The organism is Magnetospirillum sp. XM-1 (assembly GCF_001511835.1).
Classification (GTDB): Bacteria; Pseudomonadota; Alphaproteobacteria; order Rhodospirillales; family Magnetospirillaceae; genus Phaeospirillum.
This window is the reverse complement of sequence record NZ_LN997848.1, coordinates 614061-837650: the sequence shown is the minus strand read 5'-3', so window position 1 is coordinate 837650 and position 223590 is coordinate 614061. Positions and strand designations below refer to the sequence as shown.

The 223590-nt window shown below is 66.5% G+C and carries 218 protein-coding genes and 3 tRNA genes (1 of these 221 cut by a window edge); 92 read left to right on the top strand and 129 right to left on the bottom strand.

What is annotated here, in order from left to right; translation table 11 throughout:
* On the top strand, window positions 1-390 hold the final stretch of the coding sequence (locus XM1_RS04055; protein ID WP_068430147.1) for an SDR family oxidoreductase. It extends 567 nt beyond the left edge of the window; the window shows 390 of its 957 coding nt (coding positions 568-957); the start codon falls outside the window, past its left edge; its stop codon occupies window positions 388-390.
* Window positions 391-393: 3 nt separating this feature from the next.
* A complete protein-coding gene (locus XM1_RS04050) occupies window positions 394-1788 on the top strand; it encodes a mannose-1-phosphate guanylyltransferase/mannose-6-phosphate isomerase (protein WP_068430145.1) in 1395 nt (464 codons plus the stop codon).
* Here XM1_RS04050 and XM1_RS04045 read toward each other — a convergent pair.
* The 11 genes from XM1_RS04045 to XM1_RS04000 form a co-directional block, all read right to left on the bottom strand.
* Window positions 1776-3356, bottom strand: coding sequence for a heparinase II/III family protein (locus XM1_RS04045; RefSeq protein WP_068430143.1), 1581 nt, complete (start codon window positions 3354-3356; stop codon window positions 1776-1778). The two genes, XM1_RS04050 and XM1_RS04045, sit on opposite strands and share 13 nt — an antisense overlap.
* 21 nt (window positions 3357-3377) lie before the next feature.
* Window positions 3378-5216: a carbamoyltransferase gene (locus XM1_RS04040; RefSeq protein WP_068430137.1), complete on the bottom strand. Its 1839-nt coding sequence runs from the start codon at window positions 5214-5216 to the stop codon at window positions 3378-3380.
* Between the two features lie 11 nt (window positions 5217-5227).
* Window positions 5228-5377 carry a DUF5989 family protein gene (locus XM1_RS24475; protein WP_008616124.1) on the bottom strand — a complete coding sequence of 50 codons (150 nt, stop codon included), beginning with the start codon at window positions 5375-5377 and terminating at the stop codon, window positions 5228-5230.
* An 11-nt stretch (window positions 5378-5388) separates the two neighbouring features.
* Entirely contained in the window at window positions 5389-5823 is a 435-nt protein-coding gene (locus XM1_RS04035) for an SxtJ family membrane protein (RefSeq protein ID WP_068430128.1), read from the bottom strand.
* Between the two features lie 70 nt (window positions 5824-5893).
* Complete coding sequence (locus XM1_RS04030; RefSeq protein WP_068430119.1) at window positions 5894-6472, bottom strand: D-sedoheptulose 7-phosphate isomerase; 579 nt, start codon at window positions 6470-6472, stop codon at window positions 5894-5896.
* 32 nt (window positions 6473-6504) lie between these two features.
* A complete protein-coding gene (locus tag XM1_RS04025) occupies window positions 6505-11319 on the bottom strand; it encodes an NAD-glutamate dehydrogenase (protein ID WP_068430116.1) in 4815 nt (1604 codons plus the stop codon).
* A gap of 117 nt (window positions 11320-11436) precedes the next feature.
* Window positions 11437-12471 carry an SGNH/GDSL hydrolase family protein gene (locus tag XM1_RS04020; RefSeq protein ID WP_068430114.1) on the bottom strand — a complete coding sequence of 345 codons (1035 nt, stop codon included), beginning with the start codon at window positions 12469-12471 and terminating at the stop codon, window positions 11437-11439.
* The gene (gene holA / locus XM1_RS04015; protein ID WP_068430112.1) at window positions 12468-13490 is read right to left on the bottom strand and encodes a DNA polymerase III subunit delta; all 1023 of its coding nucleotides are present in this window, start codon (window positions 13488-13490) and stop codon (window positions 12468-12470) included. The genes XM1_RS04020 and holA overlap by 4 nt, the downstream gene beginning before the upstream one ends.
* Window positions 13490-14059: an LPS assembly lipoprotein LptE gene (gene lptE / locus XM1_RS04010; RefSeq protein WP_068430109.1), complete on the bottom strand. Its 570-nt coding sequence runs from the start codon at window positions 14057-14059 to the stop codon at window positions 13490-13492. Before lptE ends, holA begins: the two co-directional genes overlap by 1 nt.
* Window positions 14046-16649 (bottom strand): leucine--tRNA ligase, encoded by a 2604-nt coding sequence (gene leuS / locus XM1_RS04005; RefSeq protein ID WP_068437467.1) that lies wholly within the window; start codon window positions 16647-16649, stop codon window positions 14046-14048. Before leuS ends, lptE begins: the two co-directional genes overlap by 14 nt.
* 72 nt (window positions 16650-16721) lie before the next feature.
* On the bottom strand, window positions 16722-17270 hold the full coding sequence (locus XM1_RS04000; protein WP_068430107.1) for a DUF3576 domain-containing protein: 549 nt from the start codon (window positions 17268-17270) through the stop codon (window positions 16722-16724).
* A gap of 310 nt (window positions 17271-17580) precedes the next feature.
* Here XM1_RS04000 and XM1_RS03995 point away from each other — a divergent pair, with 310 nt between their 5' ends.
* Entirely contained in the window at window positions 17581-18852 is a 1272-nt protein-coding gene (locus tag XM1_RS03995; protein WP_068430104.1) for a porin, read from the top strand.
* A gap of 67 nt (window positions 18853-18919) precedes the next feature.
* A complete protein-coding gene (locus XM1_RS03990; RefSeq protein ID WP_068430102.1) occupies window positions 18920-20455 on the top strand; it encodes a lipopolysaccharide assembly protein LapB in 1536 nt (511 codons plus the stop codon).
* A 123-nt stretch (window positions 20456-20578) separates the two neighbouring features.
* Here XM1_RS03990 and XM1_RS03985 read toward each other — a convergent pair whose 3' ends face one another.
* Window positions 20579-21178, bottom strand: coding sequence for a thiamine phosphate synthase (locus XM1_RS03985; RefSeq protein WP_068430099.1), 600 nt, complete (start codon window positions 21176-21178; stop codon window positions 20579-20581).
* Between the two features lie 29 nt (window positions 21179-21207).
* On the opposite strand from XM1_RS03985, the gene XM1_RS03980 reads away from it, so the two are divergent.
* Window positions 21208-21858: a YggS family pyridoxal phosphate-dependent enzyme gene (locus tag XM1_RS03980; protein ID WP_068430096.1), complete on the top strand. Its 651-nt coding sequence runs from the start codon at window positions 21208-21210 to the stop codon at window positions 21856-21858.
* Window positions 21859-21861: 3 nt separating this feature from the next.
* Here the strand turns inward: XM1_RS03980 and XM1_RS03975 are convergent, their stop codons facing one another.
* Together XM1_RS03975 and ribA are read right to left on the bottom strand one after the other, a co-directional pair.
* Window positions 21862-22926, bottom strand: a complete 1065-nt coding sequence (locus XM1_RS03975) for a hypothetical protein (RefSeq protein WP_068430093.1) — start codon at window positions 22924-22926, stop codon at window positions 21862-21864.
* A 146-nt stretch (window positions 22927-23072) separates the two neighbouring features.
* Window positions 23073-24185, bottom strand: coding sequence for a GTP cyclohydrolase II (gene ribA / locus XM1_RS03970; RefSeq protein ID WP_068430091.1), 1113 nt, complete (start codon window positions 24183-24185; stop codon window positions 23073-23075).
* 160 nt (window positions 24186-24345) lie between these two features.
* Between ribA and XM1_RS03965 the strand changes: the two genes are divergently transcribed.
* Entirely contained in the window at window positions 24346-24975 is a 630-nt protein-coding gene (locus tag XM1_RS03965; RefSeq protein ID WP_068430088.1) for a response regulator transcription factor, read from the top strand.
* Between the two features lie 126 nt (window positions 24976-25101).
* Here XM1_RS03965 and XM1_RS03960 read toward each other — a convergent pair whose 3' ends face one another.
* From XM1_RS03960 to XM1_RS03935, 6 genes are all read right to left on the bottom strand, one after another.
* Window positions 25102-25893, bottom strand: a complete 792-nt coding sequence (locus tag XM1_RS03960; protein WP_068430084.1) for an exodeoxyribonuclease III — start codon at window positions 25891-25893, stop codon at window positions 25102-25104.
* 338 nt (window positions 25894-26231) lie between these two features.
* Entirely contained in the window at window positions 26232-26873 is a 642-nt protein-coding gene (locus XM1_RS03955) for an outer membrane lipoprotein carrier protein LolA (protein ID WP_231920683.1), read from the bottom strand.
* A 65-nt stretch (window positions 26874-26938) separates the two neighbouring features.
* Window positions 26939-29359 (bottom strand): DNA translocase FtsK 4TM domain-containing protein, encoded by a 2421-nt coding sequence (locus tag XM1_RS03950; RefSeq protein ID WP_068430080.1) that lies wholly within the window; start codon window positions 29357-29359, stop codon window positions 26939-26941.
* A gap of 7 nt (window positions 29360-29366) precedes the next feature.
* Window positions 29367-30566: an aminotransferase class I/II-fold pyridoxal phosphate-dependent enzyme gene (locus tag XM1_RS03945; protein ID WP_068430077.1), complete on the bottom strand. Its 1200-nt coding sequence runs from the start codon at window positions 30564-30566 to the stop codon at window positions 29367-29369.
* A gap of 285 nt (window positions 30567-30851) precedes the next feature.
* The gene (locus XM1_RS03940; protein ID WP_068430074.1) at window positions 30852-32210 is read right to left on the bottom strand and encodes an ammonium transporter; all 1359 of its coding nucleotides are present in this window, start codon (window positions 32208-32210) and stop codon (window positions 30852-30854) included.
* Window positions 32211-32553: 343 nt separating this feature from the next.
* A complete protein-coding gene (locus XM1_RS03935; RefSeq protein ID WP_008621271.1) occupies window positions 32554-32892 on the bottom strand; it encodes a P-II family nitrogen regulator in 339 nt (112 codons plus the stop codon).
* 331 nt (window positions 32893-33223) lie between these two features.
* On the opposite strand from XM1_RS03935, the gene XM1_RS03930 reads away from it, so the two are divergent.
* Complete coding sequence (locus XM1_RS03930) at window positions 33224-34447, top strand: UbiH/UbiF/VisC/COQ6 family ubiquinone biosynthesis hydroxylase (RefSeq protein ID WP_068430072.1); 1224 nt, start codon at window positions 33224-33226, stop codon at window positions 34445-34447.
* 126 nt (window positions 34448-34573) lie between these two features.
* Here XM1_RS03930 and ybaK read toward each other — a convergent pair whose 3' ends face one another.
* Genes ybaK through trxA form a run of 5 tightly spaced genes read right to left on the bottom strand, consistent with a single transcriptional unit; the run spans window position 34574 to window position 37315 of the window.
* Window positions 34574-35047: a Cys-tRNA(Pro) deacylase gene (gene ybaK / locus XM1_RS03925; RefSeq protein ID WP_068430065.1), complete on the bottom strand. Its 474-nt coding sequence runs from the start codon at window positions 35045-35047 to the stop codon at window positions 34574-34576.
* A 10-nt stretch (window positions 35048-35057) separates the two neighbouring features.
* Window positions 35058-35510 (bottom strand): gamma-butyrobetaine hydroxylase-like domain-containing protein, encoded by a 453-nt coding sequence (locus XM1_RS03920; RefSeq protein ID WP_068430063.1) that lies wholly within the window; start codon window positions 35508-35510, stop codon window positions 35058-35060.
* Complete coding sequence (locus XM1_RS03915) at window positions 35507-35704, bottom strand: Trm112 family protein (protein ID WP_068430061.1); 198 nt, start codon at window positions 35702-35704, stop codon at window positions 35507-35509. The genes XM1_RS03920 and XM1_RS03915 overlap by 4 nt, the downstream gene beginning before the upstream one ends.
* An 11-nt stretch (window positions 35705-35715) precedes the next feature.
* Window positions 35716-36375 carry an LON peptidase substrate-binding domain-containing protein gene (locus XM1_RS03910; protein ID WP_068430059.1) on the bottom strand — a complete coding sequence of 220 codons (660 nt, stop codon included), beginning with the start codon at window positions 36373-36375 and terminating at the stop codon, window positions 35716-35718.
* A gap of 7 nt (window positions 36376-36382) precedes the next feature.
* The gene (gene trxA, locus XM1_RS03905) at window positions 36383-37315 is read right to left on the bottom strand and encodes a thioredoxin (RefSeq protein ID WP_068430058.1); all 933 of its coding nucleotides are present in this window, start codon (window positions 37313-37315) and stop codon (window positions 36383-36385) included.
* A 189-nt stretch (window positions 37316-37504) separates the two neighbouring features.
* Between trxA and XM1_RS03900 the strand changes: the two genes are divergently transcribed.
* Window positions 37505-37579: transfer RNA gene (locus XM1_RS03900), tRNA-Gly, on the top strand.
* Between the two features lie 77 nt (window positions 37580-37656).
* Window positions 37657-38637: a D-glycerate dehydrogenase gene (locus XM1_RS03895; RefSeq protein ID WP_068430057.1), complete on the top strand. Its 981-nt coding sequence runs from the start codon at window positions 37657-37659 to the stop codon at window positions 38635-38637.
* 9 nt (window positions 38638-38646) lie between these two features.
* On the opposite strand, the gene XM1_RS03890 is transcribed toward XM1_RS03895, so the two are convergent.
* Entirely contained in the window at window positions 38647-40845 is a 2199-nt protein-coding gene (locus tag XM1_RS03890) for a SulP family inorganic anion transporter (RefSeq protein WP_068430055.1), read from the bottom strand.
* Between the two features lie 259 nt (window positions 40846-41104).
* Here XM1_RS03890 and XM1_RS03885 point away from each other — a divergent pair, with 259 nt between their 5' ends.
* Complete coding sequence (locus tag XM1_RS03885) at window positions 41105-43756, top strand: CHAT domain-containing tetratricopeptide repeat protein (RefSeq protein ID WP_068430051.1); 2652 nt, start codon at window positions 41105-41107, stop codon at window positions 43754-43756.
* Here the strand turns inward: XM1_RS03885 and XM1_RS03880 are convergent.
* The 10 genes from XM1_RS03880 to XM1_RS03835 all read right to left on the bottom strand — a co-directional run bounded on the left by XM1_RS03880 (window position 43753) and on the right by XM1_RS03835 (window position 53082).
* Window positions 43753-45672, bottom strand: a complete 1920-nt coding sequence (locus tag XM1_RS03880; RefSeq protein ID WP_068430049.1) for an FAD-binding monooxygenase — start codon at window positions 45670-45672, stop codon at window positions 43753-43755. The two genes, XM1_RS03885 and XM1_RS03880, sit on opposite strands and share 4 nt — an antisense overlap.
* 150 nt (window positions 45673-45822) lie before the next feature.
* The gene (locus XM1_RS03875; protein ID WP_068430047.1) at window positions 45823-46314 is read right to left on the bottom strand and encodes a YchJ family protein; all 492 of its coding nucleotides are present in this window, start codon (window positions 46312-46314) and stop codon (window positions 45823-45825) included.
* Window positions 46315-46671: a hypothetical protein gene (locus XM1_RS03870; RefSeq protein WP_068430042.1), complete on the bottom strand. Its 357-nt coding sequence runs from the start codon at window positions 46669-46671 to the stop codon at window positions 46315-46317. It lies immediately after the preceding gene.
* Window positions 46672-46755: 84 nt separating this feature from the next.
* Entirely contained in the window at window positions 46756-47700 is a 945-nt protein-coding gene (locus tag XM1_RS03865) for a ParB/RepB/Spo0J family partition protein (RefSeq protein WP_068430039.1), read from the bottom strand.
* A 122-nt stretch (window positions 47701-47822) separates the two neighbouring features.
* Window positions 47823-48623, bottom strand: a complete 801-nt coding sequence (locus XM1_RS03860; protein WP_068430036.1) for a ParA family protein — start codon at window positions 48621-48623, stop codon at window positions 47823-47825.
* Window positions 48604-49221 carry a 16S rRNA (guanine(527)-N(7))-methyltransferase RsmG gene (gene rsmG, locus XM1_RS03855; RefSeq protein ID WP_156428844.1) on the bottom strand — a complete coding sequence of 206 codons (618 nt, stop codon included), beginning with the start codon at window positions 49219-49221 and terminating at the stop codon, window positions 48604-48606. The genes XM1_RS03860 and rsmG overlap by 20 nt, the downstream gene beginning before the upstream one ends.
* A 46-nt stretch (window positions 49222-49267) precedes the next feature.
* Window positions 49268-51124 (bottom strand): tRNA uridine-5-carboxymethylaminomethyl(34) synthesis enzyme MnmG, encoded by a 1857-nt coding sequence (mnmG, locus tag XM1_RS03850; RefSeq protein WP_068430030.1) that lies wholly within the window; start codon window positions 51122-51124, stop codon window positions 49268-49270.
* A 26-nt stretch (window positions 51125-51150) separates the two neighbouring features.
* Window positions 51151-52476 carry a tRNA uridine-5-carboxymethylaminomethyl(34) synthesis GTPase MnmE gene (gene mnmE, locus XM1_RS03845; RefSeq protein ID WP_068430028.1) on the bottom strand — a complete coding sequence of 442 codons (1326 nt, stop codon included), beginning with the start codon at window positions 52474-52476 and terminating at the stop codon, window positions 51151-51153.
* A 10-nt stretch (window positions 52477-52486) separates the two neighbouring features.
* Window positions 52487-52828 carry a ferredoxin gene (locus XM1_RS03840; protein WP_068430025.1) on the bottom strand — a complete coding sequence of 114 codons (342 nt, stop codon included), beginning with the start codon at window positions 52826-52828 and terminating at the stop codon, window positions 52487-52489.
* A 2-nt stretch (window positions 52829-52830) separates the two neighbouring features.
* Window positions 52831-53082 (bottom strand): DUF6489 family protein, encoded by a 252-nt coding sequence (locus XM1_RS03835; protein ID WP_068430020.1) that lies wholly within the window; start codon window positions 53080-53082, stop codon window positions 52831-52833.
* Window positions 53083-53171: 89 nt separating this feature from the next.
* On the opposite strand from XM1_RS03835, the gene XM1_RS03830 reads away from it, so the two are divergent.
* The 4 genes from XM1_RS03830 (at window position 53172) to XM1_RS03815 (ending at window position 57062) form a co-directional block, all read left to right on the top strand.
* On the top strand, window positions 53172-55187 hold the full coding sequence (locus XM1_RS03830) for a thioredoxin domain-containing protein (protein ID WP_068430017.1): 2016 nt from the start codon (window positions 53172-53174) through the stop codon (window positions 55185-55187).
* A gap of 8 nt (window positions 55188-55195) precedes the next feature.
* Window positions 55196-55648: a methylated-DNA--[protein]-cysteine S-methyltransferase gene (locus XM1_RS03825; RefSeq protein ID WP_068437464.1), complete on the top strand. Its 453-nt coding sequence runs from the start codon at window positions 55196-55198 to the stop codon at window positions 55646-55648.
* Window positions 55645-56622, top strand: coding sequence for a quinone oxidoreductase (locus XM1_RS03820; protein ID WP_068430014.1), 978 nt, complete (start codon window positions 55645-55647; stop codon window positions 56620-56622). The genes XM1_RS03825 and XM1_RS03820 overlap by 4 nt, the downstream gene beginning before the upstream one ends.
* A gap of 62 nt (window positions 56623-56684) precedes the next feature.
* A complete protein-coding gene (locus tag XM1_RS03815) occupies window positions 56685-57062 on the top strand; it encodes a hypothetical protein (RefSeq protein WP_068430005.1) in 378 nt (125 codons plus the stop codon).
* A 59-nt stretch (window positions 57063-57121) separates the two neighbouring features.
* Here the strand turns inward: XM1_RS03815 and rho are convergent, their stop codons facing one another.
* From rho to hemE, 4 genes are all read right to left on the bottom strand, one after another.
* Window positions 57122-58378 (bottom strand): transcription termination factor Rho, encoded by a 1257-nt coding sequence (gene rho / locus XM1_RS03810; RefSeq protein ID WP_068430002.1) that lies wholly within the window; start codon window positions 58376-58378, stop codon window positions 57122-57124.
* Window positions 58379-58580: 202 nt separating this feature from the next.
* Window positions 58581-59018, bottom strand: a complete 438-nt coding sequence (gene hemJ, locus XM1_RS03805; RefSeq protein ID WP_068429999.1) for a protoporphyrinogen oxidase HemJ — start codon at window positions 59016-59018, stop codon at window positions 58581-58583.
* On the bottom strand, window positions 59012-60025 hold the full coding sequence (gene hemH / locus XM1_RS03800) for a ferrochelatase (RefSeq protein WP_068429994.1): 1014 nt from the start codon (window positions 60023-60025) through the stop codon (window positions 59012-59014). The genes hemJ and hemH overlap by 7 nt, the downstream gene beginning before the upstream one ends.
* 4 nt (window positions 60026-60029) lie before the next feature.
* Window positions 60030-61070, bottom strand: coding sequence for a uroporphyrinogen decarboxylase (gene hemE / locus XM1_RS03795; protein WP_068429990.1), 1041 nt, complete (start codon window positions 61068-61070; stop codon window positions 60030-60032).
* A 394-nt stretch (window positions 61071-61464) separates the two neighbouring features.
* On the opposite strand from hemE, the gene XM1_RS03790 reads away from it, so the two are divergent.
* The 5 genes from XM1_RS03790 to dnaQ all read left to right on the top strand — a co-directional run bounded on the left by XM1_RS03790 (window position 61465) and on the right by dnaQ (window position 65146).
* Window positions 61465-62319, top strand: a complete 855-nt coding sequence (locus tag XM1_RS03790; protein ID WP_068429986.1) for a pyruvate, water dikinase regulatory protein — start codon at window positions 61465-61467, stop codon at window positions 62317-62319.
* Window positions 62316-62906 (top strand): nucleoside triphosphate pyrophosphatase, encoded by a 591-nt coding sequence (locus XM1_RS03785; RefSeq protein ID WP_068429983.1) that lies wholly within the window; start codon window positions 62316-62318, stop codon window positions 62904-62906. Before XM1_RS03790 ends, XM1_RS03785 begins: the two co-directional genes overlap by 4 nt.
* Window positions 62903-63742 carry a shikimate dehydrogenase gene (locus XM1_RS03780; protein ID WP_068429981.1) on the top strand — a complete coding sequence of 280 codons (840 nt, stop codon included), beginning with the start codon at window positions 62903-62905 and terminating at the stop codon, window positions 63740-63742. Before XM1_RS03785 ends, XM1_RS03780 begins: the two co-directional genes overlap by 4 nt.
* The gene (coaE, locus tag XM1_RS03775) at window positions 63739-64374 is read left to right on the top strand and encodes a dephospho-CoA kinase (protein ID WP_068429978.1); all 636 of its coding nucleotides are present in this window, start codon (window positions 63739-63741) and stop codon (window positions 64372-64374) included. Before XM1_RS03780 ends, coaE begins: the two co-directional genes overlap by 4 nt.
* A gap of 79 nt (window positions 64375-64453) precedes the next feature.
* Window positions 64454-65146: a DNA polymerase III subunit epsilon gene (gene dnaQ / locus XM1_RS03770; RefSeq protein ID WP_068429972.1), complete on the top strand. Its 693-nt coding sequence runs from the start codon at window positions 64454-64456 to the stop codon at window positions 65144-65146.
* Between the two features lie 126 nt (window positions 65147-65272).
* On the opposite strand, the gene secB is transcribed toward dnaQ, so the two are convergent.
* Window positions 65273-65746 (bottom strand): protein-export chaperone SecB, encoded by a 474-nt coding sequence (gene secB / locus XM1_RS03765; RefSeq protein ID WP_068429969.1) that lies wholly within the window; start codon window positions 65744-65746, stop codon window positions 65273-65275.
* Between the two features lie 58 nt (window positions 65747-65804).
* Entirely contained in the window at window positions 65805-66275 is a 471-nt protein-coding gene (locus XM1_RS03760; RefSeq protein ID WP_068429966.1) for an FxsA family protein, read from the bottom strand.
* A 67-nt stretch (window positions 66276-66342) separates the two neighbouring features.
* On the opposite strand from XM1_RS03760, the gene XM1_RS03755 reads away from it, so the two are divergent.
* From XM1_RS03755 to XM1_RS03735, 5 genes are all read left to right on the top strand, one after another.
* Entirely contained in the window at window positions 66343-67002 is a 660-nt protein-coding gene (locus XM1_RS03755; RefSeq protein ID WP_068429963.1) for a Tim44/TimA family putative adaptor protein, read from the top strand.
* Complete coding sequence (locus tag XM1_RS03750; protein WP_068429960.1) at window positions 66999-68177, top strand: murein transglycosylase A; 1179 nt, start codon at window positions 66999-67001, stop codon at window positions 68175-68177. Before XM1_RS03755 ends, XM1_RS03750 begins: the two co-directional genes overlap by 4 nt.
* A gap of 74 nt (window positions 68178-68251) precedes the next feature.
* Window positions 68252-69016, top strand: coding sequence for a hypothetical protein (locus XM1_RS03745; RefSeq protein WP_068429958.1), 765 nt, complete (start codon window positions 68252-68254; stop codon window positions 69014-69016).
* A complete protein-coding gene (locus tag XM1_RS03740; RefSeq protein WP_068429956.1) occupies window positions 69013-69603 on the top strand; it encodes a Smr/MutS family protein in 591 nt (196 codons plus the stop codon). The genes XM1_RS03745 and XM1_RS03740 overlap by 4 nt, the downstream gene beginning before the upstream one ends.
* A gap of 103 nt (window positions 69604-69706) precedes the next feature.
* The gene (locus XM1_RS03735) at window positions 69707-70057 is read left to right on the top strand and encodes a helix-turn-helix domain-containing protein (protein WP_068429954.1); all 351 of its coding nucleotides are present in this window, start codon (window positions 69707-69709) and stop codon (window positions 70055-70057) included.
* Between the two features lie 90 nt (window positions 70058-70147).
* On the opposite strand, the gene XM1_RS03730 is transcribed toward XM1_RS03735, so the two are convergent.
* Window positions 70148-70732 (bottom strand): Crp/Fnr family transcriptional regulator, encoded by a 585-nt coding sequence (locus XM1_RS03730; protein WP_068429947.1) that lies wholly within the window; start codon window positions 70730-70732, stop codon window positions 70148-70150.
* A gap of 84 nt (window positions 70733-70816) precedes the next feature.
* Between XM1_RS03730 and XM1_RS03725 the strand changes: the two genes are divergently transcribed.
* Entirely contained in the window at window positions 70817-71275 is a 459-nt protein-coding gene (locus XM1_RS03725; RefSeq protein ID WP_068429944.1) for a Spy/CpxP family protein refolding chaperone, read from the top strand.
* Window positions 71276-71285: 10 nt separating this feature from the next.
* On the opposite strand, the gene hslU is transcribed toward XM1_RS03725, so the two are convergent.
* Both hslU and hslV read right to left on the bottom strand, forming a co-directional pair.
* Window positions 71286-72614: an ATP-dependent protease ATPase subunit HslU gene (hslU, locus tag XM1_RS03720; protein WP_068429941.1), complete on the bottom strand. Its 1329-nt coding sequence runs from the start codon at window positions 72612-72614 to the stop codon at window positions 71286-71288.
* On the bottom strand, window positions 72614-73162 hold the full coding sequence (gene hslV / locus XM1_RS03715; RefSeq protein WP_068429939.1) for an ATP-dependent protease subunit HslV: 549 nt from the start codon (window positions 73160-73162) through the stop codon (window positions 72614-72616). Before hslV ends, hslU begins: the two co-directional genes overlap by 1 nt.
* A gap of 132 nt (window positions 73163-73294) precedes the next feature.
* Here hslV and hisB point away from each other — a divergent pair, with 132 nt between their 5' ends.
* From hisB to XM1_RS03685, 6 genes are all read left to right on the top strand, one after another.
* The gene (gene hisB, locus XM1_RS03710) at window positions 73295-73894 is read left to right on the top strand and encodes an imidazoleglycerol-phosphate dehydratase HisB (protein ID WP_068429937.1); all 600 of its coding nucleotides are present in this window, start codon (window positions 73295-73297) and stop codon (window positions 73892-73894) included.
* Window positions 73891-74541 (top strand): imidazole glycerol phosphate synthase subunit HisH, encoded by a 651-nt coding sequence (hisH, locus tag XM1_RS03705; RefSeq protein WP_068429934.1) that lies wholly within the window; start codon window positions 73891-73893, stop codon window positions 74539-74541. Before hisB ends, hisH begins: the two co-directional genes overlap by 4 nt.
* A gap of 1 nt (window position 74542) precedes the next feature.
* The gene (hisA, locus tag XM1_RS03700; protein WP_068429931.1) at window positions 74543-75262 is read left to right on the top strand and encodes a 1-(5-phosphoribosyl)-5-[(5-phosphoribosylamino)methylideneamino]imidazole-4-carboxamide isomerase; all 720 of its coding nucleotides are present in this window, start codon (window positions 74543-74545) and stop codon (window positions 75260-75262) included.
* Between the two features lie 4 nt (window positions 75263-75266).
* Window positions 75267-76025, top strand: coding sequence for an imidazole glycerol phosphate synthase subunit HisF (gene hisF / locus XM1_RS03695; RefSeq protein ID WP_068429929.1), 759 nt, complete (start codon window positions 75267-75269; stop codon window positions 76023-76025).
* A 100-nt stretch (window positions 76026-76125) separates the two neighbouring features.
* A complete protein-coding gene (locus XM1_RS03690; RefSeq protein WP_068429927.1) occupies window positions 76126-76455 on the top strand; it encodes a phosphoribosyl-ATP diphosphatase in 330 nt (109 codons plus the stop codon).
* A 23-nt stretch (window positions 76456-76478) separates the two neighbouring features.
* Window positions 76479-76847: a histidine triad nucleotide-binding protein gene (locus XM1_RS03685; protein ID WP_068429925.1), complete on the top strand. Its 369-nt coding sequence runs from the start codon at window positions 76479-76481 to the stop codon at window positions 76845-76847.
* A 177-nt stretch (window positions 76848-77024) separates the two neighbouring features.
* Here the strand turns inward: XM1_RS03685 and XM1_RS03680 are convergent, their stop codons facing one another.
* From XM1_RS03680 to rsmI, 8 genes are all read right to left on the bottom strand, one after another.
* A complete protein-coding gene (locus XM1_RS03680; RefSeq protein WP_231920682.1) occupies window positions 77025-77636 on the bottom strand; it encodes a hypothetical protein in 612 nt (203 codons plus the stop codon).
* Window positions 77637-77791: 155 nt separating this feature from the next.
* Window positions 77792-79306, bottom strand: coding sequence for a YifB family Mg chelatase-like AAA ATPase (locus tag XM1_RS03675; RefSeq protein WP_068429920.1), 1515 nt, complete (start codon window positions 79304-79306; stop codon window positions 77792-77794).
* A gap of 74 nt (window positions 79307-79380) precedes the next feature.
* Window positions 79381-80514, bottom strand: coding sequence for a peptidylprolyl isomerase (locus tag XM1_RS24665; protein WP_068429915.1), 1134 nt, complete (start codon window positions 80512-80514; stop codon window positions 79381-79383).
* Between the two features lie 773 nt (window positions 80515-81287).
* Window positions 81288-82235, bottom strand: a complete 948-nt coding sequence (gene gshB / locus XM1_RS03665) for a glutathione synthase (RefSeq protein ID WP_068429912.1) — start codon at window positions 82233-82235, stop codon at window positions 81288-81290.
* A gap of 17 nt (window positions 82236-82252) precedes the next feature.
* Window positions 82253-83101, bottom strand: a complete 849-nt coding sequence (locus XM1_RS03660; protein WP_068429910.1) for a SirB1 family protein — start codon at window positions 83099-83101, stop codon at window positions 82253-82255.
* Window positions 83101-83700: a BON domain-containing protein gene (locus tag XM1_RS03655; protein WP_231920681.1), complete on the bottom strand. Its 600-nt coding sequence runs from the start codon at window positions 83698-83700 to the stop codon at window positions 83101-83103. Before XM1_RS03655 ends, XM1_RS03660 begins: the two co-directional genes overlap by 1 nt.
* A 62-nt stretch (window positions 83701-83762) precedes the next feature.
* Window positions 83763-84152 (bottom strand): YraN family protein, encoded by a 390-nt coding sequence (locus XM1_RS03650; RefSeq protein ID WP_068429908.1) that lies wholly within the window; start codon window positions 84150-84152, stop codon window positions 83763-83765.
* Window positions 84149-85048, bottom strand: coding sequence for a 16S rRNA (cytidine(1402)-2'-O)-methyltransferase (gene rsmI / locus XM1_RS03645; RefSeq protein WP_082700357.1), 900 nt, complete (start codon window positions 85046-85048; stop codon window positions 84149-84151). Before rsmI ends, XM1_RS03650 begins: the two co-directional genes overlap by 4 nt.
* Window positions 85049-85080: 32 nt before the next feature.
* Here rsmI and XM1_RS03640 point away from each other — a divergent pair, with 32 nt between their 5' ends.
* Window positions 85081-86439, top strand: a complete 1359-nt coding sequence (locus XM1_RS03640; RefSeq protein ID WP_068429901.1) for a penicillin-binding protein activator — start codon at window positions 85081-85083, stop codon at window positions 86437-86439.
* Between the two features lies 1 nt (window position 86440).
* Here the strand turns inward: XM1_RS03640 and hemW are convergent, their stop codons facing one another.
* From hemW to rph, 3 genes are all read right to left on the bottom strand, one after another.
* The gene (gene hemW / locus XM1_RS03635) at window positions 86441-87574 is read right to left on the bottom strand and encodes a radical SAM family heme chaperone HemW (protein ID WP_068429899.1); all 1134 of its coding nucleotides are present in this window, start codon (window positions 87572-87574) and stop codon (window positions 86441-86443) included.
* 104 nt (window positions 87575-87678) lie between these two features.
* Window positions 87679-88299, bottom strand: coding sequence for an RdgB/HAM1 family non-canonical purine NTP pyrophosphatase (rdgB, locus tag XM1_RS03630; protein ID WP_068429897.1), 621 nt, complete (start codon window positions 88297-88299; stop codon window positions 87679-87681).
* Window positions 88296-89015, bottom strand: a complete 720-nt coding sequence (gene rph, locus XM1_RS03625) for a ribonuclease PH (protein ID WP_068429893.1) — start codon at window positions 89013-89015, stop codon at window positions 88296-88298. Before rph ends, rdgB begins: the two co-directional genes overlap by 4 nt.
* 137 nt (window positions 89016-89152) lie before the next feature.
* Here rph and hrcA point away from each other — a divergent pair, with 137 nt between their 5' ends.
* Entirely contained in the window at window positions 89153-90217 is a 1065-nt protein-coding gene (gene hrcA / locus XM1_RS03620) for a heat-inducible transcriptional repressor HrcA (RefSeq protein WP_068429884.1), read from the top strand.
* A gap of 32 nt (window positions 90218-90249) precedes the next feature.
* A complete protein-coding gene (gene grpE / locus XM1_RS03615) occupies window positions 90250-90849 on the top strand; it encodes a nucleotide exchange factor GrpE (protein ID WP_068429883.1) in 600 nt (199 codons plus the stop codon).
* A 41-nt stretch (window positions 90850-90890) separates the two neighbouring features.
* Here the strand turns inward: grpE and XM1_RS03610 are convergent, their stop codons facing one another.
* The 3 genes from XM1_RS03610 to dapB all read right to left on the bottom strand — a co-directional run bounded on the left by XM1_RS03610 (window position 90891) and on the right by dapB (window position 92372).
* Complete coding sequence (locus tag XM1_RS03610; RefSeq protein WP_068429882.1) at window positions 90891-91331, bottom strand: helix-turn-helix domain-containing protein; 441 nt, start codon at window positions 91329-91331, stop codon at window positions 90891-90893.
* A 76-nt stretch (window positions 91332-91407) separates the two neighbouring features.
* Window positions 91408-91572, bottom strand: coding sequence for a hypothetical protein (locus tag XM1_RS24470; RefSeq protein WP_172821881.1), 165 nt, complete (start codon window positions 91570-91572; stop codon window positions 91408-91410).
* 2 nt (window positions 91573-91574) lie between these two features.
* A complete protein-coding gene (dapB, locus tag XM1_RS03605; protein WP_068429874.1) occupies window positions 91575-92372 on the bottom strand; it encodes a 4-hydroxy-tetrahydrodipicolinate reductase in 798 nt (265 codons plus the stop codon).
* A gap of 160 nt (window positions 92373-92532) precedes the next feature.
* On the opposite strand from dapB, the gene XM1_RS03600 reads away from it, so the two are divergent.
* Window positions 92533-94629 carry a bifunctional diguanylate cyclase/phosphodiesterase gene (locus tag XM1_RS03600; RefSeq protein ID WP_231920680.1) on the top strand — a complete coding sequence of 699 codons (2097 nt, stop codon included), beginning with the start codon at window positions 92533-92535 and terminating at the stop codon, window positions 94627-94629.
* 97 nt (window positions 94630-94726) lie between these two features.
* Window positions 94727-95737: a DUF3426 domain-containing protein gene (locus tag XM1_RS03595; RefSeq protein WP_068437456.1), complete on the top strand. Its 1011-nt coding sequence runs from the start codon at window positions 94727-94729 to the stop codon at window positions 95735-95737.
* Between the two features lie 36 nt (window positions 95738-95773).
* On the opposite strand, the gene XM1_RS03590 is transcribed toward XM1_RS03595, so the two are convergent.
* From XM1_RS03590 to XM1_RS03575, 5 genes are all read right to left on the bottom strand, one after another.
* Window positions 95774-98080, bottom strand: coding sequence for a DUF4175 domain-containing protein (locus tag XM1_RS03590; RefSeq protein WP_068429864.1), 2307 nt, complete (start codon window positions 98078-98080; stop codon window positions 95774-95776).
* Between the two features lie 100 nt (window positions 98081-98180).
* Window positions 98181-99455, bottom strand: coding sequence for a diaminopimelate decarboxylase (gene lysA / locus XM1_RS03585; RefSeq protein WP_068429861.1), 1275 nt, complete (start codon window positions 99453-99455; stop codon window positions 98181-98183).
* A 19-nt stretch (window positions 99456-99474) separates the two neighbouring features.
* Complete coding sequence (locus XM1_RS24465; protein ID WP_172821880.1) at window positions 99475-99651, bottom strand: lipoprotein; 177 nt, start codon at window positions 99649-99651, stop codon at window positions 99475-99477.
* Entirely contained in the window at window positions 99648-101063 is a 1416-nt protein-coding gene (gene argH, locus XM1_RS03580; protein WP_068429860.1) for an argininosuccinate lyase, read from the bottom strand. Before argH ends, XM1_RS24465 begins: the two co-directional genes overlap by 4 nt.
* A 74-nt stretch (window positions 101064-101137) precedes the next feature.
* Window positions 101138-102070: a cation diffusion facilitator family transporter gene (locus XM1_RS03575; protein ID WP_068429859.1), complete on the bottom strand. Its 933-nt coding sequence runs from the start codon at window positions 102068-102070 to the stop codon at window positions 101138-101140.
* 115 nt (window positions 102071-102185) lie between these two features.
* Between XM1_RS03575 and XM1_RS03570 the strand changes: the two genes are divergently transcribed.
* The 6 genes from XM1_RS03570 (at window position 102186) to XM1_RS03545 (ending at window position 108147) form a co-directional block, all read left to right on the top strand.
* Entirely contained in the window at window positions 102186-103523 is a 1338-nt protein-coding gene (locus tag XM1_RS03570; RefSeq protein ID WP_068429857.1) for an AmpG family muropeptide MFS transporter, read from the top strand.
* A 61-nt stretch (window positions 103524-103584) separates the two neighbouring features.
* Window positions 103585-104706, top strand: a complete 1122-nt coding sequence (gene ald / locus XM1_RS03565; protein ID WP_068429854.1) for an alanine dehydrogenase — start codon at window positions 103585-103587, stop codon at window positions 104704-104706.
* 16 nt (window positions 104707-104722) lie between these two features.
* Complete coding sequence (gene ppa, locus XM1_RS03560; protein WP_068429851.1) at window positions 104723-105268, top strand: inorganic diphosphatase; 546 nt, start codon at window positions 104723-104725, stop codon at window positions 105266-105268.
* Window positions 105269-105538: 270 nt separating this feature from the next.
* Entirely contained in the window at window positions 105539-106432 is an 894-nt protein-coding gene (locus XM1_RS03555) for a phosphate/phosphite/phosphonate ABC transporter substrate-binding protein (RefSeq protein WP_068429850.1), read from the top strand.
* A 6-nt stretch (window positions 106433-106438) separates the two neighbouring features.
* Window positions 106439-107704, top strand: coding sequence for an ATP-binding protein (locus tag XM1_RS03550; protein WP_068429846.1), 1266 nt, complete (start codon window positions 106439-106441; stop codon window positions 107702-107704).
* Entirely contained in the window at window positions 107701-108147 is a 447-nt protein-coding gene (locus tag XM1_RS03545) for a response regulator (protein ID WP_156428635.1), read from the top strand. The genes XM1_RS03550 and XM1_RS03545 overlap by 4 nt, the downstream gene beginning before the upstream one ends.
* An 8-nt stretch (window positions 108148-108155) precedes the next feature.
* Here the strand turns inward: XM1_RS03545 and XM1_RS03540 are convergent, their stop codons facing one another.
* The 3 genes from XM1_RS03540 to XM1_RS03530 form a co-directional block, all read right to left on the bottom strand.
* Window positions 108156-108368: a hypothetical protein gene (locus tag XM1_RS03540; RefSeq protein ID WP_068429843.1), complete on the bottom strand. Its 213-nt coding sequence runs from the start codon at window positions 108366-108368 to the stop codon at window positions 108156-108158.
* 128 nt (window positions 108369-108496) lie between these two features.
* The gene (locus XM1_RS03535; RefSeq protein ID WP_068429840.1) at window positions 108497-110146 is read right to left on the bottom strand and encodes a hypothetical protein; all 1650 of its coding nucleotides are present in this window, start codon (window positions 110144-110146) and stop codon (window positions 108497-108499) included.
* Window positions 110146-110613 (bottom strand): CreA family protein, encoded by a 468-nt coding sequence (locus XM1_RS03530; protein ID WP_369816034.1) that lies wholly within the window; start codon window positions 110611-110613, stop codon window positions 110146-110148. Before XM1_RS03530 ends, XM1_RS03535 begins: the two co-directional genes overlap by 1 nt.
* A 202-nt stretch (window positions 110614-110815) precedes the next feature.
* Between XM1_RS03530 and XM1_RS03525 the strand changes: the two genes are divergently transcribed.
* The 6 genes from XM1_RS03525 (at window position 110816) to XM1_RS03500 (ending at window position 116813) form a co-directional block, all read left to right on the top strand.
* The gene (locus XM1_RS03525; protein WP_068429836.1) at window positions 110816-111424 is read left to right on the top strand and encodes a hypothetical protein; all 609 of its coding nucleotides are present in this window, start codon (window positions 110816-110818) and stop codon (window positions 111422-111424) included.
* A gap of 52 nt (window positions 111425-111476) precedes the next feature.
* On the top strand, window positions 111477-111863 hold the full coding sequence (locus tag XM1_RS03520) for a DUF6165 family protein (protein ID WP_068429835.1): 387 nt from the start codon (window positions 111477-111479) through the stop codon (window positions 111861-111863).
* A 12-nt stretch (window positions 111864-111875) separates the two neighbouring features.
* Window positions 111876-112994: a glycosyltransferase family 9 protein gene (locus XM1_RS03515; RefSeq protein WP_068429830.1), complete on the top strand. Its 1119-nt coding sequence runs from the start codon at window positions 111876-111878 to the stop codon at window positions 112992-112994.
* Window positions 112991-114112: a glycosyltransferase family 9 protein gene (locus XM1_RS03510; protein ID WP_068429827.1), complete on the top strand. Its 1122-nt coding sequence runs from the start codon at window positions 112991-112993 to the stop codon at window positions 114110-114112. The genes XM1_RS03515 and XM1_RS03510 overlap by 4 nt, the downstream gene beginning before the upstream one ends.
* Before the next feature lie 3 nt (window positions 114113-114115).
* Window positions 114116-115273 (top strand): glycosyltransferase family 9 protein, encoded by a 1158-nt coding sequence (locus tag XM1_RS03505; protein ID WP_068429825.1) that lies wholly within the window; start codon window positions 114116-114118, stop codon window positions 115271-115273.
* 178 nt (window positions 115274-115451) lie between these two features.
* Window positions 115452-116813, top strand: coding sequence for an aromatic acid/H+ symport family MFS transporter (locus tag XM1_RS03500; protein ID WP_068429823.1), 1362 nt, complete (start codon window positions 115452-115454; stop codon window positions 116811-116813).
* Window positions 116814-116941: 128 nt separating this feature from the next.
* Here XM1_RS03500 and XM1_RS03495 read toward each other — a convergent pair whose 3' ends face one another.
* Window positions 116942-119731, bottom strand: coding sequence for a [protein-PII] uridylyltransferase (locus XM1_RS03495; RefSeq protein ID WP_068429820.1), 2790 nt, complete (start codon window positions 119729-119731; stop codon window positions 116942-116944).
* Between the two features lie 119 nt (window positions 119732-119850).
* Complete coding sequence (gene cobO / locus XM1_RS03490) at window positions 119851-120456, bottom strand: cob(I)yrinic acid a,c-diamide adenosyltransferase (protein WP_068429817.1); 606 nt, start codon at window positions 120454-120456, stop codon at window positions 119851-119853.
* Window positions 120457-120591: 135 nt separating this feature from the next.
* Here cobO and pstB point away from each other — a divergent pair, with 135 nt between their 5' ends.
* Both pstB and phoU read left to right on the top strand, forming a co-directional pair.
* Window positions 120592-121368, top strand: a complete 777-nt coding sequence (gene pstB / locus XM1_RS03485; protein WP_068429814.1) for a phosphate ABC transporter ATP-binding protein PstB — start codon at window positions 120592-120594, stop codon at window positions 121366-121368.
* 123 nt (window positions 121369-121491) lie between these two features.
* Window positions 121492-122211, top strand: coding sequence for a phosphate signaling complex protein PhoU (gene phoU, locus XM1_RS03480; protein WP_068429812.1), 720 nt, complete (start codon window positions 121492-121494; stop codon window positions 122209-122211).
* Between the two features lie 67 nt (window positions 122212-122278).
* On the opposite strand, the gene XM1_RS03475 is transcribed toward phoU, so the two are convergent.
* The 14 genes from XM1_RS03475 to XM1_RS03410 form a co-directional block, all read right to left on the bottom strand.
* Window positions 122279-123280 (bottom strand): inorganic phosphate transporter, encoded by a 1002-nt coding sequence (locus XM1_RS03475; protein WP_068429809.1) that lies wholly within the window; start codon window positions 123278-123280, stop codon window positions 122279-122281.
* A gap of 9 nt (window positions 123281-123289) precedes the next feature.
* Complete coding sequence (locus tag XM1_RS03470; protein ID WP_068429805.1) at window positions 123290-123931, bottom strand: DUF47 domain-containing protein; 642 nt, start codon at window positions 123929-123931, stop codon at window positions 123290-123292.
* Window positions 123932-124007: 76 nt separating this feature from the next.
* Window positions 124008-124730, bottom strand: a complete 723-nt coding sequence (trmB, locus tag XM1_RS03465) for a tRNA (guanosine(46)-N7)-methyltransferase TrmB (protein WP_068429800.1) — start codon at window positions 124728-124730, stop codon at window positions 124008-124010.
* A gap of 7 nt (window positions 124731-124737) precedes the next feature.
* Window positions 124738-125949 carry a methionine adenosyltransferase gene (metK, locus tag XM1_RS03460; protein ID WP_369816046.1) on the bottom strand — a complete coding sequence of 404 codons (1212 nt, stop codon included), beginning with the start codon at window positions 125947-125949 and terminating at the stop codon, window positions 124738-124740.
* Window positions 125950-126124: 175 nt separating this feature from the next.
* A complete protein-coding gene (locus tag XM1_RS03455) occupies window positions 126125-126619 on the bottom strand; it encodes a helix-turn-helix domain-containing protein (protein WP_068429792.1) in 495 nt (164 codons plus the stop codon).
* A 148-nt stretch (window positions 126620-126767) separates the two neighbouring features.
* Entirely contained in the window at window positions 126768-128303 is a 1536-nt protein-coding gene (lnt, locus tag XM1_RS03450) for an apolipoprotein N-acyltransferase (RefSeq protein WP_068429787.1), read from the bottom strand.
* Window positions 128300-129220, bottom strand: coding sequence for a hemolysin family protein (locus XM1_RS03445; RefSeq protein WP_068429784.1), 921 nt, complete (start codon window positions 129218-129220; stop codon window positions 128300-128302). The genes lnt and XM1_RS03445 overlap by 4 nt, the downstream gene beginning before the upstream one ends.
* Window positions 129221-129226: 6 nt before the next feature.
* A complete protein-coding gene (ybeY, locus tag XM1_RS03440; protein ID WP_068429781.1) occupies window positions 129227-129721 on the bottom strand; it encodes an rRNA maturation RNase YbeY in 495 nt (164 codons plus the stop codon).
* Window positions 129718-130707 carry a PhoH family protein gene (locus XM1_RS03435; RefSeq protein ID WP_068429776.1) on the bottom strand — a complete coding sequence of 330 codons (990 nt, stop codon included), beginning with the start codon at window positions 130705-130707 and terminating at the stop codon, window positions 129718-129720. Before XM1_RS03435 ends, ybeY begins: the two co-directional genes overlap by 4 nt.
* Window positions 130704-132020, bottom strand: coding sequence for a tRNA (N6-isopentenyl adenosine(37)-C2)-methylthiotransferase MiaB (gene miaB / locus XM1_RS03430; RefSeq protein WP_068429772.1), 1317 nt, complete (start codon window positions 132018-132020; stop codon window positions 130704-130706). Before miaB ends, XM1_RS03435 begins: the two co-directional genes overlap by 4 nt.
* A 49-nt stretch (window positions 132021-132069) precedes the next feature.
* Window positions 132070-132879, bottom strand: coding sequence for a 1-acyl-sn-glycerol-3-phosphate acyltransferase (locus XM1_RS03425; protein WP_068429769.1), 810 nt, complete (start codon window positions 132877-132879; stop codon window positions 132070-132072).
* On the bottom strand, window positions 132876-133682 hold the full coding sequence (locus XM1_RS03420) for a GNAT family N-acetyltransferase (protein WP_068429765.1): 807 nt from the start codon (window positions 133680-133682) through the stop codon (window positions 132876-132878). The genes XM1_RS03425 and XM1_RS03420 overlap by 4 nt, the downstream gene beginning before the upstream one ends.
* Before the next feature lie 45 nt (window positions 133683-133727).
* Window positions 133728-134159, bottom strand: a complete 432-nt coding sequence (locus XM1_RS03415; RefSeq protein ID WP_068429761.1) for a Fur family transcriptional regulator — start codon at window positions 134157-134159, stop codon at window positions 133728-133730.
* 119 nt (window positions 134160-134278) lie between these two features.
* Window positions 134279-134698 carry a MucR family transcriptional regulator gene (locus XM1_RS03410; protein ID WP_068429757.1) on the bottom strand — a complete coding sequence of 140 codons (420 nt, stop codon included), beginning with the start codon at window positions 134696-134698 and terminating at the stop codon, window positions 134279-134281.
* A 99-nt stretch (window positions 134699-134797) separates the two neighbouring features.
* Here XM1_RS03410 and XM1_RS03405 point away from each other — a divergent pair, with 99 nt between their 5' ends.
* Complete coding sequence (locus XM1_RS03405) at window positions 134798-135046, top strand: sulfurtransferase TusA family protein (protein WP_068429753.1); 249 nt, start codon at window positions 134798-134800, stop codon at window positions 135044-135046.
* Between the two features lie 32 nt (window positions 135047-135078).
* Here the strand turns inward: XM1_RS03405 and XM1_RS03400 are convergent, their stop codons facing one another.
* The gene (locus tag XM1_RS03400) at window positions 135079-135558 is read right to left on the bottom strand and encodes a GNAT family N-acetyltransferase (protein ID WP_068429750.1); all 480 of its coding nucleotides are present in this window, start codon (window positions 135556-135558) and stop codon (window positions 135079-135081) included.
* On the bottom strand, window positions 135555-136295 hold the full coding sequence (gene tsaB / locus XM1_RS03395; protein WP_369816033.1) for a tRNA (adenosine(37)-N6)-threonylcarbamoyltransferase complex dimerization subunit type 1 TsaB: 741 nt from the start codon (window positions 136293-136295) through the stop codon (window positions 135555-135557). The genes XM1_RS03400 and tsaB overlap by 4 nt, the downstream gene beginning before the upstream one ends.
* 106 nt (window positions 136296-136401) lie before the next feature.
* Between tsaB and ddpX the strand changes: the two genes are divergently transcribed.
* A complete protein-coding gene (ddpX, locus tag XM1_RS03390; RefSeq protein WP_068437451.1) occupies window positions 136402-136968 on the top strand; it encodes a D-alanyl-D-alanine dipeptidase in 567 nt (188 codons plus the stop codon).
* Between the two features lie 120 nt (window positions 136969-137088).
* Here ddpX and XM1_RS03385 read toward each other — a convergent pair whose 3' ends face one another.
* From XM1_RS03385 to XM1_RS03365, 5 genes are all read right to left on the bottom strand, one after another.
* Window positions 137089-138219: an alpha-hydroxy acid oxidase gene (locus XM1_RS03385; RefSeq protein WP_068429739.1), complete on the bottom strand. Its 1131-nt coding sequence runs from the start codon at window positions 138217-138219 to the stop codon at window positions 137089-137091.
* Between the two features lie 18 nt (window positions 138220-138237).
* Window positions 138238-139014 (bottom strand): hypothetical protein, encoded by a 777-nt coding sequence (locus tag XM1_RS03380; RefSeq protein ID WP_068429735.1) that lies wholly within the window; start codon window positions 139012-139014, stop codon window positions 138238-138240.
* A gap of 57 nt (window positions 139015-139071) precedes the next feature.
* Window positions 139072-140085: a DNA/RNA non-specific endonuclease gene (locus XM1_RS03375; protein ID WP_068429732.1), complete on the bottom strand. Its 1014-nt coding sequence runs from the start codon at window positions 140083-140085 to the stop codon at window positions 139072-139074.
* A gap of 137 nt (window positions 140086-140222) precedes the next feature.
* A complete protein-coding gene (gene galU / locus XM1_RS03370) occupies window positions 140223-141098 on the bottom strand; it encodes a UTP--glucose-1-phosphate uridylyltransferase GalU (protein ID WP_068429730.1) in 876 nt (291 codons plus the stop codon).
* Window positions 141099-141254: 156 nt separating this feature from the next.
* Window positions 141255-141794: a gamma-glutamylcyclotransferase gene (locus XM1_RS03365; RefSeq protein ID WP_068429727.1), complete on the bottom strand. Its 540-nt coding sequence runs from the start codon at window positions 141792-141794 to the stop codon at window positions 141255-141257.
* 40 nt (window positions 141795-141834) lie between these two features.
* On the opposite strand from XM1_RS03365, the gene XM1_RS03360 reads away from it, so the two are divergent.
* Together XM1_RS03360 and XM1_RS03355 are read left to right on the top strand one after the other, a co-directional pair.
* Window positions 141835-142887, top strand: a complete 1053-nt coding sequence (locus tag XM1_RS03360) for a DUF2125 domain-containing protein (protein WP_068429724.1) — start codon at window positions 141835-141837, stop codon at window positions 142885-142887.
* Window positions 142884-144065: an alanine--glyoxylate aminotransferase family protein gene (locus tag XM1_RS03355; RefSeq protein ID WP_068429721.1), complete on the top strand. Its 1182-nt coding sequence runs from the start codon at window positions 142884-142886 to the stop codon at window positions 144063-144065. Before XM1_RS03360 ends, XM1_RS03355 begins: the two co-directional genes overlap by 4 nt.
* A gap of 220 nt (window positions 144066-144285) precedes the next feature.
* On the opposite strand, the gene XM1_RS03350 is transcribed toward XM1_RS03355, so the two are convergent.
* From XM1_RS03350 to ftsE, 6 genes are all read right to left on the bottom strand, one after another.
* The gene (locus XM1_RS03350; RefSeq protein ID WP_068429718.1) at window positions 144286-144570 is read right to left on the bottom strand and encodes an RNA-binding S4 domain-containing protein; all 285 of its coding nucleotides are present in this window, start codon (window positions 144568-144570) and stop codon (window positions 144286-144288) included.
* A 5-nt stretch (window positions 144571-144575) separates the two neighbouring features.
* Window positions 144576-146900, bottom strand: coding sequence for an adenosylcobalamin-dependent ribonucleoside-diphosphate reductase (locus XM1_RS03345; protein ID WP_068429715.1), 2325 nt, complete (start codon window positions 146898-146900; stop codon window positions 144576-144578).
* Between the two features lie 262 nt (window positions 146901-147162).
* Window positions 147163-147894 (bottom strand): 1-acyl-sn-glycerol-3-phosphate acyltransferase, encoded by a 732-nt coding sequence (locus tag XM1_RS03340; protein ID WP_068429712.1) that lies wholly within the window; start codon window positions 147892-147894, stop codon window positions 147163-147165.
* Window positions 147891-148511, bottom strand: coding sequence for a YdcF family protein (locus XM1_RS03335; protein WP_068429706.1), 621 nt, complete (start codon window positions 148509-148511; stop codon window positions 147891-147893). The genes XM1_RS03340 and XM1_RS03335 overlap by 4 nt, the downstream gene beginning before the upstream one ends.
* Window positions 148508-149404 carry an ABC transporter permease gene (locus XM1_RS03330; RefSeq protein WP_068429698.1) on the bottom strand — a complete coding sequence of 299 codons (897 nt, stop codon included), beginning with the start codon at window positions 149402-149404 and terminating at the stop codon, window positions 148508-148510. Before XM1_RS03330 ends, XM1_RS03335 begins: the two co-directional genes overlap by 4 nt.
* Window positions 149404-150126: a cell division ATP-binding protein FtsE gene (ftsE, locus tag XM1_RS03325; RefSeq protein WP_068429695.1), complete on the bottom strand. Its 723-nt coding sequence runs from the start codon at window positions 150124-150126 to the stop codon at window positions 149404-149406. Before ftsE ends, XM1_RS03330 begins: the two co-directional genes overlap by 1 nt.
* 321 nt (window positions 150127-150447) lie before the next feature.
* Here ftsE and XM1_RS03320 point away from each other — a divergent pair, with 321 nt between their 5' ends.
* Entirely contained in the window at window positions 150448-151896 is a 1449-nt protein-coding gene (locus XM1_RS03320) for a tryptophanase (RefSeq protein ID WP_068429688.1), read from the top strand.
* A gap of 71 nt (window positions 151897-151967) precedes the next feature.
* Here the strand turns inward: XM1_RS03320 and dnaJ are convergent, their stop codons facing one another.
* A complete protein-coding gene (gene dnaJ, locus XM1_RS03315) occupies window positions 151968-153119 on the bottom strand; it encodes a molecular chaperone DnaJ (protein ID WP_068429681.1) in 1152 nt (383 codons plus the stop codon).
* Between the two features lie 72 nt (window positions 153120-153191).
* Window positions 153192-155123 carry a molecular chaperone DnaK gene (gene dnaK, locus XM1_RS03310; RefSeq protein WP_068429678.1) on the bottom strand — a complete coding sequence of 644 codons (1932 nt, stop codon included), beginning with the start codon at window positions 155121-155123 and terminating at the stop codon, window positions 153192-153194.
* A 297-nt stretch (window positions 155124-155420) separates the two neighbouring features.
* On the opposite strand from dnaK, the gene XM1_RS03305 reads away from it, so the two are divergent.
* Window positions 155421-156518 carry a glycosyltransferase family 4 protein gene (locus XM1_RS03305; protein ID WP_068429674.1) on the top strand — a complete coding sequence of 366 codons (1098 nt, stop codon included), beginning with the start codon at window positions 155421-155423 and terminating at the stop codon, window positions 156516-156518.
* Window positions 156519-156534: 16 nt separating this feature from the next.
* Here the strand turns inward: XM1_RS03305 and XM1_RS03300 are convergent, their stop codons facing one another.
* Window positions 156535-157383, bottom strand: coding sequence for a uracil-DNA glycosylase family protein (locus tag XM1_RS03300; RefSeq protein WP_068429671.1), 849 nt, complete (start codon window positions 157381-157383; stop codon window positions 156535-156537).
* A 173-nt stretch (window positions 157384-157556) separates the two neighbouring features.
* Here XM1_RS03300 and XM1_RS03295 point away from each other — a divergent pair, with 173 nt between their 5' ends.
* The 7 genes from XM1_RS03295 (at window position 157557) to XM1_RS03270 (ending at window position 166918) form a co-directional block, all read left to right on the top strand.
* Window positions 157557-159179, top strand: a complete 1623-nt coding sequence (locus tag XM1_RS03295; protein WP_068429668.1) for an electron transfer flavoprotein-ubiquinone oxidoreductase — start codon at window positions 157557-157559, stop codon at window positions 159177-159179.
* A 63-nt stretch (window positions 159180-159242) separates the two neighbouring features.
* Window positions 159243-160946, top strand: a complete 1704-nt coding sequence (locus XM1_RS03290; RefSeq protein WP_231920679.1) for a tetratricopeptide repeat protein — start codon at window positions 159243-159245, stop codon at window positions 160944-160946.
* A gap of 14 nt (window positions 160947-160960) precedes the next feature.
* A complete protein-coding gene (locus tag XM1_RS03285) occupies window positions 160961-161821 on the top strand; it encodes a 4-(cytidine 5'-diphospho)-2-C-methyl-D-erythritol kinase (protein ID WP_068429662.1) in 861 nt (286 codons plus the stop codon).
* 40 nt (window positions 161822-161861) lie between these two features.
* Window positions 161862-161936: transfer RNA gene (locus XM1_RS03280), tRNA-Gln, on the top strand.
* A gap of 283 nt (window positions 161937-162219) precedes the next feature.
* Complete coding sequence (locus XM1_RS03275; protein WP_068429660.1) at window positions 162220-163608, top strand: tyrosine-type recombinase/integrase; 1389 nt, start codon at window positions 162220-162222, stop codon at window positions 163606-163608.
* 223 nt (window positions 163609-163831) lie between these two features.
* Window positions 163832-166129, top strand: coding sequence for a DUF5131 family protein (locus tag XM1_RS23105; RefSeq protein ID WP_082700353.1), 2298 nt, complete (start codon window positions 163832-163834; stop codon window positions 166127-166129).
* Between the two features lie 30 nt (window positions 166130-166159).
* Entirely contained in the window at window positions 166160-166918 is a 759-nt protein-coding gene (locus XM1_RS03270) for a hypothetical protein (protein WP_068429657.1), read from the top strand.
* A gap of 34 nt (window positions 166919-166952) precedes the next feature.
* Here the strand turns inward: XM1_RS03270 and XM1_RS03265 are convergent, their stop codons facing one another.
* Window positions 166953-167522: a site-specific integrase gene (locus XM1_RS03265; RefSeq protein ID WP_068429652.1), complete on the bottom strand. Its 570-nt coding sequence runs from the start codon at window positions 167520-167522 to the stop codon at window positions 166953-166955.
* Window positions 167523-167779: 257 nt separating this feature from the next.
* On the opposite strand from XM1_RS03265, the gene XM1_RS23100 reads away from it, so the two are divergent.
* The 3 genes from XM1_RS23100 to XM1_RS03260 are packed head-to-tail and all read left to right on the top strand — an operon-like array spanning window position 167780 to window position 170484.
* Window positions 167780-169126 (top strand): DUF4041 domain-containing protein, encoded by a 1347-nt coding sequence (locus XM1_RS23100; RefSeq protein ID WP_082700352.1) that lies wholly within the window; start codon window positions 167780-167782, stop codon window positions 169124-169126.
* A 47-nt stretch (window positions 169127-169173) separates the two neighbouring features.
* Window positions 169174-170058 carry a bacteriophage abortive infection AbiH family protein gene (locus XM1_RS23095; protein ID WP_082700351.1) on the top strand — a complete coding sequence of 295 codons (885 nt, stop codon included), beginning with the start codon at window positions 169174-169176 and terminating at the stop codon, window positions 170056-170058.
* A 60-nt stretch (window positions 170059-170118) separates the two neighbouring features.
* Window positions 170119-170484: a hypothetical protein gene (locus XM1_RS03260; RefSeq protein WP_068429649.1), complete on the top strand. Its 366-nt coding sequence runs from the start codon at window positions 170119-170121 to the stop codon at window positions 170482-170484.
* A 22-nt stretch (window positions 170485-170506) separates the two neighbouring features.
* On the opposite strand, the gene XM1_RS03255 is transcribed toward XM1_RS03260, so the two are convergent.
* From XM1_RS03255 to XM1_RS23850, 3 genes are read right to left on the bottom strand one after another with little or no spacing between them, the layout of a single operon-like run.
* On the bottom strand, window positions 170507-170782 hold the full coding sequence (locus tag XM1_RS03255) for a hypothetical protein (RefSeq protein ID WP_068429646.1): 276 nt from the start codon (window positions 170780-170782) through the stop codon (window positions 170507-170509).
* A complete protein-coding gene (locus XM1_RS23855) occupies window positions 170779-171321 on the bottom strand; it encodes a hypothetical protein (RefSeq protein ID WP_156428632.1) in 543 nt (180 codons plus the stop codon). The genes XM1_RS03255 and XM1_RS23855 overlap by 4 nt, the downstream gene beginning before the upstream one ends.
* Window positions 171293-171739 carry a hypothetical protein gene (locus XM1_RS23850; protein WP_156428631.1) on the bottom strand — a complete coding sequence of 149 codons (447 nt, stop codon included), beginning with the start codon at window positions 171737-171739 and terminating at the stop codon, window positions 171293-171295. Before XM1_RS23850 ends, XM1_RS23855 begins: the two co-directional genes overlap by 29 nt.
* Before the next feature lie 327 nt (window positions 171740-172066).
* Here XM1_RS23850 and XM1_RS03250 point away from each other — a divergent pair, with 327 nt between their 5' ends.
* Both XM1_RS03250 and XM1_RS03245 read left to right on the top strand, forming a co-directional pair.
* Window positions 172067-172522 carry a hypothetical protein gene (locus XM1_RS03250; RefSeq protein ID WP_068429642.1) on the top strand — a complete coding sequence of 152 codons (456 nt, stop codon included), beginning with the start codon at window positions 172067-172069 and terminating at the stop codon, window positions 172520-172522.
* Window positions 172523-172569: 47 nt separating this feature from the next.
* Window positions 172570-172896: a DUF3768 domain-containing protein gene (locus XM1_RS03245; protein ID WP_068429639.1), complete on the top strand. Its 327-nt coding sequence runs from the start codon at window positions 172570-172572 to the stop codon at window positions 172894-172896.
* A 443-nt stretch (window positions 172897-173339) separates the two neighbouring features.
* On the opposite strand, the gene XM1_RS25195 is transcribed toward XM1_RS03245, so the two are convergent.
* The 9 genes from XM1_RS25195 to hemC form a co-directional block, all read right to left on the bottom strand.
* Window positions 173340-174623, bottom strand: coding sequence for a HAMP domain-containing sensor histidine kinase (locus XM1_RS25195; protein ID WP_068429636.1), 1284 nt, complete (start codon window positions 174621-174623; stop codon window positions 173340-173342).
* A 162-nt stretch (window positions 174624-174785) separates the two neighbouring features.
* Window positions 174786-178487, bottom strand: coding sequence for a cobaltochelatase subunit CobN (gene cobN / locus XM1_RS03235; protein WP_068429632.1), 3702 nt, complete (start codon window positions 178485-178487; stop codon window positions 174786-174788).
* A complete protein-coding gene (gene cobW, locus XM1_RS03230) occupies window positions 178487-179494 on the bottom strand; it encodes a cobalamin biosynthesis protein CobW (RefSeq protein ID WP_068429629.1) in 1008 nt (335 codons plus the stop codon). Before cobW ends, cobN begins: the two co-directional genes overlap by 1 nt.
* 2 nt (window positions 179495-179496) lie before the next feature.
* Window positions 179497-180018 carry a bifunctional adenosylcobinamide kinase/adenosylcobinamide-phosphate guanylyltransferase gene (gene cobU / locus XM1_RS03225; protein ID WP_068429626.1) on the bottom strand — a complete coding sequence of 174 codons (522 nt, stop codon included), beginning with the start codon at window positions 180016-180018 and terminating at the stop codon, window positions 179497-179499.
* 9 nt (window positions 180019-180027) lie between these two features.
* Complete coding sequence (locus XM1_RS03220) at window positions 180028-180624, bottom strand: c-type cytochrome (protein ID WP_068429623.1); 597 nt, start codon at window positions 180622-180624, stop codon at window positions 180028-180030.
* The gene (locus tag XM1_RS03215) at window positions 180621-181901 is read right to left on the bottom strand and encodes a heme biosynthesis protein HemY (RefSeq protein ID WP_068429620.1); all 1281 of its coding nucleotides are present in this window, start codon (window positions 181899-181901) and stop codon (window positions 180621-180623) included. Before XM1_RS03215 ends, XM1_RS03220 begins: the two co-directional genes overlap by 4 nt.
* Window positions 181898-182896 (bottom strand): COG4223 family protein, encoded by a 999-nt coding sequence (locus XM1_RS03210; RefSeq protein WP_068429617.1) that lies wholly within the window; start codon window positions 182894-182896, stop codon window positions 181898-181900. Before XM1_RS03210 ends, XM1_RS03215 begins: the two co-directional genes overlap by 4 nt.
* A complete protein-coding gene (locus XM1_RS03205) occupies window positions 182893-183621 on the bottom strand; it encodes a uroporphyrinogen-III synthase (protein ID WP_068429611.1) in 729 nt (242 codons plus the stop codon). The genes XM1_RS03210 and XM1_RS03205 overlap by 4 nt, the downstream gene beginning before the upstream one ends.
* Window positions 183622-183624: 3 nt before the next feature.
* Complete coding sequence (gene hemC / locus XM1_RS03200; RefSeq protein WP_068429607.1) at window positions 183625-184572, bottom strand: hydroxymethylbilane synthase; 948 nt, start codon at window positions 184570-184572, stop codon at window positions 183625-183627.
* Between the two features lie 51 nt (window positions 184573-184623).
* Between hemC and tsaD the strand changes: the two genes are divergently transcribed.
* Entirely contained in the window at window positions 184624-185667 is a 1044-nt protein-coding gene (tsaD, locus tag XM1_RS03195; RefSeq protein WP_068429601.1) for a tRNA (adenosine(37)-N6)-threonylcarbamoyltransferase complex transferase subunit TsaD, read from the top strand.
* On the top strand, window positions 185664-186212 hold the full coding sequence (gene greB, locus XM1_RS03190) for a transcription elongation factor GreB (RefSeq protein ID WP_068429597.1): 549 nt from the start codon (window positions 185664-185666) through the stop codon (window positions 186210-186212). Before tsaD ends, greB begins: the two co-directional genes overlap by 4 nt.
* On the opposite strand, the gene XM1_RS03185 is transcribed toward greB, so the two are convergent.
* Window positions 186213-187280 carry a diguanylate cyclase gene (locus tag XM1_RS03185; protein WP_068429595.1) on the bottom strand — a complete coding sequence of 356 codons (1068 nt, stop codon included), beginning with the start codon at window positions 187278-187280 and terminating at the stop codon, window positions 186213-186215.
* A 39-nt stretch (window positions 187281-187319) separates the two neighbouring features.
* Entirely contained in the window at window positions 187320-187691 is a 372-nt protein-coding gene (locus tag XM1_RS03180; RefSeq protein ID WP_068429592.1) for a hypothetical protein, read from the bottom strand.
* Window positions 187692-187857: 166 nt separating this feature from the next.
* On the opposite strand from XM1_RS03180, the gene XM1_RS03175 reads away from it, so the two are divergent.
* A complete protein-coding gene (locus XM1_RS03175; protein WP_068429589.1) occupies window positions 187858-188769 on the top strand; it encodes a prenyltransferase in 912 nt (303 codons plus the stop codon).
* Between the two features lie 35 nt (window positions 188770-188804).
* On the opposite strand, the gene ychF is transcribed toward XM1_RS03175, so the two are convergent.
* From ychF to XM1_RS03160, 3 genes are read right to left on the bottom strand one after another with little or no spacing between them, the layout of a single operon-like run.
* Window positions 188805-189908 carry a redox-regulated ATPase YchF gene (gene ychF, locus XM1_RS03170; protein ID WP_068429585.1) on the bottom strand — a complete coding sequence of 368 codons (1104 nt, stop codon included), beginning with the start codon at window positions 189906-189908 and terminating at the stop codon, window positions 188805-188807.
* 4 nt (window positions 189909-189912) lie between these two features.
* Window positions 189913-190632, bottom strand: a complete 720-nt coding sequence (pth, locus tag XM1_RS03165) for an aminoacyl-tRNA hydrolase (protein ID WP_068429581.1) — start codon at window positions 190630-190632, stop codon at window positions 189913-189915.
* Window positions 190633-191241 carry a 50S ribosomal protein L25/general stress protein Ctc gene (locus XM1_RS03160; RefSeq protein ID WP_068429577.1) on the bottom strand — a complete coding sequence of 203 codons (609 nt, stop codon included), beginning with the start codon at window positions 191239-191241 and terminating at the stop codon, window positions 190633-190635.
* Between the two features lie 171 nt (window positions 191242-191412).
* Between XM1_RS03160 and XM1_RS03155 the strand changes: the two genes are divergently transcribed.
* Window positions 191413-192624: an MFS transporter gene (locus XM1_RS03155; protein ID WP_068429572.1), complete on the top strand. Its 1212-nt coding sequence runs from the start codon at window positions 191413-191415 to the stop codon at window positions 192622-192624.
* Entirely contained in the window at window positions 192621-193220 is a 600-nt protein-coding gene (locus XM1_RS03150) for an HD domain-containing protein (protein WP_068429569.1), read from the top strand. Before XM1_RS03155 ends, XM1_RS03150 begins: the two co-directional genes overlap by 4 nt.
* Before the next feature lie 79 nt (window positions 193221-193299).
* Here the strand turns inward: XM1_RS03150 and XM1_RS03145 are convergent, their stop codons facing one another.
* Entirely contained in the window at window positions 193300-194070 is a 771-nt protein-coding gene (locus tag XM1_RS03145; RefSeq protein ID WP_068429564.1) for a methyltransferase domain-containing protein, read from the bottom strand.
* 144 nt (window positions 194071-194214) lie between these two features.
* On the opposite strand from XM1_RS03145, the gene rpmH reads away from it, so the two are divergent.
* The 6 genes from rpmH to argB all read left to right on the top strand — a co-directional run bounded on the left by rpmH (window position 194215) and on the right by argB (window position 198494).
* Window positions 194215-194349 carry a 50S ribosomal protein L34 gene (rpmH, locus tag XM1_RS03140; RefSeq protein WP_008619694.1) on the top strand — a complete coding sequence of 45 codons (135 nt, stop codon included), beginning with the start codon at window positions 194215-194217 and terminating at the stop codon, window positions 194347-194349.
* Window positions 194350-194355: 6 nt separating this feature from the next.
* Entirely contained in the window at window positions 194356-194757 is a 402-nt protein-coding gene (gene rnpA, locus XM1_RS03135; RefSeq protein WP_068429560.1) for a ribonuclease P protein component, read from the top strand.
* Between the two features lie 138 nt (window positions 194758-194895).
* Window positions 194896-195165, top strand: coding sequence for a membrane protein insertion efficiency factor YidD (yidD, locus tag XM1_RS03130; RefSeq protein WP_068429556.1), 270 nt, complete (start codon window positions 194896-194898; stop codon window positions 195163-195165).
* A 6-nt stretch (window positions 195166-195171) separates the two neighbouring features.
* Window positions 195172-196905 (top strand): membrane protein insertase YidC, encoded by a 1734-nt coding sequence (gene yidC / locus XM1_RS03125; protein WP_068429551.1) that lies wholly within the window; start codon window positions 195172-195174, stop codon window positions 196903-196905.
* A 91-nt stretch (window positions 196906-196996) separates the two neighbouring features.
* Window positions 196997-197560, top strand: coding sequence for a ribosome biogenesis GTP-binding protein YihA/YsxC (gene yihA, locus XM1_RS03120; RefSeq protein WP_231920678.1), 564 nt, complete (start codon window positions 196997-196999; stop codon window positions 197558-197560).
* A gap of 13 nt (window positions 197561-197573) precedes the next feature.
* Window positions 197574-198494, top strand: a complete 921-nt coding sequence (gene argB / locus XM1_RS03115) for an acetylglutamate kinase (protein ID WP_068429538.1) — start codon at window positions 197574-197576, stop codon at window positions 198492-198494.
* Window positions 198495-198658: 164 nt separating this feature from the next.
* Here argB and XM1_RS03110 read toward each other — a convergent pair whose 3' ends face one another.
* Window positions 198659-199957 carry an NCS2 family permease gene (locus tag XM1_RS03110; protein WP_068429533.1) on the bottom strand — a complete coding sequence of 433 codons (1299 nt, stop codon included), beginning with the start codon at window positions 199955-199957 and terminating at the stop codon, window positions 198659-198661.
* Window positions 199958-200072: 115 nt separating this feature from the next.
* Between XM1_RS03110 and XM1_RS03105 the strand changes: the two genes are divergently transcribed.
* On the top strand, window positions 200073-200585 hold the full coding sequence (locus XM1_RS03105; protein ID WP_068429529.1) for an HPP family protein: 513 nt from the start codon (window positions 200073-200075) through the stop codon (window positions 200583-200585).
* Window positions 200586-200700: 115 nt separating this feature from the next.
* Here XM1_RS03105 and XM1_RS03100 read toward each other — a convergent pair whose 3' ends face one another.
* Window positions 200701-201162, bottom strand: coding sequence for a helix-turn-helix domain-containing protein (locus XM1_RS03100; RefSeq protein WP_156428630.1), 462 nt, complete (start codon window positions 201160-201162; stop codon window positions 200701-200703).
* Window positions 201163-201540: 378 nt separating this feature from the next.
* Between XM1_RS03100 and XM1_RS03095 the strand changes: the two genes are divergently transcribed.
* The 5 genes from XM1_RS03095 to XM1_RS24810 all read left to right on the top strand — a co-directional run bounded on the left by XM1_RS03095 (window position 201541) and on the right by XM1_RS24810 (window position 205380).
* Window positions 201541-202398, top strand: a complete 858-nt coding sequence (locus XM1_RS03095) for a tyrosine-type recombinase/integrase (protein ID WP_068428055.1) — start codon at window positions 201541-201543, stop codon at window positions 202396-202398.
* Window position 202399: 1 nt separating this feature from the next.
* The gene (locus tag XM1_RS03090; protein WP_369815998.1) at window positions 202400-203608 is read left to right on the top strand and encodes an IS91 family transposase; all 1209 of its coding nucleotides are present in this window, start codon (window positions 202400-202402) and stop codon (window positions 203606-203608) included.
* A complete protein-coding gene (locus tag XM1_RS03085) occupies window positions 203605-203853 on the top strand; it encodes a hypothetical protein (RefSeq protein WP_068428062.1) in 249 nt (82 codons plus the stop codon). The genes XM1_RS03090 and XM1_RS03085 overlap by 4 nt, the downstream gene beginning before the upstream one ends.
* Before the next feature lie 150 nt (window positions 203854-204003).
* Window positions 204004-204955, top strand: a protein-coding gene (locus tag XM1_RS23090) for an IS630 family transposase (protein ID WP_156428594.1) whose coding sequence is annotated in 2 segments (ribosomal slippage) — window positions 204004-204341 and window positions 204340-204955 — 954 coding nt in all. Because the reading frame shifts where the segments join, the coding sequence is not laid out codon by codon here.
* Window positions 204956-205017: 62 nt separating this feature from the next.
* A complete protein-coding gene (locus XM1_RS24810) occupies window positions 205018-205380 on the top strand; it encodes a DUF6626 family protein (RefSeq protein ID WP_231920677.1) in 363 nt (120 codons plus the stop codon).
* A 1039-nt stretch (window positions 205381-206419) separates the two neighbouring features.
* On the opposite strand, the gene XM1_RS03075 is transcribed toward XM1_RS24810, so the two are convergent.
* Window positions 206420-206496 (bottom strand) — tRNA-Arg (locus XM1_RS03075).
* A 282-nt stretch (window positions 206497-206778) separates the two neighbouring features.
* Between XM1_RS03075 and XM1_RS03070 the strand changes: the two genes are divergently transcribed.
* Window positions 206779-207882: a hypothetical protein gene (locus XM1_RS03070; RefSeq protein WP_068429523.1), complete on the top strand. Its 1104-nt coding sequence runs from the start codon at window positions 206779-206781 to the stop codon at window positions 207880-207882.
* Window positions 207883-207955: 73 nt separating this feature from the next.
* On the opposite strand, the gene XM1_RS03065 is transcribed toward XM1_RS03070, so the two are convergent.
* Window positions 207956-208438, bottom strand: coding sequence for a hypothetical protein (locus XM1_RS03065; protein WP_068429519.1), 483 nt, complete (start codon window positions 208436-208438; stop codon window positions 207956-207958).
* A 176-nt stretch (window positions 208439-208614) separates the two neighbouring features.
* Between XM1_RS03065 and XM1_RS03060 the strand changes: the two genes are divergently transcribed.
* Both XM1_RS03060 and XM1_RS03055 read left to right on the top strand, forming a co-directional pair.
* Window positions 208615-208953 carry a cyclic nucleotide-binding domain-containing protein gene (locus XM1_RS03060; protein WP_008618450.1) on the top strand — a complete coding sequence of 113 codons (339 nt, stop codon included), beginning with the start codon at window positions 208615-208617 and terminating at the stop codon, window positions 208951-208953.
* Window positions 208954-208960: 7 nt separating this feature from the next.
* Window positions 208961-209401 carry a type II toxin-antitoxin system RatA family toxin gene (locus XM1_RS03055; protein WP_068429515.1) on the top strand — a complete coding sequence of 147 codons (441 nt, stop codon included), beginning with the start codon at window positions 208961-208963 and terminating at the stop codon, window positions 209399-209401.
* A 20-nt stretch (window positions 209402-209421) separates the two neighbouring features.
* Here the strand turns inward: XM1_RS03055 and XM1_RS03050 are convergent, their stop codons facing one another.
* From XM1_RS03050 to XM1_RS03030, 5 genes are read right to left on the bottom strand one after another with little or no spacing between them, the layout of a single operon-like run.
* Window positions 209422-209910: a HyaD/HybD family hydrogenase maturation endopeptidase gene (locus XM1_RS03050; RefSeq protein ID WP_068429512.1), complete on the bottom strand. Its 489-nt coding sequence runs from the start codon at window positions 209908-209910 to the stop codon at window positions 209422-209424.
* Complete coding sequence (gene cybH, locus XM1_RS03045; RefSeq protein WP_068429509.1) at window positions 209903-210625, bottom strand: Ni/Fe-hydrogenase, b-type cytochrome subunit; 723 nt, start codon at window positions 210623-210625, stop codon at window positions 209903-209905. The genes XM1_RS03050 and cybH overlap by 8 nt, the downstream gene beginning before the upstream one ends.
* A gap of 14 nt (window positions 210626-210639) precedes the next feature.
* A complete protein-coding gene (locus XM1_RS03040; RefSeq protein WP_068429503.1) occupies window positions 210640-212436 on the bottom strand; it encodes a nickel-dependent hydrogenase large subunit in 1797 nt (598 codons plus the stop codon).
* Window positions 212423-213529, bottom strand: a complete 1107-nt coding sequence (locus XM1_RS03035; protein WP_068429500.1) for a hydrogenase small subunit — start codon at window positions 213527-213529, stop codon at window positions 212423-212425. The genes XM1_RS03040 and XM1_RS03035 overlap by 14 nt, the downstream gene beginning before the upstream one ends.
* Window positions 213530-213548: 19 nt before the next feature.
* Window positions 213549-215246 carry a methyl-accepting chemotaxis protein gene (locus XM1_RS03030; protein WP_068429497.1) on the bottom strand — a complete coding sequence of 566 codons (1698 nt, stop codon included), beginning with the start codon at window positions 215244-215246 and terminating at the stop codon, window positions 213549-213551.
* 283 nt (window positions 215247-215529) lie between these two features.
* Between XM1_RS03030 and XM1_RS03025 the strand changes: the two genes are divergently transcribed.
* The 4 genes from XM1_RS03025 (at window position 215530) to XM1_RS23845 (ending at window position 221384) form a co-directional block, all read left to right on the top strand.
* On the top strand, window positions 215530-218127 hold the full coding sequence (locus XM1_RS03025) for a response regulator (protein WP_172821879.1): 2598 nt from the start codon (window positions 215530-215532) through the stop codon (window positions 218125-218127).
* Between the two features lie 88 nt (window positions 218128-218215).
* Window positions 218216-220681, top strand: a complete 2466-nt coding sequence (locus XM1_RS03020; RefSeq protein ID WP_068429489.1) for a cation:proton antiporter — start codon at window positions 218216-218218, stop codon at window positions 220679-220681.
* 73 nt (window positions 220682-220754) lie between these two features.
* Window positions 220755-221018: a hypothetical protein gene (locus XM1_RS03015; RefSeq protein WP_068429486.1), complete on the top strand. Its 264-nt coding sequence runs from the start codon at window positions 220755-220757 to the stop codon at window positions 221016-221018.
* A gap of 72 nt (window positions 221019-221090) precedes the next feature.
* The gene (locus XM1_RS23845; protein ID WP_156428629.1) at window positions 221091-221384 is read left to right on the top strand and encodes a hypothetical protein; all 294 of its coding nucleotides are present in this window, start codon (window positions 221091-221093) and stop codon (window positions 221382-221384) included.
* Here the strand turns inward: XM1_RS23845 and XM1_RS03010 are convergent, their stop codons facing one another.
* Window positions 221385-222845 carry a hypothetical protein gene (locus XM1_RS03010; RefSeq protein WP_068429483.1) on the bottom strand — a complete coding sequence of 487 codons (1461 nt, stop codon included), beginning with the start codon at window positions 222843-222845 and terminating at the stop codon, window positions 221385-221387.
* Between the two features lie 69 nt (window positions 222846-222914).
* On the bottom strand, window positions 222915-223418 hold the full coding sequence (locus tag XM1_RS03005; RefSeq protein WP_156428628.1) for a hypothetical protein: 504 nt from the start codon (window positions 223416-223418) through the stop codon (window positions 222915-222917).
* Window positions 223419-223590: the final 172 nt, after the last annotated feature.

Genomic DNA, 223590 nt, shown 5'->3' with positions numbered 1-223590 from the left:
CTGCCGCTGGGCTGCTGCACCGCCAACCGGCGCTCGCTGATCGGCCTGGGCAACCTGGTCGATGCCATCCGCGCCGTCCTCGACCAGCCGCCGGCTTCCGGCCAATGCCGCGTCTTCACCCTGTGCGACGCCGAGGCGCCAAGCACCGCCGGGCTGGTGCGGGGACTGGCCAGGGCACTGGGCCGTCCGGCCCGGCTGCTGCCGGTGCCCATCGGGTTGATGCGCCTGGGCGCCGGTCTGCTGGGCAGGGGCGCGGCCATCCAGCGCCTGACCGCCTCACTGGAAGTGGATGGTTCGGCCCTGGCCGAGGCCGTGGGCTGGGTGCCGCCCGAAACTCTGGACGAAGGACTGGCCGCCACCGCACATTGGTGGCGGAACAAGGAGAATTAAGCGATGACCACCCTCATTCCCGTCATCCTGTCCGGTGGCGCCGGCACCCGGCTGTGGCCGCTGTCGCGGGAATTGATGCCCAAGCAGCTGCTGAAGCTGACCGGAGAGCGGACCTTGCTGCAGGATACAGCGCTTCGCCTGGGCGTGCCGCCGGTGGTGGTGTGCAATGTGGAACACCGCTTCGTCGTCGCCGAGCAGCTGCGCGAGGTTGGGCTGGAACCCCGCGCCGTGGTCATCGAGCCGGTGGGACGCAACACCGCCCCGGCCGCGGCGGTGGCCGCCCTGATCCTGACAGACAGCGATCCCGACGGCCTGATGCTGCTGATGCCGTCCGACCATCTGATCGGCGACGTGCCCGCCTTTCACAAAGCCCTGGAATCCGCGATTCCGCTGGCCGAGGCGGGGCGTCTGGTCACCTTCGGCATCCAGCCCACCAATCCCAACACCGGCTACGGCTACATCAAGCGCGGCAAGGCGCTGGACGGCGGCTTCGAGGTGGAGCGCTTCGTCGAGAAGCCCGATCTGGCCACCGCCGAAACCTATGTCGCCTCGGGTGATTACACCTGGAACAGCGGTATTTTCCTACTGCCGGTGCGCCTGTTCCTCGACGAATTGTCCCGCCACGCCCCCGGCATGGCCGAATCGTGCAAGGCCGCCATCGACCAGGGCCGCTCGGACCTGTTCTTCTTCCGCCTGGACGACAAGGCCTTCGCCGCCATCGCCGGCCAGTCCATCGACTACGCGGTGATGGAAAAGTCGGACAAGGTGGCGGTGGTGCCGGTGGAGATGGGCTGGTCCGACATCGGCTCGTGGTCGGCGCTGTGGCAGGAATCGGGCCGCGATCTCGACGGCAACGCCATCCAGGGCGACGTCCTGGCCCTGGAAAGCTCGGGCTGCTACCTGCGCAGCCAAGGCCGGCTGGTCGCGGCGGTGGGCGTCAAGGATCTGGTGGTAATCGCCACCGACGACGCCGTGCTGGTGGCCGACAAGGCCCGCGACCAGGAGGTCAAGGCGGTGGTCGAGGCCCTGAAGCGCGAGGGCCGCCCCGAAGCCACCCAGGGCACCCGCGGCTGGCGCCCCTGGGGCTGGTACCAGACCGTCGAGCAGGGCGAGCGCTTCAAGGTCAAGCACATCCACGTGGACCCGGGCGCCAAGCTGTCGCTGCAAAAGCACTGGCACCGCTCCGAGCATTGGGTGGTGGTGCGCGGAACCGCCCTGGTCACCTGCGGCGACAACACCTTCGTGCTGCGCGAGAACGAATCCACCTTCATTCCCGCCGGCACCAACCACCGCCTGGAAAACCCCGGCAAGGTACCGCTGCGCCTGATCGAGGTGCAGTCGGGCGAATATGTGGGCGAGGACGACATCGTCCGCATCGAAGACGATTACGGGCGGTAGAACCGCCACGCCAGAACCGCCTTCTCCCCTGTCAGCGGGACGTCCACCCGGATGCAGCGGGTGAGCTCCATCTCATGGAAGCGGGGGGAATAGCGGGACTCGGTCAGGGACACCGCCAGGCCGGGTGCGGCGAAGCGCCAGACCGCGCCGCCCGCCGTGGACGCCACGATCCCGTCGCCGTCCGGCCGCGCCGTCACCGACGGATGCAGGTGGAACCGCGCCGTCAGAGTGTGGGCGGCCCCGGGACGCGCCGAAAACACCTCGTCGGTTCCCTCCAGCCGTCCCTCCTCCAGGGCCAGGGTGCGGCGATGGGTCAAGCCCAGACGGCTCCAGCCATCGAATTCCCCTGAGAACCGGCCTTCTCCACACGTCACGGCGAAACGCCCCGGCCGGCGGCCGAGGCGAAAGCCACCATAGACCTCGGCGCTGTCGCCGTCATCCACGCTCAAGGTGGAGTGGAAGGCGGTGCCCCGGAAACGATTGCGCCACGCCGCATCCTGATAGGCATAGGTGCCGCAATTGACCACCAGCGGATGGCCGCCGTCGAAGAATTCGAACGACAAGGTGTCGGCATGGGCGTGGGCCGGCAGATCGTCGGGGCAGCAGGGACCGCAATCCACCATCAGCCGGGCCGTTCCGGCCTCCAGCCGCCAATACCCCGCCTGGGGGAGCGCTGCAGGCACCGCCCCCTCGGGCACGTCCGCCGGACCGTCGGCGGTCCCGTCGTTGAACTGGGCCAGCATGCCGGGCGCCATGACGAAGAAGGCCGCCGCCGGGCGCATGCGCCCGATGGCCTCGGCGAGGAAGGCGGGCGGCGCCTCGAACAGCGCGGCCAGATCCTCCAGATCGCCCAATACCTGGTAATGGTAGCTGGGCGAGCGCTCGTAATGGCAGCCGTCGGAAAGAATCTGCCGCCCGATCTCGCCCTCCAGCACCCTCAGCGCTCCGGCCAAGGTTCCCTCATGACCGGGCAGGCACAAGGCAGCGGTAATGGCAGCCTTGAGGTTCTTGATCAGGTGATTGCCGCCCACGTCGCGCTCCCACACCCGCTCCAGGTGCCGGGCCTGGCGATGCAGCGAGCGGTGAAAGGCTTCGACGAATGCCGTATCGGCCCCCTGGCACAGGAATTGGGCATGGGCCAGCCACGACACCAGCCGCAGCGACAGGGGATAGGGATGCCAGGCCACCGGGTCGAAGCGCTCGAAGCGCGCCAGCCATTGGGCGACCAGGGCGCGGGCGGGCGGGCGGCCCTCTTCCCCCAGGGCACGCAGATCGGCCAGCCATTCGAAGTAATGCAGGGTGAAGCGCCACAACAGGGGCAGGCCGGGCGCGGCCCAGCCATCGGCCGGGCCTTCCAGGCCCACCAGCCTGATCCGGCCGGTCAGGATCAGCCGCCCGTTGGCCTCATGCCCCGGGGCGAACGGTGGCGCAAGAACCGGAGCGGCCGTCTCCTTGCCCAAGCGGCCCGAGGCCAGAGCCGTGCGGAAATACGCCAAGCGCGCCCGGTACCACAGGCGGTGAGCCACCTGAGCAGGGCGCAGATGCCGCAGAGTCCGCCACAGCCTCATCGCCACCCTCCCCCAAAGGGTCTAATCCAGTTCGAAGGCGTTCTTGTAATCCAGCTTGAGCGCCGGATCCTGCTCTTCCTTCCTGAGGAAGCAATTGCCCACCACCAGCACCTCGATCTCGCTGCCCATGAAGCAGCGGAAAGCATCCTCGGGGGTGCAGACGATGGGCTCGCCGCGCACGTTGAAGCTGGTGTTGACCACCACGGGGCAGCCTGTCCGCGCCTTGAAGGCCGAGATCAGCGCGTGGTAGCGCGGATTGGTGTCGGCGTGGATGGTCTGGACGCGGGCCGAGTAATCCACGTGGGTCACCGCCGGAATCCCTGAGCGCGGCACGTTCAGCTTGTCGATGCCGAACAGCTTCTCCTCGTCCGCGGTCATGGCGCGGCGGTGTTTTTCCGCCACCGGGGCGACCAGCAGCATATAGGGCGAATCGCCGTCCAGGTCGAACCACTGGGCCACGTCCTCCCGCAGCACGCTGGGGGCGAAGGGGCGGAAGCTTTCGCGGTACTTGACCTTGAGATTCAGCGTCTTCTGCATGGAGGGCGAACGGGGATCGCCCAGAATGGAGCGGCCGCCCAGCGCGCGCGGGCCGAATTCCATGCGGCCCTGCATCCAGCCCACCGCCTTTTCCTCGGCCAGGGCCTGAGCGGTCGCCTCGATCACCTGATCCTCGCCCATCACCTCGAACCTGGCGCCGGCGGCGGCGAGGCGCGCCTCGATATCGGCCTGTTCGAAGACGGGGCCGAGATAGGAGCCCTTCATGGCATCCTTGCCGGGTGTGACGGTGCGAGGCTGGCCCTTGAAGATGTGATAGCCGGCCAAAGCCGCACCCAGCGCCCCGCCGGCGTCGCCGGCCGCCGGCTGAATCCAGATATTGTCGAAGATGCCTTCGCGCAGGATCTTGCCGTTGGAGACGCAGTTGAGCGCCACGCCGCCGGCCAGGCACAGGTTCCTCGCACCCGTCTCCTTCTTGATGCCGCGGCACAGCTTGGAGACGATGATCTCGGTCACCTCCTGGATGGAGGCGGCGATGTCCATGTGGAATTGGGTCAGCGGGTCCTTGTCCGCCTTGCGCACCGGCTGGCCGAACAGCGCGGCGAAACGCCCGTTGGTCATGGTGAGCCCGGTGCAGTAGTCGAAATACGACTGGTCCAGGCGGAAGGAGCCGTCTTCCTTGAGATCGACCAGAGTGTCGAGGATCAGCCTGGTGTATTTCGGTTCACCATAGGGCGCCAGGCCCATCAGCTTGTATTCGCCGGAATTGACCTTGAAGCCGGTGTAGTAGGTGAAGGCGGAATAGAGCAGCCCCAGGGAATGGGGGAAGTGCAGCTCCTTGTGAATCTCGAGCTTGTTGCCCGAACCCATGGCCAGCGAGGTGGTCGTCCACTCGCCCACCCCGTCCATGGTCAGCACCGCCGCGTCCTCGAAGGGGGAGGGAAAGAAGGCGCTGGCCGCGTGACTGAGATGGTGCTCGGCGAACAGCAGCTTATTCATCCAGTCGAAATCGGGCGCGAAGCGCTTGAATTCCTTGGCCAGCAGATCCTTTTGGAACAGCTTTTCCTTCAGCCACACCGGAATGGCGGTCTTGAACGACGAAAAGCCCTTGGGGGCGAAGGCCACATAGGTTTCCAGCAGCCGCTCGAATTTGAGGAACGGTTTGTCGTAGAACACCACGTTGTCCAGGTCGTTGAGACCGATCCCGGCCTCGGCCAGGCAATAGGCGACGGCATTCTCGGGAAAGGCGGCGTCGTGCTTCTTGCGGGTGAAGCGCTCTTCCTGGGCGCAGGCGACGATGCGGCCATCCTCGATCAGGGCGGCGGCGCTGTCGTGGTACAGGGCGGAGAGGCCGAGGATGCGCAAATCCGCCCTCGCTAGAACAGGGTGTAGATGAAAGGCGCCACCGCCGAACCCTGCGACAGGACGATCAGGCCGCCGAACACCACCATCATGATCAGGATGGGCAGCAGCCAGAACTTCTTGCGCTCGCGCAGGAATTGCCAAAGCTCGATGAGGAAGCTCAACTCTCGATCTCCTAGAACTGGCGCCGCATGCTGTCGGGCGCCGGGCCCGGCGGGGTACGATTGATCCAATAGCTGGCGGCCTTGTCGTCACGGGCCAGATGCAGCGGGTCCTTGCCGACTGCCCGCATGATCAGGGCGATGGGCGTGACGGTGAGAAAGAACAGCAGCCCCATCACCAGCGGAGTCACCACGTGATGTAGCGCCATACCGATCAGGAACCACAGCTTGTTAAGCGGCTTCAATGCCTTGGGGTATACCAGGGCCACCAGCAGAAAGGCACCGGCCACAGCGCCGGCCCACAGCCGGACTTCGCCGCCGTCCTTGAGCGGCAGCAGGGCAACGATGGCGAAGACGGCGGCGAAGACCAGCCCGAACGACCGGTCCGACCCCATCTCCACCGCGCGCGCGTGGGAGCCGCCGTCGATGCCAACTTGTGATTTGCTCATGCCCGAATATCGCCCACTCGGTCGAATACGCCGGACTTCTAGCACAGCGAGGACCTTGGAGGCAAACCGCTCAGGCCGGAGCCGAGACGGCTTCCACTTGATCGCACAGCGCATGGCCGATCAGGATGTGCATTTCCTGAATGCGGGCGGTGACGTTGGAGGGCACAATCAGCAGCGGATCGGCCAGCCCCACCATCTTGCCGCCATCGCGGCCCGAGAAGCCGGCCGCCACCAGGCCCATGTCGCGGGCTACCGCGAGCGCGGTCAGCACGTTCGGGCTGTTGCCCGAGGTGGTGATGCCGATGGCCACGTCGCCGGGCCGGCCCAGCGCCTCGATCTGGCGCGAAAAGATTTCCTCGAACGAGAAGTCGTTGGCGCAGGCGGTCAACAGCGAGGTATCGGTGGTCAGCGCCAAGGCAGCCAGGGCCTTGCGGTTGTAGCGGTAGCGGACCACCAACTCGGTCGCCAGATGCTGGGCGTCGGCCGCCGAGCCGCCATTGCCGAAGAACAGGATCTTGCCCCCCGCCGCCAGGCTGTCGACGCAGGCCTGGACCAGGCGCTGGAAGGGTTCGCGCACCGCCTGGCCGGTGACGGCCAGCGTCTCGGCATGCTCGGCGATCTGCTGATCGAGAAAGGCGGCAAACTTCATGACGCGGCCCTCATGTCGTTGATGCCTTTCCCTTAGCCGTTCCCGCCCGGCGCCGCAACACCCGACTCGGTCAGGGTCCGCAATTGCCGGTTGGCCACCATGATCATGGGCAGGTCGATGTGGGAGGCCGCCTTCAGCTCGGCCAGCAGGGTCTCGGCCCGTTCCACCGCCGCCCGGTTGGCCTCCAGCCAGGCCTGCACCGCCGCGTCGGGCTCGAGGTCGGGATAGGAGGCCGCCACCACGCTGGTGATGTCGCGCTGGTGGCCGTAGAGGTCCTCGATGGCCGCCGCCGCCGCCAGCTTCAGCCAGTGGCCGCGCCCCGACAGTTTCTCGGCCGAGGCCCTGAGCCAGCCCAGCGAGAACCGCGCCCCCACCGCGAAATACAGCCGCCCCGCCGTCTCAATGGTGAGGTTCTGGCGGGTGGCGATGCGCAGGATGTCGGCGGCCGAAGCCAGCACGATCAGGTTGCCCACCCGCTGGGCCAGATCGTGGGGCACGCCCTGGCCGACGAAATACTCGATGCGGGCCAGCACGGCCGCCGCCGCGTCGGGCGGCAGGATGGCCGGCACCGCGCCTTCCAGCGCACGGACCCCGGGCGACAGTTCGGCGATGCCCGCCCCCAGCGCGAAGGGCGACGGCATGGAGCGCAGCACCCATAGGGTGGCGCGTTCCACCAGCCGGTTGGCCTCGATCTGCATGGCGGTCTGGGCCGAGGCCGGGACCTTGCCGTCCAGTTCCTCGATGGCCCGCCAGACCTCGCGCATGCGGAAGGCGTCGCGGGCCACGATATAGGCCCGGGCCACCTGGGCGGGAGGATGGCCGGTGGTCTCCATCAGTTCCGAGACGAAGGCCCCGCCCACCCGGTTGACGATGGAATTGGTCACCACCGTGGCGATGATCTCGCGCCGCAGCCGGTGGCGCTGGATGTCGTGGCCGAAACGATCCCGGAGCTGGGTGGGGAAATAGTTGGTGAGGTCGATGGCCATGAACGGGTCGTCGGGCAGCTCCGAGGCCAGGATGTGGTCGTAGAGCCAGATCTTGCCATAGGCCAGCAGCACCGCCAGTTCGGGGCGGGTAAAGCCCTGCTTCCTGGCGGCGCGCTCGGTCAGCGTCTCGTCGGTGGGCAGGAACTCGATGCCCCGGTCGAGACGACCGCCCTTTTCCAGAAGGCGCATGAAGCGCGCCTCGGCGTCCAGCAGTTCGGGCCCCTGGGCCTGCAGCATGGAAAGCGCCTGGGTCTGAAGGTAATTGTCGCGCAGCACCAGGGCGCCCACTTCCTCGGTCATCTCGGCCAGCAGCTTGTCGCGCTGCTTCGGGGTAAGGTCGCCGGCCGACACCAGATCGTTGACCAGAATCTTGATGTTGACCTCGTGGTCCGAGCAATCCACCCCGGCGGAATTGTCGATGGCGTCGGTGTCGATGCGCCCGCCTTCGCCGCCGGCTCCTTCTTGCGCGTATTCGATACGGCCCAGCTGGGTGAAGCCCAGATTGGCGCCCTCGCCCACCACCTTGGCCCCGATCTCGGAGCCGTTGACGCGAAGGGAATCGTTGGCGCGGTCGCCGGCGTCGGCGTTGCTCTCGCTTGCCGCCTTCACATAAGTGCCGATACCGCCCAGGAACAGCAGGTCGACGGGGGCCTTCAGCAGGGCACGGATCAGTTCGGTGGGGGTCAGGGTATCGGCTTCGATACCGAAACGTTCCTTAGCCTGGGGAGAGATGGGGATGGTCTTGGCCGTCCGGGGCCAGATGCCGCCGCCTTCGGAAATCAGCGTGGTGTCGTAATCGGGCCAGGCCTTGACGGCGTTGAACAGCCGCTCGCGCTCGGCGAAGGTCCTTTCCCGGTCGGGATTGGGATCGAGAAAGATGTGGGCATGGTTGAAGGCCGCCACCAGCCCGGCATGGGGCGAGCGCAGCAACCCGTTGCCGAACACGTCGCCCGACATGTCGCCCACCCCGATCATGGTGAAGTCCTGGGTCCGGGTGTCGAGTCCCATTTCGCGGAAGTGGCGCTCCACCGCCACCCAGGCGCCCTTGGCGGTGATGCCCATCTTCTTGTGGTCGTAGCCCTGGGACCCGCCCGAGGCGAAGGCGTCGCCCAGCCAGTGGCCGTAATCCAGGGAAACCGAATTGGCGATGTCGGAGAAGGTGGCGGTGCCCTTGTCGGCGGCCACCACCAGATAGGGGTCGTCGCCGTCCTTGCGCACCACGTCCCTGGGCGGCTTCACCCCTTCCGGGGTCAGGTTGTCGGTAAGGTCCAGAAGACCCCGCATCAGGGTCTTGTAGCACTCGATGCCCTCGGCCAGATAAGCCTCGCGCCCGCCCGTCGCCGGGGGCTTCTTGACCACGAAGCCGCCCTTGGCGCCCACCGGCACGATCACCGCGTTCTTGACCATCTGGGCCTTCATCAGGCCCAGGATCTCGGTGCGGAAATCCTCGCGGCGGTCGGACCAGCGGATGCCGCCGCGCGCCACCTTGCCGCCCCTCAAGTGGATGGCCTCGACCCGGGGCGAATAGACGAACACCTCGACCATGGGCCGCGGCGCCGGCAACTCGTCCACCGCCCGGGAATCCAGCTTGAAGGACAGATAGGCCTTGGGCCGGCCGGCCGCATCGGCCTGGAAGTAATTCGTTCGCAAGGTGGAACGGATCAGGTTGAGGAAGCGGCGCAGGATACGGTCGTCGTCGGCGCTGACCACCTTGTCCAGTCCGGCCAGCAGAATAGCCTCGGCCGCCAGCGCCTTGCCCGGATCTCCCTTAGGGTCGAAGCCGGCGAGAAACAGCTGGACCAGGGCGGCGGTCATGTCGGCGTTGCCGGCCAGGGCCTGCTCGATATAGGCCTGGCTGTAGGTGATGCCGGCCTGGCGCAGATACTTGGTGTAGGCGCGCAGTACCATGATCTCGCGCCACGACAGGCCGGCCGACAGCACCAGCCGGTTGAAACCGTCGCTTTCGAAATCGCCGCGCCACACCGCCGCCAGGGCGTCGTGGAACAAGTCGCGCCGCTCGGCCACGTCCAGCGGCCCACCATCGGCGCTTTCCACCTCGAAATCGTGTATCCACACCGTCCCGTCGGGACCGGATTCCGGGACGATCTCGTGGGGCATCTCGGCGATGACGATCAGCCCCATGGCTTCCAGCATGGGCAGGATGCCCGACAGGGGCACCGGCTGACCCGAACGGTACAGCTTGAGGCGGCCCTGGTGCGGCTCGGCCTCCACCGGGCGGTAGAGATTGAGCACGATGTCGCCGCCCGACGCCGCCTGGATGCGGCCCACGTCGCCCACCGCCGCCAGCGCGCTGTGGCTTTCGCGGTAGGAGGCAGGGAAGCCCCGGCCCCAGCGCCGCGACAGCGCCAGCCCGCCGGCCTCGCCATGGGTCTGGATCAGGGCGTCCTGTAGATGCTCGTGCCAGGTGCGCGCCGCGTCGGCGATGCGGACCTCCAGCGCCTGGGCATCCACCTTGGGCAGATGGCCGGGGGTGGTGCGGATGATGAAATGCAGCCGGGCGAGCGGCAGGTCGGCCACCTGGGTGTAGAAGGCGTCCAGCGTGCCGCCCACCGCCTCTTCCAGCATGGCGGTGATGCTCAAGCGCAGCGGCGTGTCGTAGCGGTCGCGCGGCACGAACACCAGGCAGGAGACAAAGCGCTGGAACTCGTCGTTCCTGAGGAACACCGCCACCCGCTGGCGGTCCTGCAGGTGCAGGATGCCGATGCTGGTCTCGAACAGCGCGTCCTCGGACACCTGGAACAGCTCGTCCCTGGGATAGGTCTCTAGGATATTGGTCAGCGCCTTGGCGTCGTGGCCGGACCTGTTGAAGCCGGCCCGGGCCTCGACCCGGGCGATCTTGTGGCGCAGCAGCGGAATCTGGGCCGGGCGGTCGTTATAGGCGGCCGAGGTGAACAGGCCGAGAAAGGCGTGCAGCCCCACCACCCTGCCCTTGGCGTCGAATTGCTTCAGCCCGATGATGTCCATGCGCACCGGACGGTGGATCACCGCGTGGCGGGCCGATTTGGTGACCATCAGGGGGTCGGGCCGCTGCACGAAGGCCCGCAGCTCGGCCGGCATGTCGGCCAGGGTCAGCGTCTCGTCGAACACATGGGCTTGCGGGTCGGACAGGATGCCCAGCCCACTGGCCGGATCGGCGGCCACCCCCTTGGAAAGGTCGAAGCGGCGATAGCCCAGGAAGGTGAAATGGTTGTCGGCCAGCCATTCCAGGAAGGCCAGCGCCTCCTGCTTCTCGTCGGCCGGCACCTTGGCCGAAGTCGCCTCGAATTCCGTCACCCCCGCCCACAGGGTGTCCAGCATGCGGCGCCAGTCGGCCACCGCCTGGCGGACCTGTTCCAGCACGTCGGCCAGCGAGGCGGCCAGGTCCGCCTGGACCGGCGCCGGCTGGCGGTCGATCTCCACATGCATTAGCGATTCCTGCAGCGCGCCGTCGCCGTTGACCGTCACCCGGACCAGACCGCCGGCCCCGTCACGGTCGGCCCGCACCACCGGGTGGACCAGCAGATGTACCTTGATGCCGCGCCGGGCCAGCTCCATGGCCACCGAATCCACCAGGAACGGCATATCGTCGTTGACGATCTCCACCACCGAATGGCTGGACACCCAGCCGTGACGGTCGAGGTCGGGATCGAACACCCGGATGGCGGGCGTGCCCGGCTTGCGTTCGCGCATGAAGGCGAACAGGCCGAGCGCCGCGCCATAGACCATCTCCGGCTCGGCCTCGGCCAGGTCGGCCAGGGGAAAGCCGCCGGCATAGGCGCGGATCAGGCGCTCGGCCCCCGCCTTGGCCAGGGTTTCGGACAATTCGGCGATGCGCCGGTCCAGATAAGCGGAGATCTCCATGGCCCACCCCCCTTATACCGGCAGAGTCTGCGCCTGCCTTCTGAAAGAGAAGAATGGGGGGCTTTCCTGGTTTCTACAAGACGCAGGTGAAATCGAATAGTGTTCGAATTCAGCGCTCTATTGCAGGACCGCCCTCAGACGCGGGGCAAGCCATGCGGCGATACGGCGATTTCCCGCCGGCGTGGTGTGAACCCAATCGTAGAAATCGCCGTCCTCGAAGGTCAGCCCGCCGCCCAGGTCGAGGCAGACGGCGCCGGCCCTGGCGCAGGCCGCCATGGCCCGGCGGTTGAAGGCGGTCTGCATGGCCCACGAACCGAAATTCAAGGAATCCGGCGATGTTCCCCGGCCCAGGGGTTTGCCCGCCTCTGTCACCCGGTAGTCGGAGCGGCTCTGGGTGACGATGACCGCCTCGGCGCCCATGGCCCTGATCCGCGCGATCAGGGCCTCGACCCGCTGCTCGTAGGCGCCGAGCAGGGCCGCATCGACCACCTTGTCCGGATCGGGCGGCGTGCCGGCTATCCAGGGTCCGCGCGCGTACTCGCTACCGCCATGCACCACGTGGGCTTTGCGGGCCTTCAACGTCCCCTGGATGGTCGTCACCACCTGAACCAGGGCGGAATGGTTGGTGATGTAGCGTTCCACCCGACGACGCAGTGAGGGCGACGCCATGTCGTCCCATTGCTGCTGGCCCTCCAGATGGGCGTCGTTGACGCCGATATAGGCGAGCACATAGCGGGGCTTCAGGCCGGGAATCTGCGATAGCCAGCGATCGAAGGCCCGCAGATGGCCAAAGGTGGACTGGCCGTCGATGCCGGCGTTGACCACCACCTTGCCGCCCAGGTCATGCGCCAGATAGTCCTGCCAGGTCTCACCATCGCCGATGAAGCGCTGGTCGGTGGTCGAACCGCCGATGGTCAGGATGTCGATGGCCCCGGGATTGGCATATTGGCCCCGCAACCCCCAGCGGTCGCGGGAATAGACCGCCTCCTTGGGCCCATTGTAGAGGCCGCTGACATCAAAGACCCGGTGGATGTCGCGGGGGATGTTCATGGTTCCCCAGCTGGGGCCGAACAGCCAGCTGCCGAAGATCAACTCGGCGATGATCAGCCCCACCACTAAGATGGCGGCGTTTATGCCGAGGATTCGAATCATCGCCTCGCCGCCGCTCGGGCAATCATCATCAGGGCGCGCGAGGTGATCTCGGCGGCCGGCATGCCGGTGGTCTTGCAATCCACCTCGGCCTCGGTCAGCAGGTCGAGTGCCTTGCCCAGACGGTCGGCGGGCCAGCGCGACAGCTGGCGCTTGAAGCGGTCGGCGGCCTTGAAGATCACCGGCGGCTTCAAGGCCGCCATGGCCTGGTCGGTGGACTTGCCCTGGTTCATCAGTCCGGCGGCCAGGTGCAGCCGCTGGAAGTGCCGCGCCACCGAGCGCAGCATGCCCACTGGCTGGTTGCCCTCGCGCAGCAGGCGGTCGAGCACCCGCTGCGCCCCGGCGTGGTCGCCGTCGGCGGTGGCCAGCGCCAGGTCGTCGAGGCCGAGCGCGGCGGTATCGCCAACGCAGGCGATGGCGTCCTCCAGGCCCACCCGGCCGGGTCCGCCCATATACAGCGCCAGCTTGCCCAGCTCGGCCCGGGTCAGGCGGCGGTCGCCGCCCAGATGCTCGGTGAGATACGCCATGGCGTCGGGTTCGGCCATCAGCCCGGCTGCCTTCAATTCCTCCTGGATCACCCCGGCCAGTGAACCGCCCTCATCGCCGTAGCAGGCCAGGGCGGCGGCATTGTCGGCGCCTTCGAACAGCTTGCGAAGCGAGGAGCGCGGCCCCAGCTCGCCGCCTTCGATCACCACCAGGGCGTCGCCCATGGGCCGCGCCAGGAAGGAGGACACCGCCCCCGTCTGGGCGTCGCCGGCGTCACGCAGCACCACGGCACGCCGTCCGCCGCCCAGCGCCATGGCCGCGGCCTCGTCGGCCAGACGGGAGGGAACCTCCTTGAGCGCGGCGGGGCTGAGTTCGGCCACCCGGAAGGGATCGGAAACGTCGGGAACCACCGAACGGATCAGCCGCTGCACCCTCTCACGCACCAGGCCAAGGTCGGGACCGAAGACCAGCACGGCGCGCATGGCAGGATCCGGCGCCTTGAGGAACGCCTCGGCCCGCGATCCCGCGAGCTTCATCAGCGGACCTCGTCCTGGGAGTCCCGGAAAATGGTGCGCCGTTTGTAGCGCTCCGCATTGGGATTGGCCTGATAGCGCTGGATGGCCACCGCGATACGATTGCGGATATCGTCGGCCAATTGGGTAAGCGCCCGCTCTTCCGCGTCGCGCTCGGTGGCGACGCTGGCATAACGCGGCCCCAGATGGTCGAAATAGACGGTGGTGCTGACCGAATCGCCGAGAATCGTCGATGCTTCCTTGGTCAGCTGAACCTGGGCCGACATGGTGAGATTGGCGACGGTGGCGAAGGTATCCTTGCGGAAGCCGAGATTGCTCACCGATTCGGTCAGTCTGACCGTCAGCGTGTAGGTGTAATCCGCCGCCTCGCCGCGCGGCGACAGGCGTTGCACCAGGGCGTTGCGCAACTGCTGGCCGACGCGGTCCTTGATGGGCTCGATGCGGATGGCGGCCAGATCCACGTCCACGCCGGCGGCGGCACCCGACGGCGTGCCGTACATGGGCTTGAAGCCGCAGCCCGTCGGGCCCAGCGCCAGAACAGCGAACAGAAGAAGCGCTCTAGACCACCACATTGACGATCCGATTGGGCACGACCACGACCTTGCGCGCGGGCTTCCCCGACATTGCCGAAATCACCTGGGGTTGCGCAAGGGCCGTCTGCTCCGCCAGGGCGGCGTCGGCATCCTTGGGCAACTCGATGGTGGCGCGCAGCTTGCCGTTGACCTGAATCGCGACGGTGACGCTGTCCTCCACCAGCAGGGCGGGATCGGCCACCGGCCAGGCCGCCTCGGCCAGCAGGCCGGAACCATTCAGAGCCTGCCACATCTCCTCGGCCAAGTGAGGCATCATGGGGCCGATCAGGCGGGCGGTGGCCTCCAGACCCTCGCGCAGCACCCAGGCGGCCCCGGCATCGCCGGCGGGCAGCTCGCCCCCCGTTAGTTCTCCGAGGCCGTTGGTCATCTCGCGGATGCGGGCAACGGCCTTGTTGAAGTGGAAGCGTTCGAGATCATCGCCCACCTGGGCGATGGTCTTGTGCAGCAGACGGCGGATCTTGGCCACCTCGCCCGACAGCTCCGGCATGGGCGCGCCCACCGGCGGCAGCTCGGCCGACGCCACCATGCGCCACAGTCGGTTGACGTAGCGCCAGGCGCCGTCGACGCCGGCCTCGGTCCAGTCCAGGTCACGTTCGGGCGGGCTGTCCGACAGCATGAACAGCCGCGCCGTGTCGGCGCCGTAGCCGTCGATGATGCCGGCCGGGTCCACCACGTTCTTCTTGGACTTGCTCATCTTCTCGGAACGGCCGCCGGTCACCGGCGCCCCGGTCTCGGCATGGACCAGCTTGCCGTCGGCACCGGGAACCACCTCGGTGGGGAACAGCCAGGCGCCGTCCTCGGACTTGTAGGTCTCGTGGCAGATCATGCCCTGGGTCAGCAGGCCGGCGAAGGGCTCCTTGACGCCGAGATAGCCGCAATCCTTGAGCGCGCGGGTGAAGAAGCGGGAATAGAGCAGGTGCAGCACCGCATGCTCGATGCCGCCGATATACTGGTCGACGCTCATCCAGTAATCGGCCGCTTCCCGGTCGAAGGCCACGTCCGCGCGGTCAGGCGAGGTGTAACGGGCGAAATACCAGCTGGATTCGAAGAAGGTGTCGAAGGTGTCGGTCTCGCGCCGCGCCGGCTTGCCGCAGCAGGGGCAGTCCACGTTCTTCCAGGTGGAATGGTGGTCGAGCGGATTGCCCGGCTTGTCGAAGCTGACGTCCTCGGGCAGCACCACGGGCAGCTGCTCGGCCGGAACCGGCACGGTGCCGCAGGCCTCGCAATGGATCACCGGAATGGGGCAGCCCCAATAGCGCTGGCGCGACACGCCCCAATCCCTGAGGCGGTAATTGATGGTGCGCTCGCCGCGTCCCATTTCCTCGATGCGGCGGATGGCCTCGGCCTTGGCCTCGTCCACGGCCAAGCCGTCCAGGAACTTCGAATTGATGGCCTTGCCGTCGCCGGTATAGGCCTCGCCCTTGGCGATGGCGGCGAGAACCGCCTCCTTCTCCGAGGCGGGCTCAACCACCTGGGTCCAGCCCAGGCCGTACTTGTTGGCGAAGTCCAGGTCACGCTGGTCGTGGGCGGGACAGCCGAAGATGGCGCCCGAGCCGTAATCCATCAGCACGAAATTGGCCACGTAGATGGGCAGCGTCCAGCTGGAATCGAAGGGATGCACGGCCTTGAGGCCGGTGTCGAAGCCCTTCTTCTCGGCGGTCTCGATGGCCGCTTCCGAAGTGCCCATGCGGTTGCATTCGGCCACGAAGTCCGCCAGCGCCGGATTGCCCGCCGCCAGCTCGGCCGCCAGGGGATGGTTGGCGGCGATGGCGACGAACTTGGCGCCGAACAGGGTGTCGGGACGGGTGGTGAAGATCTCCAGTCGATCGGAACGACCGGCCAGGTCGAACATCAGCCGGGCGCCCTCGGAGCGGCCGATCCAGTTCTCCTGCATCAGGCGCACCCGCTCGGGCCAGCGCTCCAGCGTCGTCAGGCTATCGAGCAGATCCTGGGCGTAATGGGTGATCTTCAGGAACCACTGGGACAGCAGGCGCTTTTCCACCAGGGCGCCCGAACGCCAGCCGCGCCCGTCGATCACCTGCTCGTTGGCCAGCACGGTGTTCTCCACCGGATCCCAGTTGACCCAGGATTCCTTGCGGTAGACCAGGCCGGCCTTGAGGAAGTCCAGGAACATCTTCTGTTCATGGCGGTAGTATTCGGGCTCGCAGGTGGCCACCTCGCGGCGCCAGTCGTAGGACAGGCCCATGGACTTCAGCTGCTCGCGCATGGCGGCGATGTTTTCCCGCGTCCACTTGGCGGGATGGACGTTGTTCGAGATGGCGGCGTTCTCGGCCGGCAGGCCGAAGGCGTCCCAGCCCATGGGGTGCAGCACGTTGAAACCCCGGGCCCGCTTGTAACGCGCCACCACGTCGCCCAGGGTGTAGTTGCGCACATGGCCCATGTGGATGCGCCCCGACGGATAGGGGAACATCTCCAGCACGTAATATTTAGGCTTGCCCGGCGCAATCTCAGCCTCGAAGCAGCGCTTCTCCTCCCAGGCCTTCTGCCAGCGGGCTTCGGTTTCCTTGACGTTGTAGCGGTCGCCGCTGATGCCTTCCGGGCGCGACATGGGCTTGTCCATTGCTCTTGGTTGGGAAGATTAAGGATCGGGCGGCGCTCGAGGGCCGCCCGCATCTCTTGCTTATTGCGTCGGTTCGCTCGACACGACCCTCAGCTGCCTGGCCCGGGTCAGGATCGAGTTCTCCAGGTCGACGACCATCTTGGGATCGACGCGCACATCGACCCAGCTGCCCGACCCGTCGCGCACCTGCTTGAACAGCGACACCTTGACGCCATCGGCGCGCAGCGTCCGGTCGAGGATGAAGACGTTGACCTTATAGCGCTCGCTCGGCGTCTCGGGCAGCTGGTACCAGTCGGTGATGATGGTGCCGCCGAAGGCATCCGCCGTGGTGATCGGCATGAACGACACGGTGTCGAGCGACGCCCGCCAAAGGAAGGCGTTGACGCCGATGCCCGCGCCCTCGCCCTCGGGCTTGCTCTTGCCGAACAGGCCTTCCGGCCCGAAGATGGTCTCGCGCTTCTCATTGGACATGCGCGGCGCCGAATCGCCCTTGTCCTTATCGGGAAAAACCGCCTGGGTCTTGTCGCAGGCCGACAGGACAAGAGTCGCGCCGAGCAGCGCCACGGCACCCGTCAAAATCTTTCCGCCCACCGAAATCTTCCTCGTCATCACCGTCTTCACCCCGCCGCGCCAGCGCGCGGCCTGTTGGCACGCGAAATGCCTCCGACGGCAGGGACCCGCCGTCGCGACAGGCAACAATGCTACGAGAGGCGGCCCCCCTGCAAGCGGTAACGGCCGGAACGCTCCCACTTAGGCCTGTGTTGCAACGATGCCACAGTGCGGAGTTTTCGATACAGGACACACCCCACCTTGCTTGACTGCGGCGGCCGACCATGGCGTGATGGCGACCGTTCGTTCATTTGGATAGCGGGTACGGCCATTGGGGGTCGACATCGCAAGGCCAAAGAGAGGAGATACCATGAAGAAGATTCTTTTCGCCAGCACCGCGCTGGTCGCCGCCGGCATGATGAGCGCCGGCGCCGCCTCCGCCGCTGAGAAGATCAAGCTGAACATGTCCGGCTTCTCCAAGTGGTGGGTCGTCGGCGCTTGGCAGGACCAGGACTTCCAGGAGCAGGCCGGTTTCGGTGCCGCTTCCTGGCGCAGCAATGCCGACGTCAAGGGCTTCAACCTGATCACCTTCGACGGTTCGACCGCTCTGGACAACGGCCTGAAGGTCGGCGTGCGCTTTGACCTGATCGCTGGCGGTCACTCCGACACCGTCACCGACGTCATCGACAACAGCTACGCCTGGGTCGAGGGTGGCTTCGGTAAGGTCCTGGCCGGCATGCACAACAATGGCACCGCCCTGCTGCACGTGCAGGCTCCGGACGCCGCCGGCAACTTCACCTCGGGCGGCGTGATGCTGGGCAACTGGGCCATCACCAAGCCGTCTGGCGTGATGGGCATGAACCAGCGCGTTGGCTACACCGCGTCGTCGAACACCACTCAGGCGATCGCCGACGACAAGGCCGAGAAGCTGACCTACGTTGCTCCGTCCTTCTACGGTTTGACCCTGGGCGCTTCGTACATCCCGAACGCCGTCCGCAACGGCGCCACTGGCCTCGGCCAGCACGGCCGTGGCAACGGCAACGACCGTCTCGAAGCTTGGGGCGGTGGTGCTCTGTACGCCAACACCTTCGGCCCGGTGGGCGTGAAGGCTTCGGCCGGCTACGTGTGGGTCGACCTGAAGGCCGTTGGCAACAAGGCTGAGAACGCCTACACCCAGCAGACCTACGGCGCTCAGCTGTCGTATGCCGGCTTCACCCTGGGTGGTTCGGTGCAGCGCGCCTCTGACGACCGTCGCAACGGTGGCAACAGCGCCGCTGCTCTGTCCGGCACCTCGCAGATCGGCACCGCCGGCAAGGGCGGCGAGCTGGACTTCGGCGGCGTGGCCTACGACGTGGGTCTGCAGTACGCCTCCGGCCCGTATGCCGTGTCGTTCGCCTACTTCCATTCGTCGGTCATTGGTCTGACCAACACCACCCTGCGCAATGGCAAGGACGACACCATCGACGCCTACCAGGCTTCGGGCAAGTACAACCTCGGCCCGGGCGTGGACGTCCTCGCCTCGATCGGTTACATCGAGTACAAGGACCAGCGCGACGGCGTTGCTGGCATCACTGCCAACCAGAACAAGCAGTACTCCAACTCCGGTTGGACTGCCATGACCGGTCTGTCGCTGTCCTTCTAATAGGACGTCGACACCTTGTTATGGGGGAGGGCGGCTTCGGCCGCCCTCTTCTTTTTGTGAGCCCGTGATGAACGACCCCACCAGCAGTTTCGACCAGGCCGTGCTGTTCATGGGCCAGGGTCGGCCGGCCGAGGCCGGGGACCTTGCCGAAAAACTGCTTGCCGCCCAGCCCGGCAACGCCAGACTGTGGCATCTCCTGGGATGCGCCCGGCTCCAGCTCGGGCAACCGGACGAAGCCGCCCGGCATATCCGCCACGCCATCGCCACCGACGGCTCCAATCCCGCCGCCCACGCCAATCTGGCCCGCGCTCTGCTGGCGGGAAAATCTGTCGCCGATCTCGGGGAGGCGGAAGCCGCCATCCGGCGCGCCATCGCCGCCGTGCCGACCGATCTTTCGTTTCGGCTTACTCTGGGCGAGGTGTTGCAGGCCACCCGCCGCTACCAGGATGCAGTAGCAGAGCTACGCCAGACCCTGGATCTCGTCCCCGGCCATCCCGATGTCACCGCTACCCTGGCTTCCGCCTTGCATCTGGCCGGCGAGCCCGATGAGGCTCTCGACCTGTGCGCCCAAGTGATCGCCGCCCATCCCGACCATGTGGGAGGATGGATCAATCGCGGCAACGCCCACCTGCTGAAGGGCGAGGTCGCCGCCGCCCGCGCGGCCCTCGACCGGGCGGTCGAACTGGCTCCGGACAACACCAGGGCCCGCTTCAACCGCGGCTTCGCGGCGTTGCGCCAGGAAGATTACGCCATCGGCTGGGCAGATTACGAATCGCGCCACGACCGTCCCTTCGCCCACCTGCCCGACCGCCTCGAAGGGCAGGTGATTCTGGTCGACCAGGATCAGTACGCAGGCGATACATTCCAGTATATCCGCTTCGTCCTGCCCCTGCTGGAGCGCGGCGCCCGCATTGTCCTGTCCCTGCCCGCCCGCCTGGGCGCCATGCTGCGCGTCTGCTTCGTCAGCCACCCCCGCCTGGACTATCACGTCCTGGGCACGCCCGAACCCGGCCACGACCACAAGGTCGGCATCGCCAGCCTGCCGCTTCTGCTATGGCCGACCGAACCGTTTGGCGCCGGTCGGGTTCCCTATCTCCATGCCCCCGAAGAGGCCATTGCGGATTGGCGGCACCGCATCCGCCGTCCCGGAAAGCTGGCGGTGGCCATCAACTGGCAGGGCAATCCGGATTATGATCTCGATCACTTCCGTTCGGTGCCGCTGGACCATCTGGGGCCGCTGGCGACAGTGGCCGACCGGGTGGATTTCTTCAGCGTCCATGGCGGCGACGAACGGGTCGAGCTGGCGCCGTTTCCGCTCAATCCGCTGCCCAAGGATTGCGACGCCGCCGGCGCCTTCCTCGGCACCGCCGCCCTGATGAAGGCCTGCGATCTGGTGGTGTCGTCGGATACCTCGACCGCCCATCTGGCCGGAGGGCTGGGTTGTCCCCTGTGGCTGATGGCCTCGGCCTACCCCGAATGGCGCTGGCTGGACGAGCGGGCGGATTCGCCCTGGTACCCCACCGCCCGGCTGTTCCGCCAGCCTGGTGTGGGCGACTGGCGCCCGGTGGCCGCCGCCATCGCCGAGGCGCTCGCCACCCGTTGATATCGGGGCTCCCGCCCCGCCCCCGGCTGGAGGCGATGCCTCCAGACCTCTCTTTGATTTGAATATAAAAGGGGTCCGGGACATAGCCCCCGGATGGGTTTAGGCGATAGCCCAACATGAACCTCAGCCCACAAGCCCACCGATGGCCGCCATGCCCGCCGCCCCCGGCAGGTGCCGCAGGCGGCGACGGGTCATGCCGCCCAAGGCGATCACCGGAATTGGCGAACGTTGCGCCCACAGGCCGAAGCGGACCGGCCCGATGGTGGCCGCGCCGGGATGGCTGGCGGTGGGATAGACCGGCGACAGCAGGACCCCGTCGGCGCCGAGATCCCTGGCCCGCCCCAGGGCCATGGGCCCATGGCAGGCCACCAGCAGCAGACGTCCGCGCCGCCGGACCCATCCCAGCGCCCCGGCCAACATTCCGTGGCGAGCCATTCCCTCGGGCAGATGGAGGCCGGACGCCCCCAGTTCCGCCGCTAGACGCCAATCGCCGGCCACCAGCAGCACCAGACGCCGCCGCCGCGCCAGCGCCGCCACTTCCCTCGACAGGGATTGGCGTCTTTCGCTTGCGTAATGACGCAGGATGATTCCGGCGCCGGGCGGCAGCCGCGCCATGGCGGCACGCGGGTCGGGCAGGCGCTGCTCGTCGGTGACCAGCACCAGCCAACCGCGCGGGATGCGGGAGGCCGTGTTGAGTCGATTGCGGCGGTTTGCTACGGTCATGGCCGCATTCTATCGGAGTTCCCGCCGCCTTGTCCGCCATCACCGCCGGTCTTCATGCCGTCCAGTCTCGCATCGCCGCCGCCGCACAGGGGCGGGCTGTCACCCTGGTGGCGGTCAGCAAGACCTACCCGACCGAAGCGATACGCGAAGCCCTGGCCGCCGGGCAGAAGGTATTCGGCGAGAACCGGGTGCAGGAGGCCAAGGCCAAGTTCCCCGATTTGCGCCAGAACCATCCCGACCTCGAGCTGCACCTGATCGGCCCCTTGCAGACCAACAAGGTCCGGGACGCCGTCGCCCTGTTCGACGTCATCGAGACCATCGACCGCCCCAAGCTGGCCCGCGCCGTGGCCGACGAGATGGAGCGGAGCGGCAGACGGCCCCTTGTGCTGATTCAGGTCAACACCGGTCGCGAGCCGCAGAAGGCCGGCATTGACCCGGATCAGGTCGATGCCATGGTGGCCATCTGCCGCGATGAATTCCGCCTCCCCCTCGCCGGGCTGATGTGCATCCCGCCGGCCGATCAAGATCCCGCCCCCCATTTCCACCTGCTGGCCGGCCTGGCGGCCCGCCACGGTCTGGGGGTGGTCAGCATGGGAATGAGCGGCGATTTCGAGACGGCCATTGCCGAGGGCGCCACCCATGTGCGGGTGGGCTCGGCCATCTTCGGCCATCGGGGGTAGCCGTTACTGTTCCGTAATGGTGTTCTGGGCCGGGCGGCCCAGCCGCGACGACTTCTCGTACTTGTCCATGGCCTGCATCATGGAGGCGGAGAACCAGTCCCCCGATTGTCCGCCGACGGCGCCACCCTGGACGGAGGAATCCGCCTGGGCCGCCACCATCTGCTGCGCCATGGCGGCCGAAGTGGTGCGCTGGGCACTCGGACGCTGGCCGGCGATGGGAGCGTTGGCGCGATAGCCGGTGCTCGAGACCGTGGTGCCGATGGCGGGCGGGCTCTGGGTGGCCAGGGGCGTTGTGCGGCCGGGAATGGGCATCAGGCGGGATTCGCGCCCCAGCGGCATGGGACGGTTGGCGGCAGAGGCCACCTGCTCGGTGGCGGTCTGGACCGGAACGGCGGTCGCAGCGGCGGCCACCGGCTTGATGGCGGCAGCGGCGGCGGTCGGCTGGGCATCCCCGCCCACCAGATCGGGCATAAGTAGCGGCTGGGCCTTGGCGGCATCGTCGGCCTTGGAATCCGCAGCTTTGGGTTCGGTGATCTTGGGTTCGGCGGCGGCGGCCAGAACCTGGCTCTGCTGCGGCATGGAAGCCTCGAGGCGGGCGGCCTGGGCCTCCGGCGCCGGCGCCTTCTCCTCCGCGGCTGCCAGGGCGGTGCCGGTCCCCGTGCTCGTCGGATCCTCGTCGCGGAACAGGGCGATCACATGGCCGCCGGCGTCGTGGCCGGTGGATTCTTCCAAAATGCAATTGGCGGCCGAGGCGATCAGACCCAGCGGCCCGCCGAACAGGGTGCCGCCCACCAGACGGGCGGCGACGCCGATCTTGTCGCCGGTGGCTTCGCGATAGAGGTTGTTGACGATGGGAATGTGCTGCAGCGGGTTGATGACGTCGAGGAAGTCCCAGAACGACGCCTCGTCGTCGCCTTCGGCGAACATGGTCAGCTGCTTGGCGTCCGGATTGGCCCTGGCCTTGGCCGCTTCCGCCGCCGTCACCGCGTTCTCGGAGGGCAGAGTCGGCACCAGCGTATCCGCCATCAGGCTGGACGACTGGAAGGAAGACACGGCGGACAGCGACATGGCGCACCTCGGAGGAAAGACGCCATCATCTTTGCAACTGTGATGCCAGTTTTATCGTGTTGATAATATTACGTTTTTGCCAGACCCAACCGGGCAGAAGCCGCCATGGGGCAAAAACCGGACGGCAATTCCTGCCGGGATGACGATCAGAACAGATGGCCGCTGCGCGTCGCCTTGGTGCGCAGATAGCCCTGGTTGTGATCGTTGGAGGGGAAGACGTGCGGCACCCGCTCGATGACCTCGACGCCGTGACGGGCCAGGGCGTCCACCTTCATGGGATTGTTGGTGAGCAGCCGCACCCTTCCGATGCCCAACAGAAGCAGCATCTGGGCGGCCGGCAGGTAGATGCGCTCGTCGTCGTCGAATCCCAGCTGGAGATTGGCGTCCAGGGTATCGAAGCCGTCATCCTGCAACTGATAGGCCCGCAGCTTGTTGACCAGCCCGATGCCGCGCCCTTCCTGGGCGAGATAGAGCAGCACGCCGCTGCCGGTCTGGGCGATCTCGGCGATGGCGCCTCGCAGCTGGTCGCCGCAATCGCAGCGCAAGGACCCCAGCAGATCGCCGGTGAAGCATTCGGAATGCAGCCGGGTCAGCACCGGCTGGTCGGGATCGGGATCGCCGATGACGATGGCCAGGTGTTCGATGCCGCCGTCGGAGGGACGGAAGGCGACGATGCGGGCGTTCTCGGCATTTTCCAGCGGCACGCGGGCCTGGCTCACCTGGCGCAGCGAACGCGCCGCGTTTTCCTGATATCCGGTGATCTCGGCCGCCGCCACCCGCACCGCCCGGGCCGGAACATCCGCAGCCAGGGCCAGGACCGCCGCCGGCAGCAGCCGGGCCAGCTTGGCCAGGGCGACGCAGGCCTCGTCCAGGCCGCCGGCACGGCGCGCATCCAGGCCGGAAAAGGCCGGCATGGGCAGCGAGCGGGCGCCGGGATCGGCCAGCCAGGCAATCGTTTGAGTGTCGAAACCGTTCGCGGCGACCACCCGGAACACCCCGGCCTCGGTATCGCCCAGGCCGAGCACGCCGGCGCGCCGCCCGGTCAGGGCCAGCAGGACGCCCGAACCGCCGGCCGCGGCCAGCAGGGCCAGGCTTTCGTCCGACACCGCCTCGGCCGCCATCATCAGCGCCGCCCCGTCCGCATGCTCCACCAGCACCAGCCCGCCACGGCGCAGCTCGGCGATGGCGCGATCCACGGCGATGAGCGAGGGGGGAGCCGCAAGTTCCGGCTTGGGTGTGGTATCGAGGCTTCGGGTCATGAACGGGCTTTGTTTTTCGGCCGGCCGGAACCATACAGCCTTTGAAATGGAAAAGCCAATCCGTCTCGCTGCGCCCGGTTCCGCCATGGTCCGGCCATCGCCCAGCCATCGCCATGACACAAAGGGGTGTGATATAGGGGGAGTGTCGCAAGGGCCGGTCATGATTCCAGAACCCCGCATTCTCCTCGCCATCGCCGACGCCCCCTTGAGCCAGGGCGTCGCCGGCCATCTGCGCCAGGTCGCCGGCTGGTCGGTGACCGAGGTCGCCGTCGTCGCAGAGGTATTGGAACAGGCCCCGAACCATCACCTTGCCGTCATCGACGAGGCCCTGGACGGTCCGGCGCTCTGCCTGCAGCTGCGCGAGGCCGGAATCGCGCTGCCCCTGCTGCTGCTGGGCGCCGCCGCCACCGCGCGCTGTTGCGGCATCGAGGCGGTGGTGCCCAAGCCGCTGCGCCTGCCCATCCTGGCGGCCCGCATCCGCGAATTGCTGTCCCGTCCGGCCGGAATCACCATCGGCCGCTGGCGGTTCGACGAAGGCCGCTCGGTACTGGACGGCGCCGGCGGCGCCATGGTCCGCCTGACCGCCAAAGAAACCGCCATCTTAGCCCGGCTCCACCGCGCCGAAGGCCAGGTGGTGGGCCGCGATACCCTGCTGGACGAGGTCTGGGGCTATGGGGCCGGCATCGACACCCACACCCTGGAAACCCACATCTACAAGCTGCGCCGCAAGCTGGGCGGCGGCGTGCTGGTCAGCGAGAACGGCGGCTACCGGCTGGAAGAAAAAGCCTGAAGCCAGTTGGGCTGCCGCCCAAACCCGCCCGGAGGCAAGGCCTCCAGACCTCCAGTCTTATTGAAGAAAAGGAGGGTTCGGGAGGCATGCCTCCCGATTGGGGCCGGGGCGAAGCCCCGCTTTCACCTACAGGTCGAAATCCACCATCACCGGCACGTGATCGGACGGCTGGGTCCAGGCGCGGGCCTCACGCGCCACCAGGGTCGAGCGGAGCATCGGAGCCAGGGCGGGCGTCACCCAGACATGGTCGAGGCGCCGTCCCCGGTCGTTCTTCTGCCAGTCGGGGGAGCGATAGCTCCACCAGGTGAACAGCTTTTCTGTGGGCGGCACGAAGTGGCGCACCGCGTCGACGAAGGGCACCGAGGCCTGGAAGGCGTTGAGCAGCTCTACTTCCACCGGGGTGTGGCTGACCACCTTGAGCAGCTGCTTGTGCGACCACACGTCGCTTTCCAGGGGCGCGATGTTGAAGTCGCCGGCCAGGATGGCGCGGGAGTCCGGCGTGAAGGTGGCCGCCGCCCAGTCGGTGACCTCGCGCACGAAGTCCAGCTTGTGGGCGAACTTGTCGTTGAGATCGGGATCGGGGATGTCACCGCCGGCCGGAATGTAGAGGCAATGCACCTCCACCCCGTTTTCCAGGCGCGCCATCAGGTGGCGGCGGTCGTCGCGGCCGCAGCGCGACAGCGGCCGGGATTCGGCGATGGGCAGGCGCGACAGGATGGCGACGCCGTTATAGCCCTTCATGCCGTGGAAGGCGACGTGGGGAAATCCCATGGCGCGGCACTCGTCCAAGGGAAACAGCGGGTCGTCGACCTTGATCTCCTGCAGGCAGACGATGTCGGGGTTCATCACCGACGTCACCTGCCGTAGCAGGTCGATACGAAGGCGGATCGAATTGATGTTCCAGGTGACGAGACGCAATTACGGCAGACTCCGGCTTGCTTGGAACAGGAGGAACTCCGACGAGCCCCAAGGCGAGGAGGCAAGGCCAAAGGCCGCCGCGGCTTATGCCGCGAGAGCCAAGGGTTTCGCGAGAAACCCGCCCGGCGATTGAGGGACAGTATATAAACGAAAAGGGCGCCCGGTCAGGGGGGTAACCGGGCGCCCTATTGCTCCGTGTGGAGCGCGGGGTGGCAGGGGAAACCAACCCCGCAGGGCCGGACCATTGCAGTCGCGGCCGTGCTCCTTGGAATCTGGGGTGCCGTTCTTCCCTTCACAGGCGCGCTAGACGCATGGGCGTCATGCGTTTAGCGCATGGCTCAATTGCCGGTGTTGAGGGTGGGCGCGGTGAACTTGGGGTTCTTGAACTCGAACAGCTTGGAATCCAGGGACAATCCGCTCTGCGCCTGATACAGCGAGACGGTGGTCACCTGATGCTGGGCGTCCTTGATCTGCCATTGGCGCAGAAGGAAGGGCTTGTCGGAGAACACCAGGGTGATCTCGCCCGCCGCCGGGTCCTCGGCTTCCACCACCGAGATGCGCACCACGCCGGGCTGGCGGACCACCCGGGTCACCGTCACGTCGCCGCCGTCCAGCTTGACGCCGGGGCGCACCAGGATGCCGGCCGGGGTGGAGCCCAGGGGAATGTAGCTGGGCTCGCCCAGCTGGCTGTCATGGACGATCAGGAAGCTGCCGTCGGCCACCACCAGCAGCGGGCTGGGCGGATCGTATTGCAGCCGCAGCTTGCCCGGCCGCGACAGATAGGCGTCGCCCTCGACGGAGCTTCCGTTGGGCGAGACCTGAAGGAAGCGGGCCTTCAGCGTGGTGACGCCGTTGAGATAGTCCTCGGCGCGGGCGATGTCGGCCTTGTCCTGGGGGGTGAGAGGCGTGCGCGCCGGCGAGGCGGCCTGGGCCGCCGTTGCGAAAAGCGCCGCCAGGGCCAGAAGAAGAATCCGTCTCATCGCCATCCATTCCATTGCTCGTAAAACGCCACATAGACCCCGGGATTATGGAGGAAATAAGGCCTTTAGTAATCGACCCCGGTCCGCGCCAGCACCTCGCGCTTGCCCACGTGGTTGGGCTTGCCCACCACGCCTTCGGATTCCATGCGCTCGATCAGGCGGGCGGCGCGGTTGTAGCCGATCTGCAGGTGCCGCTGCACGAAGGACGTCGACGCCTTGTTCTCGCGGCAGACCAGGGCCACCGCCTGGTCGTAGAGATCGTCGCCCGAACCGCCGCCGCCCTCGGCCCCGCCCATGCCGAATTCGCCCTGCTCCTCCTCGGTGACCGCCTCCACATAGGAGGGCTCGCCCTGGGCCCGCAGGTGCTCGACCACCTTCTCCACCTCGTCGTCGGAGACGAAGGGGCCATGCACGCGGGTGACGCGGCCGCCCGACGCCATATAGAGCATGTCGCCCTGGCCCAGCAGCTGCTCGGCGCCCTGCTCGCCCAGGATGGTGCGGCTGTCGATCTTGCTGGTCACCTGGAAGGAGATGCGGGTGGGGAAATTGGCCTTGATGGTGCCGGTGATGACGTCCACCGAGGGACGCTGGGTGGCCATCAGGATGTGGATGCCGGCGGCGCGCGCCATCTGGGCCAGACGCTGCACCGCCGCCTCGATGTCCTTGCCCGCCACCAGCATCAGGTCGGCCATCTCGTCGACGATGACCACGATGAAGGGCAGCGGCTCGAGCGCCAGGGTCTGCTCCTCGTAGAGCGGCTTGCCGGTCTCGGGGTCGAAGCCGGTCTGCACCGTGCGGGTCAGCACCTCGCCCCGGTCGCGGGCCTCGGCCAGACGGTGGTTGTAGCCGGCGATATTGCGCACGCCCAGCTGGCTCATGGCGCGGTAGCGGTCTTCCATCTCGCGCACCGCCCATTTCAGCGCCACCACCGCCTTGCCCGGCTCGGTCACCACCGGGGCCAGCAGGTGGGGAATGCCGTCATAGACGGAGAGTTCCAGCATCTTGGGGTCGATCATGATGATGCGGCACTCTTCCGGCGTCAGGCGGTAGAGCAGCGACAGGATCATGGTGTTGATGGCCACCGACTTGCCCGAGCCGGTGGTGCCGGCGATCAAGAGGTGGGGCATGCGGGCGAGGTCGACCATCACCGGCGCGCCGCCGATATCCTTGCCCAGCACCAGGGTCAGCTTGGCCGAGGCCTTCTCGAACTGCTCGGCGGCCAGCAATTCGCGCAAGAATACGGTTTCCCGCTTCTGATTGGGCAGCTCGATGCCGATGACGCTACGCCCGGGCACGGTGGCGATGCGCACCGAAAGGGCGCTCATGGAGCGCGCGATGTCGTCGGCCAGGCCGATCACCCGGCTGGTCTTGGTGCCGGGCGCCGGCTCCAGCTCGTAGAGCGTCACCACCGGGCCGGGGCGGACCTTCACCACCTTGCCGTTGACGCCGAAATCCGACAGCACCTCTTCCAGCAGGCGGGCGTTCTGGGCCAGTCCATCCTGGTTGATGCGGGCCTGTCCCTGGTCGGGGGCGGGCGCCAGCAAGGTCAGCGGCGGCAGCTGGTAGCCCGAACCGGGCGGCGGCGCGCCGAGATCCAGGGTGCCCTGGCGGGCGGCGCGCTCGCGCTTGCCCGGCGTCACCGGCGGACGCTTGGGCTGGACCAGCGAGCCGGCCGGACGCGCCGGCTCGTCGGCGGCCTCGTCCAGGGGCGGCGGCACGAAGGGATCGTCGTCGTCCTCTTCGTCCGGCGGCGGCGGCGAGAAGGCCGGTTCGGCGCGGGCCGGCACCGGGCGCAAGACCGGGTCCACCCGGCGGATGCCGGGTTCGGGCTCGGCGAAGGGATGGCTGCGCAGATGGGACGCCGCCTGGCCAGCGGCGCTGGCCATGTCCAGCGACCGGCGCCCCAACCCGGCCCATTCGGCCCCGGTCAGGCCCAGCACGAACACCGTCGCCCCCAGGGCGACCAGCAAGGCGGCGGGACCGGCGATCCAGGCAAATTCGGGAGGCAGCAGCAGGCCCAGGCCCTTGACCAGCAGCAACCCCAGCGCGCCGCCGGGCCCGGCGGGCAGCGACGGCAACGCGGGCAGGGGCAGCGCCGCCAGGGCCAAGCCCCACAGCACCATGGCCGGCGGCAGGATCATCAGGCGCACCAGCCAGTGCCCGGGCAGCCGGACCCGCACCAGCACCAGCAATCCCCACACCGCCCAGGTCAGCGCCAGCACGGCGCCGCCCCAGCCCACCGCCTGGAACAGGAAGTCGGCGAACCAGGCGCCGGGACGGCCCAGCGCGTTGATCACCGGCCCGCTGGCGGCGGTGTCGAAACTGGGGTCATGGGAATCGGCGGTGCCCAGGGCAGCCAGCCCGGCCACGCCCAAGGCCAGCAGGGCGAGGCCGCCCAACTGGGTCAGGCGGCGGCGCAGGAAGTCCACGGTTCCCCGCGGCAGGAACCCGCCCGACGGCATGGTCTTGCGCGATGGAGCCGCCATCTTCCCCTTATCCTCCCAGAATCTCGGCCAGGCGGGTCAGCGCACTTTGGGTGGTGGCGAGGTCGTGGACCAGGGCGACGCGGATGAAGCGGCTGCCCGGATTGCCCTCCTCGGAATCCTCGGCGGCGAGATAGGCACCGGGCAGCACCCGGATATTGCCCTCGCGCCACAGCTTGACCGCCGCCGCCTCGCCGTCGCCCACGTCCAGCCACAGGAAGAAGCCGCCGGCCGGGCGGTAGAAGCCGAAACGGCCGCTTAAGATGCGCTCGGCCGCGTCCAGCTTGGCGCGGTAGAGGTCGTTGCTTTCGGTCACATGCGCCTCGTCCTGCCACAGGGCGGTGGCGGCCGCCGCGATGGGCAGCGGCGTGGCCGCGCCGCCATAGGAGCGCAGGCGGGCGAAGGCGTGAATCACCGTCTCGTCGCCCATCACCACGCCGGAGCGCAGGCCCGGTACGCTGGACCGTTTCGACAGCGAATTGAACATGACGACATTGGCCAGTCCCTCGCCCAGGGCGGCGCAGGTGGCCAGCACGCCGGGCGGCGGCGCCTTGTCCCAGATCTCGGAATAGCACTCGTCGGCGGCCAGCACGAAGCCGTGCTTGCGCGCCGTCAGCACCTGGCGCTCCAAGAGGGCGGCGTCGGCCACCATGCCCTGGGGGTTGGCCGGGCTGCACAGATAGGCCAGCGCCGTGCGGTCGAGCAGATCGGGCGGCAGGGTGGAATAATCGGGCTGGCTGGCGGGACCGTTGGCGCCGGGCACGAAGACCGGATGGGCCCCGGCCATCACCGCCGCGCCGGCATAGACCTGATAGAAGGGGTTGGGCAGCAGCACCAGCGGCCGCTCCCCGCCCCGGTCGCCGCACACCGTCTGGGCGATCAGGTAGAGGGCCTCACGGGTACCGGCCACCGGCAGGACGGCCTTTTCCGGGTCGATCAGCCCCTGGGGCAGGCCATAGCGCCGCCCGGCCCAGTCGACCACCGCCCGGCGCAGCTCGGCCGGGCCGTTGGCCGGCGGATACTTGCCCCACAGGCCTGCGTTGGCGGCCAGCGCCTCGGCCACCATGGCGGGCGGCTTGTGCTGGGGCTCGCCGATGGACATGACGATGGAATCGGGCCTGGCCGGCGCGCCCAGCAGCTTGGCCAGCCGGGCGAAGGGATAGTCGGGCAGGCCGTCGAGGCGGGCGTCGAGATTGGGCGCGATGGTCATGGGTCCGGTACGGGCTCAGGCAAACGTTGGTGGAACATTCATTACCTCAATTTATCCTCCGGCCCAAAGGGAAAGGGCGCAGACCCAGCCGAGCAGCCATTTTCTCCTCCCCTCGGCTTGCCGGGGGGAGGCCGGGAGGGGGGGGGGCCCCCCCTCCCCGACCCTCCCCCAGCAAAGCCGGGGGAGGGAGAAAACGGTTGGACATATAACGGGAAAGGGCGCCGGGTTGCCCCGGCGCCCTGCCTCAACCTCTCTCCCGCGGCGACGGGTCGAGGCCGGAGGATCCTAGTGGACGGTCTCGCCGTGCAGCGCGATGTCCAGGCCTTCACGCTCTTCCTCGGCGGTGACGCGCAGGCCCATGACCATGTCGATGGCCTTGAGCAGGATGAACGACACCACGGCGGTGTAGACGCCGGTGATCAGCACGCCGTAGACCTGGGTCATCACCTGGCCGGCATTGCCTTCCAGCAGGCCGGCGGTGCCGCCGATCTTCTCGACCGCGAAGACGCCGGTCAGGATGGCGCCGGTGATGCCGCCGATGCCATGCACGCCGAAGGCGTCCAGCGAGTCGTCGTACTTGAGCGCATGCTTGAGGCCGGTGGCGCCCCAGTAGCAGACCACACCGGCGACCAAGCCGATGACCAGGGCGCCCTTGACGTCCACGAAGCCGGCGGCAGGCGTGATGGCGACCAGACCGGCCACGGCGCCCGAGATGATGCCCAGAGCGGACGGCTTCTTGCGCAGCAGCCACTCGGCGAACATCCACGACACGGCGGCGGCGGCGGCACCCACCTGGGTCACGGCCATGGCCATGCCCGCACGGCCGTCGGCGGCCACGGCGGAACCGGCGTTGAAGCCGAACCAGCCCACCCACAGCAGGGCGGCGCCGATGATGGACAGCGACAGGTTATGGGGAGCCATGTTGTCGGTGCCGTAGCCCTTGCGCGGGCCGATGACCAAGCAGGCGACCAGACCGGCGATGCCCGCGTTGATGTGGACCACGGTGCCGCCGGCGAAGTCCAGCACGCCCATGGCGCCCAGGAAGCCGGTGGCGGTGCCCTTCTCGTCCATCATCCACACCCAGTGGGCGATGGGGGCATAGACGATCAGCAGCCACAGGGTCATGAACACCAGCATGGAGGAGAACTTCATGCGGTCGGCGAAGGCGCCGGTGATCAGGGCCGGGGTGATGATGGCGAAGGTCATCTGGAACATCATGAAGACCGATTCGGGAATGGCGTTGGGCAACGCCAGCGAGCCCTTCTCGAGGCCGTTCAGCAGGAAGCGGTCCAGGCCGCCGATGAAGGGGCTTTCGCCGGTGAAGGCCAGCGAGTAGCCGACGATCACCCACAGCAGGGTCACGACGCAGGTGATGGCGAAGCTCTGCATCATGGTGCCGAGCAGGTTCTTCTTGCGCACCATGCCGGCGTAGAACAGCGCCAGGCCGGGGATGGTCATCAGCAACACCAGGGCGGTGGAGGTGAGCATCCAGGCGGTGTTGCCGGTATCGACCGCGGTCGGAGCGGCGGCCACCGCGGCGGCGGCGGGAGCGGCGGCTTCCTCGGCGCCCGCCACGGAGGCGAGAAGCGTCAGGCCGAGCGCGGGGCCTACGCCTAACAGGACGGACTTCAAACGATTGCTCATGGTTACCCCCGAAGCGGCTCAGCAAGTGAACGGTTTGATCGGCCTTCGATGATCCTCGGGCTCGATCGGCTGCCCTTTCAGTAACAAGAACCGTGCCAAGTGCGGGAAAAGCCCGGAATTCCGCGATTTTGTCCCCGACACGACCTTGGTGGTCCATGAAGGGGCGCATGCATGATGAAGTTTTGGGCAGCCAAATCAGGGCGTGGTGAAAAATTGTGCTTTATTAATATTGTGCGGGAAATGCTTCAATTCCAGGCATTTGATCCCCGCCGACGGGCAAAACAAAAGCCCGGAAGGATTGGGCCTTCCGGGCTTCGAGGGCTTGCACCGCGATATGGAAATATCAAAGCGCTTCCGCGTTGCTTTCGCCGGTACGGATGCGATAGGCCTGCTGGATCTCGGTGACGAACACCTTGCCGTCGCCGATCTTGCCGGTGCGGGCGGCGGTCTGGATGGCTTCCACCACGCGATCCACCAGGTCGTCGTTGACGGCGACCTCGATCTTCACCTTGGGCAGGAAGTTCACCACGTATTCGGCGCCACGATAGATTTCGGTTTGGCCCTTCTGGCGGCCGAAGCCCTTGACCTCGCTCACGGTCAGGCCCTGGACGCCCAGCGGCGTCAGGGCTTCGCGAACTTCGTCGAGCTTGAAGGGCTTGATGATGGCCATGATCAGCTTCATCTTAGGGTCCCCATGCAATTCCTGAGGATCCGTCGTTCCGGTGCGGATTCCGCCGATGACCTGGCGGGCCGGAAAAACGAATCACGGTTGATCGGTCGCAAGCCTTCTTGCGAATGTTCCGCTTCCCCTTCCCATTCAAGCGGCATGCCGAAATCGCCGGTTCATTTGAAATTGGTGAAAAATACCGCTTCGCCAAGGCGTTGGACCGGGCCCCCTTGGATTATCCGCTCGAATCTTGGGCGCTTTTCCCCCCATTTGCCTGTTTCCTCGGCGATTGCCTAATCCATTGCCCCGCTTGCACCCGCCAGCCAGGGGTGGCAGAACAATTCTCATGAGCAGCTCTTCTCCCTTGCGCGTCGATGTCCTGATCAACGGCGGCGGCCCGGTCGGCGCCCTGCTGGCCTGCGCCCTGGGCAAGGCCGGCATCCGCGTGGCGGTAGTCGAGGCGGCTCCTCCGGCAATCCTCGCCCGGCCCGGCACCGACGCCCGGGCCATCGCCATCGCCTATACTGCGCGCAAGGTGATCGCTGCCGCCGGCGCCTGGGACGGCATGAAGGACGAGGCGGGCGAGATCCTGGAAATCCGCGTCACCGACGACGGCTCGCCCCTTTACCTGCATTACGACCACCAAGATATCGGCGACGATCCCCTGGGCTGGATCGTCCCCAATCCGGCCATCCGCCGCGAATTGCTGGGCGCGCTCGCCCGCGCGCCCTCGGTCCACCTGCTGGCCCCGGCCCGGCTGAAGCGCCTGGAGCGCCTGGCCCACCGGGTCGAGGCCGAGCTGGAGGACGGTCGCGTCATTCACGCCGCCCTGGCGGTGGCCGCCGACGGACGCGGCTCCGTGCTCAGAAATCAGGCGGGCATCAAGGTGAGGCGGCGCGACTACCATGAAAGCGGCATCGTCTGCATCATGGCCCACGAGCGTCCCCACCACGGCATCGCCCACGAGCGCTTCCTGCCCGCCGGGCCCTTCGCCATCCTGCCGCTGGCGGGAAACCGCAGCGGCATCGTGTGGACTGAAGCCAACGACGTCGCCGCCGCCATCTGCGGCCAGGACGACGGGGCCTTCCGCGCCGAGCTGGCGGCCAAAGTCGGCGGCTTCCTGGGCGAAGTGACGGTGGAAGGAGCGCGCTTCCACCATCCCCTCACCCTGCAATTCGCCGAGAGGATGATCGACCACCGCCTGGCCCTGATCGGCGACGCCGCCCACGGCATGCACCCCATCGCCGGCCAGGGCATGAACATGGGCATCCGCGACGTGGCCGCCCTGGCCGAGGTCATCGCCGACGCCATGCGTCTCGGCCTCGATCCCGGCGGGCCGGACGGGCTGGAGCGCTACCAGCGCTGGCGGCGCTTCGACACCATGCTGATGCTGGGCCTCACCGACGGGCTGGACCGCCTGTTCTCCAACGATATCGAGCCCTTGAAGCATCTGCGCCGCCTGGGTCTGGCCGGTGTTCACCAGCTGGGCCACACCAAGCGCTTCTTCATGCGCCACGCCATGGGCCTGGTGGGCGACCTGCCCCGGCTGATGAAGGGCGAAGCCCTTTAGACCGGGCTGCCGCCCGTACCCGCCCGGAGACACAGCCTCCGGACCTCCAGTTTTTTGAAACGAGAGAGGGTTCGGGAGATTTCTCCCGATTGGGGTTTGGGGCGAAAGCCCCAAATAGCGGCGATGCTAAGCCACCACCGCCGCCGACTTGGCCCCAAGGGCGCGCAACGCGTCCCCAGGCGACAGGTGGACCTGCACGCCCCTTCCGCCGCCATTGATGAACACCTTGGGATGGGCGAGGGCGGCCTCCTCCATCACGGTGGGGGCGGTCTTCTTCTGGCCGAAGGGCGAGATGCCGCCCACCACGTAGCCGGTGGCGCGCTCGGCGTCGGCGGGCTTCATCATCTGGGCGGACTTGGCCCCCAGGGCGGCGGCCAGCTTCTTCATGGAGACCTCGCGATCCGAGGGCACCACGACGCAGGCCGGCTTGCCGTCGGCCAGCACCATCAGGGTTTTCAGCACCATGGCGGGATCGGCGCCCAGCGCCTCGGCCGCCTGCATGCCCACTTTGTCGGCGTTGCCGTCGTAGTCGTAGAGGCGGACCTCGTAGGCGATACCCGCCTTGTCCAGCGCCTGGGTGGCCCGCGTCGTCTTGGACATGGGAGTGGTTTCAGCCGCAGCCGCACCCACCCGACTTGGAGCCCCCGCCCCCGCCGCAACCGTGAGCCTTGGGCGGCGGCGCCTTGGACAGCGCCGGGTCGCGCGACAGGCCAAGGGCTTCCAACTCGGCCAGGTAATCGGCCCAGATGGCGTCCTGGTTGGCGCCCAGCGCGTAGAGGTAGTCCCACGAATAGATGCCGCTGTCGTGCAGGTCGTCGAACACCAGCTTGACGGCGTAATTGCCCACCGGCTCGACGCCGATGATGCCCACATGCATGCGGCCCGAGACCAGCTGCTTCTGGTCGGGGGAATGGCCCTGGACCTCGGCGGACGGGCTTTCCACCCGCAGCAGCTCGGCCGGCAGCACGAAGGTCTTGCCGTCGGAGAAGGCGACTTTCAGGGTGCGCGCCGCCTTGTCGACCTTGAGTTCCTCGGGCCAGGGGCGTTCGGCGGGGATATTCATCGTGCGTCTCCCTCGATGGCGCGGGCTTCGTCCACCAGCATGATCGGAATGCCGTCGCGGATGGGATAGGCCAGTCCGCCCTTGTCGTCGATCAGCTCCTGGGCGGCCGCGTCATAGCGCAGCGGTGCATGGGTGCCGGGAGCCACCAGGATCTCCAGCAGCTTCGTGTCGAAGGCCGAAACACGCTCGGGCATGAACAACGCTCCTAATGTATCGAAGAGCCGCCGCTTTCGTTCAGCAGCTCCCTTTGGATCAAGGTGATCATCAGGCGGCAGCGCTCGGCATGGCTGGCCGCCTCAAGCAGGGCCTGCTTCTCCACGGGCGCGAAGGGGCAGGCCATGGCCAGACGGACGGTGAGATCGGCGTCGTCGGCCTTTTCCAATTGGGCAATGTCGGCCGACATGCCAAGCCCCCCCAGATAGGCGCGCACGATGGAAAGCAGGCCGCGCCGGTCCACCGGACCGGAATCGCTGCCGTCCAGGTCGGCGGAATAGGGGATGTAGTCGGTCCGCACCCGGCGATAGCCGGCGCGGCCCTCCACCTCGCCGGCCAAACGGAAACGGCAGATGCCGGCGGCGGTGATCAGGTAGCGGCCGTCGCCGGTCTCGCCGAAGGCGGTGATGCGCGCCAGGCAGCCGGTGTCGTAGAGGCCGGGCACCGTGCCGCCCTTGTCCTTGTCGTCGCGCGGCTGAACCAGGGCGAACAGCCGGCCCAGTCCCAGCGCGTCGTCGACCATGGCCAGATAGCGGGGCTCGAACACCATGAACGGCGCGCTGCCCTTGGGCAGCAGGATGGCGCCCGACACCGCGAAGACCGGCAGGTCGCGGGGCAGGTCGTCGATGCGCAAGGGGCGGTCGGCCTGCATGGCGGAATTACGAGAACAGCAGGGTGGACAGCCGCTTGCGCCCGGCGACGGTCAGCGGATGGGTGGGACCGAAGGCCTCGAACAGCTTGACCAGCTGCTTGCGCGCCGCGTCCTCGTTCCAGGTGCGGTTGCGCTTGAACAGGTCCAGCAGCTCGTCCACCGCCGCCTCGCCCTCGCCGGCGGCGTAATAGGCCAGCGCCAGGTCATAGCGTGCCTGATGGTCGTCGGGGTCGGAAGCCAGGCGGCGGCGCAGCTCGGCTGCCTCGCCCACGCCCCCGGCGCTCTTGGCCAGTTCCAGCGCGGTGGCCACCGCGGCGATCTCGGGGTTGCGGAGCATTTCGGGCGCCAGACGGGCCAGCATGGATTCCGCCTGGGCGCTCTGGCCCACCGCCATCAGGCAGCGCAGCAGCCCGGCCATGGCCGAGGCGTTGTCGGGGGCTTCCTGCAGGATCTGGTTGAAGATGCCGGCCGCCGTCTGGGGGTCGCCGTCTTCCAGGACCTGCTTGGCCTCGGCGATGTAGTCGTCGATGGTCGGACCGGCATTGCCACCGGCGATCAGGCGCTTGACGAATTCCTTCAGCTGGCTTTCGGGCTGGGCGCCGGTGAAGGCGTCCACCGGGCGGCCGCCCTTGAAGGCGTAGACGGTGGGAACCGACTGGATGCGCAGCTGCGCCGCCAGGTCCTGGTTCTTGTCCACGTCCACCTTGACCATGCGCACCGCGCCCCTGGCTTCGCGCACCACCTTTTCCAGGGCGGGGCCCAAGGTCTTGCACGGGCCGCACCACGTCGCCCAGAAATCGACGATAACCGGCACCTTCTGGGACATCTCGATGACGTCGGCCACGAAGGTGGCGGTGGTGGCGTCCTTGATCAGTTCGCCCGGCACGGATTGGGTGCCGCCGGGGGCTCCCTTTGCACCGGAATTGAACATCAGATCCATGGTTATGCGGTCCCTCAAGCTGGCGGGTTCGACCCGCAATAGATGGACCGTTGCCGCCCTTGTGGCAAGTCCAAACCCCGCCATTTGTCGCCCTGGAAAAAAGCCTGCGAAAAAGTGCTTGCGTCGGCCAATTCTTTTCGTATTATCCGGGCCTCGCCGCTGGAAACGGCAGCGAAGACGCCGAATTGAGCGGGCGTAGCTCAGGGGTAGAGCACAACCTTGCCAAGGTTGGGGTCGAGGGTTCGAATCCCTTCGCCCGCTCCAATCGGACCACGAACAAGGCCGCGGGAAACCGCGGCCTTTCGTGTTTTCGGGTCACCCCCTGGAATGGGACGTGTCAGATGAGCCTCGCTACGGACAGACCGCGTCTTCTCGTCACCCGCCGCCTGCCGCCCGCCGTGGAAGAGCGGGCCCGGACGCTGTTCGAGGCCGAGCTCAATCCCGCCGACACCCTGTGGAGCGCCGGCGAACTGGTGGAGCGGGCAAGCCGCCACCGCGCCGACGCCCTGCTGATCTGCCTGACCGAACGTCTGGATGCCGGGACAATGTCCCGCCTTCCCGGCAGCCTGCGCGTCATTTCCACGGTTTCGGTGGGAACCAACCACATCGATCTGGCGGCGGCCCAGGCGCGCGGCATCGCCGTCGGCTATGCCCCGGACGCCACCACCGCGGCCACCGCCGATCTGGCCCTGCTGCTGCTGCTTTCGGCCTGCCGGCGCGCCCACGAGCATCAGGCGATCCTGCGTTCGGGCCAGTGGGGGGCCTGGAACGCCTGGAACAATCTCGGCATGGACCCCGGCGGCAAGGTTCTCGGGCTGGTGGGCATGGGGCGGATCGGCCGCGCCGTGGCCCAGCGGGCGCGCGCCTTCGGAATGCGTATCGCCTATCACCAGCGCCGCCGCCTTTCCCCCGAACTGGAAGACGGGGCGGAGTTTCACTCCAGCCTGGAAAGCCTGTTTCGGGCCAGCCGCATTGTCTCGCTCCATACCCCCAGCACGCCCGAGACCCTGGGCCAGATCAACGCCCAAAGCCTGTCCTGGCTGCCCGAGGGCGCGGTGCTGATCAACACCGCCCGCGGCGATCAGGTGGTGGACGACGATCTGATCGCGGCGCTGCGTTCGGGCCGGCTGGCGGCGGCCGGGCTGGACGTCTTCGCCGGCGAGCCCGCCTTCGACCGCCGCTACCTGGACCTGCCCAACGCCACCCTGCTGCCCCATATCGGCACCTCCACGGTGGAGACCCGCGACCGCATGGGTATGGACGCCATCGCCAATCTGGAGGAGTTCTTCGCCGGACGGCCGCTGCGCTGGCCGGTCGGCTGAATCAAGCCCCTACCCTTCCAGGGCGCGCAGCTCGGCGTTGGTGTAGCGCAGGCGGCTAGCCAGGATGCTCGCCAGCCTCTCCATCATGTTCATGCCCACCTTCTTGTGGTTCTCGGCGAACAGGTCGAAGGCCTGGCGCGACAGCACGTAGAGATGGGCCTCGGTGAAGGCCATGGCGTCGGCCGAGCGGGATTCGCCGTCGAGGAAGGCCATCTCGCCGAAAAAGGCGCCCCGGCCGAAGGTGGCGATATGCCTGGTATGGCCGCTGGGCAGGGGCAGCATGATGCGCACGATGCCCTTGCGAATCAGGAACAGCTCGTCGCCCTGGTCGCCGATGGAGAAGATCTTCTCGCCGGCGGAGATCACCCGGACTTCCATGCTTTTCTCAAGCTCGTCCAGGGTTTCGCGCTTGCGGGCCTTGAACAGCTCGATCTCGGCCAGTTCCAGCAAGGTCTCCTCGTTGGAGGCCAGTTCCGCCTCGGCGAGGATGCGGTCCTCGACCCATTCCAGGGCCTCGTCGGCCTCGCCGAAGATGCGGACCGGCTGGCCCGAGCGCACCACCCCGGTCTGGTCGAAGTATTTCTCCATGTCCTTGCCGCTGGGCAGGTGCTTAGGCATCTGGCTGAAGATCAGCACACCCTGGCGCTCGGCCAGGATGTCCTTGATCTGGTCGAGCATGTGGGCGGCGGTGATATCCACCGACTGGACCCGGCGCATGTCCAGGATCAGGTATTTGCGGATCTTGAGGTCGTTCTCCAGGGCATGGAACAGCTGGCTGGTGGTGCCGAAGAACAGGCTGCCCTGCAATTCGGCAACGGCCGTCTGGCCGCCGCGCTCGGCCAGGATGTCCATCTCGTCCTGGGTGCGGACCCGCTTGGAGAAGGACTGGTCGCCGGTGGCGATGCAGCGGACCACCGAGCCGTGGACCTGCTCGCGGATGAACAGGAGGACGGCCAGCACCACGCCGATCCCCGAGGCGACGATCAGGCTGACGGACAGGGCGCAAGCCACCACCGCGGCGATCACCACGAAATCCATGACGGTGTCGCGCGATTTGAGGAAATTCAGGCTGTGCCGGTCGATCATGCGCAATCCGATGACCAGCAGGATGCCCGACAGCGAGGCCACCGGCACCCACGAGATCAGATTAGCCAGCAGCGCGAAGGCGATCAGGGCGGAAACGCCTTCGACCAGCCCCGACAGCTTGGTCTGGGCGCCGCTGGACATGTTGACCAGGGTGGCGCCCATGGTGCCGGCGCCGGGAACGCCGCCAGCCAGGCCAGCCGCCAGATTGCCCAGGCCCTGGCCCATCAGTTCCCGGTTGGAATCGTGGCGGGTGCGGGTCAGGGCGTCGAGCACCACGCAGGTCTTGAGCGTGTCGATGGACAGCAGCACCGCCAGGGTCAGCGCTGGAATCAGCAGCTCGCGCAGGGCGGCGAACCCCAGCTGCCCCAGGGCCGACCAGCGGGCGGCAAAGCTGTCTACCAGGCTGCCGCCCTCGCCGCCCAGGGCGCCGACCACGAAGGCGTTGCCGTCCAGCGTCATCAGGGCGGGGTCGAACAGCCCAAGCCCGAGATAGGTGAAGATGCCGGCCAGCAGACCCAGCACCGGGGCGGGAACCTTCCTGGTCACCTTGGGCGCGGCCAGCATCACGACGATGGTGGCGGCGCCCACCAGCATGCCCTGCCAGCGCCACAGCGCGGGCGAAACCAGCGCCTCGGCGAACTTGACGCCCTTGGGCGTGCCGAGAAAACGCGGCAGCTGGCTACCGATGATGATCATGCCGACGCCCGACAGATAGCCGCTGACCACCGGATAGGGCATGTACTTGATCAGGCGGCCGAGCTTGAGCGCGCCCATCAGCAGCTGCAGGCCGCCGGCCATCAGCCCCATCAGGGCCAGCAGCAGAAGGCCCAGTTCGGGGCTGCCGCCCCGCGCCACGTGATCGATGGCGAAAGCCGACAGCACGGCCGCCGCCGGCGCGCAGGGCGCGCTGATCAGCCGGTTGGTGCCGCCGAACAGCGGCGCCAGCAGGCCCAGCGCCACGGTGCCCAGGATGCCGGCCACGGCGCCCTGGGCGCCGAACTGGCTGCCCAGCGCCGAAAAGATGGTGACGCCGAAGGCGATGGCCGAGGGCAAGGCCACCAGCATGGCCGCGGTGCCGCCCCATAGATCGCCAGATAGAGTGCCGGATTTGACAGCTTTCATCCCGCATCTCCCCGCCCGAGATCCATACAAAAGTAAACCTATTCCCGCCCTGCCGAAAGGCGGAATGACATGAACGGTGCTGCGACCGCGGGGCCGGCCAATTCCCCTCGACAAGATTTCCCGGAGATTGGACACTTGCCCCAGGACGACAAAGCGGAAGGATCGACAGAACGTGGTCGGGACCATCCTTTCCAATGATTCAACCGTTCCCCCACAGATAGTCCGGCGGATAAGGCATGCGGCCCTGGCACTTTGCGCCGTGCTGCTGCTGGCCATCTCGCCGGCCGGCGCCCAGCCGCGACCGAAGGATTCCTTGCAGGACGCCCGCCAGGCCATTGCCCAGGGCGAGTTCGAACGCGCCTTCGACACGGCCCGGCAGGTGCTGGAAACCCTGCCGCCCAATTCCATGATCGAACGCCGGGCCGGTCCCATCGCATTGTCGATCATGGCCAACGCCCTGGCGGCGCGCGGCCGCGCCGAGGAAGCCGAATCCCTGCTGCGCCGGGCCGGGGACGATCTGGCGCGGCGGCTGGGCGACGGTGGCGCACCCGTCATGCGAATCCGCGCCGACAACGGCACCCTGCTTCGCCGCATGGGCCGCTTCGCCGAGGCCCGCGAGATCCTGGACCGGGTACCGTTGACCGGCGATGAGGATGGCGCCACCCGCCACGGCTTGCGCGCCAGGCTGCAACTGGCCGATCTGTCGCGTCTGGTGGGTGACCGACAGGGCGCCAAAGACCGGATCGAGCAGGTTCTGGCCGCCGCCGGGTCCGATCCCAATCTGGAGGGGCCCCGGGCGGGGGCGGCCTTCATGCTGGCCCGGGTGCTGTCCGAGGAGGGAAAGACCGCCGAAGCCTATGATCAGGCCCGCCGCGCCCTGGCCATCCGGGAGCGGCTGTCCGGTGCCCAGGGGATGCTGACCATCGTCGCCCGCGCCCTTGCCGGGTCCCTGGCCCTGAGGCTGGAACGCCTGGAGGAGGCCGAGCCCCTTCTCGCCACCGCCCTGTCCGACGCCGAGCGCGTGTTCGGCCCCACCAGCGATTTCTTCCCTTCCATCGCCCAGGACCTTGCCGATCTGCGTGAGCGGCAGCAGCAATTCGAGCCGGCAGCGATGCTTCACCGGCGCGCCGCCGCCGCCCGCTCCTCGGGCTCCGATCTTCAGGCCGCCAATGCCGACCGGCGGGCCGCCCAGTTCTTCAAGCGCCGCAACCAGCCGGAACAGGCCCTGCCCCATTACCTGGCCGCGATCACCCGGCTGGAGCGGATTTTTTCGGGTGCCCGCGCCCTGGACGAAGGATCACGCCTGGGCCTGACCGACCGGTTCTCGGGACTTTATGCCGATGTCCTGGGCGTGCTGGCCGGTCTGCACGCCATCAATCCGGCAGCTGGCCACGACCGCCAGGCCCTGGCGGTCGCCAGCCAGGCGCAAAGCCGCATCTTCACCGACCTGATGCGCCAGGCCGACATCCGGCGATTTTCCTCCGAGCCGCGCTTCCTCGACAGAAAGGAGCGGCTGGAACAGGCCCGAAAACGTCTGGCGCAATTGCGCGAAAGCGATGCGCTCGGCGGTCTGGATGGGGGTGAAGGCGACATTCCCCGGTCGGTCGCCGCCGAACTCCAGACCGCCATGGCGGCGGCCAGGACGGCGGAGGACGAGATGTGGCGGGACTTTCCCCGCTTCATGGAGCTGGTCCAACCGCGCCCGGTAACCGTCGATGATCTGCAGCAGCGTCTGCTGCGGCCGGGCGAGACCCTGCTGTCCACCGCCACCCTGCCCGACGTCACCCTGGTATTCGCCGTGACCCGCGACGCCTTTCGCATGGTCACCGCTCCGGTAGGCCGGAAGGAGGTGGACGCTTCGGTCCTGGCACTCCGTTCCTCTATCGAAACGGCATCCGAGGGAACCAGGGAGGCGTTCGCCGCCTTCGACCCCGCCTTGTCGCACGGCCTGTACCGGCACCTGGTGGCGCCGCTGGAGCCGCTGCTGTCCGGGGCGACGCAAGTCTTCGTCGTCGCCGACCATTCGCTCCAGACGCTTCCCTTCGAAGTACTGGTAACCAACTGGGGCGAGGCGGAAAAGAAGACGTTCCAGGCCGCCCGTGCCGCCGGCCCCTTTTTGGCGGAATACGCCACTCTTCCCTGGCTGGCCAACCGCTACCGCTTCGCCTACCTGCCCAGTCTGGCCGCCCTGGCGTCCGAACGGCTCTACGCCCCGTCGCAAAGTGCGGCCACCGGCCTGGTCTCCTTCGCCGATCCCGTATTCCCGGCCACGGGCGACAAGGCGGCGCTGCCGCGCCTGCCCGAAACCGCCGACGAAGCCCGCGCCGTGGCCAAGGCCCTGGGCGGCGACAGCCGGCTTTACCTGCGCGCCGAGGCCAATGAATACGCCGTCAAGCGGGCCAAATTGGACAAGACCCGCTATCTGCACTTCGCCACCCACGGCCTGCTGTCGGGCGAGTTCCTGTCCCTGGGTGGCGACGACACCGCGCCGCCGCCTCAGCCCGCCCTGGCGCTCACCATGGTCGGCGACCTCAACGGCGAGGACGGCCTGCTCACCATGCGCGAGGTCATCGAGGAGCTGAAACTGAACAGCGATCTGGTGGTGCTGTCGGCCTGCAACACCGCCGGCGAGCCGGGCCGGGCGGGAACCGGCGAGGGCTTCGCCGGATTGACCCGGGCATTCATGTTCGCCGGCGCCCATGGGCTGGTGGTCAGCCATTGGAGCGTGGAAAGCCTGTCCGCCCAGGAGCTGATCACCGTCACCTTCGGCCGCATCGCCCAAGGCGACCGGCCCCTGGCGGCACTGGAGGCCGCGCGCCGATCCCTGCGCGGCCAGACGGTTCCGGGATCCAGGCCCTTCGTGCCGACCCATCCGTTCTTCTGGGCGCCCTTCGTATACGTGGGAACCTAGCGGGCCCTCAGCACGCCGGCGAAGAACCGAGCCAGCCCGTCATGATCGGCCAGGGGCAGGACCTGCGCCACATACTGGTCAGGACGCACCACGATCACGCAACCCTTGTCCCGGTCGATTCCCCGCATGTCGTAGATGTCCCGGCCGCTCTTGAAATCAGGGCAGAACACCTTCTCGTAATCTTTCAGGCCATGGCGGCCCTTGGCCGGAACCAGCAAGGGGTGAAGGCGTTCAAGCCGCATGTGGCGATGGGGCGTCTGGAACACCGCCCGCAGGTCGATGACGGAATCCGGGTCGGCGCCTTCAGGCGTATGGCGGCGCAAGGGCGAGGTGGAATCACCCGCCAGGTACTCGCACAGGGCGCGGATACCGCAATCGGGTCCCATGGGTTCAGCCCGGCCGGCGAAGGCGAAGACGCGCCAGCGGCCGTCGGCCTCGATGCAATGGCCCAATTGCATGGGCTTGGCATCGGCCAGCCGGATGACGGGAGCCGAGTGGAAGCGCATGCCGAGGATCTGGCCCCTGGCCAGATGCTGGTGCGCGCCGTCGCCCACCAGGGCTGAAGGCTTGTAATGGGTGGCCGTTCCGGCTGTGAAACGACCGAACTGGGTGAAGTAGCGCTGAAATTCGGCGGGGTCGATTCCGTCGGGATTATCGGCCGATTTGGGCTTGGCGCTGAACATCCGGGCCAGTTCCCGGTCGAAGTCGATGAGCTGTTTGGCAATGTCCTGGCGCTCGGCCGAATAGCTGAGCAAAAGGTCGGCATCGGCCCGCCCCTTCAGCACGTGGGCCAGCTTCCAGCCCAGGTTCCAGGTGTCGTTGACCGAAGTGTTGAGCCCCTGCCCCGCCTTGGGGCTGTGGGTGTGGCAGGCATCGCCGGCCAGGAAGACGCGAGGCGCCCGGCCGGGCTCGGAATCGTCGAAGGCGGTGGTCAGGCGCTGGCCGATCTCGTAGACGCTCCACCAGGCCACTTCCTTCACGTCGATGGCGTAGGGCCGCATGATCCTGCGGGCCGCGGCGATCAGGTAGTCGGCAGTAACACTATCGCGGGAGATACGCTGGTTTTCCTGCAACTTGTCCAGCTCGATATAGAGCCGCACCATGTACCCGCCTTCGCGCGGGATGATCAGCATGTTGCCTTCGTTGGCGGAATGGATCACCGCCTTGAGGCGGATGTCGGGGAAGTCGGTGACCACCAGCACGTCCATCACGCCCCAGGCCTGGTTGAGCGCGTCGCCCACCAGCTCGCGGCCGATGGCCTGGCGCACCGTGCTGCGCGCGCCGTCGCAGCCCACCACATAGCGGGCCCGGACGGTTTCCAGGGTCTTGGAGGTCTGGGAATGGGTCACCGCCCGCTCGAAGGTCAGGGTCACCGGATGGTCCGCCGCGTTCCGGTCCACCTCCAGCCCCACCAGCTTGCGCGAGTAGAAGGGCTCGATCTTCGCCGGGCCCTGGCGCATGACATCGAGGAACAGGTCGTGGATGCGCGCCTGATTGATGATCACGTGCGGCATTTCCGACAGGTCGTCCTCCACATCCTGGATACGGTCGTTGCGCATGATCCCGGCGGGCGCATCGGGATTGGGCTTCCAGAAGGTGACCTCGTTGACGCCATAGGCTTCCTGGATGACCTGGTCGGCGAAGCCGTAGGCCTGGAACATCTCCAGCGTACGGCACGCCATGCCGTCGGCCTGGCCCACCAGCAGCCGGTCATCCTTCAGATCGGCGATGCAGGTCCTGATCTCGGGGAATTTCGACAGCTGGGCCGCCAGATTGAGCCCGGCGGGGCCGCAGCCGACGATCATCACGTCCACCTCGGCGGGCAAGGGGCGCTTGATGGGCGGCGGCACCACCCTATCCTGGGGATCGGCGAAGCGGGGATCGCCGGGGTGAAATCCATCTTGATGGAACTGCATGCGCGCCTCCTTCGACCGATTCCAGTGAAGCACAGTTGATGTCCGCGGACCAGGGACAGCGGCTCGTTCCGGATGGGGCGACAAAAAGGGCCGCGGAAAACCGCGGCCCCTTCGCGTCATTCGCGTTGTGGCGAACTCAAGCGGCGGCGATCAGGCGCCGCAGCACTTCTTGAATTTCTTGCCCGAACCGCAGGGGCAGGGATCGTTGCGGCCCGCCTTGACCGTCACGCGGCGCTGCTCCACCGGGGCGCCGCCGATGCGGCCGGCCACGTAGTACCAGCGGCCGTCCTCGCGCCGGAAGGTGGAGAGCTCGCGATGGGCCTCGTTCTTGCCGTCCATGCGGAAACGGGCGGTGAAATCCACCGTTCCCTCGTCGTCTCCCTCCCCGCCGCCCGTGGCGCCGTGGATGGTCAGGCCCAGCCACTGGGACGACTTGGCCCACTTCTCGGTCTCGGCGCGATGGAAGTCGCCGCGCTCGTCGGGCGCCAGGGTGTCGTGCAGGTAGTCGATGGCCGCCACCGTGAAGGCGGAATAGCGCGAGCGCATCAGCGCCTCGGGCGTAGGCGGCAGGGCCTTGCCGGCGATGAAGGGTTCGCAGCAGGATGCAAAGGTCTGGCCGGAGCCGCAGGGACACGTGGTCATTTAAAACTCGATCAGGTTGGAGAACATGAAGATGCCGATGACGGCGGCCAGGTAGAAGGCCCCGCCCACGCCGAGCATGAACAGAACGTTGCCGGCGGTGCGCAGCGGGTGCATGTGGCGGTCGCGGTCGATGCGGTCGATGGAGCGGCGCTCGTAGCCACCGACGATGGTGACGAAGTGGCGGCCGCCGAAAAAGGGAAAGGTGATGCGGATGTTGATGGGATGCTTGCGCCAGCTGATGGGCTTGGCGGCGTTCCACAGGGCGGCCCGCTGGTCGGCGGTGAAGGATTCGACGACGTCGTCCGGCAGATTGGCCAGCAACGCGTCAAGGGAATCGTTTTGTTGTTCCGTCGCCATCCTCGCCTCCCCCGGATTCTTCCGCGCCGCCCGCCCATACTACAAAGGCGGGCGGCGTCTTCATAGAGCCGAGATTCAGGAGGATCAGACCGCGTCCAGATCCTCGACCGACCGGTCGGGATTGCGTGACAGGCGGGCCAGGAGATCGTCGAGCTGTTCCAGCGAGCCGTAGGAGATGGTCAGCTCGCCACCCTTGCCCAGCGAACGGATCGCCACCTTGCAGCCCAGCTGCGAGGTCAGGTCGCGTTCCAGCGCCGCGATGTCGGGATCCTTTCCGCCGCCGGCGGGGCGGCCGCCATTGGTGGGCTTGGCCTTGCCCTCGTCGTTGACCAGCTTTTCCGTCTGGCGCACGTTGAGCGCGCGCCCCACCACGTCACGCGCCAGCCGCAGCGGGTCGGCCGCCGTCAGCAGGGCACGGGCGTGGCCCGCCGTCAGCTCGCCCCTCTCCAGCATGATCTTGACCGGATCGGGCAACGCCAGCAGGCGGATCATGTTGGCCACGTGCGAGCGCGACTTGCCCACCGCCTTGGCCAGCTCCTCCTGGGTGTGGGAGAACTCGTCCATCAGGCGGCGGTAGCCGTCGGCCTCTTCCAAAGGCGACAGGTCCTGGCGCTGCAGGTTCTCGACCAGTGCCACTTCCAGGGCCTCGCGGTCCGAGAGCTCGCGGACGATGACCGGAACCTCGTGCAGCTTGGCGCCTTGGGCCGCCCGCCAGCGGCGTTCGCCGGCGATGATCTCGAAGCGCGCCGGATTGCCCGGCAGGGGACGCACCAGCAGCGGCTGGAGAATGCCCTTCTCGCGCACCGATTCCACCAGGTCGGCGATGCGGTCCTCGTCGAAGGTGCGGCGCGGCTGGAACTTGCCCGGCTGGAGATGCTCCAGCGGCATGGTCCGCAAGCCCTTGATGGCCGCCTGCCCCTCCGGCCCCGCGGCAGCGGCGCTGGTCACCGCCGCGATGGCCGAGGCCGCGTGATCACCCAACAGGGCGGACAGGCCGCGCCCCAGGCCCTTCTTCTTTTCGTCAGCCACTTTAAACCCTCTTGGTCAGCCCTCAATCGCCGGGCGCTTCGCTTGGCTTTCGCGGCCTAAGCCGCGGCGGCCTAAGCCGCGGCGGCCTTTGGCCTTGCCTCCCCGCCTCCGGCGCGTCGGAGTTATGCCCTCAACAATTCCCGTTCGCGCTTCAACACTTCCGAAGCCAGATTGATATAGGCCTCGGAGCCTAAGCACTTCATGTCGTAAAGCAGCACCGGCTTGCCGTGGCTGGGCGCCTCGGACACCCGGACGTTGCGCGGAATCACCGTCTTGTAGACCTTGTCGCCGAAATACTCGCGCACGTCGGCGGCCACCTGGTCGGACAGGTTGTTGCGCTTGTCGAACATGGTGAGGATGATGCCCTGCAATTCCAGGCCGGGATTGAAGGCCTGGCGCACCCGCTCGATGGTCTTGATCAGATGGCTGACGCCTTCCAGGGCGAAGAACTCGCACTGCAGGGGCACCATCACCGCATTGGCCGCCACCAGGGCGTTCAGCGTCAGCAGGTTCAGGGACGGCGGGCAGTCGATCAGCACGTAGTCGTAGGCGGCGAGCGACCCGGCCAGGGATTCCTTGAGACGGTGCTCGCGGCGCTCGAACTCCACCAGCTCGATCTCGGCGCCCGACAGGTCGACGCCCGACGGCACCACGGATAGGCCGGGAATGGAGGTAGCGATCACCGCGTCGGCCAGGGCCGCCTCGCCCAGCATCACGTGATAGGAATTGACGTCGCGGGCCGAACGGTCGATGCCCAGCCCGGTGCTGGCGTTGCCCTGGGGGTCGAGATCGATGATCAGCACCGTCTTCTTGGTCGCCGCCATGGCGGTCGCCAGATTGATGGCGGTGGTGGTCTTGCCCACTCCGCCCTTCTGGTTGGCGACGGCGATGACGCGGGCGCTGCTACGGCTGGGCTCGGCCACGGGATACCTCACGCAGATGAAGGACAAGACCGCCGGGATCGGTGAGCGATGGCACCCGGCTCGCCGTGATATTCCATTCTTTCGCACTTGCGGTCAATTCGTCTTCCGCCCCCCTACCCTTCAGGAAGAGACATTCGCCCCCCGGGGCCAGGTGGGGAAAGGCCCAGCCCAGCAGCCGGTCGAGCGGCGCCAGGGCGCGGGCGGTCACCACGTCGGCGGAAAGCGGTGCCATCTGCTCGATGCGCTTGTTGACCACGGTGACCGGGGTTTCGGTGATTCGGGCCACCTCGCGCAGGAAGGCGCATTTGCGCCCGTCGCTCTCCACCAGATGCACGTCGGGGGCTCCCATCACCGCCAGCACCAGACCGGGAAAGCCGGCGCCGCTTCCCAGATCCACCAGCCGCCTGGCCCCCGGCTTGATCAGGGCAAAGGCTTGAGCCGAATCGAGGAAGTGCCGCGACCACAGATCGGCCAAGGTGTCGGGTCCCACCAGATTGATGCGGGCCTGCCATTTGACCAGCAGCTCGGCATAGAGCTTCAGGCGCTCGAGTGTTTCACGTGAAACACCAGATTTCGTTAGGAACTCTTCCGGACCCACAATCCGATTCCCCATGCAGTGTTCTGTTTCACGTGAAACACAAAATCTAGGAGGCTCTTTTCACAAAGCCCAACAGCGCCGTCACCGCCGCCGGCGTGATGCCGGGAATGCGGGCCGCCGCCGCCAAGGTCTCGGGCCGCGCCGCCTTGAATTTTTGCCGCACCTCGTTGGACAGCGAGCCGATGGCGTCGTAATCCAGATCATCCGGCAGGGCCAGCCCCTCCTCGCGGCGATAGGCGCGGATGTCGGCCTCCTGCCGGTCGAGATAGCTGGCGTACTTGCCCTCGATCTCCAGCTGTTCGGCCACGCCGGCGGGCAGGCTGCCCAGCTCGGGCCACACCTGGGCGAGACGGACGAGGTCAAGATCGGGATAGGCCAGCAGGTCCCAGGCCGAGCGCACCACCCCGTCGCGGTTGATCTCCAGCCCCTGCTTGCGCAGCATGTCGGGCGAGGCCTTCAGGCTGCGCAGCAGCGCCCTGCCCCGCTCCAGCCCGGCGGCCTTGACCACGAAGGAAGCCCAGCGCTCCGACCCCACACATCCCGCCTCGCGGCCCTTGGGCGTCAGGCGCAGATCGGCGTTGTCGGCCCGCAGCAGCAGCCGGTACTCGGCCCGCGAGGTGAACATGCGATAGGGCTCGGATGTTCCCAGGCTGACCAGATCGTCGACCATCACGCCCAGATAGGCGTCGGCCCGGTCGAGAACCAGGGGCGCCGTCCCCCCCAATTTGCGCGCCGCGTTGAGCCCGGCCAGCAGGCCCTGGCCCCCCGCCTCCTCGTAGCCGGTGGTGCCATTGATCTGTCCGGCCAGGAACAGGCCTTCCACCGCGCGGGTCTCCAGCGAGCGGTGCAGGGCCCGGGGATCGACGAAATCGTATTCGATGGCATAGCCGGGACGGATCACCCGGCACTTCTCCAGGCCGGGAATGGTGGCGATCATGGCCAGCTGCACGTCCTCGGGCAGCGAGGTGGAGATGCCGTTGGGATAGACGGTGTCGTCGTCCAGACCCTCGGGCTCGAGGAAGATCTGGTGCCGCTCGCGGTCGGCGAAGCGTACCACCTTGTCCTCGATGCTGGGGCAATAGCGCGGGCCGGTGCTCTGGATCTGGCCGGAATACATGGGGGCGCGTTCCAGGTTGGCGCGGATGATGGCGTGGGTTTCGGGCGTGGTGGCGGTGATGCCGCAGGCCACCTGCGGCGTGGTGATGCGGTCCGTCAGATACGAGAACGGCACCGGCGGGTCGTCGCCCTCCTGGCGGTCGAGGGACTCCCAATCGATGGTGCGGCCGTCCAGGCGGGCCGGGGTGCCGGTCTTGAGACGGCCCAGCGGCAGACCCGCCCGCTCCAGCGCCAGCGACAGGCCCAGCGACGGCGCGTCCCCCACCCTTCCAGCGGCCCAGGTCTTCTCGCCCAGATGGATCAGGCCGCGCAGAAAGGTGCCGGTGGTGATCACCACGGCGCCGCAGACAAGGGTCGAGCCGTCGGCCAGGACCACACCGCTTACCCTTCCCCCTTCCACCACCAGATCCTCGGCCGAGCCCTCCAGCAGCGACAGGTTGGCGGTCTCGTCCAGCAGGGCGCGCATGGCGAGGCGATAGAGCTTGCGGTCGGCCTGGGCGCGGGGTCCCTGCACCGCCGGTCCCTTGCTGCGGTTGAGGATGCGGAACTGGATGCCGGCGCGGTCGATGGCGCGGCCCATCAGCCCGTCCAGGGCGTCGATCTCGCGCACCAGCTGACCCTTGGCCAGACCGCCGATGGCCGGGTTGCAGCTCATCTCGCCGATGGTCTCGAGCCGCTGGGTGAGCAGCACGGTGCGTGCGCCGAAGCGCGCGGCGGCGGCGGCGGCCTCGCACCCGGCATGGCCCGCCCCGATTACCACCACATCGCAAGAGCTTGTTTGTTTCACGTGAAACACACCATATCTAGGGGGAGTCACTTTCCAATGCAGAACTCGTGGAAGATGACGTCCAAAATCTCGTCCACATCGACCCGTCCGGTGATACGGCCCAGTGAGCGCGCCGCCAGTCGCAAATCCTCAGCGGCCATCTCGATACCCATCGCCGGGTCGAACCGAGCCAGTGAGTCCACCGCCTCGGCCACCGCCACACGGTGACGCTCGCGGGTCAGCACCGGGGCGGCGCCCACGGCGAAGCGGTGTTCCACCGTCTCGGCCAGGGCGGCGACCAGTTGGTCCACCCCCTCGCCCCGCTTGGCCGACAGGGCCAGGACCGGGCGGCCATTGATGACGGCCGGAACCTCGCCCGCCATCAGGTCGCGCTTGTTGAGCACCACCAGGGTGGCGTCGTCTATCATTTCCAAGGTCGCCGCGTCCAGATCGGGATGGAGCGACCCGTCGAAGACGCAGAGCTTGAGATCGGCGCCTGCCGCCCGGGCTGCCGCCCGGCGTACGCCTTCGCTCTCGATCTCGCAGGTGGACTCCCGCAAGCCGGCGGTGTCGGCGACGATCACCGGCCAGCCGTCCAGGTCCAGATGCACCTCGATCACGTCCCGCGTGGTGCCGGCCTGGGCCGAGACGATGGCGGCTTCCCGCCCGGCAAGGCGGTTCAGCAGACTGGACTTGCCGGCATTGGGCGCACCCAGGATGGCGATATGGATGCCGTCCCGAAGCCGCTCGCCGCTGCGGCGCTCGTCCAGATGGCCCGCCATCTCGGCCTTAAGGGCGCGGACCTCGGCCACCGATTGCTCTGCCAACGTGTCGGGGATGTCCTCGTCGGCGAAGTCGATCACCGCTTCCAGATGGGCCATGGCGCGGATCAGGCCCGCCCGCCACTCCTCCACCAGCCCGGCCAGTCCACCGTCCAGCTGGCGCAGGGCCTGGCGCTGCTGCGCCGCCGTCTCGGCATCGACCAGATCGGCGATGGCCTCGGCGCGGGTGAGATCGAGCTTGCCGTTGAGGAAGGCGCGGCGGGAAAACTCGCCCGGCTCGGCGGGACGCAGGCCCAATTCGCCCAGCCGCCGGGTCAGCGCCGCCGCCACCGCCCGGCCGCCATGCAGATGCAACTCGGCCACGTCCTCGCCGGTGAAGGAAGACGGCGCGGCGAACCACAGGACCAGCCCGTCGTCGATCGCCTCGCCGCTTGCGTCACGGATGCGGGCGCGCGAAGCCTTGCGGGGTTCGGGCAGATCCTTGCCGGTCAGGGCGCGAAGGGCCTCGCCCGCCCTCTCGCCCGACAGTCGCCACACCGCCACGCCGGCGCGGCCCGAGGCGCTGGCAAGGGCATAGATGGTGTCGGACATGGGGATGCCGTCAGGGCTGGGCGGCGAGCATCAGACGCTCGACCCGGCCGCCCTTGACCACATGGGTGTCCAGGATCTCGTCGATGTCGGCGATGGTGTGGAAGCTGTACCAGATGCCCTCGGGATAGATCACCATCACCGGCCCCTGGCCGCAGCGGTCGAGGCAGCCGGCGGAATTGATGCGCACGTCCTTGAGGCCGAGCTTCTTCTGCGCATTCTTCATGTGCTCGCGCAAATCCTCGGACCCCTTCTGAGCGCACGAGCCGCGCTTGTTGTCGTCGGGGCGGCGGTTGGTGCAGATGAAGACGTGGACCCGGAAAAAGTCGGGCGGATCGCTGGGCAGACGGCTCACTTTCACTTCTCCTTGGGTTGCCGTCCGCCGGAAGCGAACTGCGACCAGAACATCTTCTGCAGCTGCTCCATGCCCTGGACGCCGGCGGGCAGCCAGACCTTCAGCATGGTCTCGGGCTCCATGGCGTGCAGGCTGGCGGCCATCTGGTCCTGAATCTGCTTCATCAGCGCTTCCTGCATGGGCTTGACGTCGGGCAGGCCCAGAAAGGTCCGCGCCTCTTCCGGCGTACAGTCCACATCCACGGTGATCTTCATGTCATCCTCGTCTTGCGCTCGGCCCACCTCCTCCCAAACTAAGCATTAGCCCTCCCGGACGCAATGTCCCGCCGTTCAAGGATCAAGGAATGTCTTTCAACCGACTGGCCGCCGAGACCAGCCCCTATCTGCTGCAGCACGCCCATAACCCCGTCCACTGGTGGGCCTGGGGAGCGGACGCCCTGGCCGAGGCCAAGGCCGCCAACAAGCCGATCCTCCTTTCGGTGGGCTATTCCGCCTGCCACTGGTGCCATGTCATGGCCCATGAAAGCTTCGAGGACGAAGGCATCGCCGGGCTGATGAACCACCTGTTCGTCAACATCAAGGTCGACCGCGAGGAACGCCCCGATCTGGATGCGCTGTACCAGAACGCGCTGGCGCTGATGGGCCAGCACGGCGGCTGGCCGCTGACCATGTTCCTCACCCCCGACGCCGAGCCGTTCTGGGGCGGCACTTATTTCCCCGCCACGCCGCGCTATGGCCGCGCCGCCTTCCCCGACGTGCTGGAGGGCATCGCCCACACCTTCCACAAGGACCCGGAAAAGATCGGCCACAATGTGGAGCGCATCCGGGGTGCGCTGGAACAGATGGCCCGCTCGCCCGGACCCATGGGCCTCGACATGGAGGTGGTGGATCTGGCCGCCACCCAATGCCTGCGGCTGATCGATTTCGAGGACGGCGGCACGGTGGGCGCGCCCAAGTTTCCCCAGCCCGGCCTGTTCCGCTTCCTGTGGCACTCGTACTTGCGGACCGGCAATTCCAGCCTCAAGGACGCGGTGACGGTGACGCTGGACCATATCTGCCAGGGCGGCATCTACGACCACCTGGGCGGCGGCTTCATGCGCTATTCCACCGACGACATCTGGCTGGTGCCCCATTTCGAGAAGATGCTCTACGACAACGCCCAGCTTTTGTCGCTGCTGACCAAGGTGTGGAAGCATACCGGCTCGCCCCTTTACCGCGCCCGCATCTTCGAGACGGTGGGCTGGCTGTTGCGCGACATGACCGCCGAGGGCGGCGCCTTCGCCGCCGCACTCGACGCAGACAGCGAGGGCGAGGAAGGGCTGTTCTACACCTGGACCTCGGAAGAGATCTCGGCCCTGCTGGACCTGGAGACCGCTTCGGAATTCTGCAAATTGTACGGCGTGCAGCCCCACGGCAATTGGGAGGGGCGCAACATCCTGCATCGCAACCACCCCAGGGGCGGCGGCGACGATTCAGGACTGGCGGCGGCCAAGGCGGCCTTGCTGGCCGAGCGCGACAAGCGGGTTTGGCCGGGCCGCGACGGCAAGGTGCTGGCCGACTGGAACGCCATGATGATCGCGGCTCTGGCCGAGGCGGCGCTGGCCTTCGACCGCCCCGACTGGCTGGCCGCGGCCGAGCATGCCTTCGGGATCATCATCGAGAAGATGACCCGGCCCGACGGACGCCCCGCCCATTCCCTGTGCCAGGGCCGGGCCGAAACCGCCGCCGTGCTCGACGATTACGCCTGGTTGATGCTGGCGGCGCTGGCGCTGCACGAGATCACCGCCCGGCCCGACTACCTGGACCGCGCCAAGGCCTGGGCCGGACAGGTTCACGCCCATCATTGGGACGAGACGGGCGGCGGCTATTTCCATTCCGCCGGGGACGCCACCGACGTGGTGATCCGCACCAAGCCCACCTTCGATTCGGCGGTGCCCAGCGGCAACGGCATGATGGCCGAGGCCCTGGCCCGGCTGTGGCTGGCCACCGGCGACGAAGCCTGGCGCGAGCGCGCGAACGCGGTGATCGATTCCTTCGCCGCCGCCATCCCCGAACAGATCCCCCACATGACCTCCCTGCTCGAGGCCTTTTCCATCCTGGCCGAGCCGCTGCAGGTGGTGATCGTCGGGCCCCTGGACGATCCTGGCAGCCTTGCCCTGCTCGGCGCCTTCGCCGCCCACCCGCTGCCCGCCGTCTCGCTGCTCAGGGTCGAGGACGGCGCATCCCTGGCCATAGGCCATCCCGCCCATGGCAAGTCGCTGGCAGAGGGCAAGGCGGCGGCCTATATTTGCCGGGGCTCCACCTGCAAGGCGCCGGTCACCGATCCCCAACGACTGGCCGCCCTGCTCAGCGAAAAGTGATCGCCGCCATGCCGCAGCTTGCCTTCAATTCCCCCATCGGGCCGTTGGCCCTGTTCGAGGCCGACGGCGCCATCGTCGCCGTGGATTGGGGATTTCTGCCCGAAAACGACGAGACCCCCCTTCTGCTCAAGGCCCGCGACCAGCTGGAGGAATATTTCGACGGCAAGCGCACCACCTTCGACCTGCCGCTGGCCCCCCACGGCACGGCGTTCCAGCAGAAGGTCTGGGCGGCCCTGGCCAGGATCCCCTTCGGCCAGACCAAGAGCTACGGCGAACTGGCCGAGGAGTTGGGAACGGCGGCCCGGGCCCTGGGCGGCGCCTGCGGCCGCAATCCCATTCCGGTGATCATTCCCTGCCATCGGGTGCTGGCCGCCAATGGCGCCATGGGCGGCTATTCCGGCATCGACGGCATCGAGACCAAGGAATTCCTGCTGCGTCACGAGGGAGTCCCGGTGAAATGAAGACTTACGCCATCCGAATCCACCAGCCCGGCGGCCCCGAGGTCATGGTCTGGGAAGAGGTCGAGGTCGCAGCCCCCGCCGCCGGCCAGGTGCTGCTGCGCCACACCGCCGTGGGGCTCAACTTCATCGACGTCTATCACCGCACCGGGCTCTATCCTGCGCCGCTGCCCTTCACGCCCGGTCTGGAAGGTGCCGGCATCATCGAGGCGGTGGGCGACGGCGTGACGGAGTTCAAGCCCGGCGACCGGGTGGCCTACGCCAATCCGCCGCTGGGAGCCTATGCCGAGGTGCGCCTGATGCCCGCCGACCGGCTGGTGAAGCTGCCCGACGACATCGACGACCGCAAGGCCGCCGCCATGATGCTCCAGGGCATGACCGCCCAGTATCTGCTGCGCCGGACCTACCCCGTGCAGAAGGGCGACACCATCCTGATTCACGCCGCCGCCGGCGGTGTCGGCCTGCTGGTCTGCCAATGGGCCCGGCACCTGGGCGCCACGGTGATCGGCACGGTGGGGTCGGAGGAAAAGGCGGAGCTGGCCAGGACGCATGGCTGCGACCATCCCATTCTCTACAAGTCCGAGGATTTCGTCGCCCGCGTGCGCGAGATCACCAACGGCGAGGGCGTGCCGGTGGTCTACGATTCGGTGGGCAAGGACACTTTCCTGAAGTCGCTGGATTGCCTGCGTCCGCTGGGCATGATGGTGTCGTTCGGCCAAAGCTCGGGCAAGGTCGAGCCCCTGGACACCGGCCTGCTGGCCGCCAAGGGCTCGCTGTTCCTGACCCGGCCCTCGCTGATGGCCTACACCGCCAAGCGTTCCGATCTGGTGGACTCGGCCAACGAGTTGTTCGAGGTGGTGCAAAAGGGTGTGGTCAAGGTGGAGGTCAACCAGACTTACCCCCTGATGGAGGCGCCCCAGGCCCATCGCGATCTGGAAGGGCGCAAGACCACGGGCTCCACTCTCCTCTTGCCGTGAAGCCCCTTCCGAAAGGATAGTAGTCTCCGGGTTCGGGTTTCACCCGGAGTTGGAGGGAAGGCGTGTCCAAGATCGGCAATGTGATGGTGACGGTGGTCAGTCTGGCCTGGATGGCCTGGGCGGGCTGGGACCAGTTCGCCAACCTTCCCCAAGGCACGGTGGAGAACCATTCCTCCGACACCGTCAAGGAACGGCTGCGCGACTGCTCGGGCACCTTCAAGCAGCGCTATGAATGCAAGAACCAGGTGGTCATCGACACCGACCGCACCTCGTTCTTCAACATGCTGGGCCGTATCGCCATCGTGGTGGTACCGCCCATGCTGCTGGCCGGCGGCATCCATCTGTGGCGCCGGCGTTCCGACGACGACGGCCCCTCGGACGACCTGTTGAGCCAAAGCCATCGGCGCCATCATCGGCGTCGGACGTCCAGCCATCACTGAGCCAAAGAAAAAACGCCGGTCTTTCGACCGGCGTTTCTCGTTCAGGCGAACACTCGAAACTACGAATTCATCGCTTCGAAGAAATCGCCGTTGTTCTTCGAGTGCTTGAGCTTGTCCACCAGGAATTCCATAGCGTCGACCACACCCATGGGCATCAGGATGCGGCGCAGAACCCACATCTTGGACAGGATGCCCTTGTCGACCAGCAGCTCTTCCTTGCGGGTGCCCGACTTGGTGATGTCGATGGCCGGGAAGGTGCGCTTGTCCGACAGCTTGCGGTCCAGGATGATTTCCGAGTTACCGGTACCCTTGAACTCTTCGAAAATCACCTCGTCCATGCGCGAGCCGGTGTCGATCAGGGCGGTGGCGATGATGGACAGCGAGCCGCCTTCCTCGATATTGCGGGCCGCGCCGAAGAAGCGCTTGGGACGCTGTAGGGCGTTGGCGTCGACGCCGCCGGTCAGCACCTTGCCCGAACTGGGAACCACGGTGTTGTAGGCGCGCGCCAGGCGGGTGATGGAATCGAGCAGGATCACCACGTCGCGCTTGTGCTCGACCAGACGCTTGGCCTTCTCCAGCACCATCTCGGTGACCTGGACGTGGCGCGACGCCGGCTCGTCGAAGGTGGACGAGATGACCTCGCCCTTCACCGAACGGGCCATGTCGGTCACTTCCTCGGGCCGCTCGTCGATGAGCAGCACGATCAGGTAGACCTCGGGGTGATTGAGCGAAATGGCGTGCGCCATGTTCTGCAGCATCACGGTCTTGCCGGTGCGCGGCGGCGCGACGATCAGAGCGCGCTGGCCCTTGCCGATGGGGGCCACCAGATCGATCACCCGGGTGGTGAGATCTTTGCGGGTGGGATCCTCGATCTCCAGCTTCAGCTTCTCGTCGGGATAAAGCGGGGTGAGGTTGTCGAAGTTGATGCGGTGGCGGACCTTTTCCGGGTCCTCGAAATTGATGTTGTTGACCTTGAGCAGGGCGAAATAGCGCTCGCCGTCCTTGGGCGCTCTGATCTGGCCGTCCACCGTGTCGCCGGTGCGAAGGCCGAAGCGGCGCACCTGGCTGGGGCTGACATAGATGTCGTCGGGGCCGGGAAGATAGTTGGCCTCGGGGCTGCGCAAGAAGCCGAAACCGTCCTGCAGGATCTCCAGCACGCCGTCACCGTAGATGGGCGTGTCGTTGTCGGCCAGCTGCTTCAGGATGGCGAACATCATGTCCTGCTTACGAAGCGTGCTGGCGTTTTCCACTTCCAGCTCTTCGGCAAAGGCCAGGAGTTCGGCCGGGCTCTTCTTCTTCAGGTCCTGCAAATGCATGGGAAAAATCCGTTGAATGGATATTTCGCGCGATCGATCGGACTTAAGGTGGGACGGGTCCGGACGAGAGCGGACCGGCTGCCGATCAGGGACGGATACAGATGATCCGGCGCGAAAAGGAGGATGGTGGGAAACGGGCGTGTTGGCCGCCCTGGGATTTCGCTAGAGCATTAGCCAAAGCCGGCGACGCTGTCAAAACCTTTCAGAACGGCTTCACGATCACCACGATGACGATGACGATCATCAGCAGGGTGGGGACTTCGTTGATGACGCGGTAGAACTTCTCGGACCTTGTGTTGCGGTCCTGGGCGAAGCCGTCCTTGCAGCGGGCCAGGAAAAAGTGGGCGACGGTCATGCCGACCACGCAGGCCAGCTTGAGGTGAAACCAGCCCTGGGAAAACAGGCCCGCGTCCACCGCCATGACCAGACCCAGGGTCCAGGCCAGCACCATGGCCGGCGTCATGATCGCCTTGATCAGCCGGCGTTCCATGATCTTGAAGGTTTCCGACGCCTCGGAACGCGGCTTGACGCCGGTGTGGTAGACGAACAGGCGCGGCAGATAGAGCAATCCCGCCATCCACGAGATGATGGCGATGACATGCACCGCCTTGATCCACAGATAGGCCGATCCGCTCAGCATGCCGGACAGCTCCGTTGCAACAGTTTGCAGGCCTGGCCGTTGAACGCCTGCGGCCGGTGAATCACGTCGGCCAGTCCCCGGATGAAGGCGGGATGGCAGCCCAGCGCCGGCACCCGCACGTAAGAAGGGATGCCCAGCTGGTCGGCCTTGTGGCGATATTCGATGTCCAGTTCCACCAGGGTCTCGGAATGCTCGGAGACGAAGGCCACCGGCACGATCACTACCGGCACGCCGTCCTTTGCCGCGCGTTCCAGTTCGGCCTCGGTGCTGGGGCCGATCCATTCCATGGGACCCACCCGGCTTTGATAGCAGATGGACCAGTCCAGATCCTCGATGCCGGTGGCCCGCGCCACGGCGGCCGCGGTCAGCTCCACCTGAGCCTGATAGGGATCGCCCTTGTCGATCACCGATTTGGGCAGGCCATGGGCGGAGAACAGGATACGGGGCTTGCCGGCGCCAGCCGCCTCGGCGTGGCCGGTCCTGGCCAGATCGGCCATGGCCTCCACCAGCCCGGGTTCGGTGGGATAGCAGCAGACCATGCGGGTGGGCGCGACGAGGCCCTGTTTTTCCGCCTGTTTGCGCCATTCCTTGAGCGACGACCCGGTGGTGGTGGTCGAGAACTGGGGATAAAGCGGCAGCAGCACCACTTCGTCGGCGCCCCATTCCTTGATGGCGGAAACCGCCTCATAGGTGAAGGGATGCCAGTAGCGCATGGCGATGAAGCACTTGAAGCCGTGGCCCAGCACGTGTTCGAGGGCGCGGCCCTGCGCCTCGGTCTCGGGCACCAGGGGTGAACGGCCGCCCAGGATCTGGTAGATGCCGCGTGCCACCGGCGCCCGCTTGGCCGAGATGTACTTGGCCAACAGCCAGCGGATGGGACCCGGCGCTCCGATGATGGCCGGATCAAAGAACAGGTTGAACAGGAACGGCTTCACCGCCTCGGGCGAATCCGGTCCGCCCAGGTTGAACAGAACGACGGCCGTTTTTCTTCCCGCGGCCATGCTCATGATCTCAGCCCTTCCAGCCCTTCACCCGTTCGGCCAGCCGCGCCACGTTGTCCGGCGGGGTGGGCGGCGTGATGCCGTGGCCCAGGTTGAAGATGAACGGTCCCTTGGCCAGGGCTTTGAGCACCCGGTCGATGCCGGCGTCCAGCGCCTCGCCGCCCGCCACCAGCAGAATGGGATCGAGATTGCCCTGGACCGTGCATTTGGTCTGCAGTTCGGCCGCCGCCCAGTCCAGCGGTACCGAAGGATCGATCGAGACGCCGCTGACCTTGGTCTCGGCCACGTAGCGCTTGTAGAGATAACCTGCACCGCGCGGAAAGCCGATCACGGGGATGCCCGGCCGCTCGGCGCGGATACGCTCCACCAGGGCGCGGGTCGGCCCGATCACCCACTTTTCGAACATGTCCTCGGGCAGGGCCCCGGCCCAGGTGTCGAAAATCTGGATGGCTTCGGCACCGTTGTCGATCTGGCGGATGAGGTAATCACCGGTGGCCTGGACCAGCAGCGCCATCAGGCGGGCGAACAGCTCCGGCTGGCCGAACATCATGCCCTTGGCCTTGGAGAAGTCTTTGGAGCCGCTGCCCTCGATCATGTAGGTGGCCACCGTCCACGGTGCGCCGGCGAAGCCGATCAGGGCGGTGGTCTTGGGGATGGCGGCCGACAGCTTCTTCACCGTTTCATAGACCGGCGCGAGATGGTCGTGCAGGCCCGAGAGGTCGAGGGCGTTCAGATCCTCTGCCGAGCGAATGGGCGTCAACACCGGACCTTCGCCTTCCTTGAAGGCAACCTGCTGACGCAACCCGTCGGGAACCACCAGGATGTCGGAGAACAGGATGGCGGCGTCGAAGCCGTAGCGCCGCAAGGGCTGCAAGGTGACTTCGCAGGCGAGGTCGGAATTGTAGCACAGGTCGAGGAAGCTTCCGGCCTCGGCGCGGGTGGCGCGGTATTCCGGCAAATAGCGTCCGGCCTGGCGCATCAGCCAGAACGGCGGGGGAGTGAGGGTCTCGCCGGCGAGGGCGCGGAGGAAAGGCTTGGACGAGCTGGACACGGATATTTCCTCGCAGGCTGGGGATGGCTCTCTCTATCAGATTTTAAGGTTTAGAGAAAAGGTTGCTGTGGCTTGTTGATGCCTGTGGAAAACGGGGATTGGACCTTTTGCCTAAGCCATCCACAGACTTGCCCCGATTTTTCTCAAGTCGCGCGCCGCCTGTGGACGAGTGCGCCGCAACAGAGCCACCACGTTGTTTTTCCACGTCTTCGCCCGGTGGGGAAAATGGGGAAATCGGGTGTGGCGGAATGCAATTCACGCTATTGTCGGGAAGTGCGGAACGGTTTTGGACATGGGGGGATGTGCCTCCATGGAATCGGGGCGAGCGGGGAGCGTTTTTCCGCCTCCCGCCGGGACCCCCTCTTATCCACGGACTTGCGGGTTATCCACAGCCATGCGGAGCTTTCACCTTCATCTCGTTTCCGACGCCACCGGCGAGACGGTCACCTCGGTGGTGCGCGCCTGCCTCGTCCAGTTCGAGGGCGTGCAGCCCATCCAGCACAATTGGTGGCTGGTCCGCACCCAGGGCCAGGTGGAGCGGGTCATCGCCGGCATCGAGGACAAGCCCGGCCTGGTGTTCTTCACCCTGGTGGACGGCGCGGTGCGCGGCTTGCTGGAAGAGGCCTGCCGCCATCGCGGCATTCCCTGCATCTCGCTGCTCGACCCGGTGATGGCGGGGCTGTCGGCCTTCCTCGACGTGGAGGTCACCGCCCTGCCCGGCCGCCAGTACCAGCTGGATGCCGAGTATTTCCGCCGTATCGACGCCATGCAGTTCACGCTGTCCCATGACGACGGCCAGCTGATCGAGCTGGTGGACCAGGCCGACATCGTGCTGGTGGGGGTGTCGCGCTCGTCCAAGACGCCGACCTGCATGTATCTGGCCAATCGCGGCCTCAAATGCGCCAATTATCCCCTGGTGCCCGGCGTGCCGCTTCCGCCCGAGCTCGAGCGGGCCAAGAAGCCGCTGGTGGTGGGCCTGACCAAGGACCCCAAGAGCCTTTCGGACATCCGCCGCGCCCGGCTGCGCCTGCTCAACCAGGAAGAGGAAGCCGATTACGCCCAGTTCGAGAAGGTCAAGGAAGAGGTACAGCAGGCGCGCCGCATCTTCTCGCGCCTGGGCTGGCCGGTGGTGGACGTGACCCGGCGCTCCATCGAGGAAGCCTCGGCCGCCATCATCCAGCTCTACGAGCGCCATCTGGAAAAGAGCGGCGTCAGGAACGGTATCAAGGCGGAGAGCGCGCCGTCATGATCGTCCTGGCTTCGGGCAGCTCCGCCCGTGCCCGCATGCTGGCGGATTCAGGGATAGAATTCACCGTCGAGGTGGCGGCGGTGGACGAGCAGGCGGTCAAGGATTCGCTGGCCGCCGAGACGCGCAACCCCGCCCGGGTGGCCGAGGTACTGGCCGAGCTGAAGGCGGTGCGGGTGTCTTCGCGTCATCCCGGCGCATTGGTGATCGGCGCCGACCAGATGCTCGACTGCGATGGCGTATGGTTCGACAAGCCCACGGACGCGAAAGCGGCGCGCGACCAGCTGCTGTCACTGCGCCACAAGACTCATCGCCTGACCAGCGCCGTGGTGGTGGTGAGGGACGGAAGACGGGTGTGGCATCACACCGAATCCGCCAAGCTCACCATGCGCAATTTCAGCGAAGCCTTCCTCGACCGCTATCTGGAACAGGCGGGCGACGCGGTGCTGTCCTCGGTGGGGGCCTATCAGCTGGAAGGCCTGGGGGCCCAGCTGTTCCTGACGGTGGAGGGTGACTTCTTCACCATCCTCGGCCTGCCGCTGCTGGCCCTGATGGATTTCCTGCGCGAGAACGGAGAGCTGGTTCCATGATCGTATCGGGCAAGGCCAGACTGGCCGGGGTGCTGGGCTGGCCGGTCTCCCATTCCCGCTCGCCCCGCCTGCACGGCTTCTGGCTGGAGAAGCTTGGCATCGACGGCGCCTACCTGCCGCTGGCGGTGGCCCCCGAAAACCTGGAAAGCGTGATTTGCGCCCTGCCCCGCATGGGCTTCGCCGGCGCCAACGTCACCGTGCCCCACAAGGAAGCGGTGATGCGGCTGGTCGATCGCCTCGACCCCCTGGCGGCGCGTATCGGCGCGGTCAACACCCTGGTGGTCGGCGAGGACGGGGCGCTGGAGGGGCGCAACACCGATTCCTACGGCTTCTTCCAGAATCTGCGCCAGGGTTGCCCCGGCTGGGTGCCGTCCTCGGGTCCGGCGGCGGTGATCGGCGCCGGCGGCGCGGCGCGGGCCGTGGTGGCGGCGCTGGCCGATGCCGGGGTGCCGGAGATCCGCCTTGCCAACCGCTCGCGGGAACGGGCCGAGGCGCTGGCCGCCGATCTGGGCGGGCCGGTGCGGGTGGTGGAGTGGGCCGAACGGGCCGACATGCTGGAAAACTGCGCCCTGCTGGTCAACACCACCACGCTGGGGATGACCGGTCAGTCGAACTTGGATCTGGACCTTTCGGCCCTTCCCCAAACGGCCCTGGTCAACGATATCGTCTATGTGCCGCTGGAAACCGACCTGCTGGCCCGCGCCCGGGCGCGGGGCAATCAAGTGGTGGACGGGCTGGGCATGCTGCTGCATCAGGCGGTGCCCGGCTTTGCCGCCTGGTTCGGCCGGCGGCCCGAGGTCACCGAGGAATTGCGGAGCTTCGTCCTGTCGTCATGAAAATCCTGGGTCTCACCGGTTCCATCGGCATGGGCAAAAGCACGGCGGCCGCCATGCTGCGCCGCCTGGGCGTGCCGGTGCACGACGCCGACGCCACCGTCCACGGGCTGTTCGGCCCCGGCGGCAAGGCGGTGGCGGCGGTGGACGCCGCCTTTCCCGGCGTGGTCGGCGCCGACGGCGCGGTGAACCGGGCGGCGCTGGGCGCAAGGGTGTTCGGCGACGATGCGGCCCTGAAGAGGCTGGAGGCCATCGTCCATCCCCTGGTGCGCGCCGCCGAGCGCGACTTCCTGGCCCGGCACCGCCGCCATGGCACCCGGCTGGTGGTGCTCGACATCCCCCTGCTGTTCGAGACCCGTGGCGAGAGGCGCTGCGACCTGGTGGCGGTGGTCAGCGCCCCGGCCTTCCTCCAGGCCGCCCGCGTGCTGGCCCGGCCCGGCATGACGCGGGCCCGCCTCGACGCGGTGCTTGCCAAGCAGATGCCCGACGGGCAAAAACGCCGCCGGGCCGACGTGGTGATTCCCACCGGTCTGGGCAAAGGCCCGGCGTGGAAGCGGCTGAAGGCTTTGGTTCAGAGAATGCGGGGCTGCCGCCCCGACCCGCTTGGGGCCTTGGGCCCCAAACCCCATTCATGAATCAAAAGGGGGTCTGGGGCATAAGCCCCAGATGGGTTCGGGCGATAGCCCGATGGTTACTGGCGAAAGGCGAGAATCCATGCGCGAGATCGTGCTCGATACGGAAACCACCGGCTTCGACCCGCTGTCCGGTCACCGGCTGGTGGAAATCGGCTGCGTCGAGCTGTTCAACCACCTGCCCACCGGCAACGTCTTCCATCGCTACTGCAATCCCGAGCGCGACATGCCGGAGGAGGCGTTCAAGGTCCACGGCCTGTCCGCCGAGTTCCTGTCGGACAAGCCGCTGTTCGCCGAGATCGTCGCCGACTTCCTGGAATTCATCGGCGACGCGCCGCTGGTGATCCACAACGCCGAATTCGACATGCGGTTCCTTAATGCCGAGATGGCGCGGCTGGGCTTTCCGCCGCTGCCCATGAGCCGCTCCATCGACACCGTGCTGATGGCGCGCAAGAAGTTCCCCGGCGCCCAGGCCAATCTGGATGCGCTGTGCCGCCGCTTCGAGATCGACAACACGCACCGCACCAAGCACGGCGCGCTGCTGGATTCGGAATTGCTGGCCGAGGTCTATCTGCAGCTGATCGGCGGCCGCCAGCCGGGCCTCGAGCTGGGGGGCGGCAAGGGCAATGGCGGCAATTCCGCCGCCGCCGCGTCGACCGTTCAGGCCAAGCGCGAGTTCCGCGCGCCCCGGCCCCATGCCCCGACCGAGGAGGAAACCGCGGCGCACACGGCGTTCGTGGGCAAGCTCAAGAACGCCGTGTGGCTCAGGGAATAGTCGACCCATAGGCGAGCTGCCGCCCGCACCCGCTTGGGGCCCAGGGCCCCAAACCCCATTCATGAATAAAATGGGGTCCGGGGCATTGGCCCCGGATGGGTCTGGGCGATAGCCCAGTAGGCTTTCTCAGGCCTGACCGGCGGCCTGCTGGGCGTTCATCTCCTCCACGCGGGCGCGGTAGAGCTGGACGAAATCCAGGGGCTGCAGCAGCAGCGGCGGCAGGCCGCCATCACGGGTCATGTCGGCCACGATGTTGCGGGCGAACGGGAACAGCAGACGCGGGCACTCGATCAGCAGCACCGGATGAATCTGGTCTTCCGGCAGGTTGAGGGTGAACACGCCGGCATAGGCCAGTTCCAGGATGAACAGCGCCTTGCCTTCCAGCAGGGCCTCGACCTTGAGGTGCAGCACCACTTCGTAGGCGTTGGCGCCCACATTGGCGACGTTGACGTCCACGTGGATCGGAATCTCGGGGTTCTTGCCCTGCATCTCGATGAACGAGTGGGGGGCGCCGGGGATTTCGAAGGACAGGTCCTTGATGTACTGCATGTTGACCTGCAGCTGGGGCAGATCCTCGGACGGCGTCTGGGCGTCGGTCATGGTGCTCTCCGATGGAAAATCGTTCAAAGGGCTGGCAAGGGGCGTAGCACGGACACCTTTACGGCTCAAGCCGCTTGTGATCCGGGGACGGGGGCGGGCCGGATTCCGGCGGAATGATCTCGTATTCGCCGTCGATGACGGTGGGCCCGGACTGGGGGGCCGGTCCCTGGTTCGCCACCACCACGCGGGACGCCACCGCGCGCAGCAGCAGGACGCGCACCGGCCTGAACATCAGCAGCAGCGCCAGCCCGTCGGAGATGAAGCCGGGCAGCAGCAGCAGGAATCCGGCCAGCGCGATGCACAGCCCGTCGAACACCGCCGGTCCCGGCGGCTCGCCGCGTTCCATGCGGGCGCGGACCTCCAGCGCCATGCCCAGGCCGCCATGCCGCAGCAGGACCGAGCCGGCCAGGATGGCCAGCACGGTCAGCGCCACGGTGGCCAGTCCGCCGATGGAATCGGCCACGTGGATCCAGACCATGATCTCGGCCACCGGCAAGGTCAGCGCGCCGACCAGGAAAGCCCATGCCATGCTTGCTCTTTCTCCCAACCCGCCTTATGTCTTTGACTGGACTTGCACTCTACCCTGGACCGGCCTGATGAACGACGGCTATCACCTTCTCGACATCGTTTTTTTCGCCATGGTCGCCGCCTTCCTGGTGCTGCGCCTGCGCAGCGTGCTGGGCAAGCGCACCGGCGCCGAGCGTCCGCCCGAACAGTGGACGCCGCCGGATTCCGCCGCCGATAACGTGGTGGATCTGCAAAGCGTCCGCCGCTCGGCCTTCGAGCCGCCGGCCGAAACGCCCCTGGGCCAGGGTCTGGCCGCCATCCGCGCCGCCGATCGCGGCTTCGACCTGGACGTGTTCCTAGGCGGGGCCAAGGCGGCGTTCGAGATGATCGTCATCGCCTTCGCCCATGGCGACAAGGCGACGCTGCAGCCGCTGCTGGCCCCCGACGTGTACCGCCATTTCAGCGATGCCATCGAGGCAAGGCGCCAGCATGGCGAGACGCTGCAGACCGAACTGGTGGGCATCCGCTCGGCCGAGCTGGTGGAAGCGGGCATGGACGGCCGCTTCGCCGCGGTGACCATCCGCTTCGTCAGCGAGCAGGTCAACGCGCTGCGCGACGCCAAGGGCGAGGTGGTGGAAGGCAATCCCGAGCGGGTCATCGACGTGGTCGACCTGTGGACCTTCCGCCGCGACACCCGCTCCGCCGATCCCAACTGGGCGCTGGCCGCCACCCATACCCCCGAGCCATGAGGACAAGGGCCGCCGCCCTGCTGCTGGCCGCGTCCCTGGCCGGCTGCGCCACGCCGGAGCCGGCTCCCAGGCCGCCGCTGCCCGGCCCGGATCGCATGGTGCTGCAGCCCATTGCCTTTGACCGGCTGGCCGGCTGGTCCGCCGACGACATCGCCCGCGTGCTGCCCGCCCTGCAGAAGTCGTGCAACCGCATCACCAAGCTGCCGGTGGACAAGTCCATCGGCTTCGAGGGCGTGGGCGGCACCGCCGCCGACTGGTATTCCCCCTGCGCCGCCGCCGCCCGGGTGGCGGCGGGCGACCATGACGGCGCGCGCGCCATGTTCGAGACGTGGTTCACCCCCTGGCAGGTTACCAATGACGGCCGGGCCGACGGCCTGTTCACCGGCTATTTCGAGCCGGAGATCAGGGGCTCGCGCCATCGTAAGGGCGCTTATGTCCACCCCATCCACGGCAAGCCCAATGATCTGGTCGTCACCAAATCCGGGCCGGAAGAGCAGGCGATCGGCCGGATGGAGAACGGGCGGCTGGTGCCCTATCACACCCGCGCCGAGATCGAACGGGGCGCCCTGGCCGGCAAGGCCCCGGTGCTGGCCTGGACCGACGATCCGGTGGATCTGGCCATCATGCATATCCAGGGTTCGGGCCGGGTGCGCCTGGACGACGGCACGGTGATCCGCCTGGGCGTGGCGGGCAGCAACGGCCATAAATTCATCGGCATCGGCAAGGTGCTGAAGGACGAGGGCAAGCTGGGCGCCGACACCTCCATGCCCGCCATCCGCGCCTGGCTGAAAGCCAATCCCGAGGAAGGCCGCGCCCTGCTGGCCCGCAATCCTCGCTATATCTTCTACGGCCCCAATCCTGCCACCGACGGGCCCATGGGCACCGAGGGCGTGGCCCTGACGCCCGAGCGCTCGCTGGCCGTCGACCCCCGCTTCGTACCGCTGGGCGCGCCGGTCTGGCTGGACAGCGTCGATCCGGCGGGCCGGCCGCTGCGGCGCATGATGATGGCCCAGGATACCGGCGCCGCCATCAAGGGCCCGGTGCGCGGCGACGTCTTCTGGGGAGCGGGCGAAACCGCCTTCCAGATCGCCGGCAAGATGAAGAGCCCCGGCCGCCTGGTGGTGTTCCTGCCCAGGGCCCGGTCTCCCCGTCTGGCGCAGGCGGCCGAGAGGTAGGGGTTGCCTTCCGGGTCCCTCTTCTCCATCCTTCGCCCTGACATCATGATCTCACCGTGGAGAGGATCGCGGCGATGAGCCGGTTGCTGGCCGAGTGGCGCGAACGCAAGGGGCGCGAGGAGGAGCTGCTGCACGAGCAGCTGTGCGTCGCCATCCGCGGTGGCCAGGTCCAGGTCTACACCGATCCCCGCCTGCTGGACTTCCAGGGCTCGCCGGTGCATCAGCACTGGGATCACCTGCTGCCGCTGACCATCGAATCCACCCTGGCCCTGGTGATCCTGCTGGCCACCGGCGTCGCCACCGGCATCGTCGCCATGACGCTGTGTGTGCTGGCCCATCTTTACGGCAACAAGTACTACGTGGCGTGGCGCTTGAAGACTCGCGCCCTGGCCTATCTGATGGGCAATTACCAGCAATTCGTCACCCTGTGGCAGCTGGGCGGCATCGCCCTGGTGGTCAAGGGCGTCAACGAGGCGCCCTGCCTGGCGCCCAAGGGCGACTGGCGCAAGTTCATCCGCCGCAATCTCGGCGAGGGCGAGACCCAGACCCAGGCTCCCATGGCCAACGCTCCGGTTCCCGCCGGCCCGCGCATGACCGCGCCGCCCGCCCAGCCGGCGGCGCCGACGCCCGAGCCGGAAGCGGCTTTTGAACCGACTCCCGAACCGGCCCCGGCCATGGTGGTGGAGACCGCCCCCCTGGCCGACGCCATCCAGCCCGCTTCCGCCGTTGCCGTCGAGCCCGACATCGCGCTGGCTCCGCCGAGCCCCAAGCCCGGCGACCGCTGGGCCTCCGTCACCGACGAGGACCCGCCCCGCGACGAGGTCGTGCCCAGATCATGAGCCGGACACGTCTGGTCGAGCCGCGCCAGCCTCGCCGCCGGGCGGTCAGCGCCGACGAGATCCGCGTGTGGAAGGCGGTGGTGGCCGACGCCAAGCCGCTTCCCGGCCGTTCCGTCCCCACCGAGCCGCCGCCCGGCGCCGAGACCGGGCCGGAACCGGTGGCCTCGCCTCCCCCCCCCCCCGGCAAACCGCCGGTCCGGCCCTCGGCCCATCCCCCCGCGCCGCCCCGTCACGGGCATGGCGAGCTGCGCCACGGCAGCTCTCCCGGCCTGGACCGCCGCTCCGCCGAGCGCCTGAAGAAGGGCGAGATGGAGATCGAGGCCGATATCGACCTGCACGGCCTGACCCAGGACGCGGCCCATGCCCAGCTGCTGACTTTCATCCAACGCTGCTGGGTTCAGCAGCGGCGCTGCGTCCTGGTGGTGACCGGCAAGGGATCGCAGGGCCACGGCATCCTGCGCGCCCAGGTGCCGCGCTGGCTGAACCAGAGCCCATTGCGCGAACGCATCCTGGGCTTCTCCTACGCCCAGCCCCGCCACGGCGGCGACGGGGCGCTTTATGTCCTGATCCGCAGGCAACGGGCATGAGACGAAAGACGGACGATGAGGCCGGATTTCGGCTCCGGCGGCCATTGAGGCCGCGGCCAAGCGAACGGAGTTCGCGCCCGGCGAGGGCCGGAAAGGAATCTTCATGACTCCGTTCGGCGCCCGTGTCCGTGCATTGCGCGACGCCAAGGGTATCCAGCTGCGCAAGATGGCCGCCGACCTGCACATCTCGGCCGCCTATCTCTCGGCGCTGGAGCACGGCCATCGCGGCCGCCCCGCTCCCGGCCTGGTGATGCAGATCTGCGGCTATCTCGGCTGCATCTGGGACGAGGCCGAGGAGCTGAAGGCCCTGGCCGAGCTGTCCCATCCCAAGGTGACGCTGGACACCTCGGGCCTGTCGCCCGTCCACACCGAACTGGCCAACCGCCTGGGCCAGACCATCCGCGACCTGCCGGAGGAAACGGTGGTGCGGTTGCTGAAGGTGTTGGGGGAATAAAGCGGGGCTTTGCCCCGGTCCCCATCGGGAGGAGAACCTTCCGAACCCACCCTTTGTTTCAGGAATCTGGAGGTCTGGGCGGCAGCCCGATCATTTCAGCCGAAACACCCTTTTATCCGGACGCTCCAGCCTTCCCTCGGCCACCAGGGCGGCCAGGGTGCGGTAAAGCGCCTCGTGGGTCAGGCCGATTTCCTGGGCGGCGACGGAAATGGGGCGGTCGAGGGCGACGGAATCCTCGGCGGCGCCCAATTGGGTCAGCCAGGCCACCACTCGGTCCTTTGCTCCCGGCAGGCGCATCACCTCCTGGCGGCCGCGCAGCCTTTGCACCTCGCGGGCGAGATAGGCCGAGAAGGCCAGGTTGAGATCGGGATGGGCGCGCAGGAACAGCAGCAAGGCCGCTTTGGGATAGATACGCACGCGGGCGGCGGTCTCGGCCACGGCGTCGCAATGGTAATGGGAGGCGAACAGGGCGGCCTCGGCAAACAGCGAGCCGGCGCGGGCCAGGTGCAGGGTCACCGCCGACCCGTCGGGGCCGAAGCGCGTCATGCGCAGGCGGCCCTGCTCCACGTGAAACACGGCGCGGGCCTCGTCGCCGCGCCGGAAAAGCGTCTCGCCCGCGTCCAGGTCGCGGGTGGTGCCGCCGATGCCGCCCAGCACCTTGCCCCAATCTTCCATGCCATCCTCCAAGTTATGATCGGGATCATAAGAGAAGGACCGTGTCTTGCCTATGGTTGAGACATGCCGTTCCGGGAGGTTTCCATGAAGAGCGTCCTTGCCGCCGTCCTTGTCCTGATCGCCCTGCCGGTTTGCGCCGCCGACCGGCCCAGCGGCCTCGCGCCGCAGCAGATGGAGGGATTGCTGGCCGGGCGCGGCATGGGCCTGTCCATGCCCGCCGAGATGAACGGCAAGCCGGGACCCCTGCATGTGCTGGAGCATGCCGATTCCCTGGGTCTGAGCGAGGTGCAGCGCCAAACCGCCGTCGGGCTGGTGGCGGCCATGAAGGCCGAGGCCATTCCTCTCGGCCGGGAGGTGGTGGAGCGGGAAAGCCGCCTGGATTCCGCCTTCGCCGCCGACGGGGCAGGGGCCGAAACCCTGGTGGCCGAGATCGCCGCCCTTCAGGGCCGTTTGCGCTGGGTCCATCTGCGGACCCATCTGGCCATGGCCGAGGCGCTGACGCCGGAACAGGTGGCGCAGTATCGCCACCTGCGGCATCACTGAGGGAAAAATCCTACAGGATGAACTTAGCCAGATCGGCCTTCTTGGCCAGGGCGCCCACCCGCTCGCGCACCATCTCGGCGGTGATACTGATGCTGGTGCCGGGGGGCTGGTCGGGGGCGGTGAAGCTGATCTCCTCCAGCAGCCGCTCCATGACGGTCTGCAGGCGGCGCGCCCCGATGTTCTCGACGCTGGCATTGATCTCGGCGGCCAGGTCGGCGATGGCCTCGACCGAGCCGGGCTCGAAGCTCAAATTCACCTCCTCGGTGGCCAGCAGGGCCTCGTACTGCTTCAAGAGGCTGGCCTCAGGCTCGATGAGGATGCGCATCAGGTCGTCGCGGGACAAAGCCTTCAGCTCGACGCGGATGGGCAGGCGGCCCTGCAGTTCGGGCAAAAGGTCCGAGGGCTTGGCCAGATGGAAGGCGCCCGAGGCGATGAACAGCACGTGGTCGGTCTTCACCGAACCGTGCTTGGTGGCCACCGTGGTGCCCTCGATCAGCGGCAGCAGGTCGCGCTGCACACCTTCGCGGCTGACATCGCCGCCCACGTGGTGCTCGCTTGAGCGGGCGCAGATCTTGTCGATCTCGTCGATGAAGACGATGCCGTGATTCTCCACCGACCAGATGGCCTCCTTCACCACCTTGTCCTGGTCGAGCAGATTGTCGGATTCCTCCTTGGTCAGGACGTCCAGCGCCTCCTTGACCGGCAGCTTGCGCGGCCGGGTGCGGCCACCGCCGAACGCCTTGCCCAGCATGTCCGACAGGTTGATCATGCCCACCTGCGAGCCCGGCATGCCGGGAATGTCGAAGGCCGGCATGCCGCCCGCCCCGGTATCGGCCACCTGGATCTCCACCTCCTTGGAATCCAGGGCTCCTTCACGCAGCATCTTGCGGAACTTCTGGCGGGTGTCGGCGCCGGCGGTCTCGCCCACCAGGGCGTCGAGCAGCCGTTCCTCGGCGGCGATCTCGGCCTTGGCGGTGACCTGTTTGCGCAGGCGTTCGCGCGTCATCAGGATGGCGACCTCGACCAGATCGCGGACGATCTGCTCCACATCGCGGCCCACATAGCCCACCTCGGTGAACTTGGTGGCCTCCACCTTCAGGAAGGGGGCCTGGGCCAGGCGCGCCAGACGCCGGGCGATTTCGGTCTTGCCCACCCCGGTGGGGCCGATCATCAGGATGTTCTTGGGCAGAACCTCCTCGCGCAGGCTTTCCGACAATTGCTGGCGGCGCCAGCGGTTTCTGAGCGCGATGGCCACGGCGCGCTTGGCGTCGTTCTGGCCGACGATGAACCGGTCCAGTTCCGAAACGATTTCGCGGGGGGAGAAGGCGGCGGCGCTCATTACAGGCTTTCCACGATCATGTTGCCGTTGGTGTAGACGCAGATCCCGGCGGCGATGCTCATGGCCTTGCGGGCAATGGCCTCGGCGTCCAATCCATCCACGTCGATCAGGGCCCGTGCCGCGGCCAGGGCATAATTGCCGCCCGAGCCGATGCCGATGATGCCGTCCTCGGGCTCCAGCACGTCGCCCTGGCCGGTCAGCACCAGCGAGACGTCCTTGTCGGCCACCGCCATCATGGCTTCCAGGCGGCGCAGGTAGCGGTCGGTGCGCCAATCCTTGGCCAGCTCGACGCAGGCCCGGGTCAGCTGGCCGGGATGCTTCTCCAGCTTGGCTTCCAGGCGCTCCAGCAGGGTGAAGGCGTCGGCGGTGGCGCCGGCGAAACCCACCAGGATGGTGTCGCCACCCACCTTGCGCACCTTGCGGGCGTTGCCCTTGATCACCGTGGCGCCCAGGCTGACCTGGCCGTCGCCGGCGATGACCACGCGGCCCGCTTTGCGCACGCACACAATGGTGGTGCCGTGCCAGGAGGGAAGGGGGGATTCGGACATTGCAATGGACCCGAAGGGAAAAGGGGCGGGCATCATAGCAAAGGCTGGCAGCCATGCCCGAGAAAATTGGGGCTCGGACTGGCATAGGGCGCGTATTCCTGATACTAAACGGGGCAGATTATGGAGGGCCCCATGCGCAAGGCTGCCATCACGCGCAATACCACCGAGACCAGCATCAAGGTCGCCGTCGATCTGGACGGCAGCGGCAAGTACGCCGTCAAGACCGGGGTGGGTTTCCTCGACCACATGCTGGAGCAATTGTCCCGGCATTCGCTGATGGACCTCGAGGTGGAGGCCAAGGGCGATCTGCACATCGACGCCCACCACACCACCGAGGACGTGGGCATTGCCATCGGCCAGGCGGTGAACCAGGCGCTGGGCGACCGCAAGGGCATCGCCCGCTACGGCTCGGCCTATGTCCCCATGGACGAGGCCCTGACCCGCGTGGCGCTCGACCTGTCCAACCGCCCCTACCTGATCTGGAAGGTGACGTTCGGCCGCGACAAGCTGGGCACCATGGACACCGAGCTGTTCAAGGAGTGGTTCCAGGCCTTCGCTCAGGCGGCGGGTGCGACCCTGCACGTGGAAAGCCTGTACGGCGACAACGACCACCACATTGTGGAAAGCTGCTTCAAGGCCCTGGCGCGGGCCTTGCGCGCCGCCACCGAGATCGACCCGCGCAAGGCCGATGCCGTGCCCTCGACCAAGGGCACCCTCGGGGGATCGCTGTGAGCGGTGTCGTCGCCATTATCGATTACGGCTCGGGCAACCTGCGCTCGGCCGCCAAGGCCTTTGAGCGGGTGGTGGCCGAGGCCAGTCTGGACCTCAGCGTGGCGGTCACCAACGACCCTAAGGTGGTGGAGCGCGCGACGCGCATCGTGCTGCCCGGCGTCGGCGCCTTCGCCGATTGCCGCGCCGGCCTGATGGATCTGCCCGGCATGGCCGAGACCCTGACCGAGCGGGTGCTGGCGCGCGGCGTGCCGTTCTTCGGCATCTGCGTCGGCATGCAGCTGATGGCCTCCATCGGCCGCGAGCACGGCATGCATGCCGGGCTGGGCTGGGTGGCCGGCGAGGTGGTGCCGCTGGGCGTCGAGGACCAGGGGCTCAAGGTCCCGCACATGGGCTGGAACCAGCTGGTGCCGGACGGGCTGTCCCATCCGCTGCTGGCCGGGCTGGATTCCGAGGCCCACGCCTATTTCGTCCATTCCTACAAGTTCGTGCCGGCCAATCCCGCCCATTGCCTCGCCCATGTGGAGTATGGCGGCCCGGTCACCGCCGTGGTGGGCCGCGACAACATGGTCGGCACCCAGTTCCATCCCGAGAAGTCCCAGATCACGGGGCTCAAGGTGATTTCCAACTTCCTGACGTGGACTCCTTAAGATGTTCCTGTTTCCCGCCATCGACCTCAAGGACGGCGCCTGCGTTCGGCTCAAACTGGGCCTGATGGAGGAATCCACGGTGTTCAACACCGATCCCGGCGCCCAGGCCCGCGACTTCGCCGCCGCCGGCGCCGAGTGGATTCACGTGGTCGACCTCAACGGCGCCTTCGCCGGCAAGCCGGTCAATGGCGCCGCGGTGGACAGCATCCTCAAATCCGTTACGGTCCCGGTCCAACTGGGCGGCGGCATCCGCGAGATGGCCACCATCGAGGATTGGCTGGCGCGCGGCATCCGCCGGGTGATCCTCGGCACCGTGGCGCTGAAGAACCCGTCTTTGGTCAAGGAGGCGTGCAAGCGCTTTCCCGGCCGGGTGGCGGTGGGCATCGACGCCAAGGGCGGCAAGGTGGCGGTGGAAGGCTGGGCCGAGACCTCGGACCTCACCGTGCTGGAACTGGCCCGCAAGTTCGAGGATTGCGGCGTCGCCGCCCTGATTTACACCGACATCGATCGCGACGGCGTGCTGGCCGGCCCCAATGTGGCGGCCACGGCGGCGCTGGCCGATGCCATCTCCATTCCGGTGATTGCCTCGGGCGGCGTGTCGAGCCTCGACGACCTCAAGGCGCTGAAGGCGTACCCCAAGCTGGAAGGCGTCATCTCGGGCCGCGCCATCTATGACGGGCGCATCGACGTGGCCCAGGCCATCGCGCTCCTGAAGGCCTGAGCCCATGCTCAAGATGCGCATCATCCCCTGCCTGGACGTCAAGGACGGGCGCGTGGTCAAGGGGGTCAACTTCGTCGATCTGATTGACGCTGGCGATCCGGTGGAGCAGGCCAAGCTTTATGACAAGGCCGGCGCCGACGAGCTGACCTTCCTCGACATCACCGCCAGCCACGAGAACCGCGACACCATCTACGACGTGGTGCGCCGCACGGCGGAGCAATGTTTCATGCCGCTGACCGTGGGCGGGGGCGTGCGGGTCAACGACGACATCCGCAAGCTGCTGCTGGCCGGGGCCGACAAGGTCTCCATCAACACGGCCGCCGTGCATCGCCCGGAATTCGTGCGCGAGGCGGCCGAGAAGTTCGGCAGCCAGTGCATCGTGGTGGCCATCGACGCCAAGCAGACCGGGCCCGGCAAGTTCGAGATCTTCACCCATGGCGGCCGCAATCCCACCGGCATCGATGCGGTGGAATGGGCAAGGCGCATGACCGAATACGGGGCGGGCGAGATTCTGCTGACCTCCATGGACCGCGACGGCACCAAGCAGGGCTTCAACATTCCGCTCACCCGCGCCGTGGCCGACGCCGTCACCGTGCCGGTGATCGCCTCGGGCGGCGTGGGCAATCTCGACCATCTGGTGGAAGGCATCCGCGACGGCCACGCCACCGCCGTGCTGGCCGCCTCCATCTTCCATTTCGGGACCTATACCATCGCCCAGGCCAAGGCGCACATGCGCGCCGCCGGAATTCCCGTCCGCCCCTGAGGGGGGTGCCCTTGAGGGGGGTGACAGTCCCGCCGCCATCTGTTAGGCAGGGGCGTTGGGGAAAGATGACGGTCTGGATCAAGTTTAAAGAGAGGGTGCGTTGGCCCAGGACAGCAAGATTCTCGAGGAACTGTACACGGTGATCGCCAGCCGCAAGGGCACCGATCCCGACAAGTCCTATACCGCCAAGCTGTTCGCCCGCGGGCGTGGCAAGATCGCCCAGAAGTTCGGCGAGGAAGCGGTGGAGACCGTGGTCGCCGCCCTGTCCGAGGGCAAGGAGCAGCTGGTGGGCGAAAGCGCCGACACGCTGTATCACCTGCTGGTGCTGTGGGCCGATTGCGGCGTCGAGCCGGCCAAGGTGTGGGCCGAACTGGCCCGGCGCACCGGCACGTCGGGCATCGACGAGAAGAAGTCGCGCGCCAAGAAGTGACGATTCCTGCACGGGAGAGAGAGATGGCCTACGATTCCAACAACATCTTCGCCCGTATTCTTCGGGGGGAAATCCCCTGCAAGAAGGTGCACGAGGACGAGCACACCCTGGCCTTCCACGACATCAATCCCCAGGCCCCCGTCCATATCCTGGTGATTCCCAAGGGCGCCTATGTCTCCATGAACGATTTCTCGGCGCGGGCCTCGGATGCCGAGATCGCCGGTCTGGTGCGCGCCGTGGGCAAGGTGGCCGAGATGGCCGGCGTTACTGCCGACGGCTGGCGCATGCTGAGCAATATCGGCGAGAACGGCCACCAGGAAGTGCCCCACCTGCATATCCACATCTTCGGCGGCCGCAAGCTCGGTCACATGCTGCCCAAGACCGGGGCGTAGGCCGAGTCATCAGACACGGATAGACGCGGATGCGGTGCTGCCGCGCCGCTCACGGATGAATGGGAGATTCCTTTTATCCGCGCTTATCCGTGGCCGCGAAGCGGCATCCGCGTCCATCCGTGTCTAAAAATTGTCGGAACCGTTTTCAGGAACGGCAACCGGACCGAAACGATCCGCCTATTCTGCCGCTTCCAGCCCGCGGGCGGTTTCCAGCAGGACCTGGCGGATGTGGTTGACCTGGCCGACCGCCGGTTGGGGCAAATCGCCCATGGGGCGCATCATGCAGGCGTGCCAGACCCGCTGGCCTTCCGGCCCGTCCATGTAGACGCGCAGCAATTTCAGCGCGCCCTGCAGGGTCTTGACGGTGCGGCTGTCGGCGTAGAACTGGTCCCAGGTCAGATTGTTGCCGTGGATGACCATCAGCGCCTGGATGATGGTGCGGCAATGGCGCTCGAAGGCCTCGAAGCGCTTTTCCAGGGCGTGCTCTAAAAATTCGAAGTAATGGGGCAGGTAGCCGCGCTGCAACACCATGCCGTCGCCGGCCAGCAGATGCTCGAAGGGACGTACCATCAGGCGGTGGAAGGGGTTGGAACGCGCCCCCACATTGCCCTTGGGCATCTGGTGGACCTTGCGGCAGGCCTCTTCCTGACGGATATAGGCGGCGTCCAGCACCATGCTGCCGCCGCTGATCAGCGCCGAGATGCGTTCGAGGTCGTGCAGTCCGACCTTGCCGTCCTGGGCCTTTTCGCGGGCCAGGGTCAAGATCACGTCGGTAACGATCATCGCCATGTCATGGCAACGCCGCTTATCCGTGGCCGATCCACAGCCCTTAATCGGTGCGGAGACATTCATCGGGTATTGACCCCATTTCTCACCGGCTGTCCGAGCATGGGGCCGGGCACGCAAAAGGCGCAATGCCCACAGACGTCATAGGGCGATAGGACTCAACCGGCGCGGCCCGGCATCAGTCTTCGGTATGAGAGCGCCTCGGCCACCTGCAGGCGCCCGACCGCCTCGGCCCCCTGGAGGTCGGCCAGCGTGCGTGCGACGCGCAGCACCCGGTGCCAGCCGCGCGCCGACAGGCGCATGCGCTCGGCCGCCTCGGTGAGCAGGCGGCGCCCGGCCTCGTCGGGCGAGGCCACCTTCATCAGCAATTCCCCGTCGGCTTCGGCATTGGTGCGGATGGCGGCACCCCGGTAGCGGTCCAGCTGCAGGGCGCGGGCGGCCGCCACCCGCGCCGCAACTTGCGCCGAACCTTCGGCGGGCGGCGGCAGGGACAGATCGGCGGGGCTGACGGCGGGCACCTCCACATGCAGGTCGATGCGGTCGAACAGCGGGCCGGAAATCTTGGACTGGTAGTCCTGGCCGCATTTGGGCGCCTTGGAGCAGGCGAGCGCCGGGTCGCCCAGATGACCGCAGCGGCAGGGATTCATGGCCGCCACCAGCTGGATGCGGGCGGGATAGGTGACGTGGGCGTTGGCGCGAGCCACCACGGCGCGGCCCGATTCCAGGGGCTGGCGCAGTGCTTCGAGCGCACCCCTCTGGAATTCCGGCAGCTCGTCGAGGAACAGGACGCCGTTATGGGCCAGCGACACTTCGCCCGGCCGCGCCCGCAATCCGCCGCCCACCAGGGAGGGTACGGAGGCGGAATGATGGGGGTCGCGGAAGGGCCGCCGGGTGAGCAGGCGGCCTTCGGCCAGCTGCCCCGCCACCGAGTGGATCATGCTGACCTCCAGCGCCTCGGCGGGCTCCAAGGGCGGCAGCAGGCCGGGCAGACGGGCGGCCAGCATGGACTTGCCCGAACCGGGCGGGCCCATCATCAGCAGATTGTGGGCGCCGGCGGCGGCCACTTCCAGGGCGCGCTTGGCCGTTTCCTGGCCCTTGATGTCCTTCAGATCCAGATAGGCCCCGTCTTCGTCCATGCGGCGCGGGGTGGGGCGGGCGAGAATCTGGCTGCCCTTGAAATGATTGATCAGCCCCAGCAGGGAGGGAGCGGCCAGCACCTCCACCTCGCCCGCCCAGGCGGCTTCCGAGCCCTGGGACTGGGGGCAGATCAGACCTCTGTCGCTGGCATTGGCGGCGATGGCGGCGGGCAGCACGCCCGCCACCGGAGCGATGGAACCGTCCAGGCCCAGTTCGCCCAGGGCGACATAGCCCATGATCTCGTCGGCGGGAATCACCCCCATGGCGCCCAGCAGGCCCAGCGCGATGGGCAGGTCAAAATGGCTGCCTTCCTTCAACAGATCGGCGGGCGCCAGATTGACGGTGATGCGCTTAGGGGGAAGCGCCAGGCCGATGGCGTTGAAGGCGGCGCGGACCCGTTCGCGGCTTTCCCCCACCGCCTTGTCGGGCAGCCCCACCAGGGTGAAGGCCGGCATGCCCGCCGCCACCTGCACCTGAACGTCGATGTCGAGGCAGTCGATGCCGGAAAAGGCGACGGTAGCGGTGCGGGTGGTCATGGAAAGGCGGTTCCCCTATTCGGCGCGGGGATCATACCTGTTGTATGCAATGGCTGCCATGCCCGTTCACGGGCTTACGGCGCCGGCTGGCCGGCGGGTTGCTTGTCGACGACCGGCCGGACCCGGAACGCGGTGAGGATGATCACCATGAACGGCAACAGGATCATCATCAGCACGCCGATCGCGAAGAGCAAGGCCAAGTCGACGCCGATAATGGTGAACAGGTCGGACAGATGCTCGATCTTGAACAAGGCGACCAGGGTAAAGACCACGACCGCCAAAACCGAAAGGGCTGTGCCGCCGTTGGCGATGCCGCTTTCCAGCCGGCTGGGGGTGAGGTTGGGCGAGAAGTCGAAGAACAGGAACCGATAGCCCCACAGCTTAATCGCCTTACCGATGGCGGCCGGAGCAAGGAAGGTCCAGGCGAGCCACAGCACGAGCAGGGCGGCGCAGGTCTTCTCCCAGCCGCGATAGCCCGCCCAAGCCGCCACTGCGGGCAACAGGAACAGGGGCGCCAGCCAGCACAGCTTGTGGGTCTGCGAGCGGAAGACGAAACGGAACTGGGTCCCCAGCTGGGGCACATAGGTGGTCTCGACCAGTCCCGCCGCCTCGGCCTCGGCGACAATGGCGGCTTCGGCCTCGTCCTTCGCCTCGTCCCTGGCCTGGAGCAGGGCTCTTTCCCGCGCCTTCCAGTCCCAGGCGGCCTGGTTCAGGGCGGCGACTTCCGCCGCGGCCTCCTCGGGGGTGGCCGCCCGCACCTCCGTCACCGTGGCGGAAAACACCAGCGTCATGCCGGCCAGCGGGTGGTTGGCGTCCAGCTCGACGTTGCGGTCGTCCACCGCGACCACGCGGTATTGGAGCGAGGTTCCCCGATATTCCCGCTCCAGCGTCTCGCCCACCTTGGGGGGCTGCTCGACGTGGTCCAGCGGCACGGTCATGACCAGCCCGGCGTCACGGGCCCCGAACCCGTCTTTGGGCTCCAGGGTTATGTCGACGGCATCCCCGGCCGTCTTGCCGTCCAGGGCTGCTTCCAGCCTGGGAAACAGTCCGCCGTGCCCGCCGTGCAGATAGCTGATGGGCTCGGCCGGAGAATCGACGGTCTCGCCATCCAGGTTGGCCACCTTCAGGCGCAAGGTGACGACGGTATTGCCTTCGATCTTCATGGCGCGGCCCCGGACGGTGTCCCTGTTGCGGGAGATACGGACCATCCGAATGCCATAAGCCGGGGTAATGGGCAATCGGCAGCTTGTCCGGAGGCCAAACCGGCCGCCGCCGAAGCTGCAACCTCAAGATGTATCGCTCCGATGGACGGGACCAGGGGCCAATCCGCCTGCGGGGAATCGTTTCGCTGGCAAGTTCGAGCCAGGGACCGATGCCTGGAACGATCCCCGTCCGGCCGGCGGACGGGTGGAATCCGCCGCCGGCCGGACGGGGTGGCGGCGATGGGGAACTGAGAGAAGGGGGCATTCGTTCAGGCCGTGACGCAAGATGGTTCCGGCAGGGGCGGGACGGGGTCGGAACACCGCCGGCCCGAGGGGATCGCCCGCCGGCTGCGGCCGTCCGGCCATGGCCGATATGGTTTCCGGAAGGAAAACCTGCGGCCTGGAGGCCCGTTAATCCGGCCGGCTTCCCATTGGCGGCGAGAATGGCGTGGTCGCCATTCGGTTGTTGCCGCCTGTTGGCCTTTTCCAATCGCCTGATTCGCCATTCTGCGTCGACAGCGTCGAGGCGAAGGAAGGCGAGGCAAGAAAATAGGAAAAACATCCGTTAATCAAGGTGCGGACGTCTCCGCTCAAATCCTGGGCCGGTCGCTGGTCAAATCGTCCCCCGGACCTCTCAACCGCAAACGCAGTTGAGAGGTCCGGGGGACCCGATTTTCTCAACCACAAACGCAGTCGCAGTGGCGCGACAATGGCTCGCGCAACTGCATCCGTTGATCGCGGATGGGGGAATTTATGAAATATCTGAAGGTTATAACAGTTTATGAAGACGCCCTGCGAGCTTCGATGGCGTCCCAGATCAGGCCCTCGATGCACACGCCATCGAACCGATCGATCTGCTGGATGCCGGTGGGCGAGGTGACGTTGATCTCGGTCAGGTAGTCGCCGATGACGTCGATGCCCACGAAAATCAGGCCGCGTTCCTTGAGCGTCGGGCCGATGGCGGCGCAGATCTCCTGTTCACGGGCCGTCAGCGTGGTGGGTTTGGCGGTGCCGCCCACATGCAGGTTGGAGCGGGCCTCGCCCTCGGCCGGCACGCGGTTCACCGCGCCCACCGCCACGCCGTCCACCAGAATGATGCGCTTGTCGCCCTGGCGCACCTCGGGCAGATAGCGCTGGACCATCACCGGCTCGCGGTAGAGCTGGGTGAACATCTCCAGCAGGGAATTGAGGTTCTCGTCGCCGGGCAGCAGGTGGAAAACGCCCGCGCCGCCGTTGCCGAACAGTGGCTTGACGATGATGTCTTTGTGCTCGTCCCTGAAATCCAGGATCTGCTCGCGGTCCGAGGTGATCAGGGTGGGCGGCATCAGATCGCCGAAATGGGTGACCAGCAGCTTTTCCGGGGCGTTGCGCACATGGGTGGGGTCGTTGACCACCAGGGTGCGGGGATGGATGTGGTCCAACAGGTGGGTGGCGGTGATGTAGGCCATGTCGAAGGGCGGGTCCTGGCGCATCAGCACCACGTCCATCTCCGCCAGGTCCATGGTCCTGGCCTCGCCCAGGCTGAAATGGTCGCCCTTGACCCGGCGCACCGTCAGGGGCCGCACGCGGGCCAGGATCTTGCCGTTTCTCAGCGCCAGGTCGCGCGGCAGGTAATGGTACAGGACATGGCCCCGCTTCTCGGCCTCCAGCGCCAGGACGAAGGTGGAATCGGCATCGATGTCGATGGACTCGATGGGATCCATCTGGATGGCGACGGCAAGGCTCATGACGGGGTCCTTCTTGTTCAGGTCAGGCGGCGTCTCAGCTCGGCCAGCAGCGCCAGGGTGCGGGCCTTGGCCTGGGCGCTGGAGGTGCGGGCCAGGAATTGCTCGAGCGCCGCGACGGCCTGGGCGGCGTGGTCGAGCCGCATGTGCATCAGCCCGGCCTCGCGCCACAACAGGCAGGCGTCGGGGGCCACCAGCAGCAGGGATTCCACCATGGCCAGGGCGCGATCCACGTAGCCCAGGCGAAGCAGCCGCAGCTTGGCGGCGTTGCCCAGCCTGAGCAGCAGGTCGCGGTTGCTCATGGCGGCGTAATGGGCCGGTTCCAGCTCGGCGTCCAGGCCGGCGGCCGCCTTCAGCATGGCGCGAAGATCGGGCGCGGACAGCGGCTGGCCGCCGCCCAGGGGATCGACGATCACCCGGCTGCCGTCGGCGAGCCCTAAGCGCAGCAGGAAATGGGCGGGAAAGGCCAGCCCCTCGGCCACCATCCCGGCCCGCCGGGTCACCGCCAGGGCCAGCAGGCCCAGCGCGTCGTTGCCGCCGCGGCGGCGATCCATCACGGTCAGCAGGTCCAGATCGCCCAGATCGTCGTCGTCGCGCTCGTCGCCCTGGAAGCGATGGCGGCGTCCCAACAGCTGGAACAGGCGAAGGGCCAGGGCCTCGGCGTCGGGGCAATCTTCCGCCTCGGTCCGCAATTGGGCGGCCATCTCGTCGAGCAGGGCCAGATAGGGGGCGATGTCCAGAAGGGCTCCCCGCCGCGCCTGGCCCAGGGCGGCCAGCAGCAGCGCGGGTTCCGCCGGGTCCAGGTCGCGATCCTCCAGCCGGCCCAGGGCCGTCAGGCGTTCGCGCACCCGGGCGGCGGCCTCGCTCATCAGCCGCCGTTCCGCTTGGGATCGGTCTTCAGGCGCACATGGCTGATCACCCGCTTCACCCCGCTGACGTCGCGGGCATGGGCGATCACCCGGTCCAGCTCGGCGCTGCTCTGGGCGATGCCCAGCAGGTAGACCACGGAATCGGTGACATCGACGATGTAGTTGATGTTCTTCACGTCGCCGTCGGTGAGCAGCCGGGCCTTCAGCTTGTTCTGGATCCACAAATCGTTGGCCTGGTCCCAGCCGGATTCGCCGGCGGCCACCACCTTGATCTCGTTCAGGACCTCCTTGACACCGCCCACCTGCCAGCACAGGCGCACCGCGTCGGCGCGGGCCTGCTCGGTGGCGACCAGACCGGTCAGCATCACCCGGCCTTCCGAGATGTTGAGAGTGACCTTGCGGTACATCTCCACATCCTTCTGGAACCATAAGTGATTGATTTCCGTCCTGATTTTCAGGTCATCGACGGCGCCGTCCAGGCCGCGCTCCTCGGCGGCGGCCACGCCGGCCGAGGCGCCGGCCCCCACCACGGTGGCGGCGCAGCCGGACAGCATTCCGCCCATGGCGGCGATCAGCAGGGCATTGAGCAGCGGGCGCAAGGGGACTCTCCTTGATGAACGGCAGAGGATTTCGGCCCCCAGTGTACGGCGGGCGCGAGTCGCTAATCAATTCTCCAAGCGTCGGGGATATGGCGGGGCAGGCGCCAGGGGGCGACCAGCACCATGTCGAAGCGCACGCCGCAGCGGGCCAGCTCGGGCCGTCGGGCCAGGAAGGCGGCCGCGGAGCGCTCGATCCGCTGTCTCTGAAAAGATGTAAGAGATTCAATAGCTTGGTTTAGGCTGGGGCGGTTCTTGACCTCGACGAAGGCCACCAGATCGCCGCGCCGGGCCACCAGATCCACCTCGCCCGCCCCCGATCCCCGGCCGGATTTCAGCCCTTGGGCCAGGATTGCATAACCCTTGAGGCGCAAAAACAGGGCGGCAATCCGCTCCGCCATCCGGCCGCGCCGTTGCGCCGCCTGATGGGAGCGCGAACGGGGTGCGGAATTCATTCCTCGTTGCCCCCTCGGAACAGTCGCAGCGCCGTGGCGTAGACATCGCGCCTCGGATGGCCGGTTTCGGCCGCCACCAGGGCGCTGGCATCTTTGATGGAAAGGCCTTTTTCCACTTCAGCGCGCAAACGGCCCTCCATGTCGGCCGGCGTGGCCGGTCCCCCCGCCTGGGGTCCCGAGACGACGATGGCCACTTCGCCGCGCGGCGGCGAATCGCCATAGCGACCGGCCAGTTCGGACAGGCTGCCCCGGACCACCTCCTCGTGCAGCTTGGTCAGCTCGCGGGTCACCGCCCCCATCCGGTCGCCCAGCACGGTGACCATGTCGGCCAGGGACTCCCCCGTCCGGTGGGGGGATTCGTAAAACACCAAGGTGGCGGGGACCTGGGCCAGCTCCTGCAGCGCGGCGCGGCGCGCCGCCCCCTTGGACGGCAGGAAGCCGGCGAAGAGGAATCGCTCGGAAGCAATGCCTGATAGTTGTAAAGCCGTCAGAACCGCCGAGGCGCCGGGCAGGGCGGTGACGGAGATACCCGATTCGATGCAATCCCGAACCAGCTTGAATCCCGGGTCCGAGACCATGGGGGTGCCGGCGTCGGACACCAGCGCGACCACCTCGCCCCTGCCGAGGCGGGCGAGCAGCGCGGGCCGCGCCTTGTCGGCGTTGTGGTCGTGATAGGGGGTGAGCGGGGCTTTCAGGCCCAGCAGCTGCATCAGCTTGCCGGTGACGCGGGTATCCTCGCAGGCCACCAGATCGGCGTGGCCCAGCACCTCGAGGGCCCTCAGCGTGATGTCGCCCAGATTGCCGATGGGGGTGGCGACCAGATAGAGGCCGGCGCTTGGTTTACTTCCGCGTGCCCAGGGTCTACCTTTCGCCTCAGTGTCGCCGCCGGGCTCCAAGGCTCCGGGGCCGTCGTCCGAGGAGGCTTGTCTTGCGCCATTTGGGCTTTTTCCGGCGCCCCGCCCCGTTCCTGCCATTGCTTGCCGCCATGCTGATGGTTTCGGGCTGTCAACAGGCGTCAGAGTTACCACCTTGGCTCGGCGGAACCAAGCCCGCTCCCCAGGCGCAGTCCGCTCCGGCTCCCGTCCCGCCGCCCGCCGCCGCCAAGACGGCTCCGGCGGCCAAGGACGCGCCCGCTTCCGTTCCCGCTCCGGCTTCGGCCGAGCCGCAGGTGGCCAGCCTGCCGCAAGCCGTCCCTCCCTCCATGCCGGCCCCCGCCCGGACCCTCCATCAGGGCGAGGTGCGCGCCGCCCTGCTGCTGCCGCTGTCGGGGCCGCAGGCCGCCATCGGCCAGGCCCTGTCCAACGCCGCGCAGCTGGCGCTGTTCGAGATCGCCGATGCCAAGTTCAGCCTGATTCCGCTCGACACCAAGGGCACCGCCGAAGGCGCCGCCGCCGCCGCGAGCGCGGCCATGGCCCAGGGCGCCACCATCGTGCTGGGCCCGGTGTTCAGCTTCGAGGTCAAGGCGGCGGCGCCGGTGGCGCGTGATCAGGTCGTGCCGCTGCTGGCCTACACCACCGACCGTTCGGTGGCGGGAAGCGGCGTCTATGCCCTGGGCTTCCTGCCCGGCCCGCAGGTGGCCCGCGTCCTGGCCCATGCCCATGAACAGGGAATGCGGCGCATCGGCGTGCTGGCCCGCTCTGACGATTACGGCCGCGCCGTGGCTGATGCCGCCAAGGAGGCCGCCGCCGCCCAAGGCCTCGAGCTGGTGGCCGTGGATTATTACGATCCCGCCGCCACCGACTTCACCCAGGTGGTCAAGCGCTTCGCTGCGCGCAAGGGCGTGACGTCCAAGGGCGTCCCCGGCTCGGCCTACGACGCCGTGCTGGTGCCCGACGAGGGCGTGCGGCTCAGGAACATTGCTTCGCTACTATCCTATTTCATGAGCGAGGGCGGCGCCGAGGTGCCGCGCCTGCTGGGCACCCTGCTGTGGGACGATCCCAAGCTGACCCAGGAACCGGCTTTGGTCGGCGGCTGGTATCCCGCCCCGCCCGCCGCCGGCCATATGGCCTTCGAGCAGCGCTACGCCAAGGCGTTCGGCGCCCTGCCGCCCCGCTTAAGCGGGCTGGCCGGCATCGCCTATGATTCCACCGCGCTCGCCGCCGCCCTGGCCCGCAACGGCATGGGCGATTACGGCTCGGCCGTGCTGCAGAACCCCAACGGCTTCGCCGGCGTGGACGGTATCTTCCGCTTAGGCGCCAGCGGCGTGGCCGAACGTGGCCTGACCGTCAAGGAAATCGCCCCGACGGGTGCCCGGGAAGTGGGTGCGGCGCCCAGCGCGTTCCAGTAGCTCAGGCGAGCAGCTCGCCCAGCACGGCGTTGAGCACCAGCCGTCCCTTGTCGGTGGTGCGCAGGCCGTGCGCGTCCTCCACCAGGAAGCCGCCCTCGATCATGCGGGCGAGGCCGGCGGGATCAAAGGCGGGGCGCAACTCGGCCAGCAAGGCGGGGCCCAGGCCGTTGCGCAGCCGTAATCCCATCAGCGCCAGTTCCGACAGACGTTCGGCCGGGTCGAGGGGATAGCGGGTCTCGGTGGCGTGGCCGTTTTGCTCCACCTGGGCCAGCCAGGTGCCGGGTGAGCGCGCCTGGGCCAGCGCCTCGCCGCCAAAGCGGCCATGGGCGCCGGGACCGACGCCCAGCCACTCGCCCCCCGTCCAGTAGGTGAGGTTGTGGCGGCACTCGGCCCCGGGGCGGGCGTGGTTGGAGATTTCGTAGGCGGGAAGCCCGGCGGCCTCGCACAGCTCCTGGGTGGCCTCGAACTGAGCCGTCGCCTCGTCCTCGTCGGGCAGGACGAAATCGCCGCGGGCTTGGGCGGGGGCGAACATGGTGCCGTCCTCGACGGTCAGCTGGTACAAGGACAGATGCTCGCCGGCCAGATCCAGGGCGCGGGCCAGTTCGGCCCGCCACCCGGCCTCGGTCTGGCCGGGCCGCGTATAGATCAGGTCGAAGGAGACGCGGGGAAAGATGGCCTGGGCCAGTTTCAGCGCCGCCAGCGCCTCGTCCGCCGAATGCCTGCGTCCGAGAAAGGCCAGCGATTCCGCGTCGAGCGCCTGGATGCCCAGCGACAGACGGTTGATGCCGGCATCGTGAAAGGCGCGGAAGCGGTCGGCCTCGACGCTGGTGGGGTTGGCCTCCAGCGTCACTTCCAGATCGGGGGCGCAAGCCCAGCGGCTTTTCACCATCGCCACCAGGGCGCCCACCGTCTCGGGGGCCATCAGCGAGGGCGTACCGCCGCCGAAGAAGATGCTGGTGGGGGTGCGGCCCGCGGTTTCACTGGCGAAATGATCCAGCTCGGCCAGCAGGGCGGCCCGCCAGCGCGCCTGATCCATGCTTTGGGCGGCATGGCTGTTGAAGTCGCAATAGGGGCACTTGGACAGGCAGAACGGCCAGTGGATGTAGATGCCGAAGCCGGGGGAGGACGAGATCATGGGCTGCCGCCCATACCCGCTTGGGGCCTTGGGCCCCAAACCCCATTGATATAATCAAAAGGGGTCCGGGGTATCACCCCGGATGGGTTTGGGCGATAGCCCAATTAATGCTCCGCTCCGAAACACGCCGCCACCAGCTTGGCGAAGGCGTCGGCGCGGTGGCTGATGGCGTGCTTGGCCGCCGCATCCATCTCGCCGAAGGTGAGCGCGCCGCCCTTGGGCAGGAAGATGGGGTCGTAGCCGAAGCCGTTCTCGCCCTTAGGCGGCCAGACGATGTCGCCTTCCACCACGCCCTCGAAGGTCTCGCAATGGCCGTCGGGCCAGGCCAGCGCCAGGGCGCAGACGAAGCGGGCGGTGCGGTCCTTCTCCTCGCCCAGCGCCGACTGGACCTTGGCCATGGCGAAGGCGAAATCCTTCTTCTCGCCGGCCCAGCGGGCGGAATAGATGCCGGGCGCCCCGGCCAGGGCGTCCACCGCCAGCCCCGAATCGTCGGCCAGCGAGGGAAGGCCGGAAGCAGAGGCGGCGGCGCGGGCCTTGAGCTCGGCATTGGCGACGAAGGTGTCGCCGGTCTCGTCGGGCTCGGCCAGCCCCAAGGTGCCGGCCGAGACGACCTGGGTGCCGTAGGGGGCGAGAAGCTCGCCGATCTCGCGGACCTTGCCGGCATTGTGGCTGGCGATGACCAGCCGGCCTCCGTCGAAACGCCGAGAGGGGAACTTGCGGGTCATGCCAATCCGAGGGCCTTCTTCTGCGCCTGGACCAGCTGGCGGATGCCGGCTTCGGCCAGGTCGGTGAGTGCAAGGAACTGGGCGCGCGAGAAGGGGCGTTCCTCGGCGGTGCCCTGGATCTCGACGATGCCGCCGGTGCCGGTCATGACGAAATTGGCGTCGGCCTGGGCGTTGGAATCCTCGGGGTAGTCCAGGTCGAGGACGGCGGTGCCTTCGTAGATGCCGCAGGAGATGGCGGCCACGTGGTCGGTGAGCGGCACCTCCTTCAACAGCTCCAGGCGCACCAGGCGCTGGAAGGCCAGGTGCAGGGCGACGAAGGCGCCGGTGATCGATGCGGTCCGCGTGCCGCCGTCGGCCTGCAGCACGTCGCAATCGATCTTGATCTGGCGCTCGCCCATGGCGGCGAGATCGGTGACCGAGCGCAACGAGCGGCCGATCAGGCGCTGAATCTCGTGGGTACGCCCCGATTGCTTGCCCTTGGCCGCCTCGCGGTCGGTGCGGGTATGGGTCGAGCGCGGCAGCATGCCGTATTCGGCGGTGACCCAGCCCTTGCCGGTGTTGCGCAGGAAGGGCGGAACCTTCTCTTCCACCGAGGCGGTGCACAGCACATGGGTGTCGCCGAACTTGGCGATGCACGAGCCCTCGGCATGGCGCGACACGCCGGTTTCCAGGATGACGGTGCGAAGCTGGTCGGGGGCGCGGCCGGACGGTCTCATGACGGGTCTGAATCCTCGAAGGAAGGCAAAGAGGCGGCAAGCTACCTCCATATGGTGGGTGTCGTCCACAATCTCGACCCCCCGACATTGACGAGGGGGCAAGGCGCCACTAGATTTTCGCCGCACCGGAGAAGGCAATGGTACGGACCAAGGGCCCCGTCATTACCGAGCTGAACGACAGATCGCGGGAAATCTTCCGCCAGATCGTGGAATCCTATGTGGAAACCGGCGAGCCCATCGGCTCGCGCACCCTGTCGCGCCGCCTCACCCTCGGCCTGTCGCCGGCCACCATCCGCAACGTCATGGCCGATCTGGAAGATTTCGGCCTCCTTTACGCGCCCCATACCTCGGCCGGGCGGCTGCCCACCCAGGCGGGCATGCGCCTGTTCGTCAACGGCCTCTTGGAAGTGGGCCGCATGGCCGAATCCGAGCGCTCGGCCATCGACGCCCAGTGCAAGGCGGCGGGCCGCTCCATGGAGCAGGTGCTGGGCGAGGCCCTGGGCGCGCTGTCGGGATTGAGCCGCTGCGCCGGCGTGGTGGTGGCGCCCAAGATCCAGCGCACGCTGAAACACGTGGAATTCGTCTGGCTGGGCCGCAACCGCGCCCTGGTGGTCCTGGTCACCGAGGACGGCATGGTGGAGAACCGCATCCTCGACCTGCCCGACGGCGTCGAGATGTCCACCCTGGTCGAGGCCGGCAATTACCTGAACGCCCGGCTGGCGGGGCGCTCGCTGGACGAGGTCAGGGACGAGATCACCGCAGAGCTCGAACACCAGCGCACCCTGCTCGATTCGCTCACCAAGCGGGTGATCGAGGCCGGGCTGGCCACCTGGGCGGGCGGCGAAAGCCAGTCGGCGCTGATCGTGCGCGGCCAGTCCCATCTGCTGGAAGACGTCACCGCCGTCGAGGATTTGGAGCGCATCCGCTCGCTGTTCGAGGCGCTGGAAACCTCCGAGCAGTTCCTGCGCCTGGTGGACCTGACCCGGGTCGCCGACGGGGTGCAGATCTTCATCGGCGCCGAAAGCGATTTGTTCGGCGTCACCGGCTGTTCCATGGTGGTGGCGCCCTACCGCGATTCGCGCGAGCGCATCGTCGGCGCCATCGGGGTGATCGGCCCGCAACGCATCAACTACGCCCGCATCATTCCCATGGTCGATTACACCGCGCGTGTGATCGGCCGCCTGATCGGGCAACCCACCTGATTGCAACTTCAACCTGTCGAGAGAGCCTTGATATGACCCAGGATCAGACCGCCGAGCAGATGCCCGCCGCCGAAAGCGCCGAACCGGGCCCGGCCGCCGAATCCGCCGCGCCGCCGGCCGCCGAATCCGACCGCATCGCCCAGCTGGAGGCGGAAATCGCCAAGCTGAAGAACGACGTGCTCTACGCCAAGGCCGAGACCGAGAACACGCGCCGCCGCCTGGAGCAGCAGGCCGAGGATCGCGGCAAGTACGCCGTCTCCAACATCGCCAAGGACGTGCTGTCGGTGGCCGACAACCTGCGCCGGGCGCTGGATTCGGTGCCGGCGGCGGCGCGGGACGGCAACGAATCCCTGGCGGCGCTGACCACCGGCGTCGAGATGACCGAACGGGAATTGCTGGCCACCTTCGAGCGCTACGGCATCAAGCCGGTGGCGGCCCAGGGCGAGAAGTTTGACCCCAACCTGCATCAGGCCATGATGGAGATGGAAGACCCCAGCCAGATCGAAGGCACCGTGGTGCTGGTGATGCAGGCGGGCTACACGCTGCACGACCGCTTGCTGCGCCCCGCCTTGGTGGGCGTCGCCAAGGGCGGCCCCAAGAGCGGCGGCAACAACGTCGACACCAGCGTCTGACGAAACAAGAAACCCCCGCCTCATCGGCGGGGGTTTTGCTTTCAGCCGGCGGCCGGCGGCGTGTGGCGTAGGGACAGGGCCTTGATGGCCAGGGGAACGCCCCAGCCCAGCGCCGGATAGATCACCCACAGATGATCCGGGTTGTGGAAGAGGTTGATGGCGGCCAGCCCGCTCATCACGGCCGCGAACACCAGAAGATGACGGCGGAACGTCCTTTGGGGGTCACGGGGGGCGGGCGACGGCACAGCGGTTTCAGTCATCATGGAATCATCCTTGGCGAGGGGGGCGGAGCCTCCCCGAAGGCGATCGATCGGCATGTCGAAGGCCGCCGCCAGGGCCTTCAGCGTTTCCAGCGCGGCGGCCTGGCCCTGTTCGAGCCGCTGGACGGTGCGGGCGCTGATACCCGCGATCTCGGCCAGTTGCTCCTGGGACCAGGCGCGTTGCAGACGCAGCTCACGGATGGTTTCGGCGGTATCGGTCATGCTTCGGACCCTCGGGAAAGGTGGCGCCAGCATGGGGCGGACCCCGCGACAGCGCCACGACACCAGGACGACAGGCCTATCTTAGCGCCCCGTAGACCAGCGCCCCCAGCAGAATCGCCAGCAAGGTCATCATGCCGTAGAACACCTTGCGCGAGAACGCCACTTCCTCGGCCGAGGTGTGCTCCCACTCCTTGTAGCGGCGTCCGACCGGCGCTTGGGGGGCCTTTTGCTCGTCGCTCATTCTCACAGCCCCAGAACGTCGCGCATGGAATAAAGCCCCGGCCGGCAATCGGCGGCCCAGCGGGCGGCGCGCACCGCGCCCTTGGCGAACACGGCGCGGGACGACGCCTTGTGGGTCAGTTCGACCCTTTCCCCTTCCGCGGCGAACATCACGGTGTGGTCGCCCACCACGTCGCCGCCGCGCAAGGTGGCGAAACCGATCTCGCCCTTGGGCCGCGCCCCGGTATGGCCGTCGCGGCTCTTGCACCACACGGAATCCAGCGCCTTTTGGCGGCCGAGCGCGGCGGAGCGGCCCAGGCCCAGCGCCGTGCCCGAGGGCGCGTCCACCTTGTGGCGGTGGTGCATCTCGACGATTTCGATGTCGTAATCCTCGCCCAGGATGGAAGCGGCGCGCTCGGTCAGCGCCATCAGCAGATTGACGCCGACGCTGAAATTGGGGGCGTAGACGATGGGGGCGCGCTTGGCGGCCTCGGCCAGCCGGGCCTCGTCGTCCTTGGAAAGGCCGGTGGTGCCCACCACCAGCACCTTGCCCAATTCGGCGGCCAGGGCGGCGTGGGCCAGGGTGGCGGCCGGCGCGGTGAAGTCGATGACGGCGTCCGAGGCGGCGAACAGGGCCGCCGGGTCGGAACTCACCGAGGCGCCCACGGATTCACGGCCCAGCAGAACGCCTAAGTCACGACCCATGAACTCGGTTCCGGCCCGTTCGGTGCCGCCGGAAAGCCGGCAACCCTCGGCGGCCAGCACCGCCTCCATCAGCATCCGGCCCATGCGCCCGGCGCATCCGACGATTCCGATCCTCATGCCCTGGTCCTTTCGAAAACAGACCCACTTTCTTAGAGGCAGCCGGGCTCAAAATCCAGCATCGAGAGACAAAAGTAGGGTGATCACCGGATTCTGTTGCAGTGCATAATCCGTCAGTGGCACTGTCCAATTGGAATTGATCCAAATGGGTTCGAATGTGATGAGCGGCGACGTCGTAGCCTTTGCCCGCAGTGACGATGACCTCGGCGGCTATCGCTCCTTGTTCGAGAACGCGGTCGAGGGCATCTACCGCACCACGCCGGACGGGCGTTATCTCGACGCCAACCCGGCGCTGGCGCGGATCTACGGCTACAAGGACCCGGCTGAGCTGATCGCCGGCCTGACCGATATCGCCCGCTCCCTCTACGTCGATCCGTCCGACCGCGAACGCTTCCGCGAAATCCTGGCCCGCGATTCGGTGGTGCGCAATTTCGAGGCGCGGGTGTGGACCCATGACGGCGGCATCATCTGGATCGCCGAGAACGCGCGGGCCGTCTATGACGGGCGCGGCCGGCTGGTGTGCTACGAAGGCACCGTCCAGGACATCACGGCACGCAAGAAGGCCGAGGATTCGCTGCGTCTCGCCGCCACGGTGTTCGAGACGGTGGGTGAGGCTATCGTGGTCACCGACCGCGAGCGGCGCATCCTGGCGGTCAACGATTCCTTCGAGCCCATGACCGGCTGGACCGCCGCCGAGGTCATGGGCCAGCCCTGCGACCTGCTGGCCGTCGAGATGATCGGCAACCGCGAGATCGAGGAGATGTGGCGTCTGGCCGCCGCCAGCGGCCAATGGTCGGGCGAGACCTGGACGCGGCGCAAGGACTCCGAGCCCTTCCCCGCCGCCCTGGCGCTAACCGCGGTGGACCAGGGAGAGGACGCCAAGGGCGACGATGGGCGCTTCGTGCTGCTGCTGCGCGACATCACCCGCAAGCGCCGCGACGAGCAGCGCATCCGCTTTCATGCCAGCCACGACGCCCTGACCCGCCTGCCCAACCGCCACACGGTGATGGAGGCGCTGGGCGAGGCCATCGTGCGGGCCGAGCAGACCGGCGAGCGCCTGGCCATGCTTTATCTCGACGTCAACCGTTTCAAGGACATCAACGACAGCTATGGCCACGCGGTGGGCGACGAGCTGCTGCGCCAAGTGGCACGCCGCCTCAAGGCCTGCGTGCGGGCCAGTGACGTCATCGGCCGGCTGGGCGGCGACGAGTTCGTCATGCTGCTGCCCAGCGTTGGCGACCATTCGGCGGCCCAGTCCTGCGCCGGCAAGGTGCTCTACGCCTTCGCCGAGCCCTTCGACATCGACGGGCTGCAGCTGTTCGCCGGCACCTCCATCGGCATCGCGCTTTTTCCCGACGACGCCGACGGCGCCGAAAGCCTGCTGTCGCGGGCCGACGCCGCCATGTACCACGCCAAGCGCGGCGGCCTGCCCTATAGCTGTTTCGATATGGAAATGGACCGCCAGGTGGCCGAGCGGGTCAGTCTGGAAAACGACCTGCGCCTGGCTTTGGGCGAGGATCAGTTCCGTCTGGTGTTCCAGCCCAAGATCGACGCCCTGTCCGGCGCCATCGTCGGGGCCGAGGCCCTGATCCGCTGGCGCCATCCCGTGCGGGCCGACGTGTCGCCCGGCCTGTTCATTCCCGTCGCCGAGCGGGCCGGCCTGATCGGCGCCATCGACGACTGGGTGCTGGGCGCCGCCTGCCGCCAGGTGGCGGAATGGCGGGCCCAGGGGCTGATGCTGCCCTCGATCAGCGTCAACCTGTCGCCGGCCCAGTTCCACGACGGACGCCTGAAGGACAAGGTCAAGGCGGCGCTGGCCGAATCCGGCCTGCCGCCCCAGATGCTGGAGCTGGAAATCACCGAGACCATGATGGCCAGCGACGTGGACCGCGCCATCGAGATCCTGGGCCAGCTGACCACGCTGGGGGTCCGGGTGTCGCTGGACGATTTCGGCACCGGCTATTCCTCGCTGGCCTATCTCAAGCTGTTTCCCGTCTCGACGCTGAAGATCGACCGCGCCTTCGTCACCGAACTGCCGGGCAACGCCAAGGACGGCGCCATCATCGCCTCGATCATCGCGCTGGCCGGCAATCTGGGCTTTTCCGTCATCGCCGAGGGCGTGGAGACCCGCGAGCAGGCCGCCTTCCTGGCGGCGCGCGGCTGTCCGGTGATGCAGGGTTTCCTGTTCTCGCGCCCCGTCAACGCCGCCACCTTCGCCGGATTGCTGGCCAATCCGGACGGGCTGATCCGTCTGTAGCCCGCCCAGGCCCGAAGGGCCGGAGTTGCTTGTAGCCGCTTGTGTTGGTCCCTGCTCCGGCCTATAAGAAATAAATCTTTTCCGGTGCTTGCAGACCATGCTGATCACCTGCCCCGCCTGCGCGACCAACTTCTCCATCCCCGACAGTGCGCTCGGAACCTCCGGACGCAAGCTGAAGTGCGCCAAGTGCGCCCACAAGTGGTTCCAGACGCCGCTGTCCATGGATGACGACACCGACCTGGATCTGGCGGGGCCGTCCTTCGCGCCGCCCGAGCCGGCGATGCCGGACTTTTCCAAGGTGTCGGGCTTCAATCCGGTCAAGGACGACACGGTGTTCGACGCGCCTCGCGCCTCGGCCTCGTCCGATGACGATTTCAACCTGGATGCTCCGCCGGTTCCCACCTTCGCCAACCGCCTGCCGCCCGATGAAGGCATGGAGCAGGCCGGCGACATCGACTTGCTGGACGAGGAGCCGCAGCCGGTCCCCGAGCTGTTCTCCACCTCGGCCAGCGAGGGCAAGAAGGGCACGGGCATGCTGTGGGTGCTGCTGGTTCTCCTGATTCTGGGGGGATTGGGCGGTGCCGGCTATTACTTCCAGGACCAGTTGGTCGAGGCGGTGCCCGAGGCCGGGGAATTGCTGGGCCAGGCGGGTTTGCGGCGGGAAAAGCCCGGCGCCGGGCTGGAACTGCGCAAGGCCGGCACGCCGGAACGCTTCGTCCACAACGACACCGACGTGCTGGTGGTGCGCGGCATCATCGCCAACGTCACCGACCGCTCGCGGCCGGTGCCGACCATGAAGCTGGTGCTGATGGACCGCAACAAGCAGGCGGTCCAGGAAAAGCTGTCCCAGCCGCCGGTCACCGAACTGGCCTCCCAGGGGACGGTCAGCTTCAAGATCATGCTGGAACGGCCCGATCCCAACGCCGTCGAGGTGGTGGTGGTCTTCGTGGATTCCGCCGAGGCCAAGCCGGCCACGGCGCCGCCGCCGGTTCCGGCCACGCCCGCTCCGGCGCCCGTTCCGGTGGCTCCGCCCGCTCCGGCGGCGGATGCGGCCCCGGCGGCTCCCGCCGCCCCGCCCGCCGAGACCAAGCCCGTCGAGGCGAAGTAGTCGCCTCCAGTTTGCGGGCATCCTGCCCGCAGGTGGTCAGAACGGCTTCAGCAGCCGCCTAATATAGTCCCGTTCCGGCTCCGGCCGGTGGAAATCCCCCGAACGCCGCCGCAATTCCTGCAGGATTTCCCGCGCCCGCATGGTGTCGGAGCGGCCCGGCACCTTGGTCCGGCCGTCATCGGCGAAGGTCGAGCCGTTCTGCATACGGCCGAAGGGGTCCCTGGGCAGCAAAGCGGGCGAGCCCTTGCCCCGTGCCGCCTCCATGCGCTCGATCATCTGGCGCGCGCCGTCTCGCAGGCGCTTGACCGCCTCGGCCTGCTGCTCGGCGGCGTCGCCCCATTCTCCGTCGTCCAGGCTGGATTGGGCGCCACGCATGGATCGTTCCGCATCGGAAAGGAAATCGGGGGGCTGGGGCAGGGACTTGGCCAGCTGGTCCAGGGACTGACGCAGCGCCTTTTGCTCCTGGGCGGCCTTGCGTCCTTCGGCCCGGTCGGTGGCGGACGGCTTCGGCCGGGGGGCGTCCTCGTCGTGCTCCTCGGGCGGCGGAGCCTTGCGGAAGCTCTTGTCCAGCAGCTCCTGCTGGCGGGCGGTCAGCTCCTTCAGGCGGCGCAGGGCCTCGGCGGCGGCCGGATCGCCCTTCTGCCCGCGCGCTCCAGACCCCATCTCGGCCATCAGCCGCGACATCTGCTCCAGGCGGCGGCGCAGTTCCTCGCGGTCGCCGGTCTCGGCCAGCCCGCGCAACTGGTCCAGCATGTCGGAGAGGTCGACGGCCTGGGAGCCCGGCTCGGACGGCGGCGGGGATTCGTCCAGGCCCAGCTCGGCCAGGGCGTTCATCCACTGCTCCAGCGCGGCTTCCAGTTCCTGGACCAGCCGGGACAGTTCGGCCGCGTCGGCCTTGTCGGCCAGGGCGCGTTCCAGACGGGCGCGCGCGTCCTCCAGGCTTTTCTCGGCGGCGGGTAGGCCGCCGTCCTCGATGCGGGTGGCGGCGTACCACAGCAGCGAGCGCATGCGGTCCCGCTCGAATTCGGGGCGCATCAGCATGTGACGGGTGACGGAAAGCGCCAGGAACACCCGCCGGTCGCCGCCGAAGGCCTGGGGCTCGTCCAGGATCTGACGCAGCTCCTCGGCGATCTCGGGCCCCAGGCGGGGGGTATCGCTCAATTGGCGGCGCCATTCCACCAGGGCGCGGGCCAGGGGGTGGCGGAAATTGCGCTCGGGCAGGACGGTTTCGAAGGGAGGGGCGGCGCCCACCTGGCCGGCACCGTCCTCGGCCTTCAGCGTCAGGCGCACCTTGCGTCCGGCCCAGTCATGGTCGGCCAGATCGGCGCGCAAGCGCAGCCGGGCCTGACGCACCCGCTCGCCCGGCAGCACCAGATCCAGGCGCAGCGGTTCGGCCGCCTCGTCCACGGGTTCCACCTCCACCCAGGCCCGGCTCAGGCCGTAATCGTCGCTTGCCTCCAGTTCCAGGGTCAGGCGGCCGCGCTCGTCGTCCTTGGGCGGCTGGACCAGCGTCACCTCGGGCGGGGTGTCGGGGCGGATGGTCACGGGCCACGAGGCGGCGAGGCGCAGGCCGAGGCGGACGTCCAGGCTGGGTCCTTCCGTCACGGCCAGTTCGGCGCGGCCGTCCTCGGCGAATGGCACCGCCGCGCCGCCCGCTGACAGGGCGGACCCGCCCCAGCCCCGCCACGAGGTCACGGCGCGGGCCAGGCTTCCGGCCGGCACGGCGATCCCGCCCTGGCCCGGCTTCAGCAGACTCTGGCCCAGGCCGGTATAGGCCGGCGGCACGATCCACACCTCCAGCGTGTCGGAGTCCAGCGCCGGGCGGAGGGTGTAGGGATCGACGGCGCGGGCCAGCCGGCCGGCCGGGTCGGAGCGTCCTCCGGCGGCGGCGACGATCAGCAGCAGCAGGGCGGCGAAGCGCAGGCCGAACGGGTCCTTGGGCGGCAGCACCGGGTCGGGCCAGCCGGGGCGCAAGTCCCGGGCCGCCTGCTCCATGCGGGCGCGGTGGGCCTGCCACAGGGCTTCGTCGCCGATGGCCAGATGGTCGGAAAGCGCGGCCAGCGGCCGGTGGGCGACGCCGGAATCCCGCTCCAGCCGCCGCGCCGCCTCTTGCCGAGAGGGCCGCTCCACCCGCCAGGCCTTCCAAAGCAGGACAAGGATGGCGAGCGCGAAGGCGGGGGCGAGGGCGGCATGCAGCCAGAAGGGCAGCAGCGGGGCGGCGTCGAACAGGGCGAGCGCCAGGAACAGGGCCAGCAGGGCGAGCGCCGCCGCCACCGGCGGCCACGCCCTTTCCCACAGCAGCGCGAGGCGGGCCAGACGCAGCTTGCGGGACAGGGGGGGCATGTCAGGCTTTCATCGGGGCTTTTGCCCCGAACCCCAACCGGGAGGCAAAGCCTCCCGAGCCCTCCATTTCTTCAAAAATAAGGGAGGGCAGCCCAGTCACTCATTCCTCCGCCAGCCATCCGGGCAGGCTTTCCAGGGAGCGCATGTCCTCATAGCTGGGCCGGGCGCGGATCACCGCGTATTCGGTCCCCTTGACCAGCACTTCCGGAATCAGCGGCCGCGTGTTGTAGGTGGATGACATGGCGGCGCCGTAGGCTCCGGCGGTGCCGAAGGCCAGCAGGTCGCCGGCCCGCATGGGGGGCAGGCGGCGTTGACGCGCGAAGGTGTCGCCGGTCTCGCACACCGGGCCGACCACGTCCGCCTCGGCCAGGACGGCGTCGGCCTTGGGCTCGGCCACCGGGAAGATGGAGTGGTAGGCGTCGTAGAGCGAGGGTCGCGCCAGGTCGTTCATGGCGGCGTCGACAATCAGGAAGGTCCGCGTGCTGCCCTCCTTCACCCGGATGATGGAGGACACCATGATGCCGGCATTGCCCACCAGCAGGCGGCCGGGCTCGAAGACGAAGCGGCAGCCGAGATCGCCCAGGGTTTCCTTGATCACCTGCGCGTAGGCGGCGGGCTCGGGCGGGGTCTCGTCGTCATAGGGCACGCCCAGGCCGCCGCCCAGGTCCAGGCGGCGGATGTCGATGCCGTCGGCCCTGAGCATGGCCACCAGGTCGCGCACCCTCAGGAAGGCTTCGCGGAAGGGGGCAAGCTCGGTCAGCTGCGAGCCGATATGGCAGGCGACGGCCACCGGCTCGACGCCCGGCAACGCGCGGGCGCGGGCATAGACCTCGCGGGCCCGGGTCCATTCGATGCCGAACTTGTTTTCCTTCTTGCCGGTGGTGATCTTGGCGTGGGTGCCGGCGTCCACGTCCGGATTGACCCGGATGGCGATGGGCATCACCTGGCCGCGGGCGGCGGCGATCTCGGACAGCATCTCCAGCTCGGGCTCGGATTCCACGTTGATCTGGAAGATGCCCTTGGCCACGGCGAATTCCAGTTCGTGCCGGGTCTTGCCCACGCCCGAGAACACGATGCGGGCCGGCGGCACGCCGGCAGCCAGGGCCTGGCGCAGCTCGCCCTCGCTGACCACGTCGGCGCCTGCCCCCAATTGGGCGAAGGTGCGGACCACCGCCACGTTGGGATTGGACTTGAGGGCGAAGCAGATGGTCGCGTCCAGCCCGGCAGCGGAAAGCGCCTCGGCGAACACGGTGTAGTGCCGCTCCAGGGTCTTGGTGGAATAGCAATAGAACGGCGTGCCGGCCTCGCGGGCGATGCGGGCGATGGCGACGTCCTCGGCGAACAGCTCGCCGTTGGAGTAATGGAAGTGGTTCATCGGTGTTCCTGAAGGCCGGTCAGTAGGCGGAGTTGGTGGTCGGATCGGGGGTCTTCTTCTTCGACTCCGCCGGCATGGGCGTATAGGGGTAGTCGCGGGGATAGACCGCCTCGTCGGGCCGCTCGGGCATGCTCTTGCGGCCGCAGGCGGCCAGGGCGACGACCAGGGTGACGACCAGGATGGAGCGCATCGTCATTTGACGTCCTCCTTCAGGCGGTTGCGGGCCGCCGCGACCGCTTCGCGCACCCGGGCCGGCGCGGTGCCGCCCAGGCTGGTGCGGCTGTTGACCGAGGACTCCACCGACAGCACGGCGCGGGCCTCCTCGGTGATGCCGGGCTCGACTTCCCGCATCTCGGCGAGCGAAAGGTCTTCCAGGCCGCAATTCTTGCCCTCGGCCAGCTTGACCAGCGATCCCGCCACGTGGTGGGCGCGGCGGAACGGCATCTTCAGCGCGCGCACGCACCAGTCGGCAATGTCGGTGGCGGTGGTGAAGCCCGCCCCGGCGGCGGCGCGCAGGGTCTCGACGTTGACCTTCATGTCCCGGACCATGCCGGTCATGGCGGCGATGGCCAGCTCCATGGTGTCGGCCACCTCGAACACCGGCTCCTTGTCGTCCTGCATGTCCTTGGAATAGGCCAGCGGCAGGCCCTTCATGACGATCAGCAGCGCATTCAAATCGCCGATCACCCGGCCGGTCTTGGCGCGGATCAACTCGGCGGCGTCGGGGTTGCGCTTTTGCGGCATGATGGACGAGCCGGTGGTGAAGGCGTCCGACAGGGTGACGAAACGGAACTGGGCCGAGGTCCAGATCACCAGCTCCTCGGCCAGTCGCGACATGTGCACGGCGCATATGGCGCTGGCCGACATGAATTCCAAGGCGAAATCACGGTCCGACACGCCGTCCAGCGAATTGCGCATGGGCCGGGCGAAGCCCAGGTCCGCCGCCGTGGCCTCGCGGTCGATGGGAAACGAGGTGCCGGCCAGGGCGGCCGAGCCCAGCGGGCATTCGTTGAGGCGCTTCCTGGCGTCGGCCAGCCGCGACCGGTCCCGCGAGATCATCTCCACATAGGCCATCATGTGGTGACCGAAGGTCACCGGCTGGGCGGTCTGCAGATGGGTGAAGCCGGGCATCACCGTGGCGGCGTGCTCCTCGGCGCGGTCGAGCAGGGCGGCCAGCAGCGCGTGAAGCGCGCCGTCCATGCCGTCCATGGCGTCCCTGACCCACAGGCGGAAATCGGTGGCCACCTGGTCGTTCCTGGACCGCGCCGTGTGCAGCCGCCCGGCCGCCTCGCCGATCAGCTCGGCCAAGCGGGATTCCACGTTCATATGGATGTCTTCCAGCGCTTGGGCAAAGGGGAAGTTGCCCGCCTCGATCTCGGCCAGCACCTTGTCCAGCCCTTCGAGGATCAGCAGGCCGTCGGCCTCGGTCAGGATCTGCTGCTTGACCAGCATGCGGCAATGGGCCTTGGAACCCCGGATATCCTGGGCATAGAGCCGCTTGTCGAAATCGATGGAGGCGTTGATTCGCTGCATGATGGCGGCGGGGCCGCCGGCGAACCGCCCACCCCACATGGAGGACGCGGCCTTGGTCTTGTCGGTGTCGGTCATGAAAGCCCTGGTGAAAGCGCGAGAGTTAAGGAATTGTGCGCCAACCTACACCCTTCGGGCCGGGGCGGGAAGACTCAGGGTCCGTGCGCGGCGGCAAGCCGGCAGTCCCGACCGCCGTCGCCGCGCTCCAGTTGGATTGTGGCATGGCCGATGCCGAAGCGATGCTCCAGCTCCTCGGCCAAATGGTGAAGAAATTCATCGCTGTCGGGCATCCGTTCCATCACCAGATGGACGGTCAGCGCCGCCCGGCTGGTGGACAGCGGCCAGACATGCAGGTCGTGCAACCCGCCGACGCCCTCCCGGCCGGCCAGGAAGCGTTCGACCGCGTCGAGGTCGATGGCGGCTGGCACCGCGTCCAGGCTGAGATTCACCGATTCCTTCAGGAGCGACAAGCTGCTCCAGGCGATGATCACGGCGATCCCTAAGCTGATGGCGGGGTCCAGCCACCACCAGCCGGTCAGCCCGATCAGCAGGGCGGCCACCACCACCGCCGCCGACACGGCGGCGTCGCCGGCCATGTGCAGGAAGGCGCCCCGGACATTGAGGTCGCCGGCGGCGCCCTTCATGAACATCAGGGCCGTGCCGGTGTTGATGATGATGCCCAGCGTCGCCACCGCCATGACCACGCCGCCCTCCACGCTCTGGGGATGGCTGAAGCGGCCCAGCGCCTCCCAGCCGATTCCCCCCACCGCCACCAGCAGGGCCAGGGCGTTGATCAGCGAGGCCCAGATGGTGGCCCGTCCCAGGCCGTAGGTGCGCCGATGGCTGGCGGCGCGGCGTTCCAGGATGCTGGCCGCCCAGGCCAGCACCAGGGCCAGCACGTCGGACAGGTTGTGGCCGGCATCGGCCAGCAGGGCCAGGGAATTGGCCGCCACCCCCCACCAGGCCTCCAGCCCGACGAAGCCCAGGTTCAGCGCGATGCCCACGGCGAAGGCGCGGTCGTGCCGGGCCGGGGCGTGGGCATGGCCGTGATCATGATCATGGTGGTGGTGATGATGTCCGCTCATGGAACCTCCGTCCCGGCAGGATGAGGGCTTTATCGGGGGGAAGGTCAAGGGTAGAATGCAGGGGAGTCAACATCTTGCGGTCCCTGATGCCCCATCCCGACAGAATGATCCGAGCATGAGCCGTTCCTGGCTTTCCGGATTCAAGGCCTATGGCGAGAAGCGGGTGGTGATGGTGCTGCTGCTGGGTTTTTCCAGCGGGCTGCCGCTTCTGCTCACCTTCTCGACGCTGTCGGCCTGGCTGAAGGGCGAGGGCATCTCGCGCACCGCCATCGGCATCTTCGCCCTGGTGGGCACGCCCTATGCGCTGAAATTCCTGTGGTCGCCGCTGATCGACCGGCTGCCGCTTCCCGTTCTGACCAATTGGCTGGGGCGGCGGCGCTCCTGGGGGCTGGTGATCCAGGCGCTGCTGATCATCTTCATTCTGGCGCTGGGCTCCACCGATCCGGTCAAGGAAATCTGGCTGACCGCCAGTTTCGCGGTGATCGTGGCGTTTCTGTCGGCCAGCCAGGACATCGTCATCGACGCCTACCGCGTCGAGATCCTGTCCGACGAGCAGCAGGGCCCGGGGGCCGGCGCGGTGCAGGCGGGCTATCGCCTGGCCATGCTGGCGGCGGGCGCCGGCGCCTTGCTGGTGGCGTCCCAATGGGGCTGGTTCGCGGCCTACGCCACCATGGCGGCGCTGCTGGGCGTCGGAATGCTGGTGTTCCTGTTCGGCCACGAGCCGGAGATCAAGGTCTCGGCCGCCACCGCCGAGCGCGAACGGCGGGCGGCGGAATACCTGGAGGCCCGCCCGCACCTGAAGGGCGGGCCGGCCAAGGTGGCGGCGTGGCTCTACGGCGCGGTGGTCTGTCCCTTCGCCGATTTCATGGCGCGGCCCGCCTGGTGGGCGGTGCTGTTGTTCGTCATCGGCTACAAGATGGGCGAGGCCATGGCCGGGGCCATGGCCAACACGCTCTACATCGAGATGGGCTTCGCGCTGGACGAGATCGCCTGGGTCAGCAAGATCTTCGGCTTCGGCGCCACCGTGGCGGGCACGGTGATCGGCGGCGCCCTGGTGGCGCGCCTCGGCATCATGCGCGCCCTGCTGATCTTCGGCGTGGCTCAATCGCTGGGCAACCTGTTCTATGTGGTCCAGGCACTGGCCGGGCATAACATCTGGGCCCTGGCGGTCTGCGTGGCGGCCGAGAACCTCACCGCCGGCATGGCCGGTTCGGCGCTGGTCGCCTATATTTCGGGTCTGTGCAATCAGGCCTATACCGCCACCCAATACGCCCTGCTGTCGTCGCTCACCGCCGTGGGCCGCACCCTGTTCGCCTCGGCCAGCGGCAAGCTGGCCGACATGTTCGGCTGGGTGGACTTCTTCCTGATGACTACGGTGGTGACCCTGCCCGCTTTGCTGATTCTGCCCTGGTTGATGAAGCAGCAGGGCCGGGTTGCGTCCAAGCCCGGTTGAAAGTGGACGGCCGAGGCCTCATTGTCAGGTTTTAGGAACGGTTCCAAGTGTTGGGGGCGGAATGCGCATCGGCGTTCCCAAGGAGATCAAGAGTCACGAATACCGGGTGGGGCTGACGCCCGGCTCGGTGCGTGAGCTTGTCCATCACGGCCACAAGGTGACGGTGGAGACCCAGGCCGGGGCCGGCATCGGCTGCTCCGACGCCGCCTATCGCGCCGCCGGAGCCGAGATCGCCGCCACGCCCGCCGACGTGTTCGGCTTCGCCGAGCTGGTGGTCAAGGTCAAGGAGCCGCAGGCGGTGGAATTCCCCCTGCTGCGCTCGGGGCAGATTCTCTTCACCTATCTTCATCTGGCTCCCGATCCGGCCCAGACCCGGGCGCTGGTGGAGTCGGGCGTCTCGGCCATCGCCTACGAGACGGTGACCGATGCGGGCGGCCGTCTGCCGCTGCTCGCCCCCATGTCCGAGGTGGCGGGGCGCATGTCCATCCAGGTGGGCGCCCATTGCCTGGAGAAGGAGCAGGGCGGATCGGGCGTGCTGCTGGGCGGCGTGCCCGGCGTGGCCCCGGCCAAGGTGGTGGTGCTGGGCGGCGGCGTGGTGGGCTCCAACGCCACGCGCATGGCGGTGGGCCTGGGGGCCCGCGTGGTGGTTCTCGACCGCTCGCTTTCCCGTCTGGCCCAGATCGACGAGCTGCTCTTGAACACGGTGGAGACCGCCTACGCCACCATGGACAATATCGAGCACCACGTGCTGGAGGCCGATTTGCTGATCGGCGCCGTGCTGGTGCCGGGCGCTTCCGCGCCGCGCCTGGTCGGCCGCGAGCTGGTGGCCGCCATGCGTCCCGGCTCGGTGGTGGTGGACGTGGCCATCGACCAGGGCGGCTGCATCGCCACGTCGCGCCCCACCACCCATGCCGCGCCCACTTATCTCGACGAAGGTGTGGTACATTACTGCGTCACCAACATGCCGGGCGCGGTGGCGCGCACCTCGGCCTTCGCGTTGAACAACGCCACGCTGCCATTCGTCCTGGCCCTGGCCGACAAGGGTCTGGTCCAGGCGCTTTCCTCTGACCCGCATTTCCGCGCGGGTCTCAACGTTTACCAGGGCAGCGTCACCCACGCCGCCGTGGCCCGGGACCTCGGCTACGCCCACGTGGCGCCCGAGACAGCCCTTTCCTCTCCTTAAGGGAAACAAAGCACAAATGGACCTCAAGAAGATCCCAATCGGCAAGAACCCGCCCCGCGACGTCAACGTCGTCATCGAGATCCCGCTGCGCGGTGATCCCGTCAAGTACGAGATCTGCAAGGAATCGGGAGCCATGTACGTGGACCGCTTCCTCAACACCGCCATGTACTATCCGGTGAATTACGGCTTCGTGCCCCACACCCTGTCGGCCGACGGCGACCCGGTGGACGTCATGGTGGTGGGCCGCATTCCGGTGGCGGTGGGCTCGGTGATGCGTTCGCGTCCCATCGGCGTGCTGCTGATGGAAGACGAGGCCGGCATGGACGAGAAGATCCTGGCCGTGCCCCATTCCAAGCTGCATCCGTTCTATGACGGCGTCACCAGCTACGAGGATCTGCCCAAGATCCTGGTGCAGCAGATCGAGCACTTCTTCGTCCACTACAAGGACCTGGAAGTGGGCAAGTGGGTTCAGCTGAAGGGCTGGGGCGGGCCGGAGCGCGCCGCCCAGATCATTCAGGAATCCATCGACCGCGCCGTTGCGGCCAAGCCGAAGAAGAAGTAGTCCAGGACCGCTTCCGCCGCCGCCCCCGCATGCCGGGGGCGGCGGTTTTGCGTTTCTTGACCGCCATGTTTCCCCGGTCCGGCCGGGATATGGGCCGCCAAGGGGGCCATACTTCTGGGATTTCGTCATATAGCATGATATACCACCATCCATAGGTATGTGGGTGCGGCGGGATTTACATCTGAACCCAATGGATCACATGCACCCGGGGCCAGGGGGGGCATGGCCTTGCACGCCAGCACCGGCCGGCATCAAGGAGGGTCTTGGACCATGCAGGGGCGGCGAGCCACCCGTTTTCGCCAGAGCCTGGCCGGCGCCGTATTCACTTTCGTCTGGTGCGTCGGGCTGGGGCTTGGCCTCCTGCCGGCGCGCCCCGCCCTGGCGCAAACCCAGATCTACTCGTTCGGAGTGCTGTCCCAGCGCAGCGCCGTCCTGACGGCCCAGTACTGGAATCCGATTCTCGACTACGTCGCCCGCCGGTCCGGAATCATGCTGGTCCTGAAGGTGGCGAGAACCGCGCCCGAATCCAATGCGGCCACGGAAGCCGGCGAGTATGACGTCGTCTATTCCAACACCATCTTCCAGCCGTCCATGGCCGCCGCCGGCTATCGGGTCATCCTGAAGCCGCGGACGGCGGCCATCACCGGGCAGATCGTCACCTTGGCCAATTCGCCGGTGGATCGTCTGGACGCCCTGGCGGGCCATGAGGTTGGTTTCCCGTCACAGGTGGCCTTCGTCGGCTATGCGGTGCCCATGGACCATCTGCTGCGCGAAGGAATTCGGGTCGAACCGGTTTTCGGCGGCAACCAGGAAGGCATCATGGCCCAGCTGAAGGCCGGAAAGGTGATGGCGGCCGGCGTCAACAGCCAGATCATGCGGGCATTCGCCACCCGCGAGAATGTTCAGTACCGGGTCCTGTGGGAATCCAAGCCGTTCCTCAATATTCCGGTGGCCGTGCATCCCCGCGTTCCCGCCGAGACCGCCGAGGCGATCCGCCGGGTTCTCGCCGCCATGGCCGACGAGCCGGAAGGCCGCAGGCTGCTGGAAGACGGCGCCCATCTGCTTGGCCAAAGCCCGCCCTTTGGCTTCGCCCCCTCCTCTCCCGCCGAGTACTCGAATTATTCCGAGTTCTACCGGCACACCCTGGTGAAGGACATCAAATAGGCCGTCATGACCCGGTTTCTTCGCCTTTGGGATCAGCTCCCTTTCCTGGCGCGGCTGTTGGGCACAGCGGCCATTGCCTTGGGAATCGCCGGGCTGACCATGGTTCTGGTCTCGGCCAGGGACGAGGCGAGAAGCTCATACGCCGACCTCGCCGAGGAGCTGGAGAGCGAACTGGAAACCCTTCCCGCCGCCATCGCCGAAGTGGTGGTGATCGGCGATTACGCCACCTTGCAGCAGACCCTGGACCGCTATGTCAAGCGCCCCCGCATCTTTCGGGTGACCTTCACCGACCTGACGGGCGTGACGTTGGCGAGCCAGGACCGCGAGCGTGCCCATGCCGCGCCCCGGTGGTTCAGCACCCTGCTGCACTTCGAGAATCTCGGTGGCGACACGCAGGTCATGGTCGGAGGGCGACGCTACGGCACCCTGGCGCTGGAGGTCACCGCCCAGGACTTCGCCTATCGTGCCTGGGTAAGGGTCGGCACCCACATGGTCATTCTGCTGATGGCCGTCATCTTGAACTTTCTGGGAATCTGGCTGGTGCTGCGGACCGGTCTTGCCCCGCTCCGCCATCTGGAAGCCGGCGCCGCAAGGCTGGCCGACGGCAGGCTGGACATCCGCCTGCCCGAGGAAGGCAGCCCCGAGCTCCGGCGCCTCTATACCTTCTCCCAGCGCCTGAACGCCCAGCTGTCGGAGGGAAACGAATCCGAAGCGCTGGTGTCCCTGGACTTCATTCAGCAGGAAGCCCTGCGCCTTCGCGGCCTGCTCCACGACATCGAACTGTATCTCGCGGCGGGAGAGGCCCTGGGGAAACTGCAGGCGCAGAACACCGAGGAGGTGGCGCACAGCGTCAGGATGGCGCTGATGCCGGAGATCACCAGGACCCAAGGCCATATCGAGATCGAACCCCTTCCCCCGATCATCCTGGATCGCCGCCGGCTGGAAGAACTGTTTCACATCGCCTTTGAAAATGGATTGCGCTACGCCCGGCCGCAGACGCCCCCACGGATCGTGGTCAGCGCCACCCATGACGAATCCGGCGTCGAACTGCGCGTCGCCGATAATGGGACGGGCATCGCCGAGGAATTCCGCGACCGCGTCTTCAGGGTCTTCGAAAGGCTCGACACGTCGCAGGATGGACGTTCCACCGGTATCGGGCTTTCCATCATCCGCCGCATCGCCGAGTCCACGGGCGGCGGCGCCTGGATCGAGGAAAGCGACATGGGCGGGATTACGCTGGCCATCAAGCTGGGGCAGGAGACAGTAGTGTGAGCGCCATCAACAGACAGAGTTGCGTCATCCTTCTGGTGGAGGATGTCATGGCCGATGCCCATCTGACCTCGGCCGCCTTCAAGGAAGCGCGGTTCCTGGTCGATCTCAGGCATGCCACCGATGGCCTGGACGCGTTGGACTACCTCCACCACCGGGGCCGCTGGTCCCAGGGTTCACCCCGCCCGGACCTGATCCTGCTCGACCTCAACATGCCGCGCATGGATGGCCGCGAGTTTCTGTCGGCCATCAAGAGCGACATGGAGATCGCCTCCATTCCCGTCGTGGTGCTGACCACGTCGGAGGTGGAGCGCGACGTCCTGGCGTCGTATCAGCGCGGGGCGTCCGGCTATATCGTCAAGCCGGTGGAAATCGAGGACTTTCTCAATGCCGTCAGGCAGATCGAGGATTATTGGCTGACCCTGGTCCGCCTGCCGCAACGCTGAGCGCGGGTTCAGCAATGCTCGGCCGCGTCCTCGGAATCGTCGAGGCATTGGCTGGGGAAGACCATGTCGGTGACCATGGCCGGGTCGAGATGGGCGTGGACCTCGACATCGGCGATGGTCCGGGCGATGAAGCGGCCCAGCTCCATCAGGTAGTCGGGACCGTTGACGGTCAGCGGAGCGTAGTTGGCTTGACGGCTGAGTCCCAGATCGACGACGAGCATGACAGCCTCCCTGTTCACCACGAACGCAGGATAGCCCCTCATCTAAAGTATAAGCAGCGGGTTTCGCGAAGCCGAGACCTGCGCCTATAGTATAGTTTTCAAATTCCCGACAATTTTATCTTATTTGATCAGGCCGTGGCCGTCGCCTTGCGGCCGATGCGGTCATAGGCCTGGCCCACCCGCATCAGGCAGATGGAGCGGTCGGCCTGCTCGCCGGTGATGGTGGCCAGCACCAGCTTGGCGATGGCGGTGTAGGTGGCGGCCTCGGGATCGGCGGCGAAGACCATGGGAAAGGCGGAGATCACCGCCCGGGCCTCGTCCAGTTCGGGGCCGAACAGGTTGCGGCCCATCACCTTGTAGCAGTCGAGCAGGCGCTCCACCGATCCCAGCACGGCGTCCATGTGCAGGCGGCGGCGCAGCGCCTCGCGCAGTTGCACCGCCAGTTCGCGGGGGCGCCGCGCCAGTTCGGCGGGAATGAAGGGCCGCTTGGCCACCATGGCGCTCTTGTCGCGGGCCGAACCGACGCAGACGGCGTGGAACTGGGTCAGGCGGAAGCTGGTGTCGCCGCAGCGGGTGAACATCATCATCACCAGCGTGTCGGTGAGGAAGTTGGTGAAGGATTTGTCGGCGGCCTTCAGGCGTTCGGTCAGGAAGCCGCTGGTGGTGTCCTCGTGCGCCGCCAGGCCGATCAGCTCGTCTCGGGTCTGGGCGAACAGGCGGGTGTTGAAGTTCAGCAGGGTGCGCAGGAACTGGAAATCGGCGGCGTCGGGCAGGTTCAGCCCGGCCTGGGCGGCGCCGTTGCGGAACTCGCCGATCAGGTCCATGGCCTCGATCTCGGCGGGTTCCAGCTTGTAGGGCGGCGGCACCTTGACCTTGACCCGCTTGGTGGTGGTGACCTTGCCCAGCGCGAACTCGACGCCGAGCAGGTTGTAGGTGCGCGGCCGGGTGACCGGCATCTCGACCACCTTGAAGCCTTCGTTGCCTTCGTTGCCGGTGCGCGCGATGGCCGCCTGCTTGGCCTCGGCCGCCTTGTGGTGGGTGGCCAGCTTGGTGAGCGTCTCGTCCACCACCTTCAGCACCAGTTCGCGCGACTCTTCCCAGAAGGCGGCCTGGCGGTCGGGCCGGGTCAGCACGTCGTGGTCGACGCGCGCCAGCACCCGCTTTTCCAGCCCGTCGCGGCAGCGGCGCAGGATGGGCCCCGTGAGGAAGGCCCGGGCGATGCTGGCGAAGCCCGGCACGAACAGGAAGAACGGCTGGTCCAGGCACCATGCCGCCGAGGGAATGGCCGGCAGCGGCACCCGCATCAGGGCCAGGCGCTTCTCCAGCGCGTCGCCCAGCTGGGCGGCGACGAAGGATTCGGCATGGGTGAAGGCGTATTCGTCGGCGCCCTGGGGCAGGGGCGGCGGCATCTCCATGGGCAGGTCGGCGGCGCGGCGCAGCGGCACCGGGGCGGGGGCGGGCGCGGCGGCCGGGGCCTGCCGCGGGGGGATGCCGTGGATCTTCTGCCAGGCCAGCGCGATCTCGGGCCGCTTGGTGATCACCACCTGGATCACCTCGGCCGCCAGCTCCCTCTGCTCGGCGAAGGCCAGTCCGGGCAGCCCGGCGGCGAAGGCGTCCTGGATCACCGCCAGGAACTGGGCGTCGCCCTGGCGCCGCAGCAAGGTGCGCAGCATCTCGGCCATGAAGCGCAGCAGGTCGGGAGAGCTCTCCACCTTGCGCAGCCGGGTCAGGATGTCGTCGAGCAGCAGCTTCTGGTCGGCGGGCAGGGAATCGCTCATCACGGCTTCCAGTTCTTCTCGATGGCCACCGCCGACACCGAATTCTTGGGCGAGCCGTCGATGATCTTGTCGCTGTAGACCAGATAGACCAGCACATCGCGCTTGCGATCGTGGAAGCGCACCACCTGCAGGGTCTTGAACAGCAGCGAGGTGTCCTTCTTGAACACCGTCTCGCCGTCCTTCAGGGTGCCCTCGATGCGGATCGGTCCCACCTGGCGGCAGGCGATGGCGGCGTCCGAGGTGTCCTCGGCCAGCCCGACGCCGCCTTTGATTCCGCCGGTCTTGGCCCGCGACAGATAGCAGGTGACGCCGGCCACCCTGGGGTCGTCGAAGGCTTCGACCACGATCTTGTCGTTGGGCCCCAGGGCCTTGAACACCGTCGAGACGCTGCCGATCTCCTCGGCGCCCAGCGGTTGGGCGGCAAGCATCAGCAGGGAAAGGGCGAACAGGGCGGGACGGGTGACCATGATCATGGTATCGGCCGATAAGCTCCGGGTGGCGGACGGACTGACGTAACATCAACCATAGCCGGGAAATCATGAGAGAAGTGTGAACGCGTTTACATAAGAGACATATTTTTCACCTGACCAAACTCAAGGAAAGCGGCCCCCCGCGGCGGGCACAGTGCGAAGCCCCCGCCGACCCAGCCCCGCCGCCCAGGAAATCGCCATGCCGTTCCCCGCCTTTTTCGCCGACGCCCCCGCCATCACCCTGAAGGACCCCCTGGCCGCCTTTCTGGGCGCGCCCACTGACGGAATGATCACCTATCGCTACGAGGACGCGGTGCGTCTGGCCGGTCATTCCTGCCCCACCGTGGCCGGCGCCTGGCTGATGACCATCCGGGCGTTGCGCGCCCTGTGGCCCGACGGCATGCCCGAGCGCGGCGCCGTCCAGGTGCTGATGGACGACGCCCAGGACGAAGGCGTTACCGGCGTGATGGCCGGAGTGGCCGGCCTGATCACCGGCGCCGCCGGCCCGGGTGGATTCAAAGGCATCGCCGGCCGCTTCGGGCGCAATGACCTGCAGCGCTTTTCCGCCAATATCGGCGCCGAACTGGCGCTGCGCCGTCTGGACGACGGCCAGACGGCGGTGGCCAGCTACCACCCCGAACTGGTGCCTGCCGACCCCGAGATGCGCGAACGCCTGCAGCGTGTGCTGGCCGGCAGCCGCGACCCGGAGGACCATGCCCGCTTCGCGACGCTGTGGCAGGATCGGGTCAAGCGCATCCTGGTGGATTACGCCGATCTTCCCGGCCTGGTCAGGATCGAGATGCGCTGATCCGGCAAATCTGCTAAGACCGGCTCGGTTTCCGGCTAGCTGAAGGTTTGCCATGTCCGTTCTGGTGCCCCAGTCCTGGGGCGAGATCATCGACAAGATCACCATTCTCGAGATCAAGGCCGAGCGTCTGACCGACGCCGCCAAGATCGCCAACGTCACCAAGGAGCTGGACGAACTGGTGGCGGTGCGCGAGCGGGAATTCCCCAGGCATGCCGGTCTGGCGGCGTTGTCGGCCGAGCTCAAGGCCATCAACGAGAAGCTGTGGGTGATCGAGGACGACATCCGCGATTGCGAGCGCGCCAAGGATTTCGGGCCGAAATTCGTCGAACTGGCCCGCGCCGTCTATTTCACCAACGACGAGCGGGCGGCCTCCAAGCGCAAGGTCAACGACCTGCTGGGCTCGGCGCTGATCGAGGAAAAGTCCTACGCTCCGTATTGAGGAGGCGTCGCCTTGAAGCTCGGCCGTCTGGTCCGTGACGCGCTCCGCCGCGTAAGGCCCCGGCCGCCCCGGCCGGGCGCCGCCTCGGGCGTGCTGCTGCTGTCGGCGGGCGGCCTGGGCGACACCGTGCTGTTCGCCCTGGTCGTGGCCCGTTTCTCATGCCTGGCGCGGCCGGGCGAGACGGTGAGCGTGCTGCTGCGCGCCGACGGGGCCAAGATGGCCTTCCTCCTTCCGCCCGAGATCCGGGTGATCAAGGTGGATTTCGGCCGGCTGGGCAAGGATGCGGCCTATCGCGGGGAGGTCTTCGACGACCTTTATCGCACCCATTACCGCCTGGTGGTCTCCACCGACTACAAGCGCCATCCCGATCTGGACGAGGCCCTGGCCTTCGCCTGCGAATCGCCCGAGACCGCCGCCATGCGCGCCCGGCCCTGGGCCAAGTACCAGGCCCGGCTCGACGCCAATGAAAAGCGCTGGGGCCACATCGTCGATTCGGGGGCGGCGCTGCAGGACAAGGTGGTGCGCTGGTCCCGTTTCGCTTGCGAACTGACCGGTGTCGAGCAGCCGCCGCCCCGCGTCGAGCTGCCGCCCGAGCGCATGCCGGCCCCCGTCGCGCTGCCCGGCCCCACCCTGATCGCCCAGCCGTTCTCGGCGGTCAAAGAAAAGCAGAGCCCGCCCGAGCTTTACGCCCGCATCGCCGCCGCCCTGCCCACCGGCTGGAGCATGCGCATCGCCGGCCATCCCAGTGATCTGGACAAGAACCCCGATTACCGCCCGCTGCTGGAGCTTCCCAACGTCTCGTTCGAGCCGGCGCCGTTCTCCGAGTTGGCCGGCATCATGCGCGGCGCCAGGCTGGTGGTTTCGGTGGACACCGCCTGCATGCATCTGGCCGCCGCGCTGGGGGTTCCCACCCTGTGCCTGGCCTCGGCCGGCTTCGTCGGCGAGATCGTGCCCTATGCCGATGAGGTCATGCCCGGCAACCTGAAGGTGTTGTTCCAGCCCATGGAATGCGCCGGTTGCCTGGGCGATTGCCGCTTTCCCGCCGTCAATTCCATGTTTCCCTGCGTGGCGGCTCTCGACTCCGACGCGATTTTGGCGGACATTGCCAGAATGGTGGAGGGAGGTTCATGAAGATTGCCGCCCTGCTTGATCCGGTCTTGAGACTCCTGCTCCGGTGGAAAAAGCGCCGGAAGCGGGCCGAAGGCGTGCTGCTGGTCAGCTCGCGCGGGCCGGCCGAAATGGTGTTCCTGTCCGCCGTGCTGCCCCGCTTCATGCGCCTGGCCAAGCTGGACGAGAGCGTCACCCTGCTGTGCCGCTCGGACGCCGCCGGCATGTCCTTCCTGTTTCCCCGCACGCTGAAGCTGCGCAAGGTGGATTTCCGCCGCTTAGACGAAGTCGAGTACCGCTGGAGTACCTTCACCGACCTGTTTACCCAGCATTACCGGCTGATCGTCTCGCTGGACTACGTGCGCGAGCACGACCAGGACGAGGCGCTGATCATCACCGCCGATCCGGCCGAGACGGCGGGCATGGTGCCGCCGCCCTTCAAGCGCAACTTCCACCAGCGCCTGGAGGAGAGCGAGAAGGTCTTCGACCTGCTGTTCGATTCCGGCCCCGTGCGCCAGGACAAGATCGTCCGCTGGTCGCGCTTCGCCGACGAGGTGCTGGACGACCGCCAGCCGCCGGTCCTGGCCCTGCTGGAAGACAGCCAGCTGCCCAATGCCGAGGCGCTGCCCGCTCCCACCATCGTGCTGCTGCCCTTCTCGGGCGTGAAGCAGCGCATGCTGCCGGCCGAGACCTGGCGGCAGCTGGCCGATCTGGTGCCCTCCAACTGGCAGGTGCTGGTGGCCGGGCACAAGAACGATTTCGACAAGAATCCCGATTACATGGCGCTGCTGACCCAGCCCAACGTCAGGATGGAAACCTCGGGCTTCGAGAGGCTGGCCTCCATCCTGTTGGGGTCCAAGCTGGTGATCGGCGTCGATACCGCCGGCCTGCATTTGGCCGTGCTGTTGGGCGCGCCCACCTTGTGTCTGGCCAGCGCCGCCTATGTGGGGGCCGGCGTGCCCTATGACGAGCGGGTGGTGCCCGACAACGTGCAGTTCGTCTACATCCCCATGGAATGCCAGGGCTGCCTGGGGCGCTGCAAGTTCCCGCTGGAAGACGGCATGTACAAGTGCGTCAACGCCATCGACACCGATCAGGTGCTGGCCTTCGTCCGCGATTCGGTGGCGCGGGGCGTGTTCTGATCCATGGGCCTGCTGTCGACTTTGTTTCCGCGCGGCATGCGCCGGCGCTGGTGGATGTTCCGTCCCATCGACGCCATCGTCGCCCTGTGGCCCAGCCCGAAGACCCGCAAGGGCGCGGTGGTGGTGCGCATGGACGGCATCGGCGACATGGTGATGTTCCGCGCCGCGCTCGAGCATTACCCCGACATCCTGGGGCTGCCCAAATCCGAGATCACCGTGCTGGGCTGCCATTCGTGGAAGGCGGTCATTGACGAGGTGTTCGCCGGTTTCCGGGTGGTGACCATCGACGAGCACGCCTTCGAGAAGAAGTGGCTCTACCGCCTGAAGATCGCGCTGTGGATCCGCCGCCAGGGCTTCCACACCGCGCTGTGCGACATGTTCATGCGCAAGACGCTGACCGCCGACACCCTGGTCTGGGCCAGCCGGGCACCTGAGCGCATCGTCTGCACCCCCTTCATCACCGAGCGCACCAAGGCGGAATACGCCTGGTATTTGGGCCGCGCCACCAGGGTGATCGACACCGGCCCCTATCCCACCCACGAGGGCTTGCGCCATTTCACCTTCCTGCAGGCGCTTTCCGGCACCCGCATGAAGCCTGAGCCGCCCACCATTCCCTGGCCGGAGCGTGAGCCGGCGCTTCCCCCCGGCGCGCCTTACGTGGTGATGTTCATCGGCTCCAACGAGCCGGGGCGGCGCTGGCCGCTGGAGAATTTCATTAACGTTACGAAACGAGCCCTGGAAGCGGGGCTGCGGGTGGTGTTCGTCGGCGGCCCGCAGGAGGCCCATGCCAAGCCCGCTCTGGCCGAACTGGCCCATCCCGGCCTGATCGACGCCATCGGCGCGCTCAAATTGGGCCAGACGGTGGACGTCATGAAGCACGCGGCCTGCGTGGTGGGCAACGATTCAGGCCCCGGCCATCTGGCCATCGGCGTGGGCGCGCCCACCGTGCTGCTGGCCGGCGGCGGCCATTTCGGCTGTTTCGTGCCCTACCCCGAGGAAATCCGCCCGGCCAGGGCCCGGTTCCTCAACGCGCCCATGGAGTGCTACCACTGCCTGTGGCGCTGTCCCAAGCGGGCCACGCCTCAGGATTCCTTCCCCTGCGTCGCCGAGATCACCCCGGACGTAGTGTGGGCGACGGTGCGGGAGCTGGCGGGGGTTTAACCCGCTTCACAAAGGCCCATCCTTTCGTCTAAGGTGGCCCCAAGGCCCGGCCCACGACGGTCGGTGACCCAAAAATAATCAGACAAAGCAATCGGTTGGACATGACACCCCTGTCGGCGACTTCGCCGCCGGGCTGGCGTTCGTGTCTTGATTCGTTTTGCGTGGAGGAACGTTTTTTATGGCATTGGTCAATGCACACAAGCTGATCGACGAGGCGAAGTTCGGGAAGTTCCACTGGAACGTCCTGTTCTGGACCGCGCTGATCATTATCTTCGACGGCTACGATCTGGTGATCTACGGCGTGGTCCTGCCGGTCCTGATGAAGGAATGGCAGCTGGACCCCATCCAGGCCGGGACGCTGGGCTCCTATGCCCTGTTCGGCATGATGTTCGGGGCGCTGACCTTCGGCTCGCTCTCCGACCGCTTCGGCCGCAAGCCGGTCATCGCCGTCTGCGTCGTGCTGTTCAGCCTGTTCACCGTGCTGAACGGCTTCGTCCGCGACACCACCGAATTCGCAATCTGCCGCTTCATCGCGGGATTGGGCATCGGCGGCGTCATGCCCAACGCCGTGGCGCTGATGACCGAATACGCGCCCAAGCGGCTGCGCAGCACCCTGGTGGCGGTGATGTTCTCCGGCTATTCGGTGGGTGGCATGCTGTCGGCCGGGCTGGGGATGACGCTGATCCCCGTCTACGGCTGGTCGGCGGTGTTCTTCGTGGCGGCGGTTCCGCTGCTGCTGCTGCCGGTGATCCTGCTCCTGCTGCCCGAATCCATCGGCTTTCTGATCAAGGCCGGCCGCACGGCGGAGGCCGCCGACAAGCTGGCCCGCCTGGAGCCCTCCTACAAGCCGCAGCCCGGCGACGAGATCTCGTTTCCCACCGGCGCCACCAATCAGGCCTCGCTGCCCGCCCTGTTCGCCGGTGGACGGGGGGTGAGCACGGTGATGTTCTGGATCGCCTTCTTCATGTGCCTCTTGATGGTCTACGCGCTGGGCTCCTGGCTGCCCAAGCTGATGACCACCGCCGGCTATGGCTTGGGGTCGAGCTTGAGCTTCCTGCTGGTGCTGAATTTCGGCGCCATCTTCGGGGCGGTGGGCGGCGGGCATATCGCCGACCGCATGAACCTGAAGCGCGTCCTGGTGGCGTTCTTCGTGATCGCCGCCATCTCCATCAGCCTGCTGGGGGTGAAGAGCCCGACCGCGGTGCTCTACGTCCTGGTGGCGGTGGCCGGGGCCACCACCATCGGCACCCAGATCCTGCTCTACGCCTATGTGGCGCAGTTCTATCCCATGGCCATCCGCTCCACCGGCATCGGCTGGGCGTCGGGCGTGGGGCGCAGCGGCGCCATCCTGGGCCCCGTCCTGGGCGGCACGCTGCTGGCCTGGAAGCTGCCCTTGATGCAGAACTTCATGGCCTTCGCCGTTCCCGGCGTCATCGCCGCCATCGCCATGAGCCTGGTGGTGCGCAGCGCCCAGCACGGCGCCGACGAGGAGAAGGACCTGGCCTTCGCCGCCGAGACCGGGATGATGGAGCCCGATTGAAGTGGAGACCCGGTCTCGTCATGAGACCGGGTTAGGCCCAAGGGGCCGCGCGGCTTATGCCGCGGGAGCCAAGCCCCACGGAGGTGGGGCGCCCGGCGCTTGAGGGCAGGAGAAATACAAGGCGGCGGTCATTCCGCCGCCTTGGTTCCGCCCGCCGCCTTGGCCTCGGTCTTCGCCGCCGGGTCTTCCAGGGCGGCCAGCAGGGCCGCCTTGATCTGGTCGAGCTTGCGGCCATGTTCGATCTTATGGCCGAACACGTCCTTGACGTAGAACACGTCCACCACCCGCTCGCCATAGGTGGAGATGTGGGCTGACGAGATCTGCAGCCCCACATTGGTCATGGCGTTGGTGATGTCGTAGAGCAGGCCCGGCCGGTCGCGGCCGTTGACCTCGACCACGGTGTGGGACCGCGACGGCTTATTGTCCACCAGCACGCGGGGCGGCACCTTGAAGACGTGGGCGCGGCTGGGCAGCTTGCCTTTCCGGGCCGCCAGCTCGCGGTCGAGGCGGGTGCGGCCCGACAGCACCTGCTCGACGCAGGTGGCCAGCTTGGCCAGCTTGGCCGGGCTGTCGAAGGCGCCGCCGTCGGAATCCTGGATGCAGAAGGTGTCCAGCGCCATGCCGTTGGCCAGGGTGATGATCTTGGCGTCGACGATGTTGGCCCCCGACACCGCCATGGCGCCGGCGATCTGCGAGAACAGGCCGGGATGGTCGCCGGTATAGACGACGATCTCGGTGACGGCGCGGTGGCTGTCCACCCGGGGTTCGACGGTGAGCGGCGCCTTGACCGCCTCGGCTTCCCGCACCAGCCGGGCGTGGCGCAGATGGATGGGGGTGTCGAAGGTGGTCCAATAGGTGGAATAGCCGCGCGCGATATGGGCCTCGATCTCCTCGGGTGGCCAGGCCAGCTTGAACAGCTCGGAGCGCAGCGCGTCCTGGGCCGCCTTGACCCGGGCGGCGCGCGCCGTGCCAGAAAGGCCGCCGGTCATCACCTCCATGGCGCGGGAATAAAGCTCGCGCAGCAGGCCGGCCTTCCAGGCGTTCCACACGGTGGGCCCCACGGCGCGGATGTCGGCGACGGTGAGGCAGAGCAGCAGGCGCAGGCGCTCGGGCGACTGGACCAGGGCGACGAAGTCGGAAATGGTCTTGGGGTCGTCGATGTCGCGCTTGAAGGCGATGCGGCTCATGGACAGGTGCTCGCGCACCAGCCAGGCGGCGGATTCCGTTTCCTCGTCGGTGAGCCCTAGGCGCGGGCCCAGCTTCAGCACCACCTCGGCGCCCAGGGTGGAATGGTCGCCGCCCCTGCCCTTGGCGATGTCGTGGCAGAACACCGCGACGAACAGGGCGCGGCGCGACACCACCTGATGGATCACCTCGGACGAGGTGGGGGCCTCGGCCTTGAGGTCGCCGCGTTCCAGCGCGTGCAGCACGCCCAGCGCCTGCACCGTGTGCTCGTCCACAGTGTAGACGTGGTACATGTCGTACTGCATCTGGGCGACGACGCGGCCGAAATCGGGAATGAAGCGGCCCAAGACGCCGGATTCGTTCATGTGTCGCAGCGCCACTTCCGGGTTCTTGCGGCTGGTCAGCATCTCGACGAACAGCCGGTTGGCCGTGGGATCGACGCGCAAGGCCACATCGATGCGCTTCAGGTTGCGATGGACCATGTCCAGGGCGTGGGGGTGGATGTCCACGTCCTGCTCGAGCGCGGTGTGGAACAGGCGGATCATGGCCGCCGGGTCCTTCTCGAACTGGTCGGGGGTGCCGACGTCGAGGCGCCCGCCCTCCAGATGGAAGCCGGCCACGGTGGTGCGGCGCGAGAACAGGCGGCCCAGCTGAAGGCGCCGGGGCTTGCTCTTGAAGGTTTCCTCGGTCAGCGCGCAGAACAGCCGGGTCAGGTCGCCCACGTCCTTGGCGATCAGGAAGTAGTGCTTCATGAAGCGCTCGACGCCCCTGGAACAGGCGCGGTCGGCGTAATGCATGCGCACGGCGATCTCGGGCTGGACGTCGAAGGTGAGCCTGTCCTCGGGCCGGTCGGTCAGGTAGTGCAGGTGGCAGCGCACCGCCCACAGGAAGGCCTGGGCCTTGGCGAAGCGCCGCGCCGCCGGGCGCGAGATGATGCCCTTGTCGGCCAGTTCCGAGACGTCCTCGACGCGGTAGACGTATTTGGCGATCCAATAGAGGGTGTGCAGGTCGCGCAGGCCACCCTTGCCCTCCTTGACGTTGGGTTCCAGCACGTAGCGGGAATCGCCCATGGTGGAATGGCGCGAATCGCGCTCGGCCAGCTTGGATTCCACGAAGGCCTCGGCGGTGCCGTTCATCACCTCGGCCGAGTAGCGGGCCCACAGGTCGTCGAACAGCGCCCGGTCGCCCCACAGCCAGCGCATTTCCAGCAAAGCGGTGCGGATGGTGAGGTCGGCCTTGGCGTTCCTCACGCAATCCTCGGCCGAGCGGGTGGAGTGACCCACTTTCAGGCCCATGTCCCACAGCATGTAGAGGATGAACTCCACCACCTGCTCGTGATAGGGCATGCGCTTGTAAGGCAGCAGGAACAACAGGTCGATGTCGGAATGGGGCGAGAGCTCACCGCGCCCATAGCCGCCGACCGCCACCAGGCTCATGGTCTCGCCCGCCGTGCGCACGCCTTGGGGAAATTCGCGGTCGCAGGCGTAGTCGTGGACCAGACGGACCAGCTGGTCGATCAGGAAGCAGTTCTCGCGCACCGTGGCCGTACCGTCGCCGTGGACGTCGAAGCGGGAGCGCACCTCGGCGCGGCCCGAGGCCAGCACCTGCTTGAAGATCTCCAGCGCCCGCATGCGCCGCTTGTTCTTGGGCAGGTCCTCTTCCACCAGCGCGTCGAGGCGGGCGATGACCGCCTGGCGGTTGATGATGGCGCGCTGGCCTTTGATCTTGCTCATGGTCGGGTGCCGTCACCGCAGGATGTCGAAGGGCCGATTATAGGGGCCGGAGCCCGGCCCCCGCCAGCCCCTTCGGATGCGGATTGGGCATGCGGGCCTGACTGCCTGTCAAATGGGCACTAAAATTCAACTCCCGCCTGGGCCTTGACGCCGTCGCGGAAGGGGTGCTTCACCATGGTCATCTCGGTGACCAGATCGGCGGCCTCGATCAAGGGCGGCAGGGCGTTGCGGCCCGTCAGCACCGCGTGCTGGCCCTCGGGCCGGGCGCGGATGGCGGCCAGCACCGTCTCCAGGTCCAGGTATTCGTAGCGCAGCGCCACGTTGATCTCGTCCAGGATGACCATCTTGTATTCGGGATCGGCCAGCATGGCGGCGGCCAACTCCCAGGCCCGGGCGGCGGCGGCCATGTCGCGGGCGCGGTCCTGGGTCTCCCAGGTGAAGCCCTCGCCCATGGCGCGGAAGGTGACCAGGTCGCCGAAGCCCTCCATCACCCGGCGCTCGGCGGTGTCCCAGGCGCCCTTGATGAACTGGATGATGCCCACCTTCATGCCGTGGCCGACGCAGCGTATGGCCATGCCGAAGGCGGCGGTGGACTTGCCCTTGCCGGCCCCGGTATGGACGATCATCACGCCCCGCGCCCCGGTCTTCTTGGCCATCAGCTTGTCCCGGGACGCCTTCTTCTTGGCCATTTTCTCGCGGTGGCGCTGGTCGGTGTCCTCGGTCATGGTCTCTCCGGCGGAAATAGGGTGGGTTCGCCATAGATGGCGAGCGGGCGTCGGGGGTCAAGACTGAAACAAATCCTTCACGTTTTTCTCGCCCGGTCCGGCGGTATAAGCCCAGCGGATCAGTGGAAGGACGACATGACGGAACAAGCGGTCCAGCCCAAGATGACGGCAAGGGCGCTTGGCGTCCATTACGGCGGCAAGCCTGCGCTCAAGGACGTCGACCTGGATATCGCCGAGGGCGAGGTCACCGCCCTGATCGGTCCGTCGGGCTGCGGCAAGTCCACCTTCCTGCGCTGCCTCAACCGCATGAACGACACCATCCCCATCGCCCGGGTCACGGGCCGGGCCACCTTGGACGGCGAGGAGATCTACGGCGAGGCCGGCATGGATCCGGTGCTGCTGCGCGCCCGGGTCGGCATGGTGTTCCAGCGGCCCAATCCTTTTCCTAAGTCCATCTACGACAACGTGGCCTTCGGCCCGCGCCTGCACGGGCTGGCGGCCGAGGGCGACGAGATGGACACTCTGGTCCGTTCCAGCCTCGAGCGGGCCGGATTGTGGAAAGAGGTCAAGGACGTGCTGGCCAGCCAGGGCACCGGCCTGTCGGGCGGCCAGCAGCAGCGCCTGTGCATCGCGCGGGCCATCGCGGTGGCGCCCGAGGTGATTCTGATGGACGAGCCCTGTTCGGCGCTGGACCCCATCGCCACGGCGCGCATCGAGGAGCTGATCGACGAGCTGCGGGACGCCTTCACCATCGTCATCGTCACCCATTCCATGCAGCAGGCGGCCCGCGTGTCGCAGAAAACCGCCTTCTTCCACCTGGGCGAGATCGTCGAGGTGGGCGCCACCGAACAGATCTTCACGGCGCCCGCCAATGCGCTGACCCAGGGCTATATCACCGGCCGCTTCGGCTGACGCCAAGTCCATCGGGACTTGGCTAGGCCCAAAGGGCCGCGCGGCTTATGCCGCGGGAGCCAAGCGCGCGGAGGCGCGCGCCCGGCGCTTGAGGGGCTCAGTATGAAAGAGGAGTTACCGCACATGACCACCATCGGCGAACCGCATATCGTCAAATCCTACGATTCCGAACTGGCCCGGCTGGACGATTCCCTGGCCCGCATGGGGGGACTGGCCGAGGCGCAGCTGGCCTCGGCGCTGGACGCGCTGGAGCGGCGCGACAGCGAACTGGCCACCCGCGTCATGGAGGGCGACGCCCAGGTGGACGCCGTCGAGGCCTTCGTCAACGAGCAGACCGTGCGCGTGCTGGCCTTGCGCGCCCCCGTCGCCGACGATCTGCGCACCGTGGTGGCGGCCTTGAAGATCGCCGGCGAGATCGAGCGCATCGCCGATCTGGCCGCCAACGCCGCCAAGCGTTCGCTGGTCCTGAACCGTTTGCCGCCGGTGGAGCCCATGCGCTCGCTGCTGCGCTTGGGCCGCCTGGCGCTGGCCCTGGTCAAGGAGGTGATGGACGCCCATCTCGGCCACGACGCCGCCCGCGCCGTGGCGGCGCGCGATCGCGACCAGGAGATCGACGACGTCTACGCCTCGCTGTTCCGCGAGATCCTCACCTACATGATGGAAGATCCGCGCAACATCACGCCGTGCTCGCACCTGATGTTCATCGCCAAGAATTTCGAGCGCATCGGCGACCACGCCACCAACATCGCCGAACTGGCCCATTTCCGTATTCTCGGCCGGGCGGCGCTGCGAGAGCGCACCAAGAAGGACGATTCGTCCTTCGTGGGCGCCGATCCGGAATAAGGCCAAGCCTTGGGGCTTGGCTAGGCCCAAGGGGCCGTCCGGCGCTTGAGGGGCCGGAAAAGACGGCCTACCAGAACTTGGTGGACAGCCAGTAGAACAGGGCAGCGACCGAGCCGGCGGCGGGAATGGTGATCACCCAGGCGACCACGATGTTGCCGGCGATGTGCCAGCGCACCCCCGACACCTTGCGGGCCGAGCCGACGCCGATGATGGCTCCGGTAATGGTGTGGGTGGTCGACACCGGGATGCCCAGCCAGGTGGCGCCGAACAGGGTGGCGGCACCGGCGGCGTTGGCGCAGAAGCCGTCGATCTGCTTCATGTCGGTGATGCGCGAGCCCATGGTCTTGACGATGCGCCAGCCGCCGAACAGCGTGCCCAGGCCCATGGCGATCTGACAGGTCACCGCCACCCAGATGGGGACGTGGAACTCGCCGCCCAGCATGCCCTGGCTGAACAGCAGGGCGGTGATGATGCCCATGGTCTTCTGGGCGTCGTTGCCGCCGTGGCCCAGCGAATACATGGCGGCCGAGAAGAACTGCAGGATGCGGAACCGGCGGTCGACCACGAAGGGCGCGGTGCGCCGGCACAGCCATGACACGATCAGGATCAGGGTCATGGCCAGCACCAGGCCGATCAGCGGCGACAGCACGATGGCCGAGCCGGTCTTCATGAAGCCGGCGGGGACCAGGGCGGCCAGGCCGCCCTTGGCGATGCCGGCGCCGGCGATACCGCCGATCAGGGCGTGGGAGCTGGACGAGGGAATGCCTAAGCCCCAGGTGATGACGTTCCAGGCGATGGCCCCCATCAGGGCGCCGAAGATCACATGGGTGTCCACCAGTCCGGGCTCGACGATGCCGGTGCCGATGGTCTTGGCGACGCTGGTGGTGAAGAACACCAGGGCGATGGTGTTGAAGAACGCCGCCCAGGCCACCGCGTATTTGGGCGAGAGCACGCGGGTCGAGACCACCGTGGCGATGGAATTGGCCGCGTCGTGCAGCCCGTTCAGGAAGTCGAACACCAGGGCCGTGATGACCAGGGCGACGATGATGGGAAAGGCGACGGATTCCATCGGCTGGGCCTAGACCTGTTCGATCACCACCGTCTCGATGACGTTGGCCACGTCGTCGAAGCGGTCGGAGACCTTTTCCAGCCGCTGATAGATCTCCTTGCGGGTGATCAGCTTGACCGGGTCCTTCTCGGTGGCGAACAGGGCGCGCAGACCCTCGTGCTGGCGCTTGTCGGCGGCGCTTTCCTGGCGGCCGATGGCGTCGCACAGCTCGTTGATGGCCGCCGCGTTGCGGGTGACTTCGCGCATCAGCGGAATGGCCTTGGTCAGCAGATGGGCGCATTCGGTGATGCCGGTGGCCAGCGCCCGCATGTCGGGGGTGAACTCGGTGACGCCGTAGAGGTCGACGCGCTGGGCCACTTCCTCGATGGTGTCGACCGCGTCGTCCATGGTGGTGATCAGGCGGTGGATCTGGTCACGGTCGAAGGGGGTGATGAACGAGCGGTGCAGGGCCTGCAGGGTCTCGCGGGTGATGAGGTCGGCCTCGCCCTCGAAGGCGCAGATCTGCTTGAAATGCAGGCCGATGTCGGCGCCGTCCCCCATCATGGCTTCCAGGGCCTTGGCGGCCGAATGGATCTTTTCCGCATGCTGGGCGAACAGCCCGACGAATTCCTCTTCCTTGGGCATCAAGGCACGGAACATGCGGAAAAACATGGGGGAACCCCTGGACAGTTGCGACTTTGGCGCCTCAATAACACATATGACCGGAAGATGACACGGTTGGAATCGCCTAAGGGGCCTGTCGTGCACGCCGACGATAGAGGAAGAATACCGGGGCCCGTCCGGTGATGCATTTCTGTTCGTAGCGGGTGGCGGGCCAGTCGGCCGGCACCAGGGCGCGGTCGGCGGTGGCCAGGATCTTCTCGAAGGCGGGGTGGGCGTCCAGGTGGCGGGCGGCCCAGGCCACGTAGACGGGATCGTCGCTGGCGACGCGCAGTTCGCCGCCGTCTTCCAGAATCCGGGCCAGCACGTCCAGGGTCTCCGGGCCGATGAAGCGCCGGTCGGCGTGGCGGGTCTTGGGCCAGGGATCGGGGAACAGCACGAAGACGCGCCCCAGAGAGGCATCGGGCAAGGCGGGCAGCAGCAGCCGGACGTCCTCGGGGAAGATGCGGACATTGCCCAGGCCGCGGGCCTGGACATGGCCCAGCAGGCTGGCGATGCCGTTCCTGAAGACTTCGCAGCCGATGAGTCCCACGTCTGGGTTGGCTTCGGCCTGATCGGCCACGTGCTCGCCGCCGCCGAATCCCACCTCCAGCCACACCGAGCGCATGGCGCCGGGAAACAGCAGAGCGGGCTCGACGCGCTCGCCCGGCTCAGGGGTGGCCAGGCTGAGGCGCGGCAGCAGGTCGTCGATCAAGCCAAGGGCGTTGCGGCGCAGGGCCTTGCCCTGGCGCCGACCGAAAAAACGCGGCCGCTCGGCGGCCGCGTTCTCTTTTTCGGTATCCCGGCTCATGGAAGGCTTAGAAGGCCTTCTTGAGCTGCTCCACCAGGTCGGTCTTCTCCCACGAGAAGCCGCCGTCGGCGTCCGGGCTGCGGCCGAAATGGCCGTAGGCCGCGGTGCGGGCGTAGATGGGCTTGTTGAGACCCAGATGGGTGCGGATGCCGCGGGGCGACAGATCCACCAGCTGCTGCAGCACGATGGCCAGCTTGTCCTCGTCCACCTTGCAGGTGCCCGAAGTGTCCACGTAGACCGACAGCGGCTTGGAGACGCCGATGGCATAGGACAGCTGGATCACGCACTTGTCGGCCAGGCCCGAGGCGACCACGTTCTTGGCCAGATAGCGGGCGGCATAGGCGGCCGAGCGGTCGACCTTGGTCGGATCCTTGCCCGAGAAGGCGCCGCCGCCATGGGGAGCCGCGCCGCCATAGGTGTCGACGATGATCTTGCGGCCGGTGAGGCCGGTGTCGCCGTCCGGGCCGCCGATGACGAAGCGGCCGGTCGGGTTGACGTAGAACTGGTCGTCGGCGGGCATCCAGCCTTCGGGCAGCACGTTCTTGACGTGGGGACGGACGATTTCCTTGATGTCGGCCTGGGACAGGCCGTCCACGTGCTGGTGCGAGACCACCACCGAGGTGGCGCGGACCGGCTTGCCGTCACGGTATTCCAGGGTGACCTGGCTCTTCGAGTCGGGCAGCAGCTGGGGGGCGGCGCCGGAATGGCGGGCCTCGGCCAGGCTCTTCAGGATCTCGTGGGAGTAGTAGATGGGGGCCGGCATCAGCACCGGGGTCTCATTGCAGGCATAGCCGAACATGATGCCCTGGTCGCCCGCACCCTCGTCCTTGTCGGTGCCGGCGTCGACGCCCTGGGCGATGTCGGCTGACTGCGAGTGGACGCGGTTGATGATCTCGGCGTTCTTCCAGTGGAAGCCTTCCTGCTCGTAGCCGATGTCCTTGACCGCGTGGCGGGCCAGCTCGTCCATCAGGGCGGCGTTGACCGAAGCCGGGCCGCGCACTTCGCCGGCCATGACGATCAGGTTGGTGGTCACCAAGGTCTCCACCGCCACGCGGGCGAAGGGGTCGGCGCCCAGGAACGCATCGACGACGGCGTCGGAAATCCGGTCGGCGACCTTGTCGGGGTGGCCTTCGGACACGGATTCACTGGTAAACAGGAAGTTCTTCTTGGACACGGGGCTTACCCTCCTAGATCCAACAAAAATTGGGACCTGGGGCATCAACACGCGGATGAACGCCATCGTGATGCACCCACTTAGCCGAAATCAGCGTGGCGGCAAGCGGTCAAAATCTCCACGGGAGCGGTCACACCGCTCCGGGGGGTTCTTCTGACAGGCGAAGGGGCGACTCGTCAAGACGAATCGCCCCGGGGCCAAAATCCGGAATTTCAAAGGGTTATTTCTTCACCTCGCCGACCGCCGCCAAGGCCTTGGCCAGGTCGTAGACCCGGCGGCGAACCTGGGGATCGGTGATGCTGTAATAGGCGCGGACCAGTTCCAGCGTCTCGCGCTTGGTCATGGGGTCGGCCTCGAAGCTGGCGGGCTCCTCGCTCAGGCCGGACACCCCGCGGGCGACCGCCACCGGGCTCTGGTCCTGGACCGTCTCGGCCATGTCGTCGAAGAAGAACGACACCGGCACGTCGAGCACGCGGGACAGGTCGAACAGCCGGCTTGCCCCGATGCGGTTGGCGCCGCGCTCGTACTTCTGCACCTGCTGGAAGGTCAGGCCGATGGATTCGCCCAACTTCTCCTGGCTCATCCCCATCAGGGTGCGGCGCAGACGGACCCGTCCCCCCACATGGATGTCGACCGGGTTGGGCTGGCCCGAGGGAAGGCGGCCCCGGGATGAACCACGGTGGGGAGAAGCGGATTTATGATTGCTGTTGGCCATGGTTGCTTCCTAATAGGTCGTTGGATGCCGCGCCCTCAGTACTCTCAGTTGTAATTGCACCATAAGGGCATGATTGTATACAGACAACACGGTAAGGCCGTGCCGCCCATCTCTATAGACATATGCCCTATGTATGTATGATCTGCTTCTAGTTCAACCGTCGCAACAAAAATCCCGCCAGCGCGGTCAGAACGAGAAGGATGCCGGGGATGATGTCGCCCAATCGGCTGTACAGGGTGGGAGCCAGGGCCTGCGGCAGGGGCGCGTCGAGAATGCCCTTTTCCCCGAGCGGCAGGCTGCCGACCAGGCGGCCGGCCGGGTCGATCACCGCCGAAATGCCGGTATTGGCGGCGCGGGCCTGGGGCAGGCCTTCCTCGATGGAACGCATGCGCGACGCGGCCAGATGCTGGTGCGGTCCCGACGAGATGCCGAACCAGCCGTCATTGGTGACGTTGAGAATCCAGCCCGGCCGGGGCTGGTGGCGGGCGACCACGGTGTTGGGGAAGATGGCCTCGTAGCAGATCAGCGGAGCCGCCGCCGGCAGGCCGGGCAGGTCCAGGCTGACGGGCCCGGGCCCGGCCGAGAAATCGGTGCCGCCATGGGTGATCTTGGCGATGGGCAGGATGCCCCTGAGCGGCACGTACTCGCCGAAGGGCACCAGATGGACCTTGTCGTAGATGGCGGCGATGCCGGCCTCGGGGGTCACCGCCATCAGCGAGTTCCAGATCTGGAACGGCTCGACGCCCTTGGGCGTGATGCGCGGCGCGCCGGTCAGCAGCAATCCACCGCTGGGCGCCGCCGCCGCCGCCATCTGGCGGTGCAGGCGGTCGAGATCGAGGAAGAAGGACACGGCGGTCTCGGGCCAGATCACCGTGGTGACCTTCTCGAAGCCGGGGCCGCGGGTGAGTGCCACGTGCTCGCGCAGATTGGCTTCCCGCTGGTCGTCCTTCCACTTGTTGGCTTGGGCCACGGCGGCTTGGACGATGCGCAGCTGGATGCCGGGCACCAGCTCCTGCGGATTGAGCGCCAGGCGTGCCGTGCCGCCGGCCCACAGCAGGGCGGGCAGGCCCAGCGTGACGGCGGCCACGGCGCGGCGGTATCCGGGACCGGCAAGCAGGGCGGGGGCCAGCGCCATCAGATAGGTGAGCAGGGAGAGGCCCCAGATGCCGCCGAAGGCCCCGAACTGCAGCACGCCTAAGCTGATGTCCCAGACCGAGCCCATGGGGTTCCAGGGCAGCCCGGTCATGACCCAGGACCGCGCCCACTCGGCCAGGGTGAAGGCCACGGCCAGGGCGGGAATGCGGGCCACCCTTTTCAGGCGGCACAGATGGACGCCCAGGGTGGCGAGGCCGAAGAAAGTGGCCAGCACCGAGGACAGCCCGAACACGGCGAAGGGGATCATCCAGCCGAATTTGGCGGCGTCGGTGAGCAGGGCGATGGAAATCCAGTACAGGCCCACCGCGAACCAGCCGGTGAACCACCAGAAGCCGGAGCCGAAGGCGGCGCGTCTGGTGGTGGCGGCCTCCAGGCTCCAGACCACGGGGGGAAAGGCCAGGAACAGGGCCGGCAGCACCAGGGTGGGCGGCAGCGCCAGCGCCGCCACGGCGCCGAGCCCCATCAGCGTCAACCGTCGCCGCCAGCCGGAAAGCGCGCAGAAGCGATCCTTCAGGTGTTCCATCGTCATTCCGTGACCGCCGGTTCCGGAGTGGCCACCCGGCGGACCCGCACCCGCTTCACCCGGCGGGGGTCGGCGTCCAGGACCTCGAATTCCAGCCCGGCGGAATGGGTGATCAGCTCGCCCCGGGACGGCACCCGCCCGGCGACGAAGGACACCAGCCCGCCCAGGGTCTCCACCTCGTCCCGCTCCTCGTCGGTCAGCACGGCGCCCATGCGGTCCTCGAACTCGGCGATGGCGGTGCGGCCGTCGGCCTCGACGGCGCCGTCGTCGCGGACGACCAGTTCCGGCTCTTCGTCCTGGTCGTGCTCGTCCTCGATCTCGCCGACGATCTGCTCCACCAGATCCTCGATGGTGACCAATCCGTCGATGCCGCCGTATTCGTCCACCACCAGAGCCAGGTGCGAGCGCTTGAGCCGCATCTCCAAAAGCAGGTCGGTGACCCGCATGGAGGGCGCCACGAACTGGACGCGCCGCGCCAGACGCGGCAGGTTGAATGGCTTGCCCTGGCCCATCACCTCCAGCAGGTCCTTGATGTGGACCATGCCGATGACGTCGTCGAGCGAGCGGCGATAGACCGGCAGGCGGGAATGGCCGCAGCCGATGAACAGCGCGATCAGCCCCTCCAGGGTGGTCTTGGCCTCCACCGCCACGATGTCGGCGCGGGGCACCATGACGTCGTAGGCGGTGACGTCCCTCAGGTGCAGGATGTTGCCGAGCAACTGGCGCTCGTGCTCGTCGATGGGGATTTCGGCGCTGTCGCGATCCTCGATCAGCTCTTCCAGCGCGTCGCGGACGGTCTCGGCCCCCTTGGGGCGGCGGTGGCCCCGCAGCCAGCCGCGCATGGCGCCGAACAGCGAGTCGTCGCCGGACTTCTTGTGGTTTGCCCCGTTCTCACGGGGCGGGCTACTGCCAGGGTCGTTCATGAACCTTTATTGCTCTCCATAGGGGTCGGGAATGCCGAGCGCCGCCAGCAAGGTGGTCTCCAGCGCCTCCATCTCGGCGGCCTCGTCCTCGTCCATGTGATCATAGCCCAACAGATGCAGGACGCCATGGACAACTAGATGACTGAAATGATCGGCCAGATCCTTGCCCTGGTCGCGCGCCTCGGCGGCGCAGGTCTCGAAGGCCAGGATCACGTCGCCCAGCAGCAGCGGCGCGCCGGGGACGATTGGGGCGTCCTCGTCGTCGAGCGAGGCGAAGGACAGCACGTTGGTGGGCTGGTCCTTGCCCCGCCAGTCGCGGTTGAGGCCTTGCACCGTCTCGTCGTCGGCCAGCACGATGGACAGCTCGACCACGCCGTCGGGCAGGTCGACGGCGCCCAGCGCGGTGGCGGCGAGGCGGCCGCAGCGGGCCTCGGCATCGGGCATGGCCTCGGTCCAGCTGGCGCAGGGAATATCGACGGCGATTTCGATGGTGACGGTCATTTGTCCCTGCCCTTGGCCTTGGCTTCGCGGTCGGCCCCCTTGGCTTCACGATCAGCTCTGTCATAGGCCCGCACGATGCGGGTCACCAGATCGTGGCGCACCACGTCACGATCGGTGAAGCGCACGAAGCGCACGCCCTCCATGCCGTCCAGGATGTGGATGGCGTCCAAGAGGCCCGAGCGCACGCCGGGCGGCAGGTCGGTCTGGCTGACGTCGCCGGTCACCACCATGCGCGAATGCTCGCCCATGCGGGTCAGGAACATGCGCATCTGCATGGAGGTGGTGTTCTGGGCCTCGTCCAGGATGATGAAGGAATTGGCCAGGGTGCGGCCGCGCATGAAGGCCAGCGGCGCCACCTCGATCTCGCCGGCCAGCAGCTTCTTGGCCACCTGGTCGCCGGGCAGCATGTCGTAGAGCGCGTCGTAGAGCGGACGCAGATACGGGTCCACCTTGTCCTTGAGGTCGCCGGGCAGGAAGCCTAGGCGCTCGCCCGCCTCGACGGCCGGACGCGACAAGATGATGCGGTCCACCTCGCCCGCCACCATCATGGAGACCGCCTTGGCCACCGCCAGATAGGTCTTGCCGGTGCCGGCGGGGCCTAAGCCGAAGGTCAGCGGCGCCTCGCCCAAGGCCCGGATGTATTCGGCCTGGGTGGGGGTGCGCGCCGCGATGTGGCGCTTACGGGTGCGGATGACCACGTCGCCGGCCGGGCCTTCATGGTGGGCCATGCGTACCGCCGAATCCACGTCGGCGGTCTCCAGGTGTCCCTGGCGCTTGGCCGCGGCGTAGAGGCTGTCCAGGACGCGGGCCGCCTCGGCGGCGGCATCCGGAGTGCCCGAGATGGTCACCGTATTGCCGCGCACGTCCAGGCCGACGCCCAGATGGCCTTCGATGCGGTCGAGATTGGCGTTATGGGGGCCGAACAGCACCTGGGCCAGGGCGTTGTCGGGAAATTCGCGAACCAGGGATGCGTCGCCAGGATTCATGCCGGCACCGCCTCCAGGCTGTTGGGATGCACCTTGACGATGCGCACCGGCGCCACGGTGCCGATCAGATGGGCGGCGGCCTTGACGTGGACCGGCTGCATATAGGGCGAGCGGCCCAGCAGCTGGCCCTCGTAGCGGCCGGGCCGGTCGAGCAGGACGCGCATCTCGCGCCCGACGCAGGCCTGGTTGAAGCGGGCGGTCTGCTCCAGCAGCAGGGCCTGCAGGGCGGCCAGACGCTCTTCCTTCACCTTTTCCGGGATCTGCCGCTCCATGGCGGCGGCCGGGGTGCCGGGGCGCGACGAGTACTTGAAGGAATAGGTCTGGACGAAGCCCACCTCGCGCACCAGCGACATGGAGTCCTCGAAATCGGCATCGCTTTCGCCGGGGAAGCCGACGATGAAGTCCGACGACAGGGCCAGGTCGGGGCAGGCCGTCTTCAGCTTGTCCACCAGCCGCAGATAGGTGGCGCGGTCGTGGCCCCTGTTCATGGCGGCGAGAATGCGGTCCGAGCCCGACTGCACCGGCAGGTGCAGGAAGGGCATCAGCTGGGGGAGTTCCGCATGGGCCCGGATCAGCTCGTCGTCCATGTCGCGGGGATGCGACGTGGTGTAGCGGATGCGCTCGACGCCCGAAACCTCGGCCAGTTCGCGGATCAGGCGGCCCAGCGTCCAGCCGTCGCCGCCGTGCCAGCCGTTGACGTTCTGCCCCAGCAGCGTGATCTCGCGCACGCCGTCCTTGGCCAGCTTGGCCGCCTCGGCCAGCACGGCGGCGGCCGGGCGCGAATACTCGGCGCCGCGGGTATAGGGCACCACGCAGAAGGTGCAGAACTTGTCGCAACCCTCCTGCACCGACAGGAAGGCGCTGGTGCCCTCGGCATGGGGTTCGGGCAGGAAGTCGAACTTGGGCTCGACCGGGAATTCGGTGTCGAGTACGGCGCCGCCGGCCCGCGACGCCTGGGCCACCATCTCGGGCAGGCGGTGATAGGTCTGCGGCCCCAGCACGATGTCGACGAAGGGAGCGCGGCGCAGGATCTCCTCGCCCTCGGCCTGGGCGACGCAGCCGGCCACCGCCAGGATCATCTTTTCCCCGGCCTCGGCCTTGGCGGTCTTGAGCTTGCGCAAGCGGCCCAGCTCGGAGAACACCTTCTCGGCGGCCTTCTCGCGGATGTGGCAGGTGTTGAGGATCACCATGTCGGCGCCCTCGGCCTCCTCGGCCGGGCCATAACCCAGCGGCGCCAGGACATCCGCCATGCGGGCGGAGTCATAGACGTTCATCTGGCAGCCGTAGGTTTTGACGAAAAGTCGCTTGGCCAATGTCTTACGCGTCCGGGAATCTCATGGTTAAGGAGCGGGGCCGCCCGAGTCAAGAATTCGCCGCCGGCCGTCCGGCCAGCATGCGGGTCAGCCCGTTGCTGATCACCGTGTGGCAATGGGCCGACAGCCCCTTGCGCGAGCCGAACTGGGCGACGGTGACCGGCGGGTGGAATTCCACCTCGACGGTGATGCGGCCCATGCCCAGCGCCCCAATCAGGTGGGGAGCCAGCGTCATGTCGCCGTACCAGGCGAGATGGGGGCGAAGCGCCCGGGTGATGGGCAGGCCGTCCAGCCTGGTATAGGCCACCGACACCGGCTGTACCGCCACGGGGCGCGGCATGCCGTCGGCTCCCCGCACCTCGCCCTCGGCCACCGAGAAGAACGAGCTCTTGAACGGCATCACCTGGTTGCCGTCGTTGGAGGTGCCCTCGGCGAACAGGATCAGCGATTCGCCCATGTCGAAGCGGGTGAGCAGGCCGTTTCTTTCCCGCGCCGTGGCGCCGCGGCTGCGCTCGATGAACACGGTGCGCGAGATGCGCGCCAGGAAGCCGAAGCCGGCCCAGCCCGCCACCTCGCTCTTGGCGACGAAATAGCCGTGCAGCAGGCTGCCCAGCACGATGATGTCGAGATAGGAGGCATGGTTGGCGACATAGAGCACCGGCGAGCCATCCTCCACCGGCTGACCGCGCACCACCACCTCATAGCCGATGATGGCCATGACGCCCCGCCAGTAGACGCGGGTATAGGCGGGCATGCGGGGCTTCGAGACCAGGCGCAGCACCAGGAAGGGCGGGAGCAGGGCCAGGGTCCACAGCACGAAGCCGAGGAAACGCAAGATAGCCACGGGGACGGAGATCATTCCTCGGACCATCCTGGAATAGTGCGGTCGTAATGGGCCCGATACTTGGCGGTGACCAGCTCGGTCTTGACCATGACGCAGACATCGGTGGTGTTGAACTGGTGGTCGATCACCGCGCCGTCGCCGACGAAGCCGCCGAGCCGCAGGTAGCCCTTGACCAGCGGCGGCAGCTCGGCCATGGCCCGGCGGGGCACCAGCGCCTCCTTGGGCAGCAGGTTCATGTCCACGTGCAGATGGGGCAGGGCCCTCGGGCGCAGGGTCTCCGGCGCCAGATGGTGGTGGTAGAGATAGGACAGGTGGCCGGCCAGGGCCTGGACGTCGGTGCCGGGCAGGCTGGCGCAGCCGAACATCAGCTCCACGTCGTTCTCGAAGACATAGACGGCGATGCCGTCCCACAGCTTCTTCATGGTGGCGCCGTTGCGGTAGCCGGCATCGACGCAGGACCGCCCCAGTTCCATGAAGCGGCCGCCATTGGCCAGGATATTGGCGATGTCGTACTCGCCGGCGGTGTAGAAGCGCCCGAAGGCCTCGCCCGCGCTTCGCTGCATCAGGCGGTAGGTGCCGACCACGCCGGCCGCGCCCTTGCCCCGTGCCCGGTCGATGACCAGCAGGTGGTCGCACACGGAATCGAAATCGTCGAAATCGGCAAGGCGGTCGCGCATGGCGTCCGACGGCTTGGCACCCATTTCCTCATAGAAGACGCGATAGCGCAAAGCCTGGGCGGCGGCCACTTCGGCTGCGCTTTCGGCGAGCCGGACCTCAAGCCCGTCGGCGACCTCGCGTGTCTCGGACACGGATTGCATGATTCCTCTGGTTCCGTCCTCGCGGCGCTGGTTCGACCGCAAAGCCTATTTGTCTTCCGGTTTGTCACCGGAAGTCAACGGAACTCCATAAAGTTCAAGGCGGTGCCCCACCAGGCGATAGCCGTAGCGCCGCGCGATCTCGCGCTGCAGGGCCTCGATCTCGGTGCTGCTGAACTCGATCACCTTGCCCGACTGCATGTCGATCAGGTGGTCGTGGTGGTCGCCGGCGGCTTCCTCGTAACGGGCGCGGCCATCGCCGAAATCATGGCGTTCGAGGATGTCCGCCTCTTCGAACAGCCGCACCGTGCGGTAGACGGTGGCGATGGAGATGTGGGGATCGATTGCCGTGGAACGGCGATACACCTCTTCCACATCGGGGTGGTCGGAGGACTCGGACAAGACGCGCGCGATGACCCGACGTTGGTCGGTCATCTTCATGCCCTTGTCGATGCAGCGTTGCTCGATGCGTGAAACCATTGCCGCGATCCGGTTGTCGACGGGGCCAGCGACGAACGGGGCGCCGAAAGGCACCCCGTCGGGCCGGGATTCCGGGATGATGCCCGGAACTCCCCACTTTGTCGAGAAGGCTCAGGCCTTTAGGTGGTCCGCTTGCGCTTGCGCGGCTTGGTGCCCAGGCCGATCTTCTTGGCCAGGCTCGAGCGGTGCTGCGCGTAATTGGGAGCCACCATGGGGTAATCGGCGGGCAGACCCCAGCGATCCCGGTATTCCTCGGGGCTCATGTTGTAGGCGGTCTTGAGGTGGCGCTTCAGCATCTTCAGCTTCTTGCCGTCCTCGAGACAGATGATGTAGTCGGGGGTGACCGACTTCTTCACGTTCACGGCGGGCTGGGGCCGTTCGGGCACCGCGGGGGCGCTGCCGACCGAAGCCAGGGTGCGATAAACTTCCTGAATCAGGTGGGGAAGATCGGCCACCGCCACGCTATTGTTGGCGACATGTGCGGCCACGATTTCCGTGGTCAGGCCCAGCAGGTCGCCGCTGTTCGAACGCTCCGACATTGAGAGCAGCCCTCCAATTTCATTCAGTGGGGCCTTATATAAATCCTTCGTACAAACCTGGCAATAACCATTACGACAAATGAAAGTGACACAATTCGCATGACTGAGAAGCCAAACTACAGCCTTGACATCACCAACGAAGTCTGTCCGATGACATTCGTGAAAACCAAGTTGCTGGTAGAGCGCATGGCCTGCGGAGAGATGGTCGAGGTGCGGTTGAAAGGTGCGGAACCGTTGGGAAATGTCCCGCGTTCTCTTGCCGAACTGGGGCACGAAATTCTTTCGATGACGCCCGAGCCCGGTGAAGGACCGGCGGGAATCCATCGCCTTGTCGTTTGCAAGAAATAAGCCCCATAGAAGCGTGTGGATACTGGCGCGTATCAGGCCTCGACTGATGTCTGGTCCAGGCGGCAACTCATGGTGACCGCATCTACTCCTCCGTAATAGCCCTTACGCAGGCCAACTCGGGTGAATCCATTGGATTCGTACAGGGCCAGGGCGGGGAGATTGTCGGCGGCGGCTTCCAGAAACATGGTCGATGCGCCTCCCCGGGCGGCCGATTGCATGGCGGCCCCCAGCAGCCGCGCCCCCAGGCCGGCGCGGCGCCAGGGGGGCAGGACGGCGATAGTCAGGATCTCGGCCTCGTCGAAGATGCGCCGCCACAGCACCAGCCCGGCCGGTCCCGGCGGCTGGGCGGCTGGACTGAGCGATTGGCCGTCCACGGCGATCAGGCCCTCGGACCCGGCCAGGGCCAGCACCTCGGCCATGGAATTGGCGCTCCACGGTTCGGCAAAGCAAACGCGGTGCATGCCGGCCAGCAGCTCGGCGTGGACCAGCCCGGCGGGGATCAGCTCGATCACGGTTCCGGTTTTCCCGGCATGGTGACGTCGGCGTCGCGCAGGTAAAGGGGCTCGGGCGGCAGCGATTCACCCCGCTCCCACTGGCGCGCCGCCAGGGCCGCCACCAGTGCGGCATCGGGATAGCCGATGGCGCCGGCCGCCACGCCCTCGGGCAGGTGGGGCAGGATCAGGGCGGCGGCATCGCCGGCCACCACCACCGGGCCGGTCGCCAACTCGACCGCCTGGGCGGGCAGTAGGGCCCGGATGTCCGACAGCGGGTTCAGCTCGGCGTCGAACAGCTGCATCCACTTCTCGTCGCGCCGCGATTCGATGGCGACCAGCAGATTGCGCCCTTGCCGCTCCTGCCCGGCAATGCCGGCGGCCACCGCCAGCGGGGTGGCCACGCCGGCCAGTGGTTTTCCCGAGGCCAGGGCCAAGCCGCGCGCCGCCGCCAGGCCGATGCGCAGGCCGGTGAAGGCGCCCGGCCCCACCGTCACCGCCAGCAGGCCGAGATCGGCGAAGGTGAGGCCCGCCTCGCCCATCACTTCGGCGACCATGGGCATCAGCGCCTCACTCTGGCCGCGCGCCATGGGCGACAGGCGGCGCGCCAGTACGCGTCCCTCCGACCACAGGGCGGCGGAGCAGGCGGAGGTGGAACTGTCCATGGCGAGAACGATCATGGGGCCGCTATACTTCAATCCTGTTTCGGTGATCGTTCCGATCACCGTCGCCCTCAGGCGCCGGGCGGGCGCGAGCACCCTTGGCTCCCGCGGCATAAGCCGCGCGGCCCCTTGGGCCTACCCATGTTTCGAAGGCTTCGAAACATGGTATTACCCGCCACCGGACATGATTGAAAGCATGAAGATGCATCCCCTGGTCCCCGTCACCACCGAAGACTTCGGCGTCGAGATTCTGCTGGCTTACGCCACGCCCGGCAATTTCACGGGAAAGCCGGTCTATGCGCCCGCCGCCGGCTGCTGGCTGCACGTCCAAGCCGCTCCGCTGCTGAAAAGGGCCGCCGATCTGGCCCGGCCGCTGGGCGTGACCTTGCGCATCCTCGACGCCTTCCGGCCGTCCGAGGCGCAATGGGCCCTGTGGGCCCACACGCCCGATCCCGAATTCCTCGCCGATCCCCGCCGGGGCTCGACCCATTCGCGCGGCGTGGCGGTGGACCTGGACCTGCTGGATGCCGCCACCGGCCAGCCTCTGGATATGGGCACCGCCTTCGACGCCTTCACGCCGCTGTCCCACCACGCGGTGACCGGGGTGAGTGTCGAGGCGCAGCGCAACCGCCTGCTGCTGCTGGGCCTGATGAACGCCGCCGGCTGGGACTTCTATGCCAACGAGTGGTGGCACTATCAGATGCACGACGCTGCCCGCTTCCCCCTGCTGTCCGACACGGTGCTGGGGGCGGACCGCATGATGGGGTAGCCATCGGGGCGATTGCCCCGAGCCCCATTTGGGAGGAAACCTCCCAAACCCTCCCTTGATTTCAAGAATCCTGGAGGTCCGGAGGCTGTGCCTCCGGGCGGGTTCGGGCGGCAGCCCGGTCTATTTCCACAGCCACCCGTCATCCAGCGTCATCCACGACGGGCAGCCGATCTGGATCAGGGTGCGCCGCAGGTCGGCGGCCAGCAGGTCGGCGGCCCGCGCCGCGCCCGCTTCGCCCGCGGCCGCCGCGCCGTAATAGAAGGCCCGGCCGCAGAACACGAAATCGGCGCCCATGGCCCCGGCGCGGACCACGTCCTCGCCCGAGCGGATGCCGCCGTCCATCACCACCACCGCTTCGTCGCCGAGCGCGGCGCGGATGGCGGCCAGGGAATCGATGGCGGCCGGGGCGGCATCCAGTTGGCGGCCGCCGTGGTTGGAGACCCAGAGTCCGTCGGCGCCGATGTCGAGCGCGGTGCGGGCGTCGGCGGCGGTCATCACGCCCTTGATCAGCATCTTGCCCTGCCACAGGTCGCGCAAGCAGCGGACGTCGTCCCAGGTGAGGTCGTCCTTGATCTGCGACTGGATGAAGCCGGCCAGGGTCTTACCGTCCACCTCGCCCACATAGCGGGCGAGATTGGGAAAGCCGGGCGAGCCGGATTTCAGGGTCTGCAAGGTCCAGAACGGCGCCAGGGCCACCTGGAGGACGAAGCGCGGCCCCGGCTTGAACGGCAAAATGAAGCGGTTGCGCAGGTCGCGGCGGCGGTCGCCGGCCACCGGCACGTCCACGGTGACCACCAGTTCGCGGATGCCCGCCGCCCAGGCCCGCGCCAGCAGGTCGCGGTTGATGCGCTCCTCGCGCGAGACGTAGAGCTGGAACCAGGCGTTGCCGCCGGCCGCCTCGGCGATGTCCTCGAGCGGCGTGGTGGCGACGGTCGACGCCACCACGGGAAAGCCCAGCCGGGCGGCCTGGCGCGCCACCATCAGATCGGCGCCCGGCCACAAGAGGTTGCCCATGCCCACCGGCGCGGCACCGAAGGGCTGGGCGTATTCGCGGCCGAACAGGCTGGCTTTGGTCTCGGGTTTGACGCCGCTGCAGGTCCTGGGGGCCAGGATCACCGCTTCCAGCCGTTCCCGGTTGCGGCGCAGGCCGCCTTCCTCGCCCGAGCCGCCGTCCAGAAAGCCGAAGGCGAAACCGGGCAGCCGCCACCAGGCCCGCCGGGCCAGATCACCGATGCTTGCCGCGTCGCTCATGGGTACGCCCCTTTGGTCTCAGATGCAGTAATCGTCGGCGGGCGGGCTGGGCAGCCGCACCGAGAACTCGCCGCCCAGGATCTCGGCCAGCAGCCGCAGATCGGCCAGGATGTCGAGCACCACCGTCTCCGCCCCGCCGCCCAGCAGCACGCCGCGTTCCAGGCCCTTTCCGCGCAATTCCAGGCCCGAGCGGCCGATCTGGTCGATGACGGTCTGGGGCCGGGCGCCGCCGGGCGCGTCCACCGGATAGGCCACCATGTAGGGCGTGTCCAGGGTATCGAGCAGGATGGCGGCGTCCATGGCGTAGCCGGGGCCGCGCGGATCGTCGGGCGGTGGGTCGATGAAGACGAAGTCGGGCCGGGGCTCCAGGATGAAGCGGTGGCGCAGGAACGAGAACCAGTCATGGCTCCAGAACCGTACCCAGCCGCTCTCGCGGTTGGCCTTGGCTCCTTCGATGACGGCCACGTCGATATCGTTGACGTCGGCCTCGAAATCCAGCCCGTCCAGCCGGTCGATCAGCCGCGACGCCAGCACCCACGAGCCCGGATGGGTCTCGCCCGCGCCCAGCGCGTCGAACCAGTCCCGCGATTTGAACCGCTCCCGCTGTGCCAGCAGGGCGGCCATGGTGTCCGGCCTGGGCAGGAATCCGCCGCCGGCATGGGTGTCGGCATAGGAGAAGCGGGCGTTGTCGTCCGCGTCCTTGCTCCGCCCCTCCAGCACCCGGCGGGCGGTGCGGGTCAGCGCCGCCGCCAGAATGAACTGGTTCCAGATGATGTCCGTTCCGCCCGAATCCATCCCCCTATCCAAGCCGCCTTTTGCAGCGCAGTAAAGAGGGGATCAGGGATGGGGGGGCTACACGTCGTCGTCGTCGTCGTCGCCGCCGCAGCGGTCGGCCCAGAATTTCGCCTCGATGGGCCAGGGTTCGGTGGCCGAGACTGCGTCCGCCGCCTTGCGGACGGCGTCGGGCAGATGGGCGAGGAAGGATAGCCCCGTCGCCTTCTCCAATGCCGAGATGGAGGTGGAATAGGCCGCCAGGTCGTATTTCGATTGGGGCGTGCCGGCGCATTTGCGGTAGCGGCCCCGCTCTTCCTCGTCGGCCTGTTGGAACAGGAAGGCGCGGGCCTCGACCTTGCCCTTCCTCTCGATCACCAGAATCTTGAACAAGGCGTGGGGGATGGCCACCGGCACGGTGCCCTCCTTGCCGATGGTGTCGATCTCGCGCTCGGGCTCGAACACCGGCCCGGCGATGGTCCACACACGCCCGAACTTGTTGGCGGCGGCGATGGCGTAATTCTCCAGCGCCAGCCAGTCGCCCTGGTTCATGTCGGCGAACTGGGGCAGGGCGTTGATGAAGGTGTGGGTGTTGCAGCCCTCCTGCCAGGAAATGCGGTTGGCGTGGTTGCGCGCCGCCATGTGGCCGCGGTTCCACAGGGCGGCGAATCCCCGGTACGAGGTGTCGATGCCGGGCTTCAGGCCCTGGTCCTTCCACAGGAAGGCGGTCTCCTCCAGCTCGTACCACTTCACCGGGCGCTTGGCGCCCTGGGGGTGGATGGCCTTGCCGTCGCCGCCCATCAGCGCCCGCATCTCGTAGGACACCCATTTGGGAATGCCGGTGAAGGGCGAGCCGGCCTTGTACTCGGCGGCGGTCTCGAACGAGGCGGTGAAGGCGCCGTACGAGAACATCAGGCTCCGCGGCAAGGTGCCGAAGCGGTCGTGGTCCCAGCCGGACGGCACCGCCGATTCGTAGGGCAGCTCCTTGACCCCGCCCTGGCCCTTGCAGGCCAGGGGCTCGGCGAAGGCGGGAAAAGCGGCGACCAGGAAGAAAAAAGCAGCCGATAGACGAAAGAGTGCGACTCGACCAAGCATGGCAAACCTCATGCGGTGGCTAAATACAGTCCAAGGTTGCCGTCAGCCGCGAGGAATTGCAATTCAAACAAGTTGTATACCATTGCAGTAAGCCACCTGTTTGTGGCTTACTGCATATGTTTTTCACTTATTGATAATCAGGCGACCCGGCGCCCGGTCAAAGCCTCGAGATGGGCAAGCACGGCGGCGGCAGTTTCCGGATGGGCCAGGGCGGCGTCGATGATCGCCGCCACATAGCCGGCCTTGTTGCCGCAGTCGTAGCGGGTGCCGACAAAGCGGGCGCCGTGCAGCGGCACACGGTCGAGCGTCCGGGCGATGGCGTCGGTCAGCTGGATCTCGCCGCCGGCGCCCCGCTCGCGCCGTTCAAGCGCGTCGAACACGCGGGCATCGAGGACATAGCGGCCGATCACCGACAGGGTCGAGGGGGCTTCCGACGGCTTGGGCTTTTCCACCAGGCCGCGGGCGCGGGCCAGGCGGCCCTTCTCCTCGATGACGTCCAGGATGCCGTAGCGGTCCACCTGGTCGGCGGGCACATTCTCGACGGCGATCACATGGCCCCTGGTCTCGGTCCACACGTCCACCAACTGCTTCAGGCAGCCGGGGCGACCCAGGATCAAGTCGTCGGGCAGCAGCACGGCGAAGGGTTCGTCGCCCACTACGGGCCGCGCGCACAGCACCGCGTGGCCCAGGCCCAGGGGCGCCGGCTGGCGCACAGTGGTGATGGTCACGCCCTTGGGGCAGGTGCTGCGTGCGATCTCCAGCAGTTCGGTCTTGCCCTTGGCCTCCAGCGAACGCTCCATCTCGGCGTTGCGGTCGAAATGGTCGGCCAGCATCTCCTTACCCTTGGCGGTGACCAGGATGATCTCGGTGATGCCCGCCTCGGCGGCTTCCTCGACGGCGTACTGGATCAACGGCTTGTCCACCACCGGCAGCAATTCCTTGGGCAGCACCTTGGTGGCGGGCAGAACGCGGGTGCCCATGCCGGCGACAGGCAGAACGGCTTTGCGGATCATTTGGGATGTCTCTCGAAGGAGCGGTTGCGATGGAGGCGATCATCGCTGCCCATTCGGGCGGAGTTTTGTCCCGATTGCGGCTAAATCAGGGCATTTAAGGAAGGGGTTCAAAGGGCCTCTGGCCCTTTGCGGGTGTGGGCGGAGCCCACATAAATCCTAGTCCTGATCCACCAGCGCCAGCAGCCGCTTCAGGCTTTCGCCGCCCAGGCCCAGGGAGGCCAGCTGGGCGATGGTGTTGGCGAGGTAGTCGCGGCAGGGTCCCGCCTGGCCGTGGCCCTGGCGGATCAGGGCGGCCTGGTCCTGGGGGCGGGCGTCCCCCAGGTATTGCGGGTGGCCGGGCCGGGCGACGAAGGCCCAGACCTCGACCCGGCGCCCGTCGTCGAGGCGGGCGGGCAGGAAGCGGGGCGTGTAGACCCCGGTGGGCATTTCGCGGCGGTAGACCTGTTCCATTACGCCCGGCACCTGGGGCGCGGCGACGCGGAAGGCGCGGCCCCGGCACGACCCGCCCCGGTCCAGACCCATGACCAGGCCGGGGCGTTCGGGCGTGCCGCGCCACTGGTACGACAGGATGCACATGGCGCGGTGGTAGCCCCACAGGGTGGCGGTGCGGGCCTCGTCGTGGTCGAAATCGGGATTCCACATCAGCGAGCCATAGGCGAACACCCACAGGTCGGTGCCTTGCCTCCAGCCCGCCATCGGGTTAGAGGTGGTGTCCGGTTGTGGAGTGCCGCTTCCCATGCCTGTCCGTCTGCGTCTTGCTGGTCTGATCGCCGTCGCCCTGGTCCTGATTGGGGCCGGCGCCTACACTGCCTATTGGTTCCACGTGGCGGGGCAGTTGCGCAAGGGGATCGAGGAGTTCGCCGCGCTACGGCGCGCCGACGGCTGGCGTCTGGACTTCGCGCCGCCCGCCGCCTTCGGCTTTCCCGGCCGCATCGGGCTCGACCTCGGTTCAGTCACGCTGGCCACCCCCGCCGGACTGGAATGGCGCAGCGACCGGGTGCGGCTGATCGTGCCCGGCCTCGACCCGCTGAGTCCCAGCCTGGAGCTGGGCTCCAGCCATCATCTGTCCTTAAGCGACGCCTGGCGGGGCATCGTCACCGCCAGCGGGGCCAGTGTGCGCCTGCGGGTGGACGGCGACGGCGATCTGCACGCCTTCTCCTTCGAGGCGGGGCGGCCCGTGCTGGAACAGCCGGGAATGGCGCCGCTGGCCGCCGAGCGTCTGGCCATATCCTATGAGTGGCTCAACCCGCCCGATCCCGGCCACGAGAAGCCCTCGGCCCGCTTCACCCTGGAAGGGCGGGCCATCGACATGCCCCTGCCGGCCGAGCTGCCGTTTCATCGCCGGCTGGAGACGGTGCAGGTGGAGGGCCGCATCATGGGCACCATCCCCGAGGAGCCGCCGCTCTCCGCCCTGTCCGCCTGGAGCAATGCCGGCGGCAATGTGGAGCTGGACAAGCTGGCGGTGGAATGGGGGGCGTTGAGCATCGAGGGCGACGGCACCTTCGCCTTCGATCCGGCGCTGCAGCCGCTGATCGCCACCACGGCCCGCATCCGCGGCTGGAACGAGATCATCAAGCGCCTGACCGAGGCCAAACTGATGGAGCCGGGCATGGCCTCGGGGGCCGAGATGCTGCTGGCCATCCTGGCCCGGCCCGATCCCCAGGGCCGCCCGACGCTGACCCTGGCGCTGACCCTGCAGGACGGCGTTCTTTCCGCCGGGCAGGTCAAGCTGCTGAGCCTGCCGCCCCTTCCCCTCACTCCCCCCGGTTCCGGAGCCCCGCCATCATGAGCAACCTGCCCGTCGCCCCGTTCCAGCCGCCGCTGCGCATCCTGATGGGGCCCGGCCCCTCGGACGTCCATCCCCGGGTGCTGGCCGCCCAGGCGCGCCCCACCATCGGCCATCTCGACCCCGCCTTCGTCGGCATGATGGACGAGCTGAAGGGCCTGCTGCAGGCGGCGTTCCGCACCGCGAACGAGATGACCTTCGCCGTCTCCGGTCCCGGCTCGGCCGGCATGGAGGCTTGCTTCGTCAATCTGATCGAGCCGGGCGATACCGTGGTGGTCTGTGTCAACGGCGTGTTCGGCGGCCGCATGAAGGAGAATGTGGAGCGCTGCGGTGCCAAGGCCGTATTGGTCGAGGATGCCTGGGGCACTCCCGTCGATGCGGCCAAGGTGGAGGCGGCCTTGAAGGCCAATCCGGGTGCCAAGGCCCTGGCCTTCGTCCATGCCGAGACCTCGACCGGCGTTGAATCCGACGCGGCCTCCCTGTGCGCCCTGGCCCATGCCCATGGGGCGCTGGCCATCGTCGATGCCGTCACCTCGCTGGGCGGCATTCCGGTGCTGGTGGATCAGTGGGGGGCCGACGCCGTCTATTCCGGCAGCCAGAAATGCCTGTCCGCTCCGCCCGGCCTGTCGCCGGTGACCTTTTCGCCCCGCGCCGTCGAGACGCTGAAGGCCCGCAAGACCAAGGTGCAGAGCTGGTTCCTCGATCTCTCCCTGCTCACCGCCTATTGGGGCGGCGGCGCCAAGCGCACCTACCACCACACCGCGCCGGTCAACGCGCTGTACGGCCTGCACGAATCCCTGGTCATGCTGCACGAGGAGGGGCTGGAAGCGTCCTGGGCCCGCCACCGCGCCATGCACCAGGCGCTGAAGGCCGGGCTGGGGGCCATGGGCCTCGGCCTGCTGGTGGCGGAGAAATCCCGCCTGCCCCAGCTCAACGCCATCACCGTTCCCGACTGCGTGGACGAAGCCGCAATCCGTTCCCAACTGCTGGCCCGCTTCGGCCTGGAAATCGGCGCCGGCCTGGGCGCCCTGGCAGGCAAGGTCTGGCGCATCGGCCTGATGGGCCAAAGCGCCACCCCCAGGCACGTCATGGCCTGCCTCACCGCCCTGGAAAGCGTGCTGGGCGACAAGGTCAAGGCCGGGGCCGGTCCGGCGGCGGCGTCCAAGGCGCTGTTCGGGTAGGAGACGGTGTATGGCGGCTGGTAGAAGCGTGTCCCGAATGGCGGAGCCAATGCGGGTTTCATCTGGTCATTCTGGGGCAGGGTCGGGGAGGTGGCCGGAAACGAGAGCATTTCCGTGTTTATCCGTGAGGGGTGCGAAGCACCGCATCCGTGACATCCGTGTCTCATGACTCCACGTCTGTCGGCTCGAATCAAACCGGAGAGCAGTGGGTCAAGCCCCGCTATTCCTCCGGTGTCCGCTCCTTGCCCAGGTCGCGATAGAGTCCCTGGGCCTCTGGCGCCGGGCCGCGCCGTGTGCCCGGGGCCACCACCTCGACGGTGCGGGTATAGGGGCCGGCGGGAAAACTGAGCCGGTCGCCGGGCTTGACCGCGTGGGCGGGCTTGGCGACGGATTGGCCGTTGAGACGCACGCCACCGCTCTCAACCACGTTTGCAGCCAGCGCCCGCGACTTGAAAAAACGGCAGAAAAACAGCCACTTATCCAGGCGCTGGGCGGTGGCGTCCAATTACGTCAACCGCATTTGGAATAGCCGCACGACGTGCAGGTGTCGCAGCCTTCCGAGCGCAGCAAGGCGGGCTGGTTGCACTTGGGGCAGTGGCGCAGGCGGGAATCGCCCAGGTTGACCACCTTCTTTTCCTCGCGGGCCTCGACGGGTTCGCGGGCCGCCTTGGGATCGGGCAGGAAGCCGATGGCGATCATGTGGCGCTCGATCACTTCGCCGATGGCGGCCAGCAGCGAGGGCACGTAGCGCCCGCCCACCCATTGGCCGCCTCTGGGGTCGAACACCGCCTTCAGCTCCTCGACCACGAAGGAAACGTCGCCGCCGCGGCGGAACACCGCCGAGATCATGCGGGTGAGCGCCACCGTCCAGGCGAAGTGCTCCATGTTCTTGGAATTGATGAACACCTCGAAGGGCCGCCGCCGTCCGTCCTGGATCACGTCGTTGACGGTGATGTACATGGCGTGGTCGGAATCGGGCCAGCGCACCTTGAAGGTGGAGCCGGGCAGGGCCTCGGGCCGGTCCAGCGGCTGGGTCAGATGGACCACGCCCCCCGCCTCGTAGGGGTCGGAGTGGCGGACCCGGGTCTTTTCCAGCGGCAGTTCGGGCTCGGCCGGGTTTTCCTCGGGTTTGGCCTCCTTTTTGGGCGCCTCGAGCACCGAGCCGGTGACGTCGTTGGGCCGGTAGGTGGTGCAGCCCTTGCAGCCCAGGTCGTAGGCCTGGGCATAGACGTCCTTGAACGCCTCGAAGGAGATGTCTTCGGGCACGTTGATGGTCTTGGAGATGGAGGAATCGACGTATTTCTGGATGGCCGCCTGCATCACCACGTGGTCGCCGGGCGTCAGGCTCATGGCGTCGACGAAATAGGACGGCAGCGGCGCATTCTCGCCCCGCAAGCGGCGGAACAGGCGGTAGGCGTAGTCGCTGACCTCCTCTTCCTTGCGGGTGCCGTCCTTTTGCAGCACTCCCCTGGTGTAGCTGAAGGCGAAGACCGGCTCGAGCCCCGACGACACGTTGTCGGCGAACAGCGAGATGGTCCCCGTGGGCGCGATGGAGGTGAGCAGGGCGTTGCGGATGCCGTTCTCGCGGATGGCCGCGATCACGTCGGAATCCAGCGACTGGATGGTCTCGCCCGCCAGATACTTGTCCGCGTCGTACAGCGGGAAGGCGCCCTTCTCCTTGGCCAGTTCGGTGGAGGCGAGATAGGCCGAGCGGCGGATGGCCGCCATCCAGGTCTCGGTCAGCCGGATAGCCTGGGCGCCGCCATAACGCGCCCCGCACAGGATCAGGGCGTCGGCCAGTCCGGTGATGCCGAGCCCGATGCGGCGCTTGGACAGGGCCTCGTGGCGGTGCTGCTCCAGCGGGAAGTTGGACACGTCGATGACGTTGTCCATCATGCGCACCGCGACGCGCACCAGGGAGTCCAGCCGGGCGAGGTCCAGGGCCGCGCCGTCCTCGAACGGCCTGTCCACCAGCCGGGCCAGGTTGAGCGAGCCCAAGAGGCAGACGCCATAGGCGGGCAGCGGCTGCTCGCCGCAGGGATTGGTGGCGTGGATGTCCTCGCAATAGGACAGGTTGTTCAGCCGGTTGATGCGGTCGATGAAGATCACGCCCGGCTCGGCGTAGGAATAGGTGGCGCGCATGATCTTGTTCCACAGCTCGCGCGCCGGCAGGCTCTTGTAGGTGACGCCCTTGAAGGTCAGCTCCCACGAGCTGTCTTCCTTCACCGCCTGCATGAAGGGATCGGTGACCAGCACCGACAGGTTGAACATGCGCAGTCGACCGGCCTCGCGCTTGGCGTCGATGAAGGCCTCGATGTCGGGGTGGTCGCAGCGCATGGTGGCCATCATGGCCCCGCGGCGCGAGCCGGCGCTCATGATGGTGCGGCACATGGCGTCCCACACGTCCATGAAGGACAGCGGCCCCGAGGCGTCGGCCCCCACGCCCTTGACCGGGGCGCCCTTGGGACGCAGCGTCGAGAAGTCGTAGCCGATGCCGCCGCCCTGCTGCATGGTCAGCGCGGCTTCCTTCAGGTGCTCGAAGATGCCGGCCATGTCGTCGGGGATGTCGCCCATGACGAAGCAGTTGAACAGCGTCACCCGGCGGTCGGTACCGGCGCCCGAGATGATGCGCCCGGCGGGCAGGACCTTGAAGTCCTCCATGGCCTCGAAGAAGCGCTGCTCCCACAGGGCGGAATCGGTCTCGGCGGCGGCCAGCGAGCGCGCCACCCGGCGCCAGGTGTCCTCGATGGCGCCGTCCAGCGCCGTGCCGTCGGCGGATTTCAAGCGATACTTCATGTCCCAGATCTGCTGGGAAATGGGGGCTACCTGCGTCATCGACCCGCTCTCTCTGCCTAATCGCCCCTCTTCGAGCAGGGCGTTTCCGCCCAAGTCTAGGACTCGCGGGGGTGGAGAATCAATGGATGTGTTCTTTTTTTGTTTCAACAGGGTTATGTGGGAGCAGCGCCTTGATGTTCAAGGGCGATTCGACTTATCCCCGGAATTCCAGGGGTCGGACTGGGGATGGATTCGATCCCCAGCCCGATCCACAGGCTTATCCACAGCGGGCGGGACTTGCCCACCCGCCGGGCATAGGCGGCTACAAGCCGGGCTGACGCTCGCGGGCCTCGGCCACCAGCCGGTCCGTTGCGGTTTCGATACGGTTCTCCAGCTCGGCCATGAAGGCCTTGCGGTCCATGCCGGGCGCGATGGGGGGAAGGGCTTCCAGCGTCAGGGTGCCGGGCTTCTTGGCGAAACCGCGCCGACGCCAGAAAAGCCCTGAATTCAAGGCGATAGGCACGACCGGCACCTTCAGCGCGCCGTACAGCATGGCGACGCCCGTATGGTAGGGCAGCTTGGCGCCCGGGGCGGCGCGGGTGCCTTCGGGGAAGATGATCACCGGGCGGCCCAGGGCGGCGGCCTCCTCGGCGCCCTTGACCATGGCCTTCAGCGCCTTGGTGCCCGCCGAGCGGTCGATGGCGATCACCCCCGTCTTGCCCAGGTACCAGCCGAAGAAAGGTATCCACAACAGCTCGCGCTTGAGGATGTAGGCGGGATCGCCCAGCAGCAGATGGAAGACGAAGGTCTCGAAGGCCGACTGGTGCTTGGAGGCGACGATGAAGGGACCCGAAGGCAGGTTCTCGGCCCTGCGCAATTCCCAGGACAATCCGGCCAGGACGCGCAGCGCGCCGAGCATGCCGTTCAGCCACAGCTTCACCGCCGGCAGCATGGCCTTGCGCGGCAGGACCAGTAGCGGCAGGTAGAGGATGGACAGGACCAGGGTCCAGACCCAGGTGAAGACGATGAACAGGGCGGAGCGAACAAGCGTCACGGCTTCCTCTCGGATTTCTTGGGAATGAACAGCGGCCGGACCAGTGCCGCCAGGTACTTGGTGTATTCCACCGCCAGCAGATGGGCGGTGCCGGGCCAGCGCCACCACTGGTTCCGCTTGAAGGCGTCGGGAAAGACCGGATGGGCGATGATGGCGGCTTCGGGCATGGCGCGGCGGAATTCCAGCAGGGCACGGCGCATGTGATAGGCCGCCGTCACCAGCCTGAGCGAGACGAAGCCCTCGCCCTGCATCCAGGCGGCGGTTTCGGCTGCGTTGCCCACCGTGTCGTCGGCGGCGTGGCCCAGCGCGATGCAGCAATGGGCCTGGGCCGGCGCCACATGCGCCTTGCGCAGCAGCTCGGGCAGGTCGACGCCCCGATGCACGCCCGAGACGAGCAGCTTGCGGCCCATGCCGGATGCGAGCAATTCCAGCCCGGCGTCCAGCCGGTCGGCCCCTCCGGTCAGCACCACCACCGCGTCGGTGGGGGTCGAGCCATCCTCGACCCGGGTGGCAAGGTCGGCGGCGAACCACACCAGCCCGCCGCCCCAGCCGCCAAGCAGGGCGCCCGCCGCCACCATGGCGGCGATGGCCAGACGGCGCAGACTGGCCCGGCTCATGGCAGCTTGGCCAGGGTGCCGTGGACGGTGAGACGCGCCGTCAGCATGGCCAGGGCCGCGGCCAGCAGCGGCAGCAGGCCGATAGCCACATAGCCCAGCACCGGCAGCGACAGGCTGGGCAGGAAGCCGCCCTCCAGCCGCCTCGCCGCCCAGCCGATGGCCGTCAATGCCGGCACGGCGAGACCCAGGCCCATCAGCCCCCCGGCGATGCCGAGCGCGAAGGCGCGGTCGGCGAATTGCCGCGCGATGTAATCGTCATGGGCGCCGATCAGGTGCAGGACCTCGATGATGCCGTGATGCACCGCCATGCCGGTGCGGGTGGCGTAGACCACCGTGGCCGAGGTCACCATGCCGATCAGCAGGACCACCACCACGGCCAGCCATTGCATGGTGCGCGACAGGTTGATGAGGCGCGACAGCCAGACCCGGTGGTCGTCCAGCGAGGCGCCGGGCACGGCGCGCGACAGGCGCAGCGACACCTCGGCGAGGTCCAGGCGGGATTCCGGGTCGATGGTGACGTCGATCAGGCGGGGCAGCGGCATGTCCTGGACCATCTCGGTGCTGCCCAGCCAGGGTTCGAGCAGCGCCAGGGTGCGCTTCTTGTCGAAGGCCTTGACCGCCAGCACGCCCGGCACCTTGCGCATCACGTCGATGGCGGCGTGGACCCGTTCCTCGGTCACCGCCTCGCCGTGCTCGCCGCCGGCCGGCAGCACCTGCACGGTCAGCGTTCCCGACACGTCGCGGTCCCAGCGCTCGATCACCGCGCCGATGACGAAGGCGCCCGCCACCGCCATGGACGACAGGAACACCATCAGCGCCACCAGCCAGGGCAGGAAGCGCGAGGTGGCGTCGCCGGCCAGGGGCAGATCGGAATGACGGCGCCTAAACAGCATCACTCCGCCTCCAGATCGTCCACCGGCGGCTCATGCTGCAAGGTGGTGACCATGCCGTGCTCGATATGCAGGCGGGGCAGATGGGCGAAGCGCTGCACCAGCAGCTCGTTGTGGGTGGCCACCACGATGGTGGTGCCCAGCTTGTTCAGCTCCTCGAACAGGTACATCAGCCGCATGGCGATGTGGTCGTCCACGTTGCCGGTGGGCTCGTCGGCCAGCAGCAGATCGGGCCGCCCGATCACGGCGCGCGCGATGGCGACGCGCTGCTTCTGCCCGCCCGACAGCGTCGAGGGCTTGGCCCCCAGATGGTCGGCCAGACCCACCCAGGACAACAGCTCGGGCACATGGCGCCTGATCTCGGATTCCTTGACGCCCCGGACGCGCAGCGGCAGCGCCACGTTGTCGAGCGCCGTCATGTGGTCGAGCAGGCGGAAATCCTGGAACACCACCCCGATGCGGCGCCGGAGCGCCGGCAGCTCGTAGCGCTTGGTCGCCGCGATGTCGCGGTCGAACAGCACCACCCGGCCGCGCGTCGGCCGCAGCCCCAGATACATCAGGCGCAGCAACGAGGATTTGCCCGCGCCCGATGGCCCGGTCAGGAAGTGAAAGGATCCGGCCGGCAGCTTGAAGGTGACGTCCTGCAACACCTCGGGACCGAGGCCGTAACGCAGGCCGACACTGTCGAACCGGATAATGTTTTCCCCACGAGGGCGATGCCGCACGGTGCTTCTCCCGAACCGGGCGAAGATGACACACAAGGGGCGGAGGGGCAACGGATGGGGTGGAGCGGCGTCGGACGACGCTCCCCGGGAAGGCGGACTTAAGGACGGTGTCGAACACCCCCGATGCCGTCCCGGCCGGTGGTCAGGGATGCTGACACACCGTCCGGATGCGGCGGCCCGTCGCGGAAGAGACTCAGGGCTGTGGTGGGCGGCAATAGTTCATGGATACATGGATATGATTTACACGGATAAGCGGGCAAGTTAGCATCCTGGGGTGAATTTCATGCATTGAAATTACAATAAAACGCAGGAGGGCATCCGATGGCCAAGGTCAAGTTTCATTCCGGGGAGGCCGTTCCCCTTGAAATGCACAAGGTCCGCATCGTCCAGAAACTGAGCCTCGCGCCCATCGAGCGTCGCCTGGAAGCGATTCGCGAGGCGGGCAACAACACCTTCCTTCTGAAGAACCGCGACATCTTCCTCGACATGCTGACCGACAGCGGCGTCAACGCCATGAGCGACAAGCAGCAGGCGGCCATGATGGAGGCCGACGACAGCTACGCCGGGTCCGAGACCTTCACCAAGCTGGAAAACAAGATCCACGACATCTTCCAGATGGAATACTTCCTGCCGGTCCATCAGGGCCGCGCCGCCGAGAACATCATCTCGCGGGTGTTCGTGACGCCGGGCAGCATCGTGCCCATGAACTATCATTTCACCACCAGCAAGGCCCATATCGTGCTCAACGGCGGCAGCGTCGAGGAGATCATCATCGACGAGGGCCTGCGGGTTACCAGCCAGTGTCCCTTCAAGGGCGACATGGACGTGGCCAAGCTGCAGAATCTGATCAGCACCCATGGCGCGGCCAAGATCGCCTATGTGCGGATCGAGACCGGCACCAACCTGATCGGCGGCCAGCCCCATTCACTGGCCAACCTGCGCGAGGTCAGCCGGGTGTGCCGCAAGAACGGCATCCTGCTGGTGTTCGACGCCAGCCTGCTGGCCGACAACCTGCACTTCATCAAGGACCGCGAGGCCGAATGCCGGGACATGTCGGTGCGCGACATCACCAAGGCCATCGCCGGCCTGACCGACATCATCTACTTCTCGGCCCGCAAGCTGGGCTGCGCGCGCGGCGGCGGCATCTGCACCAACAGCCGCGAGGCCTTCATGAAGATGCGCGAACTGGTCACCCTGTACGAGGGCTTCCTGACCTATGGCGGCATGTCCATCCGCGAGATCGAGGCACTGACCGTCGGCCTGGAAGAGACCATGGACGAGGACATGATCTCCCAGGGACCGCAATTCATCGAATACATGGTCAACGACCTGGCCCGCCAGGGCGTGCCGGTGATCACCCCGGCCGGCGGCCTGGGCTGTCACCTGGACGCCATGGCCTTCCTGCCGCACGTGCCCCAGACCGAGTACCCGGCCGGCGCCCTGGCCTCGGCGCTGTATCTGGTCAGCGGCGTGCGCGGCATGGAGCGCGGCTCCATCTCGGAACAGCGCAACGAGGACGGCAGCGAGGTCTATTCCAACATGGAATTGCTGCGTCTCGCCGTGCCGCGCCGCGTCTTCACCCTGTCCCAGTTGAAGTATGCGGTGGACCGTATCGCCTGGCTGCACCAGAACCGCGATCTGGTGGGCGGCCTGAAGTTCGTGGAAGAGCCGAGCATGCTGCGCTTCTTCTTCGGCAAACTGGAAGCCACCAGCGGCTGGCAGGCCAAGCTGGTCGCCAAGTTCCGCAAGGATTTCGGCGACAGCCTGTAAGCGGACAAGAAGAAGGGGGGCCGAGGCTCCCCTTCATTTTTCCATGCCGGATGGCGGACCGAAACGGGCCGTCAGCCTTCCTTCAGATCTTCCCAGAGTTCCTTGACCTTGGCGAAGAAGCCCTGGCTTTCCGGGGAATTCTTGGCCTTTTCGCCTTCGCCGGCGGCGTTGAACTCGGTCAGGAGTTCCTTCTGGCGCTTGGTCAGGTTGACGGGGGTCTCCACCACCGCCTGGATGAACATGTCGCCCCGGGCGGGAGAGCGCAGGACGCTCATGCCCTTGTTCTTCAGGCGGAACTGGTTGCCGGACTGGGTGCCCTCGGGGATGGTGACCTTGGCCTTGGAGCCGTCGATGGTGGGCACCTCGATGGTGCCGCCCAGCGCCGCCGTGGTCATGGGGATGGGCACGCGGCAGAAGATGTTGGCGCCGTCGCGCTGGAAGATGCGGTGCGCCGCGATGGACAGGAAGATGTAGAGGTCGCCCGAAGGCGCGCCGCGCATGCCGGCCTCGCCCTCGCCGGCCAGGCGGATGCGGGTTCCGTCCTCGACGCCGGCCGGGATGTTGACCGACAGGGTCTTTTCCTTGCGGGTGCGGCCCGAGCCGCCGCAGGACCGGCAGGGGTCCTTGATGATCTTGCCCATGCCCTGGCAGGTGGGGCAGGTGCGTTCGATGGTGAAGAAGCCCTGCTGCTGGCGCACCTTGCCGTGGCCGTTGCAGCCCGTGCAGGTGACCGGCGCAGCACCGTCCTTGCCGCCGGTGCCCTTGCAATCCTCGCAAGGGGCGCTGGACGGCACCTTGATGGTGGCCGACTTGCCGGCGAAGGCGTCTTCCAGGCTGATGTCCATGTTGTAGCGCAGATCGGCGCCGCGGCCCGAGGCCTGGCCGCGCCGTCCGCCGCCCATGAACTCGCCGAACATCTCGTCGAAGATGTCGGAGAAGCCGCCGCCGCCGAAGCCGCCGAAACCGCCGCCGCCGAAACCGCCGCCACCGCCGCCCTGTTCGAAGGCGGCATGGCCGAAGCGGTCGTAGGCGGCGCGCTTCTGCTCGTCCTTCAGGACGTCGTAGGCTTCGTTGATTTCCTTGAACTTCTGCTCGGCATCGGCGTTGCCGGGATTGCGGTCCGGGTGGAACTGCATGGCCAGCTTGCGGTAGGCCTTCTTGATATCGTCCCCGGAAGCGCCCTTCTCGACGCCCAACAGCTCGTAATAATCCTGCTTGCTCATGCGTCTAGCATCCCACATGAGGCCGGCGGCGGATCACCCGCCGCCGGTCCCTGGATCAACAAACAGGGGCTGTTACTTGCCCTTCTTGTCGCCGTCGACTTCCTCGAAGTCGGCGTCGACCACCTTGTCGTCGCCGGAAGCCGAGCCGCCGCCCTGGGCGCCGGCACCGGCCGCACCGGCATCGGCGCCGCCGGCCGCTTCCTGGGCCTTGTACATGGCTTCGCCCAGCTTCATGGAGGTCTGCATCAGGGTCTCGGTCTTGGCCTTGATGGCCTCGACGTCGTCGCCTTCCATGACGGACTTGAGAGCGGCGATGTCCTTCTCGATGGCGCCGGTGAGCTCGGCGCCGGCCTTGTCACCGAATTCCTTCAGGCTCTTCTCGGTGGTGTGGATCAGGCCGTCGGCATGATTCCTGGCCTCGATCAGCTCCTTGCGCTTCTTGTCGTCGGCGGCGTGGGCCTCGGCTTCCTTGACCATCTTCTCGATGTCGGAATCCGACAGGCCGCCCGAGGCCTGGATGCGGATCTGCTGTTCCTTGCCGGTGGCCTTGTCCTTGGCCGAGACGTTGACCAGGCCGTTGGCGTCGATGTCGAAGGTCACCTCCACCTGGGGCACGCCGCGCGGGGCCGGCGGGATGCCCACCAGATCGAACTGGCCGAGGATCTTGTTGTCGGCGGCCATCTCGCGCTCGCCCTGGAAGACCCGGATGGTCACGGCGGTCTGGTTGTCCTCGGCGGTGGAGAACACCTGGGACTTGCGGGTCGGGATGGTGGTGTTGCGGTCGATCAGGCGGGTGAACACGCCGCCCAGGGTCTCGATGCCGAGCGAGAGCGGCGTGACGTCGAGCAGCAGGACGTCCTTGACCTCGCCCTTCAGCACGCCGCCCTGGATGGCGGCGCCGATGGCGACCACTTCATCGGGGTTGACGCCCTTGTGGGGCTCGCGGCCGAAGAATTCCTTCACCACTTCCTGGATCTTGGGCATGCGGGTCATGCCGCCGACCAGGATCACCTCGTCGATCTCGCTGGCCTTGACGCCGGCGTCCTTCAAGGCCGCCTTGCAGGGCTCGATGGTGCGGGCCACCAGATCCTCGACCAGGGCTTCCAGCTTGGAGCGGGTCAGCTTGATGTTGAGGTGCTTCGGCCCCGAGGCGTCGGCGGTGATGAACGGCAGGTTCACCTCGGTCTGCATGGACGACGACAGCTCGATCTTGGCCTTTTCCGAGGCTTCCTTCAGGCGCTGCAAGGCCAGACGGTCCTTGCGCAGGTCGATGCCCTGCTCCTTTTTGAACTCGTCGGCCAGATAGTCGATGATGCGGGCGTCGAAGTCCTCGCCGCCCAGGAAGGTGTCGCCGTTGGTGGACTTCACCTCGAACACGCCGTCGCCGATCTCCAGCACGGACACGTCGAAGGTGCCGCCGCCCAGGTCATACACGGCGATGGTGCCGGCGCCCTTCTTCTCCAGGCCGTAGGCCAGGGCGGCCGCGGTCGGCTCGTTGATGATGCGCAGCACTTCCAGGCCGGCGATACGGCCGGCGTCCTTGGTGGCCTGACGCTGGGCGTCGTTGAAATAGGCCGGGACGGTGATCACCGCCTGGGTGACCTTCTCGCCCAGATAGCCCTCGGCGGTTTCCTTCATCTTCTGCAGGATGAAGGCCGACACCTGGCTGGGGCTGTACTTGGCGTCGCGGGATTCCACCCAGGCGTCGCCGTTGTCGCCCGCCACGATGTGGTAGGGGACCAGGTTCATGTCCTTCTTGGTGATCGGATCGTCGAAGCGCCGCCCGATCAGGCGCTTGATGGCGAACAGGGTGTTGGTGGGATTGGTCACCGCCTGGCGCTTGGCCGGCTGTCCGACCAGACGCTCGCCCGATTCGGTGAACGCGGTCATGGACGGGGTGGTCCGCATGCCTTCGGCGTTCTCGATGACCTTGGCGCTCTTGCCTTCCATCACGGCGACGCACGAATTCGTGGTGCCCAGGTCGATGCCGATAACCTTGCTCATGACTGTCCTCATCTAAGTTCGGCAGATCCCGGCGGCCCTGAAGCTTCAGCAGCCGCCCCGGAATCCCCATCCGGGTTGAATCCATCAATTGCCGGGCCGCACCAATTCTGGCCCACCGGCGTTATATAGGGCGGTATGGGAGGCGCGCAACTCCCTGATTGGCGGGGTGTTTCCCCTTTCTGGCGGGGGCGGGCTGGGCTATCTTCGGCCGAAACGGGCGGGAGGGGCTTTTTTTCCGGCAAAGACCGGCGGGAAGCAGGGCCGCTTCAGCGTGGTTGCGGGCGGGTTGGAGGCACAATGAGGGTACTATTCTACGACGCCATCGGCTGGGCCTATGATGCGGATACGCCCTACAACGAGCCGTTGGGAGGGACGCAATCCGCGGTCGCCTACCTCACCGCCGAACTGGCCGCTCAGGGTATCGAGGTCACCGTGGCCAACGATGTTCCGGCCCCGATCCGGTCGCGGAACGTGGATTTCGTTCCCCTGCGCGGCATGTCGCCCGAGCGCATGAACGGCTTCGACGTGGTGGTCGTGCTTCTGGGGGCGCTGGCCGAGGATTTGCGGCGTTCCGGCGTCCGCGTTCCCCTGGTGCTGTGGGCGCACCATGCGCCCAACGAGCCCGATGTCCAGAAACTGAAGATGGGCCCGGAGCGGAGCGCCTGGTCGGGATACGTGATGGTTTCGCAATGGCAGGCCGACCGGTATGTCGCCGCCTTCGGACTGCCGCGCGACCGGATCAAGGTCATCGGCAACGCCGTTCCGCCGTCGCTTGCCGCCATGCCGCTTGCGCCCGCCTGGTTCGACACCGGCGAGGCGCCGGTCCTGGTCTATACCAGCACACCCTTCCGTGGACTGGAAACCCTGCTGATCGGGTTTCCTTCGCTGCGTCGGGCCGTTCCCGATGTCACCCTGCACGTATATTCCGGCATGAACGTTTATCGGAAGACCACGGTCGTCGATTGTTACGACTCGCTCTACGAATTGGCCCGGGCGCTTCCCGGCGTGGAATACAAGGGCGTCGTGGGACAGAGCGAGCTGGCCGGCGCCATCGCGTCCGCGGCCGGCATGGCCTATCCCTGCATCTGGGCGGAAACATCGTGCATTGCCGCGATGGAAGTCATGGCGGCGGGCGGGCTTATCCTGTCCACCGTTTACGGCGCCATTCCAGAGACGACGGCCGGGTACGGCCACCTTCTTCCCCTTCCCTCCAACCGGTTCGCCCTGCCGGGCGAATGGGCGGCGATGGCGGCGAAAACCATCGAGGAGTGCCGGCGCAATCCCGACGCGGCGCGCAAGCGTCGCGAGGAGCAGGCGGCCTTCACCCGCAAGAACTACGCCTGGCCGCTGAGGGCCACGCAGTGGGTGGATTATCTTCGAACGAAGATCGTCTAGGATACGGATCCGGCGCTCAATGCCGCGCCGCATCCATCCTGTGCCGGATCATCAACAGGTCGCGCCAGGCGTCGCGCTTGGCCTCGGGCGTGCGCAGCAGGTAGGCGGGGTGGAAGGTGGCCAGCGCCGGAACGGGGCGTGGCAGGCCCGGCGAGTTGAACTCGAACCAGCGGCCGCGCAGGCGGTTGATGCCGTCGGCCTTGGCCAGCACCGCCGAGGCTGCCGCGCCGCCCAGCAGGATCAGCACCTGGGGGTCGACCAGCTCGATATGGCGGGTGAGGAAGGGCATGCAGACCGCCACCTCGTCGGGGGTGGGCTTGCGGTTGGCCGGCGGGCGCCAGGGCACCACGTTGGTGATGTAGCAGGTGGTGCGGTCCAGCCCGATGGAGGCCAGCATGCGGTCGAGCAGCTTGCCGCTGGCGCCGACGAAGGGCAGGCCGCGCCGGTCCTCTTCCTGGCCGGGGGCCTCGCCGATGCACATCACGGCGGCTTCCGGGTTGCCGTCGCCGAACACGGTGGAACTGGCCGCCTGCTTCAGCGGCAGCCCCTCGAACCCTTCCATGGCGTGGCGCAGCGCCTGCAGGTCGCGGCATTCGGCGGCCAGATGGGCGGCGGTGCCGGGCAGGGGCGAGGCGGAGGACGGGCCGGCGGCGGGCAGGTGGGCGACGGGTTCGGGCCGGGGCGCGTGGCCTTGCCGGGCCTGTGGCGGCGGCGCGGCCGGCTGGGCGGCGGCGCGGCTTTCCGCCGCCCGGCGGGTGGCGGCGTAGCGGTCCACCGGCTCCTCGCCCATGGTCTCGTCCACGCCGGCCTCCAGGTACCAGCGCAGGATGTCGTAGGGGTGAAGATCGGCGCAATGTGCGGTCATGGCGGCGATTTTAGCAGCCCCGGCGGAGCGCGGGGAAATATTTGAGACACATTCTTTCCTTATAACCCCCCATAAGGAATCGAATCTATCGCACCCGCTGTGCTATAGAGGCACCCAGGTCCGAATCGGGCGTCGACGGTGGAACGGGTGACGCAAGGGGAGTTGCAGGTCTTATGGAACGTGAATCCATGGAATTCGACGTCGTGGTGGTGGGCGGCGGGCCTTCGGGCCTGACGGCGGCCATCCGGCTGAAGCAGATCAACGCCGACCTCAATGTCTGCGTTCTGGAGAAGGGCTCGGAGATCGGCGCCCACATCCTGTCCGGCGCGGTGATCGAGACCCGCTCGCTGGCCGAACTGTTCCCGGACTGGAAGGAGCGCGACGCCCCGTTGCTGACTCCGGCCTCCGACGACCGCTTCATGTTCCTGACGGAGTCCAAGGCCATCCGCCTGATGACGCCGCCGCAGATGAACAATCACGGTAATTACATCGTGAGCTTGGGCAACTTCACCCGCTGGCTGGGCGCCCAAGCCGAGGCGTTGGGCGTGGAGATCTTCGCCGGCTTCGCCGCCGCCGAGGTGCTTTACAACGAGGACGGCTCGGTCAAGGGCGTCGCCACCGGCGATATGGGCATCGGCAAGGACGGCCAGCCCACCCACAACCACACGCCGGGCGTCGAGCTGTGGGCGCGCCAGACCATCTTCGCCGAAGGCTGCCGCGGTTCGCTGACCAAGACGCTGTTCGAGCGCTTCGACCTACGCCGTGATTGCGAGGACCAGACCTACGGCATCGGCATCAAGGAGCTGTGGGAGATCGATCCGGCCAAGCACAAGGCCGGCACCATCATCCATACCGTCGGCTGGCCCTTGGATACCCAGACCTATGGCGGCTCGTTCCTCTATCACCTGGAGAACAACCAGGTGGCGGTGGGCTTCGTGGTCGGCCTGGACTACGCCAACCCGCATCTGTCGCCCTTCGACGAGTTCCAGCGCTTCAAGACCCATCCGGCCATCCGTCCCATCTTCGAGGGCGGCCGCCGGGTGTCCTATGGCGCGCGCGCGCTGTCGGAAGGCGGCTTCCAGTCCATCCCCAAGCTGACCTTCCCGGGCGGCGTGCTGGTGGGCGACACGGCCGGCTTCCTCAACGTGCCGAAGATCAAGGGCACCCACACCGCCATGAAGTCGGCCATGGTGGCGGCTGAAGCCGTCGCCGAGGCCCTGGGCCACGAGGGTGGCTCCAACGAGGTGGCGGCCTACCCCGAGCACCTGAAACAGTCCTGGCTGTGGAAGGAACTGCACGAGGTCAGGAACATCCGTCCCAGCTTCCACTGGGGCCTGTGGGGCGGCATCGCCTATTCGGCGCTGGAGACCTATGTGTTCAAGGGCAAGATGCCCTGGACGCTGCACCACCAGCCCGACCACCTGGCGCTGAAGAAGGCGTCGGAATGCCCGAAGATCAACTATCCCAAGCCCGACGGGGTGGTCAGCTTCGACAAGCTCAGCTCGGTGTTCATTTCCTCGACCAACCACGAGGAGAACCAGCCGGCCCACCTGAAGCTGCGTGACGCGGCGGTGCCCGTCGCCATCAATCTCGAGCATTACGACGCCCCCGAGCAGCGCTACTGCCCGGCCGGCGTCTACGAGATCGTCCGAAACGACGACGGCTCGAATCCGCGCCTGCAGATCAACGCGCAGAACTGCCTGCACTGCAAGACCTGCGACATCAAGGACCCCACCCAGAATATCAATTGGGTGGTTCCCGAAGGTGGCGGTGGACCGAACTATCCCAACATGTAAGAGTATCCGGGGCGTCTGTTCGAAGCGGACGCCCCGGTTTCCTTTTGACCTAAGGTGTTGGGCGTGAAGCGGTTCGGGATTGTGGTGATGGCGGCGGTGGTCGGGGCCGGTCTGGCGGCCTGTGCCCCGCGGCCCGATGCCTCCGGCAACGGCAAGGCGGATATTGCGGGCAACGAGACGGGCCTGGGGGCCTATCTCGCCGGGCGTTACGCCCATGCGCGCGGCGACACCCGCGCTGCCGCCGAGTATTACAGCGCCGCCGCCCGGCGCGACCCCGACAACATCGACATCCAGCAGCGCAGCTTCGCCCTGCTGCTGGCCGAGGGACGCCTGGACGAGGCCGGGGCCATCGCCCAGCGCCTGCTGGTCATCGACGACGATTCCCCCCTGCCCATCCTGGTGATGGGGGTGCAGGACGCCCGCGCCGGACATTTCGATCTGGCGGAAAAGCGCTTCGCGGCGCTTCCGGCCAAGGGCATCAACGGCTTTCTCGGGCCGCTGCTCACCGCCTGGAGCCGCGCCGGACAGGGCCGCTTCGACGATGGCCTCGCCACCCTGGCGCCCAGGGCCGACACCGCCGGCTTCGCTCCCATCTGGGAATACCATGCCGGATTGATGGGCGACCTGGCCGGGCGGCCGGATCAGGCAGAGACCCATTTCAAGGCGGCGCTGCTCAACCAGACCAGCGTGCGCACCGTCGAGGCGGCGGGCATCTGGTACCAGCGGGCGGGACGCGTCGACGAGGCCAAGGCGCTGTACGAGCGCTATCACGCCGAGCACGGGGACCGTTCGCTGCTGGACGGCAGCCGCCAGCTGGCGGCGGGCCCCAATCCGCCCCGCGTGGTGGAAACCGCCGCCGACGGCCTGGCCGAGGCGCTGTTCGACACCGCCTCGCTGGTGCGCCAGGGCAACGCCCAGGAGCTGTCGCTGGTGTTCTCGCGCCTGGCGCTTAGCCTCAGGCCCGATTTCCCCCTGGCCCAATTGCTGCTGGCCGATTCCATGGGGGCGCAGGGGCGGCTGGAGGAGGCCAACGCCATTTACCGCTCCATCAACCGTTCCAGCCAGCCGGGGACCTTCGCGCGGCTCAAGCTGGCGGTTAATCTGGACGAGCTGAAGCAGACCGACGCCGCCATCACCGAATTGAAGGCCCTGGCGGCCCAGTGGCCCGAATCCTACGAGGCGCTGGTGACCCTGGGCGACATCCTGCGCCGCCAGAAGCGCTTCGGCGAGGCGGCCGAGGCCTATGGCGGCGCCCTGGCCCGGGCCGGCGGGAGCCGGGAGGCGCGCAACTGGTCGCTGTTCTACGCTCGCGGCATCGCCTATGAGCGGGCCAAGCAATGGTCCAAGGCCGAGCCCGACATGCTCGAGGCGCTGCGGCTCAATCCCGACCAGCCCGACGTGCTGAACTACCTGGGCTATACCTGGGTGGACCAGGGCATCAACGTGGAAAAGGGCCGCAAGCTGATCGAACGCGCCGTGGAGCTGCGCCCCAATGACGGCGCCATCGTCGATTCGCTGGGCTGGGCGCTGTACCGCATGGGCGAGTTCCAGGCGGCGGTGAAGCATCTGGAGCGCGCCTCCGAGCTGAAGCCCGAGGACCCCACCATCAACGAGCATCTGGGCGACGCCTTCTGGCAGGTGGGCCGCGACACCGAGGCCCGCTTCCAGTGGCAGCGGGCCATGGGCCTCGACCCCGAGCCCGAGCAGATCGAGCCCCTGAAGGCCAAGATCTCCACCGGGCGGCTGCCCGCCACTCCGAAGAAATAGACGACAGGACGACCATGACCAGCTTCTCGGTCGAGGCCCCGGCCAAGATCAACCTGACCCTTCACGTGGTCGGCAAGCGCGACGACGGCTATCACCTGCTGGATTCGCTGGTGGCCTTCGCCGGGGTGGGCGACACCCTGGACTTCGCCCCCGCCGACACTCTTCGGCTCGAGGTTGCCGGCCCCACCGCCGACCAGATCCCCGAAGGCGAGAACATCGTCATCAAGGCCGCCCGCCTGCTGGCCGCCGCCGCCGGCGTGGACAAGGGCGCCGCCATCCGTCTCACCAAGCGTCTGCCGGTGGCCGCCGGCATCGGTGGCGGTTCGGCCGACGCGGCGGCCGCGCTGAAAGGCCTGATGCGCCTGTGGAACGTCTCGTTGGCCCCCGAGGCGCTGACCAAGGTCGCGCTCTCCATCGGGGCCGACGTGCCGGTCTGCCTGGCCGGCCGGCCCATGCGCATGATGGGGGTGGGCGAGGTGCTGGAGCCCGCGCCCGCCTTGCCGCCCGCCTGGCTGCTGCTGGTCAATCCCATGGTGCCGCTGCACACGCCGCCGGTGTTCAAGGCGCGCACCGGCCCCTTCTCCGAGGCCGACCCCCTGACCGCCGCGCCTTCCGACGCCCAGGCGCTGGCCGAGGCCCTGGCGGTGCGGCGCAACGACCTGACGCCCCCGGCCATTCTGATCGAGCCGGTGGTGGGCGAGGTGCTGGCCGCCATCGCCGCCACCGCCGACTGCCTGCTGCCCCGCATGTCGGGCTCGGGCGCCACCTGTTTCGGCCTCTACGCCGGGGAAGCCCAGGCCCGCGCCGCCGCCGCCCGGGTGGCCGCCGCCCATCCCGCCTGGTGGGTGGCTCCCGCCCCCTTGCTGGGGCGTTGAAACTCGTCGCGGGTCGGGCTATGGTGCCGGCCCGCGCTGGTGGGGCGTCGCCAAGCGGTAAGGCACCGGTTTTTGGTACCGGCATTCCCAGGTTCGAATCCTGGCGCCCCAGCCATCTTTTCCCAATGATTTCAATGCGTTAGCAGATGCCAGCGGTCGGCAAGCACGACTAAAGGCGCCTGTTAGCGCTTGTTAGCAGTCATTTTTGCATGCCAATTGGCGCATTTCTCGCGAAGAAGACACCATATGCGGGATGGCAAAATCTAAAATTTCCAGGTTGACTGCATCCGCGTGCAGGGTTGTGTTAGCTTCGTGTTAGCCAATTTTCCGCAATCACAGCAATGTGTTAGCCCGCACAAATCGCTGTTTTTCGCGCCAAAACCTGGGAAGCTGTGTCCATGTCGCGCACGATCAAGCAAGCCGATCCTGAGCCGGGCGGCAAAATTACGCTCCAGCACGGGCTGGTGCGCTCGGACAACTACTTTGCACGGTTCCGACTGGCTGGTGACAGCAAGTGGCGCTTGAAAAGCACGGGCTCCGCCAATCTCGCTGAAGCTGAAGCGCGAGCCAGGGACATCTATTGGGAACATCGCGGGATCAGGCGGGCCGGTGGTGTCTTGGACAGTGTCAGCTTTGGCGTTGCCGCCAAGGCATGGCTTGCTGATTTCAAGGAAACCACCCGTTCCAAGAACGCGCATGCGGACTACACCGTGACCATCGAGCGATATCTCACGCCCTATTTCGACGGGGTGCTTCTCAAGAAAATTTGGGAAATCTCAGAATATGACGTCCACCAGTATCGCAAGTGGCGCAATGGCTATTGGCTTACCGGCCCAGGCTCCCGCTTGAAGCAATTCAAAATCACCTTGAACGGGAAAACTGTCGTTAAGAATGTGCCGAAGAGCTGGATACGTGAGCCGTCGGCCAACACAATCCGCAACGAGGACATCCCGCTTAAGAAAGTCTTCGAGTATGCCCGGCTACGCAATTGGATAAGCCAGGATCAGATCCCACCAATCGTATCGCCGCCGAAGGAAGAGAGCACCCGCACCGCGTTTGATCCGCGAAGCGATCATCTTGATATTTTGTTGGGCTGCGTGGATGACCGTATCAACGATGCATCGATAAGTGCGCCGGGCAAACGAGCTGTGGCTATGAGCCCGACAATTCGTTTCCAGCGCAAGGTCTTCAAGGTGTTTATGAACATCCTGCTGATGACCGGCATCCGTCCTGGGGAGGAAACTCGGCCTCTGAAGTGGCGGGATTTAACCCACGACTTCGTTCATCGCAACAATGCCAGTGGCAATGAGCAAACCATAGAATTTTACCTGAACATCAGGACGTCGAAGCGCAAAAATGGCAAAGAAAGCTATCGTGCCGTCGCCGTGCCCACCCGTCTCTTTGTCATCCTGAACCAATGGCGGGATGACCCCGACAACAAATTCATCGGCGCGGACGACTACATCCTGTGCAATCCTGACGGCACCTATGTGAAAAGCTTCAATCGCCAATTCTGTCACCTGCTGGACGAATGCGGCCTGACCAAGGACGTGTGCGGGATCAAATATGAGCCGTATTCGCTACGGCATACCTTTGCGACCATCAACCTTGCCGCTGGCGTTGATCCGTGGGTTATCGCCAAGTCGATGGGGCACGCGGACATCGAGATGTTGAAGCGCCATTACGGCCAGGACAGCGTGAAGCACCATTACGAAAAGCTGGCGGCGGTGTTTGCCATAAACGCCCCAGACCGGAAGCGGAATGGACCAGACGCCAAAAAGGGTTAAAACCCAAACCATGTGCGCCAAGATCGTGTCCGTCGATGGATGGTGGGCCAGTTCCCCTGCTGCCTTGGCAGCAGAGAGCAAGGGGATGGCGACGTGAAGATGCTGGAAAACACTATGCCCAGGAAAGCACTGTTGACTGGTATAGGGACGATTGAAGCTTATCTACTTCCGCTAACACGCCCCCTATTTTACTGTATTTAAGACACATGTTGAGGGGGAGTGTGTGGCAACTCAAATCGAATGGTCTGATGAGGTCCTAAACCCGTTTGCTGGATGCTCCCGGGTAAGCACAGTTTGCAAAAACTGCTATGCAGAGCGATGGGCTTACCGCCTGACTACAATGGGTAAACCTGGACAACATTATACTGGGGTTGTGCAAAATAAGAATGGCGCCATTTCATGGACCGGTGAAGTTAAATTTCACCCTGAAGTGCTTCAGAGCATAAAAGGAAATAATAAAATATATTTTGTTAATTCTATGTCCGACATGTGGCACGAGAAAGTAGATTTGGACTGGATAAGCCAGTGCCATATTGCTTTTTCAAAGCATCCTGAAAATTTATTTTTGTGCCTGACAAAGCGAGCTGAACGGCTAGGAACGGAAGGGCACAAAGTCATCTGGCCGAGCAATGTTTGGATGGGGGTAAGTGTTGGCGATAAACATTCACTGGCCTACCTTGAAGAACTCCGCAAGTGCCCAGCAAAAACTAAGTTTGTATCAATTGAGCCATTGATCGAAGACCTTGGTGATTTTGAACTATCGGAGATTGACTGGGTAATCTTGGGCGGGGAAAGCGGAAAGGGGGCTCGCATAATGGAAGAGCCCTGGGTTCGGCGAATTAAAGACTTGTGCGATAACCAGAATGTTCCATTGTTCTTTAAGCAATGGGGGGATGCTCAAAAAATTTCAAGCTCCGAAGGCGGTAAAGGCGTTAAACGGATAAGGCCCCACACCATTGATAGAAAGTATTGGCTTGAATATCCAGCAGCCCATCCTGCTGTATGTGAAAAGCGTAGACTATTAAAAAAGCGATATGGCGTGCTTTTGCACAGGCAGGCATGCCGAAAGTTCGAGCCGACGAATGTCAGAGAAATTTCTTTAGCAACCATAGACGGTGCCATCGGCCCCATGACAGACGGCGACAATTCGAGAGAAAAAAAGTACGGCGAGGTGTTTACACCACCTGAGTTGGTCAACGAGGTGCTTGATCAACTCCCCGCTTCCGATTGGCTCGATCCAAGCTTGACTTACCTAGACCCAGCAATGGGGACCGGAAATTTTTTGGTCGAGGTCGTTCGACGAAAAATCAATGGAGGGAGCACTTCACTTCAAGCATTAGAAACAACCTATGGCATTGAGTTATTGCCAGACAACACTTTGGTTGCCAGGGCTCGAGTGCTCAAAGCCGCAGGTCTTTGGAATAGCGCCCAAGCTAGGGAACTGGTTTCCAAAAATTTACGCCAGGGTGACGCCCTATCATCGGATTTGGAAAATGATGATTACTGGGACAGTGTCCAAGAAATCCAGTTTCCATCTGGTTTCGTAATCGCCACACACAACGCTCCATATATCCAAGATATGGAGGCTCTCATCGGAATTACCGGCGACCCAGCAAAGCAATTGGCAGCATTCAGAGCGAACACAAAGAGGCCTGAATTGAAGCTCATCACATCCCTCACCAATTTGATCCAGCTATTGAAACGACTGGAAGATGAAACAAGCGCATGGGCTTCTCGCCACAACGTCAAAGAGTTAGTCCACGATTGGGATAGACTGGGGCCTTCCGTTCAAAAACGCACGGACCCGATCAAAGGGATTTTAAATTACGTCCATGAAACAACGGCCATTGCCACGACTAACGTCGAGCTGCTGAAAGATCTTCTACGTTTCTCGCGCCAAGGAGATGAGGCCGATGTTCAGGAATTTTTCGTTTGGATTGAGCGCATATATTGGAATGGCCTGGATGCCCAGTATGAATTTGAATTTGACGAGGGCCGTTTCCAAGAAGTCGCAAGCAGGATCGGCTACAACTACAAGCCTCGTTCGTATCTGAGTGGGCGATTTAAAAAAACGACAGCTCGCGATGTGAAGGAGGTAAAAGACCTCGATAAAACCTTGCCATGGGGAACGAGGTGGACACGTAAAGATGACGGAACCTTCGTATCCGAGTTTCCATTTTTCGCCTACTGGACTGAAGACCCCTGGCTTGAACGCGCTCACAAGCAATATGCTGGCGGCTTATTCTCATCTTGGGGAACATCAATCAGGGAACGAGACCACGGCATTGGCGCCAACAGACAAGACTTCATTAATGCAATTCATAGATTTGCTCGCACAGGTGATCCGAAGGCGGATAACCAGGCCGCAACCCATTTTTGGAAATGTTGGGATTGGGGCGCATCGCGACGCGGGGCGGACATGATGGGCTTGCTTGTCACTGAGGCGTACTTTGCCCATACAATCCTTAGCCAAAGTCTAAAAATCGACATGCTAAATTGGTACAAAAACCTCTACGATTGACGTCCTGGAATGAACCTATCAGGGGAGGTGATGTTGAACGACAGTATTGAAGACCACAGTTTTTTTGACCAACTGGACACTGAGATAGAGGCGCTAACCGCAGACGCCATTTCGTTTGAAAGCGAAGTCTCGAACCTTCAGAAGCAAAACAAAGCTAATACGCTTTCTGTCCACCGTGGCCGGTATGAGCTTATTGGGCGTGCATACCGCTTGCTTAAACACGTTGAGCCAAAACGTCAGGCTTTCGTTGAACACTTCCAGGACAAGTTTCAGGATCTGGGAGATAATCAGGAATTGGAGCAGCAGGTTATTCGATTGGCATTTGGCCACCCACAGGCAAGTCGTAAGAAGAGTGCGAACAACCGAAATTACAGTTTGGTTCTTAAATGGCTTCGTCAGAATGACGTTCCAACTGAGAAGGCCGCCGAAGTCATCGAGTTTGGGATTGAGCCCAAAGAGGGTTATGACCGCAAGGCAAACGGAGAGCTTAAGAAGCAGCCCATTTGTGGAATTGCAAAAATCACCAAGGCCGCCACGCAGGATGTGATCAACGAGCATAATGAAACGGCCAAAGCCGGTGGCATCGCTGCGCTTCGTGAACTCTCGCCCGTCGCCACTGGAAAACTATCCCCCGACGCTCCAGCTTTGACGGCAGGAATGTACCTGCTTCTCGCTGAGGTGGATGGTGACGGCAATTTCGTAGTCAGCAAAGCTTATGGGGAAGGTGATGTGCGGACTGCAAAGGAAGTCCGTTCGCATGCTCCGAAGCCCAAGAAGGCTGGGACGTGATATCTGCGAGGGGGTGTCAAATCATTTGACACCCCTAGGCCAGCTCAGCCGCCTTCACCATCATCTCTTCATTGACCGTGACGTAACGCTGGGTGGTTTGGATGCTACGGTGTCCCGCCAGTTGTTGAAGCACGAATACCGAAACCCCCTTGTTCGCCAGCGTGGTCAAATACGACCGTCGCCCGCTGTGTGAGCGAGCGTCTGTCAAACCCGCTTCATCGTAAATCCGGCGGAACAGCATCACCATCGTGGTCGGTGTGAAGTGTCCGCCCTTTTGGCTACGGATCAGCGCCTTGCGTTCGTCCGTCCATTCACGTTGTTCAAGGTAACGAGCGATCTCGCGCTGGAGCTTGCTGTTGATGAACACCGTGCGGCCACGGTTGCCCTTGGTCTGTGACGCGGACAGGTGGATGCGATCACGAACCGCACCGCCTTCATTAACGACATCCATAATTTTCAAGGCCGCGATTTCACCGGCCCGCATGCCCGCCCAGTGCGACAGCAACACAGCAAGGCGATTACGGGTGGAAAGAACGCCGTGCTGGGCGACCACAGCCAGGACGCGCTTCATCTCGGCTTCGGACAGGACTTTGGCTTGCGACATGACGAACACCCATAATGTTATGTTTTCATCCTATGGGTAGTGTCACATCACCTTTTGCGGCGGTCTCCTCGATATCGGGCTTTGAAAACGGCGGAAATCCGCGCTTGGTTATGGTTTTGGAATTACATCACATTTGCCAACGGCCACGCCCATACCCTTATTCATGTCGTTGCTTGCGTGGTGATTCAAAAATGATATGTTACCATTACTTCATAGCATCCGTTTCTATGAAGTCTCAAAATGACGGATATCGCAAAATGGAATTAACGCTCCTCGCCGCCCTATCCGCTGCGCTAATTGCAATTACCTTAGGCGTCATCTTATTTAAGACCAGAGAAATGCTGAGCGCTAGCAATCGGCAGGTAGACGCTATTTCTTCTGAATTAAAATTGCTGAAAGATCGTATTGCCCCGCTTAATTCGATAGAGGCTGAAGTGGCCAGACTCTCTAATGAAGAGAGCGAGATACGCAGCAGCATTGATGCTGTTCGCAGTACATATTCTGAGAAACGGCAATTGCTAGGAAGGCTTATTGATGAGGTTGCCGCTTATAGCTGGAACGTTAGACAGATTAATCAGGGATTCTATGAGCCAAAATTTAAGTTTAATGATAGCGAATCATTTAAGAAAGAAATATTGGCTATAAGAGAAAGGCAAAAGTTAGAGGCGGCCAACTTGCCGAGTACATGTGCGTTTGAGTGGTATGTTGGAGATAGTCAATCCAAGGGGAGAACTTTGGTAAAGCGGCAGTCTGATTTAAGCATGCGCGCATTTAATCTTGAGTGCGATTCCGCTATAGAAAGTGTTCGCGGAGATAATGTCGCAACAATTGAAAAGCGTATTTTGAGCGCTGCGGAGAGAATAAACAAAGCTAATGAGCCGGTCGGGCTGGAAATTGATGAAAGCTATGTCGAACTTAAGCTTCAGGAGCTTTATTTAACCCACGAATATCGCGAACGACTAAAAGCAGAAAAAGAAGAAAGAGCTGAAAAGTTAAGGGCCGAGCGTGAGGAAAAGAGGTTGCTTGAAGAAGCTGCTGCGGCAGAAGAAAAAGAAAGAGAATACCTGTCACTGCTAGAACAGGCGCGGTCAGAAACAGGCGTAGACCAGAAAAGAATCGCCGAACTAGAGGCCCTGCTTGCGGATGCCCGCATGGCAAGCGAGAGGGCTCGGTCTATGGCTGAAATGACTAAGTCTGGTTATGTTTACATTATTTCAAATATTGGATCGTTTGGGGAAGACATTGTAAAAATTGGCCTTACTCGTCGCCTTGATCCGGATGATCGAGTTCGCGAATTAGGTGATGCGAGCGTTCCCTTTACCTTTGATACCCACGCTATGATTTATTCGGATGATGCGCCGGCACTTGAAAGCGCTTTGCATAGGGAATTTTCTGATCGCAGAGTTAACATGGCGAATCTCAGGAAGGAGTTCTTTCGCGTTAAGCTTGATGAAGTGGAGGAAGCTGTTGCAAGGCTTGCCCCCGATGCAAACTTCTTTAAAGATCGTGACGCGGAGGAATGGCACGAAACATTATTGCGGAGGCGCGAGGAGATTGCCGCGCTTGACGCAAGAACTGAATTAAATCTGCCAAACGAAATATAATGAAAAATCACGCAAGGTGATCCGCAAAATTTGAATAGCAAGGCGCAATGAATAAATTATACGTAGTAGGAAATGGCCTCGACCTTTACCACGGCATCCCCACATCGTACAAACACTTTGGGGTGTATTTGAAATGTATGGCTCCAGAAATATTCGAAATAGTTGATAGATACCTCGGAGCTGACGATGATCTATGGTGTGCTTTTGAAGCGCGGCTAGCAGATTTAGACACTGACACTATGGCCGATGATGCTGGAAAATTTTTAGTTTCTTACGCTGTGGATGAATGGAGCGACGCTTATCACCATGACTACCAATTTGAAGTTAACCGGATTGTTTCGGCACTTTCATCGAAATTGTATCTAAATTTCGAGAACTGGCTTGCGACGTTGGTTATGCCAAGCCCCCAGTCGCTTTCCATTCCCAAGCTACCGCTGCCAAAAGATGGTCGATATTTGACGTTTAATTACACAGAAACGCTCCAAACGACTTACGGCATACCTGATGAGCAGGTTTTACACATACATGGACAGCGATCGGTGAAAGGGAGCGTTATTCTAGGTCATGACTGGGCACCCCTCCCCTTAAACTCGCACGCCGATTTGGAAGAACAGGACACGCGGGTTACGGAGGGCAACGAAATCATAGATAGCTACTTTAAAAAAACATTCAAACCAACATCAAACATCATAGATTTAAACCACACTTACTTTCGAAGCCTTCAATACGTCAATGAAGTTGTCGTTCTAGGGCACTCAATGTCGAAGGTTGACCTTCCTTATTTTGAAGAAATAATCAAAGTTACAAACAATCCGAAATGGCGCATCAGCTTCTTTGAGAAGGGTGACTTATTTTCGAAATTCGATATTTCTGATGCTATTGGGATTTCGCCCAATGACCGAGTGTTCGGATCAATAGTCGCAGTAGCATGATCTAAGGCATCACGTTCCACTATGTGCGATTATAAATACCCTTAAGCCGAGGGTATCAACATGCGTCTTTATGAAATCATCCAAACACCACTGTCTGCCGATCTGTCCTACGACGTGAAATTCAACAGGCTGAAAGTCCGTAAGAAGCCGAGCTTGTCTGTCGATCACAAAAATGGACGTGTAGTGACCATACCCAACAAGCCCCCAAAGCTGACATTGAAGCACGTCCACAGAATGAAGCTGTTGCGTCGTCGCTACCTGGAAGCGCTGCAAAAGCTGACAGCATTTCGCGGGTTGATGTATGGGGGACATGCACAAGCCGAGCAACTTGAACTCGGTGACATGCAATCGCGCATTTCTCGACATGAAAAGCTTCAGGCCAAGCTGGACGACATGGCGATGCGCTACGTGAAAAGGACGGTTTGAAGGCCGTCCCTTTCGTTGTTTATTAGACCGTCGCGCTTACTCGCCAAATCCGCTTTATACCCAAATGGCGCATTTTGAGGAGCAGGATATTTTGCTCGGGTAGATGGCCCAGGTAATAGCTGCTGTTGGCATATTGATCGGGATCAACCTCATGCCCGAACATCCCCAACAGCTCTCGCTTATAAATGGGGCACCATGTCTTTTTGTATCCCCGAGGAACCACTTCATCCAAAAATTCCTTGTGGAAGCGCACGTCGGCATATTCGATGAGGTAGCAGTAACTTTCCTTGCTTTTCATTGCTGTGCCCTCCCTGATGGTGTTGACTGGAAGCTGCGTTCAGCTTGGAATTTGCTGGATAGAGCCGCATTCGCTTGTGCTGCCTGCTGCTTGCGGACACCTCTAATTCCCAAAGCGTTGTAGTCGTCCTGCCAAACGTGGGTGTTGCGGCGATTACCTCCCCGGTTGAGCTCCCGACACATCAACCACTGAATGCTGAGTTCGTCGTCCCAGCTGACAAAGATCAGCTCAGGCAAACTGCCTGCCGGATCAAGCAAGCACGTCCATCGCGGTGTGTGCTGGCCATACAGCTTGGGCTTGAAGTCAGCGAGCACTATATGATCGGCGTCGCGTTCGTCGTTGATTTGCGAGATTTTATCCAGCAGCTCGGATGTAACGTGAGCAGGGGCATTGGTTTGCAGATACCAATGATCCGGCGTGTGGAAATTTAGATAAAAAGCTTCAACGGCATCAACCTCAACAGATATGCTGTAGCCTTTGTGGAATTTTGAACCCATTTTGGGATTGGCGTTATACCAAAGTTTGAATATTTGCTTCATTTAGATTGCCTCCTGTTAATTCAAACGTTGAAAAGGGCGACGCTGGAAACGTCGCCCTTGGTTTGATTAACTGGCAGGCAATGAAACTGGCCTTGCTGGCACTTGTATTTATCTGTGGATGCAATTCCGCATACATGAAATCTGAGGGTTGAGCTGAAATTTTATCAACACCTAACTCCCCTACACATTCACGTCCTGTGTTCCCGTCGCGTGTTCCTGTCATGTGTTCCGAAGGAACATCCCGTAGGGAAGCGTCATGTGTTTGTCGTCGTGTGTTTATCCATGAGGCCCAGGCCTGCACCAAGGCAGAGTGGTGGGCTCCAAACACCCGACTTTGGGCTTCCGCCCTATTCACCACATGACGAACACGCGACTGAACACCTGACGTAAATTGCTCTTTGAAATAAATTAAATTCATTTCCTTATCCAGTTAATCAAGCAGGTCAATGCGCTATATTCAACACTAGACATCCCATAAAGGCACGTCGACTGAACCACATTGACCTACATGTATATTTAGCCCTCGATGCGGGAATTAGGCCAATTGAATTCACCATGATCAGCATTATTTTGGGATTTCGGGAAAATGGTGGCCAATTGGCCACCTTTGAACTCATGCTTGGAGCCGGTTAGGCTGATATCTCTAAAATTATCTTCACGCATGAAGGTAATTCCCTTTCAGGGGAGACCCATGAATCCAATTGGGTGACGTTAGCTCCAGTGCAATCACGCCCTGGAGGCAATCATGTCCATCAAGAACCTCGAATTTTCCACCATTGCTCCGCCCAAGGTTTCGCGGAATGCGATGAATACCAAGACCCGCGCCCGCTCCAAGTTCATCGCCGCCGTGGTCAATCAGATCGGTGCCGTTGAAGCGGCGATTTCGGGTAAGAGCTTCGCCGTCCAGAAGGTGCATCGCATCACTGGTGAAGATGGATCGCACCGTCAGGTAAGCCATGATGTGCAGGTGCGACCCTGGTGGTTCCTCCAGGGTGATGTTTTCTATCTGGCTCCCAAGTACGCCAATCAGCCGCTGACGCTCGGTGCGAACAAGTCCAAGCCCACGGTGGTGTGCGGCAAGAGCCTGTCCGATGTGGCCGCCACGCTAAACACCGTCAAGGCCGCCGCTGAAGCGGGTGAGCTGGATGATGTGCTCGAAGCTCAGGCAATCACCGCTCGTAAGCGAATGACTAAGAAGTAGAGGAACCATAGGGGGCTTCGGCCCCCTTTTCTTTTTGGAGCCATCGCATGCAACGCACCCGAATCATCCGCGAACTGAATGACCAGCTCCGACAGCACGGGATCGGCGGCAAGGTCTACATCACATCCGGCATACAGGCCCTTGAGGAGTGGCTGGGCCGCGCCATTATCACCGCCGTCCGTGAATTCGATCAATTCGATCAAAGTAACGATCCATATGGCGAGCATGACATGGGTACGGTGGATGTCGCAGGTACAAAGGCCATGTGGAAAATCGACTACTACGATGCGTCGTTTGCCTACGCCAGCGATGATCCTGCTGATCCGCAAAAAACCGTTCGCGTATTCACGATCATGCTGGCCGATGAATATTGATTGGCGCCGAAAAAGCAGATCAGAAAATTTTAATACTTAAAATTCATGAAGCGCCGCTGTTGCGGCGTTTTGTGTTTTCGCCGGACAGGGCATCCCTGCCGCACAGCCTCGCTCAAAAACGCGTTTTAACGCTCATACAACGCGATATTCCAAAAGCCTGCCACCCAACTAGCTTAAATCCGTAGCATTGCTGTGCGAGCGGAAAATCGCACTGTATCACCGTGCATCTTAGCATTCTGGCAAATGCCTCGCATTGGCAGAGATGCTGCGCGCTGAACAGAAGCGCGGCGAGGGTGAAATCATTGTTTTGTTAGCATTGTGTTAGCAATATTATTGCTTGCTATAATACATTGAAATGCTTATTAAAAAAGCAAGCCTATGCGATTTGGTACCGGCATTCCCAGGTTCGAATCCTGGCGCCCCAGCCAAGCTATTTCCTTAGATCAGGAGTCCCGTGCCGCCTCGTCCGTCCACAGGGGCAGGTGGACGCTCACCGTCGTGCCTTTTTCCGGGCAGCTGGCGATGTCGAGTCTTCCGCCTTGCAGGTGGACCAGGGCGTTGGCGATGGACAGGCCCAATCCCGCTCCCTGATGGAACTGGTGCCGCTCGCGCGCCGTCTGGACGAAGGGTTCGCGCACCCGCTCCAGCTCCTGCGGGCTCATGCCGATGCCGGTATCGCGGATCGCCACGGTGCAGCCGTCGTCGCAATCGGGCCACTCGACATCGATGCGGCCGCCGCGCGGCGTGAACTTGACGGCGTTGGCCAGCAGGTTGAGCAGCACCTGCTTGATCGCCCGGCGGTCGGCCCGCACCGTGGCCGCAGACGGCGCGGCGGCGAGGCTCAGTTCCACGCCCGCCTCGGCCGCCTGGAGGCCGAGCGCCTCCACCGCCTCGTCCACTACCGTCGCGATGGTCACCGGGCAGGGATCGAGCGAGAACTGGCCATCTTCCAGCCGGGACATGTCCAGCAGGTCCTCGACCAGTCGCAGCAGGTTGTTGCCTGCCTGCAGGATGCAGTCGAGATTTTCGCTGTATTGGGCGGCTCCGGGCGCGGGCTGGGTCGCCTGCATAATCTGGGCGAAGCCGATGATGGCGTTGAGCGGCGTGCGCAGCTCGTGGCTGATATTGGCCAGGAAGAACAGCTTGGCCCGCCCGGCCTGCTCCGCCACCATGGCGTTGCGCTCGGCTTCCTCCTTGGCCGCCACCAGCGAGGCGTAAAGCGCCACGTTGGTCATGGCCACGGCGGCGCCGTTGGCGATGGTCATCAGCAGGTCGACCTCGTCCTTGGTCGGGCACCGCTGGTGGGCCCAATAGGCGCCGATGGCGGCCACCGGGTCTTCTTGCCGCACCGGCACCATCACCAGACTCTTGACGAAGGTCCGGCGGTAGGCGTCGTGGGGAATGCGCGGATCGAGATAGATGTCCTCGATCACCACCGGTTGGCGGTTCAGCATGGCCCAGCCGGAAATGCAGGCCTGCATGGGGAAGCGCTGTCCCTTCCACAGCGGGCCGATGGCGTCCTCGTCGGCGTAGAAGCACTTGCCGTCGTCGCGCAGCACGAAACTCACGCCGTCGGCGCCGGTCAGGTGGCGGGCGCCGCGCCGGACGATCGCCATCACCTCGTCCAGGCCGCGGGCCAGAGACAGGCGTGAAATCAGGTCGATCACCGTGTCCGGGTTGGACTGGCGTTCATCGTATTGCAGAAACGATGGCAGAATTTCGACCATGGGAGACGCACGGAACCGATCAGGGAAAAGCCATACTAAGAGATTGGTGGCCGGCCCGCCAGATTCATCCCCTGGGCCAGTGCAGCATTCCCCGCGACAGCAGATAGCCGCCGACGGTGCCGGCGAAGGCCAGGGCGGCGAGGATCAGGGCGCGGGGGCTCATCATGACGGATCGGGCTCCAGCAAGCGGTGGGTGGAGTTGCGCCGGGGATGCCACAGGCCGCGCTCGATGGCCTCGTTCAGGCGGGCGCGGATCTCGGCCAGGGCGGCGGGGTTGTTGGCTTTCAAGAACTCCAGCACCGCCTCGTCGCCCAGATAGGCCTCGGCCACCAGGTCGAAATGGTGGTCCTTGACGGCCCGCGTGGTGGCGGCGAAGGCGAACAGGTAATCCACCCCGGCCGCCATCTCGAAGGCACCCTTGTAGCCGTGGCGCATCACGCCCCTGATCCATTTGGGATTGACCACCCGGGCGCGCACCACCCGGGCGATCTCGTCGTCCAGCGTGCGGATGCGGGGCGTTTCGGGGCGGGAATGATCGGCGTGGTAGATTGTCGGCGCTTTGCCCGAGACGGTTTCCACCGCCGCCGCCAGCCCGCCCTCGAATTGGTAGTAATCGTCGGAATCCAGCAAATCGTGTTCGCGGTTGTCCTGGTTCTGCACCACCACCTCGACCTTGGCGAGGCGGTCGCGGAACAGGGCGTGGCCGGCTTCGCCCTCCGCCCCCGCGCCATAGGCCCAGCCGCCCCAGGCGATGTAGGATTCGGCCAGGTCGGCCCGCGTGGTCCAGCCCCTCTCGTCGATCAGCGCCTGCAGCCCGGCGCCATAGGCGCCCGGCATGGAGCCGAACACCCGGAAACCGGCCCGGCGCGCCGCCTGTTCCGGGCTGGCGCCTTGGGCTTCCAACCGGGCGCGTTCGGCCCGGACGCGGGAGGCCAGCGGGTTGATGTCGGCGGGCTCATCCAGATCGGCCACGGCGCGGGCCGCCGAATCGAACAGATCGATCAGGCCGGGGAAGGCGTCGCGGAAAAAGCCCGACACCCGCAGCGTGACGTCGATTCGGGGGCGGTCCAACACCGAGGCCGGCAGGATCTCGAAGCCCGCCACCCGGTTCGAACCCACATCCCAGCGGGGCTTCACCCCCATCAGGGCCAAACCTTGGGCGATGTCGTCGCCGCCCGTGCGCATGTTCGAGGTGCCCCAGGCGGTCAGCGCCAGGGCCCTGGGCCAGTCGCCATGCTCCTGCAGATGGCGCTCGAGCAGCAGCTGTGCCGATTTCCACCCCAGGCTCCAGGCGGCGGGGGTCGGCACCGCGCGGGTGTCGACGGAATAGAAGTTGCGCCCCGTGGGCAGCACGTCGGGGCGCCCCCTGGTGGGCGCGCCCGACGGGCCGGGGGGGACGAAACGGCCGGCAAGCCCTCGCAGCAGCCCCCCGATCTCGGCCGCGCCACAGGATTCCACACAGGGGCGAAGCGTGGCCTCGATCCATTGCAGCACCGGAATTGTCCGCGCCCAGCAGGGCTCGGGCCGCCGCTCACCGGCGATCAGGGCACGCGACAAGGCTTCCAGCCGCTCTACCGCGTCACCCTGGCTGCGCCAGGGATCGGCACCGTCCAGGGCGGCGGGCCGGGGGCCGGTCCAGGCTTCGGCGGGGGTGCAATCCAGGGGGTCGAACCCCTCCAGCCCCAGATCGGCGGCCAGGGCGCGGGGCAGCGAGGCCCCTTCCGGGCCGCTTCCCCGCGGCACCCGGGCGAGGGCGACCAGCAAATCGGTCAGCTGGTCGCCGGTGGGCGAAACGCCGAAAATGTGCAGGCCGTCGCGGATCTGCAGCTCCTTCAACTCGCACAGATGGTTGTCGAGCTTGCGCAAGGCCTCGTCCGGGTCGTCGTCGCGGGCGATGCCCAGATCCTCGTCCAGCCCGGCGGCGGCCGACAGGGTCAGGATCTCGCGCCGCAGCACCTTGAGCCGGCGGGGATCGACGCCCGCCGCCTCGTAATACTCGTCCACCAGCCGCTCCAGCTCGCGAAGCGGGCCATAGCTTTCGGCGCGGGTCAGCGGCGGGGTCAGATGGTCGACGATCACGGCCGCCGCCCGGCGCTTTCCTTGAGTTCCCTCGCCGGGATCATTGACGATGAAGGGGTAGAGGTGGGGCAACGGCCCGAGGGCTGCCTCGGGGAAGCAATCGGCCGACAGGGCCAGCGCCTTGCCCGGCAGCCATTCCAGATTGCCGTGCTTGCCCATGTGGACGATGGCGTCGGCGCGGAAGGAATCCTGTGCCCAGGCGTAGAAGGCCAGGTAGTTGTGGGGCGGCACCAGATCGGGGTCGTGGTAGGAGCTGGCGGGATCGATATTGTAGCCGCGCGCCGGCTGCACCGCCACCGTAACGGAACCGAAACGGGTGGCGGGCAGGATGAAGTCGCCGCAATGCAGCTCGCCCTTGGCGAAGAAGGGGTCGGCTTCCGGCGCACCCCAGCGGGCGTTCACCTTGTCCTGCAGGGCCTTAGGCTGGGAGTGGAACCAGGCGAGGTAATCGGGCAGCGACAGGACCTCCCGCCTCTCCCGATGGGCCAGCGCCCGCCAGTCGTTAGTGGCGCCCGCCTGCATCAGCTCGATCAGGGCGTTGCCGCTGTCGGGGATGCCGCCCACCCGGTAGCCGGCCGCTTCCAGGGCGCGCAGCACCTCGATGGTGGCCGCCGGGGTGTCGAGGCCGACGCCGTTGCCGATGCGGCCGTCGCGGTTGGGGTAGTTGGCCAGCACCAGGGCGATGCGCCTCTCAGGCGCATCCTTGCGCCGCAGCTTGGCCCAATTGGCGGCCAGGGCGGAAACGAACTCGATGCGGTCGGCGACGGGGGCGTGGGTGGCGAGGTCGCACTGGGTGGCCTCGTCGCGCCTTGCCCGCTTGAACGAGATGGCCCGGGTGATCAGGCGGCCGTCCACCTCGGGCAGGGCGACGTTCATGGCGATGTCGCGCGGCCCCAGCCCCTGGCTGCCCGCCGCCCAGGATTCCTCGGTGCCGGACGCCAGGATCACCTGCAGCACCGGGCAATCGGCGGAATCGAAGGGGCCGGTTTCCGCCTTGCCCGGGGACGAGACGGCGAAACCGGTGGCGTTGACGATGACGTCGGGCGGCGTCTCGGCCAGCAGGGTGCGGGTGAGCGCGGCGCTGAGAGGGTCCTTCAGGCTGTGGACGTATAGCGCCGAGGCCGCCATTCCCCGCCGGCGCAGCTCGGCCGTCAGGGCGTCGATGGGGGCGGTGTCGCCGGCCAGCACCAGGGCGCGGTAGAACACCACCAGGGCGCGGGGGCGCTCGCCTTCGGCATCGGCGGGGCCGTAAAGCCCGGCCTGGGGCAGGGGCCGGGGCTCCAGCCATTCCGCCCCGTGGCCGATCAGCCCGGCGGCATGGGCCAGGAACGAACGGCAATTGTCCGGCCCGCCATGCAGCAGGTAGGCCCACAGGCGCTCCACCACCTCCGGGGCAAGGGTCGAATCGGCGGCAAGGTCGGGATCGGGCTGGTCGGCGCCGGGCAGCAGGGCGAGCGGAACGCCAAGGCGGCGGCAGGCATTGGCGATCTGCTCGACGCCGTAGGGCCAGTAGGAGCGTCCACCCAACAGGCGCACCACCACCAGCCGCGCCTTGGCGATCACCTGCTCGACGTAAAGGTCCACCGACATGTGGTGGTTAAGGCGGGTGAGATTGGCCAGCCGCAGGGTGAAGGGCGCGTCGCTCCAGGCGCCGAAGGCGGCGGAAAGGGCCGCCAGCTCGGTATCGGCCGCCGACAGCACCACCATGTCGGCGGGGCTCTGGCCGAGGTCGACGGCCTCGTTCCCATCGGAGATGGTGCCGGGCTGGGCGGCGAGGAGGTGCATCAGAGCCCTTGAAGCGCGGCTTCGATAGCCGCGCGGTCAAGCCCCTTGCGGCCGATCACCACCAGGGTGCCGACGCGCTCCTCGTCCACCTTCCACGGGCGGTCGAAATATCGTTCCACCCTCGTACCGACCGCCTGGACCACGTGGCGGGCCGGTTTGCCGGTCACCGCCAGGAAGCCTTTCAGGCGCAGGATGTCGTGGGCGGAGATGGCGGAAACGGCGCGGGCCTCGACCACCGCCGGGTCGTCGACCATGGGCAGCCTGACCGCGAAGCTCTCGAAATCGTCGTGGTCGTGACCGTCCTCGGCGTCGTGGTGGGAGGGGCGCGCCGCCAGATCCTCCTCGGCCGCCGCCGACAGGCCGAGGACCACCAGCGGGTCGATGGCCGACATGCGGGTGGGGTGGGTCTTGGCCCCGGGACGCAGGCGGGCCTGGACCTCGGCGCGGAAGGCGGAGAGCGTGCCCTCCTCCATCAGGTCCGACTTGTTCAGCAAGATCAGGTCGGCGCAGGCCAGCTGGTCCTCGAACACCTCTTCCAGCGGATTGTCGTGGTCGGGCCGGGCCATCTCTTCCGGCGTCGAGGCGAAGCGGCCGGCGGCGGCGGCCGGGGCGTCCACCACGGCGACCACGCCGTCCACGGTGACGCGCGAGCGGATCTCCGGCCAGTGGAAGGCCTTGACCAGCGGCTTGGGCAGGGCCAGGCCGGACGTTTCGATGACGATGTGGTCCGGCGGGTTGGGGCGGTCGAGGAGGGCCTGCATGGTGGGCAGGAACTCGTCGGCCACGGTGCAGCACAGGCAGCCATTGGCCAGCTCGACGATGTCGTCCTCGGTGCAGCCGGCCACGCCGCAGGCCGCCAGCAATTCGCCGTCCACCCCGATGTCGCCGAATTCGTTGACGATCAGTGCGATGCGCCTTCCCTGGTTGTGGGTCAGCAGATGGCGGACCAGGGTGGTCTTGCCGGCCCCCAGGAAGCCGGTGACGATGGTGGCGGGAACCTTGCGCATGGTTAAGGAACGTCCTTGAGGATCAGGGGAAGGCCGGCGGCGACGAACACCACCCGGCGACATTGGGCGGCGACCCGCTGGTTGACCCGGCCCTGGTGGTCGCGGAATTCGCGGCCCATCCGGGTCTCGGGCACCAGGCCCAGGCCCACTTCGTTGGAGACCATCACCACCGGCCCGGCGGGGGCGGCCAGCACCTCGCACAGCCGGTCCACCGCGCGGTCGATGTCGCGGCCGGCATGCATCAGGTTGGACAGCCACATGGTCAGGCAATCCACCAGGATCGGCCGGTCGGGGCGCATGACGTTGTCGAGCGTCTCGGGCAGGTCGAGGGGGTCTTCCAGCGTGCTCCAGCCCGGTCCCCGGCGGCGGCGGTGGTGGTCGATGCGCTCGGCCATCTCGCCGTCCAGGGCCTGGCCGGTGGCGAGGTAGAGGGCGGGCTGGTCGCCGAACAGGGATTCGGCGTAGGCCGACTTGCCCGAACGGGCGCCGCCCAGGATCAGGGAGCTAAGGGGAAGCTTGCTCATCCCGGCCGCCTATTTCCGTTTGTTCTGCGAAAGGAATTCGGCCAGCTGCTCCACCTCGGCGTCGGAGAGCTTGCGCACGTTGGCCGCCATCATGCGGGCGCGCCGGGTCGAGCGGATCTCGTCGCGGATGGCCTTGATCTGGACCATCAGGTAGTCCTTGCGCTGGCCGGCCAGATAGGGATAGTCCGGCGACAGCGGCTTGGCCCCGTCGGCGCCGTGGCAGCCGATGCAGCCCTTCTCGTCGAACAGCTCGACGCCCGCTTCCGCCTTGGCCTTGTCGCCGTTCTGGGACTCCGCCGGCTTTTGCGCCGCCAGCCAGTCGGCGAGCGCGATGCGGTCGTCCGGGCCGGTCTTGTCGATCACCGGCTTCATAACCTTGACCGGGTTCGAGCTGCGCAATCCGCTGGCGATCTCGTTCATCTGGCGCAGCAGGTAGACCGAGCTTTGCCCGGCGAGAACCGGCGAGCCGGCGATGGGCTTGGCGCCGTTCTCACCGTGGCAGGCCTGGCAGCCCTTGGCGGCGTAGATGGCCTTGCCGTCGGCGGCCAAAGCGGGTGAGGCGATGAGAGCCGCCAGGGCGGCGGCGATCAGGGCATAGGGGCTCATGTCCACTCCAGTCGGCCGACGGCACCGCAGGCCGGGCAGCTTACGGCGAAATCGGGGCTATGATGGCCGCAACCGCCGCAGGTCCAGGACGGTTCCGGTACCGAATCGGTTCCGGCCTTGACGATCCAGGCGGTGGCGGCGATCTCGTCCTTGCGCTCGTCGCGCTCGACGCGGGCCAGCAGGTCGAAGACGGCCCGGGTCGGGCGCTGTTCCAGGGCCGTGTGCAGATGGGTGCGGGCCTGGCCCCACAATTGGGCGGCCAGGGCGGCTTCGGCAAGGGCCACATGACCATCGGGTGCGGCGGGATTGGCCTGGACCAGCTCCTGCATCCTTTTCACCCGGTCGAGCGCGCCCTCGCCCGCCCCCAGCTCCCGCCAGGCGGCGGTCAGCAGCGGGTGGGGGGTGGCCTTGAAGGCCGATTTCAGCAGCGACGCCGCCTTGCGCCCCTTGCCGCGCTTGGCGTAAAGCCGGGCGGCCAGGGAAATGGCGGGCACGAACAGCGGATCGGAATCGCGGGCCTCCAGCGCCCAGTCGAGGGCCTGGGCTTCGTTGCCGGCGGCCAGGCTCTCCTCGGCGCGGCCCAACAGGATCAGGGCGCGGCGGCGCGCCAGCTGGGCGGCGGGCAGGGCGTCGCGGCGCCTGGCGACGCGCAGCGTCTGCTCGGCCTCGGCCCAGGCGCCGGCCTCGGTCTGCAGGTCCAGCAGCAGGGCGGCCAGACCCTCGGCGCCGGGCTGCAGGTCGAAGGCCTTGGCCGCGGAATCGCGGGCGCCGGCGCGGTCCCCCTGCTTCAGGGCCAGCTCGGCCAGGCCCTTGTGGCCCAGGAAGGCGGTTTCCTTGCGCCCGGTCATGGCTTCGAAGCGTTGGCGCATCTGGTCGTCGTCGCCGCTGAGCTGGGCGGCCTGGGCGGTCAGCAGGCCGGTCACCGCCGGGTCGTTCAGCAGCTTGTCGGCCTTGGCCGCCAGCCGGGCGGTGCGCAGCGCGTCGCCCGAGGCGGCGGCGGCCAGGCCGTCGGCCAGCGCGGCATAGCCCTTGCGCTGGCGTCCGATGCTGCGCGACTGGAACCAGCGGCCGGGGGCGCCGAACAATGCGCGGATCAGGCGGCCGAGAGCCGACAGCGCCACCAGCAGCACCGCCAGGAAGGCCAGCAGCACCGGCACGGTGGTATCGACCCGCCAGCCCTGCCAGCGGATGGTCACCTCGCCCGGCCGGTCGGCCAGCCAGACGGCGCCGGCCACCGCCAGTCCGGTGAGGGCCAGGAAGACGAGCAGCCGCCTCATGGTTTCGCTCCGGCCAGGGCCACCGCCTGGGCGGCCAGCTGGGACAGGGCCTTGTCGGCGACCTGACGGGCCTTGGCCTCGGCGATCCAGGCGGCGGCGGCCTCGGCCGGGCCGGGGCTGAACGCCTCCAGTTCATAAAGGGCGGCCCCCATATCGCCGCGCGAGAGCGCCGCCTGGGCGCGTCCTACCACGGCGGCGGCGTTGACGCCGATGGCGGCGCCGTCCTCGCGGCGGATGGTGACCAGCGACAGCAGGCGGTCGGCGGCGCGGCGCCACCAGCCCTCGCCCTCGGGCAGGATCTCGGCGCGGATCAGGGCCGGGGCCAGGGTGTCGAAGCGCTGGACCAGGGCGGCGCGGGGCGCGATGCCGGCGGCGGCATGATCCTTCAACTGGTCGAGCAGGCCCAGGCTCTCGCCATCCTCGCCGGCCAGCACGCGGGCGGCGCGCCACTCGGATTCGAAGGGCCGTCCCGCCGCCACCGCTTCGCGCAGCTGGCCGGCGGCCAGCAGCAGGGCGACGGCCGAGGAGCGCTTGCTCTGCATCTCGCGAACGGTGAAATCCAGCTGCTCCAGGCGCTCGGCCAGACGCAGGACGGCGCTGGCCTCGGCGGAATTGCGCTTGAGGTCCGAGACCTGTTTCGACAGCGATTCGATTTCGCCGGCCGGGGCTCCCGCCTGGCCGTGGGTGGCCTTCACCGCCTCTTCCAGGCGGTCGAGGCGGGTGTTGTCCACCGTTCCGGGGGCCCGCGTCTCCAACTGGGCGATGCGGGCGGTGGCGGCCGACAGCTCGGCCCGCAAATTCTCGATCTCGAAGGAATCGGCGGTCGGGGCGGCGGGCAGCCCCAGGCGGGCCTGCCACATGGGGAAGGTCCCATAGGCGGCGGCGCCCAAGGCGAGGATGGCCAGAACGCCGATCAGGGGGCCCTTCGTGCGGCCGGGCGGCGGAGCCGTCGCCTCCACGGAGGTGGTGGGCTCGGATGCGGGCTCTGACGTCATGGGCTGAATCCCCGGTTGAGATCGTCGTCGATGGCGGCCAGCAGGGCGGCCTGGGTGGGTTCGGACGCCTGGCGCAGCACCCGCCAGGGAAGCGGGGCCAGTTCGGCCGATACATTGGCCGACAGGCCGTAGGCGGCGATGGCGGCGAGACTCCCCTGTACGCCCGCTTGCGTCGCCAGGGTAGCAAAGGTCCGCGCCGTGCGGGGAGAGAAAAACAGGGCGAGGTCCAGGCCGCCGGCGCCGAGCGCGTCGAGCAGCGCCGGCGACAGGCGGGTGGCGGTCACCGCCTGATAGAGGATTTGGCGCCGGACCTCATAGCCCAGGGCCGACAGCCGGCCCGACAGGTCGCCGGCCACCACCGTGCCGGCGGCGTGCAAGAGGGCGCCGGCCGCAGGCTCGACGCGGGCCGCCACCAGCTCGGCCAGGGTGTCCACGTCGCCGTCGGCGCTTTCGACCTGGGAAAAGCCCATCTCGCGGGCGGCGCGGGCCGAGGCGTCGCCCACCGCCCAGACCGGCAGCTCGCGGCCGGGATAAAGGCGGGCCAGGGCGCGGATGCCGTTGGCGCTGGTCACCAGGATGCCCTGGGCGCCGGCGGTGTCGATTGCCGCGCCCTCCACCGGGGCGATGTCGAGCAGCGGCTCGACCATCACCTCGAGACCGCGTTGGGCCAGCGCGCGGGCCACGCCTTCGGAATCCTCCTTGGGGCGGGTCACCAAAGCGCGCATGGCTCAGTGCGGCTTGATCAGATCGAAGAAACCCGGTCCCGCCACTTTGATCAGTTCCTCGGCGGCGTCGTTGCCCATGGCTTCGGCGTCGGCGCGGGTGCCGGCGCGCGTGGTGGCGTGGACCGTGGTGCCGTCGGGGCTGACGATCAGGCCCCTGAACGACAGCTTGTCGCCGTCCAGTTCGGCCAGGGCGGCGATGGGGGTGCGGCACGACCCGTCCAGACGGGTGAGGAACGCCCGCTCGGCCGCGACGCGGACGAAGGAATCCGCGCAGTTCAGCGCCTTGAGGTAATTCAGGGCGGCAGAATCGTCGGCGCGGCAGGTGATGCCGATGGCGCCTTGCGCCACGGCGGGCAGCATGTCGTCCTCGGACAGCGCCGAGGTGGCGTGCTGGGCCATCCCCAGACGCCGCAGTCCGGCCATGGCCAGCATGGTGGCGTCCACCACTTCCTCGTCCAGCTTGCGCAGGCGGGTCTGGACGTTGCCGCGGAAGTTCACCACCTTGAGGTCGGGACGGCGGTGCAGGAGCTGGGCGCCGCGCCGCAGGGAGGAGGTGCCCACCACGGCACCCTGGGGCAGGTCGGCCAGCGAGTGGTACTTGCGGCTGATGAAGGCGTCGCGCACGTCCTCGCGCGGCAGGATGCAGGGCAGCACGATGCCTTCGGGCAGCGCGGTGGGCACGTCCTTCATGGAATGGACGGCCAGCTGGATGCGGCCCATCAGCATGGCCTCGTCCAGCTCCTTGGTGAACAGGCCCTTGCCGCCGATTTCGGACAGGGCGCGGTCCTGCACCAGGTCGCCGGTGGTCTTGATGACCTCGATTTCGATGGCGCCCTCCTGGCCCAGGGGGGGCCAGGCGGCGGCGAGGCGGTCGCGGGTCTCGTGGGTCTGGGCCAGGGCCAGGGGGGAACCACGGGTGCCGATGCGGAGAATGGGAAGTTTTGCGGTCATGGTGTGGTTGTTGTAGTAAGTCGGACGCCGCTCTGCAAAGGGATTTACGTCTTGCTTGTTTTGGGTATCGAAAGTTCGTGCGACGAGACCGCCGCCGCAATCGTCAGCGGCGAGCGGGAGATCCTGGGCGAGGTGGTGCTGTCGCAGCTGGACGAGCACCGTCCGTTCGGCGGCGTGGTGCCGGAAATCGCCGCCCGATCGCACCTCGCCCATATGGACCGGCTGGTGGCCGAGGCCATGCGCCGGGCCGGAGTGGGCTTTTCCGACCTCGATGCGGTGGCGGCCACCGGCGGCCCCGGCCTGATCGGCGGCGTGATCGTCGGCGTGATGACCGGCAAGGCCATCGCCTTGGCATCGGGCAAGCCCTTCCTGGCGGTCAACCACCTGGAAGGCCATGCGCTGACGCCGCGCCTCACCCATGACATTCCCTTTCCCTATCTGCTGCTGCTGGCCTCGGGCGGGCATTGCCAGCTGCTGGCGGTGGAAGGGGTGGGCAAGTACACAAGGCTGGGCACCACCATCGACGACGCGGCGGGCGAGGCCTTCGACAAGGTGGCCAAGATGGCCGGGTTGGGCTATCCGGGCGGCCCGGCGGTGGAAAAGGCGGCGGCGTCGGGTAATGCCGCCCGCTTCACCCTGCCGCGCCCCATGAAGGGCAAGCCGGGCTGCGATTTCAGCTTCTCGGGCCTCAAGAACGCCGCCCGCCTGCTGATCGAAAGCCTGCCCCAGCCCTTGTCCGAGCAGGACCGGGCCGACGTGGCCCGCGCCTTCCAGGACGCGGTGGCCGATTCCATGGCCGATAGGGTGCGCCGCGGCGTGCGCGAGATGAAGGCGCGCTTTCCCGCCACCCGCCATCTGGTGGTGGCCGGCGGCGTCGCTGCCAATACCGCGCTGCGCCAGGTTCTGGTTCGAATCGGGGCCGAAACGGGCCTGGAATTCCTGGCTCCGCCCTTGAAGCTGTGTACCGACAACGCCGCCATGATCGCCTGGGCGGGGATCGAGCGGCTGCGGCTGGGCCAAAGCGACGGTCTGGATTTCGCGCCGCGTCCGCGCTGGCCGCTGGACCCGAACGCCAAGAAAGGGGCCAAGGCGTGAGCAAGGCCTTCACCAAGGAAAGCGACGGCGACGACGAGCTGGAGGACACGCCCAAGGGCCTGCCGCCGGGATCGAAGAACTACATGCGGCCCCAGGGCTTCGATGCGCTGAAGGCCGAACTGGCCCAGCTGCTCAAGGTGGAGCGGCCCAAGGTGGTCGAGGTGGTGTCGTGGGCGGCGGGCAATGGCGACCGCTCGGAGAACGGCGACTACCTCTATGGCAAGAAGCGCCTGCGCGAGATCGACCGCCGCATCCGCTTCCTCACCAAGCGGATCGAATCCGCCCATGTGGTCGACCCCGAGCAGCAGAAGAAGCGCGACCAGGTGTTCTTCGGCGCCACCGTCACCTATGCCAACGCAAGGGACGAGGAGATCACCATCACCATCGTCGGCATCGACGAGGCCGATCTGGAACAGGGCCTGATCAGCTGGATCTCGCCGGTGGCGCGCGCGCTTCTGAAGGCGTTCGAGGGCGATTCCGTGCCGGTGCGGACCCCTTCCGGAATCGAAATGATCGAGGTGGTGGAGATCCGCTACGGCGGGTGACTACTCTTGCGTCACCACCCGGTTGCGTCCGCCGTGCTTGGCGCGATACAGCGCCTGATCGGCCCGCTGCAGCAGGCTGGCGACGTTCGTGTCGGTCTCGCGCAGCTGGGCGACGCCGATGCTGACCGTCAGGTCGAAGAACTGGCCCTTGGCCGGGTGGACCAGCAGTTCCGCCACGGCGGCCCGCAGGCGCTCGGCGATGACCCGGGCCCCGTCCAGGCCGGTGTTGGGCAGGGCAACGGCGAATTCCTCGCCGCCGACACGGCCCAGGATGTCGTATTCGCGCAAGCCCACGCGGCAGGCGTTGGTGAAGGCTTTCAGCGCCTCGTCGCCGGCGGCGTGGCCCCAGGTGTCGTTGATCCGCTTGAAATGGTCGATGTCGAGGGCCAGCAGGGCGAAGGAGCGGCCCATGCGCCGGGCGTGGTCCAGTTCCAGCCCGGCCAGATGCTCGAAATGGCGGCGGTTGGCCACGCCGGTGAGCGAATCGCGGCTGGCCAGCTCCTCCAGCTCGGCGGCGTGCCGGCTGGTGTCGCAGAAGGCCCCCAGCGACAGGGCCATGTCCTCGACGCCGCCATCGTCTCCCAGCACCACCGGCACCCGGTCGATGACCAGACGCAGCAGCGCCGCCCCGTCGTCGTCGGGGGCGTAATCCGCTACTGGATAAGCCCCCACCACCAGCCGCCCCTTACCGGCGGGCAGCACCAGACGCTGCCAGGTCTGGGGCAGGTCCCGGCCGAACAAGGCGGTGTAGGAGCGCCACAGGGGCCGGCCGCTGCGCCGCACGAAGCCGTATTCGAATTCCAGCATGAACCGGCGGTCGGCGGGCAGGATGTCGGGCGGCAGCAGGTGGATGACCTGGCCGGTGAGGTCGTTGCCGAAGCAATCGGCGAAGGCCTTGCCATAATGGGCGTAGCGGTTGGCGCCGTCCTCGGCCTCGATGACCAGCAGGTGGTCGGCATGCCCGGCGAACCGCGCCGCCGGGTCGTCCTCGTCCATTCCGCCCTGCCGCCACCGGGCCAGCAGGTCGGCCAATCGGGAATCCATCACCCGGGCAACCAGATCACGCATGGAGTCGCGTCCTCCCCATGCCTCACTGGTATCACAACATCAGGCCTCGAACCAGTTTCCGGCGTCCTCGGTGAACAGCAGGGCTATCGCCGCGCCCTGGACCAGCGCCTGGGCGGCCAGCAGGCCGCCGACCAGCGCGTCGGCGCGGTAGGCCAGCATCAGGGCCATCATCAGGAAGGGCAGTCCGACGCACCACAGGATGGCGCAGGCCCAGCGGGCCCAATGGCCGCCATGATGGGTGATCAGGTGGGTGAAGAACGCCAAGGCCGCCATGGTGGCCGCCTGGACGACGATGACGAAGCTGGCGTCGGCGTTGGTGTCCAACTGGCCGACCTCGAGCAGCGACGCCACGGCGCCGAGGCCCAGCGAGACATGAATCAACGTCTGGAAACCGCGTATTCTGTCCGGCATCGCGTCCCCCAAAGACTGCGTCGCCAATCATGAAGGCGGGACTCTACGCCCGTTGCCCGCCGCGGAACAATCGGGTGGACTCCCGTCTATACCATCGGGGCATCGGGAAGCCGCGTTCTTGACCCGCGTCAACGCGAGCGGTTCCCCGCAAGGGCAGTCTGAGGCCATGCCCAATCTGCCCCCGGCCCTGCCCCGAACCCTGTTTCTCGCCACCCGCCCCATGTTCCTGCCCGCCGCCCTGGTTCCGGTGCTGGTGGGAACCTGCTGGGGCGTTCACCGCGCCCATGCCCTCGATACCCTGGCCCTGGGCCTGGCGGCGGCGGGCATGGCCTGCCTGCATGCCGGGGCCAACGTGATCAACGACGTGGGCGACGAGCTCAACGGCGCCGACCGCGTCAACCAGGACCGCATTTCCCCCTTCACCGGCGGTTCGCGCTTCATCCAGGAGGGACGGCTCGGCCTTCGGGCCATGGCGGCGTGGGGCGTGGTCCTGCTGCTGGCCGCCGGCGTTCTGGGCGGCATCCTCAGCCTGACCAAGGGCGAATGGGTGCTGTGGTTCGGTCTGGTGGGCGGCGGGCTGGCGGTCGCCTATTCCCTGCCGCCCTTCAGCCTGGCGTCGCGCGGCCTGGGCGAGGCGGCGGTGGCGCTGGCCTTCGGCCTGCCGGTGGCCGCCTGCTTCTGGCTGCAAAGCGGCACGTTCGGGCTGGAGGCGGTGCTGTGCTCGGCCATCGTCGGCGCCTGGACCGCCGCCATCCTGATCGTCAACGAGGTGCCCGACCTGGCCGCCGATGCCCAGGCGGGCAAACGCACCCTGGTGGTGCGCTTAGGCGCCAAGGGGGCGCCGTCGCTTTATCTTTCGGTGCAGGCGGTGGCCTCGGCCCTGATGCTGGCCTTGGGCTGGCTGTCCCAATTGCCGCCCTGGGCGGTGGCGCCGCCCTTGCTGGCCATGCTGGCCGCCCTGGCCGCCACGCCCCTGATGGCCGGCGGCCGCTCGGGCCAGCTGGCCGCCATCCGCATCACGCTGGCCATCCATCTGCTGGGCGGCCTGAGTCTGGCGGGCGCGGCTTTTCTCGGATAGCGAAGAGACGCGGGGCTTTCGCCCCGCTTCTCACATCATACGTTGAAGCGGAAGTGGAAGATGTCGCCGTCCTGGACGACGTATTCCTTGCCTTCGAGCCGCATCTTGCCGGCTTCCTTGGCGCCCGCCTCGCCGCCCAGCGCGATGAAATCGGCATAGGCGATGGTTTCGGCGCGGATGAAGCCCTTCTCGAAATCGGTGTGGATGACGCCGGCCGCCTGGGGGGCCTTGGCGCCCTTCTGCACGGTCCAGGCGCGGGCCTCCTTCGGCCCCACGGTGAAGAAGGTGATGAGGTGAAGCAGGTCGTAGCCGGCGCGGATGACGCGGGCGAGACCGGTTTCCTCCAGGCCCAGGGTCTCCAGGAACTCGGCCTTCTCCTCGTCGGAGGAGAGCTGGGCCACCTCGGCCTCGATGGCGGCCGAGATCACCACCGCCGAGTTGCCCTCGGCCTGGGCCATGGCGAACACCTTCTCGGACAGCGCGTTGCCGGTGGCGGCCGAGGCTTCTTCCACGTTGCAGGCGTAGACCACCGGCTTGATGGTCAGCAGGCCGAGGCGGTTGGCGGCGACGCGGTCCTCCTCGGAATCGAACTTGACCGTGCGGGCCGGCTTGCCGTCACGAAGGACCGCCAGGATGGGGGTCATGACGTCCACCTGGGCCTTGGCCTCCTTGTCGCCGCCCTTGGCCTTCTTTTCCAAAGGCACGATGCGGCGTTCGAGCGAGTCCAGGTCGGCCAGCATCAGCTCGGTCTCGATGATCTCGGCGTCGCGCACCGGGTCGACCGAATCCTCCACATGCTTGATGTCGTCGTCGATGAAGCAGCGCAGCACGTGGACGATGGCGTCCACCTCGCGGATATTGGCCAGGAACTGGTTGCCCAGGCCCTCGCCCTTGGAAGCGCCGCGCACCAGTCCGGCGATGTCGACGAATTCCAGCTGGGTCGGGATTTCCTTCTGGCTCTTGCCGATCTCGGTCAGCTTGTCGAGGCGCGGATCGGGCACCGCCACCCGGCCCACATTGGGTTCGATGGTGCAGAAGGGATAATTGGCCGCCTGGGCCGCCGCCGTCTGGGTCAGCGCGTTGAACAGGGTGCTCTTGCCCACGTTGGGCAGGCCGACGATACCGCAGTTGAAACCCATGGACTCAGTCCTTCCTGGTGATCTTGGTCATGGCCGCCTTCAGCGCCTCGGCGAGGCTGCTGCCCGATGTCGGATTGGCTGGCGGCGGGGGGGAAACGGGTGCCGGAGCGGGAGCAGGGGCCGCCTCGGCAGCCACCTTCTCCTTCTTCGGCTTGGGCGGCGCGGTGAGGTGCGCCACCCTGGTCATGAAGCCGGCATCGTCGCCCGCGACCAGCATGGGGAACGTGTCGGCCACGGCGTCGAGCAGCGGCACCAGCCACGCCTCGTCCGCCTTGGCGAAGTCGTGCAGCACATAGCCCGACACCAGGTCGCGGTCGCCGGGATGGCCAATGCCGAGGCGGACCCGGCGGTAATTCTGGCCCAGATGGGAATCGATGCTTTTCAGCCCGTTATGGCCGCCCGCGCCGCCGCCCCGCTTGACCTTGAGGCGTCCCGGGGCGATGTCCAGCTCGTCATGGACGACCACCACGTCGTCCACCGGGATCTTCAGGAAGCGCGCCGCCGCCTGCACCGACTGGCCCGACAGGTTCATGTAGGTCTGGGGCTTCAAGACCACGGCCTTTTCAGCGCCGATGATGCCCTCGGCCATCTCGGCCTGGAACTTGGAGCGCCAGGGCCCAAAGGAATGGCGGCGGACGATCACGTCCGCCGCCATGAAGCCGATATTGTGCCGATTCCTGGCGTAGTCGGAGCCGGGATTGCCCAGTCCGACCAGCAGGATCATTTAGCCGGCAGCCTCGGTCTCGGTGGTCTCGGCGCGGCTCACGGTCGGGGCCGCGATGGAGGCCACGGTGGCGCCGGCGGCCACATGGTAGGGCTTGGCGCCCGCAGGCAGCTTCAGGTCCGAAAGGTGCACGGAGGCGCCGATCTCCAGGCCGGCCAGATCCACCACGATCTCGTGGGGGATGTTGTCGGCGGTGCAGGTGATCTCGATTTCGTGCAGCTCGACGTTGAGCACGCCACCCTTCTTGATGCCCGGAGACTTGGTCTCGTTGGCGAAGTGGACCGGCACCTTCACGTGGATGGCGTGGTCGGTGGGGACGCGCATGAAGTCGACGTGGATCGGCTGATCGGTCACCGGATGCATCTGGACGTCGCGGGCCAGGCACAGGTGCTTGCCGTTCTTGCCCAGATCGACGTTGAACAGCTGGGTGAAGAAGCCGGTCTTGGAAATCTGGGCCCAGACCACGCGGGGGTCCATCTGAATGCAGATGGCGGGCTGCTTGGCGCCGTAGATCACACCGGGAACGAGACCAGCACGACGAGTGGCACGGGCGGCCCCCTTTCCGCTTCCGTCGCGCAGCTCGGCGGCGATGGCGATTGCTTCGGACATTGAACTCTCCTGACAAACGTATATGAGCGCGGCCTCCAGGGGTGCCACGCGGAAGCGGGTCGTTTACACCGGTTGCGCCCGGTTGGCAAGGGTAAGTAGACTCCTTTCGTTCCGCTGATAGGGTTCCGCCATGATCCGTGCCGCCGCTTTTCCCGCTCCCCCGGCCTCGCCATGACGGCGACGGCGCGCGATGTCCTGGCGCTGGGCGGTTTTCGCCTGTTCCTGGCGGCCCGGTTGCTGTCGTCCCTGGCCCAGCAGATCGCCACGGTGGCGGTGGGCTGGCTGGTCTACGACCTGACGGGAGATCCGCTGCAGCTGGGCCTGGTCGGCCTGGTCCAATTCGTCCCCGCCTTGGCTCTGACCCTGCCCGGGGGGCATCTGGCCGACCATGCCGACCGCCGCCGCATCCTGCTGGCCGCCACCTTGCTGACCATGCTGGCCATGGGCGGGCTGCTCGCTCTCACCGCTTCGGGCCGGCCCAGCCTCCACGGCATCTTCGCGGTCATGGCGGTGCTCGGCGCGGTGCGGGCCTTCTGGGCGCCGGCGGGACAATCCATGACCGCCCGGCTGGTGCCCCGCCACTTGCTCAGCCGCGCCGTGGCGCTGAATTCCACGGTGTGGCAGGTCAGCGTCATCGCCGGCCCGGCCCTGGGCGGCCTGCTTTACGCCCTGGGGCCGGCGGTGGTGTTCGCCACCTCGGGCCTGCTGCTGGCCGGGGCGGCGAGTGCCGCCTTCCTGCTGGCTCCCATGCCGCCGGGCGAGCGGACCGAGCGGGCCCACATCCTGGACGGCATCCGCTTCGTCAAAAGCCGGCCCGAGATCCTGGGCTCCATCTCGCTCGATCTGTTCGCCGTGCTGCTGGGCGGCGCCACCGCCCTGCTGCCCATCTATGCCCGTGACATCCTGATGACCGGGCCGCTGGGCCTCGGCCTGTTGCGCAGCGCGCCGGCGGTGGGCGCGGCGCTGTCGGCCTTCCTGCTGGCCCATCGCCCGCCCGAGCGCCATGCCGGCCACAAGCTGTTCATCGCCGTGGCGGTGTTCGGCCTGGGCACCGTGGTGTTCGGCCTGTCCACCAGCTTTCCCCTGTCGCTGGCCGCCCTGGCGGTGCTGGGCGCCGCAGACATGGTCAGCGTGGTGCTGCGCCAGACATTGGTGCAGATCAGCACGCCCGACGACATGCGCGGCCGGGTCAGCGCCGTCAACATGGTGTTCATCACCGCCTCGAACGAGCTGGGCGAGTTCGAATCGGGCGTCGCCGCCGCTTTGCTGGGCACCGTTCCGGCGGTGGTGGCGGGCGGATTGGGCTGCCTGATCGTAGCCGGGGTGTGGGCCTGGCGCTTTCCCGCCCTTCGCAATTTCGAGCTTCCCCGGAGTTCCCCATGATTCCTTTCGCCGATCCCCGCCTGGCCGCCCAGATCGCCTTCATCGTCGAGATCGACAAGCTGAAGACCGTTCTGCGCCAGACCCTGCTCACCGATTCGTCCAGGCAAGAGAACGACGCCGAGCATTCCTGGCACATCGCCGCCATGGCCTTTTTGCTGGCCGAATACGCCGATCCGGGGGTGGACGTGGCCCGCGCGGCCCGCATGCTGCTGATCCACGACATCGTCGAGATCGACGCCGGCGACACCTTCATCCACGACGAGGCCGGGCACGAGGACAAGGAAGAGCGGGAAAGGAAGGCGGCGGCGCGCCTGTTCGGCCTTTTGCCCGCCGATCAGGCCGGGGAATACACCGCGCTGTGGCAGGAATACGAAGCCAGGGAAACGGCCGATGCCCGCTTTGCCGACGCGCTCGACCGCCTGCAGCCGCTGCTTCACAATTTCGAGACCGAGGGCGCCACCTGGAAGCCCCACGGCGTCACCCGGGCCAAGGTGGACAAGCTGACGCCCCGTATCGCGGCCGGGTCCGAGCGCCTGGGCGCCTATGCCCGCGCCCTGGTGGACGAGGCGGTGCGGCGCGGCTATCTGGCGCCGTGATTTCGGTGCTCCCGCCCCGGCCCCGGCTGGAGGCGATGCCTCCAGACCTCTCCTTGATTTGGAAATAAAAGGGTTGCGGTCAGGACTTCCGCGCCACCATGAACAGGCGGCGGAAGGGGAACAGGGTCTTGCCGTCGGGGCGCGGCGGGTAGGCGGCCTGGATGCGCTTGGAATATTCGGCCAGGAAGCCGGTGGCCCAGGCGCCGTCCACCGCGTCCAGCAGCGGGCGCAGCGCCGTGCCCTTGGTCCAGGTGACCACCGGGTTGTCGCCTTCCAGCACGTGCAGGTACTCGGTCTCCCAGATGTCGACATGGGAGGAGTGCCCCGCCAGCAGGTCGTAATAAAAGGAGGGCTCGCCGACGGGGAAGCGCGCCGCCAGGGGGCTCAAGACCTCGGACCACGGCCCGGCGGCGGCGGCTTCGGCCATGACGGTGTGGGAGGCGGCATAGTGGTTGTGGGGCATCTGCACCGCCAGCACGCCGCCCGGCGCGACGCGCTCCAGCAGCTTGGGGAACAGGCTCTGGTGGTCGCCCAGCCAGTGCAGGGCGGCGTTGGAGAACAGGATGTCCACCTCGCCGCCGCTTTCCGCCCAGGTCCCGGCGTCGGCCTGGAGATAGCGCACCCCGCCCCCGTGGTCGCGCGCCGTCATCAGCATCTCGGGCGAGGAATCGATGCCGATGACGTCGGCTTGCGCCCAGCGCTCCTTCAGGATGCGCGTCACGTTGCCGGTGCCGCAGCCCAGGTCCACCACGCGCGTCGCGTCGGCCAGGTCGATGCGGGCCATGAGATCCAGCGCCGGATGCAGGCGCGGCTGGGCGAAGGCGGAATAGATGGCGGGGTCCCAGGCCATGGCGGCTCCTCTTGGAAAATCGCCCCAGTGTAGCCCTTTGGCCGGGGTTCTAAAACCCATGCACTCCACGCATTGACTCTTGGGATCGCCCGGCTTATACACGTCCGCTCATTTTCAAGTCCGTTCCAGTTTGGAGTACCTCCCGTGAAGCGTACCTATCAGCCGAGCAAGCTCGTCCGCGCCCGCCGCCACGGCTTCCGCGCTCGTATGGCCACCGTCGGCGGCCGCAAGGTCATCGCCAACCGCCGCCGCCAGGGCCGCAAGAAGCTGTCCGCTTAAGTCCCCATGGCCGCGCGGCTGAATCGGCTTAAGAAACGGGCCGATTTCCTGCGTGTCGCGGCCCTGAGGCGAAAGTGGGCGGCGCCGGGCCTGATTCTTCAGGCCGCGCCCGCTCCCGGAACGGAAATGCAAGCCGACTCGCTCAGGGTCGGCTTCACCGTTTCCAAGAAGGTGGGCAATTCGGTGTGCCGCAACCGGGCCAGACGTCGGCTCAAGGCGGCGGTGTCCGAGGTTTTTCCGGCCCATGCCAGCGCGGGCGTCGATTACGTGGTGATCGGCCGCAAGGAGACGCTGGAGCGGCCATATTCTCTTCTCTTGCAGGATTTGCTGGCGGCGTTAAAACGTGTCGGCGCGCTGCAAAAGACGCATGCTGCCGAGGCATCCGATACCGCCTCACCACAGAACTGACCGGCTTCAGTTCTGTGGTGAGGCGGCAAGGGCAAGGCCCGTCGCGGCTTATGCCGCGAAAGCCTAGCGAAGCGCCCGGCGTTTGAGGGCAATACGGCGGATCGGTTCACCGATACGCCGGTAACGACCAGGAGAGGCATGAACCCCATCGGTCTGGGAATGCGCGGCCTGATCCGCCTGTACCAGCTGCTGCTGAGCCCGGTGCTGCCGGCCAGCTGCCGGTTCACGCCGTCGTGCTCCGCCTACGCCATGCAAGCCATCGAGGCGCACGGGCCCATCGGCGGCTCGTGGCTCGGCGTCAAGCGGATATGCCGCTGCCACCCTTGGAACGACGGGGGCTACGACCCCGTTCCCCCTGCCAAAACCGATCAATGCGGACACCTTCGTCCGTCGCGACTGCCGGAATAGGATGACATGAACGACCAGCGCAATCTCTTCGTCGCCATCGCCATTTCGGTCGCCATCCTGATCGGCTGGCAGTACTTCTTCCCGAGCAAGCAGCCCGAGCCGGTGGCCCAGAGCCAATCGGCGGACGCCAACAAGACCGCGTCCTCGCCTGCCAATGCGCCCACCCCGGCCAATGCGGCCAGCCCGGCCCAGGTGCCCGGCACCCCCGCCGCCGCCGTCCAGACCGGCGCGTCGCGGGGCGACGCCCTGGCCAAGAGCCGCCGCATCGCCATCCAGACCCCTTCCATGCACGGCTCCATCGCCCTGACGGGCGCGCGCATCGACGACATCACCCTGGTGAAGTACCGCGAGACGCCCGCCGCCGACGCGCGCGAGATCAACCTGCTGTCGCCGGCCGAATCGCCCGAGCCCTATTGGGCCGAGTTCGGCTGGGTCGCCGCCGAGGCCGGCACCAAGGTTCCCGGCCCCGATTCGGTGTGGCAGGCCCAGGGCGACGGCCCGCTGACTCCCGCTTCGCCGCTGGTTCTGACCTGGGACAACGGCGAAGGCCTGCGTTTCGTGCGCACCTACACCGTGGACGAGAACTACATGTTCGGCGTCAGCCAGCGGGTGGAGAATTACGGCACCAAGGCCGCGGCGCTCCATCCCTATGCCCTGCTGGCCCGCACCGGCACCCCCCATGTGGCGGGCATGTACATCCTTCATGAAGGTCCGCTCGGCGTGTTCGACGGCACCTTGAAGGAGATGAAGTACGACGACCTGCGCAAGGAGGGATCGGCCCGGCACAAGACCACCGGCGGCTGGGCCGGCATCACCGACAAGTACTGGCTGACCGCCCTGGTGCCGCCGGCCAAGACCGAGATCACCGGCCGCTTCGTCCATCAGCGCTTAGGGAATGCCGACCGCTATCAGGTGGATTACCTGGCCTCGGCCCGCATGGTCGAGCCCGGCAAGTCCGAGGAAGCCGGCTTCCACCTGTTCACCGGGGCCAAGCAGGTCAGCCTGCTGGACGGCTATGCCGAGAAGCTGGGCATCGACCGCTTCGACCTCGCCATCGATTTCGGCTGGTTCTACTTCCTGACCAAGCCGTTCTTCTATCTGCTGCAGATGCTGCACACCGCGCTGGGCAACATGGGCCTCGCCATCCTGGCGCTGACCGTGGTGCTCAAGCTCGCCATGTTCCCGCTGGCCAACAAGTCCTACGTGGCCATGGGCAAGATGAAGAAGCTGCAGCCCCGCGTCGCCGAGCTGCAGGCCCGCTACGCCGACGACAAGATGCGCCTGCAGCAGGAGATGATGGCGCTGTACAAGGCCGAGAAGGTCAATCCGGTCTCGGGCTGCCTGCCCATCATGGTGCAGATCCCGGTGTTCTTCGCGCTGTACAAGGTGCTGTTCGTCACCATCGAGATGCGGCACGCGCCGTTCTACGGCTGGATCAGCGACCTGTCGGCCCAGGATCCCACCAACATCTTCACCCTGTTTGGCATGATCCCCTGGACGCCGCCCACCTTCATGCATCTGGGCGTCTGGCCGCTGATCATGGGCGTCACCATGTGGCTGCAGCAGAAGCTCAATCCCCAGCCCACCGACCCGGTGCAGGCCAAGATGATGAGCTTCCTGCCGATCGTCTTCACCTTCCTGCTGGCCAATTTCGCCTCGGGCCTGGTGATCTACTGGGCGTGGAGCAACGCGCTGTCGATCCTGCAGCAATGGGTGATCATGAAGAAGGCCGAGGAGTAGAGCCCTGAGCGACTCTCTCACCAGCGACGATGCGGAGAAGGCCGGCTTCCTTGAAGCCGGCCGTCTTCTGTTCGCGCGCGAATGCACCTTCATGCAGGGCGCGTCCGGCCTGGACCACCTGCCCGAAGCCACCCTGACCGAGGTGGCCTTCGCCGGGCGCTCCAACGTGGGCAAGTCCTCGCTGATCAACGCGCTGACCGGCCGCAACACCCTGGCGCGCACCTCCAACACGCCGGGCCGCACCCAGGAGCTGAACTTCTTCAATCTGGGCGGACGGCTGGTGCTGGTGGACATGCCGGGCTACGGCTTCGCCCAGGCCCCCAAGGGGGTGGTGGAGAAATGGACCCGGCTGGTCAACGGCTTCCTCAAGGGCCGCTCGGTGCTGCGCCGGACCATGGTGCTGGTGGATTCCCGCCATGGCCTGAAGGACAGCGACCGCGACATGATGAAGATGCTGGATAAGGCCGCCGTGGTCTACCAGGTGGTGCTGACCAAGGCCGACAAGCTGAAGGCCGCCGAGCTGGACTCCGTCCAGGCCCGCACCCTGGAAGAGATCAAGTCCCGCGTCGCCGCCCATCCCACCCTGATCGTCACCAGTTCGGAAAAGGGGACCGGCATCCCCGAATTGCGCGCCGAGCTGGCCTCTCTCGCCTGAGGAGCGTGTCGCCATGAGCACCGATTCCACCGCCGACATCCTGCACGACCGCAAGTCCTGGCTGGACCGCGCCAAGACCCTGTCCGAGGCGCTGCCCTTCATGCGCCAGTTCAACGACGAGACGCTGGTCATCAAGTTCGGCGGCCACGCCATGGAATCCGACGATCTGGCGCGCCTCTTCGCCCGCGACGTGGTGCTGCTGAAGCAGGTGGGCATCAACCCGGTGGTGGTCCATGGCGGCGGGCCGCAGATCGACGCCATGCTGAAGCGGCTCGACATCCAGACGCCGCGCGTCGACGGCCTGCGCTTCACCGACGAGGCCACCGTCGAGGTGGTGGAGATGATCCTGGCCGGCAAGATCAACAAGCAGATCGTCTCGGCCATCAACGAGGCCGGCGGCTTCGCCGTGGGTCTGTCGGGCAAGGACGGCCACCTGATCCGCGCCCGCAAGCTGCGCCGCACCAAGAAGGACCCGGATTCCAACATCGAAAAGGTGCTGGACCTGGGCTTCGTCGGCGAGCCGGCCGAGATCAACCCCCACATCCTCGACCAGTTCAAGAAGTCCGACACCATTCCGGTGATCGCCCCCGTCGGCATGGGCGGGGCGGGCGAGACCTACAACATCAACGCCGACACGGCGGCCGGGGCCATCGCCGGCGCCACCAACGCCAAGCGCCTGTTGATGCTGACCGACGTGGCCGGGGTGCTGGACAAGGCCGGCAACCTGATCCCCGAGATGACCGAGGCCCAGGTGAAGGCCTATATCGCCGACGGCACCATCTCGGGCGGCATGATCCCCAAGGTGGAGACCTGCCTGGACGCCGTGCGCCAGGGTGTGGACGGCGCCGTCATCCTGGACGGCCGCGTGCCCCACGCCATCCTGCTGGAACTGTTCACCCCCCACGGCGTGGGAACGCTGATCAAGGCCGGGTGATCCGGGACGGCTTACGTCCGGTCATTTCACACGGATGAACACGGAAGGCCGCGGAGCGGCATCGCGGATGAACACGGATTTGAAATAATCCCATTCATCCGTGACGGCGCGTCAGCGCCGTTTCCGCGTCCATCCGTGTCCTATGAATAATCGGGGTCTTTCCCCTAAACGCTCCCCAGCAACATGAATTTCAGCACGAAGGCCCCGGCCAGCGCCCAGACCGCCGGGCCGACGTCGCGCGCCCTGCCGCCCAGCAGCTTGACCGCCGCATAGGTGATGAAGCCGAACGCGATGCCGTGGGCGATGGAGAAGGTGAAGGGCATGGCGATGGCGGTGACCAAGGCGGGCACCGCCTCGGTGATGTCGTCCCAGGCGATGTCGGCCAGGGCGCGGGCCATCAGGCAGGCGACGAACAGCAAGGCGGGTGCGGTGGCGTAGGCGGGAATGGCCGCCGCCAGGGGGGCCAGGAACAGGGCGGCGACGAACAGGAGCCCCGTCACCACCGCCGCCAGCCCGGTGCGTCCCCCGGCATTGATGCCCGACGCGCTTTCGATATAGCTGGTGGTGGTGGACGTCCCCAGCGCGCCGCCCGCCATGGCGGCCAGCGAATCGGCGACGAGCGCGCGGCCCAGGCGGGGCAGCCGGCCGTTGGCGTCCAGCATGCCGGCCCGGTGGGCCAGACCGATCAGGGTGCCGGCATTGTCGAACAGGTCGACGAACAGCAGGGCGAAGACGATGGTCACCAGCCCCAGGTTCAGTGCGCCCGCCACATCCATCTTCAGGAAGGTCGGCGCGATGGAGGGGGGCCAGGCGGCGATGCCGCCGAAGGGCGTGACGCCGAGCGCCATGCCCGCCGCCGCCGTGCCTAAGATGCCGATCATGATGGCGCCGGGCACCCGGCGGGCCTCCAGCCCGACCATCACCGCGAAGCCGGCCGCCGCCAGCAGCGGCTCGGGCCGGTTGAGATGGCCGAGCGTGATCAGGGTGGCCTTGTGGCCCTCGATCAGCCCGGCGTTCTCGAAACTGATCAGGCCGAGGAACAGGCCGATGCCGGCCGAGATGGCCAGCTTCAGGGATTGCGGCACGGCGTTGATGATGGCTTCGCGCACCTTCGTCACCGCCAGGACCAGGAACAGCACGCCGGATACGAACACCGCGCCCAGCGCCACCGGCCAGGGCACCCCCATGCCGATCACCACCCCGTAGGTGAAATAGGCGTTGAGCCCCATGCCGGGCGCCAGCGCGATGGGATAATTGGCCAGCAGACCCATGGCGGCGCTGCCCAGCGCGGCGGCCAGGCAGGTGGCGACGAACACCGCGCCCTTGTCCATGCCGGTTTCCGCCAGCATGGCCGGATTGACGAAGATGATGTAGGCCATGGTCAGGAAGGTGGTGGCCCCGGCCACCATCTCGGTCCGGGGATCGGTCCGGTGCTCGGACAGGCGGAACAGGCGTTCGAGCATCCCTCAACTCTCCCATGCATGGAATCGACAGCATCCTTGACCCTCATCATGGAAGGTCCCGGGCACAAAGATGTATTTTCGCCCCGCTTTACCGAGGCTATCAAGAGGAGCCCCCATGCCCCGTCGCTTCATCCATCGTCATCAGTCGCGTCAGTGCCTGCCGTCCTGGACCAAGGCCGGGCTAGGTGTCGTGCTGGCGCTCAGTACGGTGGCGATGCTGGATCAGGTGACGGGGGCGCCCATGCTGGCGGCGCCGCTGGGGGCTTCGGCGGTGCTGGTGTTCGGTATGCCCGACTCGCCCCTGTCGCAGCCGTCCAGCGTGATCGGCAGCCATCTGATCGCCACCTTCATCGGGTTGCTGTTCGACCACTTCCTGCCGGGCGGCTGGATCAGCATGGTCCTGTCGGTGGCGGTGGTGATGGTGGTGCTGGCCGGGCTGCGCCTGACCCATCCGCCGGCTGGGGCCGACCCGCTGGTGGTCATGATGACCCATCCCGGCTGGGGCTTCCTGTTCATGCCGGTCCTGATCGGAGCGCTGACCCTGGTGGCGGTGGCGGTGCTGATCCATCGCCTGCCGCCCCGGGCCGTCTATCCGCTGCCCATCCGCGACACGGCGGGCGGCGGCTGAGGCTCGTACCGATCCGAGATGAGGGACCTCATCGCTGATCTGCCGGATCCGGGGGGCCATGCCGTTCGATCCGGCGGGAGGCGTTGATCGGTTCCGATCAACGCGGTCCGGTCTCCTAGTCCTCGTCGCCGCCGCGGTCGGACAGGGCCTTGGCCAGATCGTAGATCCGGCGGCGCACGTCGGGATCGGTGATGCTGTAGTAATTACGCACCAGTTCCAGGGTCTCGCGGCGCAGGCGCGGATCGGCCTCGGCGGCCGGCGGCTCCTCCTTGGGGGGCTCGCGCACCATCTGCACCGGCGACAGGCCCTTGGTCTCTTCGGCCATGTCGTCGAAGAAGTAGGAAATCGGCACTTCCAGGGATCGGGACAAATCGAACAGACGCGAACAGCTGATCCGGTTGGCGCCGCGTTCGTATTTCTGCACCTGCTGGAAGGTAAGTCCGATCAACTCACCAAGCTTTTCCTGGCTGAGTCCCAGTAACGTCCGGCGCAGGCGCATGCGTGACCCGACATGGACATCAATCGGATTGGGTGCCCCGGCTGGTGTGCGACCCCGATTTGCCTTTCTGCGCGGCATGTTTCCCTCTGATCCATGAAGCGCCCAATACTTGCTCTAGTAATTTTACAAACGCAAGAGGGAAAGATCGCCCGAAATAATAGAAAAACCAACAAGTTGGGGGGACACATACAAACTCGGATTCAAACTCCATCTATTTGACAACCGTTTGGAGGTAACTCTGTTGCCGTACCCCAGGCTGCGGTCTCCAAACACCCCCAATTCCGGTTGATTTCGATTGATACGGTTACTGTATGCCTAGAGCGGTTCGCGATCTAACGGAATCGCAGGGGATTGAACGAAACCGCTGGCGCGGTATTGGAGCCTGAGGGGACGGCGAAGGCTCCTGTCTGAGAAGGTTGGTTTTCCACGCCCCCCCCTACAGACAGGAGGCCCCCGATGGCCGAATTGAGCCCTTTGCGTCGCCGCATGATCGAGGACATGACGGTCCGCAATCTTTCGCCGGCGACGCAACGATCCTACCTTCATGCGGTTTCGAAGTTCAGCCGCTTCTTCAATCGATCGCCGGATCGGCTCGACCTTGAAGACGTGCGCACGTGGCAGGTCCACTTGGTGTCGCAGGGGATTTCGTGGGCCAGCCTCAACCAGTTTGTGGCGGCGCTGCGGTTCTTCTACGGGGTGACGCTGCGGTGCCCCGAGACCCCGGAGCGGATCACCTATGCCCGCCAGCCGCGGCGGTTGCCAGTAGTATTGAGCGCCGACGAGGTGGTGCGCTTCCTGGAGGCGGTGCCCAGCCTGAAGAACCGCACGGCGCTGACCACGGCCTATGCCGCCGGGCTGCGAGTATCAGAGGTGGTGGCGCTCAAGCTGGCCGACATCGACAGCGGCCGGATGGTGATCCGGGTCGAGCAGGGCAAGGGGCGCAAGGACCGCTACGTCATGTTGTCGGCGCAGTTGCTCGGCATCCTGCGCACCTATTGGCGGCTGGCGCGGCCCGGGCATTGGCTGTTTCCCGGCCGCGAGGACAAGCCGATCGAGCCGAATGTGCTGAATTGCGCGTGCCGCTCGGCCTGTGCCGCCGCCGGGATCGACAAGTGCGTCACCGTTCATACCCTGCGCCACAGCTTTGCCACCCATCTGCTGGAAGCGGGCACCGACATCCGCATCATTCAGGTGCTGCTCGGCCACAACAATCTGTCGACCACGGCCCGCTACACCCAGGTCTCCAACGCAATGATCGCCAAGACGACCAGCCCACTCGACGGCCTCGACCTGATGGTGGTGCCGCCGTCCTGAGATGGCAGCCATGGCCGGGGGACTGGAGGTGGCGGACGTGTTCCGCCGCTTCGGCAGTGCATGGCGGGCTGCCCAGGATGGACATCTCGACCGCGGCCGCCGCCGGGTGATGGCCGCCATCGAGGCTTGCCGAACGGCGCAATTGGGCGGCCATAGCGAGTCCTGTGGTGCGTGCGGGCTGGTGCGCATCGCCTACAATTCCTGCCGCAACCGGCATTGTCCCAAATGCCAGGGGCTGGCACGCGCCCAGTGGCTGGCCGACCGCCAAGCCGAGTTGCTGCCGGTGCCATACTTCCACGTCGTCTTCACCGTGCCGGCCGAGATCGCCGCCATTGCCTTCCACAACAAGGCGGTGGTCTACGACATCCTGTTCAAGGCGACAGCCGAGACACTGCGCACCATCGCCGCCGATCCCAGGCATCTCGGCGCCGAACCCGGTTTCGTCGCCGTGCTGCACACCTGGGGACAGGCGCTCCAGCACCATCCCCATCTCCATTGCGTGGTGCCGGCCGGCGGCCTGTCGCCGGACGGAAGCCGCTGGGTCGCCTGCCGTCCGGGCTTCTTCCTGCCGGTGCGTGTGCTGTCCCGGTTGTTCCGCCGCTTGTTTCTGGCCCAAATGACGGCGGCGTTCCTGGCGGGCAAGCTCGCCTTCTTCTCCGACCTCGCAGCCCTCGCCGAGCCGGCCGCCTTTGCCCGCCATCTGGCGCCGCTGCGCAAAACCGACTGGGTGGTCTACGCCAAACGCCCATTCGGCGGCCCCGAGCAGGTGCTGGCCTATCTCGGCCGCTACACCCACCGCGTTGCCATCGCCAACAGCCGCCTGGTCGAGATCGCGGACGGCTCGGTCCGTTTCCGCTGGAAAGACTATCGTCATCACGACAAGCAGAAGGTGATGACGCTGCAGCCCGGCGAATTCATCCGCCGCTTCCTGCTCCACGTCTTGCCCGACGGCTTCCACCGCATCCGTCATTACGGATTCCTCGCCAACGGCCAGCGGGCGGCCAAGCTGGAAAACTGCCGTCGCCTGCTGGCCGTGCCGGCGCCGGCAACGGTCACGGCGGGGACGCCCGACGACTACCGCGACCGCCATCACCGCCTCACCGGCCACGACCTCCGCCGCTGCCCATGCTGCGGCGGCACTATGGCGCCGCTCGGCGCCATCCCTCGATCACCGGCCGGCCATGCCGCCTACCGGATCGACACGTCATGACCGCCGTACCGTGCCTGCTCTTGGGAACCGTGCTCGCACCGACGCTGGCCGTCGGCATCGCGCTCGGTCGCCCACATCGTGTCCTGGCGCCCATCATGGTCAGCGCGATTGCCGCCGATCGGCACCTCACGGCAACCGCCGCCGCAATTTTGGTCCTGGCCGCCGCGCCCGTGAACGCCCCCTCGGCCGTCATCTCACCGCCCCAGCCGCCCGGCGCACCCACCGCCACGGCCAAATCCCCATAGACCTCGTCTGCGTCCCGCGGTTTCGTTCAATCCGGCTTCTCAGAGGTCCGGCTCCTTTGAGGCTGCCGTCGTACCGGCCGGACCTCAGAGAACCCTCCAGATTCACAGGCGCGGCTAATCGTGATTCACTTCCTGTGGAGGTGGCCCACGATGACTCGACCTTTATCCGTAGATCTGCGCGACCGTGTTGCGCGATATGTTCTGGCTGGCCATTCGCGCCGACAGGCGGCCAGTGTCTTCAATATCTCGGTGAGCTCGGCGGTACGCTATGTGGCGCAATATCTGTCGAGTGGGACGGTGGCGCCAAAGCGGCAAGGCGGTGATCGGCGCAGTAAATTGGGCGACCATCGGGCCTATGTGCTGCTGCGTGTTAAGCAGGTTCCGGATATCTCGCTGGCCGATTTAACCAAAGAACTGGCCGAGCGGGGCGTTCAAATCCATCTTTCCAACCTTGCCCGGTTTCTCCGGGCACAGGGGCTGACCTATAAAAAAAACTTTGGTCGCGTCCGAGCAGATGAGGCCGGACGTCCGGTTGCTGCGCGAGGAGTGGATTAAAGGCCGCCAACCGCTGATGCGGCGTCAGGCCCATCGCCTGGTGTTCCTCGACGAGACCGGAACCAATACCAAAATGACCCGTCTGCGGGGCCGCTCACCCAAAGGGGCGCGGTTGAAAGCCGCTGTGCCCTTCGGACATTGGAAGACGGAAACATTCATCGCCGGGCTGCGTCATGATGGCTTGGTGGCGCCCTTTGTCATCAATTGCCCGATGAACCGGAAGATGTTCGAGGCCTATATCGAGACCCAACTGGCCCCAACCCTGGAGCCGGGCGACGTCGTGATCCTCGACAATCTCTCAGCTCACAAAAGTCCTCGGGCAGAACGGATCATCCAAGATCGTGGTGCCTTCATGCTGTTCTTGCCGCCGTATTCCCCCGACCTCAATCCCATCGAAATGGCCTTCTCGAAGCTCAAGGCACACCTCAGAAAAACGGCTGCCAGGACCATTCAGGACCTATGGGACGCCATCGGCCGAATCTGCGATCTCTACGAACCTCAAGAGTGCCGAAATTTCTTCAAGGCTGCCGGATATGAACCAGTGTGATCGCGAATTGCTCTAGCGCGGACGGCTAAATAGCTGGACGAAACGCTGGAGGAGGAACGGCCATGCTGTTGGAGAAGGTCTATGGGGAATTGCGCGATATGTGGATGGTCGAGAGCCAATATGAGTTTTCGCGGTTTTGGCTCGGCCAATCGCGCAGCTATATGTCCTGTGCCAAGGCGCGGAAGCGGCCACCATCATTGTTGGTGCTGATGCGACTGTCGCAACGGCTTGCGTCCATCTCGGCCAAATACGCCGCTGTGGCAACGACCGAGATGGAACTGGCTAATTGCAAGCGATTGGTTATTTTGTGCCATGAAATTAATAGCGCTATGACTAATTGCGGTCCTCGTGCCTACAGTCAGAGCACTCATTGTTATTCACATAGTGAAATATTGGCCAATCAAGCTCTCTATCGTGCTTCTTAAGTGATGATTTAACCTCATCAAGTGCGGCTATAAGCTTCTGCCTATCTCCTGATACGCAGGCCCTCGCAGTCTCTATTTTGGAAAGAATTAATTGATGATCTGAATGCATAAGAACATTCAGTTCTGCATCTAAAAACTCAAGCGCACGCTCTTCAATATCAAAATGAAGCTTAAGTCGCTCTGAAATTATTGAAATGCCATCATTTATGACGCGTTCATTCGGACTGGCCGCGATAACAGCGGACAGTGACCCAATCATTTCATAAAGGCGTGCATGCTCTTGACCTATATCGCTCAACAAGTTGCTTGCTCCACGACCACATCGGCGTTGCAGGGCATACTTATGACACGTTGCGCTGCTCGCGTCTCAAATCGACTGTAAACAGCTGATAAATATACTGCGATGCTTATATGCCTGAGGCGACGCGCTCATGTTGTCGGGTTTCCCGACAAGTTGTCCGCATCGCCGTCGTGTTACACGACAGCCGACCGCCGCGTTCGGTGGTCAGACTTCCCATTATAGCATACGATAACGAGCAAAATCGGACAAGAACAAACCGGGAACTTATTGCTGACCGACCCGCGCATTTTTACTGCGCGGAATGCACCCGATGACACTATATGCTGGCGCTTACAGCGCCATTATGCGCTACATTTTGTTATATTCTTATCCTAATGTTTTCCACAAATCATTTCACATTCTTTTCACAGTTAGGCAATGGCGCATTTCAATGTTTAATTTCAATGCGCTATTTTTTAGCTATCCATTCGTAATGCGCGGGTCGGGAGTTCGAGTCTCTTCGCCGGCACCACTTTCCCCAATGAATATAATGAATTCGGCGCCACGGCCTTTTTGAGGCGCGGCCCCGTCGCATCCCACCGCAGGCTCGCCGAGGATGGGCAAGCCCGGAAAGTCGATGGAATCCCGTGCGGGGCTGGCAGTGGCTACATGCGGCAGCCTAAGCCCCATCAAGCCAAAACCCCGCCACCAGGGGTGCGGGGTTTTATTGGCTAACGGCTTGTAAGACTTAAGGGAAAGTGGCGCGCCCGGAAGGAATCGAACCTCCAACCCCCAGATTCGTAGTCTGGTGCTCTATCCAATTGAGCTACGGGCGCACTCTTTCCAGGGGATGTCCCCCGGCGAGGACGCGGACCATACACAAACACCCGCCCCCCCGCAAGCGCCAATTTCAACCGGACGAAAAACCGCAAAACCCAGTGGACTCGGGCCACAGGAATGCACCACTTATCGAAATGCGTACTTGTGGCCGGTTGGTCATTTGCGTAAAATCCGCCCCAAAGTTTGCGGGGGCAATCTGGATATTCATTCGTGGATATGAAAGGTCCGCTCCCGCCGGTACTTGTCCGAACTGGCGACGCAAAGGATCAGCAATCCCCATGGCCGTGAAAAAGACCCATGCCGCCGCCCTGTGCGCGGTCCTCCTGGCGAGTGGATGCTCGTTTGCCGAGGACGTGCTGTTCCCGTCCTCGGGAACCGTCGCCCCCAGCCAGGCCGTGACCGCCGAAGCGATGGCCGAAGCGCCCCCCGCCATGGGAACCGGCAATTACGAGCCCGTCGGCGTCACCGCTGGCTCGCCCACCGGCACCTTCGTCGGCGGCAAGGTCATGGCGCTGCGCGCCGACCTGCAGGCGCTGCAGGCCACCCTGGCCCGGCAGAACCAGGCGCTGCAGCAGATCCGCAACGAGACCGTCCAGGATTCCCAGCGCTATCACGGCACCGTCGCCGCCATTAACGCCCGCCTGCAGGTGGGCACCACCCCGGGCAACCCGGTGCTGACCCAGCAGTGGAACGCCGCCCAGGGCGAGTTGGACCGCATCACCGACGACGTGCTGAAGATGAACCGCCTGACCAACGACGTGACCGCGTCGTCGACCATGGCCGGCTTCCTGCTGGATTCGGTGCGCTCGGCCCGCTCGCTGTCCGGCGCCGTGGACGAGGATCACCGCCAGCTGCGCATTCTCGAGGACGAGACCAACCGCACCGTGGTGATGGTCGAGCGCCTGCTGTCCGAACTGACCAGCGATTCCATCCGCCAGCAGCAGTACGTCGCCTCCGAGAAGCAGAACCTCAACACCCTGGCTCTCGGCATCAAGAACGGCGCCCTGTTCGCCGGCGGCCTGACGTCCCGGGTCAACGCCAGCTACGAGACCGCCGCCCCGGCCCGCGCCATGGCGGCCGGCGAGGCTCCGCTGGTGACCATCCGCTTCGACAAGCCCAACGTGAACTACGAGCCGGCCCTTTACGCCGCCATCAAGAGCGCGCTCGACCGCCGCCCCAGCGCCACCTTCGACGTGGTCGCCGTGTCGCCGGTGGGCAACACGCCCGGCACCCAGGCCCTGGCCGCCACCAACGCCAAGCGCAACGCCGATTCGGTGCTGCGTTCGCTGACCAACATGAACCTGCCGGCCAGCCGGGTGCGGACCTCGTCCACCACCAGCCCGGCGGTGTCGGGCGGCGAGGTGCAGGTCTTCGTGCGCTAAAAGCCGGCCTTCGGACAAACGAAAAGCCCCGGATTACGGTCCGGGGCTTTTTGCTTTTGGGGTCGGCGCCGGATTAATCCCGGGGCATGGCCAGGGCGTCGGGCAGCAGGCCGTCGAGAATCAATTCCTCGACGATGCCCTCGACGATGCCGCGCGCCAGGCGGGACGCGCCGGCGCTGCCCAGCATCATGTTGAAATAGGGCAGCATCAGTTCGGTGGTGCGCACCCACTCCACCGGCTGGCCGCGCAGATTGCGCCTGGCCGGCGACACGGTGTTGATATGGGCGAGCGCCAGTTCCTGCAGCGTCGCCTTCAGCATGCCTTCCAGGGTGTTCTTCTCCAGCAGCAGCTGATACTGCGGATTGTCGCGTTCGCGCGCCGCCCAGGACGGGTCGGTGGCCGGCTGGGCGGCCGGATTTCCGTCCAGTTGCTCGACCATCTTGGCGACCATGCGCGCCGCCGACAGCTCTTCCTCCTCGGTGCAGCCGTTGGCGGTGGTCATGGCCATCAGCGCCCTGAGACGGGCAAGCCCCCTGGCACGGTCGTCGGTGTTCATGGGTGCGTCGCCCTCGCAATCATCGGGCAAGTCTATGCCCGACCCCGCCCTCCTGTCGATGGGCAAGGCGGTGGTTGTGCCGCGCCCGGGGGGTGATTACCTGATATACGCCTTCGGGAGTGACTCGGAGGCCGAACACGAATAAAGTCGTATGGGAAGATATTGGGGTGGCGGGCATGCGTAACGATAGGATTCTCGAGCGCAAAGTCTTTTATGCCGGAGCGAAGATCTTCAATGAAGGCGACAGCGGCGATCGCGCCTACCTGATTCAGGACGGACAGGTGGAGATCATCAAGCACGGCATGACGCTGGCCACCATCGGCAAGGGCGAACTGTTCGGCGAGATGGCCCTGGTCGACGACCAGCCGCGCATGGCCACTGCCAAGGCCTTGTCCGACGTGTCGTGCATCATCATCTCGCGCGATACCTTCCGCGAGAAGCTGGCCAAGGCCGATCCCTTCATCCGCGGCCTGCTCAATATCTTCGTGCGCAACATCCGCAACCTGACCCGCTGAGCCCGCCATGCACCCCTTAAGCGGCGGCTGGCGCGTCGACGTGCCCCGCCACACGCCGGAAGAGCTTTACGCCCTGGCCGTGGACATCGAATCCTATCCCCGTTTTCTGCCCTGGTGCCAGAAGGCGCGCATCCGCACCCGCGACGGCGACCGCATGGACGTGGACAACCTGTTCGGCCTGGGGCCCATGCAGGCGCGCTTCACCTCCCATGCGGTGGAGGAGCCTCCCGAAAGGCTGACCATCACCTCCCAGGACGGCCCGTTCCGCCGCTTCCGCCTGATATGGGAATTCGAGCCCCTGGGCGAAGGCTGCCGGGTCGAGGCGCGCTACAAGATGGAATTGCGCTCGCCCATGCTGCAATCCATGGCGGCCATGGCCCTGCCGGCCATGGAGCACAAGGTGGTGCAGAATTTCAAGGAACGCATCCGCCACGTCTACGGGCGCTAGCCCCGGCCGCGCCCACGGGCTCAAGCGGGCGGGAAGCCCCATTCGCTCAACTGCCCGACCGCCGCCGCCAGCGCCTCGTCCAGACGGCCCTCCACCTCCGGGGTCAGGCCCGCGCCGAAATCGTCGAGCTGCCCGGCCTGGACGCCCACCACGACCATGGCCTCGGGCCCGCCGCCCAGCAGCTCCACCGCCGCCAGCACGTCCATGAAGGTGGTCTGGTGCAGCGACAGCCGCTTGGCCCCCATCAGCCTGGGGATCTCGTCGTCCCTCAGGATCACCAGTTCACCGGGGGGGCGGCCGAAATCCACGGCGTCGAGGACCAGCAACCGCCGGGCGGCCCGCACCATGGGCATCAGATAAAGGCCCTGGGTGCCGCCATCCACCAGTTCCACACCCGCCGGAAAGGCGTGACGGTCCTGCAAGGCGGCCAGGGCGCGCGGCCCGAACCCCTCGTCCGCCCACAGCAGGTTCCCGATGCCCAGCACCAGAACCTCGGGGCCGTCATTCATCGGAACGTCCCCGGTCCTTGAACAGGCGATAGCCGGACAGCATGGTGCTCACCATGCTTTGGCGCGACACGATGTCTTCGCGCACGGCGGTGTAGACGTGAACCATCACGAACAGCGCCACCAGCCACATGGCGGCCCGGTGGATAGTGTGCAGGTCCATGGTGTTGACGGCGAAATCGCGCATCCAGCCGAACGCGTGGTACTGCCAGCTGTCGTGCCCGGCCACCTCGGCCAGCATGCCGAAGCCGGTGACCAGCAGCAGCGCCGAGGGCGCCACATAGATGGTCAGCATGGCGATGTGGGCCAGGGGATTGAGGCCGCTGTAGCGCCGGGGCTCCTTGACCAGGAACAGGTTCCAGGCGGCCTGGTAGAGAAAGCCGTCCACCCAGCGCTTGCTCCATACCGGCGGAATGAACAGCTGGCGGGCAAAGGCGTTGCCCACCACCGCCCACCAGATCCGCATGACCCACAGCACCGCGAACAGATAGCCGGCCGCCAGATGGATGAAGCGGATCCAGCCCATCACATAGACCGTGCTGGGATCGCCGGTATAGGACGGCAACGGCGTGCCGATCAGATAGCCGGTCACCGCCAGCGCCACGACCACCGCCGCGTTCAGCCAGTGCCACAGGCGCATGGGCGCCTCGTAGACATAGATCTGGCGGACGTTCTCGTGGTCGGCGATCTCGCGGTAGGCGTGGTCGAACCGGGCCATGCCGCCCTCCTTTGCTAAAGGACCCTGACCACCGCCCGCTCGCCGCCATCCGGCCCGATCACGTGGGTGGCGCAGGCCAGGCAGGGATCGAAGCTGTGGATGGTGCGCAACACTTCCAGGGGCTGGGCGGGGTCGGCCATGGGGGTGCCCAGCAGCGCCGCCTCGAAGGGCGCGATGGCGCCCTGGGCGTCACGCGGGCTGCCGTTCCAGGTGGTGGGAACCACGCACTGGTAATTGGAGATGCGCCCGTCCTGGATGCGCAGCCAATGGCCCAGCGCGCCGCGCGGCGCCTCGGCATAGCCGACGCCCTTGGCCGACTTGGCCCACTTTTCCGGTCCCCACTTGTCGGTGTTGGCGGTGTCCAGGTCGCCGGCCTTGACGTTGGCGATCAGCTGGTCGACCGCCTCGACCAGACGGTCGGCGGCCCACTGGCACTCCAGCCCGCGCGCCGCGGTGCGGCCCAGGGTGGAGAACAGGGCGGGCAGAGGCAGGCCCAGCTTGGCCAGGGTGCCGTCCACCATCTCCTTGATGTCGCGCTTGCCCATGGCGTAGGCGATGACGAAGCGGGCCAGCGGCCCCACCTCCATGGCGTGGCCCTTCCAGCGCGGCGCCTTGATGTAGGAGTACTTGGCGCCCTCGTCGAGCGCCTTGATGTGCTTCTTGTCGCCCTTGGTGTTGGGGCCCAGCTTGAAGTCGTACTCGGTCATTCCGTCCCAGGGATGCAGGCCCTTGCCCTCGTCGGGATAGCGGTACCAGGAATGGGGGACGAACTCGCGGATCTCGTCGGGATTGCGCAGGTCCACCGGATGAATCTCGGTCAGCTTGCCATCGATGATCGCGCCCCTGGGCAGCAGAAGGCTGTCGTTGGAATCGTCGTTGGCCTGGGCCGGGAACTCGCCGTAGGATAGCAGGTTGCGTCCCGAAAGCCCGGCGCCGATGGTCCCCCATTCCTTGTAGAACGAGGCGATGGCCAGCAGATCGGGAATGTAGACCTGATCGATGAAGGTCTTGGCGCGGGCCGCCACGTCCTTGATCAGCGCCAGGCGTTCGATGTTCAGCGCCCCCACCGCACCGCCGGAATGGACGTTGACCGCCGAGGGCACGCCGCCGACCAGCCACATGGGATGGGGATTCTTGCCGCCCAGCACCGCCTGGATCTTGACGATCTCCTTCTGGAAGTCCAGCGCCTCCAGGTAATGGGCCACCGCCATCAGGTTGGCCTCGGCCGGCAGTTTGTAGGCGGGGTGTCCCCAATAGCCGTTCTTGAACAGCCCCAGCTGGCCGGACGAGACGAATTTCTTCACCCGCTCCTGGACATCGCGGAAATAGCCCTCGGACGCCATGGGCCAGGGGGAAATGGACTGGGCCAGGGCCGAGGTGGCCTTGGGATCGGCCGACAGGGCGCTGACCACGTCCACCCAGTCCAGGGCGTGCAGATGGTAGAAGTGGACCAGATGGTCGTGGACGTAGAGCGTCAGGTGCAGGATGTTGCGGATGGTGTTGGCGTTGCGCGGGATGGGAATGCCCAGCGCGTCCTCCACCGCCCGCACGCTGGCCATGGCGTGAACGCCGGTGCAGACGCCGCAGATGCGCTGCACGAAGGCCCAGGCGTCGCGCGGGTCGCGTCCCTGCAAGATGTTCTCCAGGCCGCGCCACATGGTGCCCGAAGACACCGCGTTGGTGACGCGGTTGCGGTCGTCCACGTTGACCTCGACCCGCAGATGGCCTTCGATGCGGGTGACGGGATCGACCACCACCCGGCGCCCGGCATCGTCCAGCTCGAAGCCGTTGGGCGTCTTAACCTTGGCCATCCTGACCCTCCGCTTCCTTGTCCTTGTCCTTGCCGCCCAGCACCCGGCGGGCGGCGGTCACGCCGGCATGGGCGGCCATGGCGGCGCCCAGTCCGGCCATGGCGCCCAGGCCGAGCTTGTCGGCATTGGCTTCGATGCCGAACTGGGCCATGTCGGGAACCCGCTCGTAGAAGGGTCCGCGATCCCAGAAGCCGTCCTCGGAACAGCCGATGCAGCCGTGTCCCGACTTGATGGGCGACGACACGCCGTCGTTCCAGCCGATGGTGGTGCAGGCGTTGTAGGTGGTCGGGCCGCGACAGCCCAGCTTGTAAAGACACCAGCCCTGCCGCGCGCCGTCGTCGTCCCAGGCCTCGACGAACTGGCCGGCGTCGAAATGGGCGCGGCGATAGCATTTGTCGTGGATGCGCTGGCCATAGAACATCTTGGGACGGCCCTGGCGGTCCAGTTCGGGCAGGCGGTCGAAGGTCACGATATAGCTCAGCACCCCGGCCATCACCTCGGCGATGGGGGGACAGCCGGGAACGTTGATCACCGGCTTGTCCTTGATGAACTTCGACACCGGCGTGGCCTTGGTGGGGTTGGGCTTGGCCGCCTGGACGCAGCCGAACGAGGCGCAGGTTCCCCAGGCGATCACCGCCTTGGCGTGGCGCGCCGTTTCCAGCAGCTGGTCGGTGAAGGGACGGCCGCCGACGATGCAGGCCATGCCGTCGTCCAGCAGCGGGGCGTTGCCCTCCACCGCCAGGATGTAGTTGCCCTTATAGTTGGTGGTGATCTCCTCCAGGATGGCTTCCGCCTGGAAGCCCGACGCCGCCATCAAGGTGTCGTCGTAATCCAGCGAGATCATGGACAGGATGATGTCCTTGGCCAGCGGATGCGAGGCGCGGATGAAGCTTTCCGAGCAGCAGGTGCATTCCAGCCCGTGAATCCACAGCACCGGCAGGCGCGGCTTGGTCTCCAGCGCCTTGGCCAAGGCATCGTGGCCGCCCGGCCCCAGGCCCATGCTCATCGCCGTCACCGCGCAGAATTTCAGGAATTCCCGGCGGGGAATGCCCTGCTCGCTGATCACCTCGTAAAACGTCTTCTTGCTGGACATCCCGTCTTTCATCCCTGCCTCAGGTCGCCTTGACGGCGGCCAGGAAGTTTTCGACCTCGGCGCGCATGGTTTCCGATTCGGCGCGCAGCTTGTCGGTCACCTCGACCATGCGGGCCGCCATCTCGCCGGTGTGGAGCGCCGCCCCCGACACCTCGCTGATGCCGGCCGAGACGGCGCGGTTGCCATGGGCCGATTCGTTGATGTTGCCGACGATGGATTGGGTGGCGGCGTTCTGCTCCTCCACCGCCGAGGCGATGGTCGAGACCACCTCGTCGGCCCTGACGATGGTGTCGTGGACGGTGGCCAGCGACGCGGCGGCGTTGCGGCTGGTGGCCTGGATGCCGCTGACCTGGTCGGCGATCTCCTCGGTGGCGCGCGCCGTCTGGCTGGCCAGGTGCTTGACCTCGTTGGCCACCACGGAAAAGCCCTTGCCCGCCTCGCCGGCCCGCTGCGCCTCGATGGAGGCGTTGAGCGCCAGCAGGTTGGTCTGGGCCGCGATCTCGCCGATCAGGGTGACGATCTCGCCGATCTTCTCGGCGGCCTCGGCCAGCTGGCCCATGGTGGAGTTGAGGCCCTGGATGCCCTCCACCGCCTCGCGGGTGATGGCGGTCGACGCGCCGACGCTGCGGCTGATCTCGCGGCCCGAGGCGCCCAGCTGCTCGGTCGAGCTGGCGACGGATTCCACGTTGGCGGCGGCCTGCTCGCCGGCCACCGCCACCTGCTGGGCCTGGCGCTCGGTCTCCTCGGCCACCGCCGACAGGGTGTGGGCGGTTTCGCGCACGTCCTCGACCGAATGGTTGACCACCGCCAGGACCCGGGTGGCGACCACGCCGAATTCCTCGGTCAGGCGCTGGCGCATCTGGGCGCGCTCGAGCAGCAGACGGTCGGCCGCCTGCTTCTGCGCCTCCAACTGGTCGGCGCGGATCATGCTTTCCTTGAACACCTCGACGGCGCGGGCCATGTCGCCGATCTCGTCCTGCTTGTCCACCAGGGGCACGCCCACCGTCTTGTCGCCCTTGGACAGGTGGGCCATGACCCCGCCCAGCCGATCCAGCGGCCGCACGATGCGAAAGCGGGTGAACCAGTAGAAGAACACCGCCAGCAACAGCAGCAGCAGGCCGTTGAACAGCATCACGCCGCCGACGGTGGCCGACACCGTCCAGGTGGCGTCCTCGACCCGGTCGGCGCTGTCCTTGTGTTCCTGCCGCAGCAGGGCTCCCAGCCGGTCGAGGGCGGCCAGGGCGGAGGCCTCGTCCACCGCGGCGCGGCCGTGGGCCTTGTCCGCAGGCTCCTTGCGGGCAAGGGCCTCGGTCACCTGGGGCATGGCGCGCTCATAGGCCGCCACCAGGGCCATGACCGTCTTCAGCGCTTCCTGCTCGTCCTTGGAGGCGCCGGCGGTGAGATAGGCCGGCTCGATCTCGCGCAGCCGGGCCAGATCGCGGGTCACCGCCTGGCGCAGCAGCGGATCATCGGTCAGCAGGTAATCGTGGAAGTGCTGGCTGAGGCCGCCGAAGCCCAGATGCTGGCGCAGATCCGACAGCAGCATCAACCGCCGGGCCAATCCGGTGTCGAAGTTCCGCCAGACCGACCCGATCTCGGCGACCTTGGCGAAACTGGCCACCGTGCCGCCGATTCCGGCGGCCAGCAGCAGGGCCATCAGCACCGAAATCAGGATGCCCACCAGCCGCAGCCGTATGTTCGAAATGAACCAAGCCATCCCTGCGGCACCCCGGCCGAGGGCGTTGAGATCCTGCGACGATACGTGCATATCCCCCACCATGGCGATCGTGTATCAATTCCCTGGGGTAGATTATCGCCACAGGCTTTCCGCCGGTAAATGGGTGGAACTACCCAAAACGAGCCTTTGGCGCTAGATTGGCTCCACATTCAGGGATACTGGCATGTCTTTTGAGAATTGGCGCAACTCAACACCACCAAATGGAGGAACACCCTCTATTACTTCCGGTTTGGTCGATATCTATCATGCTCATCATCCCCCGATGACCATGCTGCTCTATCTGGCATTGGTCACCGGCCTGACGGTGTCGCTTTACGGCGATCTCGATACGATTTCGCTGCTCGGCTGGTGGGCGGCTGTAGCAATCATCGTCGGCACGAGCCTGTGGCAGCAGCGGCGCTACGCCGCCGACCCCGGCCGCGCCGACCGCGCCGCTTACTGGATGCGGCGCTTCATCGCGCTGTCGGCGGCGAACGGCGTGGTGCTGGGGCTGGGCGCGCTGCTGTTCTTCGACCCCAGGCTGGGCGTCGACGCCCTGGTCCCGCTGGTCTTCGTGGTGGTCTTCTCGATCGCGGCCAGTCACGCCAAGATGGCCATTCCGCTTTGCGCCTATTTCACCTTCCTTCCCTCCCTGGCGCTGTCCATGGTCGCGGTGGCGCCCCGAGCCGGGGCGGGCAGCGGCTTCCTGCTGGTCTTCCTGATCGCCCTTGTCATCTTCGGCATCGGCTTCACCCGGTCCAGCCATCGGGCCCTGGACCGGATGCTGCGGCTCGGCCTCGCCAATGCCGACCTGATGGAGGAGCTCAGACGGGCGCGCGACCAGGCCGAATCGGCCAGCGAGGCGAAGTCCGCCTTCCTGGCGGTGGTCAGCCACGAAGTGCGGACTCCGCTCAACGCCATGATGGGAATGACCGAGCTCCTGACCGAGGCGCCGCTGGAGGAGGCCCACCGGCGGCGCCTCGACACCTTGCGCGCGGCGGGCGACCACATCCTGGGGCTGATCGAGGACATGCTGGACTTTTCACGCATCGAGGCGGGACGGGTCCAACTGGCGTCGAAGCCGTTCCACATCGGGGCGCTGGCCACGGAAACCGTCGACCTTCTCGGAGAGCAGGCCTATCGCAAGGGGCTGTCCCTGCGGGTGGAGATCGAGGACGGAGGATGGCCCTACCGCCAGGGCGACAGCCGGAGGCTGCGGCAGATTCTGGTCAATCTGCTGCACAACGCCATCAAGTACACCGAGGCCGGCACGATTCGCCTGTGCGTGGACGCATGCCGGGACGCGGTGGTCCGCTGCAGCATCGAGGACCAGGGGGCGGGCATCCCCCCCGACCGCCGCGAGGCCGTCTTCGAGCCGTTCCTGCGCGGCGAAAGCGCCTCCGCCCGGCACGAGGGAGCCGGGCTTGGGCTGGCCATCAGCCGCCGGCTGGTCGCGCTGATGGGCGGCTCGCTGTGGCTGGAGCCGCTGGAACAGGGAACCCGCTTCTGTTTCACCACGATCCTGCCCGCAGTGGTGGCGCCCGACACGGCGGACGAGCCCGCCCCCCAGCCCCTGACCTGCCGCGGGCGCGTCCTGGTGGCCGACGACAATCCGTTCGGCCGCGACATGGTGGCGGCCATGATGACCGCCCCCGGCCTGTTTCTCGACCTGGCCGACAACGGCACGCAGGCGGTGACCCAGGCGGCCCAGAACCGCTACGACCTGATCTTGCTGGATCAGCGCATGCCGGGCCTTGACGGTTCCCAGGCCCTGGCGGCCATCCGCCAGGGCGAAGCCCGGCACGGGCTGCCGCCGGTTCCGGTGGTGGCCATGACGGCGGGCATGCCCGGCAAGGTGCGGGCCGACTTCATCGCCGAGGGCTTCGCCGATTACCTCGCCAAGCCGTTTTCCCGGGCCGGCCTGGCCGAACTGCTGGCCCGCCACCTGCCGGGCCCCATCGCCCCGATGCCCGGCCATCCCCCCCTCGCCATCGCCGACGCCACGATCATCGCCCACTGCCGCGAGGACGCGGACAAGCTGGCGGCGGCGGTTACGGCGGCCAATCTGGAGGAAGCCGGCCACCTTGCCCATCGGCTGAAGGGAATCGGCATGGTCTTCGCCATGCCCGCCGTGGCCCGCGCCGCGGAAGCCATCGAATCCGCCCTTGCCGGCTCGAAGAACGCGTCCGCCCCGCAACTGGCCTGCCTCGACCACGCCTTGGCCGACGAGGCCCGCCGCCTCAGCCGCGACCGCCGCCGGCCGCAGGCCGCCGGCCCGGTGCGGGTGCTGCTGGTGGACGACCACGAAATGGTCCGCGACGGCCTGCGCGCCGTCTTCGGCAGCCAGCCGGATTTCGAAGTGGTGGGAGAGGCCGCCGACGGCCTGGACTGCATCCGCATGGTGGTGCGCCACCACCCGGACCTTGTCCTGATCGACCTGGCCATGCCGCGCATGAATGGCGCCGAGGCGGTTCCGGAAATCCGCAAGAGGGTGCCCGGCGCACGGGTGGTGATCCTGACCGGCGCCGCCTCGCCGGCCCTGATGCGCAGCGCCGCCGAGGCCGGGGCCGACGCCTTGGTGCGCAAGGACGTCTCGGCGGAGGAATTGCTGCGCACCCTGCGGGCGGTGCTGGCCGGACGCCCGCCGCCCGCCTTGACCCCACCCCCGGACGACGCGGCCCTGCCGCCCCTGACCCGACGCGAAAGACAGGTCCTCAAACTGATCGTCGAGGGTCGGCGCACCCGCGACATCGCCGGTCTGCTGGGTTTAAGCGAAAGGACCGTGGAAAAGCATCGGGCCAGCCTGGGACACAAGCTGGGAACCTCGACTCCTGCGGAAATGGCGGCCCTGGCCATCCGCCACGGCCTGACCGCCGACTGAGAGCCTTGCGCTGGCCCGGGCCGAGGGGCTACTCCTTTCGATGGGAGAAAATCAGGGGGCGGCCACCATGCATGGCATAGGGATGGTAATGCTCGGCGTAACCGGCCTTCTGGCGCTGGTGACGCTGATGGTTCCGGTGGCCGTTCGGGCCAATGTCGCCTTCTCGCTGGTGCTGGCCGCCGCCGGCATCGCGCTGGGCGGACTGGTCGGCACCGTGCCCCGGCTGGGCCTGGACGGCCCCGTCAACGACTTCTTCGCCGCCCTCGGCCATTTCGACCTGTCGTCCGAAGCCTTCATCCTGGTGTTCCTGCCGGTCCTGCTGTTCGAAACCGCCGTGGCCATCGACGTCCGCCGCCTGATGGACGACATCGCCCCCATCCTGGTGCTGGCGGTGGTGGCGGTGCTGGTTTCCACCTTCGTGGTCGGCTTCTCGCTGGCGGCGGCGACGGAGATGGGCATCATCGCCTGCCTGCTGCTGGCGGCCATCGTCTCGACCACCGACCCCATCGCGGTGGTGGGCATCTTCCGCGACCTGGGCGTCCCCCACCGGCTGAACCTGCTGGTGGAGGGGGAAAGCCTGTTCAACGACGCCGCCGCCATTTCGCTGTTCGCGCTGTTCGTGGGCATGCTGACCGGCGAGCGCCAGGCCGACGTCATGGACGGCGTCCTGGCCTTCGGACGGGGCTTCGCCGGCGGGCTGGCCTTCGGCTATGCCTGCGGACGCCTGGTGTGCTGGAGCTTCAACCTGCTGCGCGGCCAGAGCGCGGCGGAAATCACCCTGACGGTGGCGGCGGCCTATCTGGTCTTCCTGCTGGGCGAGCATTACCTGCACGTGTCCGGCGTGGTCGCGGTGGTGACCACCGCCCTGGTGGTCAGCTACGAAGGCCGCACCCGCGTCTCGCCCGAAACCTGGACCGCCCTGGTCGATATCTGGAAGCAGATCGGCTATTGGGCCAGTTCGCTGATCTTCCTGCTGGCCACCATGCGGGTTCCAGGCATGCTGGCCGGCATGAACGGCGGCGACCTGATCAGCCTGTCGGTGCTGATCGCCGCCGCCCTGGCGGCCCGCGCCCTGGTGCTGTTCGGCCTGTTCCCCGGATTGGCCGCCTTGGGCTGGGCCGAGCCGGTGAGCGCGCCCTTGCGGGCGGTCGTGCTGTGGGGCGGATTGCGCGGCGCGATCTCGCTGGCCCTGGCCCTGGCGGTGGTGGAGAACCCGGCGATCCCGGCGCAGGTGAAGTCCTTCGTCTCGGTGATGTGTACCGCCTTCGTCCTGTTCACCTTGTTCGTCAACGCGCCGTTGCTGCGGCCGATGATCCGCCTGCTGGGACTGGACCGGCTGTCGCCGTCGGACATGGCGGTGCGGGGCCGCGCCATCGCCACCGCCTTGACCGAAGTCCGCCGCAAGGTCGCCGACGCCGCCGCCGATTATGGAATCGAGCGCGGCCTGGCGGCCGAATTGGCCGACGGCTACACCGAACGCCTGGGAGCGGCCGAGGTTCAGGTGGCGGGCGCGGCGGCGCTCAGCCTGGACGAGGACATCCGCAGCGGATTGATGATGCTGGCCAGCCGGGAACAGGCCTGCTATCTGCGCCACTATCGCGACGGCACCGTCTCGGGCCGGATCACCCGCACCCTGCTGGCGGGCGCCGCCCGGATCGAGGACGGCGTCAAGACCGGCGGCGAAGCGGGGTACGACGCCGGCCATCTCTCGTTCCTGTCGTTCTCCTGGCGGTTCCGTCTGGCCCTGGCGCTTCAGCGCCGGACCGGAATCGAATCCCTCCTGGCCGACGAGATCACCACCCGTTTCGAAGTGCTGCTGATGGTCCAGGCGGCATTACGCGAACTGCTGGAATTCGCCTGGGCCAAGCTGCCCCTGATGATCCATCAGGACGCCGCCGTGGTGGTCACCGCCACCATCGAACGGCGCCTGGAAAGCGTCGATACGGGACTGGCCGCCCTGCGCCTGCAATACGCCGATTTTTCACGGGAACTGCAGCTCCGATACCTGGAACGCGCAGCCGTCCGCATCGAGGAGGCCGAGTACCAGCGCCTGCGCGCCGAGGCCGCCATCAGCCATGAGGTTCTGAGCGATCTTCTCGCCGACCTGGGCCAGCGGTCGCGCCGGCTGGCCAAACGGCTGCCCATCGACCTCCAGCTCAGCCCCGAGCGTATGGTCGCCAAGGTGCCGACCTTTACCGGCCTTCCGCCGGAACAGGTCGGCCTGATCACCAGGGTCCTGCGCCCGCTGGTCACGGTTCCGGGCGAAACCATCCTGCGGCGCGGCGATCCGGGCTACGCCATGTACTTCATCACCTCGGGCGCGGTGGAGGTCCGGGTGTCGCCGACGCCGATCCGCCTGGGCAGCGGCGATTTCTTCGGCGAGATGGCGCTGGTTTCACAGGGCCGGCGCAGCGCCGACGTGGTGTCGCTCGGCTTTTGCTCGCTGCTGGTTCTGCAGGCCCGCGACTTCGACGCCCTGCTGGCGGCCAGTCCCACCCTGCGGGACCGCATCCACGAGACATCGCGCCGACGCCGGCACAATTCCTCCGCCTGAAGGCTCTGCAGCTTCCTGGCTTGCTACCGCGCGACGGCATCAAGGTGATGTTCGCAATATCATTCCACCCGGTATGAAATGGATCGCCTTTTGCCGCCACCTTCACTCGGTCGCCATTCCAGTCTTCCACCAGCATGACTTGGTCGGCTTTCACGACCTTCGCGCCGGCTATGCGTGTGAACGCTACGCCCATCTCACCGGGCAGCCCGCCCCCTGCGTCGCAGGACACCGTCAGGCCGACAAGGATGCCGACCAAGCAGCCCGATTGGTGATCGCGCACGAACTTGGGCACGGGCGGATCGATGTCGTCGGCGCCTGTGTGGGCAGCAGCCGATGAGCCGCCCGGCATCGCAAGCCGAGGCCATGCGGCTGGCTCGGGCGATCCCGGCCCGGCGCCCGGGGAACGACCGTGGCGGGGCATCTCGACCGGGCCGAGTTGATCGCGGATGTGATCTGGCGGCGGTTCAATGTCGGCCCCCACCAGTGGAAAGCCAGGCATCTGCGCTGGTACCTGGACCGGGCCTGCGCCGATCTGGCGCCGACTACCCGCTATGACCGCTGGCGAACCATCCGGTCCCTGGCGGTGGCGCTGGGGCGCCTGGAACACCTTAAGGGGCCATGGCCGAGGCCGAGCGGCGATGGGGCAGAACCTCTGGGGGCAGGGCGACCGCCCAAGCTTCCCGGCCGGGGCGGCGCACGGTGATCACAGCAACCCCAATTCCTCGCCAAAACCTTGGGTGAACTCGCCCGGGTCGAAGCTGTCCATGACCGAGGTGAAGGCGTTGGTGGTCTTGGGGCCGATCTGATTGTCTTCCTCGAGCGGCTGCCAGTTCTCTACTGCATCCGGACCGACACGGTTGAGGGTGCGCTGGAGCGCCTCACCGGAATCGTCGCCGAACAGCGAGGTGGTCATGCCTCCCAGGCCCGAGGCATCACCGCCCTTGGCCTCTTCGGCGAAGCCCTTGAAGCGGCCAAGGCTCAGGGCACCGTCCACCTTGTCCTCGCCATGGCCGGCCAAGGCGGATTTCAAGGCGAAATCGGTCTTCGGGCCGTAATCACCGTCCACCTTCAGCCGGTCCTGCGGCGTGTAGTCGCCCCAGACGGGAGAGCGTTCGGCGGGCGGGTTGGCGTCGTTCAGCATGTTGAGTCCGTCCTGCAGCGCCTTGACCGAGGGCTCATAGCCGTCCGTCTGGGCGATGCCGGTGAGCTTGTCGCCCATGCGGGCCGAGGCCTGCCACAGATCCCCGCCATCCTTGGCGAGATGCGGCGCCGGTTCCTCGGGAATGGCGCGGATGGGAAGCGGCTCGACGGGCTTGCCGCCCTCATATTGCTGCTCGCCCTCGCCGTAATTGGTGGTGTGCCAGTCCTGCACCTTCTCATAGAGGTGGGCCTTCAGGGGATCGCCGGCATTGGTACCGGCGAAGTCGCCCTGGGCGGAGTTCAGCACGTCCTTCATCTCGGACTCGGTCCAGGTGTCCACGGGTTTGAGCAGGGCGGATTGGGCCGGCTGGTCGATGGGCCGGGCCGCCAGGTCGCGCATGGACTGGATGCGCGAGTCCAGGTTGGCCGTTCGTTCCGAGGCGCCCGCCTGCTCCATGACTTTCTCGGTCTCGGCCGCCTCGTTGGCGAGGCCGCCAACGGAATCAGTGGCGTCAGAGCGTTTGTCCACCCCAGCATGGGGATCGGTGCCGCCGGGATACATGCCATCCTCGGGGAAGGTCAGGGGGCGATTGGGTTCGGGATACTTGGCATTGCGATAGAGTGCAGCTCCCGACATCTGCTTATCCTGCTCCAGTGTCATCACCTGACCGACATTCTTGTCGATACCGGCGGCACTGAGTGCGCCATTGGCGAAGTCGACACAGTTGCGGTCATTCAGGTCGTATTTGCCGGGGTTCTTCTCGTTGTGTTCGAAATATTCCTTCACGCGATCGAACTGCTCAGGGGTCAGGGGGATTTCGTCGGATTTCAGGATGCCGACCTTATTGACCCGTGATTCGTCGTTATCGACCGCCCCGGCGACTGGCAGAGTCGCGCCCGCCAGGAGCGACTTTCCCGAAGCGGCGCGGAAGCCCCGAATTGTCGATGTTTCACCGTCACTGATTTCCACGCTGAAATGGCCGACGGGGCCACCCGCGCTGTGGATGATCATCTTGCATCCCATGTCGATTCTCCAAAAGAAAAGGGGGAGGCTTTTGGGCCTCCCCCTTGGTGTTACGGACAGAACTGTCGGCTAATCTATGCGCATGCGGATTGTCTCTCGCTCACTCTTGAACGCAAGGATGACTGCAGGATGCCACATCCTCTCTGGCTGGGCGCAATCCTCGTGGAGATACGAGCGGACGAACTCTTTTTTCTGGAGCAGATATTTGCATGGGTTGATAGCCGCATCGACCGTCAACCCTAGTTTCGAAGCATCCTGAAGGGCCGTTTCCGGCATCTCTAGGGCGACGCAATCTTCCAGAATCCACCATCGACAATATTTGGCACGAGAGCCTCGGATCGGCCTGAAGCAGGCCGGATTGTCGACGTCCTTTTTCCCGCCGCATCGATCGGGGGCATCGGAGGGAGACACGCCGTGAGCCGCCCGAATCGCAAACTCCTGATCGCTGGTCCCCTTCCAACTTGTACTGAAATAGGCCGTCAGAAATATCCCGGCCCATCCGAGTGCCAGTAGAACCAGGAACGTCCCGACAACCAGTTTGGCCGTCGCCCATATGCCTGGAATACGTTCCATCCTGGCCCCAGACATGGTTGTGATGTTGACGGGTGACATTACCAATGGGCGTCGCGGCTGTCAATCACGTTTTGTTCTCATTATGGCGTGCGCCGGTCTCACGCGCCGGGCCGACTGTCCCATGGCCAATCTCCTATTTTCCTGGTTCGTAATTGTAGTCGTCGAAGGCCGG

Excerpts from the sequence above, each read along its gene's own strand:
- XM1_RS04050 (WP_068430145.1), top strand. The coding sequence starts at position 394 with ATGACCACCCTCATTCCCGTCATCCTGTCCGGTGGCGCCGGCACCCGG.
- XM1_RS04045 (WP_068430143.1), bottom strand. The coding sequence starts at position 3,356 with ATGAGGCTGTGGCGGACTCTGCGGCATCTGCGCCCTGCTCAGGTGGCT.
- XM1_RS04035 (WP_068430128.1), bottom strand. The coding sequence starts at position 5,823 with ATGAGCAAATCACAAGTTGGCATCGACGGCGGCTCCCACGCGCGCGCG.
- XM1_RS04030 (WP_068430119.1), bottom strand. The coding sequence starts at position 6,472 with ATGAAGTTTGCCGCCTTTCTCGATCAGCAGATCGCCGAGCATGCCGAG.
- XM1_RS04025 (WP_068430116.1), bottom strand. The coding sequence starts at position 11,319 with ATGGAGATCTCCGCTTATCTGGACCGGCGCATCGCCGAATTGTCCGAA.
- XM1_RS04020 (WP_068430114.1), bottom strand. The coding sequence starts at position 12,471 with ATGATTCGAATCCTCGGCATAAACGCCGCCATCTTAGTGGTGGGGCTG.
- holA (WP_068430112.1), bottom strand. The coding sequence starts at position 13,490 with ATGAAGCTCGCGGGATCGCGGGCCGAGGCGTTCCTCAAGGCGCCGGAT.
- lptE (WP_068430109.1), bottom strand. The coding sequence starts at position 14,059 with ATGTGGTGGTCTAGAGCGCTTCTTCTGTTCGCTGTTCTGGCGCTGGGC.
- leuS (WP_068437467.1), bottom strand. The coding sequence starts at position 16,649 with ATGTCGCGCCCGGAAGGCATCAGCGGCGACCGCTACAACGTCAAGGAA.
- XM1_RS04000 (WP_068430107.1), bottom strand. The coding sequence starts at position 17,270 with ATGACGAGGAAGATTTCGGTGGGCGGAAAGATTTTGACGGGTGCCGTG.
- XM1_RS03995 (WP_068430104.1), top strand. The coding sequence starts at position 17,581 with ATGAAGAAGATTCTTTTCGCCAGCACCGCGCTGGTCGCCGCCGGCATG.
- XM1_RS03990 (WP_068430102.1), top strand. The coding sequence starts at position 18,920 with ATGAACGACCCCACCAGCAGTTTCGACCAGGCCGTGCTGTTCATGGGC.
- XM1_RS03985 (WP_068430099.1), bottom strand. The coding sequence starts at position 21,178 with ATGACCGTAGCAAACCGCCGCAATCGACTCAACACGGCCTCCCGCATC.
- XM1_RS03975 (WP_068430093.1), bottom strand. The coding sequence starts at position 22,926 with ATGTCGCTGTCCGCCGTGTCTTCCTTCCAGTCGTCCAGCCTGATGGCG.
- ribA (WP_068430091.1), bottom strand. The coding sequence starts at position 24,185 with ATGACCCGAAGCCTCGATACCACACCCAAGCCGGAACTTGCGGCTCCC.
- XM1_RS03965 (WP_068430088.1), top strand. The coding sequence starts at position 24,346 with ATGATTCCAGAACCCCGCATTCTCCTCGCCATCGCCGACGCCCCCTTG.
- XM1_RS03955 (WP_231920683.1), bottom strand. The coding sequence starts at position 26,873 with ATGAGACGGATTCTTCTTCTGGCCCTGGCGGCGCTTTTCGCAACGGCG.
- XM1_RS03950 (WP_068430080.1), bottom strand. The coding sequence starts at position 29,359 with ATGGCGGCTCCATCGCGCAAGACCATGCCGTCGGGCGGGTTCCTGCCG.
- XM1_RS03945 (WP_068430077.1), bottom strand. The coding sequence starts at position 30,566 with ATGACCATCGCGCCCAATCTCGACGCCCGCCTCGACGGCCTGCCCGAC.
- XM1_RS03940 (WP_068430074.1), bottom strand. The coding sequence starts at position 32,210 with ATGAGCAATCGTTTGAAGTCCGTCCTGTTAGGCGTAGGCCCCGCGCTC.
- XM1_RS03935 (WP_008621271.1), bottom strand. The coding sequence starts at position 32,892 with ATGAAGCTGATCATGGCCATCATCAAGCCCTTCAAGCTCGACGAAGTT.
- XM1_RS03930 (WP_068430072.1), top strand. The coding sequence starts at position 33,224 with ATGAGCAGCTCTTCTCCCTTGCGCGTCGATGTCCTGATCAACGGCGGC.
- ybaK (WP_068430065.1), bottom strand. The coding sequence starts at position 35,047 with ATGTCCAAGACGACGCGGGCCACCCAGGCGCTGGACAAGGCGGGTATC.
- XM1_RS03920 (WP_068430063.1), bottom strand. The coding sequence starts at position 35,510 with ATGAATATCCCCGCCGAACGCCCCTGGCCCGAGGAACTCAAGGTCGAC.
- XM1_RS03915 (WP_068430061.1), bottom strand. The coding sequence starts at position 35,704 with ATGCCCGAGCGTGTTTCGGCCTTCGACACGAAGCTGCTGGAGATCCTG.
- XM1_RS03910 (WP_068430059.1), bottom strand. The coding sequence starts at position 36,375 with ATGCAGGCCGACCGCCCCTTGCGCATCGACGACCTGCCCCGCGACCTG.
- trxA (WP_068430058.1), bottom strand. The coding sequence starts at position 37,315 with ATGGATCTGATGTTCAATTCCGGTGCAAAGGGAGCCCCCGGCGGCACC.
- XM1_RS03895 (WP_068430057.1), top strand. The coding sequence starts at position 37,657 with ATGAGCCTCGCTACGGACAGACCGCGTCTTCTCGTCACCCGCCGCCTG.
- XM1_RS03890 (WP_068430055.1), bottom strand. The coding sequence starts at position 40,845 with ATGAAAGCTGTCAAATCCGGCACTCTATCTGGCGATCTATGGGGCGGC.
- XM1_RS03880 (WP_068430049.1), bottom strand. The coding sequence starts at position 45,672 with ATGCAGTTCCATCAAGATGGATTTCACCCCGGCGATCCCCGCTTCGCC.
- XM1_RS03875 (WP_068430047.1), bottom strand. The coding sequence starts at position 46,314 with ATGACCACGTGTCCCTGCGGCTCCGGCCAGACCTTTGCATCCTGCTGC.
- XM1_RS03870 (WP_068430042.1), bottom strand. The coding sequence starts at position 46,671 with ATGGCGACGGAACAACAAAACGATTCCCTTGACGCGTTGCTGGCCAAT.
- mnmE (WP_068430028.1), bottom strand. The coding sequence starts at position 52,476 with ATGTCCGACACCATCTATGCCCTTGCCAGCGCCTCGGGCCGCGCCGGC.
- XM1_RS03835 (WP_068430020.1), bottom strand. The coding sequence starts at position 53,082 with ATGAAGATCACCGTGGATGTGGACTGTACGCCGGAAGAGGCGCGGACC.
- XM1_RS03830 (WP_068430017.1), top strand. The coding sequence starts at position 53,172 with ATGTCTTTCAACCGACTGGCCGCCGAGACCAGCCCCTATCTGCTGCAG.
- XM1_RS03825 (WP_068437464.1), top strand. The coding sequence starts at position 55,196 with ATGCCGCAGCTTGCCTTCAATTCCCCCATCGGGCCGTTGGCCCTGTTC.
- XM1_RS03820 (WP_068430014.1), top strand. The coding sequence starts at position 55,645 with ATGAAGACTTACGCCATCCGAATCCACCAGCCCGGCGGCCCCGAGGTC.
- rho (WP_068430002.1), bottom strand. The coding sequence starts at position 58,378 with ATGCATTTGCAGGACCTGAAGAAGAAGAGCCCGGCCGAACTCCTGGCC.
- hemJ (WP_068429999.1), bottom strand. The coding sequence starts at position 59,018 with ATGCTGAGCGGATCGGCCTATCTGTGGATCAAGGCGGTGCATGTCATC.
- hemH (WP_068429994.1), bottom strand. The coding sequence starts at position 60,025 with ATGAGCATGGCCGCGGGAAGAAAAACGGCCGTCGTTCTGTTCAACCTG.
- XM1_RS03790 (WP_068429986.1), top strand. The coding sequence starts at position 61,465 with ATGCGGAGCTTTCACCTTCATCTCGTTTCCGACGCCACCGGCGAGACG.
- XM1_RS03785 (WP_068429983.1), top strand. The coding sequence starts at position 62,316 with ATGATCGTCCTGGCTTCGGGCAGCTCCGCCCGTGCCCGCATGCTGGCG.
- XM1_RS03780 (WP_068429981.1), top strand. The coding sequence starts at position 62,903 with ATGATCGTATCGGGCAAGGCCAGACTGGCCGGGGTGCTGGGCTGGCCG.
- coaE (WP_068429978.1), top strand. The coding sequence starts at position 63,739 with ATGAAAATCCTGGGTCTCACCGGTTCCATCGGCATGGGCAAAAGCACG.
- dnaQ (WP_068429972.1), top strand. The coding sequence starts at position 64,454 with ATGCGCGAGATCGTGCTCGATACGGAAACCACCGGCTTCGACCCGCTG.
- secB (WP_068429969.1), bottom strand. The coding sequence starts at position 65,746 with ATGACCGACGCCCAGACGCCGTCCGAGGATCTGCCCCAGCTGCAGGTC.
- XM1_RS03760 (WP_068429966.1), bottom strand. The coding sequence starts at position 66,275 with ATGGCATGGGCTTTCCTGGTCGGCGCGCTGACCTTGCCGGTGGCCGAG.
- XM1_RS03755 (WP_068429963.1), top strand. The coding sequence starts at position 66,343 with ATGAACGACGGCTATCACCTTCTCGACATCGTTTTTTTCGCCATGGTC.
- XM1_RS03750 (WP_068429960.1), top strand. The coding sequence starts at position 66,999 with ATGAGGACAAGGGCCGCCGCCCTGCTGCTGGCCGCGTCCCTGGCCGGC.
- XM1_RS03745 (WP_068429958.1), top strand. The coding sequence starts at position 68,252 with ATGAGCCGGTTGCTGGCCGAGTGGCGCGAACGCAAGGGGCGCGAGGAG.
- XM1_RS03740 (WP_068429956.1), top strand. The coding sequence starts at position 69,013 with ATGAGCCGGACACGTCTGGTCGAGCCGCGCCAGCCTCGCCGCCGGGCG.
- XM1_RS03735 (WP_068429954.1), top strand. The coding sequence starts at position 69,707 with ATGACTCCGTTCGGCGCCCGTGTCCGTGCATTGCGCGACGCCAAGGGT.
- XM1_RS03730 (WP_068429947.1), bottom strand. The coding sequence starts at position 70,732 with ATGGAAGATTGGGGCAAGGTGCTGGGCGGCATCGGCGGCACCACCCGC.
- XM1_RS03725 (WP_068429944.1), top strand. The coding sequence starts at position 70,817 with ATGAAGAGCGTCCTTGCCGCCGTCCTTGTCCTGATCGCCCTGCCGGTT.
- hslU (WP_068429941.1), bottom strand. The coding sequence starts at position 72,614 with ATGAGCGCCGCCGCCTTCTCCCCCCGCGAAATCGTTTCGGAACTGGAC.
- hslV (WP_068429939.1), bottom strand. The coding sequence starts at position 73,162 with ATGTCCGAATCCCCCCTTCCCTCCTGGCACGGCACCACCATTGTGTGC.
- hisB (WP_068429937.1), top strand. The coding sequence starts at position 73,295 with ATGCGCAAGGCTGCCATCACGCGCAATACCACCGAGACCAGCATCAAG.
- hisA (WP_068429931.1), top strand. The coding sequence starts at position 74,543 with ATGTTCCTGTTTCCCGCCATCGACCTCAAGGACGGCGCCTGCGTTCGG.
- hisF (WP_068429929.1), top strand. The coding sequence starts at position 75,267 with ATGCTCAAGATGCGCATCATCCCCTGCCTGGACGTCAAGGACGGGCGC.
- XM1_RS03685 (WP_068429925.1), top strand. The coding sequence starts at position 76,479 with ATGGCCTACGATTCCAACAACATCTTCGCCCGTATTCTTCGGGGGGAA.
- XM1_RS03680 (WP_231920682.1), bottom strand. The coding sequence starts at position 77,636 with ATGGCGATGATCGTTACCGACGTGATCTTGACCCTGGCCCGCGAAAAG.
- XM1_RS03675 (WP_068429920.1), bottom strand. The coding sequence starts at position 79,306 with ATGACCACCCGCACCGCTACCGTCGCCTTTTCCGGCATCGACTGCCTC.
- XM1_RS24665 (WP_068429915.1), bottom strand. The coding sequence starts at position 80,514 with ATGGTCCGTATCTCCCGCAACAGGGACACCGTCCGGGGCCGCGCCATG.
- gshB (WP_068429912.1), bottom strand. The coding sequence starts at position 82,235 with ATGAGCCTTGCCGTCGCCATCCAGATGGATCCCATCGAGTCCATCGAC.
- XM1_RS03660 (WP_068429910.1), bottom strand. The coding sequence starts at position 83,101 with ATGAGCGAGGCCGCCGCCCGGGTGCGCGAACGCCTGACGGCCCTGGGC.
- XM1_RS03650 (WP_068429908.1), bottom strand. The coding sequence starts at position 84,152 with ATGAATTCCGCACCCCGTTCGCGCTCCCATCAGGCGGCGCAACGGCGC.
- hemW (WP_068429899.1), bottom strand. The coding sequence starts at position 87,574 with ATGATCTCGTCCTCCCCCGGCTTCGGCATCTACATCCACTGGCCGTTC.
- rdgB (WP_068429897.1), bottom strand. The coding sequence starts at position 88,299 with ATGACCCGCAAGTTCCCCTCTCGGCGTTTCGACGGAGGCCGGCTGGTC.
- rph (WP_068429893.1), bottom strand. The coding sequence starts at position 89,015 with ATGAGACCGTCCGGCCGCGCCCCCGACCAGCTTCGCACCGTCATCCTG.
- hrcA (WP_068429884.1), top strand. The coding sequence starts at position 89,153 with ATGGTACGGACCAAGGGCCCCGTCATTACCGAGCTGAACGACAGATCG.
- grpE (WP_068429883.1), top strand. The coding sequence starts at position 90,250 with ATGACCCAGGATCAGACCGCCGAGCAGATGCCCGCCGCCGAAAGCGCC.
- XM1_RS03610 (WP_068429882.1), bottom strand. The coding sequence starts at position 91,331 with ATGACCGATACCGCCGAAACCATCCGTGAGCTGCGTCTGCAACGCGCC.
- XM1_RS24470 (WP_172821881.1), bottom strand. The coding sequence starts at position 91,572 with ATGAGCGACGAGCAAAAGGCCCCCCAAGCGCCGGTCGGACGCCGCTAC.
- dapB (WP_068429874.1), bottom strand. The coding sequence starts at position 92,372 with ATGAGGATCGGAATCGTCGGATGCGCCGGGCGCATGGGCCGGATGCTG.
- XM1_RS03600 (WP_231920680.1), top strand. The coding sequence starts at position 92,533 with ATGAGCGGCGACGTCGTAGCCTTTGCCCGCAGTGACGATGACCTCGGC.
- XM1_RS03595 (WP_068437456.1), top strand. The coding sequence starts at position 94,727 with ATGCTGATCACCTGCCCCGCCTGCGCGACCAACTTCTCCATCCCCGAC.
- XM1_RS03590 (WP_068429864.1), bottom strand. The coding sequence starts at position 98,080 with ATGCCCCCCCTGTCCCGCAAGCTGCGTCTGGCCCGCCTCGCGCTGCTG.
- lysA (WP_068429861.1), bottom strand. The coding sequence starts at position 99,455 with ATGAACCACTTCCATTACTCCAACGGCGAGCTGTTCGCCGAGGACGTC.
- XM1_RS24465 (WP_172821880.1), bottom strand. The coding sequence starts at position 99,651 with ATGACGATGCGCTCCATCCTGGTCGTCACCCTGGTCGTCGCCCTGGCC.
- argH (WP_068429860.1), bottom strand. The coding sequence starts at position 101,063 with ATGACCGACACCGACAAGACCAAGGCCGCGTCCTCCATGTGGGGTGGG.
- XM1_RS03575 (WP_068429859.1), bottom strand. The coding sequence starts at position 102,070 with ATGAGCGGACATCATCACCACCACCATGATCATGATCACGGCCATGCC.
- XM1_RS03570 (WP_068429857.1), top strand. The coding sequence starts at position 102,186 with ATGAGCCGTTCCTGGCTTTCCGGATTCAAGGCCTATGGCGAGAAGCGG.
- ald (WP_068429854.1), top strand. The coding sequence starts at position 103,585 with ATGCGCATCGGCGTTCCCAAGGAGATCAAGAGTCACGAATACCGGGTG.
- ppa (WP_068429851.1), top strand. The coding sequence starts at position 104,723 with ATGGACCTCAAGAAGATCCCAATCGGCAAGAACCCGCCCCGCGACGTC.
- XM1_RS03555 (WP_068429850.1), top strand. The coding sequence starts at position 105,539 with ATGCAGGGGCGGCGAGCCACCCGTTTTCGCCAGAGCCTGGCCGGCGCC.
- XM1_RS03550 (WP_068429846.1), top strand. The coding sequence starts at position 106,439 with ATGACCCGGTTTCTTCGCCTTTGGGATCAGCTCCCTTTCCTGGCGCGG.
- XM1_RS03540 (WP_068429843.1), bottom strand. The coding sequence starts at position 108,368 with ATGCTCGTCGTCGATCTGGGACTCAGCCGTCAAGCCAACTACGCTCCG.
- XM1_RS03535 (WP_068429840.1), bottom strand. The coding sequence starts at position 110,146 with ATGAGCGATTCCCTGCCCGCCGACCAGAAGCTGCTGCTCGACGACATC.
- XM1_RS03530 (WP_369816034.1), bottom strand. The coding sequence starts at position 110,613 with ATGGTCACCCGTCCCGCCCTGTTCGCCCTTTCCCTGCTGATGCTTGCC.
- XM1_RS03525 (WP_068429836.1), top strand. The coding sequence starts at position 110,816 with ATGCCGTTCCCCGCCTTTTTCGCCGACGCCCCCGCCATCACCCTGAAG.
- XM1_RS03520 (WP_068429835.1), top strand. The coding sequence starts at position 111,477 with ATGTCCGTTCTGGTGCCCCAGTCCTGGGGCGAGATCATCGACAAGATC.
- XM1_RS03510 (WP_068429827.1), top strand. The coding sequence starts at position 112,991 with ATGAAGATTGCCGCCCTGCTTGATCCGGTCTTGAGACTCCTGCTCCGG.
- XM1_RS03505 (WP_068429825.1), top strand. The coding sequence starts at position 114,116 with ATGGGCCTGCTGTCGACTTTGTTTCCGCGCGGCATGCGCCGGCGCTGG.
- XM1_RS03500 (WP_068429823.1), top strand. The coding sequence starts at position 115,452 with ATGGCATTGGTCAATGCACACAAGCTGATCGACGAGGCGAAGTTCGGG.
- XM1_RS03495 (WP_068429820.1), bottom strand. The coding sequence starts at position 119,731 with ATGAGCAAGATCAAAGGCCAGCGCGCCATCATCAACCGCCAGGCGGTC.
- cobO (WP_068429817.1), bottom strand. The coding sequence starts at position 120,456 with ATGACCGAGGACACCGACCAGCGCCACCGCGAGAAAATGGCCAAGAAG.
- pstB (WP_068429814.1), top strand. The coding sequence starts at position 120,592 with ATGACGGAACAAGCGGTCCAGCCCAAGATGACGGCAAGGGCGCTTGGC.
- phoU (WP_068429812.1), top strand. The coding sequence starts at position 121,492 with ATGACCACCATCGGCGAACCGCATATCGTCAAATCCTACGATTCCGAA.
- XM1_RS03475 (WP_068429809.1), bottom strand. The coding sequence starts at position 123,280 with ATGGAATCCGTCGCCTTTCCCATCATCGTCGCCCTGGTCATCACGGCC.
- XM1_RS03470 (WP_068429805.1), bottom strand. The coding sequence starts at position 123,931 with ATGTTTTTCCGCATGTTCCGTGCCTTGATGCCCAAGGAAGAGGAATTC.
- trmB (WP_068429800.1), bottom strand. The coding sequence starts at position 124,730 with ATGAGCCGGGATACCGAAAAAGAGAACGCGGCCGCCGAGCGGCCGCGT.
- metK (WP_369816046.1), bottom strand. The coding sequence starts at position 125,949 with ATGCCCCAGGTCCCAATTTTTGTTGGATCTAGGAGGGTAAGCCCCGTG.
- XM1_RS03455 (WP_068429792.1), bottom strand. The coding sequence starts at position 126,619 with ATGGCCAACAGCAATCATAAATCCGCTTCTCCCCACCGTGGTTCATCC.
- lnt (WP_068429787.1), bottom strand. The coding sequence starts at position 128,303 with ATGACGATGGAACACCTGAAGGATCGCTTCTGCGCGCTTTCCGGCTGG.
- XM1_RS03445 (WP_068429784.1), bottom strand. The coding sequence starts at position 129,220 with ATGAACGACCCTGGCAGTAGCCCGCCCCGTGAGAACGGGGCAAACCAC.
- ybeY (WP_068429781.1), bottom strand. The coding sequence starts at position 129,721 with ATGACCGTCACCATCGAAATCGCCGTCGATATTCCCTGCGCCAGCTGG.
- XM1_RS03435 (WP_068429776.1), bottom strand. The coding sequence starts at position 130,707 with ATGAATCCTGGCGACGCATCCCTGGTTCGCGAATTTCCCGACAACGCC.
- XM1_RS03425 (WP_068429769.1), bottom strand. The coding sequence starts at position 132,879 with ATGATCTCCGTCCCCGTGGCTATCTTGCGTTTCCTCGGCTTCGTGCTG.
- XM1_RS03420 (WP_068429765.1), bottom strand. The coding sequence starts at position 133,682 with ATGCAATCCGTGTCCGAGACACGCGAGGTCGCCGACGGGCTTGAGGTC.
- XM1_RS03415 (WP_068429761.1), bottom strand. The coding sequence starts at position 134,159 with ATGGTTTCACGCATCGAGCAACGCTGCATCGACAAGGGCATGAAGATG.
- XM1_RS03410 (WP_068429757.1), bottom strand. The coding sequence starts at position 134,698 with ATGTCGGAGCGTTCGAACAGCGGCGACCTGCTGGGCCTGACCACGGAA.
- XM1_RS03405 (WP_068429753.1), top strand. The coding sequence starts at position 134,798 with ATGACTGAGAAGCCAAACTACAGCCTTGACATCACCAACGAAGTCTGT.
- ddpX (WP_068437451.1), top strand. The coding sequence starts at position 136,402 with ATGCATCCCCTGGTCCCCGTCACCACCGAAGACTTCGGCGTCGAGATT.
- XM1_RS03385 (WP_068429739.1), bottom strand. The coding sequence starts at position 138,219 with ATGAGCGACGCGGCAAGCATCGGTGATCTGGCCCGGCGGGCCTGGTGG.
- XM1_RS03380 (WP_068429735.1), bottom strand. The coding sequence starts at position 139,014 with ATGGATTCGGGCGGAACGGACATCATCTGGAACCAGTTCATTCTGGCG.
- XM1_RS03375 (WP_068429732.1), bottom strand. The coding sequence starts at position 140,085 with ATGCTTGGTCGAGTCGCACTCTTTCGTCTATCGGCTGCTTTTTTCTTC.
- galU (WP_068429730.1), bottom strand. The coding sequence starts at position 141,098 with ATGATCCGCAAAGCCGTTCTGCCTGTCGCCGGCATGGGCACCCGCGTT.
- XM1_RS03365 (WP_068429727.1), bottom strand. The coding sequence starts at position 141,794 with ATGGCGGGCTGGAGGCAAGGCACCGACCTGTGGGTGTTCGCCTATGGC.
- XM1_RS03360 (WP_068429724.1), top strand. The coding sequence starts at position 141,835 with ATGCCTGTCCGTCTGCGTCTTGCTGGTCTGATCGCCGTCGCCCTGGTC.
- XM1_RS03355 (WP_068429721.1), top strand. The coding sequence starts at position 142,884 with ATGAGCAACCTGCCCGTCGCCCCGTTCCAGCCGCCGCTGCGCATCCTG.
- XM1_RS03345 (WP_068429715.1), bottom strand. The coding sequence starts at position 146,900 with ATGACGCAGGTAGCCCCCATTTCCCAGCAGATCTGGGACATGAAGTAT.
- XM1_RS03335 (WP_068429706.1), bottom strand. The coding sequence starts at position 148,511 with ATGAGCCGGGCCAGTCTGCGCCGTCTGGCCATCGCCGCCATGGTGGCG.
- XM1_RS03330 (WP_068429698.1), bottom strand. The coding sequence starts at position 149,404 with ATGCTGTTTAGGCGCCGTCATTCCGATCTGCCCCTGGCCGGCGACGCC.
- XM1_RS03320 (WP_068429688.1), top strand. The coding sequence starts at position 150,448 with ATGGCCAAGGTCAAGTTTCATTCCGGGGAGGCCGTTCCCCTTGAAATG.
- dnaJ (WP_068429681.1), bottom strand. The coding sequence starts at position 153,119 with ATGAGCAAGCAGGATTATTACGAGCTGTTGGGCGTCGAGAAGGGCGCT.
- dnaK (WP_068429678.1), bottom strand. The coding sequence starts at position 155,123 with ATGAGCAAGGTTATCGGCATCGACCTGGGCACCACGAATTCGTGCGTC.
- XM1_RS03305 (WP_068429674.1), top strand. The coding sequence starts at position 155,421 with ATGAGGGTACTATTCTACGACGCCATCGGCTGGGCCTATGATGCGGAT.
- XM1_RS03300 (WP_068429671.1), bottom strand. The coding sequence starts at position 157,383 with ATGACCGCACATTGCGCCGATCTTCACCCCTACGACATCCTGCGCTGG.
- XM1_RS03295 (WP_068429668.1), top strand. The coding sequence starts at position 157,557 with ATGGAACGTGAATCCATGGAATTCGACGTCGTGGTGGTGGGCGGCGGG.
- XM1_RS03285 (WP_068429662.1), top strand. The coding sequence starts at position 160,961 with ATGACCAGCTTCTCGGTCGAGGCCCCGGCCAAGATCAACCTGACCCTT.
- XM1_RS03275 (WP_068429660.1), top strand. The coding sequence starts at position 162,220 with ATGTCGCGCACGATCAAGCAAGCCGATCCTGAGCCGGGCGGCAAAATT.
- XM1_RS03270 (WP_068429657.1), top strand. The coding sequence starts at position 166,160 with ATGTTGAACGACAGTATTGAAGACCACAGTTTTTTTGACCAACTGGAC.
- XM1_RS03265 (WP_068429652.1), bottom strand. The coding sequence starts at position 167,522 with ATGTCGCAAGCCAAAGTCCTGTCCGAAGCCGAGATGAAGCGCGTCCTG.
- XM1_RS23100 (WP_082700352.1), top strand. The coding sequence starts at position 167,780 with ATGGAATTAACGCTCCTCGCCGCCCTATCCGCTGCGCTAATTGCAATT.
- XM1_RS23095 (WP_082700351.1), top strand. The coding sequence starts at position 169,174 with ATGAATAAATTATACGTAGTAGGAAATGGCCTCGACCTTTACCACGGC.
- XM1_RS03260 (WP_068429649.1), top strand. The coding sequence starts at position 170,119 with ATGCGTCTTTATGAAATCATCCAAACACCACTGTCTGCCGATCTGTCC.
- XM1_RS03255 (WP_068429646.1), bottom strand. The coding sequence starts at position 170,782 with ATGAAAAGCAAGGAAAGTTACTGCTACCTCATCGAATATGCCGACGTG.
- XM1_RS23855 (WP_156428632.1), bottom strand. The coding sequence starts at position 171,321 with ATGAAGCAAATATTCAAACTTTGGTATAACGCCAATCCCAAAATGGGT.
- XM1_RS23850 (WP_156428631.1), bottom strand. The coding sequence starts at position 171,739 with ATGAATTTAATTTATTTCAAAGAGCAATTTACGTCAGGTGTTCAGTCG.
- XM1_RS03250 (WP_068429642.1), top strand. The coding sequence starts at position 172,067 with ATGTCCATCAAGAACCTCGAATTTTCCACCATTGCTCCGCCCAAGGTT.
- XM1_RS03245 (WP_068429639.1), top strand. The coding sequence starts at position 172,570 with ATGCAACGCACCCGAATCATCCGCGAACTGAATGACCAGCTCCGACAG.
- XM1_RS25195 (WP_068429636.1), bottom strand. The coding sequence starts at position 174,623 with ATGGTCGAAATTCTGCCATCGTTTCTGCAATACGATGAACGCCAGTCC.
- cobN (WP_068429632.1), bottom strand. The coding sequence starts at position 178,487 with ATGCACCTCCTCGCCGCCCAGCCCGGCACCATCTCCGATGGGAACGAG.
- cobW (WP_068429629.1), bottom strand. The coding sequence starts at position 179,494 with ATGCGCAAGGTTCCCGCCACCATCGTCACCGGCTTCCTGGGGGCCGGC.
- cobU (WP_068429626.1), bottom strand. The coding sequence starts at position 180,018 with ATGAGCAAGCTTCCCCTTAGCTCCCTGATCCTGGGCGGCGCCCGTTCG.
- XM1_RS03220 (WP_068429623.1), bottom strand. The coding sequence starts at position 180,624 with ATGAGCCCCTATGCCCTGATCGCCGCCGCCCTGGCGGCTCTCATCGCC.
- XM1_RS03215 (WP_068429620.1), bottom strand. The coding sequence starts at position 181,901 with ATGAGGCGGCTGCTCGTCTTCCTGGCCCTCACCGGACTGGCGGTGGCC.
- XM1_RS03210 (WP_068429617.1), bottom strand. The coding sequence starts at position 182,896 with ATGACGTCAGAGCCCGCATCCGAGCCCACCACCTCCGTGGAGGCGACG.
- XM1_RS03205 (WP_068429611.1), bottom strand. The coding sequence starts at position 183,621 with ATGCGCGCTTTGGTGACCCGCCCCAAGGAGGATTCCGAAGGCGTGGCC.
- hemC (WP_068429607.1), bottom strand. The coding sequence starts at position 184,572 with ATGACCGCAAAACTTCCCATTCTCCGCATCGGCACCCGTGGTTCCCCC.
- XM1_RS03185 (WP_068429595.1), bottom strand. The coding sequence starts at position 187,280 with ATGCGTGATCTGGTTGCCCGGGTGATGGATTCCCGATTGGCCGACCTG.
- XM1_RS03180 (WP_068429592.1), bottom strand. The coding sequence starts at position 187,691 with ATGCCGGACAGAATACGCGGTTTCCAGACGTTGATTCATGTCTCGCTG.
- XM1_RS03175 (WP_068429589.1), top strand. The coding sequence starts at position 187,858 with ATGCCCAATCTGCCCCCGGCCCTGCCCCGAACCCTGTTTCTCGCCACC.
- ychF (WP_068429585.1), bottom strand. The coding sequence starts at position 189,908 with ATGGGTTTCAACTGCGGTATCGTCGGCCTGCCCAACGTGGGCAAGAGC.
- pth (WP_068429581.1), bottom strand. The coding sequence starts at position 190,632 with ATGATCCTGCTGGTCGGACTGGGCAATCCCGGCTCCGACTACGCCAGG.
- XM1_RS03160 (WP_068429577.1), bottom strand. The coding sequence starts at position 191,241 with ATGTCCGAAGCAATCGCCATCGCCGCCGAGCTGCGCGACGGAAGCGGA.
- XM1_RS03155 (WP_068429572.1), top strand. The coding sequence starts at position 191,413 with ATGACGGCGACGGCGCGCGATGTCCTGGCGCTGGGCGGTTTTCGCCTG.
- XM1_RS03150 (WP_068429569.1), top strand. The coding sequence starts at position 192,621 with ATGATTCCTTTCGCCGATCCCCGCCTGGCCGCCCAGATCGCCTTCATC.
- XM1_RS03145 (WP_068429564.1), bottom strand. The coding sequence starts at position 194,070 with ATGGCCTGGGACCCCGCCATCTATTCCGCCTTCGCCCAGCCGCGCCTG.
- rnpA (WP_068429560.1), top strand. The coding sequence starts at position 194,356 with ATGGCCGCGCGGCTGAATCGGCTTAAGAAACGGGCCGATTTCCTGCGT.
- yidD (WP_068429556.1), top strand. The coding sequence starts at position 194,896 with ATGAACCCCATCGGTCTGGGAATGCGCGGCCTGATCCGCCTGTACCAG.
- yidC (WP_068429551.1), top strand. The coding sequence starts at position 195,172 with ATGAACGACCAGCGCAATCTCTTCGTCGCCATCGCCATTTCGGTCGCC.
- yihA (WP_231920678.1), top strand. The coding sequence starts at position 196,997 with ATGCAGGGCGCGTCCGGCCTGGACCACCTGCCCGAAGCCACCCTGACC.
- argB (WP_068429538.1), top strand. The coding sequence starts at position 197,574 with ATGAGCACCGATTCCACCGCCGACATCCTGCACGACCGCAAGTCCTGG.
- XM1_RS03110 (WP_068429533.1), bottom strand. The coding sequence starts at position 199,957 with ATGCTCGAACGCCTGTTCCGCCTGTCCGAGCACCGGACCGATCCCCGG.
- XM1_RS03105 (WP_068429529.1), top strand. The coding sequence starts at position 200,073 with ATGCCCCGTCGCTTCATCCATCGTCATCAGTCGCGTCAGTGCCTGCCG.
- XM1_RS03100 (WP_156428630.1), bottom strand. The coding sequence starts at position 201,162 with ATGCCGCGCAGAAAGGCAAATCGGGGTCGCACACCAGCCGGGGCACCC.
- XM1_RS03095 (WP_068428055.1), top strand. The coding sequence starts at position 201,541 with ATGGCCGAATTGAGCCCTTTGCGTCGCCGCATGATCGAGGACATGACG.
- XM1_RS03090 (WP_369815998.1), top strand. The coding sequence starts at position 202,400 with ATGGCAGCCATGGCCGGGGGACTGGAGGTGGCGGACGTGTTCCGCCGC.
- XM1_RS03085 (WP_068428062.1), top strand. The coding sequence starts at position 203,605 with ATGACCGCCGTACCGTGCCTGCTCTTGGGAACCGTGCTCGCACCGACG.
- XM1_RS24810 (WP_231920677.1), top strand. The coding sequence starts at position 205,018 with ATGCTGTTGGAGAAGGTCTATGGGGAATTGCGCGATATGTGGATGGTC.
- XM1_RS03070 (WP_068429523.1), top strand. The coding sequence starts at position 206,779 with ATGGCCGTGAAAAAGACCCATGCCGCCGCCCTGTGCGCGGTCCTCCTG.
- XM1_RS03065 (WP_068429519.1), bottom strand. The coding sequence starts at position 208,438 with ATGAACACCGACGACCGTGCCAGGGGGCTTGCCCGTCTCAGGGCGCTG.
- XM1_RS03060 (WP_008618450.1), top strand. The coding sequence starts at position 208,615 with ATGCGTAACGATAGGATTCTCGAGCGCAAAGTCTTTTATGCCGGAGCG.
- XM1_RS03055 (WP_068429515.1), top strand. The coding sequence starts at position 208,961 with ATGCACCCCTTAAGCGGCGGCTGGCGCGTCGACGTGCCCCGCCACACG.
- XM1_RS03050 (WP_068429512.1), bottom strand. The coding sequence starts at position 209,910 with ATGAATGACGGCCCCGAGGTTCTGGTGCTGGGCATCGGGAACCTGCTG.
- cybH (WP_068429509.1), bottom strand. The coding sequence starts at position 210,625 with ATGGCCCGGTTCGACCACGCCTACCGCGAGATCGCCGACCACGAGAAC.
- XM1_RS03040 (WP_068429503.1), bottom strand. The coding sequence starts at position 212,436 with ATGGCCAAGGTTAAGACGCCCAACGGCTTCGAGCTGGACGATGCCGGG.
- XM1_RS03035 (WP_068429500.1), bottom strand. The coding sequence starts at position 213,529 with ATGTCCAGCAAGAAGACGTTTTACGAGGTGATCAGCGAGCAGGGCATT.
- XM1_RS03030 (WP_068429497.1), bottom strand. The coding sequence starts at position 215,246 with ATGGCTTGGTTCATTTCGAACATACGGCTGCGGCTGGTGGGCATCCTG.
- XM1_RS03025 (WP_172821879.1), top strand. The coding sequence starts at position 215,530 with ATGACCATGCTGCTCTATCTGGCATTGGTCACCGGCCTGACGGTGTCG.
- XM1_RS03020 (WP_068429489.1), top strand. The coding sequence starts at position 218,216 with ATGCTCGGCGTAACCGGCCTTCTGGCGCTGGTGACGCTGATGGTTCCG.
- XM1_RS03015 (WP_068429486.1), top strand. The coding sequence starts at position 220,755 with ATGAAATGGATCGCCTTTTGCCGCCACCTTCACTCGGTCGCCATTCCA.
- XM1_RS03010 (WP_068429483.1), bottom strand. The coding sequence starts at position 222,845 with ATGGGATGCAAGATGATCATCCACAGCGCGGGTGGCCCCGTCGGCCAT.
- XM1_RS03005 (WP_156428628.1), bottom strand. The coding sequence starts at position 223,418 with ATGGAACGTATTCCAGGCATATGGGCGACGGCCAAACTGGTTGTCGGG.